At 34.8% G+C, this 230,686-nt stretch carries 188 protein-coding genes, 6 rRNA genes, 3 pseudogenes, 3 riboswitches and 1 other annotated feature (2 of these 201 running past the window's edge); of the genes and pseudogenes, 54 read left to right on the plus strand and 143 right to left on the minus strand.

Annotation, left to right across the window (positions count from 1 at the left end; all coding sequences use genetic code 11):
- Positions 1 to 742, minus strand: the start of a protein-coding gene (locus V5E38_RS18785) for a sensor histidine kinase (protein ID WP_499211108.1). The gene continues 1,091 nt to the left of window position 1, outside the view; the window shows 742 of its 1,833 coding nt (coding positions 1-742); its start codon is at positions 740 to 742; the stop codon falls past the left edge of the window.
- Between the two features lie 266 nt (positions 743 to 1,008).
- Between V5E38_RS18785 and V5E38_RS18790 the strand changes: the two genes are divergently transcribed.
- Positions 1,009 to 1,440: a hypothetical protein gene (locus tag V5E38_RS18790; RefSeq protein WP_499211109.1), complete on the plus strand. Its 432-nt coding sequence runs from the start codon at positions 1,009 to 1,011 to the stop codon at positions 1,438 to 1,440.
- Between the two features lie 132 nt (positions 1,441 to 1,572).
- On the opposite strand, the gene V5E38_RS18795 is transcribed toward V5E38_RS18790, so the two are convergent.
- The 4 genes from V5E38_RS18795 to V5E38_RS18810 all read right to left on the minus strand — a co-directional run bounded on the left by V5E38_RS18795 (position 1,573) and on the right by V5E38_RS18810 (position 5,176).
- The gene (locus V5E38_RS18795; RefSeq protein ID WP_499211110.1) at positions 1,573 to 1,752 is read right to left on the minus strand and encodes a hypothetical protein; all 180 of its coding nucleotides are present in this window, start codon (positions 1,750 to 1,752) and stop codon (positions 1,573 to 1,575) included.
- A gap of 257 nt (positions 1,753 to 2,009) precedes the next feature.
- Entirely contained in the window at positions 2,010 to 3,281 is a 1,272-nt protein-coding gene (locus tag V5E38_RS18800) for an ABC transporter substrate-binding protein (protein ID WP_499211111.1), read from the minus strand.
- A 129-nt stretch (positions 3,282 to 3,410) separates the two neighbouring features.
- Positions 3,411 to 4,241 carry a carbohydrate ABC transporter permease gene (locus V5E38_RS18805; protein ID WP_499211112.1) on the minus strand — a complete coding sequence of 277 codons (831 nt, stop codon included), beginning with the start codon at positions 4,239 to 4,241 and terminating at the stop codon, positions 3,411 to 3,413.
- Entirely contained in the window at positions 4,241 to 5,176 is a 936-nt protein-coding gene (locus V5E38_RS18810; protein ID WP_499211113.1) for a carbohydrate ABC transporter permease, read from the minus strand. Before V5E38_RS18810 ends, V5E38_RS18805 begins: the two co-directional genes overlap by 1 nt.
- Before the next feature lie 437 nt (positions 5,177 to 5,613).
- Here V5E38_RS18810 and V5E38_RS18815 point away from each other — a divergent pair, with 437 nt between their 5' ends.
- A complete protein-coding gene (locus V5E38_RS18815; RefSeq protein ID WP_499211114.1) occupies positions 5,614 to 5,790 on the plus strand; it encodes a hypothetical protein in 177 nt (58 codons plus the stop codon).
- Positions 5,791 to 5,886: 96 nt separating this feature from the next.
- Here the strand turns inward: V5E38_RS18815 and V5E38_RS18820 are convergent, their stop codons facing one another.
- The gene (locus tag V5E38_RS18820; protein ID WP_499211115.1) at positions 5,887 to 6,231 is read right to left on the minus strand and encodes a DUF805 domain-containing protein; all 345 of its coding nucleotides are present in this window, start codon (positions 6,229 to 6,231) and stop codon (positions 5,887 to 5,889) included.
- Between the two features lie 261 nt (positions 6,232 to 6,492).
- Here V5E38_RS18820 and V5E38_RS18825 point away from each other — a divergent pair, with 261 nt between their 5' ends.
- A complete protein-coding gene (locus tag V5E38_RS18825) occupies positions 6,493 to 6,885 on the plus strand; it encodes a VanZ family protein (protein WP_499211116.1) in 393 nt (130 codons plus the stop codon).
- Positions 6,886 to 6,939: 54 nt separating this feature from the next.
- Here V5E38_RS18825 and V5E38_RS18830 read toward each other — a convergent pair whose 3' ends face one another.
- From V5E38_RS18830 to V5E38_RS18850, 5 genes are all read right to left on the minus strand, one after another.
- Entirely contained in the window at positions 6,940 to 7,281 is a 342-nt protein-coding gene (locus V5E38_RS18830) for a DUF805 domain-containing protein (protein WP_499211117.1), read from the minus strand.
- Positions 7,282 to 7,444: 163 nt separating this feature from the next.
- Positions 7,445 to 8,335, minus strand: a complete 891-nt coding sequence (locus tag V5E38_RS18835; protein WP_499211118.1) for a hypothetical protein — start codon at positions 8,333 to 8,335, stop codon at positions 7,445 to 7,447.
- Between the two features lie 232 nt (positions 8,336 to 8,567).
- Positions 8,568 to 9,842 (minus strand): ABC transporter substrate-binding protein, encoded by a 1,275-nt coding sequence (locus V5E38_RS18840; RefSeq protein WP_499211119.1) that lies wholly within the window; start codon positions 9,840 to 9,842, stop codon positions 8,568 to 8,570.
- Between the two features lie 277 nt (positions 9,843 to 10,119).
- Positions 10,120 to 11,064, minus strand: coding sequence for a DMT family transporter (locus V5E38_RS18845; protein ID WP_499211120.1), 945 nt, complete (start codon positions 11,062 to 11,064; stop codon positions 10,120 to 10,122).
- 135 nt (positions 11,065 to 11,199) lie between these two features.
- Positions 11,200 to 12,363, minus strand: coding sequence for a C40 family peptidase (locus V5E38_RS18850; protein WP_499211121.1), 1,164 nt, complete (start codon positions 12,361 to 12,363; stop codon positions 11,200 to 11,202).
- Between the two features lie 473 nt (positions 12,364 to 12,836).
- On the opposite strand from V5E38_RS18850, the gene V5E38_RS18855 reads away from it, so the two are divergent.
- Positions 12,837 to 14,756, plus strand: a complete 1,920-nt coding sequence (locus V5E38_RS18855) for a heavy metal translocating P-type ATPase (RefSeq protein WP_499211122.1) — start codon at positions 12,837 to 12,839, stop codon at positions 14,754 to 14,756.
- Positions 14,757 to 15,063: 307 nt separating this feature from the next.
- On the opposite strand, the gene V5E38_RS18860 is transcribed toward V5E38_RS18855, so the two are convergent.
- The 4 genes from V5E38_RS18860 to tnpB all read right to left on the minus strand — a co-directional run bounded on the left by V5E38_RS18860 (position 15,064) and on the right by tnpB (position 19,001).
- On the minus strand, positions 15,064 to 15,945 hold the full coding sequence (locus tag V5E38_RS18860) for a YihY/virulence factor BrkB family protein (RefSeq protein WP_499211123.1): 882 nt from the start codon (positions 15,943 to 15,945) through the stop codon (positions 15,064 to 15,066).
- A 17-nt stretch (positions 15,946 to 15,962) separates the two neighbouring features.
- Positions 15,963 to 16,502, minus strand: coding sequence for a hypothetical protein (locus V5E38_RS18865; protein ID WP_097973238.1), 540 nt, complete (start codon positions 16,500 to 16,502; stop codon positions 15,963 to 15,965).
- A 13-nt stretch (positions 16,503 to 16,515) separates the two neighbouring features.
- Positions 16,516 to 16,992 carry a low molecular weight protein-tyrosine-phosphatase gene (locus V5E38_RS18870; protein ID WP_097973236.1) on the minus strand — a complete coding sequence of 159 codons (477 nt, stop codon included), beginning with the start codon at positions 16,990 to 16,992 and terminating at the stop codon, positions 16,516 to 16,518.
- A 352-nt stretch (positions 16,993 to 17,344) separates the two neighbouring features.
- A riboswitch (TPP riboswitch) is annotated at positions 17,345 to 17,449 on the plus strand.
- Positions 17,450 to 17,867: 418 nt separating this feature from the next.
- Positions 17,868 to 19,001, minus strand: a complete 1,134-nt coding sequence (gene tnpB / locus V5E38_RS18875; RefSeq protein WP_499211124.1) for an IS200/IS605 family element RNA-guided endonuclease TnpB — start codon at positions 18,999 to 19,001, stop codon at positions 17,868 to 17,870.
- 198 nt (positions 19,002 to 19,199) lie between these two features.
- Here tnpB and thiT point away from each other — a divergent pair, with 198 nt between their 5' ends.
- Positions 19,200 to 19,781 (plus strand): energy-coupled thiamine transporter ThiT, encoded by a 582-nt coding sequence (thiT, locus tag V5E38_RS18880; RefSeq protein WP_499211125.1) that lies wholly within the window; start codon positions 19,200 to 19,202, stop codon positions 19,779 to 19,781.
- A gap of 118 nt (positions 19,782 to 19,899) precedes the next feature.
- On the opposite strand, the gene V5E38_RS18885 is transcribed toward thiT, so the two are convergent.
- The gene (locus V5E38_RS18885; RefSeq protein WP_499211126.1) at positions 19,900 to 21,981 is read right to left on the minus strand and encodes a WxL domain-containing protein; all 2,082 of its coding nucleotides are present in this window, start codon (positions 21,979 to 21,981) and stop codon (positions 19,900 to 19,902) included.
- Positions 21,982 to 22,394: 413 nt separating this feature from the next.
- Here V5E38_RS18885 and V5E38_RS18890 point away from each other — a divergent pair, with 413 nt between their 5' ends.
- The 7 genes from V5E38_RS18890 (at position 22,395) to opp4A (ending at position 29,498) form a co-directional block, all read left to right on the plus strand.
- On the plus strand, positions 22,395 to 22,550 hold the full coding sequence (locus tag V5E38_RS18890) for a hypothetical protein (protein WP_499211127.1): 156 nt from the start codon (positions 22,395 to 22,397) through the stop codon (positions 22,548 to 22,550).
- A gap of 316 nt (positions 22,551 to 22,866) precedes the next feature.
- Positions 22,867 to 23,304: a Dps family protein gene (locus tag V5E38_RS18895; protein ID WP_499213607.1), complete on the plus strand. Its 438-nt coding sequence runs from the start codon at positions 22,867 to 22,869 to the stop codon at positions 23,302 to 23,304.
- Between the two features lie 557 nt (positions 23,305 to 23,861).
- The gene (locus V5E38_RS18900) at positions 23,862 to 24,887 is read left to right on the plus strand and encodes an ABC transporter ATP-binding protein (protein ID WP_097973229.1); all 1,026 of its coding nucleotides are present in this window, start codon (positions 23,862 to 23,864) and stop codon (positions 24,885 to 24,887) included.
- Positions 24,868 to 25,794, plus strand: a complete 927-nt coding sequence (locus V5E38_RS18905) for an ABC transporter ATP-binding protein (RefSeq protein ID WP_499211128.1) — start codon at positions 24,868 to 24,870, stop codon at positions 25,792 to 25,794. Before V5E38_RS18900 ends, V5E38_RS18905 begins: the two co-directional genes overlap by 20 nt.
- 15 nt (positions 25,795 to 25,809) lie before the next feature.
- On the plus strand, positions 25,810 to 26,775 hold the full coding sequence (opp4B, locus tag V5E38_RS18910; protein WP_097973226.1) for an oligopeptide ABC transporter permease: 966 nt from the start codon (positions 25,810 to 25,812) through the stop codon (positions 26,773 to 26,775).
- A 14-nt stretch (positions 26,776 to 26,789) separates the two neighbouring features.
- The gene (locus V5E38_RS18915; RefSeq protein WP_499211129.1) at positions 26,790 to 27,695 is read left to right on the plus strand and encodes an ABC transporter permease; all 906 of its coding nucleotides are present in this window, start codon (positions 26,790 to 26,792) and stop codon (positions 27,693 to 27,695) included.
- Positions 27,696 to 27,719: 24 nt separating this feature from the next.
- Positions 27,720 to 29,498, plus strand: coding sequence for an oligopeptide ABC transporter substrate-binding protein (gene opp4A, locus V5E38_RS18920; RefSeq protein ID WP_499211130.1), 1,779 nt, complete (start codon positions 27,720 to 27,722; stop codon positions 29,496 to 29,498).
- Positions 29,499 to 30,056: 558 nt separating this feature from the next.
- On the opposite strand, the gene V5E38_RS18925 is transcribed toward opp4A, so the two are convergent.
- The 3 genes from V5E38_RS18925 to V5E38_RS18935 form a co-directional block, all read right to left on the minus strand.
- Complete coding sequence (locus tag V5E38_RS18925; RefSeq protein WP_499211131.1) at positions 30,057 to 31,463, minus strand: amino acid permease; 1,407 nt, start codon at positions 31,461 to 31,463, stop codon at positions 30,057 to 30,059.
- Positions 31,464 to 31,730: 267 nt separating this feature from the next.
- Positions 31,731 to 33,017 (minus strand): Glu/Leu/Phe/Val family dehydrogenase, encoded by a 1,287-nt coding sequence (locus V5E38_RS18930; RefSeq protein WP_025569073.1) that lies wholly within the window; start codon positions 33,015 to 33,017, stop codon positions 31,731 to 31,733.
- Between the two features lie 14 nt (positions 33,018 to 33,031).
- Positions 33,032 to 34,243: an ornithine--oxo-acid transaminase gene (locus V5E38_RS18935; protein ID WP_025569075.1), complete on the minus strand. Its 1,212-nt coding sequence runs from the start codon at positions 34,241 to 34,243 to the stop codon at positions 33,032 to 33,034.
- Between the two features lie 329 nt (positions 34,244 to 34,572).
- Here V5E38_RS18935 and V5E38_RS18940 point away from each other — a divergent pair, with 329 nt between their 5' ends.
- Positions 34,573 to 35,994 carry a sigma-54 interaction domain-containing protein gene (locus V5E38_RS18940; protein WP_097973218.1) on the plus strand — a complete coding sequence of 474 codons (1,422 nt, stop codon included), beginning with the start codon at positions 34,573 to 34,575 and terminating at the stop codon, positions 35,992 to 35,994.
- A gap of 131 nt (positions 35,995 to 36,125) precedes the next feature.
- Positions 36,126 to 36,407, plus strand: a complete 282-nt coding sequence (locus V5E38_RS18945) for a hypothetical protein (RefSeq protein WP_097973216.1) — start codon at positions 36,126 to 36,128, stop codon at positions 36,405 to 36,407.
- A gap of 51 nt (positions 36,408 to 36,458) precedes the next feature.
- On the opposite strand, the gene pheA is transcribed toward V5E38_RS18945, so the two are convergent.
- The 3 genes from pheA to V5E38_RS18960 all read right to left on the minus strand — a co-directional run bounded on the left by pheA (position 36,459) and on the right by V5E38_RS18960 (position 39,093).
- Entirely contained in the window at positions 36,459 to 37,307 is an 849-nt protein-coding gene (pheA, locus tag V5E38_RS18950; RefSeq protein ID WP_499211132.1) for a prephenate dehydratase, read from the minus strand.
- Positions 37,308 to 37,410: 103 nt separating this feature from the next.
- Positions 37,411 to 38,397: a LacI family DNA-binding transcriptional regulator gene (locus V5E38_RS18955; RefSeq protein WP_499211133.1), complete on the minus strand. Its 987-nt coding sequence runs from the start codon at positions 38,395 to 38,397 to the stop codon at positions 37,411 to 37,413.
- A 258-nt stretch (positions 38,398 to 38,655) separates the two neighbouring features.
- On the minus strand, positions 38,656 to 39,093 hold the full coding sequence (locus V5E38_RS18960) for a galactokinase (protein ID WP_499211134.1): 438 nt from the start codon (positions 39,091 to 39,093) through the stop codon (positions 38,656 to 38,658).
- A gap of 604 nt (positions 39,094 to 39,697) precedes the next feature.
- Here V5E38_RS18960 and V5E38_RS18965 point away from each other — a divergent pair.
- Together V5E38_RS18965 and V5E38_RS18970 are read left to right on the plus strand one after the other, a co-directional pair.
- Complete coding sequence (locus V5E38_RS18965; RefSeq protein WP_499211135.1) at positions 39,698 to 40,066, plus strand: DUF2500 domain-containing protein; 369 nt, start codon at positions 39,698 to 39,700, stop codon at positions 40,064 to 40,066.
- A gap of 20 nt (positions 40,067 to 40,086) precedes the next feature.
- A complete protein-coding gene (locus tag V5E38_RS18970; protein WP_499211136.1) occupies positions 40,087 to 40,953 on the plus strand; it encodes an NAD-dependent epimerase/dehydratase family protein in 867 nt (288 codons plus the stop codon).
- Between the two features lie 257 nt (positions 40,954 to 41,210).
- On the opposite strand, the gene V5E38_RS18975 is transcribed toward V5E38_RS18970, so the two are convergent.
- Positions 41,211 to 41,885 carry a Dph6-related ATP pyrophosphatase gene (locus V5E38_RS18975; RefSeq protein ID WP_499211137.1) on the minus strand — a complete coding sequence of 225 codons (675 nt, stop codon included), beginning with the start codon at positions 41,883 to 41,885 and terminating at the stop codon, positions 41,211 to 41,213.
- A gap of 82 nt (positions 41,886 to 41,967) precedes the next feature.
- Complete coding sequence (locus V5E38_RS18980; RefSeq protein ID WP_499211138.1) at positions 41,968 to 42,288, minus strand: hypothetical protein; 321 nt, start codon at positions 42,286 to 42,288, stop codon at positions 41,968 to 41,970.
- A gap of 142 nt (positions 42,289 to 42,430) precedes the next feature.
- Between V5E38_RS18980 and V5E38_RS18985 the strand changes: the two genes are divergently transcribed.
- The gene (locus V5E38_RS18985; protein ID WP_499211139.1) at positions 42,431 to 43,207 is read left to right on the plus strand and encodes a class I SAM-dependent methyltransferase; all 777 of its coding nucleotides are present in this window, start codon (positions 42,431 to 42,433) and stop codon (positions 43,205 to 43,207) included.
- Positions 43,208 to 43,281: 74 nt separating this feature from the next.
- On the opposite strand, the gene V5E38_RS18990 is transcribed toward V5E38_RS18985, so the two are convergent.
- On the minus strand, positions 43,282 to 44,553 hold the full coding sequence (locus V5E38_RS18990; protein WP_499211140.1) for a sensor histidine kinase family protein: 1,272 nt from the start codon (positions 44,551 to 44,553) through the stop codon (positions 43,282 to 43,284).
- Positions 44,554 to 44,785: 232 nt separating this feature from the next.
- Here V5E38_RS18990 and V5E38_RS18995 point away from each other — a divergent pair, with 232 nt between their 5' ends.
- Both V5E38_RS18995 and V5E38_RS19000 read left to right on the plus strand, forming a co-directional pair.
- Positions 44,786 to 45,931, plus strand: coding sequence for a metallophosphoesterase (locus tag V5E38_RS18995; protein WP_499211141.1), 1,146 nt, complete (start codon positions 44,786 to 44,788; stop codon positions 45,929 to 45,931).
- A gap of 194 nt (positions 45,932 to 46,125) precedes the next feature.
- Complete coding sequence (locus tag V5E38_RS19000) at positions 46,126 to 47,352, plus strand: sensor histidine kinase family protein (protein ID WP_499211142.1); 1,227 nt, start codon at positions 46,126 to 46,128, stop codon at positions 47,350 to 47,352.
- Positions 47,353 to 47,533: 181 nt separating this feature from the next.
- Here the strand turns inward: V5E38_RS19000 and V5E38_RS19005 are convergent, their stop codons facing one another.
- The 3 genes from V5E38_RS19005 to V5E38_RS19015 form a co-directional block, all read right to left on the minus strand.
- Complete coding sequence (locus tag V5E38_RS19005; protein ID WP_069032735.1) at positions 47,534 to 48,169, minus strand: FMN-dependent NADH-azoreductase; 636 nt, start codon at positions 48,167 to 48,169, stop codon at positions 47,534 to 47,536.
- A gap of 192 nt (positions 48,170 to 48,361) precedes the next feature.
- Positions 48,362 to 48,976 carry an acetate uptake transporter gene (locus tag V5E38_RS19010; protein WP_097973192.1) on the minus strand — a complete coding sequence of 205 codons (615 nt, stop codon included), beginning with the start codon at positions 48,974 to 48,976 and terminating at the stop codon, positions 48,362 to 48,364.
- A gap of 133 nt (positions 48,977 to 49,109) precedes the next feature.
- Positions 49,110 to 49,991 carry a radical SAM/SPASM domain-containing protein gene (locus V5E38_RS19015; RefSeq protein ID WP_499211143.1) on the minus strand — a complete coding sequence of 294 codons (882 nt, stop codon included), beginning with the start codon at positions 49,989 to 49,991 and terminating at the stop codon, positions 49,110 to 49,112.
- 1,035 nt (positions 49,992 to 51,026) lie between these two features.
- Positions 51,027 to 51,286 (plus strand) — a binding site (T-box leader).
- Between the two features lie 66 nt (positions 51,287 to 51,352).
- Here V5E38_RS19015 and V5E38_RS19020 point away from each other — a divergent pair.
- From V5E38_RS19020 to V5E38_RS19035, 4 genes are all read left to right on the plus strand, one after another.
- Complete coding sequence (locus V5E38_RS19020) at positions 51,353 to 52,129, plus strand: amino acid ABC transporter substrate-binding protein (protein ID WP_499211144.1); 777 nt, start codon at positions 51,353 to 51,355, stop codon at positions 52,127 to 52,129.
- A gap of 16 nt (positions 52,130 to 52,145) precedes the next feature.
- Positions 52,146 to 52,787 carry an amino acid ABC transporter permease gene (locus tag V5E38_RS19025; RefSeq protein WP_098428212.1) on the plus strand — a complete coding sequence of 214 codons (642 nt, stop codon included), beginning with the start codon at positions 52,146 to 52,148 and terminating at the stop codon, positions 52,785 to 52,787.
- 13 nt (positions 52,788 to 52,800) lie between these two features.
- Complete coding sequence (locus tag V5E38_RS19030) at positions 52,801 to 53,454, plus strand: amino acid ABC transporter ATP-binding protein (protein WP_335447303.1); 654 nt, start codon at positions 52,801 to 52,803, stop codon at positions 53,452 to 53,454.
- Positions 53,455 to 53,553: 99 nt separating this feature from the next.
- Positions 53,554 to 53,697 (plus strand): hypothetical protein, encoded by a 144-nt coding sequence (locus V5E38_RS19035; RefSeq protein WP_499211145.1) that lies wholly within the window; start codon positions 53,554 to 53,556, stop codon positions 53,695 to 53,697.
- A 196-nt stretch (positions 53,698 to 53,893) separates the two neighbouring features.
- Here V5E38_RS19035 and V5E38_RS19040 read toward each other — a convergent pair whose 3' ends face one another.
- The 5 genes from V5E38_RS19040 to V5E38_RS19060 all read right to left on the minus strand — a co-directional run bounded on the left by V5E38_RS19040 (position 53,894) and on the right by V5E38_RS19060 (position 59,215).
- Positions 53,894 to 54,910 carry a cytochrome d ubiquinol oxidase subunit II gene (locus V5E38_RS19040; RefSeq protein ID WP_499211146.1) on the minus strand — a complete coding sequence of 339 codons (1,017 nt, stop codon included), beginning with the start codon at positions 54,908 to 54,910 and terminating at the stop codon, positions 53,894 to 53,896.
- Between the two features lie 114 nt (positions 54,911 to 55,024).
- Positions 55,025 to 56,356, minus strand: coding sequence for a cytochrome ubiquinol oxidase subunit I (locus V5E38_RS19045; protein ID WP_499211147.1), 1,332 nt, complete (start codon positions 56,354 to 56,356; stop codon positions 55,025 to 55,027).
- 327 nt (positions 56,357 to 56,683) lie between these two features.
- The gene (locus V5E38_RS19050; RefSeq protein WP_499213608.1) at positions 56,684 to 58,012 is read right to left on the minus strand and encodes an MATE family efflux transporter; all 1,329 of its coding nucleotides are present in this window, start codon (positions 58,010 to 58,012) and stop codon (positions 56,684 to 56,686) included.
- A gap of 59 nt (positions 58,013 to 58,071) precedes the next feature.
- The gene (locus V5E38_RS19055; protein ID WP_499211148.1) at positions 58,072 to 58,440 is read right to left on the minus strand and encodes a GIY-YIG nuclease family protein; all 369 of its coding nucleotides are present in this window, start codon (positions 58,438 to 58,440) and stop codon (positions 58,072 to 58,074) included.
- 19 nt (positions 58,441 to 58,459) lie between these two features.
- Positions 58,460 to 59,215: a DUF2087 domain-containing protein gene (locus tag V5E38_RS19060; RefSeq protein ID WP_499211149.1), complete on the minus strand. Its 756-nt coding sequence runs from the start codon at positions 59,213 to 59,215 to the stop codon at positions 58,460 to 58,462.
- 562 nt (positions 59,216 to 59,777) lie between these two features.
- Here V5E38_RS19060 and V5E38_RS19065 point away from each other — a divergent pair.
- A complete protein-coding gene (locus tag V5E38_RS19065) occupies positions 59,778 to 61,076 on the plus strand; it encodes a polysaccharide deacetylase family protein (protein ID WP_499211150.1) in 1,299 nt (432 codons plus the stop codon).
- A 112-nt stretch (positions 61,077 to 61,188) separates the two neighbouring features.
- Here V5E38_RS19065 and V5E38_RS19070 read toward each other — a convergent pair whose 3' ends face one another.
- Entirely contained in the window at positions 61,189 to 61,755 is a 567-nt protein-coding gene (locus tag V5E38_RS19070) for a GNAT family N-acetyltransferase (RefSeq protein WP_499211151.1), read from the minus strand.
- Positions 61,756 to 62,199: 444 nt separating this feature from the next.
- On the opposite strand from V5E38_RS19070, the gene sigV reads away from it, so the two are divergent.
- From sigV to V5E38_RS19085, 3 genes are all read left to right on the plus strand, one after another.
- Positions 62,200 to 62,685 (plus strand): RNA polymerase sigma factor, encoded by a 486-nt coding sequence (gene sigV, locus V5E38_RS19075; RefSeq protein ID WP_499211152.1) that lies wholly within the window; start codon positions 62,200 to 62,202, stop codon positions 62,683 to 62,685.
- Between the two features lie 24 nt (positions 62,686 to 62,709).
- A complete protein-coding gene (gene rsiV / locus V5E38_RS19080; RefSeq protein ID WP_499211153.1) occupies positions 62,710 to 63,582 on the plus strand; it encodes a DUF3298 and DUF4163 domain-containing protein in 873 nt (290 codons plus the stop codon).
- Between the two features lie 249 nt (positions 63,583 to 63,831).
- Positions 63,832 to 65,859, plus strand: coding sequence for an acyltransferase family protein (locus tag V5E38_RS19085; RefSeq protein WP_499211154.1), 2,028 nt, complete (start codon positions 63,832 to 63,834; stop codon positions 65,857 to 65,859).
- A gap of 255 nt (positions 65,860 to 66,114) precedes the next feature.
- Here the strand turns inward: V5E38_RS19085 and V5E38_RS19090 are convergent, their stop codons facing one another.
- Positions 66,115 to 70,269, minus strand: a complete 4,155-nt coding sequence (locus tag V5E38_RS19090; protein WP_499211155.1) for a S8 family serine peptidase — start codon at positions 70,267 to 70,269, stop codon at positions 66,115 to 66,117.
- A 423-nt stretch (positions 70,270 to 70,692) separates the two neighbouring features.
- Between V5E38_RS19090 and V5E38_RS19095 the strand changes: the two genes are divergently transcribed.
- Positions 70,693 to 71,913 carry a helix-turn-helix domain-containing protein gene (locus tag V5E38_RS19095; RefSeq protein ID WP_499211156.1) on the plus strand — a complete coding sequence of 407 codons (1,221 nt, stop codon included), beginning with the start codon at positions 70,693 to 70,695 and terminating at the stop codon, positions 71,911 to 71,913.
- Between the two features lie 122 nt (positions 71,914 to 72,035).
- Here V5E38_RS19095 and V5E38_RS19100 read toward each other — a convergent pair whose 3' ends face one another.
- The 6 genes from V5E38_RS19100 to V5E38_RS19125 form a co-directional block, all read right to left on the minus strand.
- Positions 72,036 to 72,815 carry a M15 family metallopeptidase gene (locus tag V5E38_RS19100; protein ID WP_499213609.1) on the minus strand — a complete coding sequence of 260 codons (780 nt, stop codon included), beginning with the start codon at positions 72,813 to 72,815 and terminating at the stop codon, positions 72,036 to 72,038.
- A 649-nt stretch (positions 72,816 to 73,464) separates the two neighbouring features.
- Complete coding sequence (locus tag V5E38_RS19105) at positions 73,465 to 75,039, minus strand: nitroreductase family protein (RefSeq protein ID WP_499211157.1); 1,575 nt, start codon at positions 75,037 to 75,039, stop codon at positions 73,465 to 73,467.
- A 25-nt stretch (positions 75,040 to 75,064) separates the two neighbouring features.
- On the minus strand, positions 75,065 to 77,008 hold the full coding sequence (locus V5E38_RS19110; RefSeq protein WP_499211158.1) for a YcaO-like family protein: 1,944 nt from the start codon (positions 77,006 to 77,008) through the stop codon (positions 75,065 to 75,067).
- Complete coding sequence (locus tag V5E38_RS19115; protein ID WP_499211159.1) at positions 77,005 to 78,948, minus strand: putative thiazole-containing bacteriocin maturation protein; 1,944 nt, start codon at positions 78,946 to 78,948, stop codon at positions 77,005 to 77,007. The genes V5E38_RS19110 and V5E38_RS19115 overlap by 4 nt, the downstream gene beginning before the upstream one ends.
- 173 nt (positions 78,949 to 79,121) lie before the next feature.
- The gene (locus V5E38_RS19120; RefSeq protein ID WP_499211160.1) at positions 79,122 to 79,349 is read right to left on the minus strand and encodes a heterocycloanthracin/sonorensin family bacteriocin; all 228 of its coding nucleotides are present in this window, start codon (positions 79,347 to 79,349) and stop codon (positions 79,122 to 79,124) included.
- 241 nt (positions 79,350 to 79,590) lie between these two features.
- Entirely contained in the window at positions 79,591 to 80,073 is a 483-nt protein-coding gene (locus V5E38_RS19125; RefSeq protein ID WP_499211161.1) for a hypothetical protein, read from the minus strand.
- A gap of 385 nt (positions 80,074 to 80,458) precedes the next feature.
- On the opposite strand from V5E38_RS19125, the gene V5E38_RS19130 reads away from it, so the two are divergent.
- The 3 genes from V5E38_RS19130 to V5E38_RS19140 all read left to right on the plus strand — a co-directional run bounded on the left by V5E38_RS19130 (position 80,459) and on the right by V5E38_RS19140 (position 83,359).
- Entirely contained in the window at positions 80,459 to 81,892 is a 1,434-nt protein-coding gene (locus tag V5E38_RS19130; RefSeq protein ID WP_499211162.1) for a BglG family transcription antiterminator, read from the plus strand.
- A gap of 34 nt (positions 81,893 to 81,926) precedes the next feature.
- Positions 81,927 to 82,493, plus strand: coding sequence for an HD-GYP domain-containing protein (locus V5E38_RS19135; RefSeq protein WP_499211163.1), 567 nt, complete (start codon positions 81,927 to 81,929; stop codon positions 82,491 to 82,493).
- Between the two features lie 73 nt (positions 82,494 to 82,566).
- Positions 82,567 to 82,668: riboswitch (purine riboswitch) on the plus strand.
- 103 nt (positions 82,669 to 82,771) lie between these two features.
- Positions 82,772 to 83,359, plus strand: a complete 588-nt coding sequence (locus tag V5E38_RS19140; protein WP_499211164.1) for a xanthine phosphoribosyltransferase — start codon at positions 82,772 to 82,774, stop codon at positions 83,357 to 83,359.
- A gap of 59 nt (positions 83,360 to 83,418) precedes the next feature.
- Here V5E38_RS19140 and V5E38_RS19145 read toward each other — a convergent pair whose 3' ends face one another.
- The 4 genes from V5E38_RS19145 to V5E38_RS19160 all read right to left on the minus strand — a co-directional run bounded on the left by V5E38_RS19145 (position 83,419) and on the right by V5E38_RS19160 (position 87,343).
- Positions 83,419 to 84,429: a FecCD family ABC transporter permease gene (locus V5E38_RS19145; protein ID WP_499211165.1), complete on the minus strand. Its 1,011-nt coding sequence runs from the start codon at positions 84,427 to 84,429 to the stop codon at positions 83,419 to 83,421.
- Complete coding sequence (locus V5E38_RS19150) at positions 84,426 to 85,436, minus strand: FecCD family ABC transporter permease (protein ID WP_499211166.1); 1,011 nt, start codon at positions 85,434 to 85,436, stop codon at positions 84,426 to 84,428. The genes V5E38_RS19145 and V5E38_RS19150 overlap by 4 nt, the downstream gene beginning before the upstream one ends.
- 190 nt (positions 85,437 to 85,626) lie before the next feature.
- Positions 85,627 to 86,547 carry an iron-hydroxamate ABC transporter substrate-binding protein gene (locus tag V5E38_RS19155; RefSeq protein WP_499211167.1) on the minus strand — a complete coding sequence of 307 codons (921 nt, stop codon included), beginning with the start codon at positions 86,545 to 86,547 and terminating at the stop codon, positions 85,627 to 85,629.
- On the minus strand, positions 86,498 to 87,343 hold the full coding sequence (locus tag V5E38_RS19160) for an ABC transporter ATP-binding protein (RefSeq protein WP_499211168.1): 846 nt from the start codon (positions 87,341 to 87,343) through the stop codon (positions 86,498 to 86,500). Before V5E38_RS19160 ends, V5E38_RS19155 begins: the two co-directional genes overlap by 50 nt.
- A 202-nt stretch (positions 87,344 to 87,545) precedes the next feature.
- Here V5E38_RS19160 and V5E38_RS19165 point away from each other — a divergent pair, with 202 nt between their 5' ends.
- Complete coding sequence (locus V5E38_RS19165) at positions 87,546 to 88,595, plus strand: NAD(P)/FAD-dependent oxidoreductase (protein ID WP_499211169.1); 1,050 nt, start codon at positions 87,546 to 87,548, stop codon at positions 88,593 to 88,595.
- Between the two features lie 123 nt (positions 88,596 to 88,718).
- Here V5E38_RS19165 and V5E38_RS19170 read toward each other — a convergent pair whose 3' ends face one another.
- The gene (locus V5E38_RS19170) at positions 88,719 to 89,264 is read right to left on the minus strand and encodes a hypothetical protein (protein WP_499211170.1); all 546 of its coding nucleotides are present in this window, start codon (positions 89,262 to 89,264) and stop codon (positions 88,719 to 88,721) included.
- A gap of 306 nt (positions 89,265 to 89,570) precedes the next feature.
- On the opposite strand from V5E38_RS19170, the gene V5E38_RS19175 reads away from it, so the two are divergent.
- Complete coding sequence (locus V5E38_RS19175; protein WP_499211171.1) at positions 89,571 to 89,921, plus strand: hypothetical protein; 351 nt, start codon at positions 89,571 to 89,573, stop codon at positions 89,919 to 89,921.
- Between the two features lie 40 nt (positions 89,922 to 89,961).
- Here the strand turns inward: V5E38_RS19175 and V5E38_RS19180 are convergent, their stop codons facing one another.
- Positions 89,962 to 90,396, minus strand: a complete 435-nt coding sequence (locus V5E38_RS19180; RefSeq protein WP_499211172.1) for a DUF488 domain-containing protein — start codon at positions 90,394 to 90,396, stop codon at positions 89,962 to 89,964.
- Between the two features lie 9 nt (positions 90,397 to 90,405).
- Positions 90,406 to 90,564: a hypothetical protein gene (locus V5E38_RS19185; protein ID WP_499211173.1), complete on the minus strand. Its 159-nt coding sequence runs from the start codon at positions 90,562 to 90,564 to the stop codon at positions 90,406 to 90,408.
- 299 nt (positions 90,565 to 90,863) lie between these two features.
- On the opposite strand from V5E38_RS19185, the gene V5E38_RS19190 reads away from it, so the two are divergent.
- Genes V5E38_RS19190 through V5E38_RS19200 form a run of 3 tightly spaced genes read left to right on the plus strand, consistent with a single transcriptional unit; the run spans position 90,864 to position 91,921 of the window.
- Positions 90,864 to 91,061, plus strand: coding sequence for a helix-turn-helix transcriptional regulator (locus tag V5E38_RS19190; protein WP_429898515.1), 198 nt, complete (start codon positions 90,864 to 90,866; stop codon positions 91,059 to 91,061).
- A 21-nt stretch (positions 91,062 to 91,082) separates the two neighbouring features.
- Positions 91,083 to 91,523 carry a DUF6773 family protein gene (locus V5E38_RS19195; protein ID WP_499211174.1) on the plus strand — a complete coding sequence of 147 codons (441 nt, stop codon included), beginning with the start codon at positions 91,083 to 91,085 and terminating at the stop codon, positions 91,521 to 91,523.
- 20 nt (positions 91,524 to 91,543) lie between these two features.
- Positions 91,544 to 91,921, plus strand: a complete 378-nt coding sequence (locus tag V5E38_RS19200) for a hypothetical protein (protein ID WP_499211175.1) — start codon at positions 91,544 to 91,546, stop codon at positions 91,919 to 91,921.
- A gap of 158 nt (positions 91,922 to 92,079) precedes the next feature.
- Here V5E38_RS19200 and V5E38_RS19205 read toward each other — a convergent pair whose 3' ends face one another.
- From V5E38_RS19205 to V5E38_RS19230, 6 genes are all read right to left on the minus strand, one after another.
- Positions 92,080 to 93,297 (minus strand): acyl-CoA dehydrogenase family protein, encoded by a 1,218-nt coding sequence (locus tag V5E38_RS19205; RefSeq protein WP_499211176.1) that lies wholly within the window; start codon positions 93,295 to 93,297, stop codon positions 92,080 to 92,082.
- Between the two features lie 13 nt (positions 93,298 to 93,310).
- Positions 93,311 to 94,495: a CaiB/BaiF CoA transferase family protein gene (locus V5E38_RS19210; protein ID WP_499211177.1), complete on the minus strand. Its 1,185-nt coding sequence runs from the start codon at positions 94,493 to 94,495 to the stop codon at positions 93,311 to 93,313.
- A gap of 111 nt (positions 94,496 to 94,606) precedes the next feature.
- Positions 94,607 to 96,028, minus strand: coding sequence for an NAD-dependent succinate-semialdehyde dehydrogenase (locus V5E38_RS19215; RefSeq protein WP_387330709.1), 1,422 nt, complete (start codon positions 96,026 to 96,028; stop codon positions 94,607 to 94,609).
- Between the two features lie 32 nt (positions 96,029 to 96,060).
- Positions 96,061 to 97,431, minus strand: a complete 1,371-nt coding sequence (gene gabT / locus V5E38_RS19220; RefSeq protein ID WP_499211178.1) for a PLP-dependent aminotransferase family protein — start codon at positions 97,429 to 97,431, stop codon at positions 96,061 to 96,063.
- Between the two features lie 226 nt (positions 97,432 to 97,657).
- Positions 97,658 to 99,028 (minus strand): putrescine aminotransferase, encoded by a 1,371-nt coding sequence (locus V5E38_RS19225; RefSeq protein WP_387330620.1) that lies wholly within the window; start codon positions 99,026 to 99,028, stop codon positions 97,658 to 97,660.
- Positions 99,029 to 99,099: 71 nt separating this feature from the next.
- On the minus strand, positions 99,100 to 100,593 hold the full coding sequence (locus V5E38_RS19230; RefSeq protein WP_499211179.1) for an aldehyde dehydrogenase family protein: 1,494 nt from the start codon (positions 100,591 to 100,593) through the stop codon (positions 99,100 to 99,102).
- Between the two features lie 263 nt (positions 100,594 to 100,856).
- On the opposite strand from V5E38_RS19230, the gene V5E38_RS19235 reads away from it, so the two are divergent.
- On the plus strand, positions 100,857 to 100,991 hold the full coding sequence (locus tag V5E38_RS19235; RefSeq protein WP_286133375.1) for a hypothetical protein: 135 nt from the start codon (positions 100,857 to 100,859) through the stop codon (positions 100,989 to 100,991).
- 25 nt (positions 100,992 to 101,016) lie between these two features.
- On the opposite strand, the gene V5E38_RS19240 is transcribed toward V5E38_RS19235, so the two are convergent.
- The 5 genes from V5E38_RS19240 to V5E38_RS19260 all read right to left on the minus strand — a co-directional run bounded on the left by V5E38_RS19240 (position 101,017) and on the right by V5E38_RS19260 (position 107,055).
- Complete coding sequence (locus V5E38_RS19240; RefSeq protein ID WP_499211180.1) at positions 101,017 to 103,149, minus strand: sigma-54 interaction domain-containing protein; 2,133 nt, start codon at positions 103,147 to 103,149, stop codon at positions 101,017 to 101,019.
- A 233-nt stretch (positions 103,150 to 103,382) separates the two neighbouring features.
- The gene (locus V5E38_RS19245) at positions 103,383 to 103,631 is read right to left on the minus strand and encodes a biotin/lipoyl attachment domain-containing protein (protein WP_499211181.1); all 249 of its coding nucleotides are present in this window, start codon (positions 103,629 to 103,631) and stop codon (positions 103,383 to 103,385) included.
- Positions 103,632 to 103,747: 116 nt separating this feature from the next.
- On the minus strand, positions 103,748 to 104,032 hold the full coding sequence (locus V5E38_RS19250) for an SAV0927 family protein (protein ID WP_499211182.1): 285 nt from the start codon (positions 104,030 to 104,032) through the stop codon (positions 103,748 to 103,750).
- Between the two features lie 20 nt (positions 104,033 to 104,052).
- Complete coding sequence (locus V5E38_RS19255) at positions 104,053 to 105,351, minus strand: Glu/Leu/Phe/Val family dehydrogenase (protein ID WP_499211183.1); 1,299 nt, start codon at positions 105,349 to 105,351, stop codon at positions 104,053 to 104,055.
- 366 nt (positions 105,352 to 105,717) lie between these two features.
- A complete protein-coding gene (locus V5E38_RS19260) occupies positions 105,718 to 107,055 on the minus strand; it encodes an APC family permease (protein ID WP_025671631.1) in 1,338 nt (445 codons plus the stop codon).
- Positions 107,056 to 107,589: 534 nt separating this feature from the next.
- Here V5E38_RS19260 and V5E38_RS19265 point away from each other — a divergent pair.
- Complete coding sequence (locus V5E38_RS19265) at positions 107,590 to 109,023, plus strand: APC family permease (RefSeq protein ID WP_499211184.1); 1,434 nt, start codon at positions 107,590 to 107,592, stop codon at positions 109,021 to 109,023.
- A gap of 219 nt (positions 109,024 to 109,242) precedes the next feature.
- On the opposite strand, the gene V5E38_RS19270 is transcribed toward V5E38_RS19265, so the two are convergent.
- Positions 109,243 to 110,211, minus strand: coding sequence for an SIS domain-containing protein (locus V5E38_RS19270; protein WP_499211185.1), 969 nt, complete (start codon positions 110,209 to 110,211; stop codon positions 109,243 to 109,245).
- A gap of 191 nt (positions 110,212 to 110,402) precedes the next feature.
- Between V5E38_RS19270 and V5E38_RS19275 the strand changes: the two genes are divergently transcribed.
- Positions 110,403 to 111,131 carry a UTRA domain-containing protein gene (locus tag V5E38_RS19275; RefSeq protein ID WP_499211186.1) on the plus strand — a complete coding sequence of 243 codons (729 nt, stop codon included), beginning with the start codon at positions 110,403 to 110,405 and terminating at the stop codon, positions 111,129 to 111,131.
- A gap of 496 nt (positions 111,132 to 111,627) precedes the next feature.
- Here V5E38_RS19275 and V5E38_RS19280 read toward each other — a convergent pair whose 3' ends face one another.
- The 16 genes and pseudogenes from V5E38_RS19280 to V5E38_RS19355 all read right to left on the minus strand — a co-directional run bounded on the left by V5E38_RS19280 (position 111,628) and on the right by V5E38_RS19355 (position 127,376).
- Entirely contained in the window at positions 111,628 to 112,596 is a 969-nt protein-coding gene (locus tag V5E38_RS19280; protein WP_499211187.1) for an SIS domain-containing protein, read from the minus strand.
- Between the two features lie 36 nt (positions 112,597 to 112,632).
- Positions 112,633 to 113,415 (minus strand): sugar phosphate isomerase/epimerase family protein, encoded by a 783-nt coding sequence (locus V5E38_RS19285; protein ID WP_499211188.1) that lies wholly within the window; start codon positions 113,413 to 113,415, stop codon positions 112,633 to 112,635.
- Positions 113,416 to 113,471: 56 nt separating this feature from the next.
- Positions 113,472 to 114,314 carry a carbohydrate kinase family protein gene (locus V5E38_RS19290; protein WP_499211189.1) on the minus strand — a complete coding sequence of 281 codons (843 nt, stop codon included), beginning with the start codon at positions 114,312 to 114,314 and terminating at the stop codon, positions 113,472 to 113,474.
- Positions 114,315 to 114,327: 13 nt separating this feature from the next.
- Complete coding sequence (locus tag V5E38_RS19295; RefSeq protein ID WP_499211190.1) at positions 114,328 to 115,050, minus strand: amino acid ABC transporter ATP-binding protein; 723 nt, start codon at positions 115,048 to 115,050, stop codon at positions 114,328 to 114,330.
- Positions 115,037 to 115,699 (minus strand): amino acid ABC transporter permease, encoded by a 663-nt coding sequence (locus V5E38_RS19300; RefSeq protein ID WP_499211191.1) that lies wholly within the window; start codon positions 115,697 to 115,699, stop codon positions 115,037 to 115,039. Before V5E38_RS19300 ends, V5E38_RS19295 begins: the two co-directional genes overlap by 14 nt.
- 98 nt (positions 115,700 to 115,797) lie before the next feature.
- The gene (locus V5E38_RS19305; RefSeq protein ID WP_499211192.1) at positions 115,798 to 116,616 is read right to left on the minus strand and encodes a type 2 periplasmic-binding domain-containing protein; all 819 of its coding nucleotides are present in this window, start codon (positions 116,614 to 116,616) and stop codon (positions 115,798 to 115,800) included.
- A gap of 420 nt (positions 116,617 to 117,036) precedes the next feature.
- Positions 117,037 to 117,288, minus strand: a pseudogene (locus V5E38_RS19310) (family 1 glycosylhydrolase); the annotation flags it as partial.
- A gap of 219 nt (positions 117,289 to 117,507) precedes the next feature.
- A complete protein-coding gene (locus tag V5E38_RS19315) occupies positions 117,508 to 118,986 on the minus strand; it encodes an amino acid permease (RefSeq protein ID WP_499211193.1) in 1,479 nt (492 codons plus the stop codon).
- Positions 118,987 to 119,113: 127 nt separating this feature from the next.
- Positions 119,114 to 119,392 carry a YokU family protein gene (locus V5E38_RS19320; protein ID WP_098429402.1) on the minus strand — a complete coding sequence of 93 codons (279 nt, stop codon included), beginning with the start codon at positions 119,390 to 119,392 and terminating at the stop codon, positions 119,114 to 119,116.
- The gene (gene kamA, locus V5E38_RS19325) at positions 119,392 to 120,822 is read right to left on the minus strand and encodes a lysine 2,3-aminomutase (RefSeq protein WP_056474596.1); all 1,431 of its coding nucleotides are present in this window, start codon (positions 120,820 to 120,822) and stop codon (positions 119,392 to 119,394) included. The genes V5E38_RS19320 and kamA overlap by 1 nt, the downstream gene beginning before the upstream one ends.
- 253 nt (positions 120,823 to 121,075) lie before the next feature.
- The gene (locus tag V5E38_RS19330) at positions 121,076 to 122,464 is read right to left on the minus strand and encodes a sigma-54 interaction domain-containing protein (RefSeq protein WP_499211194.1); all 1,389 of its coding nucleotides are present in this window, start codon (positions 122,462 to 122,464) and stop codon (positions 121,076 to 121,078) included.
- Between the two features lie 65 nt (positions 122,465 to 122,529).
- The gene (gene ablB / locus V5E38_RS19335; RefSeq protein ID WP_499211195.1) at positions 122,530 to 123,393 is read right to left on the minus strand and encodes a putative beta-lysine N-acetyltransferase; all 864 of its coding nucleotides are present in this window, start codon (positions 123,391 to 123,393) and stop codon (positions 122,530 to 122,532) included.
- Positions 123,371 to 124,684 carry a zinc-binding metallopeptidase family protein gene (locus tag V5E38_RS19340; RefSeq protein WP_499211196.1) on the minus strand — a complete coding sequence of 438 codons (1,314 nt, stop codon included), beginning with the start codon at positions 124,682 to 124,684 and terminating at the stop codon, positions 123,371 to 123,373. Before V5E38_RS19340 ends, ablB begins: the two co-directional genes overlap by 23 nt.
- 15 nt (positions 124,685 to 124,699) lie before the next feature.
- A complete protein-coding gene (locus V5E38_RS19345; protein ID WP_387330572.1) occupies positions 124,700 to 125,362 on the minus strand; it encodes a 3-oxoacid CoA-transferase subunit B in 663 nt (220 codons plus the stop codon).
- Positions 125,347 to 126,045 (minus strand): CoA transferase subunit A, encoded by a 699-nt coding sequence (locus V5E38_RS19350; RefSeq protein WP_499211197.1) that lies wholly within the window; start codon positions 126,043 to 126,045, stop codon positions 125,347 to 125,349. Before V5E38_RS19350 ends, V5E38_RS19345 begins: the two co-directional genes overlap by 16 nt.
- Positions 126,042 to 127,376, minus strand: a complete 1,335-nt coding sequence (locus V5E38_RS19355; RefSeq protein WP_499211198.1) for a PLP-dependent aminotransferase family protein — start codon at positions 127,374 to 127,376, stop codon at positions 126,042 to 126,044. Before V5E38_RS19355 ends, V5E38_RS19350 begins: the two co-directional genes overlap by 4 nt.
- 396 nt (positions 127,377 to 127,772) lie before the next feature.
- On the opposite strand from V5E38_RS19355, the gene V5E38_RS19360 reads away from it, so the two are divergent.
- The 3 genes from V5E38_RS19360 to V5E38_RS19370 all read left to right on the plus strand — a co-directional run bounded on the left by V5E38_RS19360 (position 127,773) and on the right by V5E38_RS19370 (position 130,606).
- Positions 127,773 to 129,605: a terpene cyclase/mutase family protein gene (locus V5E38_RS19360; RefSeq protein WP_499211199.1), complete on the plus strand. Its 1,833-nt coding sequence runs from the start codon at positions 127,773 to 127,775 to the stop codon at positions 129,603 to 129,605.
- Positions 129,606 to 129,719: 114 nt separating this feature from the next.
- On the plus strand, positions 129,720 to 130,019 hold the full coding sequence (locus tag V5E38_RS19365) for a hypothetical protein (protein ID WP_387330563.1): 300 nt from the start codon (positions 129,720 to 129,722) through the stop codon (positions 130,017 to 130,019).
- A gap of 212 nt (positions 130,020 to 130,231) precedes the next feature.
- Positions 130,232 to 130,606: a hypothetical protein gene (locus tag V5E38_RS19370; RefSeq protein WP_499211200.1), complete on the plus strand. Its 375-nt coding sequence runs from the start codon at positions 130,232 to 130,234 to the stop codon at positions 130,604 to 130,606.
- Between the two features lie 361 nt (positions 130,607 to 130,967).
- On the opposite strand, the gene V5E38_RS19375 is transcribed toward V5E38_RS19370, so the two are convergent.
- From V5E38_RS19375 to V5E38_RS19385, 3 genes are all read right to left on the minus strand, one after another.
- Positions 130,968 to 131,381 carry a cupin domain-containing protein gene (locus tag V5E38_RS19375; protein ID WP_499211201.1) on the minus strand — a complete coding sequence of 138 codons (414 nt, stop codon included), beginning with the start codon at positions 131,379 to 131,381 and terminating at the stop codon, positions 130,968 to 130,970.
- Between the two features lie 114 nt (positions 131,382 to 131,495).
- On the minus strand, positions 131,496 to 132,359 hold the full coding sequence (locus V5E38_RS19380) for an aldo/keto reductase (RefSeq protein ID WP_499211202.1): 864 nt from the start codon (positions 132,357 to 132,359) through the stop codon (positions 131,496 to 131,498).
- A gap of 152 nt (positions 132,360 to 132,511) precedes the next feature.
- Complete coding sequence (locus tag V5E38_RS19385) at positions 132,512 to 133,732, minus strand: MFS transporter (RefSeq protein ID WP_499211203.1); 1,221 nt, start codon at positions 133,730 to 133,732, stop codon at positions 132,512 to 132,514.
- Positions 133,733 to 133,871: 139 nt separating this feature from the next.
- Between V5E38_RS19385 and V5E38_RS19390 the strand changes: the two genes are divergently transcribed.
- Positions 133,872 to 134,411: a TetR/AcrR family transcriptional regulator gene (locus V5E38_RS19390; protein WP_499211204.1), complete on the plus strand. Its 540-nt coding sequence runs from the start codon at positions 133,872 to 133,874 to the stop codon at positions 134,409 to 134,411.
- A 240-nt stretch (positions 134,412 to 134,651) separates the two neighbouring features.
- On the opposite strand, the gene V5E38_RS19395 is transcribed toward V5E38_RS19390, so the two are convergent.
- Positions 134,652 to 135,572: an AraC family transcriptional regulator gene (locus tag V5E38_RS19395; protein ID WP_499211205.1), complete on the minus strand. Its 921-nt coding sequence runs from the start codon at positions 135,570 to 135,572 to the stop codon at positions 134,652 to 134,654.
- 206 nt (positions 135,573 to 135,778) lie between these two features.
- On the opposite strand from V5E38_RS19395, the gene V5E38_RS19400 reads away from it, so the two are divergent.
- From V5E38_RS19400 to V5E38_RS19410, 3 genes are all read left to right on the plus strand, one after another.
- Positions 135,779 to 136,630 (plus strand): aldo/keto reductase, encoded by an 852-nt coding sequence (locus V5E38_RS19400; RefSeq protein WP_499211206.1) that lies wholly within the window; start codon positions 135,779 to 135,781, stop codon positions 136,628 to 136,630.
- Between the two features lie 284 nt (positions 136,631 to 136,914).
- Complete coding sequence (locus V5E38_RS19405) at positions 136,915 to 137,265, plus strand: cupin domain-containing protein (protein ID WP_499211207.1); 351 nt, start codon at positions 136,915 to 136,917, stop codon at positions 137,263 to 137,265.
- An 88-nt stretch (positions 137,266 to 137,353) separates the two neighbouring features.
- Positions 137,354 to 137,821: a 2-thiouracil desulfurase family protein gene (locus V5E38_RS19410; RefSeq protein ID WP_499211208.1), complete on the plus strand. Its 468-nt coding sequence runs from the start codon at positions 137,354 to 137,356 to the stop codon at positions 137,819 to 137,821.
- Between the two features lie 254 nt (positions 137,822 to 138,075).
- On the opposite strand, the gene V5E38_RS19415 is transcribed toward V5E38_RS19410, so the two are convergent.
- Entirely contained in the window at positions 138,076 to 138,585 is a 510-nt protein-coding gene (locus V5E38_RS19415) for a DinB family protein (RefSeq protein WP_499211209.1), read from the minus strand.
- A gap of 346 nt (positions 138,586 to 138,931) precedes the next feature.
- Between V5E38_RS19415 and V5E38_RS19420 the strand changes: the two genes are divergently transcribed.
- Complete coding sequence (locus V5E38_RS19420) at positions 138,932 to 139,477, plus strand: dihydrofolate reductase family protein (protein ID WP_499211210.1); 546 nt, start codon at positions 138,932 to 138,934, stop codon at positions 139,475 to 139,477.
- Between the two features lie 340 nt (positions 139,478 to 139,817).
- Here the strand turns inward: V5E38_RS19420 and V5E38_RS19425 are convergent, their stop codons facing one another.
- From V5E38_RS19425 to V5E38_RS19475, 11 genes are all read right to left on the minus strand, one after another.
- A complete protein-coding gene (locus V5E38_RS19425) occupies positions 139,818 to 140,600 on the minus strand; it encodes an SDR family NAD(P)-dependent oxidoreductase (protein WP_499211211.1) in 783 nt (260 codons plus the stop codon).
- 23 nt (positions 140,601 to 140,623) lie between these two features.
- Positions 140,624 to 141,133 carry an aromatic-ring-hydroxylating dioxygenase subunit beta gene (locus V5E38_RS19430; protein ID WP_097974029.1) on the minus strand — a complete coding sequence of 170 codons (510 nt, stop codon included), beginning with the start codon at positions 141,131 to 141,133 and terminating at the stop codon, positions 140,624 to 140,626.
- A 20-nt stretch (positions 141,134 to 141,153) separates the two neighbouring features.
- Complete coding sequence (locus tag V5E38_RS19435) at positions 141,154 to 142,455, minus strand: aromatic ring-hydroxylating oxygenase subunit alpha (protein WP_335478241.1); 1,302 nt, start codon at positions 142,453 to 142,455, stop codon at positions 141,154 to 141,156.
- Positions 142,456 to 142,486: 31 nt separating this feature from the next.
- Positions 142,487 to 143,275 carry an aspartate dehydrogenase gene (gene nadX, locus V5E38_RS19440; RefSeq protein ID WP_499211212.1) on the minus strand — a complete coding sequence of 263 codons (789 nt, stop codon included), beginning with the start codon at positions 143,273 to 143,275 and terminating at the stop codon, positions 142,487 to 142,489.
- A gap of 9 nt (positions 143,276 to 143,284) precedes the next feature.
- The gene (locus V5E38_RS19445; RefSeq protein WP_499211213.1) at positions 143,285 to 144,730 is read right to left on the minus strand and encodes an aldehyde dehydrogenase family protein; all 1,446 of its coding nucleotides are present in this window, start codon (positions 144,728 to 144,730) and stop codon (positions 143,285 to 143,287) included.
- 12 nt (positions 144,731 to 144,742) lie between these two features.
- Complete coding sequence (locus V5E38_RS19450; protein ID WP_499211214.1) at positions 144,743 to 146,431, minus strand: thiamine pyrophosphate-binding protein; 1,689 nt, start codon at positions 146,429 to 146,431, stop codon at positions 144,743 to 144,745.
- Between the two features lie 31 nt (positions 146,432 to 146,462).
- The gene (locus V5E38_RS19455; protein WP_499211215.1) at positions 146,463 to 147,254 is read right to left on the minus strand and encodes an SDR family oxidoreductase; all 792 of its coding nucleotides are present in this window, start codon (positions 147,252 to 147,254) and stop codon (positions 146,463 to 146,465) included.
- A gap of 63 nt (positions 147,255 to 147,317) precedes the next feature.
- Entirely contained in the window at positions 147,318 to 148,238 is a 921-nt protein-coding gene (locus V5E38_RS19460) for a VOC family protein (RefSeq protein ID WP_499211216.1), read from the minus strand.
- 100 nt (positions 148,239 to 148,338) lie between these two features.
- Positions 148,339 to 148,872: a cupin domain-containing protein gene (locus V5E38_RS19465; RefSeq protein WP_098231233.1), complete on the minus strand. Its 534-nt coding sequence runs from the start codon at positions 148,870 to 148,872 to the stop codon at positions 148,339 to 148,341.
- A 357-nt stretch (positions 148,873 to 149,229) separates the two neighbouring features.
- Complete coding sequence (locus V5E38_RS19470) at positions 149,230 to 150,033, minus strand: IclR family transcriptional regulator (RefSeq protein WP_499211217.1); 804 nt, start codon at positions 150,031 to 150,033, stop codon at positions 149,230 to 149,232.
- A gap of 34 nt (positions 150,034 to 150,067) precedes the next feature.
- Positions 150,068 to 150,874 carry an alpha/beta fold hydrolase gene (locus V5E38_RS19475; protein WP_499211218.1) on the minus strand — a complete coding sequence of 269 codons (807 nt, stop codon included), beginning with the start codon at positions 150,872 to 150,874 and terminating at the stop codon, positions 150,068 to 150,070.
- Between the two features lie 457 nt (positions 150,875 to 151,331).
- On the opposite strand from V5E38_RS19475, the gene V5E38_RS19480 reads away from it, so the two are divergent.
- Positions 151,332 to 152,627: an MFS transporter gene (locus V5E38_RS19480; protein ID WP_499211219.1), complete on the plus strand. Its 1,296-nt coding sequence runs from the start codon at positions 151,332 to 151,334 to the stop codon at positions 152,625 to 152,627.
- Positions 152,628 to 153,124: 497 nt separating this feature from the next.
- Here V5E38_RS19480 and V5E38_RS19485 read toward each other — a convergent pair whose 3' ends face one another.
- Positions 153,125 to 154,387, minus strand: a complete 1,263-nt coding sequence (locus V5E38_RS19485) for an efflux RND transporter periplasmic adaptor subunit (RefSeq protein WP_499211220.1) — start codon at positions 154,385 to 154,387, stop codon at positions 153,125 to 153,127.
- Between the two features lie 649 nt (positions 154,388 to 155,036).
- Here V5E38_RS19485 and V5E38_RS19490 point away from each other — a divergent pair.
- Positions 155,037 to 156,455 carry an amino acid permease gene (locus V5E38_RS19490; protein ID WP_499211221.1) on the plus strand — a complete coding sequence of 473 codons (1,419 nt, stop codon included), beginning with the start codon at positions 155,037 to 155,039 and terminating at the stop codon, positions 156,453 to 156,455.
- Positions 156,456 to 156,607: 152 nt separating this feature from the next.
- Here V5E38_RS19490 and V5E38_RS19495 read toward each other — a convergent pair whose 3' ends face one another.
- The 15 genes from V5E38_RS19495 to V5E38_RS19565 form a co-directional block, all read right to left on the minus strand.
- The gene (locus V5E38_RS19495; protein WP_499211222.1) at positions 156,608 to 161,539 is read right to left on the minus strand and encodes a S8 family serine peptidase; all 4,932 of its coding nucleotides are present in this window, start codon (positions 161,537 to 161,539) and stop codon (positions 156,608 to 156,610) included.
- A 632-nt stretch (positions 161,540 to 162,171) separates the two neighbouring features.
- Positions 162,172 to 163,485, minus strand: a complete 1,314-nt coding sequence (locus V5E38_RS19500) for a 6-phospho-beta-glucosidase (RefSeq protein WP_499211223.1) — start codon at positions 163,483 to 163,485, stop codon at positions 162,172 to 162,174.
- Positions 163,485 to 163,796: a PTS lactose/cellobiose transporter subunit IIA gene (locus V5E38_RS19505; RefSeq protein ID WP_097974004.1), complete on the minus strand. Its 312-nt coding sequence runs from the start codon at positions 163,794 to 163,796 to the stop codon at positions 163,485 to 163,487. The genes V5E38_RS19500 and V5E38_RS19505 overlap by 1 nt, the downstream gene beginning before the upstream one ends.
- Positions 163,797 to 163,936: 140 nt before the next feature.
- Entirely contained in the window at positions 163,937 to 164,245 is a 309-nt protein-coding gene (locus V5E38_RS19510) for a PTS sugar transporter subunit IIB (RefSeq protein ID WP_097974002.1), read from the minus strand.
- Positions 164,246 to 164,282: 37 nt separating this feature from the next.
- Positions 164,283 to 164,798, minus strand: a complete 516-nt coding sequence (locus V5E38_RS19515; protein WP_499211224.1) for an RDD family protein — start codon at positions 164,796 to 164,798, stop codon at positions 164,283 to 164,285.
- A gap of 49 nt (positions 164,799 to 164,847) precedes the next feature.
- Positions 164,848 to 166,152 (minus strand): PTS sugar transporter subunit IIC, encoded by a 1,305-nt coding sequence (gene celB / locus V5E38_RS19520; RefSeq protein ID WP_499211225.1) that lies wholly within the window; start codon positions 166,150 to 166,152, stop codon positions 164,848 to 164,850.
- 100 nt (positions 166,153 to 166,252) lie between these two features.
- The gene (locus tag V5E38_RS19525) at positions 166,253 to 170,554 is read right to left on the minus strand and encodes an InlB B-repeat-containing protein (RefSeq protein WP_499211226.1); all 4,302 of its coding nucleotides are present in this window, start codon (positions 170,552 to 170,554) and stop codon (positions 166,253 to 166,255) included.
- A gap of 170 nt (positions 170,555 to 170,724) precedes the next feature.
- Positions 170,725 to 172,665 carry a BglG family transcription antiterminator gene (locus tag V5E38_RS19530; RefSeq protein ID WP_499211227.1) on the minus strand — a complete coding sequence of 647 codons (1,941 nt, stop codon included), beginning with the start codon at positions 172,663 to 172,665 and terminating at the stop codon, positions 170,725 to 170,727.
- Between the two features lie 441 nt (positions 172,666 to 173,106).
- On the minus strand, positions 173,107 to 173,823 hold the full coding sequence (locus V5E38_RS19535) for an SIS domain-containing protein (RefSeq protein WP_499211228.1): 717 nt from the start codon (positions 173,821 to 173,823) through the stop codon (positions 173,107 to 173,109).
- 33 nt (positions 173,824 to 173,856) lie between these two features.
- Positions 173,857 to 175,224, minus strand: coding sequence for a nucleotidyltransferase family protein (locus tag V5E38_RS19540; protein ID WP_499211229.1), 1,368 nt, complete (start codon positions 175,222 to 175,224; stop codon positions 173,857 to 173,859).
- 26 nt (positions 175,225 to 175,250) lie between these two features.
- On the minus strand, positions 175,251 to 176,378 hold the full coding sequence (locus tag V5E38_RS19545) for a MupG family TIM beta-alpha barrel fold protein (protein WP_499211230.1): 1,128 nt from the start codon (positions 176,376 to 176,378) through the stop codon (positions 175,251 to 175,253).
- 33 nt (positions 176,379 to 176,411) lie between these two features.
- The gene (locus tag V5E38_RS19550) at positions 176,412 to 177,329 is read right to left on the minus strand and encodes an N-acetylglucosamine kinase (RefSeq protein ID WP_499211231.1); all 918 of its coding nucleotides are present in this window, start codon (positions 177,327 to 177,329) and stop codon (positions 176,412 to 176,414) included.
- Positions 177,330 to 177,680: 351 nt separating this feature from the next.
- Positions 177,681 to 178,664, minus strand: a complete 984-nt coding sequence (locus V5E38_RS19555) for a tRNA dihydrouridine synthase (RefSeq protein ID WP_499213610.1) — start codon at positions 178,662 to 178,664, stop codon at positions 177,681 to 177,683.
- Between the two features lie 212 nt (positions 178,665 to 178,876).
- Entirely contained in the window at positions 178,877 to 180,259 is a 1,383-nt protein-coding gene (gene rlmD, locus V5E38_RS19560) for a class I SAM-dependent RNA methyltransferase family protein (protein WP_499211232.1), read from the minus strand.
- 109 nt (positions 180,260 to 180,368) lie between these two features.
- Positions 180,369 to 181,253, minus strand: coding sequence for a diacylglycerol kinase family lipid kinase (locus V5E38_RS19565; protein WP_499211233.1), 885 nt, complete (start codon positions 181,251 to 181,253; stop codon positions 180,369 to 180,371).
- 262 nt (positions 181,254 to 181,515) lie between these two features.
- On the opposite strand from V5E38_RS19565, the gene V5E38_RS19570 reads away from it, so the two are divergent.
- Positions 181,516 to 181,983 (plus strand): formate/nitrite transporter family protein, encoded by a 468-nt coding sequence (locus tag V5E38_RS19570; RefSeq protein ID WP_499211234.1) that lies wholly within the window; start codon positions 181,516 to 181,518, stop codon positions 181,981 to 181,983.
- A gap of 61 nt (positions 181,984 to 182,044) precedes the next feature.
- Here the strand turns inward: V5E38_RS19570 and gatB are convergent, their stop codons facing one another.
- From gatB to pcrB, 12 genes and pseudogenes are all read right to left on the minus strand, one after another.
- Positions 182,045 to 183,475: an Asp-tRNA(Asn)/Glu-tRNA(Gln) amidotransferase subunit GatB gene (gatB, locus tag V5E38_RS19575; protein WP_499211235.1), complete on the minus strand. Its 1,431-nt coding sequence runs from the start codon at positions 183,473 to 183,475 to the stop codon at positions 182,045 to 182,047.
- A 15-nt stretch (positions 183,476 to 183,490) separates the two neighbouring features.
- Positions 183,491 to 184,945 (minus strand): Asp-tRNA(Asn)/Glu-tRNA(Gln) amidotransferase subunit GatA, encoded by a 1,455-nt coding sequence (gene gatA / locus V5E38_RS19580; protein WP_069032660.1) that lies wholly within the window; start codon positions 184,943 to 184,945, stop codon positions 183,491 to 183,493.
- A gap of 14 nt (positions 184,946 to 184,959) precedes the next feature.
- The gene (gene gatC / locus V5E38_RS19585) at positions 184,960 to 185,250 is read right to left on the minus strand and encodes an Asp-tRNA(Asn)/Glu-tRNA(Gln) amidotransferase subunit GatC (protein ID WP_069032659.1); all 291 of its coding nucleotides are present in this window, start codon (positions 185,248 to 185,250) and stop codon (positions 184,960 to 184,962) included.
- Between the two features lie 287 nt (positions 185,251 to 185,537).
- Positions 185,538 to 186,062: a deoxycytidylate deaminase gene (locus tag V5E38_RS19590; RefSeq protein ID WP_056474707.1), complete on the minus strand. Its 525-nt coding sequence runs from the start codon at positions 186,060 to 186,062 to the stop codon at positions 185,538 to 185,540.
- Between the two features lie 134 nt (positions 186,063 to 186,196).
- A complete protein-coding gene (locus V5E38_RS19595) occupies positions 186,197 to 186,421 on the minus strand; it encodes a YndA family protein (RefSeq protein ID WP_499213611.1) in 225 nt (74 codons plus the stop codon).
- 28 nt (positions 186,422 to 186,449) lie between these two features.
- Positions 186,450 to 186,587: a hypothetical protein gene (locus V5E38_RS19600; RefSeq protein ID WP_499211236.1), complete on the minus strand. Its 138-nt coding sequence runs from the start codon at positions 186,585 to 186,587 to the stop codon at positions 186,450 to 186,452.
- A gap of 391 nt (positions 186,588 to 186,978) precedes the next feature.
- Positions 186,979 to 188,180 (minus strand): annotated as a pseudogene (locus V5E38_RS19605) (FtsW/RodA/SpoVE family cell cycle protein).
- 249 nt (positions 188,181 to 188,429) lie between these two features.
- Entirely contained in the window at positions 188,430 to 189,977 is a 1,548-nt protein-coding gene (pruA, locus tag V5E38_RS19610) for an L-glutamate gamma-semialdehyde dehydrogenase (RefSeq protein WP_248267710.1), read from the minus strand.
- A 202-nt stretch (positions 189,978 to 190,179) separates the two neighbouring features.
- The gene (locus V5E38_RS19615; protein ID WP_499211237.1) at positions 190,180 to 191,382 is read right to left on the minus strand and encodes a CamS family sex pheromone protein; all 1,203 of its coding nucleotides are present in this window, start codon (positions 191,380 to 191,382) and stop codon (positions 190,180 to 190,182) included.
- Between the two features lie 69 nt (positions 191,383 to 191,451).
- Positions 191,452 to 193,452, minus strand: coding sequence for an NAD-dependent DNA ligase LigA (gene ligA / locus V5E38_RS19620; protein ID WP_499211238.1), 2,001 nt, complete (start codon positions 193,450 to 193,452; stop codon positions 191,452 to 191,454).
- 16 nt (positions 193,453 to 193,468) lie between these two features.
- Positions 193,469 to 195,646 (minus strand): DNA helicase PcrA, encoded by a 2,178-nt coding sequence (gene pcrA, locus V5E38_RS19625; protein ID WP_097973973.1) that lies wholly within the window; start codon positions 195,644 to 195,646, stop codon positions 193,469 to 193,471.
- Positions 195,646 to 196,344, minus strand: coding sequence for a geranylgeranylglyceryl/heptaprenylglyceryl phosphate synthase (gene pcrB, locus V5E38_RS19630; RefSeq protein WP_499211239.1), 699 nt, complete (start codon positions 196,342 to 196,344; stop codon positions 195,646 to 195,648). The genes pcrA and pcrB overlap by 1 nt, the downstream gene beginning before the upstream one ends.
- A gap of 221 nt (positions 196,345 to 196,565) precedes the next feature.
- Between pcrB and V5E38_RS19635 the strand changes: the two genes are divergently transcribed.
- The gene (locus V5E38_RS19635) at positions 196,566 to 196,823 is read left to right on the plus strand and encodes a YgaP family membrane protein (RefSeq protein ID WP_286133437.1); all 258 of its coding nucleotides are present in this window, start codon (positions 196,566 to 196,568) and stop codon (positions 196,821 to 196,823) included.
- 109 nt (positions 196,824 to 196,932) lie between these two features.
- Here V5E38_RS19635 and purD read toward each other — a convergent pair whose 3' ends face one another.
- The 21 genes and pseudogenes from purD to V5E38_RS19740 form a co-directional block, all read right to left on the minus strand.
- A complete protein-coding gene (purD, locus tag V5E38_RS19640) occupies positions 196,933 to 198,198 on the minus strand; it encodes a phosphoribosylamine--glycine ligase (protein WP_499211240.1) in 1,266 nt (421 codons plus the stop codon).
- Between the two features lie 19 nt (positions 198,199 to 198,217).
- Positions 198,218 to 199,753 carry a bifunctional phosphoribosylaminoimidazolecarboxamide formyltransferase/inosine monophosphate cyclohydrolase gene (purH, locus tag V5E38_RS19645; RefSeq protein ID WP_499211241.1) on the minus strand — a complete coding sequence of 512 codons (1,536 nt, stop codon included), beginning with the start codon at positions 199,751 to 199,753 and terminating at the stop codon, positions 198,218 to 198,220.
- A 48-nt stretch (positions 199,754 to 199,801) separates the two neighbouring features.
- The gene (gene purN / locus V5E38_RS19650; RefSeq protein ID WP_499211242.1) at positions 199,802 to 200,365 is read right to left on the minus strand and encodes a phosphoribosylglycinamide formyltransferase; all 564 of its coding nucleotides are present in this window, start codon (positions 200,363 to 200,365) and stop codon (positions 199,802 to 199,804) included.
- Entirely contained in the window at positions 200,365 to 201,402 is a 1,038-nt protein-coding gene (gene purM / locus V5E38_RS19655) for a phosphoribosylformylglycinamidine cyclo-ligase (protein WP_499211243.1), read from the minus strand. The genes purN and purM overlap by 1 nt, the downstream gene beginning before the upstream one ends.
- 85 nt (positions 201,403 to 201,487) lie before the next feature.
- Entirely contained in the window at positions 201,488 to 202,900 is a 1,413-nt protein-coding gene (gene purF / locus V5E38_RS19660; RefSeq protein ID WP_499211244.1) for an amidophosphoribosyltransferase, read from the minus strand.
- Positions 202,885 to 205,104 carry a phosphoribosylformylglycinamidine synthase subunit PurL gene (gene purL, locus V5E38_RS19665; protein WP_335478167.1) on the minus strand — a complete coding sequence of 740 codons (2,220 nt, stop codon included), beginning with the start codon at positions 205,102 to 205,104 and terminating at the stop codon, positions 202,885 to 202,887. Before purL ends, purF begins: the two co-directional genes overlap by 16 nt.
- Positions 205,088 to 205,771 (minus strand): phosphoribosylformylglycinamidine synthase subunit PurQ, encoded by a 684-nt coding sequence (purQ, locus tag V5E38_RS19670; protein WP_499211245.1) that lies wholly within the window; start codon positions 205,769 to 205,771, stop codon positions 205,088 to 205,090. Before purQ ends, purL begins: the two co-directional genes overlap by 17 nt.
- A complete protein-coding gene (gene purS / locus V5E38_RS19675) occupies positions 205,768 to 206,022 on the minus strand; it encodes a phosphoribosylformylglycinamidine synthase subunit PurS (protein WP_335478165.1) in 255 nt (84 codons plus the stop codon). The genes purQ and purS overlap by 4 nt, the downstream gene beginning before the upstream one ends.
- Complete coding sequence (gene purC / locus V5E38_RS19680; protein ID WP_499211246.1) at positions 206,010 to 206,732, minus strand: phosphoribosylaminoimidazolesuccinocarboxamide synthase; 723 nt, start codon at positions 206,730 to 206,732, stop codon at positions 206,010 to 206,012. Before purC ends, purS begins: the two co-directional genes overlap by 13 nt.
- A gap of 115 nt (positions 206,733 to 206,847) precedes the next feature.
- Positions 206,848 to 208,143: an adenylosuccinate lyase gene (gene purB / locus V5E38_RS19685; RefSeq protein WP_069032643.1), complete on the minus strand. Its 1,296-nt coding sequence runs from the start codon at positions 208,141 to 208,143 to the stop codon at positions 206,848 to 206,850.
- Positions 208,140 to 209,288 carry a 5-(carboxyamino)imidazole ribonucleotide synthase gene (purK, locus tag V5E38_RS19690; protein WP_499211247.1) on the minus strand — a complete coding sequence of 383 codons (1,149 nt, stop codon included), beginning with the start codon at positions 209,286 to 209,288 and terminating at the stop codon, positions 208,140 to 208,142. Before purK ends, purB begins: the two co-directional genes overlap by 4 nt.
- On the minus strand, positions 209,285 to 209,770 hold the full coding sequence (gene purE, locus V5E38_RS19695) for a 5-(carboxyamino)imidazole ribonucleotide mutase (RefSeq protein WP_097973951.1): 486 nt from the start codon (positions 209,768 to 209,770) through the stop codon (positions 209,285 to 209,287). Before purE ends, purK begins: the two co-directional genes overlap by 4 nt.
- Positions 209,771 to 209,902: 132 nt before the next feature.
- Positions 209,903 to 210,004: riboswitch (purine riboswitch) on the minus strand.
- Between the two features lie 246 nt (positions 210,005 to 210,250).
- Positions 210,251 to 213,769: a S8/S53 family peptidase gene (locus V5E38_RS19700; RefSeq protein ID WP_499211248.1), complete on the minus strand. Its 3,519-nt coding sequence runs from the start codon at positions 213,767 to 213,769 to the stop codon at positions 210,251 to 210,253.
- Positions 213,770 to 214,260: 491 nt separating this feature from the next.
- A complete protein-coding gene (locus V5E38_RS19705; RefSeq protein WP_499211249.1) occupies positions 214,261 to 215,358 on the minus strand; it encodes a PRK06851 family protein in 1,098 nt (365 codons plus the stop codon).
- A 234-nt stretch (positions 215,359 to 215,592) separates the two neighbouring features.
- Positions 215,593 to 215,708 (minus strand): 5S ribosomal RNA (gene rrf, locus V5E38_RS19710).
- A gap of 57 nt (positions 215,709 to 215,765) precedes the next feature.
- A 23S ribosomal RNA gene (locus V5E38_RS19715) occupies positions 215,766 to 218,703 on the minus strand.
- Between the two features lie 153 nt (positions 218,704 to 218,856).
- Positions 218,857 to 220,406 (minus strand): 16S ribosomal RNA (locus tag V5E38_RS19720).
- Positions 220,407 to 220,681: 275 nt separating this feature from the next.
- Positions 220,682 to 221,306: pseudogene (locus tag V5E38_RS19725) on the minus strand (DUF3885 domain-containing protein).
- 485 nt (positions 221,307 to 221,791) lie between these two features.
- Positions 221,792 to 221,907 (minus strand): 5S ribosomal RNA (gene rrf, locus V5E38_RS19730).
- Positions 221,908 to 221,964: 57 nt separating this feature from the next.
- Positions 221,965 to 224,902 (minus strand): 23S ribosomal RNA (locus V5E38_RS19735).
- A 153-nt stretch (positions 224,903 to 225,055) separates the two neighbouring features.
- Positions 225,056 to 226,605, minus strand: a 16S ribosomal RNA gene (locus V5E38_RS19740).
- The 16S, 23S and 5S rRNA genes sit together here, the layout of an rRNA operon.
- Before the next feature lie 360 nt (positions 226,606 to 226,965).
- Here V5E38_RS19740 and V5E38_RS19745 point away from each other — a divergent pair.
- The 3 genes from V5E38_RS19745 to V5E38_RS19755 all read left to right on the plus strand — a co-directional run bounded on the left by V5E38_RS19745 (position 226,966) and on the right by V5E38_RS19755 (position 228,702).
- Positions 226,966 to 227,466 carry a hypothetical protein gene (locus V5E38_RS19745; protein ID WP_097977965.1) on the plus strand — a complete coding sequence of 167 codons (501 nt, stop codon included), beginning with the start codon at positions 226,966 to 226,968 and terminating at the stop codon, positions 227,464 to 227,466.
- Between the two features lie 371 nt (positions 227,467 to 227,837).
- A complete protein-coding gene (locus V5E38_RS19750) occupies positions 227,838 to 228,071 on the plus strand; it encodes a hypothetical protein (RefSeq protein ID WP_499211250.1) in 234 nt (77 codons plus the stop codon).
- A 181-nt stretch (positions 228,072 to 228,252) separates the two neighbouring features.
- Positions 228,253 to 228,702 (plus strand): protein kinase family protein, encoded by a 450-nt coding sequence (locus V5E38_RS19755; RefSeq protein WP_499211251.1) that lies wholly within the window; start codon positions 228,253 to 228,255, stop codon positions 228,700 to 228,702.
- A 91-nt stretch (positions 228,703 to 228,793) separates the two neighbouring features.
- Here the strand turns inward: V5E38_RS19755 and V5E38_RS19760 are convergent, their stop codons facing one another.
- Together V5E38_RS19760 and V5E38_RS19765 are read right to left on the minus strand one after the other, a co-directional pair.
- The gene (locus V5E38_RS19760; protein WP_499211252.1) at positions 228,794 to 229,507 is read right to left on the minus strand and encodes a class I SAM-dependent methyltransferase; all 714 of its coding nucleotides are present in this window, start codon (positions 229,505 to 229,507) and stop codon (positions 228,794 to 228,796) included.
- Positions 229,508 to 229,679: 172 nt separating this feature from the next.
- A protein-coding gene (locus V5E38_RS19765; protein WP_499211253.1) for an endonuclease MutS2 crosses the window boundary here: on the minus strand, positions 229,680 to 230,686 show its 3' portion. Its footprint extends 895 nt past the window's final position; the window shows 1,007 of its 1,902 coding nt (coding positions 896-1,902); the start codon falls outside the window, past its right edge; the stop codon is at positions 229,680 to 229,682.

The following is a 230,686-nucleotide window of genomic DNA, read 5'->3' on the forward strand; positions in this document are numbered from 1 at the left end:
ATTTTGTTTCTAGCTTTTTACCAATCAGATTTTTTTCAGAGGAATAAAGAACTACATTCCCATCACCAACAACGAAAAGATGTTCCTCACCTTTTTTATAAATACGATCAAAAATCTCATTAATTCTACTTAATTCAATATCGATCGATAAAAAGCCTAGCCATTGATCGGATGTCACATTATTTAAAAAATAATGAAGAGATACGACCTGCTTAACTGGCTCAATTCGAAAATCAGATAAATTATTATAATTTTGAATCGGATGAGTCGGTTGAATAGAATACGGGTCTCTCGAAAAACTTAAATTTCTATATGTGGGAATTTGGTTGAAATTATACAACTTCCCTCGACTACTCACCTTTGCATTGTAGACGGTGTAATCATCCTTACCCTTCGTTAAATATAAATGCAACTGCTCGATTTCTCTTCTAGAAAAATAAAGTCCTAATAAACTACGTTGTATTTCAGCAGAATTTTGTTCGATGTAAGCTGTCGCACCATTTTCTAACACCGACAAAAACGGTCTATTACTATAAATGGACAATGGAATACCGTAAATTTCATTAAAATAATTCAATAAATCATTTCCACTACGCTTCAATAAATCATAATTCGTATTGACAAATTCCTTCGTAACCGTGTTTTTCGTATAAAAATAACTTGCTATAATCGATAATCCAAATGGAATAATGGTTGCGATTAACAATAAGGTTATTAGCTTACTTCTAATACTGTTTTTCATGATAACATCCTTTGCGGAAACGTTTGCACTTTCTATTATTAGTTTATCAAAGATAAAGAGTGAATAACACCCTTATACGATTTAAATAACTCCTTAAGTTCGTGACCTTTTGAACTTTTAGTTTACCGTTGATAGAAATCAAATTTAATTTTTAAAAATTCATATATATTTCATTTTTTTTCCAAGAAACCCTCCATTTTTTTGTTAGTCTTATAAGGATTCTATTATGGGAATTATTCAGTATTAAAATGGAAAGGAGATTTATTTTGAAATTATTTAAAATTAATTATTTGCTAATGATCGTAATAGCTATGTTTATAATTAGTTTACTTTTTTTAAACGGTTGCTCCCAAACTACTGAACTTTCTATTAAGCAAAATCAAAAGCTAGCTAAAACAGAAACAAACTGGACTAACGACTTAGCTAACGGAATTTATCTTAACGAATTAAATAAACAAGAAGGAATTCTTTACGTTAAATTAAAAAATAATAAACACTTGTATACAATAATCAATGTAAATGTTGATAAATTTAATGATAACTATCGAATCAATATTGAAGAACAAAATGCTGTACAAGATTCTGAAGTCAGAGATGAATATTTTGGTGAATTGAAGAGCGAAATTCCTTTTAACGAATTAGAAGTCTATTTAAATGGGAAGAAAACTACATTAACAAACGTATTAAGGCAAAATTAAAAGGCATGATCCCAGTAAAATACCGGGTTCATGCCGCACTAGCCACCTAATTGATTTAACCAGTCCAACTTTACGGGGTCACTACAATCAGCCCAAGTGGGTTTTCTGCTTTAAGTAAAAACGTATATTTTTTTATTCATAAACAAGAAACTGTTCTCTCTCTTTTTCTGACAAATCTTTAGGTTCTAATCCTCTTTTCCTACAGTATTCATACAATGCCTTAACCTTTACTGTAGGCTCATTTGTGCGGTTTGGTTCTACATAAACTCCGTCAGGAAATCCTTTTTCGAACTTTCTCATTTCATCAAGCATACCATCACTCACCTTTTCATCAAATTATATCAAGGGATTAGTAATTTTTTGTAACATAATTGGTTTGAATTTGAACAATTTTGTGAACTAAATTAAAGGTTTACTTTCTAATAAAATAATGAATTTTATTTATGAGTTATTAGTAACATAAACCGTCAAATCCACCTCTATTAAAGATAAAAAACCCACAAGGAAATTATTCCTTGTGGGTTGCCTTAATCTATAGAGGAAAATTAGGGAAGCCTCAAATTAAGAATTTATTTCTTTAATTTCATCCAAGTATCTTCAAGAGATTTTAACATTTCGTCAGCAGATTTTTGCTTTCCAACGTAAGCTTGCATTGATGCACCAAACTCATTTGTAGCTCCATCTGGGTATTTGAACCAGTTCCAAGATAATGTTTTACCTTCAGCAGAGTATTTTTGTAAGTCGTCTGCGATTGGTCCTAAGTTTTTACCTTGAATTGTTTTTAATGCTGGGATAAACTTGAATTTTTCTACAATGTATTTCTTACCTGTGTCAGATGTAACCATCCACTCTAAGAATTTTTTAGCTTCTTCTTTGTTTTTAGAGTTTTTGTTAACTACCCAGTTATTTGGTACACCCATTGGTAATTTGTCCATAGCTGCTTTGTCATCGTTGATTGGAATTGGTAACACGCCTAAGTTCATGTTTGGCGTAATTCCATCAATCATACCTTGAATCCAGTTACCTTGTTGGATCATAGCAGTTTTACCTTGAGCAAAGTTTGTAACTTGAGTGTTGTAATCAGTTGTTAAAGGATTTTTGTTACCGTATTTAACTGTTAAATCAAACAGTTTCATAAATTGTTTAAATTGCTCGTTGTCTTGAATTTTCACTTTACCTGAATTCACATCAGCCATGAATTTATCTGGATCTTGTTGTTGAGCGAAAGGAATATTTAATAAGTGAATTCCTAAAATCCACCACTCGCCGTATCCAACTGAGAATGGTGTGATTCCTGCTTTTTTAAGCTTTTCAGCTGCAGCAGTTAATTCGCTTAAAGTTTTTGGTGCTTCCGTAATACCAGCTTTTGCAAATAAATCTTTATTGTAAATGAAGCCATAACCTTCAGTATTCATTGGCATACCATAAAGTTTGCCGTCGATTGTCATTGGTTTTTCAGTACCTGGATATAAGTCTTTTACCCATGATTGATCAGAAAGATCTTCTAATTTATCTTTCCAAGTTACTGCTTCTTGGAATCCACCGTTGTTAAAGATATCCGGCTCGTTACCTGAAGCAAATTGAGCTTTTAATGCAGCACCGTAGTCAGCACCGCCACCAACAGTTTGAATTTTAACTGTTACGTTTGGATTTTCCTTATGGTAATCATTCGCCATTTGTTCTAAATCTTTCGCAATCTCAGCTTTAAACTGGAATACGTTTAATGTTACTTTTTTATCCTTTGAATCATTTGAAGCTTTGTCTGAAGATCCTCCAGAACATGCAGAGAATAACATCACTGAAGTTGTTAATGCTGCTGCTACCTTTAGCATCTTTTTCATCCTAAAAACCCCCGTCTTAATATTCTTTATTTTGAATACGCTTTCATTATACATTTAAAAACAATCAACTTTGGATAGTCTAAATTGACATGATGGGTGGAATATATTGATAGCTTCCACCCAGTCACCTTATTTAATAGAACCGCTTGTAATCCCTTTAATAATATGTTTCTGTGCTGCAAAGTAGAAAATTAATAGTGGTGTTATACCTAAAACAAGTCCAGATAGCGCTAAATTCCACTGTTTTGTATATGCTCCAAAGAAGTAGAATGTAGCAAGAGGAATTGTTCTTAACTCCATATCTCTTAATACAAGTGATGGTAATAAGAAGTCATTCCAAATCCATAACGTATTTAGGATAACAATTGTAACCGTAATTGGTTTTAATAGTGGAAACACAACTTTCCAGAAAACCATAGTCGGTGAACATCCATCAATAATTGCTGCTTCCTCTAACTCAATTGGAATTGTTTTAATAAATCCATGATACAGGAAGATCGATAATGCTGACCCGAAACCTAAATACATGATGACTAGTCCCCAATGGCTATTCATTAAATGAAGCGTACTTCCAACTTTCACTAATGGGATCATAATTGATTGGAACGGGATAACCATTGTTGCTACAAAAATAAAGAAAATGATATTTGAAATTTTACTTTTTGAACGAACTAATTTATAAGCCGCCATCGAACAGAAAAAGACGATTATAACATTACTAGCAATTGTCACGATTAATGAGTTCATTAATGCTTTCCAGAAATTCATGACTTCAATTGCCTGTTGATAGTTTGTAAAATCTAAGCTTTTTGGAAGCGAAGATGTATTTTGTAAAATATCAGCAAATGATTTAAATGAGTTTCCTAACACATAATAAAAAGGAACTAAGAAGATGAGAGCAAGTATAATTGCCGCTATTTCTAATATAAAAGTAAAGCCAGTATATCGTTCTTTTAGCATTATGCCTCAACCTCCCTCTTCTTCGTAATGTATACTTGAATAACTGAAATTAACGCTACGACTACGAAGAATACAATTGCTTTTGCTTCACCTAATCCATAACGGTTATTAACAAAAGCTTCCGTGTAAATATTTAAAGCCAACATTTCAGTAGACTTAAATGGTCCACCATTTGTTAATGATAGGTTTGTATCAAACACTTTAAATGACCATGAAATTGTTAAGAATAAACAAACTGTTACAGCTGGTGCTACCATTGGAATAATGATTTTACGTAACACTTGGAATTTATTTGCACCATCAATTTGAGCTGCTTCAATTAATTCCTGTGGTACACCTTGTAGAGCCGCTACATAAATAACCATTATATAACCTGCACCTTGCCAAACTGCCACGATGACAATTGCCCAGAACGCACCTTTTTCTTCACCTAAAAGTGCTCTTTGTAAAAAGTCTGAATGCAATAATTGTCCAATTGAAATTAAACCTTTATTAAAAATGAACTGCCAAATGAAACCTAATAATAATCCACCGATTAAATTTGGAAGGAAAAAGATTGTTCTTAAAATATTACTAGTCTTCAATGCTTGCGTAACGATTAACGCTAAACCAAAACCAATCACATTGGTTAAGATCACGGCGAAAAATGTATATTTACCCGTTAAAATAAACGAATGGATAAAATCCGTATCTTTCGTAAAAATGTATTTATAATTTTCAAGTCCGACCCACTTAGCAGAGTCAGCTACACCATCCCACTGAGTAAATGAATAGAAAAAGCCGATTAAAAATGGCGTTAACACGATCGCTGCAAAAACAATACTTACTGGTCCTACAAACGTAAGATAATTTAAAAAATCTCTTAATTTTTTAGATGACTTCTTTGTCTTGGCATCTGTTTTATTTGTATCAATCACTTTTTTCATTTCAATCATCTGTAACACCTCCACTATCATCATAAAATACCTCTCATGTTGTGAAAACGTATTCATTTGAACAGTAGGGTGGAATATATTGACTAGATTGATTTTTAGGTTTAAATAATATTCATTTCTACTCAGTCTTTGAATTGTTTATTTCTAATAAGAAACATTGCTTGAAACTATATTCATAAAAGTTTCATAATCTCCTTACTACTTCTAAATAAACACTTTATTAAAAATGATAAAATGTTTATAAACCTAGAAAATAGGGGGAACTTTGAAGGAATAAATCACGTAAAAAGTTTTTATTACTATTCGTTTTTTTGATCATTATTATATTTTTCATTGCTCACAAACCATCTAAATTACATAGGGGTTTCCCAATTCCGTTAACTGCAATTCAGTCCAAGATTGACTACAAATATCAATACGCAGTCTACAATTGGAAAATGACATCTGAAGAACATGGTTTACCAAATTCTTATAAATTAATTTTTAAATTTTGGGGATGGAATGAAGTAAAAGAAGAAGCCGATGGTACACGGGAGGTTTACACAAAGAACGGTGAAATAGTACATATTGTTTCTTCAAAGGATGAGATTGAAGTACATTTTTTTAAAAATTAAAAAGTCTGATTAAAGGATGTTCGAAAAATGACAAAAAACCGCCCTTTTCAAGACGGTTTACAGATAAATCCTTAAAATTAATATCCAGTCCTCAATCTACAATTTAGGATTCTCCCCAAATCGATTATCTCCCTCTTCACTATCCAAACAGAAGAAAATAATAAGAATAATCGTACCAATAAACGGAATTATTCCAATTAACAGCCACCAACCACTTCTACCTGAATCATGTAATCTGCGCGCTCCTACTGCTAAAGATGGCAGTATCGTCAATAGACCATAAATCCCTGTTAATAGATTATCGATATCCGCAATGCTTTGTAAAATCGAAAGTATAATAGTGATAATGGCATTAAACAGGAAAAACATCCAATACTCTGTTCTTCTAGCTCTCCCGCTGAATACTGCATAATTCTTTAATACTTTTAAATACCATTCCACGATGGATCCCTCCTAAGAAGTAAATACGGTACATTTAAGTCTATTCTTAATACCTAGGTAACATTATTAATTTTTAATAATAGGACAATCTATTTTGAATTAACACAAAAAACCGCCTAAAAATTAGGCGGGTTAAGCTTAGTTTATCTCGGTTTTGGGCCATAGCGAACATCATTTAATACAAAGTTTATTGAGGAATTACAAAAATTATTAATGTATAATACCTTATTATTAATTAAAACATTTTTTGGGAGATTTATTTTGAAGCCTATTATCATAAAATATTTACTGTTAATTTTTTCACTTATGTTTATTTTTAGGTTTACATTTTTTCCAGTCGCTTCTTTAGGAATAGGTGTTTCTGAGGGTGGATTAAATTTAATCCCATTAAAAATGTTTAATGAGTTTAGCAGCATTAAGCAATTTATAGTAAATGTCTTTGGAAATATCATTCTTTTTATGCCATTTGGCTTTAGTTTAACATCCATTAAGAGATCAAAAAAAGTTATACTAATTGGCTTATTTTTATCGGTAAGCATAGAAGTAGTCCAATTTTTGATGTCTCTTCGAACCTCAGATATAGATGATGTTATTTTAAATACTTTAGGGACATACATTGGGTATAAGATTTCAATGATGAATTTAAAGAAGTAATATGGTACATTTAAGTCTTTTCTTAATACCCAATGAACATTATTTATTTTAACCTTATCTTGGAACTGGTCCAAAACGATTCTCGTGATTTTCACTTTTAAAACAAGCAAGTATTAATAAAATAATTGATCCTATAAACGGAATTAAACTAATTAAATACCACCAACCACTTTTACCGATATCATGTAATCTGCGAACACCGACTGCAATTAGTGGTAACAAAGTAAGCAAACCATAAATTCCTGAAATCATGTTATCTGTATTTGCAAAGTTATCTAATAAACTAAGTAAAAAAGTAATAATTGCATTAATTAACATGAACATCCAAAATTCAGTTCGACTCGCTCTACCATGAAATACTACATAATTCTTTAATACTTTTAAATACCATCGCACAACTGATCTCTCCTAAGAAATTATTTTAAAAGCTAGTGTATACTTCCTTTTTACTATTCCCATAAGAAAATCAAATCACATATTTCTTATTAAAAAAAATGAAATATATCAGTGTCCAAATAAAAAAGGAAGTCCAAAATATCGGACTTCCTTAAAAAATAACTTATTTATTAACATGTGTTAACGTAGCACCATACGGAGTTACATCAAAGAAGTCTCCATAACCAACAACTGTACCGCTGCCGTTCGCAATGACTGATTTTCTAGATTTCCATGTATCTCTCCATTGTTCTTTTACATCTGCAGCACGACGATTAACGATAATATTCATTTTTTTCGTTTCGATTTGTTCTTTTGTCATGTTTTTTGTATCAATTTTTTTAAAGTCATCTAATATTAAATTTTTCGTTTTATCCGATATTCCACCACTTTGAACAAATATATCAAACATTAATGCATATCCTCTTTTTGTCCATAAGCCGAATGTTTTATAATACTTTTCTGCTTGATCAAAGTACGATTTTGAAGCATTAATTTGTTCATCAATACATTCTTTACTTGTTCCTAGATTTTTAAAATAAGTCTTCCAAGGCTCTTTAAGTTCGTATTTATTATTAGGGTTACTGATTGAATCTCCCCAAGCTACCTGTTCTTTTGTCGTTTTGTTCATAATTACATCTTTAAATGTATTATAAGAATCCGTATCTCCTTTGAAAGCTTTTAGGACAACATCATTATGATTCGCAAACATTTTTTTCATAATTGGTTGTAAAGTTTCTGTTCCAAAGTTTTCTTGAAGCGCGCCAAAAGATAAACCGGCACCGTCGAAATTACCACTTGTAGCACCAAATGCATCAGCTCCAGATGATGATGTTTCATACCACGAAGTGATTTCTAGTGACATTTTTTTAACTGATTCACTTGCTGGAAGCTTCACGGGACTATTCGTTTTAACTTTATAATCAACAGAAGCAGCATTCGCTGGTCCGACTACTGTTCCTAAAGAAAAGACTATCGCAGTTGATAAAATAACATTTTTAATCGATTTTTTCATTTTTGATTACTCTCCCTTACTATTAATCTATTTATTATCTAGGTTAAACTCAGGAATTTCATTTATATTCGCAACGACAATTACTATATCACGATAATTAATTCTGTTCATCACATAAAATCTTCCAATTGATAAATCATTAACAAAATCCACATTAAAAATGTGTACAAAAAAAGACAAACCTCATTCGAAATTATTTCGAAATAAGGTTTGTCATAAAATTCTTTTTCGTTTACTGGTTCTTTAACTTATCCCAAGTATCCTGAAGCGATTGTAGTAATTGCTGTGGATTTTTTTGTCCTCCAACATATGCTTGCATTGAAGCACCAAATTCATTTGTTGCACCATTTGGATACTTAAACCAATTCCAAGAAAGTACTTTTCCGTCAGCTGAGTACTTTTGAATATCATCAGCAATTGGGCCTAAGCCTTTTCCTTCTATTGTTTTAACTGCTGGAATGAATTTAAACTTTTCAACAATATATTTTTTACCTGTATCAGAAGAAACCATCCAATTTAAAAACTTCTTCGCTTCTTCTTTGTTTTTTGAATTTTTATTAACTACCCAGTTATTTGGTACACCGACCGGGATTTTGTCCATTGCGTTTTTGTCATCATTAATCGGCATTGATAAAAGACCAAGTTTCATATTTGGTGTAATGCCATCAATCATACCTTGTGTCCAGTTTCCTTGTTGCATCATAGCTGTTTTTCCAGATGCAAAATTAGTAACTTGTGTATTATAATCCGTTGTTAATGGATTTTTATTTCCATATTTAATCGTTAAATCAAATAATTTTATAAACTCCTTAAATTTATCATTATCAGGAATTTTTACTTTGCCTGCATTTAAATCGGCGATAAATTTATCTGGGTCCGGTTGTTGTGCGAATGGAATATTTAATAAATGAATTCCTAAAATCCACCACTCACCATATCCAACTGAAAACGGCGTAATGCCAACGTCTTTTAATTTTTTTGCTGTTGCCTCTAATTCAGTTAATGTTTTTGGCAATTGTGTAATACCAGCTTTATCAAATAAATCTTTGTTGTAAATGAATCCATAGCCTTCCGTGTTCATAGGCATTCCGAGTAATTTTCCATCAACTGTCATCGGTTTTTCGGTTTCCGGATATAAATCCTTCACCCAATCTTGATCTGACAGGTCCTCTAGTTTATCCTTCCAAGTAACAGCCTCTTGGTATCCACCATTATTGAAAATATCTGGTTCATTTCCTGATGCAAATTGAGCTTTCAATGCTGCTCCATAATCTGCACCTCCACCTACTGTTTGAACCTTTACCGTTACATTTTTATTTTCCTTTTCATATTCCTTTGTTAAAGCCTCTAGATCTTTTGCAATTTCAGCTTTAAATTGAAAAATATTTAATGTAATTTTTTCACCAGCACCAGGCTTTTTTGTTTCTTCTTTTTTATTATTACATCCAGTAAACAACATCATAGTAGTTGATAAAACGGCAATCGACTTAAATAATTTTTTATTCATATAATCATCCTTAACTTACTTTATTGAGCCACTTGTAATACCTCGGTTAATTTACTTTTGGCAGCGAAGAAAAAGATCAATAATGGCGTAATAATGCCTAAAACTAATCCGGCGAGTGCTAAATTCCATTGTGGAAGCATCATCTACAACTGTTTCAACTGCTTTATCAATCTTTGACAACTATGTACCTACCCTCACAACGATCTACACAAAAAAGCAACTCCACTTTATTATTAAAAAGTAGAATTGCTTTTATTCGGTTTGCATTCTATTCGAGTCAAGACGCACTCTTCATATGAGTGCTTCGTTGATCCTTTTGATAATTCACAATAATAATACCTGACGTAACCATCATTAAACCAATAAATACAAGATAAGATAACACTTCATTCAGCATGATTGATGATAAAATGACACCAAAAACAGGAACTAAGAATAAGTACATTGATACTTTACCAACTTGGTTATATTTCATGACATTGTTCCATAGTATGAAACCTACAGATGAAAGCACCGATAAATAAACTAGCATACCAAACGTTTTTAAATCATAGTGGAACGGTAAAAACCCTGCCGTTAAACCACCAATTAATAACAATCCAATCGAACCGATCATCATTTGATATGCTGTTAAATAGGCAACATCCACTTTCTTTGCAGCTTCTTTAGCAAGTACATTACCATAGCCACCAAACGCCATTGCAAACAATAATAAAATCTCGCCAATTCCTAAATGTAACGAAAGAGTGCCCTTTGTAATATTTACGATAATTACACCCGCAAACCCTACCGTTACTCCAAGAATCTTACGCAAGTTTAAACGATCATTTTTATACATAAAATGCGCTGCTAAAAGTTGAAAAAACGAAGTAGTTCCAGCAATAATCGAGCCTTGAACTCCCGTTGAAAAACTTAATCCAATATAAAACAACACATATTGTAAAAACGTTTGAAACAAACCTACTTTTCCTACTACAAAAAAAGTATCTCGCTTAAAAGTTAACTTTCTACCAATTATCGTAAAAAATATTAAAATTAATAATGAGGCCAAAAAGAAACGATAACCCGCAAAAATCATTTGTTTCCAAATCTCATTCTTCCCAATATGCAAGTGCTCATAACTTAGCTTAATAAACGGAAATGCGCTTCCCCATAAAAAAGTTGTAATAACCGCTGATGCAATCACTCCCAAAGGATGTGTAAAAAATCTCTTTGCAGACATTGTTTCCCTCCATAAGCCTTTTTCTCTCTATAGAATACAGTTTATTCTATCATCAATAGGGCATTCCTACTATTGTTTGATTATGAGAAAGGCCTGATGGTAAAAACAATTGTTGAAAAACTTTTTATGAGAATTTTAATTAATTCGTTTATACCCTAAAAAATGCTTTTTCCAATACGAGTCATTTAGATTAGAAATCGTAACGCCAGTACTACTACCAGCTTGAATAAATTCATTTTCGTTTAACATTATTCCCATGTGTGATGGTCCATACGTGTATGTATTTTGAAAAAATATCAAATCACCGGGCTGTGAAGATGTTACTTTTTGGAATGAAGTATTGTTATGCCAATAACCTGATACATTTGTTCTTCCATACGGCTTACCATTTTCCTTAAGGACATAATAAATAAAGCCACTGCAATCAAAACCTGTAGGTGATACTCCTGCCCATTTATAAGGTACTCCTAAAAATTGTTTTGCAAAAGAAATCAAGTTTTGCTCATCATTACTAGAAGTCGAAGTCGAATCATTTGAATGATCAATTTCTTTTTCAGTATATCCAGCACTTATATAACCTGTTTTTCTTTGATAGATGATCTTGTGCCAACCATTTGAAGTTGAAATAACGTCAAACTTCTGATTTTTTGTCGCACTACCTATTATATTGTATTTCGTTCCCGCCCCTGAACGAATATTTACGCTTGCTCCAGTTACAACATATTTAATCGTATTGTATACTGGTTTTTCATCTTCAATATTCTTTTGTTTCTGAACATAAGTGCCACTTATGTAGCCGGTTCTTCCTTGATAAATAATCTTGTACCAACCATTTGAGAAAGATTTAACAACTAATTTAGCATTCTTATTTACACTTCCTAAAATACTATAATTCGTTCCTGCTCCCGATCGAATACGTACACCGTTCCCTGTTGAGATGTAGTTGAAGGCATTGCTTTCTATTTTTTCATTTTCAGCATCACTGCTTTGTTTTTTAACATAAGTACCACTGATGTATCCAATTCTTCCCTGGTAATTAATCTTATACCAACCATTTGAGGAAGAGATGACATCTAATTTAGCATTCTTATTTACACTTCCTAAAATACGATAATTCGTTCCTGCCCCTGAACGAATACGTACCCCATTCCCTGTTGAGATATAGTGATCCACGTACGAGATTAATTCTTTCGGTTGATTTGTGATTGTACTTTCTGCATCCGCTTCTAATAGATCCATCGAATTAATACATGAAACAGATCCTATGATTGCAATCGATTGTATAATTTTTTTTTTCAAAATCTCCACCAGCTTTTTATTTTTATTTATATTTGCTATACTTTTTTGAATTTGAAAATAGATGAACTAGCTTTAAATGTAGTAACAAATATGTATTTAATGTGCTTACTGTATAAATATCGGTTGGATGCTTAAAATTCTTTAATAAACGTCAAAAATTTTAAAATTAATTAGGCAGACTGTAGTCCTTTTCACCCTACACCTACAACTAATTCACAACTCCATCACATTCATTAAAAATTTTTTAATTAACAAGCAAATTTTTTCTTCACATTTAAAGGAATGTGGTAATATATATTTAATAAGAATTATTTTAATTAAGAAATCTGTGAACTACACAACTTAGAGATTAAATAAATAGTAAGGTCTTATAAAATGTACGCTGCTGTCCTAGGACGGCAGCTTTCGTCGTTTTATAAGGATAGTGAATTTGATTATTTTTCTCAATTGAAAATAAGAAAGGGGTATTTATTATGGAAGCAAGTCCAAAAGTTACTACGATTCATGCTACATATGAAGCCGACCATGTGGAATCTACATCATTTCTTTCAAAACATGGAGAATTAATTGCCGCTTTGGTTTCTGGTATATTAATTCTAATTGCTTCATTCGTTAAGAACGATCATTCAATCATGTCGATTATTTTATATGTTTTAGCTTTTTGTATTGGAGGCTACGCAAAGGCAAAGGAAGGTATTGAAGATACGATTGCTGAAAAGGAACTAAACGTTGAAATGCTAATGATTATTGCGGCAGTTGGTTCAGCTGCAATTGGATATTGGACTGAAGGTGCCGTACTAATTTTCATATTTGCTTTAAGTGGCGCACTTGAAACCTATACGTTAAATAAAACAAATAAAGAGATTTCTTCTCTATTATCTCTTCAGCCACAAACAGCAATTCGATTAGTCGATGAAGTTGAAGAAGTCGTTGGCATCAAAAGTTTAAACATTGGTGATTATATTTTAATTAAAGCAGGAGAGCGTATTCCTGCTGATGGTCAGATCGTTAAAGGGGAAACATTAGTAGATGAAGCTGCTCTTACAGGTGAATCAGTTCCAGTTGTTAAAAACTTAAATGATGAAGTGTTTGCAGGAACAATCAACATTAAAGGAACGCTTGTAGTAGAAATTACGAAACATAGTGATGAAACGCTTTTCCAAAAAATCATTAATCTTGTACAAACAGCTCAAAGTGAACAAACTCCTTCTCAACAATTTATTGAAAAATTTGAAGGTGTATATGTTAAAGGAGTATTAATTGCCGTATTATTTATGATGTTTTTACCGCATTTTGCATTAGATTGGTCATGGACAACAACATTTTATCGAGCAATGATTTTACTAGTTGTTGCATCACCTTGTGCATTAGTAGCATCAATTACACCAGCTGTTTTATCTGCAATCTCGAATGGAGCTAAGTCGGGAATTCTTGTTAAAGGTGGTATTCATTTAGAGCGATTAGGCGTATTAAAAGCAATCGCATTCGATAAAACTGGTACTTTAACGATTGGTAAACCAGAGGTAACTGGTTTTGAGAAAATAGAAGATTTTGATCGCACAGAGTTATTATCAATCGTAGCTTCAATTGAAAGATATTCAACTCATCCGCTAGCTTCAGCTATTGTTGAGTACGCAACGAAACAAGGAATTACAGTATCTTCGTCATTTGAACAAATTGATGACCACCCTGGTTTCGGTGTATCAGCTATATTAAATGGTTCTGAGTATAGAGTAGGTAAAAAAGAATTCGTAACAATGAAACAAAATCCTCTCATCCATTTTGAACAAAAATGGGAACAAGAAGGAAATACAATTGTTTATGTAGGTACTCAAGATAAAGTTGTTGCGATTTTCTCATTAAAAGATTTAGTTCGTAACGAAACTAAGCAAGCCTTATCTACTTTAAATAAATTAGGTGTTCAAACAGTCATGATTACAGGCGACTCTGAACAAACGGCAAAAGCAATTGCTGCCGAAAGTGAAATCAATGAATACTTTGCATCATGCTTACCAGATGAAAAAGTTTCGATTGTTAAAAAGCTAAAAGATAACTACGGTCAAGTAGCAATGGTTGGTGATGGTATAAACGATGCTCCTGCTTTAGCAACTGCAAATGTTGGTATTGCAATGGGTGGCGGAACTGGAGTTGCTTTAGAAACTGCAGATGTCGTTTTAATGAAAAATGATTTAACAAAAATATCAAAAGCAATCACTTTATCTAAACGCATGAACAGGATCGTAAAACAAAATATTATCTTTTCACTAAGCGTTATCGCATTCCTTATCTGCTCAAATTTCCTACAAATCATTGATTTACCTTATGGCGTAATCGGTCACGAAGGAAGTACTATTTTAGTTATTCTTAACTCATTAAGATTACTAAGAGATTGAAAAAAAGCATCGTACAAATTTGTACGATGCTTTTTCTTTTAAACTGACTAGTAATGAGCCTTTTAGCAGGAAAAGCAATTATTCTAGTCAGTCTAAAAAATTAATGATAATCATTATGTCCGTTTGCAGAACCGCTAGTTTTGCCCTTTGGATGTGAGCTACTTTTTTGTTTCTTATTTGATTTATCATTATGGTTTTTCTTATTATTACTCATTTTAAAATTCCTCCCTTTTTGAAGTCTTTTTTAGTTTACCTCTCTAAAATAAGACTACTCATGGAAGAAAACTCCAATATATTATAGAAGAAATTATTTTGGATTTGGATTAGTAGGGTCAATCAATTTTGGTTTAGCTTTGTGCTTACCATATTGTCTTTGCTTTATTAATGCATTAAGCTCTCCACCAATAATCACAACCATTGCCGAAATAAAAAACCAAATCATTAAGACAATAATTCCACCTAAACTACCGTAATGACTTGTGTAATTACCAAAGTTATCAACGTAAAAAGCAAATCCAAATGAAGAAATGATCCATCCAAATGTTGCAAATAGTGAACCAAAGAATGTCTTTTTAATGTGAACTACTTTACTCGGTCCAATGGAATATAGAACAGTAAATACAATCATTAGGATTACAAAGCTTAGTGACCAGCGGATCAGGCTCCAAGTATATAAGAAATCCTGAGATATATCCAAAAATTGAAATACAGACTTAGCAATTACTTTCCCGAACACTGGTATTAATAATGCAAAGACAATCACAAAAATCATAATAATTGTTAAAAGAATTGAAACTCCTCTTGTAACAAAGTAATTTCGTTTATCCTCTACATCATACGCATCATTAAGTGCTCGAATGATTGCATTAATCCCATTGGACGCAGCCCAAATAGTCGCAATTAACCCTACTGATAAAACTCCACCATGTGATTGCCCGATTATTAACTGCAAGTTACTTCGTATAATAGCCATAGCATCTGGCGGAGCATATTGACTCAAGAATGACAATATTTGATCAGTAGAAAGTGGTAAATAGGTTACGACTTGAGTTAGAACAAGAAGAAATGGAAAAAGAGATAGCATTAAGTAATATGCTAGCTCCGCTGAACGAGATACTATTTCGTCTTCCATACACTTTTTCACTAAATCCCAAACAAATGCTAAAATAGAATTCTTTTTCTTAATCAAATTGACACCTTCAATTGTTATTCTTTAGATGTATTACCTGCCAATAAAATGGATTCTACTTTCTCTTGTACTTCATCTGCATTTTCATCAGTTAAATCTTCAATACCTTCAAGAGTAGCTTCTAACTGCTCGTCAGTTTCAGAAGATTCATTTTCATGATTTACTTCTAGTGAAGTCGCTGAAATTTGCGATTTACCTTCTTCTAGATCGATTGAATCTTCAATTTTCTCTTCTACAGCTTCCACTGCTTTCTCTGTTACTTTAGAAGAGCCTTTATCAAACTTATTTAATGTTGAATCTTTAATTTCGATCCATTTATCTTTTACAATCTGCACATTGCCTTCTAATTTCTCAACTGAGTTTTGTACTACTCTCAATTGATTTCGAACAGCACCTTTTACGATTTCTGGATCTTCTTTAATTTGATTTAATTTGTTTGTTACGCTTCTTCCTTTACGTGAGATTTTCTCACGATTTTCCTTGTTAAGTAGAGTAACTCCTGCACCAATTGCGACTCCGACTAGAATATTGCGTAAAGCTTTGTTACGTTTTGACATTCTACATCCTCCTCTAAACTGTTAATTGGTGTTGCTTTAAAATATGCTGAAGTAAATGAGAGCATCCTTCTGTAATGATGTCATATACTTCATTAAAATTACCCGTATAATATGGATCAGGCACTTCCTTCCACATTGATGCTGGAACATAATCTGAAAGTAGTGAAATCTCTCCTATACAATTATTTCTTGCTAAATTCATTAAATCCTCTTTATTCTGTGCATCCATAGCAACAATATAACTAAAATATTTAAAGTCATTTTCTGTCACTTTTCGAGCTTTCATACCTTCGCAGGTTATACCTTTTTCACTCAATAAACCTTGTGTTCCCTTATGTGGAGCGTGACCTAAATGCCAATCTCCAGTACCAGCTGAGTCTATCATAAATTGTTTATCTAACCCTTTTTCTGTCACTAAATGACGAAAAACAGCCTCAGCCATTGGCGATCGACAAATGTTACCCAAACAGACAAATAATACTTGAATCATCTAAAATGTCTCCTTCAAATTATTTACACTTTCTGCCAAAATTTAGCTGTTTCTTTCGTATTCATTCTACACGGTAAATTTTAAAATGAAAAGCAAGCCATTATGAATAATTTATGACTAGTATAAATAAGATAAAAGTTATAATGCTTATTTTTTACATAATAGCTATGATTACACTCATTTTTTAAAAATAATTTTAATGACTATCTAAAAAGTTAACTCAATTAATGTTTTTCGCGATTCTTACACAAATCCCATTAACGAAAGGCAAAATTTTTTTAATTTTTACGGATAAATTAATTGTATTTTTAAAATACCTTGACTATATTTAGTAAAGACAACTAAATGTAAGCTAAACCACAAGGGGAGCCATTTGGCTGAGAGTGAATAGATTAGCTATTCTTACCCTCTGAACCTGTTAGTTAGTACTAACGTAGGGATGTGGCACGATGAAAAAGCAACGCCGGGATCATCATGCTACCCAGTATTGCTTTTTTTATTTATTCCTACTGAAATCTCCCTATAACGAAATGTGGAAGCGGCTCGCTCTTGCTCCGACAAGCATAAGGCAAAGACAGGGGAAGATTGCTTTTCAATCTACACTTGGCTTTGACTTATGACCTCGAGGGGCAAGGCGCTGGAACTAGACATAACAATAAGTAGGCGAATATTCACTCAAACATCATTATTTACAATGTGTTTCACTACATAAGTTGTCCACTATTTGAACTACTCACCACTTAACACCCTTACAGGTTGTTTGAAGTGGGAGATTCCTGGGAACTGAGCATACTTGCTAGTGTTATTTCTTTGCCAGCAGAGGTTTCTCATATTTACCAAGCTATCCCCGTAGATTCCTACGGTTCTATGATTATTTAGGCCAAAGATAATATTCGTAAGCCCTCAGCTAAAATATTTTTACTGGCATTTAGATCTCGATCGTGATGTTCGTGGCAAAAAGGGCAGGTCCATTCCCTTATTTCAAGAGGTTTTTTACCATCTTGTTGCCCACAATCGGAACATATTTGACTGGATGGAAACCAATTACTCACTTTCATGATTGTTTTACCGTACCACGTAGCTTTGTATTCTAATTTCGTTACAAAAGCAGACCATGATACATCAGAGATCGATTTGGCTAATTTACGATTACGTAGCATTCCTTTTGTATTCAAGGTTTCAATACAGATTATATCGTGGTTTTTGATGATTTCTGTACTCAACTTGTTAAGGAAATCTTCACGCTGATTCAATACTCTTTCGTGTAATCTAGCGACTTTTCGTTTTTGTTTCTGATAGTTTTTTGCATCAAGAAGGTTAATCCCATTCTGTTTAGCATGTAACGCACGTCTTGAAAGTTTTCGCTGTTCACGTTTTAGTTTCTTTTCCATTTTGGCAGTAAATTTATTGTTGTCAATCTTGCGACCGTCAGAAAAAATGGCAAAATCGGTGATGCCTAGATCGATACCAAACGATGATTTAGCTTTCTCCAGTGGTAGTACGTCTACTTCTGCAAGAATGGATACAAAGTATTTACCACTTGGAGTTCGTCTAACGGTCGCTTTCAAAACACGACCATGTACTTCGCGACTTTTAGCAAAGCGAACAAGACCAAGTTTAGGAAGTTTCATTTTGGTTCCGACAACGGCAATATTTCCGTTTGTTTCTTTAGTTGTATAGGATTGAACGCGATTCTTTTTAGACTTAAAGCGTGGTGCGTTATTCTGCTTTGTGAAGAATCGTGAATAGGAATCTGCGAGGTTTTTCAGTGAGGATTGAAGAGCAGTACTGTCAACTTCTTTTAGCCATACTAATTCTTTTTTCAACTTTGTTAATTCAGCAGAACAAGAATTGTACGTTAATCCTTTGCCAGTTTCTTTGTATGTGTCGTTCCATTGTCCTAAAAAGTGATTGAATATAAAACGACTACATCCAATCGTTTTGGCGATTAGAGTTTCCTGTTCTTTAGTTGGATAGATACGGAATTTATATGCTTTATTGACTAGCATTGTTTTCACCTCACTTCATTCCTTGATTTTTAATCGTAGTTAGTAAGTAAAAACTTTTTAACCAGCAGGCAACAAAAAGCTTTTAGACATACGCACGCCTAACCGACATTCATCTCCTACCTATTACTGGTGTTATCACACCTTCACGTAATTGAAGAAGGAGTCTTCTGTCGGAAAATGATAAAGGGGGAAATATATATGAAGACATCAAAGATTCAATTAATGACAGAAATAGCAATGTGTGCAGCACTAGCAATTATTTTTGATTTCTTACCATTATTTACTGCACCTCAAGGTGGCTCTGTTTCATTATCAATGATTCCAGTTTTTCTAATTGCTTTTCGTTGGGGATTAAAACAAGGATTAATTACTGGTCTATTATTAGCAGCACTACAAATTGTTACAAAGCTATATTTTGTTCATCCAATCCAAGTATTTTTAGACTATATTGCAGCATTTACAAGTCTCGGTTTAGCTGGTCTTGTTTATAAACAAATAAAAAATAGTTTAACAAATGGCAATACAAAAAGTGCAGCAGCGTATATAATTTTAGGAACCTTTATCGGCTCATTAGCTCGTTTCATCTGTCACTTTATTGCTGGGATCGTTTTCTACGGTTCATACACTCCAAAAGGTACATCAGTTTCTCTTTATTCATTAGTATATAATGCTTGGTACATGGTTCCTTCTTTTATTATTAGTGCAGTTCTATTAATCATTTTACTTTCTTCTGCACCAGTTCTTGTTCATGTTAAAAAGAACCGAAATCAAGCAGCATAAGTTTTTAGCTAGTCTAAAGTTCCAACGCGTTCAAATAAGTAAGTACAAGATACCCCACCGAGTTTTATTACTTACTTGATGGGGTATTTTTAGCATCTATATAGGAAGTTTCTTGATTTTAAAGTGGTGCATCTACTAATGTCCATGTTAATGTTGTTTTATATTTGGCACCTACTTCTTTATAAGCTGCACCAGGCACGAAAAGGGTTATGCTAGATGAATTCTGTCCATATGCAATTGTCCATGTTCCAGGTCCCTTTCCTTCATCTGCGTAAGCTAGATTCTGGGCACCGCCACCGGGAACCAATGTCAATGTATTAGCTACTGGTTTATACTGCGCTTCAGTGGATGAGTTTAAAATAGGATTATTTAATTTTAAAACCGCACCTGTTAATTCATTATTACCACTCTTGAATTGTTCATTTTGCTGTACTGTTAGTTTCCATCCATTTTTTGTTCTACGATGGTCTGTTACTTGAATAAAATTTGGTACTTTAATGATCGAACCATCTGAAGTTTGTTTTACTTCATCTAATTGAGCAGTATAAACTTCATTTTTACCTGAAGCTTCCTGCGCACCAAAATGGAAATTTGACACATAGTCAATACTTAACGAACTCTTTGTTCCAGGTTCATGAGGATTCTCTGGGTCAGTTGGGTTAACAGGTTCGACTGGACTTGTCGGGTTCGTTGGATTGACTGGATTTTTTGTTTCTGCTGTTACCGTTACATTTGTATTTGTACTCGTATTACCTGCGACATCTGTTGCAGTTGCACTCACTACATCCCCCGCATACAATGTCCATGGCTCTACGGATACCGAAAATAAACCATCCGCTTCAGATTTTGTAGTTAAAAATGATTGGTCGGGTAATGTTATTTTCACAGTACTATTCGCCTCAGCTGTTCCCGTTATACTTGCACTGATATCTGTAATCGGATTTACAACTGGCGGTAAAATAGTTTTGTCTACTGTAAAGTGTAAAATAGTTTGATTACCTGCTTTATCAGTGATGACTAATGTGTGTTGACCATCAGCTGGGTTTATTGTGCCAGAAGAAATGGATGTCCCATTTAATTTTGCTGTATCAATACCGCTTAGCGCATCACTGAATGTAATGTTTGTTGCTGTATTTTTATTATATAATTGCCCGTCAGCATAGTTGGTAATAGGTAGTTCTTTATCAATTTTGACTGTAAATTTAGCTCCAGGATCGGTTACTGGATTACTCTGGTTTCCAGAATCATCTTTTGCTCTAATTAGAATATTTGTCGTACCTTGGGTTGAAACTGTATAATCAACGCCTGTTGAGTTTGCATTACTTAAACCGGCTTTACTCCAAGTGTCACCATTATCAGTAGAAACTTCATACGATGTTGGATCGACCCCATAATCGTCAGTTGCTGTAAAGTGAATTGTCGTATTATTATTGGTCCATGATGCACCACCTGTGTAGCCTTCTGGTATGGTAATAATAGCCTCCGTTATTTTTGGTGCCTCCGTATCTAGTACTGTAACAGAAACATGATCAACCTGAAAGATTTGAAATCCACTACCATCAAGCGCATCTATTATACCGTCTTCAAAATAAATTCTAAAATTTACTTTATTTCCGATCGCAGTGAAAGTAGTCGTTACATTTTGAGGTCCTGTGTATTCTCTCCATCCTTTATCTGTCGTTAGAGCGGTATTACTTTCTGTGTCAGATACAAACCAAGAATACTTAGGATCGGTATTCTCATTTTGAATAAGTTTAAAAGGAAACTTTAAGATATAAGTTTGTCCTGGAATTGTGTTAATCGTTTGGTTCATTGCTATTAACTCTTGAGAACCTGACGTGTTTAATACTTTTAATAATATCCCACCCCCTGGAATAGATTTAACATAACTTTTTGGGTTGACATCACCATAAACCTTATACCAGCCGTCACCTTGATCCACTAAATTGGAGCTAAAAGGACCTAGACCTTGGTTTTTATTTAAATACGCCATAAATGACCAATTTGGAAAAGTAGTTGTTTGACTATCAAAATTAAATGTAGGGTTTTGGACCAAGTTTGGAAATGTTGCTGCTTCTGTAATAGTTGGTTTAAGTAGTCCCTTTAATCCAAGTAGACTAGGTTGCGTCCCGCTCGTCATGATGACAAAAATGGATGCTAAAACAATCGCTTTAAAAAGGCGTTTTCTTTTTTTCACCATTATATTTCTCCATTCCAATTAAAAATTTTCTTCACTATCATTTTCCGGATCTGAAAATCACATTAAAACCTCCAACTTTGTTTCTTTGCTGAACTCACAGTTAAATATGTGAAAAATGTAACATGATTATCTTCGATGGTTCAACGACATTTTTTACCTATGTCAACGGTAATCACGTTGAGTTTTAACTTGTTTTTTGTTTTGGTAGTTCTTGTTAATATTTTAGAGTTAATGGCTACAAATGCTGATGTCACTCGCTTTTAGTTAAATCGATCCAACCTAATAGTAAAAATAATTTATCCACATTTTAAATATGCATTTTAATTTTGAACACTTTGTGAATTTTGGTTATCTGTCCTTTTCTTCAATCATATATATATGAATACAGAAAAGTTTCGAAGGGGGTTTTAACATTGGTCTATGATGTAATCATCTTTTTCTTTTTTGTCATTATTCTTCTTGGTATGATTGGGGCATTATTTTTATTATTGAAAAAAGCTTTAAATGAGGATGATACACTTAGAATTGATCCGAAACTTTCCACGACTAAAGAAAATGAACATTCATAGAATAACCCCCATCCTAATGGATGGGGGTATTTTACTTACTCATAAACATGTTAAGAGTATGTTATTTTTATATTCTTTCTACTTCTGTTATGAGTAAAGTACTTTTATCTTCTCATCTCCATCCAAACCTTAAATCGGTTGAATTTTTTTATTTCAATATAAAGGTATTTACAATTTAACGTTAATTTTACTAATTGTTGTCTTAGCTATCAAATATTACCATGACTATTTTCCCTCATTATCAGTTAAGATGGTTTATATGGTTTTTTAATCTTTTACATCATTTAGAGGAGGGATTTTAATGGATACATCATCCATCTCAAAAACGACTGTTGATGTGCTAAATAAGCAAATAGCAGACTGGAATATTCTATTTGTAAAGTTACATAACTATCATTGGTATGTAAAAGGTCCAAATTTTTTCACTCTACACACTAAATTTGAGGAATTTTACAATGAGGCAAGTTTACATATTGATGAGCTAGCAGAGCGAGTGTTAATAATTGGTGGAAAACCACTAGCTACAATGAGAGAGTATCTTGATACTTCAAGCCTTAATGAAGCAAATAAGAATATTACTTCTGATGAAATGGTCCAGGACATTACTAAGGACTATCATTATTTAATTGAAGAATTAAAAGATGGTATGGAAATTGCTGAGTCTGAAAATGATTCAGTTACTCATGATTTACTTTTAGCCATTCGAGAACAACTTGCAAAGCATGTTTGGATGTTAACAGCCTACTTAAATTGAGTTAAGACTTAAGATTAAATTAAGAAAAGCAGTATAAAATAAAATGGATTACTCATCCTTTTATCTTTATACTGCTTTTTTTCTTTCCTAATTTATCTAAAATAAATTTTAGTAGACATATATTTTTTAATGTAATTCTTATTTTTTCGTGTGAAAACAGGTATTTTGAACTAGGAATTTAAAACTACAAATTGTACATCTGAAATATATTTTCCACTAAATTATTTCAATTTCCGACAAAAAACTCTTTTATTCTCCTTTATTTTCAAACACATCTTTTTATCTACTCTTCAAACAATTTTGTAAACGTTTTCATTTTGTGTTTTCCTTACTCTCCCTTATTTTATTTAATCTATCAACCTTTTTATCGAATCATAGTGACATTTTTTCCCTATTAATTTACTAGTTAATCTGAATTTTAATGATTTTTAGTCAAAAAGGACTATATATTACAGAAAATGTTTTCATATTGAAACATTCGCGTAATAATATTATACTTATGAAAATTCAAAATATACCAACAATTTTGCTCATGAAATCTCGAAAGGAGACACGAAATGTCAAAACCTCTTTTGGAAATCGAACATTTAACGACATCGTTTCGTATAAACAACCAATACTATCCTGCTGTGGATGATGTATCACTAACTGTCCATGAAAATGAAGTTCTTGCAATTGTGGGTGAATCAGGCTGCGGTAAAAGTGCACTAGCCCTATCAATCCTAGGACTACATTCAAATAATCGTACAAAAATGAATGGATCGATCTCTTACAAGGGTACAAATTTACTAACGCTAAATGATAGTAAATTGAATAAAATTCGAGGCAAGGAAATCGGAATGATTTTCCAAGAACCTCTAACTGCTCTTAATCCTTTAATGACGATTGGTAAACAAATTGAAGAAAATTTAGATTTTCATACTGATCTTTCACGTTCACAAAAAAAAGAGCGTGCATTAGAGTTATTAGATCAAGTTGGAATTCCAAAGCCAGAGGTTACTTATAAACAGTACCCGCATGAATTATCTGGTGGTATGAGACAACGTGCTATGATTTCAATTGCCATTGCATGTAACCCTTCGTTCATCATTGCAGATGAGCCAACTACTGCTTTAGATGTAACAATACAAGCTCAAATATTAGATTTATTAAAAGAAATACAGAAGAAAACGAAGCTAGGCATCATTTTAATTACGCATGACTTAAGTGTTGTTGCAGAAGTAGCAGATCGTGTTGCAGTTATGTATGCTGGACAAATTATTGAGACTGGTTCAGTAGAAGAAATACTAAATAATCCATTACACCCATATACGCGCTCACTATTAAACTCTATTCCTACTACTCATTCAAAAAATCAAAGACTTCATATTATTGAAGGTACAGTTCCACCATTAGACAAACTACCTAGAACAGGCTGCCGATTTAGCCACCGTATTCCTTGGATTCAAAATTACGCTCATGAAAATCAACCTATCTTGCATGAAGTTAAACCAAATCATTATGTACGTTGTTCTTGTTATAAGCATTTCCATTTCAAGAACGAGAAAGGAGCACCGATCGTAAATGTCTCTATTAAAGGTTGATAACTTAAAAGTACATTACCCTATTCGTGGTGGTATTTTTCGAACAGTTGTAGATCATGTTCGAGCTGTTGATGGAATTTCATTTGAACTAAACGAAGGCGAAACATATGGCCTTATTGGAGAATCAGGTAGTGGAAAATCTACTGCAGGTAAGGCAATACTTCAATTGACTCAGGCTACTAATGGAAGTATTAAGTTTTTAGACAAGGACTTAATAACACTAAATAAAAAGCAAATGCGAGCATTTCGCCAAGAGATTCAAATGGTATTTCAAGACCCATACTCTTCTTTAAACCCTAAAAAGAGAATTATTGATTTAGTTGCAGAACCGCTAAGAAACTATGAAACTTTAACTGCTGAAGAAGAACGTGAACGAGTACTTTACTACCTAGATAAAGTTGGATTATCTCCAGAATCATTATATAAATATCCACATGAATTTTCTGGTGGTCAACGTCAACGAATTGGGATTGCTAGAGCTTTAACTTTACAACCTAAGTTAATCGTTGCAGATGAGCCTGTTTCGGCTTTGGATGTTTCAGTACAAGCACAAGTACTTAATTTCTTACAAGATTTACAAGAAGAATTCAAACTAACTTATTTATTTATCGGTCATGACTTAGGCGTTATTCGCCATTTATGTGATCGAATTGGTGTTATGTATAGAGGGCGACTTGTTGAGGAAGGCACTACTGAAGATATCTTAAACAACCCACAACATATATACACTAAACGTTTAATTGCAGCAATACCAGATATTCGTCCAGAAGTTCGAGAAGAAAAAATTAAAGAAAGACAAGAAGTTAGAAAAGAATATCAACAAAATGCTTCTTCTTACTTTGATGAAAATGGTCGACCATTTGATTTAAAACCAATCTCAGATACTCATCGAGTAGCATTACCTTAGAAAGGAGTAACGAATATGTTAAAATTTGTCATTCGCCGTATACTCATCATGATTCCTCAGCTTCTGATCTTGAGTATACTAATCTTTGCACTAGCTAAAGCAATGCCTGGTGATGCACTAACTGGTCGTTCGATTAACCCAAAAGCTAATCCACAAGAAATTGAAAAAATTCGTGAAGAAATGGGTTTAAATGATCCTGCTTATGTTCAGTATTATCATTGGATTAAAAATGTTGCAAAAGGAGATTTTGGTGTTTCCTATACACACAAAATCAATGTAGTCGATGTAATAGGCGATCGTATTGGAAATACTGTATTACTTGCTCTCTGCGTGTTTATTGTAACTTATTTACTGGCAATTCCACTTGGGATTATTAGTGGACGCTATAGCGACACGTGGGCAGATAAGCTGATAACCGGATATAACTATTTAGGATTTGCTACCCCTCTATTTATTTTTGGAATTGTTATGTTGTTTGTTTTTGGATTTTATTTTGATCTTTTCCCTACGGGCGGTAGCGTAGACCCTCAAATTGCTGACGGAACTTTTGCTTATTATGTAAGCAAGTTAGATCACCTTGTTTTACCAACTTTATCAGGTGCACTTATTTCAACTGTTGGAATTTCTCAATATTTACGCAGTGAAATTATTGATACTAAAGTAAAAGATTTTGTCAGAACAGCTAGATCAAAAGGTGTTCCTGAATCTAAAGTTTATTCTAGACATATTTTACGAAATTCATTTTTACCAATCGCTGCATTTTTAGGTTATGAGATTACTGGTTTAATTGCTGGTTCTGTATTTTTAGAATCAATTTTTGGCTATCCAGGAATTGGGCAACTGTTCGTCAAATCCGTTATGTTACGTGATTTTACTGTTGTAAATGCGCTTGTTTTAATGACATGTCTTGCAACACTTTTTGGAACATTAATCTCAGATATTATTCTAAGCATCGTAGATCCACGTATACGGATTGAATAGGGTAGGTGAAATTTATGGAATTAAAAATCGAAAATCAAACTCATAATACAGAGCAACGAAAAAGCCCATCTGGATTTAGTGTCATTTGGGCTGAATTTAGGCGAGATAAGTTAGCTTTAGGTTCTCTTATCGTGCTTGGTCTAATAATAATAAGTGTGTATGGTACATCGCTTATTCTAGATCAAGATCAAATTGTTAAAGTAGACTTTCTATCAATCTATCAGCCTCCTTCCTCTACTCATTGGTTAGGTACTGACTACGGGGGACGCGATATATTTGGACAACTAATAATTGGGACTAGAAATTCCTTTACGATTGGATTTTTCATCACAATTATTACAAATCTACTAGGCCTAGCATTAGGTTTAATAGCTGGTTATTTTGGTGGTTGGGTAGACAGTGTCGTAATGCGTATCATTGACTTTTTCTTATCCTTACCAACATTAATGTTAATTATTGTATTCGTAACAGTTGTACCTAAATTCTCAATCATAAATTTTGTCCTTATTATGAGCCTTTTTTTATGGACAGGTAAAGCAAGGTTAATTCGTTCAAAAGTTTTATCAGAAAGCGAATTAGATTATGTGGCAGCAGCGAAAGCAATTGGCACACCGAATTGGAAAATCATTATCTCACACGTTTTACCAAATGTAAGCTCTTTAATTATCGTTGCATTCACTTTAAACCTAGCAGGAAATATTGGAATTGAATCTGGTCTTACCTTCCTTGGATTTGGTTTACCAGAAAGTACGCCAAGTTTAGGAACACTAGTTAGTTATGCAACAAATCCTGATGTTTTACAAAATAAGTTGTGGATATGGTTACCTGCATCGTGCATGATTTTAGTGCTCATGCTGAGTATAAATTTCATCGGTGAAGCGCTAAAGCGTGCAGCTGATGCTAGACAAAGAAGAGGTTAATTAAAAAATAAGGAGAGTGGAAATATGAAAAATGCAAAAAGCTTTACTAAAGTATTAAGCGCAATGGCAGTATCTATGATGATTCTTTCAGCATGTAAAGGTGGCGACACAAAGACTTCAACTACTACTAAGCAAATCGATCAAGCTGCTTTTCCAATTAAAGTTTCAAATAACAAAAAATCGGTTTCAGGTGGCATTTTAAAATATGGTTTAGTTTCAGATACGCCATTTGAAGGTATCTTAAATAACGTTTTTTATGAAGGTGACCCAGATTCACAGGTTCTTCAATTCTTTGATGAACCACTTCTTTCGACAGATGAAAACTATATTTATGATCAAGATGGTGCTGCTACATATAAATTAAGTGATGATAAAAAGACGATTACTTTAACAATTCGAGATAATGTCAAATGGCATAATGGCGATCCTGTTACAGCATCAGATTTAGAGTACGCATACCTTGTAATTGGTAATCCAAAATACACTGGTGTACGCTATGATTCACAAATGTCTATGATTGACGGTATGGAAGATTATCATAATGGTAAGGCAAAAAATATTTCTGGTGTTAAAGTAATTGACGATCATAACATTTCAATTACGTTTAAAGAAGCAAACCCATCAGTACTTACTGGACTATGGACTTACCCATTACCTAAAAAATATTTAGGTAATGTGCCAATTGATAAATTAGTATCATCTGACCAAATTCGTAAAGCTCCTATCGGCTTTGGACCATTTAAAATTAAAAAGATCACTCCAGGTGAAGCTGTAGAGTTCGAAGCGAATAAAGATTACTGGAACGGTGCTCCAAAACTTGACGGTGTACTTTTAAAAGTTGTTAATCCAACTATTGCTACATCTTCTCTAGCAAACGGAGATATCGATATCGCTTCTGTTTCAGCTGACCAATATGATCAAGCTAAAAAATTAAAAAATATCTCATTAATCGGTAAAACTGAGTTAGCTTACTCTTACATCGGATTTAAATTAGGTCATTACGATGCGAAAAATGGTGTAAACGTAATGGATAATCCAAAATTCCAAGATAAGCGTGTACGTCAAGCAATGGCTTATGCCCTTGATAACAAATCAGTTGGGGAAAAATTATACAAAGGATTACGAGTGCCTGCAACATCTGTCATTCCACCATCATTCCCTAAATACTTTGATAAAGCATTAAAAGGATATACTCATGATCCTGAAAAAGCTAAAAAATTACTAGACGAAGCTGGTTACAAAGATGTAACTGGAGATGGCTTACGTGAAGATCCAAACGGAAAACCATTTAAAATCAACTTCGCTTCTATGAGTGGTGGCGATATCGCTGAACCATTAGCACAATTCTACTTACAATCTTGGAAAGAAGTTGGCTTAGATGTTCAATTATTAGATGGACGTTTACATGAGTTCAACTCATTCTACGATATGGTAGAAAAAGATAATCCAAAAATCGATATTTTCGCAGCAGCTTGGGGAACAGGTTCTGACCCAGACCCATCTGGAATCTGGGCGAAAAATGCACCATTCAACTACGTTCGTTGGGTAAATAACGACAATGATAAACTATTAAAAGAAGGTATTTCAGCAAAAGCATTTGATGAAAAATACCGTCAAGAAGTATACGATAAATGGCAAGAGCTTGTAAATGACGAAGTGCCAGTTATCCCTACTCTATTCCGCTTCGGTTTAGATGGAGTTAATAAGCGCGTTAAAGGTTACGACTTAACAGCTGGTCAAGGCTTCCAAGGTCACTTACAAGACATCACTGTAACAAGTAAAGAGTCTGAAAAAAATAAATAAGCAGTAAAAATGTAGCTGTCCCTTAAGTCAATGTACTTTTGGGACAGTTCTTTTTTTATGTGTATAACTCATATCTGATTCTAAAGAAAATATAGCCATAACAGTAAAATGTGGATAAGTAACTTCCCCATTCCTTTCTATAAAAGGTTATTAACAAGAACTTGCGAACATTTGTTAATATTTAATACAGAATCAGTTAAAAACAGTAATACGTTCACCAAAACAGTGGATAAGTAGCCGCTCTCCCCTGCAAAATCAAAAAAATATTTACGAAAATATGCACACTGTTGATAAAATTGTGAGCTTTGTTAATAAAGCAGTAATTTTTACTCGTAAAATTTGTGTGAACGATATAAAGTTTGTTACTGTGGGCTGAAATAAGTAGGTTCAATCTTAACAAGCATGAACAATCTGTGGACATTGTTGATAAAGTTGTGAGTTTCACTTAATTTTTGCAAAATCTGATCAACAACATAACCACAATTCAAAAAACTAAAAAACTCGCTAGTAATTACTAGCGAGTTTCCACAAATTTTTGAGACATTCTCAAAACAATTATTAACTTACTTTTTTATTCTCTTCTTGCTCGTGTTTTTCAATCTTATGCTTAGCAGAGAAATGATAATAAATTAAACATGCAATCATAAATGGAACACCACAGTACAATGCAATACGTTGGTCTGGGATAAATGCAAGGCTAATAATTACAGCCACATTTAAAACGAAAGCAACGATTGGAACGATTGGATAAAGAGGCGTTTTATATTTTAAATCCTCTAATTTTCCACCTTCTGCAATGTATTTCTTTCTACCTAAAAGATTTGATAATGCAATGCTTGCCCAAACAAATAAACAGCCAAATCCTGCAATTGATAGTAACCATAGATAAACCGTGTCTTCTGCGTAAATACCACTTAATAGAGATAAACATCCAAAAAACATACTAAAAGTTAAAGCGTTTAAAGGTACACCTTTTTTAGTTAATTTACCTAATTTCGCACTAACCATGCCTTTTTGAGCCATTGAATACATCATACGTGATGTTGCGTATAAACCAGAGTTAGCAACTGATAGAACAGCTGTAATAATAACAAAGTTCATAATATCTGCCGCATATGGAATACCGATGTTATCAAATACTACTACGAATGGACTATCTACTAAACCAGCTTTCTCCCAAGGGAATAAGCCTGCTAAAACAAATATTGATAAAATAAAGAATACTAGAATTCGCCATACAGTGTTATTAATTGCTTTAGGTACAGCTTTTGCTGGATCTTCACTTTCACCAGCTGCAATCCCTACTAATTCACTTCCCTGGAATGAGAAGTTAACTGCAACCATTGTGACCATTATCGCTAAAAAGCCTTTCGGGAAAAGTCCACCGTGGTCTGTAAAGTTAGTAAGCATTGGAGCTTTTGACCCTTCTACTGGTACAATGCCAAACATTACTGCTCCACCTAAAATAATAAATAAAACAATTGTTACTACTTTAATACTTGCAAACCAAAATTCAACTTCAGCAAAACTCTTAGTTGAAAGTGCGTTTATTGCGAATAATATTACCCCAAATACTACACACCAGATCCAAGTCGGTACATCTGGAAACCATCTCTTCATTAACATACTAACCGTGATTAACTCTAAACCGATTGTTACCGACCAGTTTAACCATGCCATCCATCCAACTACATAGCCTGATGCTGGTGAGATATATTTAGTTGCATAAGTTTGATAAGAACCAGCATCTGGTAAATTAACTGCTAATTCTCCCAAACATAGCATTGTTAAATACATTACGATTCCACCTACTAAGTAGGCTAATATTGCTCCACCTGGGCCAGCTTCACTAATTGTATAGCCTGATCCCATAAACAAACCTGTCCCAATTACTCCCCCAAGAGCAATCATAAACAAGTGTCTGCTTTTAAGCTCTTTCTTTAACCCCTGTTCTTGTTGATTCATGAAAGTCCCTCCTCTAGATGTAAATTGTGCGTATAAGTTAAAATATTCTGATATAACAGAATATTAGCTCCCCTAATTTACTTTACCGCACACAAAAGCGCTCTAAATTAACTTATTTTGAAACTAAATTATCAGACAAAATCTGAAAGCGTATTCAAATCATTGTACCGAAATAATATCTTAATTATAAAAATAGAGTTTATTATCTGTCAATACAATATAAGTGCTCCAGATGGAATTTCCATCTGGAGCAAACCAATTAATCTATTAAACCCATCCACGGAAACGAGATGCTTCCGCCATTTTGCGAATACCAACCATATATGCAGCTAATCTCATATTTACTTTGCGATTAACTGAAGTTTGGTAAACACTATCAAATGAACGAACCATTTTTTCACGAAGTTTTTGAGCAACTTCTTCATCAGACCAGTAGTAACCTTGGTTATTTTGAACCCACTCAAAATAAGAAACAGAAACTCCACCAGCACTTGCTAGTACGTCTGGAACTAGTAAAATTTCGCGCTCTGTTAATATTTTAGTAGCTTCTAAAGTAGTCGGACCATTTGCAGCTTCAACTACGATTGATGCTTTAATATTGTGAGCATTTTCAATTGTAATTTGGTTTGAAATTGCCGCTGGAACTAAAATATCACAAGGTTTTTCAAGTAATTCTTTATTCGAAATAACATCAGTAAATAAATTAGTTACTGTCCCGAAGCTATCTCTTTTTTCTAGTAAGCTATGAATATCTAAACCGTCTGGATCGTATAATGCGCCAAGTGCATCAGAAATACCGACTACCTTTGCACCTGCTTCAACCATAAACTTCGCTAAGAAGCTACCCGCATTTCCAAATCCTTGAACAATGACACTAGCACCCTTTAAATCAATTCCCTTACGTTTAGCAGCCTCTTCGATACAGATTGTAACACCTTGAGCTGTAGCTGTTTCACGTCCTTCTGATCCACCTAATACAAGTGGTTTACCAGTAATAAATCCAGGAGAATCAAATTCTTGAATTCTACTATATTCATCCATCATCCAAGCCATAATTTGTGGGTTAGTATATACGTCTGGAGCAGGAATATCCTTTGTTGGTCCAACGATTTGGCTAATCGCACGAACATATCCTCTACTTAAACGCTCTAACTCATAAATTGACATTTTTCTTGGATCACAAATGATACCGCCTTTTCCCCCACCGTATGGTAAATCAACGATACCGCATTTTAAGCTCATCCACATTGATAAAGCTTTTACTTCGTCCTCATTAACCTCAGGATGGAAACGAATTCCACCCTTTGTTGGACCTACAGCATCATTATGTTGTGAACGATAGCCAGTGAAAATCTTCACTGAGCCATCATCCATTCTTACCGGAATTTGAACTGTTAAAAATCGTAATGGTTCTTTTAATAACTCATAAAGTTCTTTTGAATAACCAAGTTTATGAAGAGCTTCTGAGATTACTTCTTGAGTAGACTCAATTAATTCTCTTCCTTCTTCTTTGATTTTGTTTTGTACTTCATTTTGTGGGATTGTAGTTGTCATTTTTATCGCTCCATTTATACAGTTGCTTTATATTGGCTAAATACTTCGTTAATTTGTTGAATTGACCAGTCTAAATCTTCTTTTGAAATAATTAATGGTGGTGCAAAACGAATTACTGTATCATGTGTTTCTTTACATAATAAACCTTGTTTCTTTAATGCTTCACAATAAACACGTGCTGGTACATGAAGTTCTACACCAATAAATAATCCACGTCCTCTAACTTCTTTAATGTGAGGATGATCGATTTCTTTTAATTTTTCCATAAAGTAGTTTCCAAGCTCATTTGAACGCTCAGCTAACTTCTCTTCTTCAAGAACTTCTAAAGCAGCTACAGAAACTGCACAAGCTAATGGATTTCCACCAAATGTAGATCCGTGAGAACCTGGCTCAAATACGCCTAAGATTGAACGATTTGCAGCAACACATGAAATTGGGAATACTCCGCCACCAAGTGCTTTACCTAAAATGTACATGTCAGGAGTTACGCCATCCCAATCACATGCAAAAGTTTTACCAGTTCTACATAAACCTGTTTGAATTTCATCTGCAATAAATAATACGTTTTCGTTTTTACAAACTTCAGCTACTTCAGGTAAGAATCCTTCTTTAGGGATATTAATTCCAGCTTCACCTTGAATTGGTTCGATTAAGAATGCAGCCGTATTAGGCGTAATTGCAGCTTTTAATGCTTCAATATCGCCATATGGAATTAACTTAATTCCTGGTAAGAATGGTCCAAATCCACGTTGATAATCTTTTTCTGATGATAAAGAAACTGCAGCCATCGTACGACCGTGGAAGTTTCCAACACAAGCAATAATTTCTGCTTGGTTTTCCTCTACACCCTTAACATCATAAGCCCATCTTCTAGCAGCTTTAATAGCTGTCTCAACAGCTTCAGCACCAGTGTTCATAGGTAAAATCATATCTTTGTTCGTAACTTTTGCTACCTTTTCATACCACTCACCCATGTTTTCACTATAGAAAGCACGAGAAGTTAATGTAACTTTATCAGCTTGATCTTTTAAAGCTTGGATAATTTTTGGATGACGATGCCCTTGGTTTACAGAAGAATATGCACTTAACATATCTAAATATCTGTTACCCTCAGGGTCTGTAACCCAAATACCTTCAGCTTTAGAGATTACTACTGGAAGTGGATGATAGTTATTTGCGCCATATTGATTTGTTTGGTCAATGATCTTTTGAGAATTAGTTGTCATTTGAGTTCCCCCAATATTATTGATTAATTTTTAGTCTCTTACTAAAATAATAAGCAATTTCCGTGCCAAACCTGTTAAATAAATTAAAATTCACAAAATGTACTTATTCTAAGCGTTATTCATCTTTAATCATGATACCGTTTTCAATTTACCGCAAAATATTTTTGCATTCAGGCGCAAAATTAATTAAAATATGCATAGAATATTTGCAGCAAAAAAACGATTAACAAAGAAAATTAGCACATCCGGAAAAAACTGCCTTTTTATCTTACCAAAAATAGTTAGAAGTGCAAATTTTTTCTATTGTTATAATGAAAAGAGAGAATTATATGAAAAATGATAAGCAAAACTTTTTAGCTGTTGATGAATTATTACAATTAATATTAGAAGAAATTGATATCGGTATACATGTAGTTGATCAAGATGCAAATACAATGGTATATAACCGCAAAATGATGGAAATCGAAATGATGAATGAAGAGGATGTCTTACATAAAAACCTTTTAGATGTCTTTACGTTTCAAAAAAACCAATCGAGCACCTTACTTGATGCCCTCCAAAAAGGTAAAGTACGAAAAAATATTAAACAATCTTATTTTAATAATAAAGGAAAAGAAGTTACGACAATCAATGATACTTACCCAATAATGAAAGAAAATAAAATTATTGGAGCGATTGAAATGGTTCGCGACGTGACAGAATTAAAGCAATCTGTGCAGGAAGGTATTCTTCAAAACAGAAATACACGTTATACATTTGAACAATTAATCGGAACATCCGAGTCATTTAAAAACATAATTGAAGATGCAAAAAGATCTGCCAAGACCTCTTCATCAGTATTAATTGTTGGAGAAACTGGGACAGGTAAAGAACTATTCGCTCAAAGTATTCATAATGCTAGCAAAAGAGCAACAAAGCCATTCATTTCTCAAAATTGCGCCGCTCTTCCAGAATCCTTAATTGAAAGTATTCTTTTTGGGACAAAAAAAGGGGCATTTACTGGGGCAATTGATAAGCCTGGATTATTTGAAGAGGCAAATGGTGGAACATTATTATTAGATGAAATTAATTCACTTAGCCCTAATTTACAGGCTAAACTTTTAAGAGTTATTCAAGAACGTAAAGTTAGAAGAATTGGTGAAATTAACGAAAAAGAATTAGATGTTCGAATTATTGCTACGATAAACGAAGACCCTATTGAAGCAATCGCGAATAATCATTTACGTAAAGACTTATATTACCGCCTAAGTGTCGTTTCATTATTTCTACCGCCACTACGTGAACGCTTCGAAGATATATTATTGTTAGCAAACTTCTTTATTCAAAAATATAATCGCCTTTTCGGCCATCGGGTAACTAATTTAGATGAAAATGTAACAAACTTCTTCCTGAATCATAACTGGCCAGGTAATATACGCGAACTAGAACATATGATTGAAGGCGCAATGAACTTAGTAGAAAATGAAACAACTATATCTGCAACTCATTTACCAGCTAGATTTTTTAACGAAAAAAGAAATACAATTGCTACTCCAATCGTTCAACAACAAAGAGACGTTACATTACATCAGGTAGAATCAATAGATGACAAATCAAATTTAAAAAATACTTTATTGAACAAAGAAAAACAACATATTATAAATGTTTTAAATGATCACAACGGCAATATTACACAGGCTGCAAAACAATTAGGCATCAGTAGACAAAACTTACAATATCGTATTCGTAAGTTTAATTTATTGAATGATTAAGTTTTAATAAAGTATTGTATTAAATAATTCTAATTTTCTAATTCAGAAGAATATACAATATGCCCAAACCTTCCACTTTTGTCCTGCATATTTTGATTATGTAAGACTCATAAGTAAAGGAGGTTTTTTATATGTCGAATGAACATGAGTATCGTCCGCATGGATTTGGTGGCGGTGGCTTTGGACACGGTGGATTCGGAGGCTTTCATGGTGGATTTGGTGGAGGATTTGGTAGACCTGGATTTGGATTTGGTAGACCAGGGTTTGGATTTGGATTTGGACGTCCATTTTTCCGTCCGTTCTTCCGTCCATTTTTCCCATTTTTCCCATTTTTTTGGGGTGGTTATGGCTATGGCTATCCTTACTACTATTGCCCACCAGGATACTATTGTCCTCCCCCTTATTACTACTAAAAATGTAAAAATAAAAAATATCAAAGAGAAGGCTTATAAACCTTCTCTTTTTTATAGTGATATTGTTGAATAACTTCCTACAACATCAACTGAAAAGCCTAAAGCTTCCAATTCTTGCTTTACTCCAGGTAATAATACTTCATCGTAGCCCATCTCAACATCAATAATGAAAAAGTAATTTCCTAATCCAGTTTTCGTCGGACGCGACTCGATTTTTGAAAGGTCAATCTTTCTCCATGCAAATGCAGAAAGTACTTGGTGAAGCGCACCTGCATGATTCTCCGGCATGTTAATCACTAGAGTTGCCTTAGTATGTTTAGGTTGAAAATAACTTGTTTCTAAATTAGCATCTTGTCTTTGCAAAACAACAAATCTTGTGTGATTATATGAATTTGAATGAATATCTGAAGCAACAATTTCTAATCCATATTTCTTTGCAGCAAATTCGTTAGCGATTGCCGCTATACACTCATTAGATTGCTCACTAACCATTTTAGCCGCAGCACTTGTAGAAGTAACTGGTTCTAACTTTGTATATTTATATTGATTATGCAAGAATGTGTGACACTGAGCTAACGCATGAGAATGAGAATAAATCACCTCAATATCCTTTACTCGATGTGCTTGTCCTTTTGCCATCAATAAATGCTGTCTTATCGGTATAATAATTTCACCAACCATTTTTAATGGCTGTTCATGTACAAGATAATCAATTGTTGTGGTCACGGATCCTTCAACCGAATTCTCTATTGGTACGACAACTAAATCAACTTCACCTTCCGCAACATTATCCATACAAACAGGAATACTAGAATAAGCAATATGTTCATCATTCTTAAATACAGACCGAACAGCAACATGTGTAAAAGTCGCCTCAGGACCTAAATACCCAACCTTCACGTTCCCACTCCTTTTAATTTTTAATTATACTAAAAAGAGTTAAGATTAAAAGTAAAATGTTTAATTTTTAGCAATTATCTTACAAATTTCGCAAATAGTTGCTTTAAAGGCTACTTTGACGAATCTTTAACGTCGTAGGAACAATCACTTTTTTAGCTACTTTCCTACCTAAAAGTCTTTCCATTAATAAATCTACTGCAGATTCACCCATTAATTCAGTGTATACCTTCAAAGTACTTAAGCTAGGAAAAAGATATTTTGAAAACACGAAATCATTCATTCCGATTAAATTTACTCGCTCTGGTACTGATATTTTTGCTTCATGAAGTGCTCTTAAACATCCGACAGCCATCGTATCACAACCAATTATAAATGCTGTTGGTAAATCTCCACCTTGTTCTCGAATTGCTTTGTTCATCAAATTAAACCCTGCTTCAGCTGTAAAGTCACTTAAGTAAAGATTCTCTTTTCGAAAGAGTCCCTTTTCTTCCAAATAATTTTTAAATGTTTTCACACGGGAATTAATTTTTTGACCTTGCTTCTTATCATACTCGCGTCCACCAATATATCCGATTTTTTGATGTCCATGCGATATAAAATGATCTAAAATTTTTATAATAGCATTCTCATAATCTGTCACAACAGAATCGTATTTCTCCTCATCTGGTGAAAAATCAACAAAAACGATATTTTTCGATACTTTTTTCAATGAGCTAATTTGCTGATCATCAAACTTACCTAATGCAATCACACCAAGTATTTGCTCATCTAACATCCCTTTTTCATTTCCACGAAAAAAAGTAGAAATGTGCAAGGAATGTTGTTCACACTTATTTTCAATTCCAAAACGAATTAGCATATAAAAGAGATCACTTAATTCTTCATTTCCATGATCGCCTTTAACTAGTGCGATTTTAGCAATATTCTTTTTTACTTTCGATTTTTTCTTATATGAAAGCTTTTCTGCTGTTTCAAAAATTCTTTGTTTTGTATCGTCACTTACTGACAGTGCAGGGTCATAATTAAGCACTCGTGATACAGTAGCAATCGATACCCCTGCTTTTTCGGCAATATCTTTAATTGTAGTCATTACAACTCTCCTCGTAACCTTCCAATCTGAATTGTTTTCGAAACTATTACTTTAATATTAACAGTTGAAGGTTGTACGATTATTCATTAAATATGGAGAATTTTTTACATATTTTAATTTTTTTAAATCAAGATCGTATAATTAAGTTTTATTTAAGCAAATTTGAAATATTATAATTTACATGAGGAGAATTTAATTTTTCTGGAGTAATCTTAGCTGTTTTTTAATTGTTGAAAATATTAATGTGGTTTCTCTTTTCTATTCGTATAATGTTTTTAACATTGTATCTGTTAACGCTTCAACTGATTTAGTTGAAGATAGTCCTACTTCATTTGGAAGATTACTGTAAATCAGTATGTCCATCCCCCTATTGATTCGATACCCTGCTTGTTTTAAATAACTTATCACTTTCTTTAAGTAGCTAGTCCAGTCATGCTTTATTTCTTCACCTAAATCATTTAAAGAAATTTCAATGATTCCTAAATCTTCAAAGTTTAAGGATACTAATTTAATTAGTTGCGTCTCTGTTCTAGACAAAAGCACATAAATGCCAAATGATTGTGAAGTATTGCGACCCTTTCCAACAAAGTCCGTAAGTTCTTCGATTTCGTCCGTATGGCCTGATACAAAAAAAACGCGTAAATTAGAATGACTGTAATACTGATTGTAAACTGATATTAAATCTTTAACATTCATTTCCTTATCACTCCTATAACTAATTTTCCATAATCCCTACCCGTTTTTCGATTAGATAGTAATAGATTTAAATTATCTAACCCTTTATCTCCTTGCTAGCCTTATTTCATTGATCACCATACTAGTTTTAAAGCTACTACCATGGCGATGGAACATAATAGAGAAAAAAGAGTTCTATTAAAAGTATCCTACTCCCCTGAATATTATTGGTCAATAATTAATCCAATTAAAATTTACTAAAATGGAAGTATTTTTTACGTAGTTTTTTATTCTGTCACAATTAATGTTCATATAAGGAAAATAACGAGATTTACACTTAATTTAAAGCTTTTTTGTGTTGTAGTTCTATTAGATTATTAATAGTAATTATTTTACATTTTTTACTAGCCGGATCGATTTTAGCGTTATATCTATATAACAAAAGAAATAAAATTCACTAAAATAATTTAATGTTTACAATACAGCTCCAATTTTATTTACTTGTTGAAAGAAATAGGTTTATTACTTTCAGAAATTTTAATAAACTATATATAGAGAGACCGATTTGACTTAAAAAGGATTAAGAAGTGTGAGACTTACAATTTATTAAAAGGGGGTCATAATAATGTCAGGGTTTGATGCAGGTTTTGATATTTTTAAAATTATTGCTTTCGTATTTCCAATCATTTTCGTCTTCGTTTTTGCAGGTATATTTTTTGCACTATTAAAAGGATTAAAGCAGTGGAATTATAATAATAAACAACCCAAATTAATTGTCCCAGCAAAAATAGTTACTAAAAGAATAGATTACGTTCAGCGTGCTAATACGAATCAGTTCGCTCATTCCTCTACACATTATTATGTTACACTTGAGGTCGAATCTGGAGACAGAATTGAATTTCAAATTGATGGGTTCATTTATGGTCAATTAGTAGAAAATGATACAGGAAAACTAACTTTTCAAGGAACGAGATTCATAAACTTTGAGCGATAATTTCTTTTCGGGGTGGAATAATGAATGTTTTCATAAGTGGTGCCACGGGTTTTTTAGGGAAACATACGACTAAAAAATTAAGTGAATTGGGCTATTCCGTTATAGCCTTTGGAAGAAATGAGGAAGCAGCTAAATTTTTCAACAAGATGAAGAATGTCACCTTTGTTAAAGGAGATTTGAATGACTCTGTCTTATTGGAAGAAAATATAAAGAATGTAGACTATGTAATCCATTGTGCTGCACTTGCAGCACCTTTTGGACGTTTTTCTGAATTTGAGAAAACAAATGTTGAAGGGACAAAAAATATTGTTAAAGCTTCACTTTCAACAGATTTAAAAAAATTTATTAATATTTCGACCCCGAGTGTGTACTTTACTAGTGAGAGTCGTAAAGATGTTAAAGAAAGTGATCCGCTGCCATCAAAACACTCTAATTATTACGCTGAAACAAAACATATGGCAGATTTAATTATTGAAGATGCAATTGAAAAAGGACTACCTGCAATCTCCCTAAGACCTAGACAAATATTTGGACCATTCGATCATACGATTTTCGGAAGATTTATACAGATAAATGAAAATGGACGAATTCCATTAGTTCATAAAGGACAAGTTCTAATGGATTTTACTTATATCGATAATGTTGTCGATATGATCATCGCTTGTATGAATGCAGATAATGTCTTTAATGGTGAATACTACAATATTACAAATGATCAACCTCTTTATTTAATTGACGTGCTTAAACAGCTCTTCTTTGCCTTAAATAAAGAGTTGAATACAAAAAACATCTCACCAAAACTACTGTCATTTATCGCGTTGAATTCAGAAATAATTGCGAGGATTACTAACAAACCACCGAAAGTTTCCAAGCATATTGCCAATTGAGCTATGACTATACACTTAATATTGAAAAAATCAAAAGTGATTTAAACTATAAACCTAAAATATCAATTAATGAGGGTATTAAGCGTTATGCTGACTGGTACTTAACTACAAATAATTGAAAGTAAGACAACTAAAACAAGCTAAAGTCACCTAAATATTTATATTTAAGTGATTTTAGCTTGCTTTTGCTAATTTCTCTAAAGCAATGATAATAGCAATCTCAAACTATATTTTCTTTATAAAAATTCAGTAGAAATCTATTTAGTTGTTTCTATTTCTTTAATATTTAAAGACCATAATCCACTATTTAGAATTGTATCCGCATCTACTATATTTAAGCGTTCTTTGAATAATGGGCCATCAATTACAAACGTATGATATTCTCCGCTCTCGCCCATTAAACAGATTTCTTTGCTAATGAATAGTTCTTTTAAGTCATCATTTAGGCTTTTACCTACGATCGTAGAATCAAAAAAATTCTCTTTTGCCCTACAAATAATTGCATCGTATCCAGTCTCAAGCCATTGATCTAGTAAATTAGTAGTTTCACTTTTCTTAATCCACACTGGGAACATCGGTTCAAGTCCCACCTTAGTTGCAACTAGTTCATTCCATTGTCGATCTTCCTCGACATATAAAGTACCAAATGCAATCGCTGAAAGATCAAATTCCTCTTTTATTTTTTTTAATCCATTAATCATTGACTCCTCGTATTTACCTGCTGAGTCAATCATGACAAGAGGAATACCAAATGCATCAGCTTGCATTTGTAAAAAATTAAGCGGCGTCCCATGCGCATGATTTCTTTTATCCTTTTTCGATACCATTGATATTAGACATGCCACTTCATATTTATTTTTAATTAGTAAGTCTAATGCTAAACAACAATCCTTCCCACCACTCCAAGAAACTGCTACTTTACGATTGGTCACTTATATCATTCTCCCTTAACATTAAAGCGATAGACATCATTAAACTTCCATCCATAGCTTATAACAAACAAATTTTAAGTTATTATTTTTTTAGTAAACTTTTAACGTATGACATACCCTTTATTGCATAATCAAACCACTGTTGATCCCCGTATGGAATTTCAACCCATTCTCTCATAGGTTTCCCACCCATTGGGTCAAAGTTTTTTGCTCCGCTTAATGTTAAAGCTGTTGCAACATCTTCTGGCTTTAACTTTACAACAATATTAGGATCATTATAGAATACAAAAACTTTACCTTGTATTTTTAATCCTTTATGGCCAAAGATACTTCCTTTTGATGCTTCATAGTGATTGATTAGTTCAGTTCTTAAGCTTTCAAATTTTTCGATTGTACCTCCCATTTTCACCATTCCTTTTTATCTAACGCTTTTCTTAATAAAAATATCTTATTAATGCCAATAACTTATTGATATTATTCAGTGTAATATCATCGTCTATACTAGTAAATAGAAGCACCTGAATCAAATTTAGGGAGGGAATCAAATGGCCATCAACTTCCACGATGCACACAATAATAAGACTTATACAACTAGAGAGGCTAATCAATCTTGGATTCAGTTAATGAGGGATAATATTGATTTGTTTGGAAAGGACGCAGTTGATATAGGTTGCGGTGGAGGGATCTATTCGAAAGCTCTCTCTAAGTTAAAAGTAAACCACGTTACGGCGGTAGATTTTTCAGAGGAAATGCTTAAAGGTGCTGCTGAAAACTGTAAAGACTACAGTAATATTTCTTTTAGTAAAGGAGATGCATATCATACTAAGCTTCCATCTTCAAGTTATGATGTAGTTTTGGAAAGGGCTTTAGTCCATCATTTAAATAATTTAAATGCCTGTTTCAATGAGGCATATCGTTTACTAAAAAAGAACGGAATATTAATCGTACAAGACCGGACGCCAGAAGATTGTTTACTTCCTGGAGATGATAGCCATATACGAGGTTATTTTTTTGACCTTTACCCAAAATTGAAAACGAAAGAAATATCAAGAAGATATGATACGCAAGAAATGCACTCAGCATTAGAATCAGCCGGGTTTCATATAGAAAACACAGTAAAACTTTGGGAAACAAGACGTGACTACGCTGACCTAGAATCACTTCGGAGTGATTTATTTCTTAGAACAGGTCGATCAATTCTTCATGAACTCACTGATGAAGAGCTAAATCAATTAGTAAAATTCATCGATAATAAGCTTCAGCATCAATCTGCTATTATCGAAAAAGACTATTGGACAGTTTGGTTTGCTAGAAAGATATAATATTATAGACAATACTCACATTAATAGAAACGCTTAGTCTAAATTTCCTAAGCGTTTTTCATTTTCCCAATAGGTCAAACCAATTTACTATCTTTAGGCTCAACTTTTGGTAGTTTAATCGTTACTTTTGTTCCTTCATCAACGCTACTCTCGAAGGTGATTGTTCCATTCATTGCTTCAATGATTCGAACAGAAACTGTTGTCCCTACGCCAGTTCCCTTTTCTTTAGTTGAATAGAATAGCGTACCAATACGTGAAAGCTGTTCTTTAGTCATTCCTTTTCCATTATCTCTAATCGTAATGACCGTTTTATCTTTTTCTTCGTGTAGCTTCGTATGTACATATCCCCCTGAGCTAGTTGCCTCAATTGCGTTTTTAATTAGGTTTATTAGCGCTTGTTTAAATTGATTTTTATCTGTATTTATAAATGTTTCGACCTCTGTATCACCTTTTAATTTAACATTTTGCTTTAACGCTAAAGGAACTAATAAGGTGACTACATCTGAAACGCATTGCTTTAAATTGAACGTTTCTACTTTTTCAAATTGTGGTTTGGCAAAGTTTAAATAATCATTAATGATTCCTTCTGCTCTACCTAATTCGCTTAATACTAGCGGCAAATATTCCATAGACTGATTGTCTTTACTTTCTTGCATTAATTGTAGGAAACCTTTAACAACTGTAAGTGGATTCCTAACTTCATGAGCAATAGAAGCTGCCATTTCACTTAACGTATTAAGTTTCTCGGCTCTTTGAATTTCTTTATGAAGTATTTTATTTTCAATTAGTGTTTCAATCAGTTTTGCTCCTAAAGTAATTGCGATTAACTCGATTACAATAAAAATAAGAACTAGCCCAAATAGTCTGTAATCGCTTTTAAAACTAATCTTATTTACGAATAAAAAAGTAAATAAGATTCCTAGTTGAACTAAAGCTGGCCATAAACTAATAAGAGTTGTTGCAATTATTCTCTGTTTAGGCTTAAATGTCCAAAACCATTTAAATAAAATTAAAGACCCTAGTGAGGATAAGGTAATACTGATCATACCAAATATGATAGCGTCTCCACCTAATATGATTCTAGCTAATAAGATCGCTAAAAAAGTCACGATCCCCCAGCGATAGCCACAATAAAGAAACGCAAGAGTTAATGGGATATATCTTAAATCCCAAAATAACCCATATGCTGGATATGGAAAGGCCATGCAAAAAAAACCTGCTACAGCCTGAAACATGCCAAAAAGATAAATTTTATCTTTATAGCCATGTCTTTCATAAATAATACTGTATATTAAGATTGGACTTAATATGATTAAAACATGTAGCAAAAGTTTTTCGATTAACACGTTTTTACCCTCACTAGATTCGAAATTTTCGAAATATAATTAACATGAATATAATACGACAAAACTTCCAAAAATCCTTTATTTTACCCTATTAACTCACACTATTTTTCATTTTCTGTCGATTAATATTTTAATGCTATTTTTCAATTTATAGAAAGTGAAAAAGGTGCGTTTATAAGTTTAAACATTTATACTAGAATTACCATACCGCTATCGTATGAAAGGGATAAATATGAATAAAAGAATAGTATTAAATATTATTTTGGTTATGATTTTCTTTTTCCTAATTAATTTTTACATAGGTCTTAATGGATGGATTTATATTAATGCTTTGCTAAGTAGATGGACGAATCCAACAATAAAAATAATCTATTGGATCGTATTTCTGTTAATAACTTTTGCGTACATTCTTTCAAGAGTTTTAAAGAGTAAGCTTCCTACTTCATTCTTTAAACCGATCCATAAAATTGGAGCATACTGGTTAGCTATCTTTTATTATTTAATTTTCTTTGTGATCGTTGCTGATTTGATTGGACTGATTATAAGAGAATTTACATCTTTCAAAACAAGTAGTATAACTGTGATACTTGGAACAATTGTCATAATATGTGTCGCAAACCTTATCGTAAAAGGTAGAAAAAGTGCACTAGACACACAGATTGTTCATTATGACATCAATGTTGATAAACCAATTGAAAAGTATAAAGAACTTTCAATTGTACTAGTTTCGGATTTACATTTAAGCACATTAGTCACGAATAAAAGATTAGAGTTTCTCGTTGAAAAGATTAATAAGCTAGCTCCTGATTTAGTCTTAATTGCTGGAGATATTATTGATGAAGATATTACTCCTTTTGTTGAGGAAAATATGATTCAAACGTTGAAAAAGTTAAAACCAAAGATTGGAATATATGCAGTGCCAGGTAATCATGATTATTACGGTGGACATTTAGATTTACTTGCCCGGCATTTAAAGGATGCTGGTATTCATATTTTATTAGATGAAAAAGAACTAGTTGATAACAATTTCTATATCGTTGGTCGTAAAGACCTTGCAAGTAAAAAGCGCTTAGATTTACATGAACTACTTGAAGGAATCGATCATACAAAACCAATTATCTTACTTGATCACCAGCCTTATCATTTAGATATCCCTACTCAATTAGGAGTAGATTTACAAGTCTCTGGACATACACATCGCGGCCAGTTTATGCCTAATCACTTAATTACCCGTCGACTTTATGAAGTTGACTGGGGCTATTTACAAAAAGAACGCTCACACTTTGTCGTTTCATCAGGATTTGGAACTTGGGGACCTCCAATTAGAACAGGTAACCCTTCTGAGATTGTAACGATCACTGTTTCATTTTCTAATTAATTTCAGACTGTTGACAAGCGCTCGCAATCAGTCTGAAAATCAAATTTTCAGGACTGTGTCACACACACTGAAGGGACCAAAAAAACATTTTTTTGGTCTCTTTTATATTAATTTTGTCATAATTTATATATAAATAATTTTCTGAAAAGTGTAAAATATTATTGTAAGTTTCTTTTCAGAACGGAGATTGAAGCATGAAAAATACAGAGTACTACAACAAAAGGAGCCGTCGAATTTATATTTTTTTTATGGCTTCACTCACTTCTTTATTGCTAGTAGGAATTACACTCTCTCCTTTAACTTTTAAGGATCATCCAATTGAACTTATTACTCAAATTATCTTAATGTTCATTGTTATTTTTGCTTTATTCAATTTTGTAAAAAAAGATAACACATTTTCAAAAGTATTATTTACAACCATTTCTTCACTATACTTGTATATTAAATTTTGGTCATACCCAGACACATCAACAATGTATAGTTTTGTAGCAATCATTCCAATCTTTACGATCTTTTTATATAATCGCATAGCATTTTATATCGGTTGGGTATTAAATATACTAATTGGCCCTACTTTTGTATTACTAATCTCATTCACCGATCTAAAAGAAAAATATTCTTATATAGCATTAGACCCTGTCGGCAATATATTAGAATTCCTAGCGATTCAATTAATACTCTTATTTGTATTTTTACAAACAGAGACGAAGGTCATCGCTCTAGAAGCCAATCACAAGGAAATACAACAGGCCAAACAATTAAATTCGATTGGTCAACTAGCTGCAACGATCGCACATGAAATTCGAAATCCAATTACTGTCGTAAAAGGTTTTGCACAACTTTTTCAAAAAACAAAAACAATGAACCCAGAAGAAAAATACTATGTCGATACGATGCTAAAAGAATTAGAATACGCTCAAATCATTATTAATGATTATTTATCACTAGCAAAACCTCAAACTGAAACGCTACAAGTCGTAGAAGTAAATAAAGAAATATTGAATGTAACTGATTTGCTTGCCTCGATGGCAAATAGTCAAAGCATCGGTTTCCATTTAAACTTAAATCAAATACTTTATACAAAAATAAATCCGATTGAATTTAAACAAGTTCTCGTTAACTTGATGAAAAACGCCATCGAATCAATGCACGATGCCGGATTTATTACAATCAATCTATTACAAGAAAATGAATATGCACTTATTGAAATCATAGACACAGGAATTGGAATGTCCCAAGAAACAATTGAAAAGCTTGGCACTCCCTTCTACTCACTAAAAGAAAGAGGCACTGGGATTGGATTAACCGTCTGCTTCAATATAATCGAAAAATTTAAAGGCAAAATTAAAGTAAGTAGTAAGGAAAACGAAGGATCCATATTCCGGATTTATTTACCGATTTGGCAATGTGAAAATGAATGAAGAAAAACCACAAACTTAAATGTGGTTTTTCTTTTTAGATTAAATTTGGAGTAGGTGGTTCATGAGGACTTATAAACGACCCATAAAAGGTTCTTGAGTAAATTAAAATACTAGAAGACGATAATTCCTGATCATAACTGAAAAAAACTCACCAAAAAAGTGAGTTTTTATTCTAAACATATTAAAAATCCTTTGCAGTTTCCTTAGCTTTTTGAATTGCTTGTTCTTTAATTTCTTGTGCTCGGTCTGGGAATTGATTTTGACCTTCTACAAAAATTCCATTAAAGTCTTGAACACCTAAGAAGCCCATTATCACTCCAATATAGCGATGTCCCATTTCAAGGCCTGCAGCTGGACCTTCTGAATAAACCCCACCACGTGCTTGGATATGCAAAGCTTTTTTACCACCTAATAATCCTTGAGGACCATTAGAAGTATATTTGAAAGTTTTACCAGCAACGCAAATCGCATCAATATAGTTCTTCATAATTGGAGGGAATAAAAAGTTCCATAAAGGTGTAACAAATACATATTTATCTGCTTCAGCAAATTGAGTTACAATCTCGTTTAATCTTCCTACTTTTGATTGTTCACCTGAAGAAAGTGTATCAAATGATCCTCCAGATTGAAGTTTCCCCCATCCTGCAAATACTTCGGCATCAATATGAGGAATTGTTTCATTATAAAGGTCAATATGTACTACTTGATCATTCGGATGTGCAGCTTTATAACTCTCGATAAATGCATCACCAACCGCCATACTGTAAGAAGTAGACTTATCGTGCGGATGTGCTGTGATATACAATAGTGTAGTCAAACGAATTTCCACCTTTCATTCTTTACCTTTTTAAAAGCACGATATTATCATCTGTCATTTCCGATTAAACAATACAAATATTTATAAAAAAACCTTTACTCCAATGGTAAAGGTTTCAGTGTGTAGACCTAGTACAAAAAACTTGAGTTTCAGACTGACAAAGTCCAAAAAGTTAATTTTAAGACTGAATTATTATTTCGCTTTAAAAATCCCAAAAGGTTTCCCTACAGGTAAGAATTCTCTTCCAAAGTGACTATTTAATACAGCTGCAGCTGATCCATAAAATGACATAATTGCAATTCCTAATTCACTGTATGCTGCAAAGGTATGTGTAGCTTCTTCCATAAATCCTAATGTGCTTAATGATAATCCAATAAATAAACAATCAATTAATACAAAAATAATAAATAATACTTTATGAGTTTCCATTGCACCGATTGTCATAAAAATTGAAAAGATTAAATATCCTACAAAAGCAAAACCAAGTTGTTTAACATCAGCTGCATTCATTAATGCCTTTCCAAAAACACCTAATTGAATTAGCCAAGTAGTACCAACAGCTAACCAAAAGAAAGCATATGCTCCAAATGCTGTTGCTCCAAAAACATTGTTATGTTTAAAATCCTGGATACTCGCAAATAATTGTGCAATCGCACCTAAAAAAATTGCCCACGGTAATACTAATGAAACCCCATCAGTAATTCCTAATTTTTGTGTTGAGGCAACAAGCGTTACCATCGCTAAACCGAATAAACCAATTGCAGATGGATCTGCAGTAGTTATTTTAATTTGTTGAACGTCTTTCATTGATGTAAATCCTCCTAAAATTTTAAACAGACTAAACTATACTACTATAAAATTTTAGGGATGAATATAGCTTTTTTTCGCTTTTCAATAAGAAAGCACTTTCTTTTAAAAAGAAAGCGCTTTTTACCAAAAATTACTTTTTATGTCGTTTTGCATAACCGCATCTTTTGCATAATTCTTCCACTGCACATCGTCTTGAGAAGCCATCATAAATTGCTCTTGCACGCTCAGAATTTAAAATATCTTCTAGTGATGTCTCATAAATATTCCCTAATGGAATCTTACCTTCACTATCTAAACAACATGGTACTACTGTTCCATCAACTAATACACCGATCTGATCCCTTAATCCATAGCAGAATACATTTTCATCGATGATATCATTACCCATGTCTGGCCATTGGAACTTTTCTGCCATATTTAAATAAATTTTATCACGCAGTTTAATATTATGTGTTTCCTGAAGTCTTTCACTTAAAGAAAAGTCTAAGTTTAGTTTTTCTTCAAGTAAATTTAATATATCAATATTCAGTGAGTTACTTGCTCTTAACTCTTCACTATCCATATTCCAAAGCCTAATTGCACAAATCATATCACTTTGTTCATTCGCTTCATTAATGAAGTTCGTAATATTTTCAACGTAATCATGCAAATCCTTCGTTAAATCATTCGCCTCAAAACTATGAAGTGAAAAATTGATTTGTCTTAAACCTTTGGATTCAATTAATAAATCCTTTACCTTATTAATTAACGTACCATTCGTTGTTATGTTAACCTTCAAACCATTTTCATGACTAATATCCAAAAAACGACCGAGCTTTGTATTTAAAAATGGCTCTCCCATCAAATGAAAATAAATATGTTCCGTATAAGGTTTAACCGAATTTACAACATGAGTAAATGCTTTCTCGTCCAAAAACTTCAACGGTCTCTCCAAAGTTGGGCTCGGGCAAAAATTACACTTCAAATTACATATATTTGTAATTTCTATATAAACTTTCTTAAATTTTCTCATTCTACTCTCCTACTTTACATTATCTATATCCATATTTTACGTTCAAAAAAACTATAATCCTATCATACAATAATTTTTAAGATATTAATATTTCAACACTCTGTTCAATTTTTACCAACCGAACAGAATTGTAATCATTCTAAAACTTCATGAAATTGTTTAAATTTTATAATTACAACTACAGTTTGATTATAGTTATTTTATTATAATTAAACTAGGCAATTGAATAGCATAGGGGAATTGGTTTTATCTTCTTTTCTACGCAATTTTGTAGAAAGGAGGTGCTGCCAATGCAAACACTTGAAATAGTTACTCTAATCTTCATCGCAATGACCTTTGTCGTTGCATTGATCCAATTAGTAGTTATTATTATCAACGCAACAAAAAAGAAATAGCCCCTATGCTTTTGCACGGCATGGGCTACTTCTTTGAATTACTTAGATAAAACCATCTCGGCTTATTTAGTTGCCTAGAACGAGTGTTGGCGCACTCGTTCTTTTTTATATAATTATTATATCATATGATTCTTTAGATATACTTTGAGTGCATGAACTTTTTGTTAAGTACAAAGAAATTATCATCATAATGACCTTTATCGTTGCATTGATCCAATTAGTAGTTAGCATTATCAACGCAACAAAAAAGAAATAGCCCCTTTGCTTTGACCTGGCATGGGCTACTTCTTATGATATAACTAGATAAAACCATCTCAGCTTATTTAGTTGCCTAGAACGAGTGTTACCGCACTCGTTCTTAATGATAATTTATCATATTTTTTAATCGAAATTTATAAAGTATATGTTATTTTTGTGAATTGATAATATTTGACAATCCCAATCAGTTCTATCAGTATTCAATCGACAATTTTCCATATTTCCCGAGAAATTTCCTATCCAAGTTTTGACAAAATCAACGTTTTTTCAAATAAAATTTGTTGACAGTTGTTTGTAATCTGTAATATTATTTGTTCATCGCAAAACAAACTAGTTTGATTTTATAAAAACTGCAGTATTGAACATATTTGAAAATTTAATTTTAAAAGCATTGATGAGAAATAGTAAAAGTATTAAGTTCTTAAACAGAGAGTTCCCGGTTGGTGCGAGGGGCGTAAGACAATATTTTGAACACATCTCTGAGCTGAGCACCGAACCCTTTTTGGTAGTAGACTGTTTCCGGATTCCCTGCACCCGTTATCGTGCTAGAGTATAGCTTAATTGCTGCACTTGAAGAGGTTGGTATCGTGAGGTATCAATAAATAGAGGTGGAACCACGTGAGTAATACTCCCGTCCTCTAGCTATTCCATATAGCTAGAGGTCGGGAGTTTTTTGTTTTTCAAAAATATTTTAAGGGAGAGAGTAAAATGAATAAAAAATTAATGTCAGCAATGATCATTTGTATGATTTCAATATTAGTTGTAACTGGTTGTGGAAAAGAAAAACGAAATGCAAACGAAGTAGTCGTTGGATTAGATGATACTTTTGTACCAATGGGTTTTAAAGATGATAAAGGTAAGATTGTAGGTTTTGATATTGATTTAGCAAAAGAAGTATTTAAACGTGAAAATATGAAAGTAACTTTCCAACCAATTGATTGGTCAATGAAAGAGACTGAATTAAAATCAGGAAATATTGATGCAATTTGGAACGGCTATTCAATTACAGATGAGCGCAAGAAAAAAGTAAATTTCTCAGATGCATATTTAAAAAATAGACAAGTTATTATCACCCTAGCAAATTCAAAAATAAAAACAAAATCAGATTTAAAAGGTAAAAATGTTGGGATTCAAGAAGGATCAAGTTCTTTAGATGCAGTTAACAAAGATAAAAACTTAGTAACATCATTTAACGGTAGTAAACCTGTGTTATATGAAAATAACAACCAAGCTTTAATGGACTTAGAATCAAAACGTGTAGATGTGGTTGTAGCGGATGAAACATTAGCTAGATATTACATGAACAAAAGAGGCCAAAACAAATACAAAATTTTAGAAGACAACTTTGGTGAAGAAGAATATGGAATTGGCGTTAGAAAAGATGATGCTGATTTACTTAAAAAAATTAACAAAGAAATTAGTGCTATGAAAAAAGATGGTACTTATGACAAAATTTACAAAAAATGGTTCGGTACATTGAAATAAAAAGGAGCTTACGATCATGGAACAAATTACATCTTTATTACCTTCCATGCTTGATGGATTAAAAATAACGCTAGAGGTTTTCTTAATTACTCTAGCGTTAGCAATTCCACTTGGAATCATCATTGCACTTGGAAGACTTTCGAATATTACAGCAATCAAATCAATTATTAGTTCTTATATTTTATTAATGCGTGGTACACCTCTACTTCTACAATTAATCTTTATCTTTTTTGGTTTACCATTAGTCGGAATTGTCTTTGACCGTTTTACAACAGTTATTATCGCATTTGTACTTAATTATGCAGCTTATTTTGGAGAAATATTCAGAGCCGGTATTCAATCAGTTGATAAAGGTCAATATGAAGCAGCAGAGGTTTTAGGATTGAGTCGAAGTCAAACTTTTAAAAGAATTATTCTGCCTCAAATGACTAAAAAAGTATTACCACCTGTTTCAAACGAAGTCATTACGCTAGTAAAAGATTCAGCTCTTGTATATGTAGTTGGACTTGATGATATGCTTCGAGTAGCTAAAATCGCATCTAATACAAGCGCATCACTACTGCCTCTTGTTTTCGTTGGTATTATTTATCTTCTACTAACAGCAATATTAACGAATTTATTTAAACGATTAGAAAATCGATATTCATATTATAAATAAGGAGAGACTAAAAATGTTAAAAGTAAATAACTTAACAAAACAGTTTAATAAACAAACCGTATTAAATGAAGTCTCTTTTGAAGTTAATAAAGGAGAAATCGTTACTCTACTAGGACAATCAGGAGCAGGTAAAACGACAATACTTCGTTGTATTAATGGTTTAGAAAGCTTCGATGGCGGATCTATTGAAATAGATGGCCAAATGATAAAATCTAAAAAAGATCTTTTAAAAGTAAGAAAAAACGTTGGACTCGTTTTTCAAAACTATAATTTATTCCCACATAAAACAGTAATTGAAAATATTATTGAAGCCCCTACTCTTGTACTAGGTATGAATAAAGAAGATGCTACAAAAAGAGCAATGGATTTATTAAAACAAGTTGGTCTAAGTGATAAAGCAAATTCATTACCAAACGAGTTATCAGGCGGACAACAGCAACGTGTAGCAATCGCTAGAGCGTGTGCACTACAGCCAAAAATTCTTTGCTTTGATGAACCTACTTCCGCACTAGATCCTGAACTAACGAACGGAATTGCTGAGATTATGAAAAAATTAGCAAATGACGGAATGAGCATCCTTGTCATTACTCACGACATGGAATTCGCAAGTAATGTTTCGACTCGTACGCTACTTGTAAAAGAAGGAAAAGTTTTAGAAAGTGCATGAATGTAGCGGAAACTAGGTTATATTCCAAAATATATGATTAGATTTTACCCTTTTTCTATCTATCTAAATAATACGAACGTAAATTCAGGTGAATTTAGCATGTTAATTGCAGATTCACCTTTTTTATTTGCGGTTTTGACATTTTTAATTGCAGTTTTGTCTTTTTTATTTGCAGCTCCATCAGTTTATTTGCAGTTCCTACTGATTTATTTGCACCCCCGTCGCTTTAGCGCAGTTCCATAAAATTTATTTGCAGTTCACCCCTACCTCATCCTTTATTCAAAAAAAAGCGCCCCAATTTTATAGGCGCCTCTCCACTCATTATTCAATGAAAAAATTTACTAATAAAAGATAATCCCATTATTAAAGCTACAATAAAACATAGAAGTACAAGCCGCTTTTCATGTTTATTAGAAGAGTGCATTTCATCTCCCCCACTTTACTTTTTGCCTTGAACATACTCGGCATCAAATAAAAATAGTTTAAATAAGAACAATAGCGATGGAACTAATAGTAGTAACCCTAAGACAAATACAGTTACTAGCATGGTACCGGATGTTTTATTGGTGTATCCATTGTATATCGTAATATATGGATCTAATATATATGGCAAATGCGCTGCTCCATAGCCGAAAAAAGCAAAGAAGAATTGGAGCATTACAAATATAAAGGCTGTTCCGTAATTTCGTTTTAGTAAAATTAATGATGATGCTATTAAAAAACAAACTAATGATAATAAAAACATCCACCAATAATGATTAACGATATTTTCATAAAATCTAACATTATTATCTCTTAATCCTACAAATATAAGAAAGCTTGATAGGATTGTTGGTACGGTCCAATATAAAGCATATTGTCTTAATATCGCTAGCGCACTTTCATCTTTTGCTTTACTTGCGTAATAGGTTAAAAATGTTGCGCTAATATATAAGACTGAAATGATTGCAATGATTACAACACTCCAGGAGTAGATACTTGTTAATAGGTTTTTAGCTAAAAATTGAACGACTCCATTTTTTTCAACTATATACCCTCCTCCGGAAATGGTCAGAACTGTACAAAGTGAAGCTGGAATCAATAGGCCTGTGGCTCCATATAAGAATAAATAAACTTTGTTTTCCTTTGATCCATAATTAGAAAAGGCATAAAACGAGCCTCTAATTGCCAATAGGACTAGCGAAATACTTCCTGGGATTAATAGAGCCGTCCCATAGTAAAATGCAACACTTGGAAAAAAGCCTATAATGCCAACAAAGAAAAATACAAAAAATACATTCGTTATCTCCCAAACAGGTGATAAATATCTACTAATCAAATTATTTATTAAGTGATCCTTTTTCGTTACTTTTCCATAATAAGCAAAGAATCCAGCACCGAAGTCAATTGATGCAATAATGATATATCCATATAGAAATATCCATAAAACGATTATTCCTAATAACTCAATATTCAATGTTCACCCTCCTATTCATTGGCTTTGTCTCAAATTCAAGCAATACTCTTTCAAGCTACAACATTTACTTATTCGTAACTTACCGAAAGTTTTACGATTGAAATTTAACAGAGCCTATTTTTTTAAACGATATTGAAGTTCATCTTCGGGTGGATTATGAATGAACATTTTTCGAATAACGATTGTACAAAAGACTCCTAAAAATACATACAATACAAAAAATAACCAAAACATACCGCCTAGTCCTTTGGCAGTTGTGGCTCCCTCTGAAACCTTCATATATCCTCTTAATATCCATGGCTGGCGGCCAATTTCGGCAATCATCCATCCAAGTTCGATATTGATCATCGCTAATGGGCCAGTCAGCGCCAGTCCACGTAAAAGCCATTTATTATGCATCCAATTTTTCTTCTTGATAGAAAACACAACAAATATGAAGGTCATCGATATTATTAAGCCGACAAATGTCATTTTAATATCAAATAAATAATGTATGAACAAAGGTGGCGTCTCATCTTTTGGGAATTCATTTAATCCAATTACTGGTGCATTAAAATCTGAGAAAGATAAAAAGCTTAGCAGTTTAGGAATTCGAATTTCATATTTTACTTCATGTGTTTTATCATCTAGTGTTCCGAATAAGACAAAATCTGCTCCTCTTTCTGTCTCAAAATGCCATTCAATAGCTGCTAGTTTTTCTGGTTGGTATTTAGCAAGGAATTTTGCTGATACATCTCCTGTGACACCTGTTAAAACGGCAAAAATTAATCCTAGTGTTGCTGCTAATCGAAGCCCTTTTCGTGTGTATTCCGTATTCTTTCCTCTTAATAATTGAATAGCGGCGATCGACGTTAATATAAGTGCGGATGCAACATATGCAGTAACAATTACATGTAAAGTTTTAGAAGGAGCAGCTGGATTAAACATTGCAGCGATTGGATCGACCGTTGTAATTATTCCATTTTTCAAAGTAAAACCTTGTGGAGTATTCATGAACGCATTTACTGTCGTGATAAAAAATGCCGACAAAGTTGAACCTAATATAACAGGTAAAATGATCAACCAATGATAAATAGGTTTTTTAAATCGGTCCCAAGTATATAAATAGATCCCAAGGAATATCGCTTCAAAAAAGAAAGCGAATGTTTCCATAAACAATGGGAAACTAATTGCTTGACCCGCGATTCTCATAAAGCTCGGCCATAATAAAGATAGTTGTAGACCAATACAAGTACCAGTTACTACTCCGACTGCAACGGTAATTGTGTAACCTCTGGCCCATCTTCTCGCCATTAGCGTGTAATGTGGATCCTTTTTTAAGATTCCTAACCCTTCTGCAATTGCGATCATTAAGGGTATTCCTACACCAATTGTTGCAAAAATAATGTGAAATACTAGTGTCATACTTGTTAGTAATCTACTGAGTGTGACATTATCCAACTCCATCACGAAATCCCCCCTATAATGTAATATCTTATTGTCCAATGAAATTAATTATTCTAATCAAATGACCGATCATGTTACGATTTTATGAACATAATCAGTAAAATTGCATTTTAATTTGTATCTATAAAAGTATGTTCCTATAACAATAAAGGTATACGGTATTTCTAAAGGGAAAACAAATAACCACAAGGAATTCCCTTGTGGTTCAGACTGCCCGCCAAGCGCTTGCAATCAGTCTGAAAATCAATTTTTTTGTATTTTGTCTACACACTAAAACCACAAGGAATTCCCTTGTGGTTTTAGTTCAACGAAATAATGAATTTCAAATTAATTGACTAAACGGACTATACGTTTCTTTCTCCATGAAAATTTATAATATAAAAAATTTAATCCAAGTCCAACTATAAAAGCTGCCGGGTATCCGAACCAAATTCCTTTCATTCCGAGACTTGTGTAATGAGATAAAAGATAAGCTACAGGTACTTCAATACACCATATTACAAATATACTAATAAGCGTTGGCCACAGTACTGCTCCACTAGCACGCATTGTAGACGATAAAATAAATGAATGTCCGAGTATTAAATATCCCCATAACGTAATCATCAATAAACTATTCGCTATTTGTACAGTACTATCATTCGTTAGAAATAAATTTAAAATAGGCTTTGAGAAAAAATAAGTGAGTAAGACTACTATGCCACCGAGCACATAGTTAAGTAATAATCCTATTTTAATAACTTGGTTTAATCGATCAACCTGATTTGCTCCTATTGACTGAGCAGCAAAAATTGATACTGCGATTCCAATACAAATTGATGGCATTTGAACATAACTTACTAACTGATTTACAACCCCATAGGATGCAGTAGCCTCTGATCCATATTGATTAACAAAAGTAATAACGGCAATCTCAGAAATCGAAAGAAATACCATATTAATACTCGTTGGAATACCTAGTTTTAAAATTAGTTTTAAAAGTTCAGGATCCATCTTCAAATAGTTTCTTAACGAAGTATCAAGACGAAGTGGATGATTCGTTTTGTGTAAGTATATGAATAGAACTATACATGTCAAAACCGTTGAACCTATTGATGCATATGCTGCCCCATATATTCCTAGCTTTGGTATGCCTAACCAACCAAATACTAATGGTGGTAAAAGTGCAACATTTAAAACTGTACTTAATATAAGAAAATAAAACGGTGTTTTTGAATCCCCAATACCCCTCATTAGAGTTGTATATACCATATAGATAAATAGCACGGGAATCGACCAAAATAAAATGGAAGCATAATGTGTACTTACATGAAGAATATTTTCAGGAGTTCCTATTAAACTCAAAAGTTTTTCAATAAAAATATTGCCAATGATTGCAAGCACTACAGCGAGGAAAAGAGTAAAAGTAAGAGTCGTTCCAACAATCGCTTTTACTCTATTTTCAAGTTTTGCCCCATGTGCCTGACCAATCAAAATTGAACTGCCAGAGCCAATTCCAATAATAAATGATACTAAAAAGAAAAATATGGGAAAGAAAGCTGAAATTGCAGCTAATGCATTTTCCCCTAACCAATTTCCTACTATAATCATGCTAAAAACCTGGCCAATTGACTGCATAATATTACTTAAAAGTAATGGAATTAGAAACATAATCATTGGGCGTAATAAAGTAAATTTTACTTTTTTTTGCTCCTGAGGATTAATCTCAGATGTAATCAAGTCTGATCACCCTTGCTATTGTTTGTGTGATATCCTCTTTCACCATAAGGTTGAAGTTTTTCTAACCATTTTTCCTCAAGTCTTTTTAGATCTCCCTTGATACCTAATGGACTAATGTCTTCTTCCTTTAAAATTTCTAATTCCTCAAATACAAATGACTCTTTTCCATATTCATTCCATTCTTGTTGAAGTGTTTTATTTGTACAAGACCCTGCCTCTAATTCAAATTTCTTTCCATTAATTGTTTTTAAATTTTTAGTACTTACTATGAATATTTTTTGATTTTTTACGTTTTTAATTTGATAAATACCTGCTTGAACTTTCGTTTCTTTATATTGCATTTTTAATTCTTTTTTTCTACTCATTTTTAACAACCTTTCTCTTCTAAGCTTTTAACCAATAACTACTGCCATCCGACTTTCGATCAATAAAGCCATATTCAATTAAGTATCTTCTTAACACGACATAATCAGGATAAGTAGCTGTCAGTACTTCATTTATCTCTTTTTCTGTATATTTCTTATTTGGTGAAAATCTTTTAACGATTTCTCTTAGAACAACAAGCTTTTGTTTTTCCTTTAATGGAAATTTTTTTAATGGTCCCTCTATGCCTTCCGGAAAGTATTTTTTTAAGGTTTTTTCCATTTCATCTTCCGTAATGTTATAGCGCTCATCGACCATTTTTGCTGTTTTATGAAGTGGTAAAAAACTTGGCGCATGCTCATCCTTTTCTTTTAAAAGCTCCATCATGACAAGAAATAATTTTGCTTGTCTTTCTTTTTCCTTTAAAACAAAGCGATGATTCCTAATCGTAGAAGCGCTACCGATACCAGTTTCTTTTTGAATATCTGTATCACTCTTCCCTTGATAAAAAAGACGTAAAAGATGGTTTTGATGTTCTGTTAATCCTGTTAGTTTTTTATCCAGCTGGATCAAATAATTGAAAACAGAGTCATGACTTTGTTCTATATGAACTCTCATGTATTTTTCAGCTTCATATAAAATACCTGAATCTTGATAAATAATTCCTTTTTCAATTTTTTTACTACAGAGTAAACATAAATAATGATTTTCCTCTTCGATATATCCTTGTTTTAATTCTTCTATATCTGCATTCCAAAAAACGTCTAAATTTTCCACTTAACAAACACAACCCTTTTTTGTTTATTGTTTACCAAACAAACTTTCAAAACGTTTATTTATTTACAAACATAATATGTTATTGTTTACAAAATGTCAATTTTACTTTTTAATTTTTATACTTTCTTATTTTAAAAAGGATGCCTCAAAAGACCTTTTAAAATGTTAGAACTCCTAATTTACACAAAAAAAGCATCTCAAAGTTACTTTTTTCCTAATGAGATGCCATTTCAATCTATTAAAAATTATTAAATGGTACTTTCTATACTTTTCAACTTAATTCTCTTGTTCCAAAGGGACTAATTTCAAATCTTCAATTGACAATTTCTTACAGTACTTTACAATTAAATTGTAAGGTGAATTTAATATTCGACATATTTTAAAGTATTTAAAAAACCTATTCTCAAAAGGGAAAATCTTTACATATTATTTTCCTTATAGACTAATATATTTAAAGAAAAACAGTAGAAATAATTATGACAAAAGATATAGTTTTAGATCAGTCTAAACTGTCTTTAAATACACGAAAATTAATGATTTCTTTACAAGATAGGAGGAAGTTATGTCAATTAACAATGAAAAACATATTGAGCTTTTATCAATCGAACAAAAATTCGATAAATCCTTTTTGCATATAAAACTATTATTTAATCAAGAAATAGAACTTCATTGGGAAATTGACAACGAAACGGCCAATCTTATGAAATCAAAAATTATTTTTGATGAAAATTATAAGTTTAGCCTTTCTTTATGTAGTACTTGGGATGAGGATAAAAATCAGTTTACTAGTTTTGTAACTAAATTAAATAATAATGAGAGTGAAAAAATCTACTTTTCTTGTTCAGAAGAGTTTCATCTTCAACTTCACTCCATAAAAAATATGAAGGATCTTAGAATTTTAATTGATCTACCTTATTTATCAATTAGTCGATCCAATTCCAAAAAAGAAAAGAGTATTTCGAAACGTTATAAACTTTATGGGTGGCTTACTGTTGCTGCTATTAGTATTCTATCGATTAGTTTAATAGCTTATAAGAGTCAAACTTGTAAATCAGAATCTTTATTTTGCGGAAAAAAACCAGCAAAAGCTGAAAGTGTTGCAAAGGCACAAAATTCAAAATCTCCAGAGAAACCAAATAAAACCAATCAGGAAAAACATGATCCAAAGAATACTGATATTAAAAACGTATCTCAACCGAATGTGCACACAAATGAGCCGGATGTTAGATATGCAATAAAGCAAGAACCAATCAATAAACCTGTCCAATCAATTTATCCGACTGTAAAATTAAACAATGTAGTTAACTATAGTATCCCACAAGGTAGCGTAGCCCTTACTTTTGATGATGGTCCCTCGAAATATTCAAAGGAAATTGTAAATGTTTTAAAAAAATACAAAGTAGGCGGTACTTTTTTCTATATCGGAGATAACGTTCAAAGATATCCTGATTGTGTACAATACGCATATTCTAACGGTTATTCGGTTGGAAGCCACTCCATGCACCACAATGACTACTTAAAACTATCTTATAAAAATCAAGAAGATGATATGGTTAGAACAAGTAACTTAATAACAAATATTACTAAGCAAGACACTACTCTCTTCAGACCACCATACGGTGCAAAAAACCAATCAACTATTGAATTAATGCAAAAACATCAATTTAAAATGGTTCTATGGGATAAAGATACTGAAGATTGGAAGAACCGCAATACAAATACAATTATCAATTACGTTAAAAGCCACACCGAATCTGGGAGTATCATTCTACTTCACGAAACTAAACCTTCTTTAGATGCTTTACCACAAATTATTGAATATCTACAATCAAAAAATTTAAAAATTGTTAGTTTAAACTAAAAAAGTAGTCGCTATTAGCTTAGCGACTACTTTTTTATTCAAACGTTTGTTTAAACGTTAAAATCCTAATGAATGAAAAAATAGAAACCTAATTGATTCTCTATTTTTCTTATTATTTGGAGTAATACCTTTCATTCGTTAACTCAAAAATGCATGAATGTATGTCTTCTTCATCCGCCGATTTCTTCTTTACCAAGCCTTTATTAATAAATTTATTTCTCTCTAAAATTTGGATTGATTTTTGATTTTCTGATTGAACAATTCCTTCAATGACATGTAATTTAAGTGTATTAAATCCATATGCTAACACTGCTTTTAAAGCCTCTTGCATGATTCCTTTACCTTGAAGCCCTGGTGAAAGTTCATATCCAACTTCCCCTTTCGATTGCTCGACCGAAAAATTCCACAAGCAAATTGTACCGATTAATTGATCACTTTCTTTAAGAGTAATTGCCCAAAGAACCCAATCATTACGTTCAATTCCGTCATTAATCATTATTATATATTGAAGTGCTTCATCAACTTCTTTTGCAATCAGTCTATTTATATATTGAGACATCTTTTCATTTGATCGTAATGCGAATATCTCATTTTGATCTTCATTATTCATTTGTCTTAAAACTAATCGATCCGTAACTATTTTTGGAAATGGGTTAAAAATATAGTGTTCTTTAATCATATATCCTCCAACTAAATTAGTAAGTTTAGTACAGTTTGTAGACTCTTATTCCTATTATCTATAATCTCAATAGGTAAATAAATAGCTAACATATTTATGACTAAATTATTTGATTCGTTATACATTCAGCATTTTAAAATAAAACAACTATAAAAGAGCAAGATTTTAAGATTCTTGCTTTTTTTGTTTCTAAAACGCTAGTTGATTGGAGCTGAAGTACTCTTTAGCTCTTTTTTTCGCTTAATTGTCTATAGTTTGTTTACGAACAGGTATGCCATCTGTATACTACTAATTTAGGCCAAATTCCCATTAAACTATTTGGCTGATTTTTAGTAAAAATTTCCTTAAATGTTTTTTACTTTTTATAAAACTTTTTCGAATAGGTATACGTCTTTTATAATGTGTACCTTCTTAGATACGTATCTCAAAAAAGGAGCTCTTTAAATGAAGGGGAAATCAAACTTAGAAAAGGAACTTGTAGATTTTATTATTAATAATAAAGATGATTTTTATCGGTTAGCTTATAGCTACGTTAAAAATTCAGAAGATGCGGTGGATATATTACAAGATTCTATTCATAAAGCCATTTCCTCAAAAGATAAATTAAAAAATGAACAATCTTTAAAAAGTTGGTTTTATAGAATTGTAGTAAATACATCATTAGATTTTTTAAGAAAACAAAAAAAAGTAACTGTAATGGATGAAGAAACGATTGAGTTATTTTCTTCAGGTCAGGATGATAATTATACGGATATTGATTTAGAAAGATCATTAGAATCTTTACCAACTAAATATCGGGCTGTAATTGTCCTCAGGTATTTCGAAGACTTAAAGATTGAAGAAGTTGCTGAAATTTTACAGGAGAGTCCAAATACTATAAAAACTCGTTTATATAAAGCTTTAGAAATACTCCGGATTAAAATGAAATGAATTTATTTTTGGGAGGCCAATTAGTTGGATAAAAAATTAGAAAAATTAAGATCGGACTATAAAAATGTCCCTATCCCTGATAATTTGGACATTATTGTTAAAAAAGCAATTAAACGTTCCATACAAAAAAGATTCCCTCTAAAGTCAATTACAGGTTTTTTTACTGCTGCACTATTTGTTTTATCAATCAATACTAGTTCGACTTTTGCAAAGACATTATCGAATGTTCCAATACTTGGAAATGTTGTTAATGTACTAACTTTTACTGAATATACTGTAGATGAGCCAACCTATAAGGCAGATTTAAAAGTCCCTGCGGTTAATAATTTAAAAAATAAAGATTTAGAGCAAAGCTTGAACAAAAAATACTTAGAAGAAAATAAGAAGCTATATGATCAATTTATGAAAGAAACAGAATCTGTAAAAAAAGATTCTGGTGCACACTTAGGAATTGATAGTGGTTATGAAGTTAAAACAGATAATGAGGACATATTGTCGATTGAACGATATGTTGTTAATACTGCTGCTTCCTCTTCAACAACTATGAAATTTGACACAATTGACAAGAAAAAGGAGATTTTATTGTCTTTACCTATTCTTTTTAAAGATCAATCATATGTAAAAATAATTAGCGAAAACATTAAAGAACAAATGAAAGAGCAGATGAAAAAAGATGAAAGTAAGGTATACTGGATACCGGAAGCAAATCTTGACTATTCAATTGATCCTTTCGTAACCATTAAAGACAATCAAAATTTTTATATAAATAAAGATCATAAGCTTGTTATTTCATTTGATAAATATGAAGTTGCCCCTGGTTATATGGGTGTTGTTGAATTCACGATTCCAACTGACGTTCTTTCAAAAGTTTTAGTTGGACATCATTACATTAGATAAATTTTAAACAAACGAATAAAGGAGCCACTCTTAATTGATTAGGTTTGGCTCTCTTTTAAGAAAAACAAATACATTAAACAAATAGCCAAATATATAAAGAAGGCTGATATAAATAGTTAAATTAGGGGAAGGGGAAATTAGTAATGAACTTCGCGGTTCAGACGGTTAAAAAATTAAATTTTATAAGAGCTCAACATTTGTTCGAAAAAGAAATCGTTTATGAGGTGTTTAAACAAAGAGGTTCTGCTTATGTCTAATACAAATAAACAGTTTCGTTATATGGCTGGATTAGATGGGCTTAGAGCATTAGCAGTTTTATCGGTCATTGCATATCACTTAAATTTTTCCTTTGCTTCTGGTGGGTTCCTAGGAGTAACAGTATTCTTTGTACTTTCAGGTTATTTGATTACTGATTTATTAATTGCCGAGTGGAGTACAAATCAAAGGATCGACTTAAAAAGTTTTTGGTACCGCCGCGCAAAAAGACTTTTACCTGGAATGTTCACCTTACTACTAATTGTCATTGCATTTGTTTCATTATTCAAATCATCAATGATCGGAAATTTAAAACAAGATTCAGTAGCTGCAATATTTTATTACAGTAATTGGTGGTATATTTTCCATCATCTTTCATATTTTGAGTCTTTTGCAAATCCTTCAATATTAAATCATTTTTGGTCGTTAGCAGTTGAAGAGCAATTTTATATTATTTGGCCAATCCTTACTTTATTAGGCTTAAAATATATTAAAAATAAAGATCGCCTATTTTTATATACATTAGTTGGTGCAATCGTTTCTGCATTACTGATGGCTATATTATTCCATCCAGGTAGTGATCCTAGTAGGGTCTATTACGGTACTGATACGAGAGCTTTTTCATTATTGATAGGAGCTTCTTTAGCATTAGTATGGCCTAGCCGAAAACTTACAAATAACGTTACAACCTCTGGAAAGATTTTAATTGATCTAGTTGGGATTACTGGTTTACTTATTTTTCTACTTATGGTCGGTAAAACAAATCAATATGATAGTTTCCTTTATCGCGGAGGAATGTTCCTATTGTCTATTTCCGCTGCAATGCTAATCGCAGCACTCGCTCACCCTACAAGTAAGATTGGTAGATTCCTAGCAATGAGACCATTGAAATGGATCGGATTACGTTCATATGGAATTTATTTATGGCAGTATCCTGTAATTATTTTATTTTCCCCTAAGGTTAACACTGGCGATATTTCACTTTTTAGAGCAATTTGTCAAATTACTTTAATATTTGTTCTTGCAGCACTATCCTATCACTATATTGAAGACCCAATTAGAAAAGGTAAACTAGGTATACTTTGGAAGAATTTCCTTGCAGGAAATATTAATTTAAAAGAATTCTTTTATAAACATATTGTGATTATAAGCACGTTTATTTTACTATCTGGGATCGCAAGCTTTGGACTATCTATGCTCCCTGATGCTCAAGGTGTAAAAGCAAGCTCAGAAATTGAATCGGTTCAATCCGTATCAAAGCAATCATCTGAAACTGTTGTTGAAAACGATACTAAAAAACCTCCTTCAACAGCTATAGTTGATCACGATAAACAGGTAACTAAGCCAATTCAGCAAAAGGATGACAATAAAACAGTAAATAATGAAGAAAAAACAGTAAATAAAGATGAAAAGCCAGTTACTGACAATACAAATAAGCAAAATAATACTGGTCAAACAACTGAAGATTCTAAACCAGTTGTAAATAACAATCAAACTCCAAATACTACTACTAATACTAAACCTGCTGATACGAATAAGCCGGCTGTTTCAAACAATAGTGTATTTATCATAGGAGATTCTGTTGTTATTAATTCAATTCCTGAACTCAAAAAAACATATTCATCCCTTTCAGTAAATGCTAAAATTGGAAGACAATTTACTGAAGCATCTGCAATTATTCAACAAGCAAAAAATACAAATTCGCTTGGTAATATTGTTGTCATAGAGCTTGGTACAAACGGTCCGTTTACCGTAAAACAAATGTCTTCTCTCATAGAGTTAATTGGAAAAGATCGAAAAATTTTATTTGTTAACACACGTGTACCAAGACCTTGGGAATCGATTGTTAATAAAACTTTAAGGGAAGTTTCAAGTAAATATTCAAATACTAGAGTTGTAGACTGGCATAGTGCTAGCGCAAATCATAATTCATATTTTTCTCCAGATGGCGTTCATTTAAAACCAGATGGTGCAAAAGTATTTGCGTCATTATTAATAAATGCAATTGAATCTTGGAAGTAACACTGATTGATTTAGATGCATGATAAAATACCACAAGACAACTTGAAGTGCCCCCCCGAATGTTAGACATAGTCTATGATTTTGGGGGGCACTTTTTTTATGACTAAATTTACAAATGATGAGAAAAAATATATTTATTACCCAACTTTTTATTAACTTGAATGTGACTTCATCATAAAAACTCTTTAAAACAAAGAAAAGCCACAAGGTAAATTCCTTGTGGCTTTTTAACGCAAATTCACTTAATCTTGCACTCTAGTTAAATTTCTTTTTCAATTCTTCTAATGTTAACTTACTTGTTTTTTCAACTGGTTTAATAGATGTAGGGAAAAATGGATTTGTTGTCATGAAGTTCTTTTCAACATAATTGAAGTCCAGTATATCAACAACCCCATCTTTATTTAGATCTTCCTTCAACCTATCGCCGGATTCCTGAGCTTTATTTGCAATAAGCTTAGCATCATAAATATCAATTACATTATCTCCATTAATGTCTCCTGCCGCTGCAGTGTCAGTATAAGCGATATAGTCTATACCTTGGACTTTTCCATCTATTAATTTACCTAATTTAATTTTTTTACTATATTGATAGTGTCCTGGAATGTTAACTATGAGTGTATAATCATCCTCAGTTGCCGGTATATCAAAAATCGTCATATAGCCATTTTCTGAAATATCCGCTTTATATTGTTTACCGTTTTTATCTACAACATATGCTTTTACACCTAACTTCGAATAATCTAAATCGTAGTTATAAAAGTTAACTGCCTCACCGTGGAAATACCCTTCTAAAACTGAATGTTGGGCGATGAATTTAAAGCGATTAGCATATGTCGGTAACGTAATCTTATTACCTTCATTTGTTTGATATGTTGACTCCTGATAATAAAAGCCACTCTCCCTCATATAGTTAAGGTCGCACACAACCTTTAAATTAATATCTAGCAAATCAATATTTCCATTTATTTTTACTGGTAAGTTAGTCTTTTTATCCTTAATGTCGACTGAAAATGTTGTAATATTTGACCAGGTATCCCCTGTTACTTGCGGTTTTCCAATGCGAATACTCCAATTATTTTTATTCATTAACTCATCTAATTGCTTCGATTGCTTTACACTCATTACTTTATAATAGTTTGGAATATTTATTGTGGCGTTGGCACTTGTTAAATCTTTTGCATTGTGGACAGTAAATGTACTTGTAAACTCTGAACCTAGCGTAACTTCTTTAGTCCCTGTATTAATCGTTGAATAGCGATCGCCTTTATTAATAATCGTAAAATCTGGGAAAACCGGATTTCCTGCTGATGCATAATCATAAGTATAAATCGCTACGTTCGTAGGGTAATTTGTATACTCTTCTGGTAATACACCAAATTTGAAGTCACCATTTTCTGTAGGGAAAAACTGCGCTGTTGGCCATGACGAATCCTGGTAGGCATAAACTGTATTTGCTTCTTGAGATAGATTATGTCCCCTATTCTTTAAATAATCAATCGTATCATCATATACATTCCCATGGACCCAGTAAGCTTTGTAGTCTTTACCATCCATTGGGTTTGTTTCTGTTGTTAAATCAGCCTCGGAAACTTCATTAATGCCTGTCTTTTTATCAAAAACTACTTTTGGAGGTGTATTATCAATTACCATATCATTGTCTACTTTATAGGTTTTTCCATCTGCATCTGTACCAATATAAGAAACAATATATTTGCCCTCATCCAGTGTTTCATATTCAAGTGATAATGGCTTATTTGGGTCGCCTGTAAATAATTTTACATCACCTGAAAAGCCATACATGATTAAGTAATCTGTATCAACATTTGCACCATCTAAATCGAAAGTACCATACAGGCCAATTGGTTTTCCAGATAGATCGCTAACAACTACATCGATTTTTTTCATTTCACTGTTTAATCTTATTGTAACTGGTGTAAAAGGCAGTATATCAGGATGGAAGTTACTTAAGTCACTTGTAATTGCATTCTTAAAGAAATCAACCTTTGCAAAGCCACTTGTCGTATATCTCACGTGGAATGGTATTTGGTACTCCTGTGTTTTTGATTCATTTTCTACATAAATATATCCTTCATATATGCCAAACTCAGAAGATTTTGGTATTGTTACTTTGGCGTCTATATTGACACTTTCATTTCCATTAACAGTTACTTTAGAAGGCAATTCAAGTTTTACTCCATTTTTACTAGCATCCTTTGAAACATCATCGATCGTTAAAAATTCTACTCTTGTATGATATGTTTCATTATTTTTGCTTAAATTTTTAATACTAATTGATGTTGTACGATTTTGTTCCTCGCTTGTTTGTGTAATACTTCCGAAAGGTAATGAACCAGATACATCATCGATTTGCTTTTTAAAACCATTTTCATCCAATGTGTATGTTTTATTTTGTACTTCTACTAAAGTGGTGTTATGAACTGCCTCATAAGCATCTACTCGCCCAGCCCCAACTTCGTTTACATTATATGTTCTTCCTTTTAATAGATCCGCTGTATTCATAAGTGCTGCTTTTACATCGGCAACAGTATATTCCGGATGAGATTGTAATAATAATGCAGTAACACCCGCAACATGCGGTGTAGCCATAGAAGTTCCATCCATGCTCGCGTAACTAGTTGAATAATCCGTCTCTTTTTCTGGATTATTAATATATTCTGGTACAGTTGAGAAAATAGAAACCCCTGGTGCCACAACATCTGGTTTAATATCAAAATTATTACTTACTGGTCCTCTGGAACTAAAATCTGCTAATACGTCACCAGATGTCATATTTGACTGTAAATCCGTCATTTTTAATTTAACTTCCGGATTCTTATTGAGTTCATCAACAATACTTTTCCCTTCCTCTCGACTCATTTTAAAGGTTGGTACATATCCAAAGTTTTCTCCTAAGAAGAAAGGAATCTCTTCTTCTATATTGTTATAAATTAACACTGCTACTGCCCCTTTATCATGAGCACGACGGATTTTTTCATCAAAAGATAAAGTACCACGTGATATTAGTGCCACTTTGCCACTTACGTCTTTATTTGTATAATCCTCTTCGGCACCTATTCCTACATCTACTACATTCAATTCTTTATCTATCATACTTAAATAATCTTTACCTAAACCGTGAGCCATTAACTCATTTGTAACTGAAACATTCCCCATACTCGTCTGTACAGTTGGTATATCTGTAGGAACATCGCTTGCTCCAACAGTAATAGCTAACGGTGATGAACCAGGAGAACCTAATGACCCTGGCGTAGGACCTGCGTTACCTCCAGCTACAACGGGAACTACTCCTTGCAAAGCTGCATTATTAATCGCTACTGCTGTAACATCTAAAGAATAATTATTACTGTTTCCTAAAGAAAGATTAATTACATCCATGCCATCTTCTACGGCCTTTTCTATACCAGCAATAATCCAAGAATCATATCCTGAACCATAATGCCCTAAAACACGATATGCATATAAATCAACATTTGGTGCAACGCCAGTCATCGCATAATCAACGTTATTTCGTGGGTTTGATGCAATCGTACCCGCAACATGCGTTCCATGCTCAGTAACAAATGGGCGACCATCAATTTCTGCTGGCTCACCAGAAGCAGCAAGATCTGCAGGTGTAGACTCCATTGGATCCGAGTCATTATCTACAAAATCATAACCACCTTTATAAACATCCTTTAAATCCGGATGATTGTAATCAATACCCGTATCAAGAACTCCTACTTTAATCCCCTGTCCTTTTATATCCTCATTATGTAAACGCTCTACACCTAAAAGGGGTAAAGCTGGTGGAACACTTTTGTTTTTTGTAGAAGCGTTATCAGAAAGCTCATTGATTGGTACACTAACTTTGTTATCCTTCCATACTCGTTTCACAACACCTGTTTGAAGAAGTAAATTAATTTGATCTGTCGGAATGGTCATTACCATTCCATTAAATACATTTTCAAATGATTGTTTGATATGGAATTGGTTTGTTTTCTCCTTAGCTTGCTGAGTTGCTTCCACTTTTTCGTTTTTCTTACTCCATAATTCTGTTAATCGCTTTTTAAAGAACTCTTGTTCACCTTTAATTTTTTCTTTCTTACCTTTAGAAATCTCTTTTACTTTTCCATTTTGATCATTTTCAATTGGTGAAGTTTTAAGTTCAACAATAATATTTGCAGTTTTATCTTTTAAAGATAATAAACTAGGATCGATCACAAAGCCTTCTTGAGGAGTTAAACGCTTAATCGATTGTCTTTGCTCATCTGTCAGTCCCTTTAAAATTGATTCTACAGAGTTCGACGTTGCATAAGATTTTTTTTGAGGCATTAAATAAGATGTAAAAAAGCTTGTAGTTAATACACTTGTTACCATTACATTTAGCATTTTCTTATTTCTAATCTTCATTTCGATGCGCTCCTTCTACTAGATTAAGTTAAATTAAGTAAAAAATAGTTACTGCATGAAAAAATGATTAAATTAACTAACTCTAATTCATTCCTCCAATTAAAAAAATGATGTAAAATTAGAATTAGAATAATTAGACAAATCTAATAATTTAATTGTAATTTAGCTATTTTTCGTGGTAAATGGGGGTTATTTCAGTCCAAATTTTTATTTATAGTCCTTATTTCGACATTAATCATCATAATTAAATTTTCTTTTTAGAATTAAATCTCATATTTTACTAAATTTATTGATTTATAGATTGTGTTTGGAAAGAAAATCATTAAAATTCAATAGAAATTTTTATTATTAACTTGGGGGAATCGATGGTTTTCTACTGCTCAAACTATTAATAAAAAGGTTTATAAAAGGGAGAAATTTGTTATGTATGAGGGGAAAATCATAAAATATTATCGAGAAAAATCTCAGATGACACAAGAACAGTTAGGGAAAGGAATTTGTTCTAGTACACATATTAGTAAAATAGAAAGATCTCAAACAGAATATGCAAATGAAATTATTGCCCTACTATCGGTAAGACTTGGAATAAAAATCGAAAATGAGATTTTAAAATTAAAAAATATTAAGATGCGTATAAATAGTTGGCAGCAGTCTATTGTAATGCAACTATTTGACGAAATAGAAGAAATCAACTTAGAACTTAAGCAAGAAGAGTTAATTCAAATTTCAAATTATATCAATCAATATAAATTACTTCGCATCAGATATTTATTAATGAAGAATTTAATGAATGAAGCAAAAGAGCTCATTAATGAAATAAAAAAAATAAAGCACAAATTGTCGCCTTATGAAATAAATCTTTTTAGACATGTGCAAGGTATTTATCACTTAGCGAACCATGAACCATTACTTGCCATTCAGGTTTTAAAGAAAATTAATATTGAAGAATATGCAAATGAGGAATATTATTATCATTTAGCTTCTGCTTACCATTCTAACGATTTACCTGTTATGGCTTACTTTTATGCTGATAAAGCGCGTCAGTATTTCAAAAGTATTAATTCCTATCTTCGTGTAATCGACTCCGAAATGCTTATGCTAATACAAGTTAAAGATAATGAAGAATTTTCAGAGACGATTAAAGGATTTGAAAACTTAATCCAAAGCTGTGAAATTTGTAGATCATCAGACCGAAAAGCAAGAGTATATCATAATTTAGCCTTTGAATATTACCGAAGAAAAAATTATGAGTTAGCAAAAAAATATTATTTTGAGTCTATGAAATTGAAGGATTCTTATTCTATACCATATTTACTTTCCCTAGAAGGATATATACGAAGTTCCTATTATGGAGAACTATTACCTAAAGGACAATTATTACAGTATGTAAGTAAAGGGTTTGATATTGCTTCAAAAAAAAATGACAAACTATTCATCAATTTATTCATTTTATTAAACTTTTTAATCTTAGAAAAGGAACAAGAATATCACCAATATTTGGCGGAACATTCACTACCATTTTTTAAAAAACTAGGATTCGCTTATCTAATAAATCAATCGGAAAAAGAATTGTTCAATTATTATTTTAATCGGAAACAAACCCGTAAAGCACTAGGTATGGCAAATACTTTAATCAATCATTAGATAGTAAAAGGCATGTCTTTAGACTATTGACAAGCGCTTGCAGTCAGTCTGAAAATCTGTTTTTTTGTTGTCTATATAAAAAGGCATGTCTCATATTAATGGGACATGCCTTTTTGTTATTATTATTTTTTAGCTGGCATTGCTTCTTCAAGTGCAAGATGATTCGTGTATAAATAAGTAGCGTATTCTTTTCCAACGTATCGAATATGCCATGGTTCATAGTGATATTTTGTAATATCTACTTTATCTTCTGGATAACGAATAATAAAGCCGTATTCATGTGCATGCTCTGCTAACCATGTTCCTTCAGGCGTTTTGGCAAAACCTACTTCTAACGCATTTCCAAATGCCGGCGATGAAACATCTATCGCTAGTCCGGTTTGATGTTCACTCGTTCCTGGATATGCACTGTATGCCTTCGTCCATGCCTCACCGTGTACAGAAACATAATTATTGTATAAAGCAACTTGTCGATCATACGAACGGTATCCTGAAATTGCTGTTAATGTATAACCATCCGCAGTTGCACCTGCAAATAACTTCTCTAATGCATGTCCAGCTTCACTTCTCATTCTAGTTTTTTCTTTTACTGCCCCATTTAATGGTATGGATGGATAGATAAGATCGTTAGGTTCATAACCATCTGGTAACTTTCGATCTTTATTAACTAAGACTAAATTTGAATCACCGTTTAACACTTCTAATAATCCAGATTCATCTTCTTTTGTAGTTTTATAATAATCTGGAAAATTTAGTACAATGTCATTTTTAACCTTAGCATTCTTTTTAATAACAATCGTTTTAGGTTCTTTGTTTTGTTCATAAAGAGTACCTGCAACTCCAGCTACTAAAACTAAGGAAATTGCGATCCCTATAATTGGTTTCTTTCTACGATTTTTCATGGCTCTGGACAATTGTTTTCTCCTCCTATGATTTCTATACTTTTTATCATTTCTTAATTGTTTGTTGTCGTAAGTATTTGATAGATGTTTAATAAAGTTATTTTTATTCTAGTATCGTCACGAATTCTTTTAATCAAACTACTAATAATCAACGTTCAAGATTAAATAAAAGCTAAAAAGAAAAATAGTTAAATTTGCTTTACTAAAATTAGACGATTTAATTATACAAAAAGTTTTATAATCTGACATTTTTTTTAATTATATGTTATGTTAATAAATAGTATTTATAACAATTTTAATATTTTTTTAATATAATTTTATTGATAATCATTTTTCAGAATAATTTTCACCAAAAATGCTAATTCATTTAATATTCTATATGCTGGTGAATAAAATAAAAAACCTTCTTTTCGGAAGGTTTTTTTATATTTAAATAATAATTAAATTAATTTTACTATAAAATTTTAATTCAAAAGAACTATTCATTGTAATTTCTGTGACTTTTGTATGTCGAAAATATGTCGATTGAGTATTTAACCCACGCCACCATTGGGTTTGGTGGATTTCAATTTTATTCAGACGTTATAAACTGGAACAAAAAAACAAGAATACTCAGAAAGTATTCTTGTTTTTAGCTTTTTAAGATTTATTAACTATGCAAATTTCCTTTTAACCAAGGCCTATTCCGATAATGACCTATTGGAATTTGAATTAAACTTGTTTTTCCTATTTCGTCTAATTGGTATAGCTCATCACATAATTTTACATTATATCCAAGTAGTGGATGCCCCCCTAATCCTAATGCTGATGCGGCTATTAGTAAATGTTGAACCATTATGCCAGCTTCCATCTGTTGGATTCGATAGCCTCTATAACTATGTGTCGATTTTATATGTTCTATATTCCCTACTACATGTATACAAATTGGCACTTGGAATAAATTAACGGTAGGGGCACTCATTCCATATTGGAGTTGCATCCGATGATCGCCTAATTTAGTTTGTACTAGCGTATGAGTATGATCATCATAATAATAAGCACCATTGTTAATGCCTTCAACGTTATACAAACATAAATATAGTTTTGGCCGGTTATTATTATTTTTAAAGGAACCATCTAAATCATTTATATATGAGAAGGATGCTGTTGCTTCTTTAAGTAGTGTTGCTAGGTTTATTTGACTCATAGGGCGTAAAACAAAGCCAAGCTCAGGTGAAAATCGTTCTTTACATATAGTCGCTAAATCATAAGATAGACGCTCCACTTTAGGTAATATTATTCGATGTCGTCCATCTAAAGCATCAACAGCTGCATCAACTTTTCTAAATGTTTGTGTCGATTCGATCATCGATACTTTATTCAGTTTAATTAGCATTGGGAACTCTTTAATCTTTTTCGATTTTACTAAATATTTATGTGAAACTGTTTGTAACTCTTTAATTAGATCAATCGATTTGAAATTTTTACTCTTTACATTATCTTTTGAAATCAAGGTAGATTCTTCAATAGAGAGTGGAATGAGTCCGTATACACTTTCATCACGTCCATTTAAGCCGATTAAATGGTTGATCGCTTGATCTAGAAACTGGTAATATACTCCCGCTTTAAACCCAAAGCATTTAGCCATCTCTAAAATCTGTCCAATTAGCACACCGCAATCTAACCCTTGAAGGCGATATGAAAAATTATTGTATTTAAAGAAATTTTTCCAAAACATTGTCGAAATAAAAATAGTACCAAAACACTTTGGAAGATCACATCTATTTCCTAAAGCCCTTGATACATAAGAATCAAAATTTCCTTCTCTTAATAAGACTAAGCAATGTCTAGCAACATCATAATGATATATACCTGAAGAGACTTGATCAGACTTAAGATATAAATACAATTCATTTGGATACAATCCTCCACCAGAAGGGATGAATCTTCGGTTTGAAGACATCATATTAACCATTTCGTTGGAACCAGAAGTTATTGCTGTTTGAGCAACTTGTGCTAATCCATATACATACCATAGAAAGTAGCCTATTTCGTCTAAATTCGGCTCAATTGAGTCCCTTTTTTCTTTTAAGGATAATGGAACGTTAAGAGAAAGTGGAATAGTAGGTAAATCTTTATAAAGCTTATAAGTTAGTGGGGCATCCTCCCAATCTACTTCCCAATCCGATTGATTTGCCTTATCAATATCAAAATGAAGATTGTGTAGTAATGTTTGTAAACTCATCCAAAATAACCTCCTAGAACACCACCTATGGGAACGGGTGCGGATATGGATTGAGCTGCTCCGGCTTTAGCGGCTTCTTCGTATAGCCCAATTTAACTGGAACTTTTAACACTCGATCAAGTCCATTCAATCGTTTTAGATGATTGCCAAATGTCATAGGCAGCATCCCTGGAATTAAGACTTTTACACAAGATAATCCATTCCTTTTGATTTCAGGTGTCGTTTGATCGACTACAATCACATCAAGTTTTAATTGTTTAAATACTTGTAGAATATCCTTTAAATCATTCGTCAAATCCAGATGGTTTGTATTCCATTTAAATTCTTCCTCAAAAGTCTTTAATGGACGGTTATCATCTAGTAAAAACTTCAGACGCTCCTCTGCTTGAGGTAAACCATATAACATTCCATGATCATCCATTTGTTTAACGAGAGTATTGTCTAATAGCATTTTCATATTTTTAGCATAATTTTCTTCAAACTTTTTATCTAATGTTAACATCATCCCAGCTAACTCATGCACTGCGCTTTTAACCGCCCGAACAGGATCAAGATGAGCGCCTGCTGCACAAATGAGGTTTAAACCATGTTCTTTTCGGTTTTTTGCAATGGCAACAATACTCGGAATTCCATTCTCCATCGTCGAATTAAATAAATGAAGATCGTATCCGCCAACTAAACGCATGCGTTCAATCATTAAATCGAGTTCTTGATCCTTTGCCGATTTTGGATCAAGTCGAGGAAGAGGCAACTGAGCATACCAAGTCATTAAAAATGAATCCCGTTCAACAATTTCCAAAATACCGTAGAAAATAGCTTCTTCTAGACTTCCCCCTAGTGCACATCCATTGGAAGTTTCATACACATAACCGTGACCGCATCCTAGACTATAGTATGAAAGCAACTCCGGTACAAGAATCGGCTCTTCCTTCATAAATGAATAGCCCCATACCCAATCAATCTTCCGTTTAGGATTAAACTTCTTAAATGGAAAACGCGGCAGAGCATATTGCTCTTTCGAATGCGTGCCAACAATTTCGGGATTCATTGCATAATCTTTTACATTGTTATAACTATCATGTACTACCGTTTTTTTTCCTCGTGGAGTGAGGCCGCAATACCTTTCTAACCCTTCCAAAATGGCCGTTAATTCACTAGATTCATACGATAGTGTACGCCCTGCTGTTCCTTCATCCCCTTGGAGTAACGGTAGGTTTACGACTACATCTGCAAATGGCGTGGATAAATCATATGCCTTTCCATTTAAAAAACCTGTCTTTTGACCTAAATAGTCATTAACTAACACTTTCTTTAATTCATCCATTGAGCGACTACGATAACTAGTTGGAGAAACTTTCATACTAGGCTCAAGTGAAATAATCGCCGAATCAGAAGTATCATCTTCTAGTTCACCACAAATTGGACATAAAGGATTTGGTAAAAAAAAGTGATTTGAGCTCTTGAATGTTTTCATATTTAATAAAAAAATTCGTTCCTCTAGACGAGTTTCTTTCCCGTTCATAAATTTATCTACTTCTGCTGCAATTAAGTAAGCCATTTGTAAAAGTCCCGTTCTTGTACCCCATACATCATCCGATACTCCATCACCTTCTAATAACTGATGATCAATTTCTAGCATTTCCCTGCGCTCTCTACCAGCCATTAAACGTCTAAAATCGGCACACTTTATACATCCTTTTTGCCCTGGATGTACTAAAGGTCCGATTACTCCTTCTCCAAATGATATACAAGCACGAAGCCATGGAACGGTTCCTATCCTTAAAATTTCATCCGCTTTTTCATAAATCTTAGGGTTCCATGCATCATCCAAAATAAGTATTAAACTAGTATCCTCGGAAACCGGAGACTTTAAATCTTTCTGTTGAACGATTTTATATTTATTTAACAGAATTTCGGATGTGTACTTACTTAATAATCCCTCTCCAAAAATGGTAACCGTTGAATTCAAATCGAGCTCACCTCTCTTAACAAGACACCATAAACTCCCGCAAGTTCATCTACATTAATCGATTCAAGCATAAACTCCAATGTTAGTAACTCCATATTATTTCGTTTTAAGATATCGATAGCCGAAACTAATAGATCAGAATGTAAAGCTCGATTAGATTCGGGGATAATCATTTCAGATATTTGCTTTTCTTCCACTAAAACTAATGAACTCTGGATCGCTGTTGATGCAAGTAGTGGGGTTTTATTTTGCGATTCCTTAAGTACTTGTTTTAGTGCATCTTGTAAGGCAATTGTTCTATTTAAACCAACACTTCTATACCAGCCTTTTTCTGTACCAATCCAGACTACTGGAAATCCACAAACCTCTTTTCCTAATGCTATTTTTGGAGATTCATGTATTGTATTTAATGTTTGTAAATAAAATTGAGCACAATCATCTTCAATTTTTATCGCTTTAATTTCTTGAATATGATGTTGATTGCCCGTTTGTTTATTAAGCTCTTGGGACAAATATTTTTGTAGTGCTCTACAAATACTTTCTGAAAAAGTTTGACCAGTAGCAATTGCGATGTATTCCCCAGGTTCAATACACTCTACAACATCGGACTCTGAATTTATAATAAGTTGACTGGCTATTTGAGATACATACATTTCAACTCCAGTAAGCCCTGCCTCTCTTCGTGCTTCTTCATGAGTTAATTCAGTACAAATCGTACTTGTTAATAGTTTTACTGGACCTTCTGTAAGAGGATCTACTACTTGTATCCGACATTGAGCTAATGGAAGTTGATTTAGTTCGCCCTCACCCCAAACGTGAAATAATCCAGTTTCTTGCGAATTGAACTGACCTAAGTGAGTTAATAAATTACTTTGATCTCCACTAGGTTTGTTTTGCTCTAACTTTTCCTCAAAATTATGAACTATTTTAGCTTTCGCTTTTCCAGTCACTAGTGGATGAGGAGAGAATGTGTGCCAACTACCCTCTAGCGTCTCTTGGTTAATAATATAAACCTGATTATTTTTTTCTGTTTCGCGTGACTGTGTAATATCCTTAAATAGCTCAAACACCATAATATTTGCCAACATTGCCGATGTAATCAAAGACACTGGTTGGTTGATTCCTTCTTCACAGATTATGTTTTGATGTACGCTTCTCCACGCCGATTCGAAGCAAGCATCAGAATTTGAAGTCACTAGTGGTCCGGCCATACAGATCTTTTGCGAAGAAATTGCTGGGATAAACCTCTTCTTCTCTCTTTTACAAATCTCATTGAGCATTTTCAGCTCATAAACATGACCATCTTCTGATACGTATAAAATCGAATCAAAAGTAGAAACAATCTCTTGTAATGAAAGCTTCTTTCTCTTAATTAATTCAACTTCGACTTCATGATCTGTCTTCCGTGCGTTGTCTACAATTTCTTTTATTCGTTTTTTATCTGTATTCTCATTATTCGTTATTAAAAGATGGAATTTCGCTAACCCCGACTCTAATAATGCTGAAACTAGCGAAGTGACAATTGTTCCAGAACCAATTGCTAATATCTTGGATTGGCGATAGGTTTGAAAACGATATGAACCAGAATCTCCAAAACAATTTAAAAACTCAATTTGACTTGCATACTTTGTTAAAATATCTTTAGATAATTGATGTGGATGATCCTTACTTACATCCCGTGCAAAACCATTATTATATAAAATCTCACCTATTTCATATACTCTTTCTCGGTATTGGTCAGGCAAACCATTTGTTAAACTATCTAATGAGTGTTCACCGTTAAACATAGGAAGTAACTTTTCAATCCACTGGTTAACAGATGTACCTTCCATTCGAAATGAACTTAAGTTATTTCTAAAATAAACACCTCCATTCGAATCAGGTACAAAAAAAGTATCTCGATTAACCTTTAGACGTGCAGATGGATTCAATTTTGACATCCTTTTCAACCCCTTCGATACAGTGAGTTGTTCATTGAATTTCATAAATACTTTCTTCATAATCCTATGTATATTATGTATTCCTTATGTCATAACTTAACTTGATAGCCCCTACAAAGATCAGTAGGGGCTGATTGTCTAAATGGACAAATAGTTTTTATGAAACATTACAATTAACGGTGGCAGCGACCGCAGTGACCGCAGCCTCCACAACGGAAACAGCCTCCACAACCTCCGCAGCCTCCACAACCAAAACAACTAAAAAAAGGAAAGAAACATGCAAAGCCAAAGCACATACGAGCATCGTAATTTTGACCCTGATTATAATCCCATGGAACTACTTGACTAGCTTGAAATTGATCAACATTTAATTGTTGAAGCTCTCTTTGAAAATCATACATTTTTATAACCTCCGACATAAAATTTGAAAGCGAATAAAACATACCGTACTTAAATAAAATAAATACGATTCCCTAATTTGAATCTACTAAAACGCAGACTCTCAACAACAAAATATGTTGAGGACTTGGGCATTGTTACCGATTCACATGCCCAATTTATGAGCTGTTTGAAAGTACAAAAAAACCTCACATCAAAAGTGAGGTTTTTCGTACGTCTTTCATCATTAAGCTCGGTTATTCCTTAATCTTCATTAAGTTTAATGTTATTAAGTGGGGAATATGAATATACATTCTTTTTAATTCCTCTTTTAGTTATCCTGATTTCTTTTCCTAAAATTAATTGCGCTGCCTTTATTTTAAGTACTTTGAATAGTATGAGGTATAGTAATAATAGAAAATCAAAAATGAAAAGTAAGTCCCCTATCATAAAAAACGAGAATATTGTATTGGAGATTTCTTCTGTTTGATCAAGAGTAGTAATTACAAAAACTGCATATCTTTCATAAACAGTACAGATTAATAATATAGTTCCAACTACTATTGAAGTAAAACTATAACCAATAGATCGTTCTCTTTTATTGAATTCTAAAAAGATCGGAAGTAAATATAGCAAACCAACAATAAAAATACTAAATAATAATCCAAACAAAGTAATTCGGTTATGTAACATAGACTGAACTAGCAAAAGTTTTCCTAGGATAAAAAAAAGCAACACTATACCCATCATTTGCCTCCTCATTTCTCCATTTAGAGCAACACTCATGATCACATCCGTATACAATCACAAATTAAACGATTTCCTTTTCAAAATAAATTATAGCCTTGCTTATTAAAGTTTCAAATGCTCTTTTTTACCGTTTTGATAGGTAAAAACAGTTAATATATAAAGTTTCATAAAATGATATATGCCTTTCGCTATATAAAAGGAGATTGTCGATTAAAATATATTTATTACCGTTTTTAACGGTAAAAATAGTCATATCCTTATTCAGCATCTAAGTTTAAAATTATTTTGAAAACATTATCTTAACAACACTTTTTGTGATTGTTATCACAATAGCTTATTTATGTTAGTAAAAATATTATTTTAAATCAAAGTAGGAGATGAGATGGATAAGGCGAGTTTAAGAAGATTACACTTAATCGATATTTTAAGTAGTCAAGAAAAATGGTTCAAAACGGAGGAGCTTGCTAAAAATTTACATTGCACTGAGAAAACAATTCGAACTGATATACAAATTATCAATGCAACATTCCCAGAAGGATGGCATATTGAAACGATAAAAGGAAAAGGTATTTATATTAAAAATCCAATTAATTCCTCGCTTGATCAAGTTCGTTCACTTTTTGTTAAGAACTCTTTATCGCTTCAGGTAATCATGTTTATTCTAATAAAAGACATTGAACACATTAGTGATTTAGGAAAAGTCTTATATACGCATCACAATACGGTATATAAAATTCTCGAACGGGTAGACACCTTATTGAAGTCGTATAATTTAAGTTTGAAGCGTGCACCACTTGAAATTGTAGGTAATGAGTTTCAAAAAAGAATCTTATGCTGTGACGTATTATATGGTCTATATTCCCATACAAATAAATGGCCCTATGATTCACTATCGTTTTCTATTATAAAAAAAATAGTTACAAAGTCAGCTGAAAAAAATAATTTACTTTTATTTCCACCTACTATCTATAAATATATTTATTATGTTGGTACGATGCTTCAAAGAATCGATCGAGATATACAATTGGATTTAAATCCTTCTAACAATATTAAGGATTCAAAGTTTTTTTCAGTTGCAACTGATATATGCGTACAGCTAGAAAACATTTATAAAGTATCAATTCCATTAAATGAACTAAACGCTCTTTCTATAATGTTATCTGCATCCCCTTATTTTTCTAGCGATAATGAACCTCAAGATGAAATTATAAATAGCTACCATAACAAATCAGAAAAACAATATATAGAAATACACGAACTTGTTACGATGCTCGAAAAAAAGCTTAGTATAAAATTACATGATCATAATGATTTTATTCTCACTCTTCTAAAACAATTTAAAGCATTTTCCCTAGTTCTTTTTTTAAACGGTAGAATTGATCGATCTTGTCTCATTTCCGAATACGTTAAAAAGCGGTATCCGGAGTTATTTAATAAAGTAAAAACTGTATTTCGTAATTGGTGCAATTACTTTTCATATCCAGAAGTTAATAATGAAGTAATTGCTAAAATCACATTAAATATTCAAGCAATCATCATTAAATTATCATTAGTCAAAAAAAGGGTACTACTGTTAAGTAGTGAAGGTTATGGTGTAAGACAGTATATAACAACTAAACTAATAAAAGAATTCGGGGATAAAATACATTTTGTTGAACTCCAAAACGGCGAACTGAGGCCTGAAACAATTAGTAAATTACGTTTGGACTTTATCATTGCTGATTTTCAAATTGATATCGAAATTGTTCCAATTGCGGTAATTAGTTCTACTCTTTCACAGCGCGATATTAATCATATCGCCCATTTATTAAAATAAAGTTTATTTTGAATAAGAATTCAAAGGTGATTTTATGATAAAAGAAAGGTCAACATTCGTCACAAATGAGTTAGTTGAACTATTAAGGCAACTTGATCATGATACTTTTTTACACGGGATGCGTGTAGGTGAAATGTCTTATAAATTCAGTAGATATTTAGATCTCTCTTTGCATCAATCCAATCAATTACATTTGATTGGTTATGTACATGATATTGGTAAGCTTAAAATACCAAATTCAATCATTACAAAAAGAGGTCCTCTTACCGATTTCGAGTGGAATCTAATGAAGAATCACACAATTTATGGGTATGATTTATTAAAAAATTTCTCATATCATAATGATATTATAAATGCTGTACGCTATCATCACGAAAATATTGATGGGACTGGCTATGAAGGTTTATATAGTAACGAAATTGATTTTAATTCGAAAGTAATTAGAATAATTGATAGTTTTGATGCACTAACCCATGATCGTTCTTATAGAAAAAAATGTTCGATTGAACGATCGTTAAAAAAAATTCAAAAACAAAGTGGTACTGTTTATGACCAGGATTTAATAAAGGAATTCACTAAGTTTATTTGTAAACTGTATTAAGTAGTATTCAATAATGCTAATAATTTACACCTATTAATTGCTAGACCAGAATCTATTAACATGTTATAGTTTCATTAAAATTATAAATTTCACTCGTATAATAGTGAGGATATGGCTCACAAGTTTCTACCGGTTAACCGTAAATTTACCGACTATGAGTGGTAACACATCTGACATTTTAGCTCTAGTGAATCAAAGACTCAAAATGTGTTACTTCACTCATTTTATACAGTGAAGTACATGTTTTGAGTTTTTTGTTTAGATTAAGGGGGATCATTATGGAATTATTACTAAAAAAAATACAACAAGAAGGGATCGTTTTAGCAAATGATGTATTAAAAGTGGATGCTTTCTTAAATCATCAAATGGATCCTGTTTTAATGAAAGAAATTGGAGAAGAATTTGCGCGTTTATTTTCTGAAGAAAAAATAACTAAGGTAGTTACTATAGAATCTTCAGGTATCGGACCTGGGCTAATGACAGCACTTGCTTTAAATGTCCCTCTAGTTTTTGCACGTAAGAAAAAGTCAATCACAATGCAGCAAGATGTTTTTACTGCCAAAGTATATTCATTTACAAAAAAAGAAGAAAATGAAATTTCAATTTCTCATAAATGGTTAGACGAAGGCGATAAAGTTTTAATAATAGACGACTTCTTAGCAAACGGACAGGCAGCTCTTGGATTACTTTCAGTCATGGAACAAGCGAAAGCAGAAACAGTTGGCTTTGGAATCGTAATTGAAAAATCATTCCAAGATGGCGGAAAGATTCTGCGTGATCGTGGTTATCGAGTTGAATCTCTTGCTCGTATTCAATCTTTAAAAGACGGACAAATTAAATATTACAATGAAGAATTAACTGTTTAAAAATAAAAAAAGACATTGTTTGAACGATTTGTGTTGTTCACAATGTCTTTTTCTCTTGATTAAGCCTTTTTTAGGATTAAATATACAAAGTAAGGTCCACCGATTAAGGCTACTATAATCCCAGCTGGTATTCCTTCTGGATCGACTAAGTTTCTTCCGATTGTGTCGGCAACTATTAGTAATAATCCACCAATTAAAATTGCGATGGGTATAAATAATTGATTTCTTGGGCCAACTAAACTCTTAGCAATATGTGGTGCCATTAATCCGATAAACGCAATTCCTCCCGTTACTGAAACAGCAGATGCTGCTAATGCAACTGCTGCTAACATTAAAACAATTCTTTCCTTTTCTAATGAGACCCCTACCCCGATTGCAACAGGATCATTTAAATTAAGAAGGTTTAATGTGTTTGCTTTATATAAAGTAAACGGAATTAATACAATTAGCCAAGGTAAGAATGCCCAAATAAACGGCCAATCTGTCCCCCATATATTACCTGCTAACCATTTTGCAATAAAATCTACTTTAACACGTTCCGCAGATGAAATTAATACAATCATGATTCCTGAAAGAGCCATCGAGAAACCAATACCTACTAAAACTAGTCTTATAGGTTGTAAACCCGAATTTTTCTTATAAGAAAATAAGTAAATAATAATTGCTGTAAAAACAGCACCACAAAATCCAACGATTGGGATTAAATAAACAAACGATCCTGCTTCAATTGGAAAGTATAAAAAGAATACTGTAATAGCTACACCTGCGCCAGCATTAAAACCTAGTATTCCAGGCTCAGCCATATCATTTCGAGTTACCCCTTGCAAAATTGCACCAGATAATGCAAGTGCCATTCCTGCCATTAAAGTTATAATCATTCTAGGTAATCGAATTGAAAAGATGACAAACTCTTCTTTAAATGTACCATCCCCTAAAAATGTTGGAAGTAATCTACTATATGGTATTGATGAAAATCCCATTCCCATTCCGATAAACATTGTTAAGAGAATAAGTATAAAAAGTATCAATAGAATTAATCTTTGTTTTCTAATAATAGCAGGCTGTATCATGAAAATTCTTTGCCTCCTTTATGTACGATAAATAGAAAGAAAGGAAGGCCAATCATTGCAACAATCGCTGCAACAGGTGTTTCATAAGGTATATTAATTGTTCGCCCAAGTGTATCTGCCAACAGTAAGAAAGTAGCACCAAAAATAGCAGACATCGGTATAATAAATCGGTAATCAGTTCCGACGAATCCACGTACCATATGCGGTACCATTAAACCAAGAAATGCCATATTTCCTACTAGAGCAACTGCCGCTCCAGCCAGTAAAACGATTACTACAAATAAGATTGCTTTGATTCTTGGGATATTTTGACCTAGACCTACAGCAATCTCTTCATTTAAACTAAGTATTGTTAATTGACGTGCCAAGAAAATTGCTACTAGAATACCGACTACAATAAAAGGCGTAATCGTTTTTACTTGCCCCCATGAAGTACCAACTAATCCACCTGAAGTCCACATTGAAATATTTTGAGATATTTTAAAGTAAATCCCTACACCTTCAGAAATAGCAGTTAAAAAACCTGTAACAGCCGCCCCTGCTAAAACAATACGAAATGGAGAGAAGCCACCTTTCTTCACTGTAGCAATACCAAAAACGATTAGTGAACCGACCGCTGCACCAATAAAACAAGCTATCATAATCCCAAAATAATTTACTTTTGGTAGGAAAGCCATTGTTATTGCTAAAGCTGCATTTGCTCCTGCCGTTAACCCAAGCAAACCCGGATCTGCAAGTGGATTTCTTGTCATCCCTTGCATGATAGCACCTGCCACCGCAAGAGCTGCCCCTACAAATATTGCCGCCACCTCTCGAGGTAACCGTAACTCTCTAATAATAGAAATCTGTTGATTATTCATGTTTGTAAAAATCGCATTCCATACATCCCCAATAGTTGTATCCGCTGCGCCGAAAACAATCGCTATTACAAACATAACTATAAAAATGATAATCCCAAATATAAATTTAAAAAAGAATGAAACTGAACCTTTGTTTTGTTGTGTCATTAGCCACTCATCTTCTCTTTATAGAATGTCTTCAGACTGCCCGCCAAACGCTCGCTTTCTGCAGTGCTCATTACCGACTAGGGTAGCTTCGCGCTTCAAAAGACAATGTTTTCAATCAGTCTGCAATAAATTTTTTGGACAATGTCTAAATATAAGAGTAGGAATAATAGAATTCCTACTCTTATTTTTGTTAGTTACCTAAAAATTGCTTTTTAAAGAATTCTAATTGCATGTCTAAAGTATCTGGATCATTGAAGTAGAATTCACTTCCATTTACTTCGAAAACGTGCTTATTCTTTACTGCTGGTGTATTTTTGTAAGTATCTGTTTTTTCTACAGAAGTATCAGTTTGATCAAATTTACTGAAGATTACATAGTCACCCATAAATTCAGGAAGTACTTCTAAAGAGATTGCATAATATCCTGGTTTCAATGCATTTTCTTCAACTTTTTTAGGCATATTTAATTTCATCTCTTGGAAAAGAATTTCTGTTCCACGACCCCAGTTGTTACCATATACATAAAGCTGCTTGTCAAATTTTTCAATTACAGAAACTGTTGCATCTTGACCAATTTTAGCTTTAATCTCTTCTCCTGCCTTTTGTGCACGGGCTTTAAAATCATCTACCCATGCTTGCGCTTCTTTTTCTTTGTTTAATAATTTACCAATTTCAATATGTTGAGTTAAGTAATCTACTTTGCCGTAAGTATAAACTACAGTAGGTGCGATTTTCTTTAATTTATCAAGGTTTTTAACATTATCTAAACCAATGATTAAATCTGGATTTAATTCAATAATTTTTTCAATATTATCATCTGAAACTACTTCAACATTTTTTAATTTCTCAGCCCAGCGCGGATTAGACTTAGACCAAGAATCAACACCGACGATGTTAACTCCTAAAGACATTACATTTCCTGCAAACGATGATAGCACCACTACACGTTTAGGATTTGCTGGGACTTTAACTGGACCATTTTGAGATTGATATGTAATAGTTCCAGACTTTTTTGGTACATTCTTTGAGCCTTCTGTACTTGATGCTCCTTTACTGCATGCACTAATAATTAGCACGAATATTAAAAGAAATGGTATTAGGGCTTTCTTCATTTTTCTCTTCTCCCTTAAGTAAGTTGTATGTAATGCACATTGGTTTATTTGTTCTTGGATCTCTTCCAATTACTGTATCAATTGAAAAAACTTTTTTTAGAACTTCATGTGTAATAACTTCTTCGCAAGAACCTGCTTTTACGATTTCCCCATCTTTCAGTGCGATGATATAATCTGCAAATCGAGCTGCTTGATTTAGGTCATGTAAAACCATTACAATCGTACGTTCTTGCTCCTGATTCAGCGTTTGTAACAACTCCAAAATTTCGAGCTGATGAGCTAAATCTAAATATGTAGTAGGCTCATCAAGGAAAATGATTTCAGTTTCTTGCGCTAACGCCATTGCGATCCAAACTCGTTGACGTTGACCTCCTGAAAGTGAATCAACCGACTTGTACTTATATTCCTTTGTACCTGTAACCTCAAGTGCCCAGTCAATTACTTCAATATCTTTTTTAGTTAATCTGCCAAACCCACTTTGATATGGGAATCGACCATAAGACACTAGTTCACCTACTGTTAAACCACTTGCACTCTCTGGTGTTTGAGGTAGAATCGCCATTTTTTTAGCTAGTAATTTAGTATTCTCTGAAGCAATGTTTTCTCCATCTAAAATAATCGTTCCGGATTGATGAGAGATTATTCTTGTAATCGCCTTCAAAAGAGTCGACTTACCGCATCCATTTGAACCAATGATTGTTGTAATTTGTTTATCCGGAATTTTTATATTAAGGTCTTTTACAATCAAACGATCACCATAACCAATGGTCAGTTCATTAGTAAATAACCGAACCATAAACGGACCTCCATTCATTTAATATTCAAACCGTTAATGATAATGATAATTATTATCAATCAATGTTACTAGGTAAATATAAGTCTATTTACTGATATTGTCAATATTATTTTTTAGTGGAATCATTGAAAAATTCTCAAAAATGGTTTATATTTTATTGAGAATGATAATCAATGACAGAATATTCTGGAGTGAGACGGAAATGAATATAATTGATCTATATGATGTAACAGTAATCGGGGGAGGTCCTGCTGGACTATACTCTGCTTTTTATAGTGGTTTAAGAGAAATGAAAACAAAAATAATAGAATTTCAATCTGAATTAGGTGGGAAAGTTCATTGTTATCCTGAGAAGATGATTTGGGATGTTGGAGGACAGCCACCAATTCCTGGTGAAAAATTCATCGGCCAAATCGTTCAGCAAGGTTTAACGTTTGATCCTACAGTTGTATTAAATGAAAAAGTCGACACGATCACTCGTGATGATAATGGCATTTTTATTTTACATACTTCTTCAGGTCAAAAGCATTATTCTAAAACAATTATTGTTGCAGTTGGCAGTGGAATATTAAACCCAACAAAGCTTAAAATAGATGGTGCAGAAAGATTTGAAGTTTCAAATTTAAACTATACAGTAAAATCACTTAAACATTTTAAAGACAAAACTGTAATCGTTTCCGGTGGTGGTAATTCTGCGATTGATTGGGCTAATGAATTAGAGACGGTTGCTAAGAAAGTTTATTTAACTTACCGAAAAGATGCTCTAAAAGGTCATGAAGCTCAAGTCTCTCAATTAATGAATAGTTCAGTAGACTGTCTTTTCAATACATCAATTACGAAATTAATTGCTTGTGAAAATCATGAAGAAATAGAAAAAGTTGAATTAACAAATAACGAAACTGGTGAAGTATCTCATTTGGCAATTGATGAAGTAATCATAAACCACGGTTATGAACAAGATACTTCTTTATTAAATAACAGTGAAATAAAAGTAGAAATGATTCAAGATTTCTATATTAAAGGGAATACAACGAGTGAAACTTCGATTGAAGGGATTTATGCAGCTGGAGATATTTTAATGCATGAAGGAAAGTTACAACTAATTGCTGGAGCATTTCAGGATGCCGCTAATGCCGTTAATAAAGCGAAACAATATATTCAACCAGATGCTAATGGATCAGCAATGGTTTCATCTCATAATGAAGTATTCAAACAACGAAATCGTGATTTAATTAAACAGATGATGAACTAATTTCAATAAATTTTCACTTGGCTAATAACAAAAAAAACGAATTCCATGTGAATTCGTTTTTTATTTCTTAAGCGTTAGACTTTAATTCCTTCTTTTAGTATAAACTCTTCTATTTTTTCTTTCTCATTTCCACACCGTCATATATTTTTTTCGATATTTTGGATCCTCTTCAGTTTCAATCAATTCCAAAGCCTTTTGTTTAATCTCTTCATTCTTAACCGCATCATAAAGGTTTCTCATACATTGAATGATATCGTAACGAATCAATGTATGGTTCTTTTCTTCATTGCAATTTAAATAACGATTTTCTAAATGATTAAGGACGATTGCTCTTTGTTCTGGACCAGCTAATCCTACTCTCCATATTGATTGTAAGGTATGTCTTGCGGTAACAAATTTTGGATCATATGTAACTTGCCAAATTGAATGAAAATCATTTAGCATTCTTTTCTCTGGATCACTAATGGCTAAATTTGAGAGAAATTGTGCCGCTCTTGACCTTTTGTGATTTCCTTTATGCGTAAGCTCTGATTTTAATCGATCCCATACTTCATACGACCAATCTACTTTTTCTTTTGTAACGGAAATAATATAGTCAAAGGCTTCGTATTGCAAATTCTTGTCATTTGATTCAAGGTTTTCAAAATAAGTTTGTACTTGTTGATCCATTTTACGTACCTCTCCTGAGAATAGTAAATAAATTCTTTTATCTAGATGATATCATTCCCTAGCATTCACTTGCTATGAAAAAAAATTATCTTATCGTTCAATTTTTTTTCGATTTTTATAATACTAAGCCTACTTATTCCAGTCAATATACCATAAAATCGTTGATTATCTATTTAATTAAACGTTTGTTTAGTTTTAAAATAAATGGTTTCGGTAAAAAGTACACCTATGTATTAATAATGAAATTAAAATATAAATGAACGATATGCAGTCCCTGGTCGTATAAGAAGTAAGGAGGGATTTTTAATGAAAACAATTTTATTTGAGGAAGATAAATTAATCATTTCACTTTCTAGTCTTGAAACAATTTTAGGATTAAGACATACAATCGAAGTACCATATGGTGATATTAAGGATGTTACGATAGAGGATCTCCATCAATTTCTGTGGAAAATTTATGGTACTCAAATAGGTGCAAATAAATATGGCTATTTTAAAAAGGACGGCGTCAACTATTTTGTTGCTACAAGTACTAACAAGGGTAATTTAGTATTAACTTTAAACAATCATAAATATGATAAAGTCATTTTAGAAATGGATCATGTTGACGATGTTTTCCAGCAGATTCAAAATACTTTGCGTACTTATATTAAATAAATTAAATTAGACTGTCTTTTTACAGACAGTCTTTTCGATTTTATAAATGAATAATTTCAAAACGATTATCAAATTCTCTTAAATATTCTACGACTAGTTTGCGATGACAATGATGTGGTTTTTCTTCGCTACACATAAAACACGGAACGCCGTTACTTATAAAGTCGTTTATTTTTGTTTCGATTTTACGATTTTGTATTAAGCTCAAAAAGTCTTTTTCAAAATCATTCCACGAGACTTCCTTTTTCTTAATTGCTTTCAGTAATTCTTCCGTTGGAGCTAAATCTGTGTCATGTGTGTATTGAATATTTAATAAATCCATTACAAAATGAAGGTCATCTTTTTTTGCATATCCTGCTAGTTGTGATGTGTTATGTAATCGGGTATCAATTAGATGAGTTATGTTATTTTGTTGTAGCATTGTTGAGAATGTTCTTAAAGATTTTTTAGAAAATCCGATTGTTGTTATTTTCATTTTGGCTAACTACTCCTTTAATTTGAATTGTGGTAGGTAATCAATATTTGTTTGTTGCTTAAAAAAAGGATGTTCGTTGATTTCCACTCTAGGATATTCACTTTCCATCTTGATTGATTGTCTAGTCGCATTCGTCCATTTATGTCCTGAGGCTTCGCGCATTTTCATAAGAGTCAAGCATCCTTATGTTCCATCTTTTCTTTTTCTATAGTTGATTCAAAGTTAATTTAAACCAAAAATATTTTCAGATAATTCAAACTTTAATTAAAAACAATACTCTAATTGTTACCGATTGTCAATTTTAATCATCTAACCTTTCCATAAACAAAGTTCGAGGTTATGAAATGAGAAATTAATCCAGAATTTTATAAGTAATGTTTTTTGTAATATATATTTGACACATTCTATAAATGTAATATATATTTTACATAAAGTAATATATATTTTACTTCACCAGGAGGAAAACAGTGGACGGATCTAAAGTGAAACTCGCTCGCGTTGAAAAAGAACTAACACAGCAAGCTCTAGCAGAATTGGTTGGTGTAACACGTCAAACCATTAACCTTATTGAAAAAGGGAAGTATAATCCAACAATTAAATTATGTGTAGAGTTAGCCAAATCTTTGGGAAAAACGCTAGATGAACTCTTTTGGGAAGAGGATTAAAATACTAGGAGGGAAATGTAAATGTTGTTTAAAAAGCAAGTGATGGACGAGAGAATTATTCTAGAACGCTATAAAATTTTAGGAATTGCTGGAGCGGTTTTTTCAATCGGAATACTATTTGATATCCTTTATAAGGTTTTATTTTTAAAAGCAGCAATTCAATCTTTCATGGTAGAACTGATTATATTTTTGCTAGCTGGAACCATTTATTTAATTTTGGGAATTTGGAAGAGCGTATTATTTCAAATGAACAATAAATCAGATAAAGTGATTTTCAAATTTAAAGCGTTTTGGTCAAGTTTACTATTAGGACTATTATTTCTAGTCTCTGATTTATTTACCAAGGATAATTTTGTGATCGCAAAAAATCATTTAGGATTGACTTTATTAGCATTTATTTCGATTGTTCTGATTTCCTGGTTTATTGATGTATTTTTAATGAAGCTTGCAAATAGAGAGTAATAGAAAAGGAGATGGATTAAATGATGATCGAAAGCAAATATATTGATAAGGTTAAATTAGATTTGGTTGATAACGAAGAATTACAATTAATCGTTGAAGGAAGAACTGTCCCTTCCAGCCCCACATTGAAACTTTTACCGGAAATCTCCTGGTTAACAAAAGAAAATATGCAAGTTATTTTTGTCCTTACCTCTCAGAGAATCATAGTTTATAAAATTCATCTCAACCAATCACTTTCTTTCGCCTTAGACATAAATAAGTCTGCTATAAAATCAGTTACAGAATCGAGTGGACCTCTAAACAAGGGAATTATAGTAACCCTTGATACACAAAAAATTTATAAATTTCTATTTAAAAAGGAACGAATTAAGGAAATAATACATTATTTATCGGAATAATTCGGGATATACTTCTAATCATAAATTGCGAGTATTCAGTTTTTTATAAAAGAAAAGGATAGAAAAACCTGCTGCTTCTCTATCCTTTATTAACTTAATATTTAAAGGTCACAATAACAGTTTCGTAGGTCTATATATTAGAGTATCTCAATAATTTTTTATGACTTCACTGCCTCAACTGTAACTTCTTCAAATGGCCAAGCTGGAAGCATTTTTCTTAACACTTTATCTTCTCTATAACCAAGGTCATATTCAGCTTGCATAATTGTGTGAATTTCTCTTGTTCCTTCGTAAATAACAGGTGCTTTTGAGTTTCTTAAATAGCGTTCTACTGGGAATTCGTTTGAGAATCCGTATGCACCGTGAATTTGAACTGCATCATTTGCTGCTTCATTTGCGGCATTACAAGAGATCCATTTTGCTAGAGACGTTTCTCTAGTGTTACGTTTTCCATTATTTTTTAACCAACCAGCCTTATAAACTAATAGACGTGAGATTTCAAGGTTTGATGACATTTTCGCGATCATTTGTTGTACTAATTGATGTTTTCCAATTTCTTTTCCAAATGTTTTTCGCTCATTACAGTATTTTACGCTTGCTTCAAGTGATGCTTGAATTAATCCACAAGCACCAGCTGCAACTGTGAATCGTCCGTTATCAAGCGCAGACATTGCAATTTTAAACCCTTCACCTTCGAAACCTAGTAAGTTTTCAGCCGGGACTCTTACATCATCTAAAAATACTTCACCAGTATTCCCTGCTCTAATACCCATTTTTCCTTTGATCGCTTTTGTGGAAACGCCTTCAAAAGTCCGTTCTACGATAAAGCAAGAAATTCCATGGTGCTTTAAGTCATGATTTGTTTTCGCAAAAATTAAGAAATGGTCCGCTACATCACATAAAGAAATCCATGTTTTTGATCCGTTTATGATGTAACTATCTCCATCTTTTACAGCTGTTGTTGCCATTGCTACTACATCTGATCCTGCATTTGGCTCTGTTAATCCAAACGCACCAATTTTCTTACCTTGCGCTTGAGGAACAAGAAACTTTTTCTTTTGTTCTTCAGTTCCCCATTGTAGTAATGTCATACTATTTAAACCAGTATGTACTGAAACAGCAGTACGGAAAGCAGTGTCTCCTCGCTCTAATTCCTCACATACAATCGCTAATGTGTTATAATCCATTCCTACTCCACCGTATTGTTCTGGAATACATACTCCCATTAGTTGTAAATCTGCAAGTCGTTTTAGAATATTCGCTTCAAAATGTCCTTTTTCATCCCATTCTTTTATAAATGGGATAATTTCTCTGTCTACAAATGACCTGACTACTTTCCTTACACTAATTTGTTCCTCAGATAATGAAAAATCCATTTTTATTTCCTCCTTAAATTGTTTTATTTCGTTTCATATCTTCTATTTCAATTCGAGAATACCCTAGTTTAGTTACTATTTCTTCTGTATGCTCACCATGTAAAGGCGGGTGTCTTAATACTTCAATTGGTGTTTTTGATAATTTTAACGGTGATCCGACTAATTTTAGATCCTTTATATAAGGATGGTTTACTTCCAACACCATTTCTCTCGATTTAGCTTGTTCAGACTGTAGGGCTTCACTCACATTATTTATTGGGCCATTTGGAATCCCTATTTGATCTAATAATTGTTTCCACTCATTTTTACTTTTCAACTTCAACTTATTTTGAATTAATTGCTCTATTTGTTTTCTATGCTGTAAACGGCCCGTATTTGTCTCAAATTTTTCATCCATTAAGTCTGGTTCATCAATTAGTAATGTAAACCTTTTAAATTGTTCATCATTACCTACCGCAACGACTAATTCACCGTCACTTGCAGTAAAGACTTGATATGGAACGATATTTGGGTGTTGATTTCCCATTCGTTCAGGTACAATTCTACTACATAAATAATTACTAGCTACATTTACTAAAGCAGCTAGCTGAGAGTCAAACAATGAAATATCGATTTCCTGACCTTCTCCTGTACGATCTCGATTCTGAAGTGAAGCAAGAATCCCAATACATGTAAATAGACCAGTTAAAACATCCGAAATGGCTACACCTACTTTTGTTGGCTCTGCCTCTTTCTCTCCAGTAATGCTCATTAATCCAGACATCGCTTGGATGATATAATCATATCCTGGTAAACTTGAATTCGGTCCTTCACTACCAAACCCACTAATGGACGCTAGTATTATGTCTTCCTTTATTTTTTTCAAATCCTCATACCCAAAACCTAGCTTTGTCATTGTTCCAGGTTTGAAATTTTGAACAACTACATCTGCCTCTGAAACTAGCTTTTTTAAAATTTCTTTACCTTGCTCACTTTTTAAGTTTAGTGTTATGCCTTTTTTATTGCGGTTTGCACATAAATAATAAGCGCTTTCACCTTCAACGAAAGGTGGCCCCCATCCCCTAGTTTCATCGCCATTATTTATACTTTCTACTTTTATAATCTCTGCTCCTAAATCCCCAAGGATCATCGTACAAAAGGGTCCGGCTAGTACTCTTGTTAAATCAATGATTTTTATTCCATGTAATGCACCTGGCAATTTTTCCACCTCTATTAATCTAGTTAATAAGCCAGTAAAACGATCAATCACAATAGTTGAATTGAATGTTTAACTGGCTTACAACTGCGCTTTGTATTAACAGTAGATTTATTAAATGTCTAACCCAATTGAAATATATTTAACTTCTAAAAATTCTTCAATTCCAAAATGACCGCCTTCTCTCCCAAGACCACTCTCTTTATAACCGCCAAATGGAACTTGTACAGCAGAAGGTGTACCATCGTTTAGTCCAATAATTCCGTACTCAAGTGCTTCTGTAACACGGAACGAACGACTTAAGTTTTCCGTATAAACATATGCAGCAAGACCGTAATTTGAATTATTTGCTCTCTCAATTACTTCTTGTTCAGTTTTAAAAGTAGTAATTGGTGCAAGTGGACCAAATATTTCTTCCTTCATACATGCCATTTCATCCGTAATACCCGTTAAAATAGTTGGTGCATAATAATATCCATTTTCCTCTGAAGGTTTATTCCCACTATATACGATTTTTCCACCATTATTAGTAGCATCTTCAACTAGCGTTTTTACCTTTTCTAAAGCTGCATCATCAATTAGTGGACCAACGTCAATTCCTTCTTCTAAACCGTTACCCACTTTTAATTTTTCTAGCTCTTTTGTAAATAACGCTGTAAATTCTTCAGCTACACTTTCCTGTACATAAATACGATTTGTACAAATACAAGTTTGACCCGCATTGCGGAATTTTGACTGAACTAAGCCAACCGCTGCTTTTGATAAATTAGCATCATCCATGACAATAAATGGTGCATTTCCACCAAGCTCTAGTGAAACCTTTTTAACATTCTCTGCTGCTCCTACCATTAGCTTTTTGCCAACTTCAGTAGAGCCAGTGAATGTAATCTTTGTTACTCTTGGATCTTTTAGCCATACATCGCCAATTTCAGAAGACTTACCAGTAACGACATTAATTACACCTTTTGGAATTCCCGCTTCATGAGCAAGCTCCGCAAGTTTTAATGCTGTTAAAGGTGTTTGAGTAGCCGGCTTAATAACCGTTGTACAACCAGCTGCAAGTGCAGGAGCAACTTTTCTTGTAATCATAGCTGCCGGGAAATTCCAAGGAGTAATTGCTGCTACAACTCCTACAGGTTCTTTCCTAATTAGAATTCGTTTATTAGGTTGTGATGCAGGAATTGTTTCTCCATATACACGTTTACCTTCTTCTGCATACCAAGAAATAAAACCATTTGCATAAACAGTTTCACCTAATGCTTCTTTTAATGGTTTACCTTGCTCAATTGTCATTAATTTAGCAATTTCTTCTTTCTTTTCGTCAATCAGACGATACCAATTCATTAATAAATGGTATCTTTCTTCTGCTGTCTTTTTCGACCAAGTTTTAAATGCTGTATGAGCAGCATCAACAGCTAATTTTGCTTCATATGTACCACCCGTTGGAATTGCACCTACAACTGCACCAGTTGCAGGATTTGTAACCTTCGTATAATATTCATGATCGTTCCCAACCCAAGTACCATCTATATACATTGGGTAGACTTCATATTTCTCTTTAATTTGGCTCATGAGTTTACCTCCAATTGTAATTCTGGTAGTAATACAGCTTCAATTGACTCCCTTAAAATATCTAGTCCCTCTTCAAGCTGTTCATCTGTAATCGTTAGTGGCATTAACAAACGAATAACATTGCCAAAGATACCCGCGCTTAACAACATTAACCCTCTATTGTTAGCTTCTTTTACAATCTTTCCAACTGTCACTTTATCTGGTGTTTTATCTTTCTTATTTGTTACAATCTCCATTGCACACATTGCGCCAATTCCGCGAATATCACCTATTTGTTCAAACTGTTTAGCCCACTCATGCATTTTCTCATTAACTTTTTCGCCGATTACGACAGCTCGCTCATTTAATTCTTCTTCCTCAATGATATCGAGTACTGCTAATGCTGCACGACATCCAAGTGGACTTCCAGAGTATGTTCCACCTATTTCTCCGGCATCAGAAGCTTCCATAATTTCTTTTCTACCGATAACACCACTAATAGGTACTCCTGCACCCATTGATTTTGAAATTGTCATTAAATCAGGCTCAACTCCAAAGTGCTCAATTGCAAAATATTTACCTGTTCTAGCAAAACCAGTTTGAATCTCATCTGCTACAAATAATATTCCATATTGCGTACAGATTTCTCTGACCCTTTTTACAAAATCAAGATCAGGAACAATAAAGCCACCTTCACCTTGGATTGGTTCCATTACGACTGCAGCAATTGTTTCTGGTGCAACCTCTGCAATCAAAAACTGTTCAAATTGTTCAATGATAAATTTACTATATTCTTTTTCATCCATTTGATCTGGACGACGGTAAACATATGGATATGGTGCTTTATATACTTCAGGAGCAAATGGTCCAAATCCATATTTGTATGGCTTAACTTTACTTGTCATCGTCATTGTCATTAATGTTCGACCATGGAATCCTCTAGTAAAAGAAATGATTCCTTGACGCTTTGTATACTTTCTAGCAATTTTCACTGCATTTTCAACAGCTTCTGCGCCACTATTAAAAAATGCTACTTGTTTTTCAAAACTTCCAGGTGAAAGATCTGCTAATCTTTCTGCAAGCTGAATATAAGATTCATACATCATGACATTAAAGCCTGTGTGAATATAATCACCAGCCTGAGCTTGAAGCGCCCTTACTACTCTAGGATGAGAATGGCCCACATTTATTGTTCCAATTGCACCTGCAAAGTCAATAAACGTATTACCATCAATATCCTCAACTAATGCACCCTTTGCTTTTTTTACAAATGCTGCACTATTATTACTAATCCCTTTTGGAACCACTTTATTTCTTCTAGCAACCAACTCTTGTGATTTTGGTCCTGGAATTGAAGTTTGGATTTTAACGAATTTTCGATCTGCCATAATTGCACCATCCTATCTATAATGATTTTTAAGTCGATTAACACAGTTCTAAGAATCTGATTTCAGACTGATTGAAAACGCTTGTCTTTCTAGGCGCGAAGCCTGAGGAGGAGCGGAGTTACCCTAAACGGTAATGAGCACCGTAGCAGGCGAAGCAACGAAGAAAGCGAGCGTTTTTCAACAGTCTGAGCATGTCATGATTATCGGTCATGACATGCTGAAAATCTTAAACTTCAATAGTAGATAAAATTTCTTTAAATGCACTTACTACAGTATCAACTTCTTCATAGCTAATTTTTAAAGAAGGCTCGATACGAATTGTTTTTGAGTTAATTAATGTACCAGCAACTAGGATCCCTTTATCAAACATTCCCTTAGAAACTTCATAGCCAATTTCATCTTGATGGAACTCGATTCCAATCATTAAACCTTGACCACGAATTTCTAAAACTTTGTCTTCATGTCCTTTTGCTGCTTCTTTTAATTGATCTAAGAAGTAAGCCCCAACTACTTCTGCTCTTTCAGGTAATTTTTCTTCAAGAAGCACACTGATTGTAGCAATAGCAGCTGCACATGCTAATGGATTTCCACCAAATGTTGTTGTATGCATAAATGGATTTGGGAACCAGCTTTTGAAAACTTCTTCTTTTGCAACTACTGCTCCAGCTGGCATAACTCCGCCACCGAATGCTTTCGCAAGACAAATAATGTCTGGAACCACTTCATATAAATCAGCAGCAAACATTTTACCAGTACGTCCCATACCTGTTTGAACTTCGTCAAAAATTAATAGAGCTCCGTACTCATCACATAATTCACGAACTTCTTTTAAGTAGTTTGGAGGAGGAAGAATAATTCCACCTTCACCTTGAATTGGCTCAAGTATAACTGCTGCAACATCTTCGCCTACTAAAGAGCAAGTTTCAAATGTTTTTCTCATCATATCAATGTCACCAAATGGAACATGGCGGAATCCAGGAATTAACGGTAAAAATGGTTTACGGAACATACCTTTTGCAGTACCAGATAAAGAACCTAAGCTTTTTCCGTGGAATGCACGTGTAGTTGAAATAAATGTACTGCGCTCACTATACATTTTTGCAAGCTTTAATGCTGCTTCTACGCTTTCAGTACCACTATTTGTAAAGAATGAGTATTTTAAATCACCAGGTGTAATATCTGCTAAAATTTTAGCAAGCATTGCACGTAATGGATCTAATAAATCTTGGCTATGAAGTGCCTGTCTTTTTAACTGATCTGTAACAGCTTTGATAACTTTTGGATGACGGTGACCAACATTATAAATTCCAAATCCGCCTAAACAGTCAATATACTCTTTACCATTTACGTCTTTAAAGCATGAGCCGCTATCAGACCATTCAACAGATGCAAATTGACCGCCTTCTGTAACCGTTTTGCGGTAAGCAAGGAAACCTGGATTTACATGTTCTCTAAAACCATCAACTGTTTCCTTAGTGATCCACGCAGCGTCTTCTTCTGTAACAGTCTCTTTTTCTATTAAACTTAAAACCTTATTAATGTACTCGGTTACATTTTTTTCTTCACTTTTTAATTCGTTTTTTAAATTGATACTCATTTTGTTCACTCCTATAGTCGTTTTATCTATTTTTATCTTTCCTATATGTCTCTTCTTAAAACTGCCTAAAATTATTCTGCAAACCATCCAATTGGTTCAACTTGTAAGTTAATGTTAATTTGTTTAATTTCTTGGAATTCTTCTAGTCCAAATGTACCTAGGCTACGCCCTACACCGCTTTGTTTGTAGCCGCCCCAAGGTGCTTCATTGTATGTTGGGTGGTATGAGTTAATCCAAGTAATGCCTGAACGTAGCTTTTTAATTACCCTTAAAGCTTTCGCTCCGTCTTTACTAAAGACAGCACCCGCTAAACCGTATACAGTGCCATTTGCAAGTTTTAACGCTTCTTCTTCAGATTTAAACTTTTGAATACATACGACTGGACCAAAAATTTCTTCTTGGACAATGCGCATATTTTGTTCAACATCTGCAAAAACAGTTGGTTCAACAAAATAACCTTTTTCCAAACCATTTTTTTCGATTCGATTTCCACCACAAGCAAGTCTCGCGCCTTCTTCTTTACCTATTTGTATATAGCTTAAAACTTTTTCTAAATGCTCTTTACTAACTAGAGGCCCCATTTCTATTTCAGCTACATCCCCAGGACCTACTTTTATTTTCTCGGCACGTTCTACAAATCGCTCTACGAAGCGATCATAAATTGATTCTTCGACTAAAATTCTTGATCCAGCCGAACAAACTTGACCTGAACCTGCATAAATCCCAAATAGAGCATAATCGACAGCCGTTTCAAAATCTGCATCTGCAAAAATGATATTCGGAGATTTTCCACCAAGCTCCAGTGATACTTTTTTCATCGTATCTGCCGCTGTTTTCATGATATGTTTGCCTGTTTTTGTTCCACCTGTGAATGAAACCATATCAACATCAGGGTTGGCAGCGATTTCATTTCCAACTACTGGACCAGCACCCATAACCATGTTTGCTACACCTTGTGGAAGACCAACCTCTTCAAAAATTTCAAATAATTTCTTTGGAGTCACTGGTGTTACCTCAGAAGGTTTGAAAACAATTGTATTACCTGCCGCTAGTGCTGGAGCAATTTTCCATACACTCATTAATAATGGATAGTTCCAAGGAACAATTAATCCACATACTCCAATTGGTTCGCGAACAACCATAGCCTGCATAGGATCTGCTACATGGTAAGTAAAACCATCTGGCTTTGTAATTAATCCTGCATAATAACGGAAACAAGCTGCTGCATCGGCTACATCAAAACCCGCCTCACGATTTGTTTTTCCATTATCTAATGTTTCAAGTTTAGTTAGTTCTTCTTGGTACTCTTCTATTTTGTCTGCAATTTTAAATAAGTAAGTTGCTCTTTCTTGAGCAGATAAATCAGACCATCTTCCATCATTGAATGCTTTACGCGCAACATCAATTGCTTCTTTCGCATCTTCAACCGTTCCTTCAGGAGCATATGCAATGACTTCTCCATTTGCTGGGTTAATAACAGGGCGTTTCTCATGATTGCTAGAATCTTTCCATTCGCCATTAATAAACATCTTTAAATCAATTGTTTTAAATTGAACATCGACCATTGTATATAAACCCTCCTTAAATTCTTAACAATTTAATATTTTGCAAGAACCGTGCCAACTTTAATACACCTAATTTATAAAGGTTTTACTTCAATAACCTGTACATTATTATTCAATTTTGCATAACACTATTACACTTTGCATAATCTTTGAAAATCGTAAAAAATCTACGATCATTAAACGTTTTTAAAACTATTTCTGTAAAACGACATATTAAGAAAATTCATTGCATAGGCTAGAACACCATGAAAGGAGGAATTATTATGTTGCTTGCAGGAACTTGCATTGCGGTTGGACTCATCATCATATTCATGGCATTTAGTCTCTCGAAGGACCAAGTTAGTATGACTGAAGTAATTAATAGTAATGTTGAAAATATAGGGGATTTAGAGAAATAAAAAAAACGCACCCTGTGCGTTTTTTTTATTTAAATGACATAAAGTCACTATTCATATTCTTTTCATTCATTATTTTTTGATACTTACGACTAACCGAGGACTGACTAATGCCTAAAACCTGTGCAGCCTTCGTTGTTGTTTTATATTGCTTCATCGCAAGTACAATAAGTTGCTCCTCAACATAATCTATCGCTTCTTGGAGAGGAATTACTTTATTTATGACTGGTTTAGATTTATTAAAGTCATAGCTATTTGGTAAGAATTGATTAACATCCTCTGCATTAATAATTTGATCTTCTGCAGAGACGACTAATCTTTCTATAATATTTTGAAGTTCTCTGACATTCCCTGGCCAAGAATAAAATTCTAATACGTTAATTGCATCTGGAGTAAGATGAAAACTCTTATTATACTTTTCATTTAATTGCTGTAAGAAATGGAAAGCTAATAATGAGACATCTTCAATTCTTTCTCTTAACGGTGGAATATTTAAAGGTATAACATTTAAGCGATAATACAAATCCTCCCTAAATGTACGTTCTTCAACCATTTTTTCTAGTCTTTTATTTGTAGCTGCAATAATTTGCACATTTACTTTAATTGGCTTTGTACTTCCAACTGGAATTACTTCTTGTTCTTGAAGGACTCTAAGCAGTTTTACTTGTAAATGCAATGGCATTTCACCAATTTCATCTAAAAATAAAACACCTTCATCTGCTTGCTTAAAATAGCCTTCCTTATTTTGATCTGCTCCTGTAAACGATCCTTTAATATAGCCAAAAAGCTCACTTTCCAGAAGATTTTCAGGTATTGCACCGCAATTTAATTTTAAAAACGGTTTTGAAGAACGGTTTCCTAATTGATGAATAGCCTGTGCAATTACTTCCTTCCCTACACCAGACTCTCCATGCAGTAACACGGTGGAAGAAAAATCAGCAATTTTTTTCGCTTGGTTGATGATTTGCTCCATTTTTGGACTACAGTAAATTAGTTTTTTAACAAAACGATCCTTGCTCTTTATATCTTCAAGCTCCTTTTTATATTGCTCAGAAATCTTCTTCATTTCTTTTAATTCCGTTTTAAGGCGTGAAGTTTCTGTAATATCTCTAGAAGCAATAATAATACGTTCAATTTCCATATTCTCATCAAAAACTGGGTTTCCTACCGCAAGTACTTTACGTCCATTAATTGCTTCTTGAACAATTGAGACTTTCTTCTTTTTTTCTAACACTAGTTTTGTAACAGATGGCGTAAAAAGTCCTTGGTTTTCGAATTCTAAAATACTCTTTCCAAGTAGTTCCTTTAAATCTACATTCCAAAATCCAGGAATTATATTTTCACTGTAACGGAGTAGCTCACCTTTACGATTTACTACAAGTATTTCATCATAAATACTCGATAAAATAGCATTTAAATCTTTATTTAAATCTTTTACATATTCTATTTCGGAGGCCATTTCTTCAACCATTGGGAGATCTTGTACGACAATGACGACTCCTTCAACCTCGTTATCAACGAAAATTGGGCTATAATCAACAAGAACACCCATATCGTCACTTATTTGAATCTGATTAAGAATTGTTTTACCTGTCTCAAATACATTATCAACTTGTTCACCGCTAAAAATAGTTTCTGCTTTTATATTAATTACTTTTTCTGATGTTGATTTAATCATTTTCAACCCAGCATCATTACAATTTACAATTACTTTATTTTTATCTACTACAAATGTTCCCATCGGTATCGATGTTAAAATGCTCTTTAATAAATCCACACTTTTATTTTCTTGTTTGAAAAGCTCCGCTAAAATATCTTCACGAAGTATGTAACCAATTGGCATATCTTCCTCTTCTTTTACAATCGAGATCGGTTCACCAATAATTTGAAATAGAGTAGTTAATGAAATTTGCTCACTTAAGCGACTAACACTATTTATCGATTGAGAAGAACTAGTAATCTTTGAGATTGCTATACTTTTCTTTTTATTACTACTTTGAGTAATATTATTTAATTGAACATAACCAAAAATCTGATTTTGTTTACGTAAGAATAAAAAGGGTTCATTTATATTGGATAAATCAATTTCATCATTTTCTTTAAATTGATCGATATCTATTGTGATGACTGGTCTAATTTGTTTCTCATTTATTGATAACATTACTTTCCCCCCTTATGTCTAAACCATACTACATTCCTATTTTAGCAGAATTTTTTAATTTATCGTAAAAATCTAAAATTATAATTTACTAATCTATTCAACATAAACAAAAAGAAAGGGCAGTCTCTTAAGTCTATTCGACCAGAGACACCCTTTATTTGTTAGAAAAGAGAAACCGTTAAGTGAGCCAAAGTTGTCATTTGTACATCCTCGATTTCTAAATCACACTCTATTCAATCGCTAGCGGTGACAAACAAATCCTCTTTAACATACGCAAGAACCATTCCAGGAACTATTTTGTCTCCATTTGAGACCTCCAATGAAACAACTTCACCACTTATTCCTTGATGAATAACTTTTGTAATTCCATCTGTAGTTTTAATAAAGAATAAAGGCTCCCATTCATATATTCTTGAATCTTTCTGAATAGCAGTCTCTTCAACTGTTCCATGGCAGTCACTGACAATGACTCCATAATACATAAAACTCACTCCTTTTTTGCTCATTAAGAATGTATATATTTGCAGCGAAGAAAGTGATTCGCATTTGTCTTTAAGCTCGCCAATCATCAATCATTCTTTAAAAATAATTCCTGGTATTATAACTCGCAAATGTGTTTAGATGGTAAAACCATGCTAAAGAAATTTTGGATTTCTAAAATATCCTCTTCAGCAATACCTAATTTAGGAGCCCAATAATGTTCAGAATAAAGATCTTCTAAACATAATAATGCCATTTTACTAGATTGAATTGATGTAACCATTGATTTTCCATAAAAGTGGCTTGAAAAGGCAATTGATAAATCATATCGATTGTTCTGCGTTAATAAACAATAATGGTGTACAAGCTGTTTTTCCGTTGATTCAGAAATAATATCAATCATTCTAGATCTCTCCTTTTGTTTTAAAATTTTACCCAACCTCTCAAGCGACAAGCTTCAGCGATTTTACGAATTCCTTCAATATAAGCTGCTATTTTCATGTTTACATTATATTTTTGTGATGTTTTATAAACCTTTAAAAAGCTATCTGTCATTTTTTCTTTTAATCTCTCATCTACAGTACTCTCAGTCCAATAATAACCTTGCATATTTTGACACCATTCAAAATATGAAACAACAACTCCACCTGAGTTAGCTAAAATATCAGGAACGACTAAAATCTCTTTTTGATCAAGAATTTCTAGGGCTTCTTTAGTAGTCGGTCCATTTGCTGCTTCAACAACAATCTTGCATTTCAATTTATCCGCATTACGGTTGTTAATAACCCCACTTATTGCGGCTGGAATTAAGACATCACATTCTTTTAATAATAACTCTTGATTTGAAATCGCATGTTTAAATAGGTTAGAAACAACTCCAAATGAATCGCGATTGTCTAACAGATATGGAATGTCTAAACCTTTTGGATCATAAATTGCTCCGAGTACATCTGAAACTCCTACAACCTTTGCTCCAGCTTCATGTAAGTATTGTGCCAAGTAGCTACCAACATTTCCAAATCCCTGAATAATAACCTTCATATTTTTAATCTCGATTTTCTGTATTTCACTAATTAACTCGAGAGCATAAAATACTCCTTTTGAAGTTGCCGTCTCACGACCTACAGAACCTCCTAAAGTTATAGGTTTACCAGTAATAAAGCTTGGTGAATCAAACTCTCTAATATGGTCATATTCATCTAGCATCCAAGCCATTACTTGTGCGTTTGTATACATATCAGGCGCTGGAATATCTTTAGTAGGTCCTACAATTTGGCTTACGGCTCTTACATAACCTCTACTTAATTTTTCTAGCTCATTCATACTTAATAGTCTTGGGTCACAAACAACCCCACCTTTTGCTCCCCCATAAGGTAAATCAGTAATACTACACTTTAAACTCATCCATCCAGCTAATGCTTTTACTTCCTCTGGCGTTACGTCAGGATGAAATCTGATTCCCCCTTTTGTAGGTCCTAGTGCATCGTTATGTTGAGCTCGATATCCTTGAAATACTTTTGTCTCACCATTATCCATTTGAACGGGAATACTAAATTCTAAAAATCGCATTGGTGTTTTAAGGAAATCAAATACTTGACTCGGGTAATTCATTATTCCAATTGCTTCATTTAACGTTTCTCTAAACTCCTGGAGGGAATCATCTATTTCTACCTGTTCACTACTCGTTTCATTTTGTTCTACTTCGGTTAAATTTGAACTCATTTTCTACACCTCATTAGTTATTTTAAAAATTTAATAGCAATTCCTGTGCCAACTTGAATTCATATCATTATTTTGTGAAGTGATAAAATAGACATAGGCTTATTAGAAAGGCAATTACAAGACTTTATCTATTTTTTTGAAAGATCCTTTTTAGTGTTTTTGTCCTTCATTAGCCTAAATGGTCCTTTAGTGAAAATATGATTGAATGCATGAATTATTCAATTTTGCATTAATCATTATTCAAAATTGAATTACTTAAAATGCATTATCAAAGAAAAGAGAAATGCGAACCAAATATTCCAGAGTAGACACAAAAAAAGTCACAAGGTGTAAATTTCCTAGTGACTTTTCTTCATTATAAGTTTACTACACAGCAGCCTCTTCTTCATATTTAGGAGGTGCAATTTGGAATGCCTTAGTTAGATAAATTAGATATAATAATCCAACGACGAACCAAACTGTTCCCATTATTAGGGAGCTTTTTTCAATGTTAAACCATAGAATTGCTACTGATCCGGCTCCAATTAAAGGCAAAAGCAAGTATGAAAAGAAGCCTTTGACTGATCTATGCTTTCCGCGAATGTAAAAATGGTTAATGACTGATAAGTTAACAAAAGTAAATGCCATTAATGCTCCGAAGTTAATTAATGAAGTGGCTGTTACCAAGTTGAAAAAGATTGCTGATAATGAAATCACACCAACGAAAATTACGTTAAATGCTGGTGTTTTCCATTTTGGGTGAACAAATCCAAACCATTTATCTGGGAAAACTTTGTCACGCCCCATTACAAATAACAAACGTGATACACTCGCATGTGAAGCCAATGCAGAAGCAAGTGTATTAATAAAAGTAATGCATAAGAAAATTGACTGAAATAATTTGCCACCTACATAGAGTGCAATCTCTGGTGATGCAGCATCTGGATGCTTAAATCTAGATATGTCTGGGTAGTACAATTGAATGAAAAATGATGTAACCGTGAAGATTACGCCTCCCCAAAGAGCTGTGTAAAGAATTGCTTTAGGAATTGTTTTTGCAGGGTTTATTGCTTCTTCTGATAAAGTAGAAACAGCATCAAATCCTAAAAATGAGAAGCAAAGGATTGTTGCACCGGTTACTAATGTACCAAAATGCATTCCTGCATTAAAAAGTGGTTTAATACTAAAGCCGCCATATCCTTCTCCATGATGTAAACCTTGGATTACTAGAATGATAAAGACAACCATAATCGCAAGCTGGACTAATACAAAGAAGGTATTGAAGTTCGCCAGCATATTTATACTTCTTAAGTTTAAGAAAGTAACTAGTCCTACAAACCCAACTACCCATATCCAGGTTGGAACATTTGGAAAAAGTGCATTTAAGTAAATTTTCGTTAACAAAGCATTTACCATAGGTAGGAACAAGTAATCTAGTAATGATGACCAGCCAACTAGAAAACCTAAGTGACCACTGATCGCTTTCTGGGTGTATGTGTATGCAGACCCAGCTTCAGGAAATACTCTTACTAACTTGCCGTAGCTAACAGCTGTAAATAACATTCCTATTAGAGCTACTATATATGCACTTGGTACGTGACCATTAGTTACATCAGAAACAATTCCAAATGTGTCGAAAACAACCATAGGGGTCATATAGGCCAACCCCATCATAACTACTTGCCATAACTTTAAGGATCTTTTTAACTGTGTTTTATTTTCCACCTATCATATCCCCTTCGTTTTTTAGATTAAGCGCTTTCACCGAAATAACCACTTCCTTATAATTCTTACTTTTCCGACAGAAACCTCCTTTTTTTGAATATTTAAATAAGTCTAGTCTTTTTCTAGAACTGCAAGTTTTATGCCAAAATATTAATTTTTTGTAAACGTTATAAAGAACAGCTACTATTGCTTTGAAATTAGTAAGTATTAATAGAAGAAACGAATTTCTTATCACTAAAATCTACTTTTATAATCAGCCTGGTCGTTATTCAGTCCTGCATACATTATTCAAGACCTCATAGTATTTACTACTTTTTTATACGAATCTCTTTAAATTACTCACATCTATTAGACTGGCACGGAAGTTGCATTATTAACGATAAACTACCACTCTGCCCAATTTTAGGTACGAGAAAAATATGTAGATTTTTTTCCCAGTCGATAATAAAACTTTTAGTTAATTTAATCTGACTAACTATGAGTTTAATTATAAGAAAATTCTGTAAATTTATTCAAAATTGGAGGAGATGATTTATGAGTAAACAAGGTATTGATTCAGATGCTTTACAATCGTTTAACTACAAACAGGAATTACAGCGATCATTAAAATTTTTCAGTTCATTTGCAGTTGCGTTCTCGTTTATCTCAATTACAACTGGTATTTTTAGCTCTTATAGTCTTGCTTTAGGAGCAGCCGGACCTGCTGGAATTTGGACATGGCCATTTGTCATGGTGGGACATTTACTTGTAGCCTTAATATTTGCAGATTTATCGAGCAAAATCCCTTTAAGTGGCTATGTATACCAATGGGTTAGTCGTTTAACGAACCGGGGATTTGGTTGGTTTACAGGTTGGGCAGCGCTATGTTACTTAATTATTGTTGTACCTACTGTTGATTATGGTGTAGCGCCAATTTTTCTTGATTTAATTGGTATTAAGAGTACGACTACAGTTCTTACAACCGTCGTGTTAATAACAATCATTATACAAGCATTATTAAATATTTACGGAGTAAGGATTGCTACAATCATTAATAATTCAGCTGTCTATACAGAAGTAATCGGATTTATAGGCATTATTATTATTTTAAGTTTTGTCTTATTTTTCAAAGGAGCAGATTTTTCATTATTAACTTACACTGCTCACAAGGTTGGCTCAAATGGAAGCTATTTAACAGCATTTGTACTATCAGTCGTAATGGGCTCTTATACATTAGTAGGCTTTGAAGCTGCGGCAAATTTAGCAGAAGAAACAGTGGATGCTAATAAAACCGTACCTAAGGCCATCGTTTACTCAATGTTACTTGCAGGTGTAATTGGATTTGTATTCTTAATCATTGTTACTTCTGGAATTAAAGATATTAATAGTATCATGGCTTCTGCTTCCCCTATTTCTGATATTTTACAATCACGTTTAGGCACTGCAGTCGCTGACTTCTTCCTTGCATTAGTTATTGTGTCAATTTTTGCTTGCGGATTAATCATTATGGCTTCTGCTTCTCGACTTATTTATGCTCTTTCAAGAGACAATGTGTTTTTCGCTTCAAATGTGTTTAAAAAGGTTGATAAAAAACACAATGTACCGTACAATGCGATAATTTTAGTTTCTGTACTAGGCATTATTGCTGTATTCTATTTCGGGAAACTATCATTATTAATAGGTACTTCGGCGGCTCTTCCGGCCATAATTTACTTAATTACTGTAATCTCATACGCTACTAAAATTAAGACCTTACCAGATACAGATGGTTTTAAGTTAGGAAAATGGCGACTACCTGTGACGATCCTTGCGATTATTTGGTTAGTATTTGAAGTTGGTATTTTAACACTCCCAAAAGATTTCCTACCAACTACTAAAGTAATCCTTTACTTATTTCTTGCTGGAATAGTTATTTACTGGACTCTATTCAGATCCAGAATACAGGAAGGGAAAATTGGTATTAATTTAGAGAAGGATTTAGATATATAAAGTTCAGACTGTTGACAAACGCTCGCTTTCTTCGTTGCTTCGCCTGTCTGCGGTGCTCATTACCGATTAAGGTAACTCCGCTCCTCACCAGGCTTCGCGCCTCGAAAGACAAGCGCTTGCAATCAGTCCGAAACTCAAATTTTTTGTACTTTGTTTACTCAAAAAAGCCGATGCTCCTTATAATAGAGGAGATTGGCTTTTTATTAACTAAAAAATTGATTAGTATTCTAGCTTCCACATATATCTTCTTTTTGTTAACGGATGATTTCTAACTTTAGCTAGCTGCTCTGCATACACTCGTAAAACACCAGAAATTAAAATTGGATTGAAGTAATCTACAACTTCTTTTGAAATGACAGAACCTAAACCAAAATCTTTTGCATCCACCAAAGTTGTTTTAGCTTCGAATCGATTTAAGAATTCAAGTGCGCGAGAATCCATATCTCTTGTTCTACCATCATTCATCAATAATAAGAATGGTACATCCTTGTCTACAATTTCAAATGGTCCATGGAAGAATTCACCATCGTGGAATGTTCCTGAATTAATCCATTGCATTTCCATTAGTAGGCAGATTGAGAAGGAGTACGCAACTTCATGCGTTGCGCCGCTAGACATTACATAAATCACTTCGTCGTCTTTATAAGCTTTCGCAAAAGCTTGAGCTTGTGGAAGAGCTGTAGCAACAGATTGTTGAATTAAATCGTAAATATTATTGAATCCATCTTGCATTTTCTCATAATATTCGTAGCCTTCAAATTGATTCAAGATTTCAACTGCTAAGCCTAATACATTTGTCATTTTTTCCATTTTTGCTGCATAATTAGCTGCCCAGCCATGGTAGACTACATAATCAGCATCCTTTGTGATTGCCGATTCTTTTTCATATGTAACGGCAATTACATGTGCCCCTAGTTCTTTTGCTTTTGTAGTTGCAGTAACTGTTTCTGGAGTTGATCCACCTAGTGAACATGTAATAACGATACTTGTATCATCTACAGAAACTGGAGTTGCATAATTAAATTCATTTGCAGTATAAAGACTGACACGAAGTTGTTTAGCATTAGCCTCTAAGAAATATTTTGCTGGATATAATTCCGCCTTTGAAGCACCACATCCTACAAAAAATACACTTTTAATTTCTGGCTGCTTTTCTTTAATTTGAGAAATGACATAATTCAATTCCATTTTTATCCCTCCGCATATTATATGATATATCATTATATAACGTTATAGTAACGGATATATCATATAAAGTCAATAACTATTCTGAAAATTATTAATCTTACATAAATAGAGTGAATTTGTTATATACATGAAAACACTTTCATTATATAATATTATATAATGACTTATCGCTCGAAAGGACCATATAACAAATGAAACTAAATAATTCAATTTCAACGCCTTTATATGATCAATTAAAACAAATAATTAAGGACTCCATCTTGCAAGAAGTCTACAAACAAGGTGAGAGACTTCCGAACGAAACAGAGCTATGTGAAATCTATGGTGTTAGCCGAATAACAGTTAGAAGAGCCATCCAGGACTTAACCGATGAAGGTCTACTAGAGCGCAAACAAGGAAAAGGTACATTTGTCATGCGATCTAAAATTGCAAGAGAATTAGTTTCGGTTGATGGTTTTACAGACTTTAACAAACAATTAGGTAAAAATCCTTCGAAGCAAATTCTTGTTTGTGAGGAATTGAAAGCTACTCCTAAAATTGCAGAATCGCTTCATATAGCAGTTAATACTCCTGTATTAAGGCTTGTTCGATTGATGTTTATTGATGACTACCCTTTTACACTTGATGAAACTCACTATTCCTTAGAACGTTTCCCTAACTTAACAAGTCACTTCCTTCAGAATAGTTCAACTTATGAAGTACTAAAAAAGATATATAACGTCGATATGAATTCTTGTACTACCCATAAAGTTATCACTGTAGTGCCAGCTGGAAAGCTTGAAGCAGAACATTTAGATTGTGAACTTGGTGAAACTTTATTTAATATTGATAAAACTGTTTACGATGAAAATAAAGTCCCAATCCATACTTCTAACTTTAAAACACGCACTGAATTAATTGCTTTAACAATTACAACTTAAAGTGTAATAAAAAGACTTCTCTGTTGATGACAGAGAAGTTTTTTATTGTGTTGAATAAAATCGTCAATATTGAAAAATTAAAGGGAGTGTGATTTTTACATATTCAAGAATGGTTTATGAGTATGTAATAAAGCGTGAATATGAAAATAACTTACTTACAAAGAGGTATGAGGACGTGTTGAAGCATATTTACGAAAACAACTTCCTCATACGGGGTTCATGAGAAAGTATTTAACCATATTTTTGAAAATAACATCGAGATCTGATTAATTTTAATTGATTTTGTTCAGTAATAATCAATCCGCAATCAAATTAATTTTTATTCTGTTTGGTATTCGTGCTACTCACTCGAATTTCTTTCTGATTAGTGGCCTTATTTGCAGTTATGGCTTTTTTATTTGCACTTCCACATTTTTCGAAACACACCTTCATTTCACCACGCCAAACAGGCATCGCTATATTCGATGCCTGTTTCGCTTCATTATAGAATGAAAGATTAGTATTCTAGTTTCCACATATATCTTCTTTTTGTCAGTGGGTGATTACGTGCAATTGATAATTGTTCTGCATATGTTCGAACTACACCAGTAATTAGCATTGGGTTAAAGTAGTCAACTACTTCTTTTGCAATGACTGAGCCTAATCCAAAGTCTTTCGCATCAACTACAGTCGTTTTTGCATCGAAGCGATTTAGAAATTCTAGTGCTCTTGAATCCATTGCTCTTGTTCGGCCATCATTCATTAGCAATAAGAATGGTACACCTTTGTCTACGATTTCGAAAGGTCCGTGGAAGAATTCGCCATCATGGAAGCTTCCTGAATTGATCCATTGCATTTCCATTAATAAGCAGATTGAAAAAGCATATGCAACTTCGTAAGTTGCACCACTAGACATTACATAAATATTTGGTTCATCTTTATAAGCTTCAGCGAATGCTTTTGCTTGTGGTAGGACCGTCTCTACCGATGATTCAATTAGAGCATAGATTTTTGAAAAACCATCCAGCATTTTATTGTAGTACTCGTATCCTTCAAATTGGTCAAGAATTTCAACAGCAAGACCAAGAACCTTTGTCATTTTTTCTAATTTAGCTGCATAGTTTGCTTCCCAGCCATGGTATACAACATAATCAGTATCTTTCGTTATAGCAGCATCCTCAACATGTGTAACCGCAATCACATGTGCTCCCAAATCCTTTGCTCTTGAAGTGGCTGTGACAGTTTCTGGAGTAGTGCCACCTAATGAGCATGTGATGACGATACTCGTTTCATCAACGGAAACTGGAGTAGCGTAATTAAATTCATTCGCTGTAAAAAGGCTTGTGCGAACTTGCTTCGCGTTCCCTTCTAAGAAATATTTTGCTGGATATAAATCCGCCTTTGATGCACCACAGCCTACAAAAAATACACTTTTTATATTTGGCTGTTTTTCTTGAATTTGTTTAATTATGTACTTTAATTCCACTTGTTTCTCCTCCAATAATGTTAGTTTGTCTAGCTTTTACATAAATTGTTCAAAAGCCTTCATATTTCTAATGTCATGACTAGCGGGATCTTTAAAATACCTAGCGTCCGTAATTTCTTGTGCTAAATAACCTGTATAGCCATTCTTTTTAAGCGTCATTAAATATTCTTTTAAGTTGTGAGTACCGTCACCCCAGATAAGATGTCCATAAGGATTTCCATCTACAAAGTGCATATGGACAATATCGTTACCAAAAGTATCAAACCAGTCCTGCAATGTTTCACCTGCTACTCCCATTGCTGTCGTATCGATGAGAATCTTCAAATTAGGATGGTCAATTTCATCAAACATTCTTTTTGCATCATTAACGGTAATTACAAGATTAGATTCCTCTGGACGTAAACTTTCCAGCGCTAACGTAATTCCTTCACGTTGTGCTACATCAGCTAACCTTGAGAGCATCTCTCTGGATCGTTTCCAAGCTTCTTCACGATCTTCATCATAGTAGCCCCATCCTGAATTACACTGCATGATTGGACAGCCTAATTCAGCTGTTGCTTTAATTCCGTTTGAAAAATATTGAAAGCTTTTTTCAAAAATTTCTGGTTTGGAAGCTGCAAACTGATATTGATACATACAGTTTTCTGGTGTGAAGACCTTTACTTCCAAACCTCTTGAGTTAATTTTTTTCTTTAGTTCTTTGCAATCAGAGTAATTCATTGGATCTAAATAATAGTGGGGAACACCTGTCCAAAACTCCAGGCTGTTAATTCCTGCTGCCACTTGAGCATCCAAAAAATATTCCAATGAGTAGCGCATATAATGGATATTCATCCCGGCTATTTGTTCCCTACTTATTAATGGCGTTGTACCCATTAGTCATAAACCTTCCCATATCCAAAAGAACCATCTACTAGGCATTGCTTTGAAGAGAAGTCAGCTGCTATTGCAAGGCTGTCGGTAATGATTTGATCTTCATCTAAAATGCCATCATTTAGTTTGTTTAAGTAGTTCACCATGAAACTAGTAATAAAGGAATCACCAGCACCCATCGTGTCAATTGCTTTTACAAGCTTTGGTTCCTGTATATAGAATTTAGTTCCATTAAATAATAGAGCCCCTTTTTCTCCCATGGTGCATAGCACCAATTTGCATCCCATATTTGATACATTTAACATAAGATTAAGCATATCATCTAATGTTAAATGACTACATGAAAAGTAGGCGTAATCCACTAATGGAGCGATTTCGTTTATTTTATTCACCGTAAAATCAGATGAAAAATCGAAGCCAATAGGAACACCTAATTCTTTAACTTTTGGTAACTCCTCTTCTGCAAATCCATATAATCCTGAGTGTACTAAATCAAATTCTTTAATATAATTTAAATCTTCAACCGTTAAATTTAACCCTTGTTCCCTTAATACTCCACAGCGATTACTCCCTATAAATACTCGATCTCCGTCTTTTAGGTTTACTCTTGCACAGCCGTTTTCGCCTTCATAAACTCTGCTATGACTGATGTCTAATCCTATTTGATTAATGCTTTCCTGCACATGTTCAGCTTCTTTATCTGTTCCAAATGCGCCTAGAAATGCAGCATCTACGCCAAGCCTTTTAGCGTATACCGCGAAATTTAATGCATTTCCTCCGGGATACATCGTGCGAATATGTTCATATTTGTCTACAACATTGTCACCTAGTCCTATTACTTTCATCATTTAACCTCACTTATAATACCTTTGATAAGAAATCAATTGTCCTTGGGTGCTTTGGATTTTCGAAAAATTCCTTCGGGTTGTTTTCTTCTAAAATTTCCCCCTGATCAATGAACAGAATCCGGTCACCCACTTCTTTTGCAAATCCCATTTCGTGCGTAACAACGACCATGGTCATTCCTTCTTTTGCGAGTCCCTTCATTACTGCCAAAACCTCTCCAACCATTTCAGGATCCAAGGCAGATGTCGGTTCATCAAACAACATAACCTCTGGTTTCATAGCCAGTGCTCTTGCGATAGCGATCCTCTGTTGCTGACCACCAGACAAGGATGATGGATATGCTTCAATCTTCTCTAGTAGACCGACCTTTTTTAATAACTCTATTGCTAAACTCTTTGCTTCTGGCCCCTTTAACCCCTTTACTTTAATTGGAGCGTGGCAAATATTTTGAGAAACATTTTTATGTGGGAAGAGGTTAAACTGCTGAAAAACCATTCCCATTTTTTCTCTTACTTTGTCTATATTTACCTTCTTGGCTGTAATATCTTGCTCATTTACTAAAATGTTCCCGCTTGTTGGTGTTTCCAATAGGTTGAGACATCTTAGGAATGTACTTTTACCAGAACCAGAAGGACCTATTACAACAACTACTTCTCCCTTTTTAATTGTTACATCTATTCCTTTTAAAACTTCACTTTTTCCGAAGCTCTTATGTAGATCATTAACGACGATCACTAGTCTTCAACCTCCTTTCAACAATCCCTAGTAATCTCGACAAAGTAAATGTCAATACTAGGTAGCCAAGAGAGGCTACTAGAATTGGTTCTAATCCTAATGCCGTATTTCCCCTAACAATAGTCGTTTCATACATTAGCTCAGCTACTCCGATAACTGATACGATTGAAGAATCCTTAATACTTCCAATAAATTGATTACCTAGTGCAGGCAAGATATTTTTGAATGCTTGAGGCATGATAATATCAAACATTGCAGTTCTTTGACTCATCCCTAAACTTCTTGCTGCTTCCATTTGACCTTTGCTAACTGCTTCAATACCAGAGCGAATCGTTTCTGAAATATAGGCAGCGGCATTAAGCGATAAAGCGATTGCACCTACCGCCAAGTCTGGTATATCCATACCGCTAAAAAGAGCAGGTACACCAATATAAATAATGTAAATTTGAGCTAGAAGTGGTGTACCTCTGATGAATTCTACATAAATGTCTCCGATTAGTTTAACAACTTTATATTTAGAACGTCTTAATAATGTTAAAGCAACGCCAAGGATACTTCCTAAAACAACCGCTATCAACGCAAGAATGATTGTTATATAGATTCCTGTTATAAAAAATTGATAATAGGTTCCAAGGAATGAAAAATTCAAGTGACTCCCCCCTTTTGAATATTGTTTTATATGTGATAAACGGTATGATCAAAAATTTTAGAAAAACGCTTTCATTTGTCTTATATTTTGAAGTTAGTTTAATTTTGTTTTACTTTCGACATTGCATCAGTTAACCATTTTTCATAATCAGGCTTTGTTCTTTCGATCGTTTTATTAACTGCATTCACTAATGCTTTATCTGAGCCATTAGGCATTGCAATCGCTGCACCAGCTGTATCGTCATCAAAAAGAAGTTCTGTTTTCGCTAAACTAGGATTACTTTTTACAAGTAGCGTAGCAGTTGGACGGTCTACTAAAACTGCGTCTACTTTTTTAGCAGCTAAGTCCATTGCTAATTCAGTTGATTTTCCTAATAGTTTTAAATCAGCATTAGGAAATTGCTTTTCTACAATTTGTTCTTGCACAGAAGATTTAATTGCAGCAATTTTCGCATTTTTTAAGCTATCATTCGTCTTAAACTTTTCCAATTCACTTTTTCGAACAATCATTACATGTCGATCCTTATAGTATACGTTCGAAAAGTCAGCATTCTTTTCTCTTTCTTCTGTTGGGCTCATAGCCGAAATAATCATGTCAATTTTTCCACTTTGAAGAGCAACTAATAAACCATCAAAGTCCATATCTTTTATTTCATATTTAACACCTAAATCTTTAGACACTTGATCTAGTAATTTAATATCAGAACCAATAATTTTATCTTTTCCGCCATCAACAGTATGGAATTCATAAGGAGGTGTTGCTGCCATCATCCCAACAACAATTTTGCCTTTTTGCTTAATGCCTTCAAGCCCCGATTTTGATGCTGTTTTTTCAGCTGCTCCACAACCTGCCAATGAGATCGCAAGTAAACCTGATAATGCAATACCGCTTACTTTTTTAACTAATGCTTTTTTCATCTCTTTATTCCCCCTTAGTAGTTTAGTAGAATTTTTTACTTACATAATATACTAATACCATCCAAAACATATAATAACGTTATATAACATTATATTAGTGAATAAGTCCCATAAAGTCAATGATATTTCTGAAAATTTTTAATTAAAAGTCTATTAGAGCTATTAAGATGCTTATATAAGAAAAAACTGTTGATAATAACAACAGTTACTTGTTTTTTTCTTCTTGTAATACGTTGTAATTTCACTACGAAACTTGCTATTAATATTGATAGAATTACCTATTCTTAATTAAGGAACTACATAGGGGATCGATTTAGTCTGTTCATTTTTAAGTTTAATAATGGAAGGAAATAATAGATTAATATAAAAATAACGTACATATTCATTTACAAATATGTACGTTATTTCTTATATCTTTCATTAATCAAGTTGTTCCCCATTAGTTTGAATAACATTTTGGTACCAGTAAAATGATTTTTTCTTTTTGCGCTCTAAAGTTCCGCTTCCATCATCTTGTTTGTCTACATAAATAAAGCCGTAACGTTTAGACATTTCACCTGTAGACGCACTTACTAAGTCAATGCATCCCCATGGAGTGTAACCCATCAGTTCGACGCCATCCTCGATTGCTTCACCGATTGCCTCAATATGACTACGTAGGTAATCTATTCTGTTAGTTTATTCCAAATTATTCAGAAGAGGAATGACTGAGTACTCTCCGTAGTCTGTTAAAACTGTAGCTAATTAACTTAGTACTTCTTCGATCTATATCAAATATAAATGATACCGAATTTTCAGATAAAAAAAAGAGATGCTAATTCAAATACGAATTACATCTCCAAACAATTTACTATTCAATTAAAAGCTAGATCTTAAATATGTTGTTCACACTCACTTCTCCAAATCACACTCATTAAGCTGAACAATTTTTGTTCTTTTTATTAGTTTATAGCCAATCCATAAAACAAGGAATAATGGCAAACCTATATATGAAACAAGTACACCGTTCCAGTCAATTGCTTTGCCCATAAATGCTGAATAGTTTTGTCCAAGAATAACGACCCCACATAGTACGAAAGCAAATATTGGTCCGAACGGGAACCACTTTGCTTTATACGGTAGCTCATTTAAATCCTTCCCTTGTGCTACGTAAGCTTTACGGAATCGATAATGACAAATTGCTATACCAAGCCAAGCAATAAAACCAGACATACCTGAAGCATTCAGTAACCAAACGTAAACAACTCCATCACCGAATAGTGAAGCTAAAAATGCTAATGTACCGACTGCCGCTGTAATGATTAATGCATTAACAGGTACACCCCTTTTATTTAATCTACCTAATGCTTTTGGAGCTTTCCCTTGACGAGCCATATCCCACAGCATTCGAGCTGAAGCATACATTCCTGAGTTTCCAGCTGATAAAACCGCCGTTAAGATCACTGCATTCATTACAGACGCTGCAAATGCAATGCCAGCTTTATCAAAAACTAGCGTAAATGGACTAACAGCTACATCTCCACTTGCTAGATTATGATTTGTATATGGTATTAGTAGACCTATTACAAATACAGATAATACGTAAAATAATAAAATACGCCAAAATATTTGGCGAGCCGCACGAGGAATATTTCGCTCTGGCTCCTCGCTCTCCCCAGCTGCTACCCCTAATAACTCGGTACCTTGGAAAGAAAATCCAGCTGCCATAAAAATTCCAAGCGTCGCCATGAATCCTCCATGAAAAGGAGCATCACCAACTGTAAAGTTTTTAAACCCTACTGCTTCTCCACCAATAATGCCAAAAATCATTAAAAATCCCGAAATTAAAAAAATGATGACTGTAACAACTTTTATAATAGAAAACCAGTATTCAGATTCCCCAAACCCTTTAACAGACAGATAGTTTAACAGAAAGATAATAACTAAAAATAATGAACTCCATAAGAGTGAGGAAGTATGTGGTAACCAGAATTTCATAACCATTGTAACTGCAGCTAATTCAGCTGCTATCGTAATTGCCCAGTTATACCAGTAATTCCAACCAAGTGCAAAACCAAGTGCAGGATCAACGAATTTTGTTGCGTATGTACTAAAAGATCCGGCAACTGGCATATATGTAGCCATCTCAGCAAGGCTTGTCATTAAAAAGTACACCATTATTCCAATCGCTATATAAGCCGCGAGAACACCACCTGGTCCAGCATTATGGATTGCACCTCCACTTGCCAAAAATAGACCTGTTCCAATTGTTCCTCCTAGTGAAATCATTGTAATATGACGGGGTTTTAATCCACGCTTTAACTCATGAGGTATAGAAGGAATATGATTCTCAGAATCAATGACTGTTATTGTATTTACCGTATTTTTCATTAAAATACTCCTTTTCAGTCGTTTTTTGGATTCGTTAATTTTCTGATTTTTTTAACATCCATTGGCAGGATTAGGAAAAAGTTTGAACATTAGAGAAAATGAGAAGCGACTATTCGCTTCTCATTTCTTACTTGGAAAAATCAAAATAATTCTTCTTTAATAATCTTTGTTGCTCGATCAACTCATTATATGAAGTTGTTTTACCAAGCAGCTTTGTGTTAATTAAGTATAATTGCTCCTCAATTGCACCAACAGTATCATCTGTTTGATATGTTATTTTACAATCTAAGCAAATGATACATGGTGTTTCTTTAATCTCAATTGCCTTCGTACCATCAGGAAGTTCCCAGTAAACCGTATTTGTTGATTCAACTATATTAGCTGATTCACACCACTGACATTTCATCATTCAGCGTCTCCTTGCGCACTTCCTACTAGTTTTTCACTTACTTGGATTTTTGTAAGCTGTGCTTGGAATTTCTTTTCTTTTAACTCGTCGCGTTTATCGCGCTTATCTTTCAATGAAGCATGCTCTGGGTTTGTTGCATATGTTTTACGAACTTCCATACGTTGTAAACCTTCCGGTACAAGATTGAATTTTGTTTCATTCATCAATCCTGCGATTCCTGCATTGGAACGTTTTTCATCCATATTAGGATAAATTTCTTTAAAGTATGCTTCTGCTCTACCTGGTACGTAATTTTGTGGTTCCGGATAAGTAGTAATTACACCTTCAAAATTACGAAGAACAACTTTATCAGCACTTTGAGAAATTAAGTAATTTGGTTGAAGAGAAATTTTTCCTCCGCCACCCGGTGCGTCTACTACAAATGTTGGTACTGCATATCCAGAAGTATGGCCGCGCAATCCTTCCATAATTTCTAAACCTTTTGAAACAGGTGCACGGAAGTGTCCAATACCTTCTGATAAATCACATTGGTAAATATAATACGGGCGAACACGAATTTTAACTAAATCATGCATTAGCTTTTTCATAATTGGTACACTGTCGTTAATTCCAGCCAAGATTACAGCTTGGTTTCCTAACGGTACACCAGCATTTGCAAGCATTTCACAAGCTCGTTTCGATTCTTCTGTAATTTCAATTGAAGTATTAAAGTGAGTATTCAACCAAACCGGATGATATTTTTTTAAGATATTACAAAGATTTTCAGTAATACGTTGTGGGAATACTACAGGTGCCCTTGTACCAATACGGATAATTTCCACATGTGGAATTTCACGTAAATTTTTTAAAATATACTCTAGAATATTATCGTTAATTAAAAGACCATCTCCACCTGAAATAAGTACATCTCGTACTTGAGGATTTTTGCTAATGTAATTAATAGCAGCATCAAGCTGTTTCTTTGGAACTCCCATTCCAATTTGTCCTGAGAAGCGACGTCTAGTACAGTAACGACAGTACATTGAGCATTGATTTGTTACTAAAAATAGTACACGATCTGGATAACGATGTGTTAAACCTGGAACAGGAGAATCTTCATCCTCATGAAGAGGGTCCTCTAAATCATACTTAGTTTTATGAATCTCCGCAGAGATTGGAACTGATTGCATACGAACTGGACAACGTGGGTCATCCGGATTCATTAACGATGCATAATATGGGGTAATGTTTAGTGGAATTGTTTTTGTCGCAATTCGTACCCCATCTTCTTCGTCAGGCGTGAGGTTAATTATTTGCTTTAACTCATCCAATGATTTGATGGTATTTGTAAGTTGCCAAACCCAATCATTCCATTGTTCCTCTGTTACATCTTTCCATAATTCAACTTCTTTCCAATGTCTTTTTGGAGCATAGACCGCATTTACCATACTTACATCCCCTTTCAAACTGTTTGTTTTAATATATAGCAAGAGCCGTGCCAAAAATTTACAATTATTTAATAAAAACGCCACAAATATAGAAAATTCTAACTATTCAGCCTGTTTTTTTATTTTTTAAAGTTAAAATCTTAAGTTGGTATCTTCCCAAGATGAATCAAAAATAATAAAACCGCCTAAAATTAGGCGGCTTGGCTATTGAATGAAGTGCTAAAACTAGATTTTTTAGAGATTTAAATGTAGTTTATACTACGATATTTAACTTTTGAATCTTATATTGAAGAGTTTGCCTAGGTATTTCAAGTAGTGCTGCAGCTTGTTGAATATTAGAATTTGTTTGTAGCAATGCTTGTTTAATAAGTGAAATTTCCATTTCTTGCATAGCAGAACGTAAAGGCTGAACTCCTTTTGTGTCAGTACTTTTCTTAATTTGTTGTAGTTGAATCGGAAGATGTTTAACTGTAAGTGTATGCCCTTCTACCATAATCATAGCATGCTCAATCGTATGCTTTAGTTCTCGGACATTACCTGGCCAATTATATTGGTGGAATAGCTCAAATACAGTATGTTCTACATTACGAATATTCTTTGAGAAACGTTCATTAAATTGCTCAACAAAATGAGACGTGAGTAGCTCGATATCATAATTCCTTTCTCTTAAAGGCGGTATGAACAAAGAAAACACATTCAAACGATAATACAAATCCGGTCGCATGATACCGTTTTGAACGCAATCTAAAGGTGATTCGTTAATTGCAGCGATTACCCTTACATTAACTTTACGAGTCTTTTGATCACCTATCCGGCGAACAACTCCATCCTCTAGTACTCTTAATAGCTTGGCTTGAAGCTCTAATGGCATTGAGTTTAGTTCATCTAAAAACAAGCTTCCACCATCTGCAAGTTCAAATAACCCTGCTCGATCTATCGCTCCCGTATAACTACCCTTTGTCGTACCAAACAGTATACTTTCCAATAATGATTCTGGTAAAGCAGCACAGTTTTGAGCAATAAAAGGGCCTTCACTTCTATTAGAACAATAGTGAATTGACTGTACGAAAAGTTCTTTTCCAGTTCCAGTTTCACCAACTACCAGTACTGCAGAGTCTGCATTTGCTACCTTTTCTACTTGATTTTTAACGGCTATTAATGCAGGGTCATCCGTTAATATATCTGAGATCGTATATGAGTGAATTTGTTTAGCTTTTCCTTTTTTCACTTGCGGTTTAATTCTCGCTTGTAAGTCTAAAACCTTCTCACCAAGCGTTTTAATTGTAGAATAATCCTTTGCAATTTCAACAGCACCGATCAATTGATCATCCAAAATAATTGGAATTGTCGTGTTAACTGTATCAATAAAATGGCCTTTAATATTTTCATAGCGTTGAGGCTGTTGAATAATCGCTTGCTTTGTTTCTAGTACTTTCAATAAGGTACTTGTTTCTTTCGTTAAAGAAGGGAAAGCTTCTAGTACATGCTTTCCCAGAACCTCCTCAACTGAAACACCGTCATGGTCAGCCGCAACTTGATTATAAAATATAGTCATTCCATTTTTGTCGACTGCGTGAATTGATTCATCGATACTGTTTAATATGGCACTAATCATTTCATTAGTTGGAATTGTTGCGTTCATTTCATAACCATCCTTTCACTGCCGAAAAATTAGCAATTTGACGCTCATTTTTCGGCAGTTTGACATTAAAAGACTACTTTTGAAAGATCCTTCACCCATACATTCATATCTTCTAATTTATCAAAGATATAGCAGTTGTTTGTCATTCTTCCAGTATACTTATACCCTAATTGATGAAAGGCTGCATTCATTCCATATGATAATGATCGCGCGATCGTATAAGAGCAATAAACTGATTGGCTTACTAAATCCTGTTCCAACTTCTTCATTAACTCTTTCATCAATCCATGCTTACGATGCTCTTCAAGTGTCGCACAATTTGTTAGCTCGGCATTTCTTTGACCGAAGTCCACTTCAGCAGATGCTGCACTTACAATATTTCCATCTTTCTCATAAATCCAATAAATCGTCCCTTCATCCATCGTCTTTTCAACATAAGCCGATTCATTTAAAGGTGTAGGATATACCTTAAAAACTTGACCATATAATTTAGCAAGTTTAGTTGAGTCATTTTTTTCTGCTCTTCGTAAAACATAATCGTCAGGAATTACTTTTTCTTTTGACCTGTCACTCTTTAAAACAGCATCTAAAATGTCATCTCCAGCGGCCCAATAAAGACTATTTCTTCTATCCTGGCTAGCATATTTCGTGACAAAAAAGCCATCACTACCTTGAAAATAGCCTTTCAGTGCAGATTCAATCATATATCCTGATTGTAGGAAGGAATATAAATGTTCACTTCTTGCTTTAATAATAAACTTAGTAAATTTGTATTCTTTTGCTAGTTTTTCTATTCTCTCAATTAGTAGTGATACATTCCCTAAGTAAAAATCAACTCGAATTCGCTCATTAAAATAATCTAAAGCACCTTCGAAATAATAGTTTTCCTGTTGAACTTTAATTGTTTCATAATACTTTTTCGTTTTCATATGCTCCCTCACCTTCATGTTGTTGGCCCTCAACTCCACACCAGTCAATTAATGTACAGGCAATAATTTCTGCAGCTAAAAACATTTGATCTAAATCAATAAATTCATCTGGGTAGTGAGCTACTTTTGTCTCCCCTGGACCAAAAACAATCATTGGAATGTTTAAAATTTGTGTAAATAATCCTCCATCAGTTCCCCAAGGTGCAGCTTCAACTACTGGGTTTTGTTTCATTGTTTCAAGATAGTTTCGTTGCAAAGTTTGCACTAATTCACTATCAGCTTCAACGGTACCAGGAACCCATCTTGCTCCAAACCACTCTACTTCTACAGGATTTTCTACGAACCAATCATCAAGATTTTTAATATTATCGATCCAATTCTCAAATTCTATTTTCGTATCTTCTAATCTTTCATTTGGCGCTACTCCGAATCTTCCTTCTAAAGTCACTAGATCAGATACAGAAGATGGCCATGTCCCACCATGAATTGTTCCAATATTAATTGGAATTGGAATCGGTACTCCATCATATAACGGATCAGCTATTCGTTCATTTCGTAATTGCTCAAGTTTTTGGATTTGTTGAATGATGAGTACGCTTTTTTCGATAGCGCTTACACCTTCGTAACGAGTACCTCCATGTGCGACCTTACCTTTTACCTTAAGACGGAACCACATTGATCCTTGTTGCTTAATGAAAAACTTCATATTTGTTGGTTCAGGGATAATAACACCATCAGCTGTATATCCTCGCAAAATTGTAGCAAGTGTACCAGCACCACCACTCTCTTCTTCGATTACACTTTGAAAATAAACATTACCTTTTAGCGTAATTCCACTTCCTTTTATTGCTTCAATCGCTAAAATTAACGCAACATTTCCGCCCTTCATGTCAGTTGCCCCACGCCCATAAAGCTTGTTATCTACAACGTTTGCACCGTATGGAGGGTAAGTCCATTGTTGAATATTTCCTTCTGGAACAACGTCTATATGTCCATTTAAGATCATGGACTTTCCTCCACTCGTTCCCTTAAGCGTAGCGACAATATTAGGACTACCAGTAAAACTGTCTCTTGTTGAAATAAAATAAGGATGCTCTTTCATTTCTTTTAGATCTGGATCCCATACGTCTAAATCCAATTCAAGCTCTCTCAGTTTTTCTAGGACAATTGCTTGTGCCTTACTCTCATTACCTGACACACTATTTTCCATTACTAGCTGTTTAAGGAGTTCAATTGTTTTATCTTTATGTTCGCTTATATAATCTTGAATAACTTTTTTGTAACGACTCATCCTCTTCACCCTTTTCTATATAAACATTTTTAAATCCGTACTAATTTCTAGTTTCGCACCAGTCTTTTCGATTACATCCTCTACAGTATATGGACTCATTAGTTCTTTAAGCACTAAAGTATCATCGACTACTTCAATGACAGCCATTTCCGTTATGATTAAATCAACACAGGATTTAGAAGTTAATGGTAAACTACATTCTTTCACAATTTTTGGATTCCCAGCTTTATCGGTATGATTCATAACGACTATTACTCTTTTAGCTTTTTGAGCTAAATCCATCGCCCCACCTATTCCTGGTACACGCTTTCCAGGTACAATCCAGTTTGCTAAATCTCCTTTTTCACTAACTTGCAATGCCCCTAGTACCGTTAAATCTAGTAAACCTCTTCGTATAATGCCAAAAGCAGTAGCACTATCAAAATAGCTAGCACCTTTTAAAACAGTGATCGGGAAACCACCTGCATTACATAAATTTTCATCTTCTTTCCCTTTTTCGGGACTCGGTCCAATTCCCATAACGCCATTTTCCGCATGGAACATAACATGTACATCTTCCGGTAAGTAATCAGGAACAATGGATGGAATTCCAATCCCTAAATTTACGATCATTCCGTTTTTTATTTCCTTAGCAGCTCGCATTGCAATTTTTTGACGAAAGTCTATTCCCATGCCCATTTCCAGTTCACTCCTTCTGATGAAATTATGTAATCAACAAATACACCTGGAGTTACGATTTCCTCAGGATTCAACGAGCCAAGTGGAACGATTTCTTCTGCTTCTACAATCGTAATATCTCCTGCCATAGCCATATGAGGATTCATATTCCTTGCACTCTTGTCAAAAATCAAATTTCCAAATGGATCAGCTTTCTTTGCAAAAATAATACTGACTTCTGCTTTAAGAGCTTCTTCAACTAGAAATTGTTTACCTTTAACAGTTACTTTCTCTTTACCGTTTTCTGCCATACTATCAAGACCTACATCTACTAAAACTCCTCCAAGCCCCATTCCTCCAGCTCGTATACGCTCTGCTAACGTACCTTGCGGAGAAAATTCTACTTTGAGCTTACCTTCCGTCATTAATTTTCCTGCAAACGGATTCGATCCTATATGAGATGTCACAATTGACTTAACCCTTTCATTCCTTACCATCCTTCCGATACCAATGTCCGGAAATCCAGTATCATTACAAATCAAATGAAGATCCTTAACCCCACTATCAAATAATGCTTGAAGTAAAGTTGGCGGTGAACCGACTCCTCCAAATCCTCCAACCATTAGTGTCATGTCGTCATGAAAAAATTGAAGAATTTGTTCCAGTGTTGCTATTTTTTTATAAGTATTTTCAACTAAATTCATACGGTTTCCCCCTTAGCTGTATAAGTTAGTTGGGATTGTTCCATTTCCAATTCTTTTAAACCATCTGTAAGAATTTGAAGCAATTCATCCAGCTCTCCATAAGTAATCGTTAAAGGTGGTGCAATCATGAAAGCTGAATCTTCTTTTCCGTTTTTTCCAGCAACAGAAGGGTATAACAGTAAACCCTTACTCATTACTTTTTGAATAAAGGAACTTGATTTTATATCATGAATAAATTCAATGCCGATTAACAAACCTTTTCCTCTAACATCTCCTATGAATGGAAATTTCTCCTTTAATCCTTGGAGCTTATTCAACAGATAATTACCTTTTTCTTCTGCGGCTTGTACTAAATTATGCTTCTCAACATATTCAATAACGGCCAATGAAACAGCAGCTGATAGTGGGTTGGCACTAAAAGTATGTCCACTCATTACAAGTTTTGAACCTTGCATAATCGGTTCAATAATTCGATCGCTAGCAATTGTTGCAGCCATTGGTGTATAGCCAGATGTTAATCCTTTTCCAAGCGTAACGATATCAGGCTGAACCCCCCAATGCTCCATTGCAAACATTTTTCCAGTACGTCCAAGGCCAGTCATAACCTCGTCTGCAATCAGTAAAATATCGTACTTTTCACAAATTGCTTTAATTCTTTGGTAATAACCTTTAGATGGTACAATCGCACCTCCTGCAGCACCGATAATTGGTTCAGCAATAAATGCTGCAATATGTTCAGGGCCAATTCGATCAATGGCTGTTTCTAATTCAGATGCACACGCCAAATCACAAGATGGATGTTCTAAGTTGAAAGGACAACGATAACAATAAGGTGGTGAAACTGAAGGGTAATCCTCCAAGATTGGTACAAAACGTTGACGTCTTAAAGGGTGACCCGACATAGATAGTGCTCCAATTGTTATGCCATGGTAGCTCATCCAGCGTGAGAGAATTTTATTTTTCCCCTTCATTCCCTTTTCTTGGTAATGCTGTATCGCCAGTTTCATAGCAGTTTCTGTTGCTTCAGTACCACTATTAACAAAGAACGTCCAATTTAAATCACCTTGAGTGATATCACTCAGCTTCTTTGCTAGCTTCTCTGCAGGTTCACTAGTAAACTGTGAACGGTAAACAAAAGATACTTGTTTTGCTTGTTCAGTCATAACATCAATGATTTCCTCAACACCATGACCAATTCCTACAGTAATTGCACCAGATGAACCATCAATGTACCTTTTACCATCTTTATCAAATAGGTACACACCCTTTCCATGAGAAATCATAGGGTAATGCTGGCCAAGTAATGGTTTAATTAAATAATCTCTTTCCATTTTTCATCCCCACCCTTCCTTATATAAAACGAAAAAGCCACACTACTAAATATTGGAAATTTAAATAGAGGGTATTTTTTAGTATTCTTGCTTTCTGAGAGACTTCCTTTTTATTTTTTTACACTTATTCTCTGTATTCAAAAATTAATAGCTGTTTTTACTTCTTAACAAAAGATTTGTACAGATAGTTGCCCGCCCCAATTGATGGCCATATACATATCTATATATAGAAAACGCGTCGACTGACAATCGTTTTAGGCAAAGTCAGAGGCGTAGTTGCACTTATACTTAAATCCTAAAATTGGCAACCACTTGAGTAAGTTTCCCTGCTGCCAATTTATAATTTTTAACGTGAAAAAAATAGGGATCACAATCAGTTGGCGGTGAAGATTAAAAATGGATTTATCGGAGAAAGTTAGAGTTGAGATAGATAGTCTAATAGATAAAATTAAATTGGATCAGAGTGATGATGGATCATGGAGATATTGTTTCGAAAGCGGTCCTATGACAGATGCCTATATGATTATTATTTTAAGAACGATTGAATGTCATGATGAAGAACTAATTAAGAAGCTGGTAAATCGTTTATTAATAAAGCAAGACGCCAGTGGGGCCTGGAAGCTTTTTGATGACGACTCAGGAAATTTATCGGTAACTGTAGAAGCTTACACTGCATTGCTGTTCTCTGGTTATATAGAAATTACTGATGATATAATGAAGAAAGCAAAAGCGTTCATTCGTCAAAATGGGGGATTAGAGAGTGTACATGTCTCCACAAAATTTATGCTTGCTTTACATGAATTGTACCCATGGCCCAGGTTTTTTCCAGTCCCTCTCCTTTTAATGAATTTACCAAAGTTTTTTCCTTTTTCCTTCTTTAAATTTAGTTCTTATGTTCGATTCCACTTTGCTCCACTTTTAATATTAGGACATAAAAAATTTACGATTAAAAATAAATGGACGCCTACAATACAACATTTGTTTACAAACAATAAATTTAGCAAAAAGCGGAAATTCCCAAATTTTAATATACCTTTCACAAAATCATTATCCAAAATGGCTATTAAGAAGGCAGAGAAATATATTCTTCAAAATATTGAAAGGGATGGAACATTATCTAGTTATGCCAGCGCTACTTTTATTGGAATTTATGCACTTCTTTCATTAGGCTATCAAGTTACCTCTCCCGTAATTCAAAATGCTGTTTTAGGTATAAAGTCTTTCCTATTTGAATTGGAAGATTCCCTTCATATCCAAAATTCCCCTTCGACAATATGGGATACAGCACTTACTAGTTACGCATTGCAGGAAGCAGGTGTGCCAATAAATGATAAAGCGATCGAGTCTGCTTCTAACTACTTAGTCTCTCTCCAACATACACTAGTCGAGAAAGACCATCTGATTTGTTTAGGTGGATGGGGATTTTCGGACAGCAATACTCAAAATCCGGATGTAGATGATACCCAAGCAGTCTTAAGAGCAACAACTGATTTCTCTTTAATAGATGACGATTATCGAAAATCTTGGAACGCTGGAGTGAAATGGTTATTTGATATGCAAAATAAGGACGGCGGATGGGCCTCATTTGAAAAAAACAGTAGCAAATACTTAAAACTCATTTTCCCTATCCAAAACTTTGTTGATACTGCAATTGATCCATCTACAGCAGATTTGACCGGTCGAACAATCGAATTTCTAGGATCCAAATTAAAATTAACAATGGTTCATCCAAGAATTGAAGATGGGGTTAATTGGTTAATCCATCATCAACACGAAAATGGTTCATGGTACGGTCGTTGGGGAATTTCATATATTTATGGAACATGGGCTGCTATTACTGGTATGAAATCGGTCGGTATCCCTTCAAGTCACCCTAGTATTCAAAAAGCTAATAACTGGCTACTCAATATAAAAAACGAAGATGGTGGCTGGGGTGAGTCTTGTAAAAGCGACATAGAAAGAAAGTATATCCCTCTTTCTTATTCGACAATTGTTCATACATCGTGGGTTGTGGATACGCTCATTTCCATCAACGATTATCCTACTAGTGAAATTGATGATGGAATAGTAAACATTTTAAACTGGTTAAAGGTCCATGATAAGCGATTGACCTATCCAACAGGTGGTGGATTACCAGGTCATTTTTATATAAATTACCATAGCTATCGTTATATTTGGCCTTTATTGACTTTAAGTCATTATCTAAAAAAATATGAGACAAGTGACTAATTTGCGATTTCCAGTTAAACGCCTTGTCCTTATTTTCTTTGACGGCATATAATACATTGATATTTGTGTATATGTCATTTTAGTTTATGGTTTAAACAATAAAGGAGTGGCTTTATGGGAAATCTTGACCCAAGCTTAATGAGAGAATTTTGTGGTAAAATTTGTGATCCTCGCAAGTTTCCACGCATTTATAGTATTCTTCGATCATATCGAAAAAATGATTTAAAAAGCCGAGAAGGCGCATGTCATATGATTGACAGACTATCGGATTGCTGCAGTGTATCAATAACTGCGGAACAACGCGAAAACGCAGCTCAATGGCTAATGAATTGTGACGTAAACCCACAAGATCCTGATCACCAAAGAGAAATGTGGAATATGATAAAAAGCAGTAGAAGACGTTCTTGGTTTTAATTAATTGCAGACAGTAATTTTTAATATATTTTAAATAAAAGGCCTATAAGATTCCTCTTTTGAATTATTTCTAAGAGGGATTTTATAGGCCTCTTTGTATGGGTGATTTTATATATAAATTAAGAGAAGACGATAGATTCCTTATACAACTAATTGGCAGGATAGTTCAATAAGAAATGTTAGAATATAGTATTGAAAGGTGATGATTATTTGTGAGAGATTTCCCTGAAGAAAACGATTTTCTTTCGATGTTTGAGTGTGAACCTAAACTATTCGATTCCAATACAAAAGATTTGCCATTTTATTATAATCAAGCAACATATCAATTTTCGAATGAGGAAGAAGACTTTGTTGTTACAGTTTCTCCATCACATGGTGAAGTAAAAATACAAGTAACTCAGCCAAATTCCGATAGATTATTATCGCTTTTGGAACTGAAGCGAGTTGAGAAATTTGAGATTACAGCAGATAAAAGAGATTTTTCAAGCGTACTTTTGACAGTTATTAATGAAGATTCTCAGCAAACAATAGAAATTGATTTTAAGCCAAGATTTAAATTGATATTTAAAGAGCATTTTACTTTGTAAACTTTTAATCTAATTCAACTAAAGCATGCGATTCTTCAATAACGAATGATCGTTTTTTATTGAAAATTGCAGATTAGTTAAATAAAGAATAGGAATTTCAGGATAAAAACAGAATATTTCAAGTTCCTTATACAACACCAAGGGAGTACGATATAAACTTCCATTCACTGTTGTGCATCTGAGGATTCATGGATGGCTAACGCATGCTTTAGTTGAAGATGGTCACGAGTCGCAAATGTGGCTTTTTTTATTGAAGTAAATGCCAAGATAGTTTAAGTATATTATTTTCATTAAAAGGAAGTTCTTTATAAAACAATTAACGCATCGAATTCAGTGACTCGATGCGTTAGTTTATTTCAATTTATTTAGTTGCATTTTCATATATTTCGTCCGAAACGGGTTCTAACCATTCCGGTGTACCTGCAGTGATTGCAATGTGTTCAAGCCAACTATTTTTTGCGGCACCATGCCAGTGTTTCACGCCATCGTGAGTGACAATAACATCGCCAGCTTTTAAGAATTGAGCTGGTTTTCCTTCTTCTTGGTACCAACCTTCTCCACCAGTTACTAATAAAATTTGAAATCCATCACGATGGATATGCCAGTTATTTTGGCAGCCTGGTTCAAAGGTGACATTCCCAACTCCAACACTAACTTTAGGATCAGCAACCAAAGATTTAAGATAACTTTGTCCTACAAAATATTGTGCAAATGCTTCATTTTTTTCGCCTACTGGGAAAATAACTCCATTTTTTACTGCTTCATGTTTTGCCATATTAAATTCCTCCAACACTTAATTATTAGTCTATTTGAACAGTTGGTCGAACAATCAATTCAAAAATTGTTACTTTTATAGCTGTCGTATAAAAAGTCCTCATTCATTACATGTTTACTTTAATTTTCCGCCAAATACCGGGAAAAAGCTATGCTCACCATAATTTTGTATTTGCTCTATATTCTTCAAAGTTTCCATATCCGCGTCGCTGATAGTAAAATCAAGCTCTGCATTGTTTCTCATGTGATCTGGATTTGCCGTCTTAGGAATTACTACAAGACCAAGTTGAATATCATAACGTAGGCAAAGCTGAGCAACAGATACTTCATACTTATCAGCTATTACTTTAATCTCATGATTATCCAGAACTGCACCGTGGGCAATTGGTGAATATGCCTCTACCATGATGCCTTTCTTCTGGCAGAATTCAATTAGTCCAAAAGGAGTATTGCTCACATGTGCCAATACCTGATTTACCATAGGTTTGATCTCACAGCTTGCAAGTATATTCTCTAAATCATCCTGAAGGAAGTTAGAAACACCGATTGCCTTTACCTTGCCTGTCTTATAAGCATCTTCCATGGCTTTCCATACTACTTTGTTTTCCTCGAAATAACGGTTCTCTTCACGGAACTCCATCCAAGGCTGTGGACTGTGTATAATCAGAAGGTCAATGTAATCCAGTCTCAACTTATCTAAAGACTCAACAATGGACTGAGAAACTGCATCATAGCTCTTTGCTTCTGCAGCAACCTTTGTCGTTATAAAAAGTTCTTCTCTTGGGACACCGCAGGAACGGACTCCTTCACCTATGCCAGCTTCATTCATATATGCCTGTGCAGTATCAATATGACGATATCCGATAGATACTGCATCACGCACTGCTTGTGCTGCCTGTGTATCGTCAAGTAGCCAAGTACCAAGACCTAAAATTGGAATTTCTACACCAGTTGATAATTTGAAAGTTTTGTTTAACATGCTTTTGTCTCCTTAAAATATTTATATTTTTCAATCCTTCAAGATAATTAATATTTCCTTGTCATTGTCCACATTTTTGTTATCTTGTAAATGTGCTTTTACTTGACCTTTAGCACCACCTAAAGCAGCGATGATCCAGAGTCGATTGTAAATTAGCCTTTTTGATATTTCGGAGCTTTACTACTAAGACTAAATGAGATTGCTCCGATAATTGCAGCAATGGCGACTGATACAGCTCCAATCCAGCTTACAGCCAACACCGACGTGCTTTTTACAGCAACCCCGCCAATTACTCCTGCAGTTGCAATGCCTAACTGAATAAAAGAACTATATAAACTAAGCATAATTCCTGATGCTTCAGGAGCAAGCCAAATCAGATTATACTGCATACCTGGACCAGAAGACCACGCCGAGAATCCCCATAGTATAAGCAACGGATAAGCAACATAGGACGGCCTAGCGATAGTAGATAACAACACTAAAGCAATTACGTGAATAGTCAATCCGCCAATAAGGGTACTTGCGTTTCCAACTTTATCGGTCATAAATCCGCCAAATTTGGAACCAACTAAGGAAGCAATGCCAAAGGCAAACAAGGCAAAACTTACTTCACGTCCGTTTATAGATGTAGCAGTTAGCAGGAAAGGTGCAATATACGAATACATTACACCATATCCTAACTGCCAAAAGAACGTTATACCAAGACCCATTAAGATTTTGGGGTTCATTAGATATGAGAGTTGCTTGCCCAGGGGAATAGCGGCTCCGTTATTTGTAGTAGGAATCGTACGCATAATAACAAAGATCCCTAATAAACTAAGTACACCGATTCCCACAAATATTAGTTTCCAATCGTAATATGTTGCAACAAGACGACCAATTGGTACGCCGATGATGATAGCAGCACTAAATCCAAGAATAACCGTGCCTATTGCTCCTGCTTGTTTTTCTGGTGAAGCTAAACTTGTAGCAGTAGTCTTTGCAGCAATAGCAAAAACTCCACTTCCTAGAGCAAGTATAATTCGTGAGATTATTAGAAAACTGAAACCAGGAAGGATGATTGTCATTAAACTACCAAACACAACTAGAGCAAGCGATAGAATTAATAACTTACGCTGATGCAATCTTGTCGTAGCCATTACGACTAACGGCGATCCGAATGCGTTAGCAAGAGCAAATACGGTGATAAGTTGCCCAGCCACCGATACAGAAACATTAGTTGAGATAGCAACTTTATCCAATATACCTGCAATAACATACTCTGATGTACTGACAATAAAAGTAATCAATGCCAGCATGAAAATCTTCCAGGTATTTTTCAAATTTATCACCCTCTTATTAAATTCAATAACACTATTCGTAGTAATAAACATTTATTGAATAATCAACATCTGTTTATTATTATTATAAAAAGATCGAATCCATTCAATGGTTAAATCAGCGCAATTCGTTGAATAATCAACAAATCTAACAAGATTGTTGAATATCTTAAGGGAAAGTTGGTGAATTTGTATGTCTAAAGTGGATAGAAGAAAATCTAAAAGCCAAGAAGCAATTAAAAATGCACTTTTAGAACTGATGTCTGAAAGAAATTTCGATGACATTACTATTCAAGATATTGCAGACAGGGGAAATGTTAATAGGGGAACAATCTATCTTCATTACACCGATAAGTATGATCTTTTAGATAAACTTATGGAAGAACATATAAACCATCTCAGGGAAACAAGTATATGGGCATGTGAAAAAGAATGGGTAGATGCCACTCAAATCTTTTTCCAATATTTTGAAAGAAATTATTTATTTTTTTCAACGATGTTAGCGAGTAAAGGAGCAGCTTCTTTTCGCAGTAAGTTTTTGTTTTTTCTAATAGAAGAGTTCAAGGATGAAGTGAATAAAGAGAAAAACAGAGGACTAAGTGAAGAAGTTATTGTTAAATTCGCTGCAAATGCTTATGTAGGGGTTTTAGAATCATGGTTAAAAGATGGAATGCCTAATCCACCTCATATGATTGCAAAAGAATTAGGGATATTGTTAGAAAGAGTTGTATAGGTTCTATTTTGATAATAGATTTGAATGAGAATTGTAATTTCTTGTACAACTAAAGCATGCTTTAGTTGAATTAGAAAAAGTAAAGATCACTAATTGTGGTCTTTTTTCATTCCCTTATTCAATATAATGGCAGGTTAGTTTAAGTATAATCTTTCACAAGGTATAGAAAAAAAGCCGACCTCCACATATGGAAATTCGGCATTTTTCTCTATATATTAGCCTTTAATTAAAATTTTTCAGTTAAGCGTTAATCCTGTGGTCATAATTCTCCCTAAGCCGCTTCATATCTTCTATTGGAGGAAAACCAAACATTCGTGAATATTCACGGCTGAATTGCGATGGGCTTTCATAGCCTACATGATAAGCCACAGTATTGGCATCCGTGGAATCAGATAATAACAGACGACGAGCTTCCTGTAGTTTTAAGTGTTTTTGAAATTGAATAGGGCTCATTGCAGTTACTTCTTTAAAATGCTTATGAAACGAAGACACACTCATATTGGCTGTTTCTGCAAGCTCTTCAACTTTAAATGGTTTATCATAGTTAGTCATGATTAGTTGGATTGCATTTTTAATGTGATAGGCACTGTTACCCTTTATTACAATTTTCTTCAGCGTATCACCGTGTTCCCCCTTAAGAACTTTATAGATAACTTCTTTTGTGAACAGAGGAGCAAGTGTAGGAATATCTTCTGGGGTATCTAGAAGTCGAACTAACCTCACTACTGCATCCACCAAAGATGGATTTAATTTACTGACAAACATGCCTCGCCCTGAATTTCCTTCTGAAACAGATGAAAAGTTTACATTGCCTAAAACTTCCAAAATTTCCTTTGTAGTAAGTTCTAGTATAAATCCTAGATAAGGATTCTCAGGAGCGGTGTCAATGATTTGGCTAGTAGCTGGCAAGTCGACAGATGCAACAAGGTAATCTCCGGGGCCGTATTTAAAGTCCTCCATTCCTACCGATACTTCTTTCGTACCTTGAGCCGTAATGCAAAGGGATGGCTTATAAACCCCATAGTTGGGATCTTTATCAGTAGAAGAACGTCGAACAAAAAACAAAGAAGGAATAGCAGTCTCGTGAACTCCGTTTGTACCTGTATGACGCTCGATGACTCTTGCTAGTTCTGTTTGCTGATTTAATGCTTTCTCCTGCATAAATTCTCCCCTTCTCATTGTGATTCGTATATACATTATAACTTGTAATAAACTATTCTGTATATGTAGCTTAAGAGGATTAGGCAAACATTGAACACGAATAGGTAATAGTTTTTCATTCAATTTAATTATAATAAATATACGATTAGCAACATCTACAAATTCTAGGGTTTATCCTTAAAATTAAAATAGCAGGAGGAATTTACATGCAAAAAGTAGTTTTAAACAATGGAGTTGAAATGCCTATTTTAGGTTTTGGTGTTTTTCAAATTCAAGATGAAAATGAATGTGAACAAGCTGTTTATGACGCTATCATAGCAGGTTACCGATTGATCGATACAGCAGCTTCATATCTAAATGAAGAAGCAGTCGGAAGAGCAATAAAACGAAGTGGTGTATCTAGAGAAGAACTGTTTATTACAACAAAACTTTGGGTTCAGGATACTGGTTATGAGAACACAAAGAAGGCGTTCGCTAATTCACTGGAAAGGCTACAATTGGATTATTTAGACTTATATTTAATTCATCAGCCATTTGGTGATGTACATGGTTCTTGGCGTGCTATGGAGGAATTGTATAGAGAAGGAAAAATTAAAGCTATTGGGGTGAGTAACTTCCATCCAGATCGACTGATTGATTTAATCATTCATAATGAAGTTGTACCTGCAGTTAACCAAGTTGAAACACATGTTTTCAACCAACAAATAGATAGTACCAAATTCATGGAAGAGAATAATGTTCAGATTGAGTCTTGGGGACCATTTGCTGAAGGAAAAAATAACATGTTTCAAAATGAAGTTTTAGTTTCAATTGCTGAGAAGCACAATAAATCCGTTGCACAGGTTGTCTTACGATGGTTAACACAAAGAGAAGTTGTTGCGATTCCGAAGTCGGTACAAAAAGAAAGAATTATCGAAAACTTCAATATCTTTGACTTTGATTTAAACCAAGAAGATATGGACCAAATTGCCAAGTTAGATACGAAAGAGAGCTTATTCTTTTCACATAGGGATCCTGAAATGGTGAAGTGGATTGGTACGCGTAAGCTTGATATTTAAAATTTACTAAATATAGCTTTAATTTTTGTGAAATAAATTTGCATTTTCATTTCATAAACAGCCAGCTTACTTAACTGGCTGTTTTTCTATTTTAAGAATTGCTGTAATTGCACTAATTCTTGTTTAACTATCGCATGCGTTAGTTGAATATCAAAGCTGCTTAATTGCAGCTTTTTTATTTGTAAATGACAGAATAGTTAAAGGAAGTGTTGGTAATTCCAAAATGTGGTAAAGTTAATTTGTTCATTTAATTTAGAATTAACTAATATTAAAGGAGATAGATTATGCAAAATAAAGGACAATTAGAAGTAATTAACCTGCAAAAATTGACTCAGGATCAAATGGAATATACAAATTTCATCGTAAGTGAAGTAAATGACCACGCACTAAGAATAGCTGTAATAAATGGTGATTTTCACTGGCATAAACACGAGGATTGCGATGAATTATTTTGTGTATTAGAAGGCGAACTTTTTATTGACTTAGAAAACGATGAAACCATCTCTTTAAAACCTGGAGAAATCTTTACGATTCCAGCTAACACAATGCATCGAACTCGTTCAAATGAACGTACAGTTAACATTTGTTTTGAAAAGATAAGTAATGATATAAAAGGTACAAAAACAATAGATTGATATCCAACTAATGGACTTTTTTTGTTTTATAATTATAAAGTTATACCAACAACATTAAAAAGTATATATTTAAAATGAGGTGGAATCATTGATTTTAGTTAGTTCTTGTTTAGCTGGTTTAGAGGTAAGATACAACGGTTCCCATAGTTTAGATAATAGGATTCAAAAATTGTTACAAGTAAATAGAGCTATTACTGTATGTCCTGAATTACTTGGAGGTTTTTTAACACCAAGAGAGCCCGCAGAAATAGTAGGTGGTGACGGAGAAGATGTTCTTGATGGGAAAGCAAAAGTAGTTGAGAAATCGGGTAGAGACGTAACAGAACTTTACATAAAAGGGGCTTACCATACACTAAGGAAAGCTCAAGAAGTTAATGCAACTATAATTGTTCTTAAGGAGTATAGTCCATCCTGTGGTAGTGCCATGATCTATAATGGTGAATTTAAAGCTAAGAAAGTTGTTGGAAATGGTATCACAACAGCATTACTTAAAAGAAACGGTTTAAGAGTAATTTCAGAGGAAAAACTTACCGATATTCTTGATGAAATAATATAATTCTTAACCAACTAACGCATGCGATAGTTGAAGATCACGAGTCACAAAAGTGGCTCGTTTTTTATTGAACAAAATGGCAGGATAGTTGAACAAGAACCACTTCAATTTCGCTTGAGTACTGTATGTAAATCTAGTTTAATAAATACCGTTATCGGCAATAAAAAAAAGACCTTCCAGGAAGATCCTTTTTTGCTGCTTCTTCAACAAACGTACCCTAAATGAGAAATTAGTTTATTTCATTAATAGAAAAAGACTTATAAGTATTTATCACTAATCACTTTCATATGGTGTAACTCGTGCCCGGCAATGCCATATGCAATGGTACCTAACGAAACAGGTCTGTTCATTACAGTTCCATTACGAACCCACGCTGCATCATCAATGGTTGAAATAAGGCTTAACGTGTTGGAGCGTACCGTGTCTAAACCGGCTAGTAGCTGCTCCCAGGATAATTTGTTGAAATTTGCCGCAGAAACGTATTGATCCTGATCCATTGCTGGTAGTGGTGCACTTTCATTTCGTGCAATGGCAAGCATTCGATACGACATCACACGTTCCGAGTCGGTCATATGCCCAATCACTTCTTTTAAAGTCCATTTCCCTGGTGCGTACGCCTTCCTTGCTGACTCCTCTGATACGCTGTTTAAGAGGGTAATGGTCTTAGTTCGTTGCTTACTAAGTATTTCTATAATATCTCCATCTGGTACAAGACTAACATACCTATCATGCTCTGGATTTTCAATAGTTAATGGTCGTGGACGCACAAGAATCCTCCTCATCGGAATAGTTAATTATAGTTCTAGGCAAATATTCGACTTTCAAGAAGATATTTCCTTTAATTTTGATATTTAATTTCATTACCGCAAAATAATTGAAAAATAAACAACTTTTTCGATACATATATTTTGAATTTCTTATGCTACTAAAGCATGCTATAGTTCAATAAAACATAGAAAAAAATAATCAACCCCTATTTCATTTGGTAGTAAGTTCACTCCTCTTGTCGAAACCTTTTGGAAGGTACACTTTAATATTTAAAGAAGTAGTAATTGTTAGAATTTACCAATTCCTAACATTCGTAGTATATCAATTCAAACAAAGGAGACCAAAATGAGAAAAGTAATCGTATCGATGTACCTGTCTTTGGATGGTGTCATGGAGGAACCATCTTGGACCATGCCATATTTCAATGAAGAAGTGGGAAAGTTTCAAAATGAATTATTATTTTCGAGCGAAATTCTTCTATTAGGGCGAGTGACTTATCAAGGTTTTGCAGCAGCCTGGCCTTCCATGACTGATGAAGATGGTTTTGCTGACAAGATGAACAGCATGCCAAAGGTTGTCACTTCTACTACCTTGGAAGAGGCTGAGTGGAACGCTATCCTTATTAAGGATAATATTGCAGAAGAAGTATCGAAATTAAAGCAACAGCCTGGTCAGAACATATTAATCTATGGTAGCGGTGAGCTTATTCAAACGTTGATGCAACAAGACCTTATCGATGAATTTCACTTGATGGTGCATCCTGTTGTTCTGGGAAGTGGAAAGCGTCTCTTCAATGACGGAATCGATAAAAAGGTTTTTAAACTTGTAGAAACAAAGAGTACCAGTTCGGGGGTTGTTATTCTTTCCTACCAACTTGAGAGAAAAGAATAGCTAACTAGATGAATAAGAAAGCTCGTCAGAATAAGCTCTGGTGGGCTTTCTTTTTATTCAAACATGCAGGTTTTGTCATACTAATCATAAGTTTGAAGTATTCTTTATTCAACTAATGCATGCTTTAGTTAGTTAAGCAGCAAAAAAAGGATCAATAACTTAGATCCTTTTTATATAAACAAATCTGAAGCAGCTCTAACATACGATTTATCGTATAACTGGTCTCTAAAACAAATCATCATATATACCTTTTGAACTACTACCATTACCACTAAAAAAAAGAGTGTGTCCCTAAAAAGTAACCCCTTTTAAGACACCCTATTCTTTATCAAAAAATTTCTTAACCGAGCCCACGAACCGATAATCCACCATCACTAGAAATGACTTCACCAGTGATTGCACGTGACTGGTCAGATGCTAAAAGTACATATGCTGCAACATGATCTTCAGGCATTTGTGCAAGTTGAAGTGGATTTCTTCTTTTTATATTGCTTGCTTTTGTATCATTATCTACGGATTTAGTAAAAGTACGTAAAGGTGGGATGACAGTTAGTGCTGTTAAAGTTCCTCCTGGCGCTACTGCATTTACTCGTATATTTGGTGCTAGTTCAAAGGCAAGCTGACGCATTAATCCGATTTGTGCATGCTTACTAGCCGTGTACCAAACCCCACCACCGTCTGGATAGAAGCTTGCCCCAGATACTGTAAAAATAATATTACCATTTGTTTTTTGTAATTCCTCTAAAGCTGCTTTTGCACCAAAAAATGATCCTTTTACGTTTATATTTAATAGGTAATCATATGCATCTGATAGGGCCTTTGGTGTCACATCAGCGAATTTTGCAAAACCATCGAAAACGCCTGCATTCGCAATAAATACATCTAGTTTACCAAACTGTTCAACAGTCGCTTTTACAGCTCGTTCATTGTCTTCATATTTGCTTACGTCACCTTGAATGATAAGGAGATTGTCATTAAATTCTTCTTTCATTTGCTCTAGTGTTTCAAGTGAGCGACCAATAATACTTACCTTTGCTCCTTCTTGGATGAATCGTCTTGTAACGGCTGCTCCTATTCCAGATGCGCCACCTGTAATTAAGACTACTTTATCTTTTAATAACATCACTTGGCCTCCTTTTTCTTCTATTAAACAAAGATTGCAAGATTTCTAGTATTAATTGTTGTTTGATCTACAATAAATACCCTCTTTGAAAGCTTCCACTTCCCATCTTCATATGTAAACTCGTCATGACGTTCTCCAGAAATTAAATCATGGTGAATATCTGTGCTGCGGCTACGGTAAATCAGTAAGTAACTATTAACTACTGCCTTCTCCTCTTTAACTAGCTCTTTTACGCCAACATTACTTACAAAACGGCGGGTTCTTGAAGGAGGAATTTCAGCCCATGCATAGTCAGTTTTCAATCGATCTACTCGAAGCTTTAATAATTCAATATCATCATTAAAAGTAAACATCTCAGTAGAATAGTCTGGGCGCTCAGTTCCTTCTTTATTTACGCGTACAGGCATTTGATAGATTAAATTCGAATGCATTAAACTAAACCAATCATCAAATTCAATATCATCAAGTAGTTTTGCTTCATCAATTAACCACTGTTCAAATTGTAATTTCGCTATTAATTTTTCAACATTCATTTTTCTTCCTCCCCCCTTTATTACTTTGTCATTAATTCAAGCCAATAATGATAAAAATTGCGTTGACTTGCTTCTGTAAATTTATCATCATAGGCTACCCCAGGTCCGATAAAATCGACAGGTTCACGATGTAGTCCCATTGTATAGTTATAAGTTAAATTCTTTTGAAATGGCATTGGACCTTGAGCTGCTTCCGTTATATCTGTGAATACTTCAGTATCATCTTGCTCAAAAATACCAGATGGACTAAACGTTAAGATAAAGGAATCTCTTGATCGATTCTTCCATTCCTGAGAAGCATTTTTTTCTACTAGCATCCATGCAATTACTTCCATTTTATTGTGACTAATTGGTCTCCACATTCTAATTGAAGTATTCGAAATTAATTCGCCTTTAACTTTTGTGTGAGATATTAAAAATGACATATTCGGAAAAGCATTGCCAATCATATTTTTTAAGTTTGATAGAACTTCATATTGTTCTTCTGACAAGTTACTTTTATACTCGTCCTTCAATTCTTCAGGAAAAGCAAAGTCTGGGTTTGGTGTTCCAAGGTTTAATCCGTGTCCGTTTTCAGTATGAATTTGAAAACCGCGCTTCGAATATGTCGCATTTGGTACCATGCCTAATTTTGCAATTGAACCGTGAGTTACCATCGTATGGTATGAATCACCTACAAAGTTATCAGAACCGACCTTCCAGTTTGATTTAACGATAAAACGTTGAGGAGCTCCAATTACTTCCATCTCAGCTCGTCCTACTACGATATCTAAATACCACTTAAAATCGCCGAGAAACTCTTCAAGAGGCTCTGCATTTTCGTCCCAATTTCCAAATAAAAGTCCTTTATATGATTCTAGCTTCACTTGGTGAAGACCCATTTTTGATCGGTCAAGTCTTTCGCCATAAATATCTTTTTGAAGCGGTACTCCAACAAGTTCACCTGTATTTTTAAAGTTAAATCCATGATATGGACATGTAAATAAAGTCTTGTTTCCTTTATCAGCACGGCACAGCTTCATGCCACGATGTGTACACATATTGTAAAATGCATTGATTTCTCCCATACTTTCGCGTGAGATAATGATTGAATATCCTGCAAGCTCACGGGTCATAAAGTCCCCTGGATTTGGAATTTCGGATTCATGTCCAAGAAAAACCCATGTTTTTAAAAATACTTTTTCATGCTCTAATTCGTAAACGGCTTTATCACCTAGAAGATATGCAGGAATGACTCCTTCATCTGGTTTGACAGTTTCGTTTAAGTAATTTACTAGTTGTTCTTTTGATAATTCATCTAAAGTTTTTTCTGTTTTAATCATGCACAGCACTCTCCCTTCATATTTTGACTATCTACCCAACTTGTACATATTTATCTTTGTTTTGTAACGTTGCCAAAACGCTTAACGCTGCTAAATAACTTGTTTTAGGATTATTTGGCATTGGATCATTTTCAATCTCAAGTTTAAGTTTTCCGAACGCACCTGATGCTTCTATTAAATGACTATTTTTTATCGCAATTGGATCGGCAATAATTTTTACTTTTGTATCGTTAGCACCAAGTCCAGCTAAGGATAATACAATTGCCACATTAATATTTCTTGGGTATAGCTTAATTGCTTCAGTTGCAGAGCCTTCAAACAATATCGTTTCTTTATCGAATACTTCTTTTGATAATGCTCCAGGTGGTTTTCTAGTTGTAATTGAAACAGCCTCTAGACCACCTACAGCTTTTGCTGACTTTAAAATATCCAATCCACCAATAGCCCCTGAAGGTAAGAAAACGTTTACACCACATCTTGAACAAACCTCTCGAACTCTTTCTTCAAAAGTAGAATCAGCCATGACCCCAATGCTACTTAACAATAAGTCTTTTCCACCTTCAAGAACATTTATAGCGTACTCCTTTGCAGCCTCAACTGTTGCAGCCTCAATTACTAAATCTAGATCAGAAAGAAGTAGCTCCTCTACACTTTGATAAGCTTCTGTTTCAAATTCTTTAGCAAGTTGAACGCCTGATTCTTCGGAACGTGTATAAATTGAAACAATCTTTCCACCTGGTAACATTCCATCTTTATTTATAGCTTGAAGAAGAAATTGGCCAATGTTCCCACAGCCGATTAGACCTAGTTTCATGCCCATTCACCATCCTTAGTTTGCAAATCCGTATGAATCTGCAAAGAATTCCAATCCACAGTGTCTCGTTTCCCTTGAAACACCACTCTCTTTTAATCCTGGGAAATCCAATGCTAAATCATTAAAGATGGTGTGATTATTATGAAAAACTGCGCCTGCTTCTAATTGATCTGCCATTTCAATAGCTAATTCTTCATTTTCAGTCCAAACAGAAGCCCTTAAGCCAAATTCACTATCATTTGCTAGTTTGATAACTTCGTCAATAGTTGAAAAAGGTAAAATAGGAATTACTGGTCCAAATTGTTCTGCACGAACGATCTCACTTTGCTGATCAATACCTGTCACGATTGTTGGTAAGATGTAGTATCCTTGATCCCACATTTCAGGATTCAGTTGAATTCCAGCTGTTATTATATTTGCACCTGCTTTTTCAGTTCGCTCGATCAATCCATTAACATAGTCATACTGAGCTTGATTATTTAATGGGCCCATCGTTACATCAGGTTGAATACCATCACCTACAACAATACGCTCAAATTCTTTTTTCAGTTTTTTTACTAATTCAACATATCTAGATTCTTGTACATATACACGCTTAATTGCCGAACATACTTGGCCAGCCGCTTTTAAAATACTTATTCTTAATCGTTTAATAGCTTCTTCATCTAAGTTTGCATCTTCTAAAATGATTGCTGGGTCATTCCCACCAAGCTCCATATATACTTTTTGAAGATTTCCAGAGGACTTTTTCATAATCTCTTTACCTGTTTGTGTACTTCCGACAAAAGCAATCGTGCGAACTCGTGAATCGGAACAAAGCTTGTCACCAATCTTTTTTCCTGAACCTGTTACAATATTGATTACACCAGGAGGAAAATGTTTAGCCACTACTTTTAGACAAGCCATAATGGTAAGTGGACAATTTGTCGCGGGTTTCACAATAACTGTATTACCTGCTAAAACAGCAGGAATCACTCGTTTAAATGTTAAAATCATAGGAGAGTTCCAAGGAGTAATTACTGCAGTAATCCCTCTAGCTCTTCTTCTTACTTGAACTTTTTGATTTCCTGGAAGTAATTCTGGACTCCACCATTTAAGTAGTTCATCCGCTCCACCATTCATTACTTCAACGCAGCGTAATAAGTCTTTTTTAGCTTCTACTAGTGTTTTTCCATTTTCACGAACAAATAATGAAACATGTTCTTCAATGATTTTAGAAAGTTCCTGTGCTGCTGCTTTCATTCTTTCTACACGATCCTGAATCTCACTCTTTGACCAAAGTTCAAATGCATTCGATGCTGCATTAATTGCTTCGTTTACGATTTCCTCAGTACATAATGCAACTTTACCGATTACTTCCGACTTATTTGCAGGATTAATAATATTTGATGTTTCCTTACTTTCTTTCCATTCACCATTTATGAGATATCTCCCTGATACAACTGGATATGTCGAAATCATATTGAATCTCCTTTATAATTTTTTTGGCTTAAAGCTTTCAGCTGCTCCTGGAGGTCCACCAAAAGGTTTTGCCATAGGTCCAACTGCTTCCATATCTACAACGATCATTGTTGGCTGTCTTCTTTCAATTGCTTTCTTTAGTTCATTAACAAATTCGTCTCCTGATCCAATACGTGCTGCTTCAAAATGCATTGACTCAGCTAGTTTTACAAAATCAGGACTTAATAAATTCACTGCTACTTGGCGACCGTATGCCGCTTTTTGAATATTACGAAGAACCCCATAGCCAGAATCATCAAATAATACAACAATAATAGGAAGATTTTCTTCAGCTGCAGTCACCATTTCACCTACATTAACCATAAACCCACCATCTCCAGCCATTAATACGACCGTTTGATGAGAGCAACCCAATTGAGCTCCTATAGCTGTAGGAAGACCTTGACCGATCCCGCCACCTGATGCGTGAATAGATGTTCTCGGTTCATAAATATCGAATATTCTACTACCCCATACATTTGCTTGTACTGTCACATCTCGAACCAAAATCGTATCTCTCGGTAAAATCTCTCTCATACCATCTACAAACTGTTCAAACGGACCAAGTGTTTTACGAAGTTGTCCTCGCACTTCATTTCTTAGTGAACGTACCTCTTCTATGTAAGAAGGTAAAACCGAAATAGACTTTTCATCAATTTTATTTATTAAAGCTGATAAAATTTCTTTTGCATCGCCGACTAATCCAACTGTTGCTTTATAATTACGATTAATTGCATTAAAATCTGCATCAATTGAAATATGTTCTTCTGGGACAGGGACTTTCCAGTTAGAAGTTTCATTTCCTCTAAAACGTACACCTACGCTAATCAATAAATCTGCATTTCTCAAAAACTCTTTTGTCGACTCATTGGCTGCAAAATGACCTATACATTGCTCATGATCCTCTGGTATCGAACCTTTTCCAGATTGACTTGTAATGACAGCAGCTCCAAGAATTTCAGCTAAATTTGTTAACTCCTTTGAGGCATTGGCAGAAATAACACCGCCACCAGCCCAAATAACTGGACGACGTGCTTCTGAAATTTTTGAAATTGCGATATCTGGTATTACGGTAGTTAATTGCGGTTTAAAAACATCTACCTGTACTTTATCGATTGAAACGTCCTCAATAATTGCTGATTGAAAGTCGATTGGAATTTCTAAGCTAACTGGTCCTGTTGGAGCAGTTAATGCTTCTTCAATTGCTTTTCTTACTACACCAGCTGTTTGTTCTGGTCTTCTAAGTCTTACAGCATTTTTACAAGCACCGCTCATCATTGAAAGCTGGTCTTTGCATTCATGTATGTACCCTTTACCTGTACCAAGATAAGGTGATGCTACTTCTCCAGTCAGATGAAGTAGTGGAACTCCAGCTGCCCATGCTTCTACTAATGAACCAGCAGCGTTTCCAGCTCCTGTTCCTGTACTAGTAATAACTACACCTAATTTTCCTGTCGAACGTGCATAGCCATCTGCCATATTTACTGCTCCACTTTCGCCTCGTGAACAGATCAGCTTGATACTTCCGTCCCTTAGAATCGCGTCATAGATGGGCATATTGTGAATACTTACGATTCCAAAAGCGACTTCTACACCTGCTTGAACTAACTCTTTTACGACGGCATCCGCAGTAGTAAATACGATCTCTTCTTGATTTTTCATCTTAGTATCCTACCTTTGTCTTATAATTTATTTAAAGTGCTTTACCGATTGCACCTGCAGTTTCAATTGTAGAACCAGCTACATAACTCGCTTTGTCTGAAGCAAGAAAAACAATTACACTAGCAACTTCTTCCGCTTCACCTACACGACCTAGTGGAATATTTCTTTTTATCGCAAGATCTTTATAATATTCTTCGGGATCCATATCAGGAGCATTCTTCAGCCTTCTACGTTCCCACTGGTCTGTCCGAATTAATCCAAGACTAACTGAATTGACTAAAATATTGTCAGATGCTAATTCTTGAGACAACGTTTTACTTAAATTTAAAAGTCCTGCACGGGTTGCTGCTGTTGCTATCATATGACGCTCAGGCTCTTTTGCTAGAGTTGCATTTATATTAATAATTCGGCCACCTCCTCTTTTCACTAAATAAGGATGAGCTGCACGAACTGCATAAATAATTGCGAAATACTTTAATTGAATTTGTTCCTGCCACTGTTCATCAGTAATATCGAAAAAATGCCCCATAACACTTTGACCAGCTGCATTCACTAACGTATCAATTCCACCAAACTTTTCTGCTGTTTGTTGAATAAACGAATTAACCTCCTCTTTTGATGTAACATCACACGTCGCAGCAAATAGATCTTCGCGTTTGCCATATGAGAGTAAATGCTTTAATGCTTTATCTGCGCGCTCTTTGCTTCTTCCGCAAATTGCTACTTTAGCACCTTCACCTAAAAATAATTCAGCTGTCTTCAGTCCAACACCAGAGGTGCCACCCATAATTACTGCAACTTTTCCCTTTAACCCAAGATCCATCCCGTCACCCCTTATTAAAGCTTTCATGGTTCTTATTCCTTAAAGCATTTTTATTTAAACTTTTTATCGCACTTTAACTGTGGTATCTACCCAGCCACGATCTGGCTCTCCGCCCATCGCTTTACGAGCTTCTGGTTTTGGTGGACCAGCAATTCCCCATTGATCCATTAGATGTGGCACGCGTTTCCAAACTCGCGCACTCCACTCAGCCTCATCTTCAATTGTTTCAAGATAACATGTATATTCCATGACAAACCCACCAAGATCTTGAAAATAACAAAAGATATTATTACCAGGACCATGCCGACCTGGACCCCATAACTCACTTAATCCGGCTTTCCTAACATTACTAATACCTCGCATCAGTTCATCCACCGAATCAACTTCGTAAGCAATATGATTAACTGAAGCGTGTGCATCTTGGTTAAATGCAATCGAATGATGTTTTCGATTACACCTTAAGAAGGACATTTGGTGCTCACTCCAATCCGTCACTTTGAATCCAAGCACATCAGTATAAAACCCCACGATCATATCTAAATCTTTTGTGTTCATAACTACATGGTTTAATTTCACAGGATCAACGTTTTTATTAGTCCAAATTGATGTTTGAACCTCTACCCAAGCGGAAAGTTCAATTACACGGTTTTCTGGATCAACAAATCGAAGTCCATATCCTCCACCAGCTTCATCCAAATAACCTGGCTCTTCAACAATATGTACACCTTTTGAATGTAAGATTTCCGCTGCACGATCAACTGCATTTTTATCGACCATTCCAAATGCGATGTGATGCAAACCGCATTTATCACCCTTTCGAAGGCTTAGTATATGATGCTCAGGTCCTGCCCCCCGAAAATAAGCAATCTTTTCATCCGAAGCATTTACACGATCTAAACCCCAAACTTTTTCGTAAAAGTTCACTTGTTCCTCAAAGTTTGGTGTGATCAAACTTATATGTCTTAAATGAGTAATTCCTACCACCAACAATCCCTCCCATTTATCTATATAAAGCGCTTTCTTTTATTAACTCTATTGAAAAAGGCAGCTGCAATTTATTCAAAATGCAGCTGACCCTTTTTAATTAACCTTTGATGATTGCTTCTCTTTCTTTAGCACGTTGTTTACGAAGTTCTTCAAGTGCGCTACCTTCTGGATAGGTTGGAAGGTTTGGTTTCACTGCGCCAAGCATAACTAACATACGTGCTTCAGTATCTCCATCATTTCTAATGCCTCGATGAACGCCAGGAGGAGAACTGATACAATCTCTAGCTTTTAATTTAATTTCATGTACTTCATCTTTACCAACTTCTTGAATTAAAGCAGTAACTTCTCCCTCAAGAATGAAAAATACTTCTTCTACATCATCGTGTAGATGTAAAGGTCCGATACAGCCAGGAGGTAGAACCATTGTACTTAATGTAAAATGTTCTGCTGTAATTACATTTGAATCATTATTCGCTGTCGCACCACGACCAATATAACGCATTTGAGCACGCTTATATCTCGGATCAATTTCCTCTTGAAACTTTAAAACATTCCAATCTAGCGTACGGTCTTCTAAGCGAGCCACGTATTTTTTTTCAAATTCTTTAACTGAAAAAGTTTCATTTGTCATTTTTAAAATCCTCCCTGTATTGTTGTTCTTTTTAAACAAAATGTTTTGTATCGAACACCTATTGTGTTTTATATACAAAACAGTGTTTTATCTATAAAATAATTCTAGGATGGATTATCCTTTGTGTCAACATAGTTTTTAGAAAATTTCGATATGTCATAAAAGTTAAATATAAAAAACCACTGTATTTCCAAGGTTTATAACTTGTTTTTTTTGCAAAAAAAATATGGGTTCCCTTAGTTTGGGAACCCATCAGTGTGTAGACAAAGTACAAAAAACTTGGGTTTCAGACTGATTGCAAGCGCTCAACAGTCTGATGGATTCACTTAGTTTGGGAACCCATATTTTTAAATTTAACTATTTTACCTGATTTGAAACTCTGCCATTGTAACCCATATAGTTTGATAGTAAAACAGAGACATCTAAAAGTTTAGGCAATGCAACTTTATTCATGAAATCTTCCTGATAAGATAATTCAGTCGCTACGATATTCAGTGCAGCCAATACTTTTCCTGTTCTACCGTATATAGGTGCAGCGATTGAATGAATACCTTGGTGAAATTCTCCACTAGTCATTGAATAGCCCTTTTGGCGTATTTTATCTAATTGATCCATAAACTCACCAGGCGTCGTTAACGTTTTATCTGTATAAGGTGTTAAATTTGTAACTTGGAACAGTTGCATTAGACTTTCCTTTGGCTCGTATGCAAGAAGTAGCTTTCCATTTGCAGTTGCATGAGCTGGTAGTCTTAAACCAATATTGACATTGACTGCCGATACCCCTCTAACTGGTGCACTCCCAACATAAACTACTTCATGTCCATCTAAAATTGACAAATGACAAGAAGCACCGATTTCATCACGTAATGATTCCATATAAGGTTGTGCAATTTCAGGTATTTTCAAGCTATTTATATAACTAAAACCTAATTCAAGAACTTTAGGAGTTAACGAATATTGTTTCGTATTTTCATCCTGTGTTAAGTATCCAATTGACTGCAATGTATAAAGTAATCGATAAGGTACTGTTCTGCTTACCCCTAACTTTTTTGCAATCTCTGAAAGTGACAAACTAGGATGTTCCTCATTAAAAAGCTTAATAATTTCTAATCCTCTAACTAAAGAATTAGCGCTATATTTTTCTTTTTCTACATTATCCATCGAGCAAACCTCTCCTAATACAATAGATTCAATTCTACTTTTGACTTATCGGTTGTTTCTTTAAAAAGTTTAACACGGATTGATTAAATATTTTAGGGTCTTCTTGATAGCATAAATGCCCTGAATTTGGAACGATAACAAATTCTGAATTTGGAATCAACTCGTGAAATATTTGTGATTCACTTACTGGAGTTACTTGGTCTAACTCCCCACACATAACAAGTGTCGGAACAGATATTGAAGACAGAATCTCCATTTGGTTTAAGTTCGATAATGAGTAGGAAACAGAACGGTAACCAGATAGACGAACTTGTGACATTATACGTTCTGCTTCTTTTATAACCTCTGGTGATGCATTTGGCGCAAGTAATGCTTTTACTCTTTTTCTGGCTAGTTCAGTTGGATGTAGATTTTCAATGGAGTTTAATCTATTTTGAAGTTTTTTCTCGTTTTCTTCTCTACTTAACCCAGCTGCTCCACGTGTTGCATCTGAAATAATTAACGCATCGACTATATGTGGAAAACGATTCGTAAAATCAATTGCAATTGCCGATCCCATTGAATGACCTAGTAAATAGATAGAATCTAACCCTAGACTATCCAAAAACTCTTTAAGAACATTAGCGAACTCGGAAAACTCATGGAACTCCTTTTGTAGATCTGAACTCCCACCATAACCTGGTGCATCCCAAACAATTACTCTATACTGTTCCTTCAATTCACTTAATTGATGCTTCCATGACTGAGAATTATTACCCAAACCATGTAAAATTACAAGAGGTTGTCCTTCTCCTGATTCTTGATAATGAATCGATAACTCTTTTAAATGACTAATCGGCATTCACATTACCTCCACTCTATTTTCTATACTCAAATTCTACTAAGCTAAATATCAAAAAACATAATGTTTCATATAAAAAACATGTTTTTTTAACTTGAATTATAGATTTGTCAGAATTTAATGTCAATAACTCAATTTTTCATTGGATAGGTAAATAATTGATCATGCATCGAAACATAAAAACTGGGAAATTTTTCAGTAAAATCATAATTGACAAACTTTTCTAATTATTTTATCTTTAAAAGAGTTTCATCTTTAAAATATGAAACAGTGTTTTATATTTAAAACGTTAACACATCGAAAGGAGTGGATCGCTCAAGTTTGAGCCAAAATTAATACTTGAAGTATCAAAACAAATTATTTGAACTTCAATATCTATTAGGTAAACGTAGTTTCTGCTTTTTCCTTCCAAATTTTTAAACGTAATTACTTGATTTTAAAAGGAGAGAGAATTTTAATGCTACATAGACAAAAAAGATGGATTTTAATTGCTTTACCAATCTTTTTCTTTTGGTTCTTTGGACAAATTGATAAAGTTGGCATTTCTGTCATACAAACAGATCCAGAGTTTTTGAAGGCACTAGGAATGACTGGTGTTGACAAAAATGCAAAAATTGGTCTTCTTTCATTTGTTTTTACGATTGCATATGGAATTTCGAATCTATTTTGGGGATTCATTATTGATAAATTTGGTGCGAGAAAAACGGCTATAGCTGGATTATTTGTTTGGTCTCTTACTATGTTTTCATCTGGTCTCTCCACTACATATGAAGCATTTATTATAAGTCGAATTATTCTAGGATTTGGAGAAGGGATGATGATTCCTGTTTCGGGGAAATTTATTTCTGCTTGGTTCAACAAACGAGAGCTAGGGCGCGCTCAAGCTTCTTGGCTTACAGGTAACTATTTAGGTCCAGCAATTGGAGCAGTTATATTAGTACTTGTTATTTCTTCACTTCATTGGCAATCAGCTTTCTTTCTACTCGCTGGATTTAACTTTTTAATTAATATTCCAATGTTTATATTTCTTACAAGAAATACACCTGGTGAACACCCATGGGTTAGTAAAGAAGAGTTGGATCTCATTCACCTTCCAGTAGAACCTATAGAACATCAAGTAAGTAGTTCCAATAGGAATAAAAATTTTATTCAAGATTATCGTTTTTGGATTGTATGGTTTGGTATGTTAGTCTGTTCTTTCCTTTTTTTTGGCATAAGCATTTGGCTACCAACATATTTGATCGAAGCAAAAGGTTTTGAGCGTGAAGGTATGACAAGTATTACTTCTTTATCGTGGTTATTTGCCCTTGGATTTGTACTCGCATGTGGCTTTCTTGCCGATAAAACAAGACGCCCAAGCTTAATGGCATCAATCTTATTTTCACTGACTGCTCTATTTTTAACAACAGCAGTTTTTGTTCCAAATCCAGTATTAGCAGGGATTTGCATGGGACTTGCTATGGGATGTCAAGGTGGAGTCTTCCATCTTAGTAATATGTTCTTAGTAAAATATTCAACTCAAGAGACGGCAGGCCGTGCAGCAGGCTTAATAGGATTTACAAACTTAATGGGTGGATTTTCTAGTTATATTATGGGCTGGTTACGTGATTCTTCAGGAGGCAATTTCACGACCTCAATTATTATGTTAATCATTACGGCTCTCTTAGGTTTGATTGCTTATTTATTTTCTATTAAAGAAGAAGCAACCGAACTACGTGCTGTACCCCTTCCTCCACAAAAAATTAATGCTTAATCAACGTTTTGAAGACGCTTTAATAAAAGAGGAGCGTCCTAAAAGTATAACTTTCAATGGGTAACCCCTTTTTTTATAACGGTAAAAAACAAATAAGAAGTCCGATTTTCTAAATAAACACTGAAGAGTTGCAAAGAACAATGAACTGCAATTAAAATTGGAGAACCGCAAATAAAATTGCCAAAACTGCAATTCATACTTACCTATACCAGTTGGGGGATTATGACATGAAAATTGTACAATAGTAAATGACTTGAATTGGATAACTAGCAAGTATATTGTAACTCTTACTAAATAAAATAAAACTCTACTAATATCTTTTAAAAACAGCCATTTTCTCAACTAAAATGAATAGATCTGTTGAGATACCCCTACTACTTAATTTTCATATAAAAAAGGCGTCTCATGTCAGTTAATCTGACTTTTTGAGACGCCTTCTTTTACAAATAGAAGATCATTATCGAAAATTAAATTTTCTACAGTGATCTTCTATTCTATTACTTATCTAAATCAATTTTAGTTCCAGGGTGGACAGTCCAGGAAGGATTTTTCCCTACCTTATCCCCTTCTTTTACTCCTTTAAGAATAGCAATATATTTCCCTTGTTTTTGGCCAGTTTTTACATTTTGTTTATAGATAGTTCCTTTTTTAAGTACATACACATATTTTGATTTTCCTGATCCTTTGACACTCGTCTCAGGTATTGCTAGCAAATCCTTTGATTGTACTACTACTTCAAGATTTGTTTCATAGCCAGGATATAGATTCTCTTGTGAATCTAGCGTTGCTCTAAAAGAGTAATATGGTATAGCTTCTTTTTTGGAATTCTTATCTTGATTTGTGGATTGATCATTCATAGGATAGTTACTTACCTCTGAAATGCTTCCATTCCAGTTCTTATCGGCAACAACCTTTGAAGTGATTTTAATTACTTGGCCTGGCGCAACTTTTGCTTTCTCTTCTTCTGTTAGCTTCCCTTCAATTTCAAATGGTTCGTTTGAAGCGATTTGCATAATTGAGATTTGTTGTTTATCTGTTACCTTATAGCCTTGACCGATACTTTTGTTCAAGTTAAGTACTACTCCATCACTATTACTGTTAACAGTTAATGATTCTTGCTGTGCTTTTAGCTTTTCAGCTTCAAGTGTATATTGTTCTACTTTTAGCTGTGCAGCATTAAGCTCTTCCTTTGTAGTATTAAGTTCAGCATGTAGCGATTGAATCTCTGGTGTATTTGTTGCATTAGTTGCATTTTTATCTGTATTATTTGCATCAGTTGTACTCGGTGTTGATGTTGACGCTGAAATAGCATTTTGAATGTCTTTCTCTAATGATGCAATTTGGTCGTTTTTCTGTGTAACAGTTGTTTCTGCTAGCTTCTTATTTACTTCTGCTTGTCCAATTTCCGCTGCTATAGTTGTATCTTCATAAGAAAAAAGTTTTTGCCCTTTAGTGACAGTATCTCCTTCTTTAACAAAAATCTCATTTATAGAACCTTTAGTTGGATTAACGTAAATTGTTTCAGTATGACTTTGTACGACACGACCAGACACAGTTTCGGTTTTCGTAAAACTTTTTACCGTTGGACTTATAAACTGTAATGTTTGAGATTTACTTTTTTTAATTTCTACCACCGCTACGCTAAGAACCACAGAAACGATTAAAAGAACAATGATCCCCATTAAAATAAATTTCTTCTGACGTGGCGTAATTACTTTTAGTTGTTCTTTTTCTTCGTCAATTCTTTTCGCCGTTTCCATAAAACGCTTGCCCCTTCCTTATCTTGCCAAAAACTTAATACGACATCTCCTATTTCTATTGTCTATTGTTTTAAAAAGCGTTTCAAGGAGATTTTTTAGAAAATCATAAATATTTAATATGTTTTTTTAAATAAATCTATTATTTGTCCTTTTATGCGGATTATTAGATTAATTTAGGCAGATTTATATTATTTCAGAATATTCAAATTTTAATTTCAGAAAAATAATTTTATCGCTTATGTTTTAATTTTTCCTAGGAAGCACGAATGAGTAGAGACTACTAAAAAAGTCACAGAACCCCTTGAAAAATCTATGTATTTTCGCACATATTTTTATTAATTTAATGAAAATTTAGACTCTATAAGATTAAAATATAATATTTAAAACATTCATACTATTATTGCGTAGTATTATTGAACTATGTTACAATACAAAAAATATCTTTCTAGAAAAGCTATAAAAATGTATTTCGTATACGCATTAGAAAACGCTTACGAAAATTTCGAGCAATTAACATTCTTTCCTCTATCAATTTGGGGGGTTATTACAACTCTCCCATTGCAAAAAGATTAGTTACTACACACTCTTTTAAACGGTGTGTATTTATTTACTAAAAATACAGATTATTCACAAAAGGGGGAGTCTTTGGATGAATGCTTTTTTCAGGAAAAAGTCGATTGAGCAGCTTCAACAAGATGGGGCTAAAAATACCGGACTTAACCGAGTTTTAGGTTTATGGCAACTGACTGCCATTGGTTTAGGCGGGATCATAGGTGTAGGTATTTTCGTATTAACCGGTGTAGCAGCGGCTGAACACGCTGGTCCGGCAGTTCTCTTATCGTTTATTATTGCTGGTTTAGCTAGCGCAGCTGCAGCATTGTGTTATGCAGAATTTGCTGGATTAATACCGGTAGCTGGAAGTGCTTATACTTACAGTTATGCTGTTTTAGGAGAAGGTACAGCTTGGTTAATCGGGTGGGATTTGTTACTCGAGTATGCCTTAGTTGTTGCAGTAGTAGCTATTGGATGGTCTGGCTACATGCAAGAGTTTTTAACACAAATGGGAGTTCATATTCCTGTATGGGCACAAGGCGCGCCTGGTACGGGAGCAGGTCACAAGGTTGACTTAATCGCTGTTTTAGTAAGTCTTGGAATTGCTGGCTTACTTACATTAGGAACTGAAATGGGTTCTAAATTTAATTCATTAATGGTTATCATCAAATTAGGTATTATTCTTTTAGTTATTGGCGTTGGAAGTTTTCATATTAATACAGCTAACTGGCACCCATTCATGCCTTTTGGTTTTCATGGCGTAATGAGTGGAGCAGCTCTAGTATTCTTTGCTGTATTCGGATATGACACATTAACTACAGCAGCTGAAGAAGCAAAAAGACCGCAACGTGATTTACCACTTGCAGTTATCATATCATTAGCTGTCGCTTTATGTTTGTATGTTGCAATGTCACTTATTATTACAGGGATGGCTCCGTATGAAACACTTAATAACGCAGCTCCTGTAGCAAAAGCTTTTAGTAATATTGGCATGAAATGGATTACGATAATCATTTCTGCGGCTGCCATTGCAGGAATTCTATCAGTATTGTTCTCGTTTATGCTTGCTGGATCACGTATTTGGTTCTCAATGAGTAGAGATGGTCTATTACCAAACTGGTTTACAAAATTACATCCTAAATATAAAACACCTTATCGTCCTACTTTATTAATTGGTTTAATTACGGCATTTGTAGCTGGTGTTACGCCAATTAACGAAGTTGCAGAATTAGTTAATATCGGAACGTTAACAGCATTTATTTTAATTTGTTCTTCTATTATTGTATTACGTATAAAACGTCCTGATTTAAAAAGAGGTTTCAAAACACCATTGGTACCGATTATTCCTTTAATTGGGATTGGATTTTCTGCTTATCTAATCGCTAGTCTTCCAGGTATTACATTTATTCGTTTTATTGTCTGGATGGCTATAGGACTTGTTGTGTATGGATTATATGGTAAGAAAAGAAGTGCACTAAATACAGCAAATAACAATAACAAAACTAAAATAAGCTAAAGTAGCATTAAAAAGCCACAAGGAAATTGATTTTCTTTGTGGCTTTTCTGCGTTAGTTATCCTTCTTCTAAACAAAAAAGCATGTATCCGATTTTGTATCGAATACATGCCCACAGTTTCCTATGTCTAATAGGCATTTAGAAGGTCAAAACTTACTTTCTTGCTCCGTCTTTTCCAACTTTATATTTACCTACTTTAGTATTAACAGCCATTACGCCAGATTTATTGAAGTAATAGTATTTACCACTGATTTTTTTCCAGCCATTGTTAAATCTTGATCCATCGCTGTTTAAGTAATACTTCTTACCACTTACTGTTAACCATCCTGTTTTCACTACACCGTTTTTATCGAAGTAGTAGTATTTACCACTGATTGATTTCCAGCCATTGCTAACTCTTGATCCATCGCTGTTTAAGTAATACTTCTTGCCACTTACTGTTAACCAACCAGTTTTCACTACACCGTTTTTATCGAAGTAGTAGTTTTTACCACTAATTGATTTCCAGCCATTGCTAACTCTTGATCCATCGTTGTTTAAGTAATACTTTTTACCACTTACTGTTAACCAACCAGTTTTTACTACACCGTTTTTATCAAAGTAGTAGTATTTACCGCTAATTGATTTCCAGCCATTACTAAATCTTGATCCATCGCTGTTTAAGTAATACTTCTTACCACTTACTGTTAACCAACCAGCTTTTGCTTTCACACCAGTTGAATTAAAGTAGTAAGTTTTTCCTCCGATTACATTCCAGCCATATACTTTTACACCTTTACTATTTAAATAGTAAGTGTCTTTACCATCGTTTAACCAACCAGTTTGCATGAAGCCATCTTTATTAAAGAAGTACCACTTGCCACTATTATTTAACCAGCCAATGTGTAAAGTACCATCTTTGTCTGCATAAACCATTTTAATGCCAACTTGTTTCCAAGCGCTGCGTAATAAACCAGATTTAGCATCAAAGTACGCTTTGTCACCGTATAAATTAAAGATACCAGATTGTGCTACACCTTTTGAATCAAAGTAGAAGTACGTATTGTTTTCTGGAACAAACGTGATGTCTGTTGCCATTACACCGCCCTCTTGATCGAAGTAGTAACGTTTTCCACTTAAATCTAACCAACCTCTATGCATTTCACCAGTTGTTGGGTCAAAGTAGAATGTCGATGTCCAAGTGTAATCTTCTTCTGTTTGTTTAAGTTCTAAGAAGCCTTTGTGGATTTTACCATCTTCATCGTAGTAGTAAACTTTATTATCATCTTTTACTACCCAACCTGTTGTTAATGGAGCATCTGCACGATTAATTACTACTTCCTTCACTGTTTCGTTACCAGCAAGGTCAGTCGCTCTTAATGTAATTTTGTTTTCTCCCTCTTTTAAAGGAACCGTTACTTTATAATCTTTGTTTAGTGGTTTTACGACATCAACTGGGCTAATTAATGGAACTTCAAATTCGTGGTTTTCACCAACGTAGAAGTTTAAGTAGCTATAGTTATCTTTTAAGTTTACATTAAATGTAACTTGATCTACATTTTTGTCCACTCGCTCAGGAGCATCTACATTAATTTCTGCTGCGTGCGTATCTACATAGACATGTCGAGCAACCGAGAAGCTCTTATTAGCAAAGTCTGTAGCTTCAACTTGTACAGTGTAAGGACCATCTTGGTCAAATGTTACAGTTGTTGAATAGTTGTAGTGTCCAGTCTTCGCATCAAAATCAACTGGAACTTCTTTTCCATTAACTTTAACTGTTTTAATGCCAATTTCATCTGTTACGAAACCTTTTACCGGAACTTTGTTATCACTATAAGCTCCCCATGGTTCTGGTGAGTTCGGAATATATTCACCGTTTTTATCTTTTGAGCCATCAGTAATATAAACTAGTGGAAGATCAACATCACCAATTGCTGCAGTATCCTCTGCGCCGTTACCTGCATAGTCAACAGCAACTACTTCTACTATTGCCTTATTTGGAGCTGATGATAAATCAAATGAAGATTTAGTATTGTCAGTAGTTCCAACTTTGTTTCCATTTACGAAGATAGTATAATTTTGCACTCCAGTTCCATTATCTGATCCTTCCCAAGTTACAACTTTTTTATCTGGATCATAAGTAGCTTTAATGCTTGGAGCGTGAGTATCTACATACACAGGAATTTTCTTAGATTGCCACTGTGCACCTTCATAACCAATTACAGACTTAATCTCGTAATTGTATAATCCGTCTGGAACGACTTCACCGTTTACTTTACCATCCCATATTGTTGACATGCTATCCTTCACGATACTGCCTTTACCACTGTCATAGGTATTTTTTGTAACATCAGATTGAGCACTTAAGCGGCGAAGGAATTTACCGTCTTTGTCTAGGATGTTATATTGTACTTCTTCTGCATTTCTTAAGAATGATGGAAGTGCGTTAATATCATCGGCAAATTTATCCCCGTTTGGTGATACTGCATAAAAGTTCTTTCCAGGAACAGAACCCCAGTAAGTTTTATCTCGATCAACTTTCATATCATGTGCTTTACTATTAAGCCATGTTAAATCAAAAAAACGAGTTTCACCAAGATCTTTAAATCCATCAACGATTGGCAAACTGTCCCATTTACCGTAGAAGCCTACGTATGGTGCAGTTAAGTTTGGATTTCCAAGAGTACCGATAAGGTTTACAGATCCTTCAACGAATATATTATTATGAAGATCCACAGAAATCTCTTTTCCAGCCTTATCGAATCCTGGAATTTTTGCATTAGTTAGATCAATCTTTACAGTGAAATCAACAGATTTACCCGCAGGTACCATAATTGAATCTGGTGCATCTATTTTCGCACCTTCTAATGCGCCTGTTTGAAGAGCGTTATGGTCGACATCATTAGTTTGATAAAATTCATCTGTTAATGCAGTAGTATCTACTTTATAAAACACATCTTTATCAGAAATATTTTTAGCTGTATAAGTCATTGAAACTTGCTTAGATTGGAAATCCTTCAATTCGTATTTCGCTTCACCTGTTGACTTGTTATAGAAGTAAACTGGTGTTGTAACAGCATTTTCAATTTGCATCATGCCAGCACCTTGACGGCGAGGAGAGTACGGATGACCATCTAAATCATTAATTACCTTTGAAGTATTCATTAATAATACTTTCGCTAAATGAGTTCGTTCGCTAACGCTTAAAGAACTGAAACGCTTATCATTTTTCAAGTATTCTTGTACCAATGCAGAACCACCAGCTACATGTGGAGCTGCCATTGAAGTACCACTCATTACTTCATATTGATTGTTATTAACTGTTGAATAGATATTTCCACCAGGAGCTGTAATTTCAGGCTTCAACTCAAGACTAGGTGTAACCCCCCATGAAGTAAAGCTTGTCATTCGGCCCATTTCAGGGCTTTCATTTTTCGCTGTTTGAGCAACATGTATTGTTCCTGAACCATTAATCGCATTCGCTAACGCTTCACCATCTGCTTTTGAGTTAACAAGCATCATTGGAACATCCCAACCGCCCTGGTTATCGTATTGAACTCCGTTTGTTGCATTCCACACGATAATACCAGCAGCACCAGCTTGTGCAGCATACTTTGTCTTATCAGCAAAAGTATATGTTCCACGAGCTACTAATACGATTTTTCCTTTTACATCTAAACCTTTATAATCATCTGGTCCACCTAATTTGTAGCTTCCATCAGCAGCGTTTTTACCAAGGTTTACAACTGGAATATTTCCACCAAATTTATCTGATAGATCTTTCCAACCATCAATACCTTTACCTAAGACACTTAAACTATTATTTCCCTCAACGGTGATCGCATGTTCATAAAGATAAGCTTCATTTCCAGAAGCAGCTACTGAGATTGTATCTTTATTAAGACCAGGTGCACCTGTTACACCAATATCAGGATTATGTGATAGAGGATCATCCCATCCAGAACCAATTTGATTCGAGTTACCTGAAGAAACAGCACACACAATACCATTGTCAACTGCACGAGTAATCGCAAGATCTTCTGCGCTATTTGGCTCATAAGAAGATGCTACTGAACCAAGACTCATGTTTAGTACATCAGCACCTAGTTTAATAGAATCGTCGATCGCTGCAAGATAAATATCAGACCATGTAGATGGATAGCTTGGGTCATTACTAAATACTTTCATCGCAAGAACTTGTGCTTCCGGTGCAACCCCTTTAATACCACCATTTGCTTCGTCACCATTTGCAGCCGTAATACCTGCTACGTGCATACCGTGCATAGAAGCACCAGGTCCAAGATCTGTTACGATATCGTTTTGGTCATAATAGTTATAACCATAAGGAACTTTGTCAGTGTAGAACTTACCTGGCAATGCTTTATCATTTACAATTTGAGCTACAGAATCTTTTGTTAAGTCTTCTTTTGAAGGATCAGTTAATTTAAAATCACGGTGTGTTGGGTCAATCCCTGTATCGATAATGGAGATAACCATACCTTTACCATTGTAGCCAGTATCTTTCCAAGTTTCTTTAGACTGGATAAATTGATGACTCTTCGTCATATCAGGAGTAGATGGCTCAGCTGTAGGACGATTGTATTCATTTGCTAAATAAACATTTTTGACACCAGAAGTAGCTTCAATTTTTGCTACATCACCAAATTCAACTACACCACTGAAACCGTTAAATGCAGTTGAAAATTGTTTCTTATAATTAATAGTAATTCCTTTTGCTTGTAATTTAGATTTAACTGAGTTTTGTTGACTTTTTACTGTAGCGTAAAGACTAGATTTTTGACTTTCAGATAAATCTTTAAATAATTTCCCTTGTTTTGTTGCGTATTCAATTGGTGACTGCCCGTCCACTTCAACGATGACGCGAACTTTATCTGACGCTTTTAAATTTGCTTTCGCATCAGATACTTTGTTTTTATTTTGTAATTCTTTTGCTTCCTGAGTTTGTCTAATTTGTTCTAACTTTGATGCTAAATCACCTGGTCGGTAAGATTCAGCTGAAGTTGGTGAAACAAAAGCTAAATTAGAAAGAGCAAGAGCAGAAGCTAAAGCATATGTAGTTATTTTGCGATTTTTTTTGTTATTCATTTCTCAGTTCCTCTCAAAATATTTAAATGAAAAATAAAATAGATCAGTACAAAACCTTCCTAAAAAACTTCCCCTGTTTTTTACGGTCATTCGAGGAATATCGACAGATTCATTGACTTATTTCTCAATATAGAACATGCCAAATTACCTCTAACACTTTCTTCCAGATAACCCCCTAATATCTCCTTTCACCGTTATGGAATCTATTAATACCTATACATTCTTACATAATTTTTTAATAGAATTAGTTTTTAAGGAATAATAGATAAATTAAATAATTCTTTTTTTGAGTCAAAACTCCTTTGTTAAATTTACAATATTTTTAAAATTTTTACATTTTTTTGTATTTTTAATAAAAATATGTAATTTTATGTACTAATTTATCGATTTGAAGCAGTTTTTAATAGACTTAAAGTTCTAGATATGTCTATACCAATAGATAACTATTCACAAATTTTAATAAATGTAAAAGGATGTCATAGGACTTCTGTGGTAAATTTAGGAGAAAAAACTTCAAAATCAAAGTAGGTTTTGTTGGTCGAAGATGGCAAGAAGATTAGATTAACAATACAAATAGAATCAAAAAATAAAAAAGACAGCACCACCAACAGGTTTGCTGCCTTAATATTTTATTAAAAAAACTTAGGTAAATATTCTTTATGAGCTTCTAGCATTTCGTCAACGATTGCTACAGCTACTTTATCATTTGCTACAAGTGGATTAATCGTCAAAGCAAGAATGGCTTTTTCGCGACTTCCTTTTACAGCAGCCTCAATTGCTGTTTGTTCGAAAGATTTAATCGTTTGAATTAATCCTCGTACAGGAACTGGTAATTCACCGATTGTCAGTGGAATTGGACCATCTTTTGTGATGACACAGCTAACTTCTACTGCACCGTCATATGGTAAGCCTGAAATAGCTCCCTTGTTCATCGTGTTTAATGGTTGGATATCTCTCGTATCATTATAAATAGATGAAATTAAACGACAAGCCGCATCAGAATAGTAAGCTCCACCACGTTTTTCTAGCTCAGGTGGTTTTATATCTAGCGCTTCATCTTTATATTTTTCAAAAAGAGAAGCTTCAATTTTTTGCACGACTTCTGCACGCGTTTCATTCGATTTAAAATCTTTTAATGCTCTTTCAAGCATTTCAGATGTTTTATAATAGTAATGGTGATAAGAACAAGGAATGACATTGACTGCTTTTACGAATTCAGGTGCCCATTCTTCAGCATCTATATTTTTTACAAAACTAGCATTAGCAGGATCCATAATCATTTCAAGCACTTGCTCTTTTACACTAACTCCGTCTAAATAAACCTCTGTACCATATACCATATGATTTAGACCTGCAAAATCAATACGTACACGTGAATGATCTACGTTTAATAGTTTTGCAACACCCATTTCCATTCCGATCGGTATATTGCAAAGACCAATGAATCTCTTAACATTTGAATATCTTAATGCTGCTTCTGTAACCATACCTGCAGGGTTTGTAAAGTTAAGTATCCAAGCATCTGGACATAGCTCCTCAACTTCTTTACAAATATCCAAAATAACGGGAATTGTACGTAAGGCTTTAAACAATCCACCTGCCCCGTTTGTTTCTTGACCGATTACCCCATGTTTAAGTGGAATTCTTTCATCAAGTGCACGTGCAGCTAGTTGTCCAACACGAAGCTGTGTTGTAACAAAATCAGCATCTTTTAAGGCTTCACGACGATCATACGAAAGATGAATCTCCATTGGTACTCCAGCTTTTTTGACCATACGCTTTGCTAGTGCACCAACTGTTTCTAATTTTTCGCGGCCAGCTTCTACATCAACAAGCCAAAGCTCAGTTACTGGAATTTGTTCATAGCGCTTAATAATTCCCTCAACCAATTCTGGCGTATAACTTGATCCCCCACCTATTGTAACGATTTTAAATTTCTTTGACATTACTTTAGGCCCCTTTCATACATGTCAACGAACTCTTTTGCCAAATCTTTTACAGTCATTGCATTCATTAAGTGATCTTGAGCATGGATCATTAAAAGTGAAATCTCCGTTGGAGTGCCACCAATCTCTGATTGAATAAGCGTTGTTTGAATATGGTGTGCCTCATTTAAAGCATCACCTGATTCTTTCAATTTCTTGCGAGCTAAATCGAAGTCTTGTTTTTTTGCTGCTTGAATCGCTTCCATTGCAGCACTTCGACCATTTCCACCATGAAGAATCAGTGTGAAAATTTCCGTTTCATTTTTTACCATAAAACTGACCTCTTCTCTTTATTAATAAAATTTTTTATCGTCATAACCCTATGGTTATTAATTTTCAAAGTTATAAACCTAAAAGGTATTCATCGTATTTTTCTTGAGTAAAGATCAGAAATGTCACTTATCAACAATTACTATTTATTTTCAATTAAATTGATAGCTTGCTCTAAGATTGCTTCACCATCACACATACCGTAATTCATCATATTAATTACTTCAACTGGAATGTTTTTCTCTTCACAGATTTCTTCCATTTCTTCCAAAAGGAAACGTACTTGTGGACCTAACAATAACACATCAGCTTCATCGATTTCTGAGCGAACAACTGATTCAGAAACTGCCCAAATGCGTGCTGAAATCCCTTTTGATACAGCAACTTTTTCCATTTTAGAAACGATTAGACTTGTTGACATGCCTGCAGCACAGCAAAGTAAGATATTCATGATGATTTCCTCTTTCTTTAGTAAGTTTTAAGTTTTTTTATATTTCATTCTTATTTATAACGACAAATCGACCGATTCGATCATGAACAGCTAATGATTTTTTATTAGCAAACATGCTAATAACTGATAAAAAGAACGGAAGACCTTGAAAAATAAACATCGTCAAAAATTTAAAGAAACTTCTAACAATCACTAGTAATACATAAGGAAGTATTCCCTTTTTATTATTAATGCGTGTTAACTTCAATCGAAAGATCTTCTTTCCAATTGTCGAACCTCTTAACAATAAGGTTGTTAAGACGTCATAACAAAAATAGATTATAAGCGATTGGAGAAATGCTTCATTAAAAAGAGCCATTACCTTTACAGATGCATCTTGACTAGCAGTTGCTTTTTGAAGCTCAATCATATTTGCTAGAACTCTTGGAAAGTTTGGAAGTCCCGTCATTCGATACACAATTGACAAGATGATTGAAACAATTATTGCATCAATGACAAAGGCACCGATTCTTTTTAATCGAAACGAAGTTATAATTTTTTGTCGATTTTCCATAAGTTTTAGTCCCTTCTTCTAATCAATTATTCATCTTTACTTGGGAGAATTATTTACTAGCTTTCTCCATTTCTAAATTTTTCTTATCCCAAATTCGGATGAATGGGAACCAAATGATTGAAGCCACTGCAAAAGCTACCAATTGCATGACTACCCCCATAATCTTACCACCCGTCATTAGATAACCACTTATGAAATATGGTGTTGTCCATGGGATGATTGTTCCAGTTGTATGTGGGAAAATTCCCATTGCCGTACCAAAGTACGTTACTGTTAATACTGCTACTGGAGCTAGAATATAAGGAATCATTAAAAATGGATTTAAAACAATCGGAACACCAAACATGATTGGCTCATTAACGTTAAAGATAGATGGCCCAATTGCTAGTCGTCCTACCTTCTTAAGAAGTTTTGACTTCGCTAAAAATGCCATATAGATTGCAACTGGTAAAGTAGCACCAGAACCCCCCATCCAAATTCCATTCTCATAGAATGTATACGTAATGATATGTGGTAACGTTTTACCTGCTTTAAGTGCTTCTAAGTTTGCATCTGCATTTGTAATCCAAATTGGTTCCATAACAGACGTGATGATTGATGAACCGTGGATACCAAAGCTCCATAAAAGGTGTTCCATTAAACATGCGACAAGTGTACCAATATAAGTTGATCCTAAAATTGTAAACGGTTGTGTTACAACTTTATGAACAAACGTTGCAAAATCTCCCCAACCAGTATGACTAAATCCGTATCGAACTAGTAAGAAGAAAAGGATAATCACAAAGCCAGGAATAAGAGCCGTAAATGAACGTGAAACCGTTGGCGGCACAGTATCTGGTAAAGTGATGATGATCTTCTTTTGTAAGAAGTAACGATAAATTTCAGCAGTAATAATTGCAATGATTAATCCAACAAACAAGTATTGTGCACCAAAAAGATCAGGTGACCATGCAGATACTGTTTCCTTACCATCTTTGAAAGTACTCATAATATTAACAATTAAATAACTTGCTAATGCTAATACTCCAGCTGGAACTCCATCAATATTCTTTTTATCGACCTTATAACTACTTGCTAAGGAATACGCTACGCCAAATACTGCAACTAATGCGATAATCCCCATTGAACCGTTATAAACGATGTCTCCAAAGGCATTCCAATTTTCACCAAATACTTTTGCCATGAAGTTTTGATACCAATCCGCTTCTAACCAAGCTACGATAATGAAAAATGAACCAATGATCATTAGTGGCATGGCAAACATAATACCGTCACGCAAAGCAAGTAAGTGTCTTTGATTACCTATTTTCGAAGCGATCGGTAAGAATTTTTTTTCAAAAAAGCTGCTGTTCATTTCGATATCCCCTCTCAAAGGAATTAGGATCTTGGTAAATCATTAATTCACCATATACCAAGATCCCTTTTAGAATTTATTTCTTTTTTAAATTTAAGATTTAAAGTTTGAATTTAATAACAGTTGTGTAACTACCGTAAACTTTAACTTTTCCATCAAGAGTGAAAGCACGAACTTTAAAGTAGTACGTTTTACCTTTAACTAATCCTGTTGCAGTAAATGTTCCAGTTGTTGTTGTTTTTGTTGTTTGATCAGAGAAATCGCTTTTTGTAGCAAGAACGATTTCATAACCAGAAACACCACTTACGCCTGTCCAATTTACTTTAATTGAAGTAGTACTTGCTTTTGTTGCTTTTAGTCCTGTTGCTTTAGCAACATACCATTTTGCATAAAGTGTTGTATTTGCTGTTACTTTATCTGTTGCAAAGTTCCATGCAGTTTTAAGTCCTGCATCTTTGTACCATCCAGCAAAGACAAATCCTTTTTTCGTTGGATTAGCTGGTTTCGCAATGATAGAATCATAGTTTCCTGTTATAGAAGCTACGTTAGATCCACCTTTACTGTTAAATATTACTGTGTATTTGCCGATACCCCATTTAGCGTAAAGTGTAGTAGATGCTGTTACTTTATCAGTTGCAAAGTTCCATGCTTGTGTACATGAAGCATCTTTATACCAACCAAGGAATGTATAACCTGTTTTTGTTGGTGTTGGAGATGTAATCGCTTCATTGTATGTTGCAGTTACCGGTTCTACTGCAGATCCACCTTGTGAATCAAATGATACTGTTTGTTTTGCATCTTTAGATACTGTGCGTACAAAAGTCATCACGTGACTATCATTTGCAAATTGTGGATCTCCGTTCAATGTCATTCCAGAATATACAACCGTCGCAGTGATGTTAGCTGGTTTATCAGTGTTGTATGTTACTTTTCCATCCGCATCAACAGCAACATCGTCTGGTGAAGATGATTCGTAACTAACATCTACATATTTGTTTCCTTCTGTATTTAATCCTTTTTCAGCCATTGCATCTTTTAACCAAGTTGGGTATGCAAATGCGTTCTTGTCAAGCTCAGTTGGAGCAATTTTTTCAGCTGACTTCATTGGATCAACAACTTTGATTGTATATGTGATTTTTTTCGGTGTTCTAAAGAATCCGTCGATTACATAGCCCGTAACTGTACTAGTTCCAGGTCTTAAAGCAGTTGCGTATGAACCATAATGCACACCATCTACACTAATTCCTGCTGCATCTACATTTCCAACTTCACCGTAAGCTGCTAAAGTTCTTAAATCAAGAACTTGAGATACATTTGAATCAGCATTGATTTGCGTTGGTAATCCATTGCTATATCCAGCTAAATCCCAAGAATTCGTTAACCAAGCTACATTGTTCGTATATCCAGTTGTTTTAGCATCCAATTTAACTGAGTCACCAACACTAATCGTGAATGTATGTGTGTCTTCGTTATATTTAGCATTTGGATTCATAGCTGCTACATTTGTTGGATAATTAATACTTTCTGTTCCGTTATTTACTGGCGCAGTAACTTTTGATCCTAAATCTTCTACATATGCAGCATCCTCAGGGTTTTGAGTTAACCAATAAGGCATAGATGTTACAGTTGAAGATTCCATTGATAAGCTGTTACCAGAATCAATTGTTCTTCGGTCCATCGTTCCGAAAATATTTGTATTGTATTTAGACATCATCACTTCATCACGTGGAATTAATTGATCAACCATTAAATCAGGTGTCACATGCGTTACGTCATTTCTGTTTGCAGAAAGAGAATCCCAGTTCATGAAGTTATTTGGTATACGTGTCATTTGCCATGTTGAACCTTCAAGGTCAACCGTTGAACTTCCGATACTAAATCCTTTTTCTTTCAATGCACCTAGAGAAGCTGCGTAGAAAGTTGACATAAATGGATTTTTCTCTCTCTTTTCATTGAACCACCATTGGTTCATACCATCTAAGATCCCTTTAGCGTTCATTTTCTCTGCATGGTGAGATAATGTGTAGTATGAAAGTGCAGCTTCTTCTTCATCAGAATAGTTCATGTATGATTCGTAAGATACACCACTTACACCAATATCGTCTCCGTTATGAGCAGAAATACCAAAGTATCTTGAGTGGTACTGTAATGACATATCAAGTAATGAAGTTGAGTTATATGACTTTGGATATCTTGTTTCATAATCATTGTGCTCTGAAGCTGTTGTAGACGTTTTTACACCATTCATTACTTTGTATTCATTTGCAAAATCAAGTGGAGAAATTACTGCAACACCTTGTGCTTCAAGTGCAGCTTTTTCAGCTGGTGTATAACCGCCCATATCTCTTGCAGCTACAAGCATTTGTAATGCCAACGTTGCATTTAATGGACCATCTTCGTAGTCATTTCTACCCCATGCATTTGATACACCGTCAAGGAATTCTGGATTTAAATTAGCCCATTTAGTTGGAGCTGAAGGAGCATTTAATCCATTTCCAGGAGCTGTTCCATTGAAACGTGATTCAATTGGGTTCTCCCCAGTAACACTTACTTGATAATAGTTGTTTAATACCATTGCATTTGTATGATTAATTAAATCATTTTTCACAAGAGCCGCTAATTCAGGATCACTATCTTTAAACGTGTTATAAGCTAGGTCTAATGTAAAGTAATGACCTACTAATTCGTCTGTAGAGGTAGTTGCTTTATAATAGACTTTGTTTGAGTCTAAAGCTTTTGTTGCATCATCTAAATTAGGATTTTGCTCTTTTACAATATTCGTTAAACGTTGTGGTACCGCAACAGTGTCATACGCTTTGATTCCGGCAGTTCCTCCACTGATTTTACCTGGAACAGAATATTTAACTGTATTTCCATTTACATCAGTCGTAGTTCCTGCACTTTTTTGAAGCCAAGCTTGATCCCATGATTTGCTTTCTGCAGTCGTAGAACCATTGTTGCTGCCCTCTACTTTATATGATCTAGCAAAGAAGCCAGCAGAAGCAGGTTTTCCTGTTGTGTCCAACGTATAATTTCCTTCATTATCAACGAATACTGGTTTACCTTCGTTATCCGCAAGCCACTTCTTACCTTCATCAATCGTCGTTACTTTGCCACCTAGTGAGTTAACAACATAAACAACATCGTTAACATTGTCTTTTGAAGGTACTTTTAACTGAGTTCCAGATACATACCCAAGCGTTACAATGGCTTCAACAGCACGAACAGCAGAAGCTTTAGCATCTATTGTTCTAGCATCTTTTTCACCAAAGTTTTCTTTCATATAGTTGTATCTCCAAATTTCACCTGAAGCGTACATTGTTGTCCATAATCCATCATTATCTGTATCAGAAATTGAGCTTATAGCATCTTTATCTGCAGTCATAAGAGCTTTAATCATATTATCCTTATTAGCAAAACTCATAGAACCAGATTGGAATCCAAATCGATCTGCGTAGTTTCTAGAAATTTCTTCTTGAACTAATGATTTGCCCATTAGAGACATTTTTTTTCTTACAATATGAGTAGCATTTCCTTTTTCGCCTAGAATCCAAAGACCATTATTTCCATCAGACATAATGTTTGTAATTACTTCTTTGGCGTTAAATTGTGTCGGGTTTCCGTTTTTATCGACTCCTGAACCTGAATTTTCACCAGTTTGAGGAATATATCTTCCACCTTGTAAATATTGAATTTGATCAGCTGGAGCTAAGTTTGGATCATATAAAGTAATTGCATCAGATACGATACCAGTTGTCACAGGATGATCTTTTTCTTCACCAAAATTTACGTTTCCATTTGACTTAATTAAAGTATCCTTTGAAATTAACCATTTTACGCCATTTTCTCCATTAACATAGCCAACATAGTTTTTTGAAGGAAATTTAGTTCCTGATGGAGCAGTTGGAATATTTGTTGTTTGCAAATTAGATGTTGAAAGAGCTGCAGGAATTTTTGAATCTCCCGCATTGTAATAGTAAACTACCTTTTCAAGATTAGTAGATGCCTGCGTTTCAATTACAGAAACCGTAATATTCACAGTAGCTGCATTACCACTTAAATCTACTCCAGTACCTGTGATGATTGCAGATCCGCCAGATACCCCTAAAATCTTTCCACTGTAATCACCTTTTGCGTTACCAATCGTGTCAACATATACAACGTATGGATCAGAGGTTGTCCATTTTATTGGCTTTGTTGTATCTAATCCACTTGGTTTTGCATGAGTGATTTGTGTAGTATTCATAAAAATCTTAGTGCCAGTTGAGATTGGCGCTACTGATTGAGTTGTAATAGTTGGTGCTGCTTTTGCAACAACTCCACTAAATGGAGTTGCAAACATTGAAGCCGCTAATACTGAAGCCGGTAAAGCTCTACCTAAAAACCATTTATTTCTTTTCATTTATCTTCCTCCAAAAAAATTTTTTTAATTAATTTTCTAATCGAAGTAACTTTTTTTATTGAGTAACCGCTTTCAAGATTATCTATAAAGGACAAATGATACCATGAAGTTGATTCGTTTCTATTAGCGATCATCCTACTAAATTTGTTTATAGAATGATCGCTAAACTGTTAAGAACCATATTGAAACAAGATTTTTGAAATTTCATATTGAAAATCGTTGAAATTATTTGATTTTAATACTTTTTGCTTCGTCTCGGGGTGATCCATTAAATGTAAAAATAATCGACTTAACTCTTTGTGTAAAAATAAGTCTCCGGCACGAAGATTAATTAAAAATAGGATTTGTACAACTTTTCCATCGATTGTTGGCGGATTTTTAAAGATCACCACACTGATTGAATCCTGAATTGCTACCATTTTTAATGCATGTGGCGCAGCAATTCCATTTTGCAGTATCGTCGATATTTTTTCTTCTCGGTCGACAACTAAAGCAGGGTAGTTAGGTGCTGCAAATCCTAGTTCAACAACGCTTTTTGCCTTTTCTTTAATAAAAGCTTTGTAGTCAAACGACTCTTTGCTTTCTTCTATATAAAATAAATCTGTATGAAATAAGGATAAAAGTGTTGGTACATCTTCTTTAACTTTGTTAGCCGGGTATCTAGTAAGTGTACGTCGAATTCTTTGAACATCCGTTTCAGTTAGTATTGGTGCTACTTGAATATAAGGAATCGAAATATTGTCAAAGGGAATCGAAGTAGATGAAACTAACAAGTCGTAATTTTCTAAATTTAATGATTGAAGCTCACTATACAAAACGATGTCAATTATTGCCCCTTGGAACAGTGTCTCAAGTTTCATTTTCATTAAATCGGCCGATCCTGCTCCTAATCCGTAAGATAGTAGAATTTTTTTGTATGAACTTAATTGTTTTTGCTTCTCCCTTTCCACGTGAGCTGCTAAATGCATTGTAATATAACCCATTTCGTCACTAGAAAGTTCGAACCCCCATATTTCCTTTATCATTTCAGAAAAATTTAAAGCAATCATAAACACATCTGAATACCTACTGTATACATCATCTATCAATGGATTCGTAAGCTTTAAATTGAAATATAATCTTCTTAACAGAGGATACATATGCATGATCAGCGTATTTAAAAGTTGCTGATCACCTGAAAACTGTGTTAAGAATGTCTGATCTAATCTTTCTAAACAATTCTTTAGTTTTTGTTTTAAGTCATTTTTTTCATGTTCCTCAATATCGTCTACACTCGATTTACCACTTATATGTGCAGCTAAATAAATAATTTCACTCTCTGGTAATACGACATGATATAGTTCAGAAAGAATTTCACAAATTCTCTTTGCTATATTCATAAACGATGGCTTGATTAGAGAAACATCTAACTTTTTCTCTTGATTAGGCAGGATAAAGTTGTGTTGAGTTACTCGAAACGAGAGTACTTGGATATGCACTAAAATATTCTCAAGTGCAAAATAACTTAATTTCAGTTGATTATTCTGTACTTCTTCACTCAAAACAGCTCGAATTTCCGCAAACGGAAATGCTTTTTCAAAAGTTTGATAGATAGACTTCTTTAACAATCCTGTTTCTTTTTGACTTAGGAAGTAGGAAAACGCTCTTCTAAAATTCGTTTCATCCCCAAGTAAACGAACTCCGTAACGTGATTTTGTTTCTACTTTTAAATCAAAAATCCTTACTTGCTTTTCAACTTCAATCATGTCGGTAAAAACTGTCGATCTACTAATCATTAGACTATCAGCAAACATATCGATCGTTTGAAACTCCGTCGTTTGAAGCAAAAGCATAATAATATTATTCACTCGAACGCGAGGTAAATCTGGTGCTAATGCCCCGTCTATTTCTTTCATATATGTTTGAACCAACTCTTGGTTCTCTACATAAAGTAAGTAGCCCTCACCACGTTTTTTCTGAATCACAAATCCCGACTTTTCTCCAATCGCGTTTAATTCTTTCAATTCATTTCGCAATGTACGATTCGAAATAGCGAATTCTGATTCAAGTTCCTGTGAAGTTAGTGATTTTCCTTTTTGATACAAATATTGCAAAATTAAGTCTCTTCGCATACATTACCTCACCACCCTAGATGCCTAATCTAGTATTTTAAGTTTACTTTCCATCAAATCTATTTAACAGTTTGAATTTTTCCAAAATAGTTCGCAATTTAAAACAAATAAGTCTAGTTCATTTGTCACACTCGTTCTATCGTAATAATACGACCTATTCCCTACAACAAAATACAGGTACATTTTACTAACGCCAACCGATTTTATTTCTTTTGTATACAAAAAAAATCCTTATCTTAGCATAAAAGCACTAGGATCAAGGATTTGGTCTTTTTGTTGTTTTAAGCGTTTCTTAACAACGTATTAGAAATTCTGTAAGACGAGGTTAACTCTTTAATTCGCTCAAACACGAAAAGCACTCCCATAAAATGGGAACGCAAAAGTGAGGCAATAAAGTAAGATCAATCTTTTTAGATCTTTTAATAGATATTCAATAAATTATTAAACACCATAATACTTAGCAAACAACTCTTTATTCCATTCATCTCCACCATCTACATTAGAGCTTTTAAACACAGGTGGTTTTAATCCAGCTTGATGATATTTTTTTGCTAATAATATAGAAATTGATTGAGCAACAAATGCTCCAGCCATTGTGGAAGTTGCCCCCATACCTGTATTTGCTTCTTCTACATAAAAGGCAGCATCTCCGGGTCCAGTGCAATTATCTATAACTACATCACTAAAATCGCAAAGATATTTTCCGCTACTATGTCTTGATTTTGAGCCTTCTGGATGATTTGGATTCGTAAAAGAAATTACCTTTGCACCGCATTCCTGTGTCATTTTTGCAAGTTCAACAGTCATTCCATTTCTTCCCGAATTGGAAGCAATCACAAGAATATCCTTTGAGCTTATTTTGTACAAATCAAAAATTACCTTTGCATAAACTTCTATTCGTTCGATCACAGTACTTTTTAATGGATGGTCATGTAAAAAAAACTCATTCGGCAAAATTGGAGAGACCTCCGCAAATCCACCCGCTCTTACAAAAAATTCTTCTGCAAACATATGTGAATGACCTGAACCAGTAACAAGGAAGCGACCTCCATTTTGAATGGCTTCAAAAATACATGTTGCTGCTTGGTCAATGTTTTGATTCTGTGTCGTATATAGTTTTTCGAGATTTGCCATCACATACTTAAAATAATTCTCCATAAATGAATACCTTCTTTTATCGATTTAATAAAATTACCAACCGTACTTCTTTTCACTCCATTTTTTAATAACTAGATCTTGTTTTACGAAAACAAGACTATTTTGCTCAATATCTTTATCAATGATTGCACCTGCACCCAACACACTATAAGCCCCTATTTTACATCCAGGCATAATAATCGTATTCACACCAGTTCTACAATAATCACCAAGATAAGCTGCATTTGAAAAATGTAACGGTATTTCTTTCCGTCCATTTACAACGTGCTCAGTTTCACCGTCATCAAAGCGTAATGTTCCACAGACGGTTGCAGCACCGATATCCGTATGACTACCTATTGCACCATAAAACTCGCCATAGTGATAAAGATAGACCTTATCCATTACCATTCCACCAAGGAATTCTGCACAATGATCGAATATACAATGCGATCCAATTGAAACTCCATCATAAATCATACAATAATTACGTATGGCCGTATGATCGCCAATAACTGCATTGCCATTGAAAATCGCACCATTATCTATGGTTGTATGATCACCTACAATTAGGTTACCGTGAATGACAACTCGATCACCAATTGAGGAATTCTTACCAAGCTTTACGTGACCATGAATAGTTGCATTTTCTGAAATCGTCGCACCTTCTGCTAGTTCGTTCACTTTTATTGCATTACAAAAATGATTCACCATATATTCATTCGCTTCTAACATATGCCAAGGCTTATCGATATCAAAGAAATAGCCATTACACTCAATCGCTTGTAATTTTGTTTTCTCAAGTGATTTTAGAAGGGCAGCTTCGATGTATCGTTCTTTCGGAACACCGACTCCTACTTTTACATTCGGAAAATAATCGGGCGTTCTTTTCAATTCATCTAGTAATGACTCGTCAAAAAGAAATCCTGCGAATTGATGGGTAATACTGTCACCACGGTAGTGAGCACCGATTGACTGAACAAATCCATTCTTTACACTCGCACCAATCCAATTCCTTGATGACTCTTCTAATTTTTTCAACAAAACAGTAGGTTTGTTCGAATTAGCTAATTGCTCTAAATCCTTTTGTTCGATAATCGTATCACCGTAAAGAACTAGAAACTCCTTAGTACTTGAAAGTTTCTCAACTCCCTTTATTAAACTTTCTGCACTTCCTAAATTTGATTGATCAACAACAAATTTAACATGATCTATATCGAATAGAAGATTCTCAATTTCTCTTTGATGTTCCTCATTAACGACAACAACTATCTCTTCTATTCCCACTGCTAAAATGGATTCAATATTATAACGTATTAATGGTTTACCAGCGATTTTTATTGCTGTTTTGGAGCGAACTGAGTTGAAAGGATTCATTTTGCTCCCTTTGCCAGCCGCAAGAATTACTGCACTTTTTACCATTCTAATACCTCGACTATAAAATTTTTTTAAATATATTCAACTAATCGAAACTTATTTTTGCCTGCTAAAAGATAAGGCATTAATTCGTATGCAAAAGGATGAACAAATCCAATGACATTATGTTCAACGGAATGCCCTAAATCTTTTAATGAAATTTGTACCTCTCCCTCATATTGTGCACTTCGATTATTTAAAATAGAAACTGTATATTTCTCCCTTGGAGCACAATAGCAATGAGGTACTTCCATTCCCCTAGTATCAGTTGCACGAATAAGATTTGCTGGTTGATCTACTCTTGAAATAAGAACCTGCTCACTAATTTTCACCTTTGTCTGTTCGGGAACATATTGATTAAAAACAACTGGAATTTCTATATAATCTTGTTTGTAACATCTAGCCATTTCGTCAAGCTCTGAAAAATCCGCAAATGAATCACCAATTAACACATCATTAAAACCATTTGCAAATAACTCTTGCATGGCAATATGGCTAGGCAAAAAGCGGTGTTTTTCAATTGTACAAACTCCATGACCTAAATTGTGTAAATCTTTAGGCGAAAGCTGCGAAGCAACAAATCCTCCAACTGGCACACCGAATAAAGCAAACATATTGTTAATTGAGCGTATGTCTTCTAAAGACAATGCTGTATCTGGTAAAGGAAAAAAATTATGACAAGCTGTAAGTTGTCCGATATTTCCTTCTCTTTCTATTGTTTCTAAAAACTCACGGCATTCGCGTAAAGCGTTACCATTTTGATTATTAGAAGAAGACATTGAAGCATTTACTTCTATTAGAATTCCCTGTTTATTTTTTGAAAGGAGCGCAACTTCTTCACTCGTAAACCCTCCATCGATGCGGAGCCTTGTGATGCCCATATTCTGTAATGCTGTAAGGTCGGTTAATGTACAACCCAACTCACTGAAAACTTCATCATTCATATCAGCTGACACAGTCATATTAAATTCCCTGCAATAACTAAATAATTCATTCCAAGTGTCTGCATTTACATTAATTGCACCTTCAAAACCATGATTATTTAAAATCAGCGAAACAAATACCTTTTTAAAGCCTAATAATTTAGCCTTCTCTAAATAATCTTTGATTTGATCTAAAGGATAAAAGTTGGGATACACACTAATTCCTATTTCACGCATATTCGATCGCCATTCCTTTAATTTTATTTTGAATTACTTGTATTTCTCACCAATAATGATGGCACCGAAAACTGGATCATAAAGAGGTGCAGATAGTTCAACTTGTGGTAAAGCCACACTTAACTTCTCTTTTAGCGTATCGAAATACTTAGCTGATTTCGTCAACAAACTTCCTGCCACAGATAGGCGGAAATTAATTGAACCCATTTGTCGGCTGATTCCGATGACTAAACGAACCAACTTATCTAGTTCTCCTTCAACAATTGTACGAGCAGCTTCGTCACCTTTTACCCATGCTTCTAAAACGACTGGCGTACATGAAGCTACCTTATCTACAGGAATTGTCTCTTCCAAGTATAATAAATCCATAAAATCTTCTGGAGAATTTAACTTAAAATGAGCGAGCAATTTTTCGGTAAATGAAGTAGGAGCAATTACTTTGTCATACTCATTCATAACAGCCGTTATTGCATGTATACCGATTTGGAAACCGCCACCCTCATCACTTATTAATCCGCCCCATCCGCCTGAGCGTATTGTATTTCCTTTTGAATCTACTCCCATAACAATGGAGCCTGTTCCAGCAATCATCAAAGCATCTTTTCGATCTCCGTTCCCACCTACAAGAGCAATTTCTGCATCGTTTACTACTTCTAGCTGGCAAGTAAAACCACTTTCTTTTAAAGCATTCAAATAAATATCAATATCTTTCGGTCGATCTACTCCTGCAGAGCCTAGAACCAGAATCGCATTTTGTAAACGCTCTCCAAAATAAGAAACAAGCGATTCATATATTTCACTAAATACTGGTCTAAGCCCTTCTACACCGATGTTGTTATAATTTGACATTGCAAAATTTTGATCAAATAACGTATCTCCATCCAGACGTTCTTTGACCATAACTCTCGTTTTCGTTCCTCCGCCATCCATTCCGATTATCAATCTATTCATTATGTGTTGATCCGCCCTTTCGTTAAGCTAATAAGTTATCGTATCAATCTACTTATACATATAGCTTTATTCTTTTTCTTATCTTATTTCATTTTAATTTTCAAATTTGTTATGAATGTATAGTTGCATTTATTGTAAAGTAAACATTTCTCATTTACTAGGTGGATATTTTCTTCATGTAAAGGAAAAAAACCACTTATTCAATGTTAACAACTCGTCAAAGTTCTAGATTGTAAATGAAAACAAAAAAAGTACCCTATAGTTAGACTTTTTAATTGTCTACTCTAGAGAGTACTTTTTAATTGTATTTATATGTGCAGACTGTAATTGACAACACAAGGGCTGACACTTTTACAGTTCCAATATTCCATCAAGATTCTTTGACTCAAAATTATCAAGCATTGCACGTACTTCATCTGTTGATGATGTATTCATTAATTGATTTCTTAATTCACTTGCCCCTCTAAACCCACGTACATATATCTTAAAAAAGCGATGAAGAGCCTTAAACGAACGCAGCTCTAAATATGAATATTTATCATGGAGATCCATATGCAATCTTAAGAGATCAAGTAGTTCCTTACTGCTATGTTCTTTCGGCTCCTTTTCAAAAGCAAACGGATTATGGAAAATACCGCGGCCAATCATAATCCCATCAATACCGTATTGATGAGCTAGCTTTAAGCCAATTTGACGGTCAGTGATATCCCCATTGATCGTTAAGAGTGTATCAGGTGCCACTTCATCACGAAGTTTCTTTATCTCCGGTATTAATTCCCAATGTGCATCCACTTTGCTCATTTCATCTCTTGTACGAAGATGGATCGACAGATTGGCAATGTCTTGTTTCAAAATGTGAGTTAGCCAGTCACGCCATTCGTCTACCTCAGAGAAACCAAGCCTTGTCTTCACACTTACAGGTAATCCTCCTGCTTTTGCTGCTTGTATTAGTTCTGCTGCGACTTCTGGACGGCGAATCAGACCGCTTCCCTTTCCGTGCCCTGCCACATTAGGTACAGGACAGCCCATATTAATATCCACACCTTTAAATCCAAGTTCTGCCATACCAATACTCATTTGTCGGAAGAATTCGGGCTTATCACCCCATATATGAGCTACCATCGGCTGTTCATCCTTTGTAAAAGCCAATCGTCCACGCACACTTTTGTTTCCTTCTGGGTGACAATAACTCTCACTGTTTGTAAACTCTGTGAAAAACACATCTGGTCTGGCTGCTTCACTTACAACGTGGCGAAAAACAACATCCGTCACTTCTTCCATTGGTGCTAGTATAAAAAATGGTCGCGGTAAATCACGCCAAAAATTATCTTTCATTTCCATTTTCAAATCCTCTCATTATGGGATTACAGTCTAATCTCATATCCCAAAATTAAAAAGCAAGATATACTTGCTTGCACTTGTATCGTCATTCCCTTATTATTTCCACGCCATCAAATAGCAATCCAGCCAGTGTTCTTAGTTAATAAGGGTTTCGCTAAAAAAAACTGAAAAACTTTAGAAGTACGCTGGGTTCAATACACTTAGTGTCAGTTCCCTTCCTTAAGTACTAATTTCGCGACAGCTTCTACGTGACTAGTATGTGGGAACATATCCACTGGCTGTATTTCTACTGTTTTATAACCACCGTCTTCAAGTACTCGTAAATCTCTTGCTAATGTAGCAGGATTACATGATACGTAAACTACTTTGCTTGGTTTCATATCAATGATTGTATTTAATAAAGCCTCGTCACAACCTTTTCTTGGAGGGTCTACAACTAATACTTCAGCTGTAATTCCTTGCTTGTACCAATTAGGTATAACTTCTTCAGCTTTCCCTACTTCAAATTCAACATTTGTTATCTCATTAATCCTTGCATTTCGTTTCGCATCTTCAATCGCTTCTGGTACAATTTCTACACCATAAACCTTTTTGGCCTTTTGAGCTAAAAATAAGGAGATTGATCCGATTCCACAGTATGCATCAATAACTGTTTCACTACCATTTAAGTTTGTATACTCAAGTGTTTTATCATATAAAACCTTAGTTTGTGTAGGATTTACTTGATAAAATGATCGAGCTGAAATTTCGAAAGTAATATCACCAATTTTATCTTTAATTGTTTCACTTCCGTATAATATAATTGTTTGATTTCCAAGAATCACATTTGTTTTTTCATTATTTACGTTTTGAATAATGCTTGTAATTGTTGGATATTTCTCAACAATTCTAGCTATTAATTCGTCTTTTTGAGCAAAGTTCTTTTTATTTGTAACAAGAACTAGCATTGATTCATTTGTATAGTATCCATAGCGTGCCATAATATGACGCAATAGTCCTTTGTGGCCAACTTCATCATATGGCTCAATTTTTAATTCCTCACAAAGGTCTTTTACAGCTTGTATCATTTCATCATTTTCTTTTCCTTGAATGTAGCATTCATTCATTGGAATAATTTCATGGCTTCTCTTTTGATAGAAACCAACAACTAGTCCACCTTCTAGTTCCCCTACTGGAACTTGTGCTTTGTTACGGTAACTCCATGGATTTTCCATTCCTAACACTGGATGGATTACTACGTCATCAAGTTTCCCAATTCGTTTTACAACTTCTACTACTTGTTTATGTTTCGCCTCAAGTTGGCCTTCATAGCTCATATGTTGAGTTTGACAACCACCACATTGATTGTAAATTGAACAAATCGGTTCAACTCGTACATCACTTTCTTTTTGGAATTCTATAATTTTACCGAACCCAAAGCCTTTGCTTGTTTTTAGCACCTTAATTTGTGCTTTTTCACCTGGAAGTGCATTTGGTACAAAGATCGGATATCCTTCTACCTTTGCAACCCCATGTCCCTCATGAGTTAAATCGATAAATTCAACATCTATAAATTGATTCTTTTCTACAGGTAACACTCTTTTCGACAAGTCCCTTACCTACCTTTCAACCTTTTATTAAACCATTTCATTATACAAAATAAATAACCACGTTAACTACCGTGGTTACTTTTTCTAGTATTTACTACTATTTCACTTATTATGGTACATAGATTTCTAGGTGGTTGTAAAGCATATCGACAGTACATGGTGTTTCTCCACCATACTCACCATCAATATTTAATAGTAGTTTATCATCAGACATAATTTTCAAATGGCTCGCTCTAGTATAAAGAACATATTCATTTTGTACATGCTGACCACTTAATAGCTGGGCACATACTCTGATGATTTCGGCTATATTTGATTTCTTTAAGACTAATAAATCAAATTGTCCATCATTAATACTTGCCTCTGGTGCAATTTTTTCAAATCCGCCAACTGAATTTGTGTTCGATAATAAGAACAAATACGCTTCTTCATCAAAGACTTTTCCATCGTACTCAATTTTTAATCGAGTAGGCTTAACCCTTGGTAACATTTCAATACCTTTTAAATAATATGCTAGTTGTCCTAACATTGTTTTTAGTTTGCTAGGAACTTCATATGTTAATTCTGTAATTTTACCGGCAGCTAAAATATTTACAAAATATTTATCATCAACTCTTCCAATATCAAGGGGTACAGTTTGCCCATTTGTTATGACTTCAGCCGCTTCCATAATTGAAACATTCACACCAATTGCTCTAGCAAAATCATTTGTTGTCCCAACCGGGATTAATCCTAACTTTGGTCGATATTCTTGTTCTGACATACCACTAATGACTTCATTAAGTGTTCCATCTCCACCGCAAGCTACAACTAAATCAAATTTTCGTTCACATGCCTCTCTTGCTGCGATTGTCGCATCACCTGCACCGGTTGTTGCATGACAAGAGGTTTCATAACCCGCTTGCTCGAACAATTGCAACACATCGGGAAGCTTTTTCTTAAAAATTTCACGACCAGAAGTAGGGTTGTAGATAATTCTTGCACGTTTCATCATTAACCATCCTACTTATTTATTTAAGTTCTCTAACTTATATCCTAACCTAAAAAGTTTTTGTAGTAAACTTTTTCCATTTACTTATCTATTTTTACCTTTCTAAGGCATGTTCAAACCCATATTGAAAAGCAATATTATATTATATTAAATTTAGATTACATTCGATTCTTTGCTATATTTTTCTATCGTTTTGAACAACTTAATTATTATAGTACATATTGATGATAAATACATTAAAGTAGAATTAAGGATTGATAATCAGATGGAAAACAAACCGTTCGTGAATGTAGAGTATTTTGCTCTAAAAAAGTTAAAAATTTACCGAGATAGTGTTTTGCGTTTTTTATTAAGAGCAATAATGGCTAGTATGTTTTTAGGCTTCGGAGTTATAGTAGCATTTAAATCAGGTCATTTCTTTCATGCTGCGTATACACCATTTGCCTACCCAATGGCTGCTATAACAATTACTGTCGCCATTCTTCTAATTGCATATGGTGGTGCTGATCTATTTATAGGAAACATATTTTATTTTGCCTATACTGCAATTAGAGGAAAGATGAATTGGCCAGAGGTGTTGCATTTATGGCTTATAACTTACATAGGAAATATACTAGGTGCTGGTTGTTTTTCTTTATTAATACATATAACAGGATTGTATAATGACCCAACAGTAAAGTGGATATCCTTTTGTATGCACCAACAAGCCAACCATATTATTGAGTCATTTTGACTCTAAACAGTACAAAAAAACTACGGAGCTTATAGCCCGTAGTTTTTTGTATTGAAAAACCTTATCTTTTTTGAATTTCTTCCATTAAGATCTTATTTAATAGTGGTGGATTCGCTTGGCCTTTAGTCGCTTTCATCATTTGACCAACAAGGAAACCAATAGCACGGTCCTTACCATTTTTAAAGTCTTCAATAGATTGTGGGTTAGCATCAAGAGTTTCAATAACGATTTTACGAAGAGCGCCTTCATCAGATAATTGTACTAAACCTTTCGCTTTTACAATTTCATTTGCGTCTCCGCCGTTTTCGATTAACTCAGTGAATACTTTTTTCGCAATCTTAGAAGAGATTGTACCGTCTGTAATTAACTTAAGCATACTTGATAAGTTTTCAGGCGTTAAAGCAACTTCATGCAGTTCTTTTTGTGATTTATTTAAGTATGCCGAAACTTCACCCATTAACCAGTTAGATGCTAATTTTGCATCTGCACCATTGTTTACAGTGTCATCGAAGAAATCAGACATTTCTTTTGTTAAAGTTAATACCATTGCATCATATGCCGGTAAACCTAATTGCTCAACATAGCGTTTTTGACGGGCATCTGGAAGCTCCGGAATACTTTGGCGAACACGTTCTTTCCACTCATCATCAATGTATAGTTCAACTAAGTCTGGTTCTGGGAAGTAACGGTAATCATCCGATCCTTCTTTTACACGCATTAAGATTGTAGTCTTTGTAGCTTCATCGTAACGACGTGTTTCTTGTTGGATTACTCCGCCAGATAATAAAACTTTTTCTTGGCGAACTTGCTCATGCTCTAATCCTTTTTGAACGAAAGCAAATGAGTTTAAGTTCTTTAATTCTGCTTTTGTACCAAATTCCTCTTGTCCAAATGGACGTAAAGAAATATTCGCATCACAACGAAGTGAGCCTTCTTCCATTTTTACATCAGATACCCCACTGAATTGAATAATTGACTTAAGTTTTTCTAAATATGCATAAGCCTCTTCAGGAGTTCTCATATCCGGCTCAGAAACGATTTCAATTAATGGAGTTCCTTGACGGTTAAAGTCTACTAATGAATATCCTTCATCTGTATGATTTAACTTTCCAGCATCCTCTTCTAAGTGAACGCGAGTAATACCGATACGTTTCTTTTTGCCACCAACTTCGATTTCAATCCATCCATTTTCACCAATCGGCTTATCAAATTGAGAGATTTGGTAAGCTTTTGGATTATCAGGATAGAAATAGTTTTTACGGTCAAACTTTGTCTCAGTTGCAATTTCACAATTTAATGCCATTGCTGCTCTCATACCAAAGTTTACAGCTTCTTCATTTAATACTGGTAACACACCTGGATAACCTAAATCAATTACACCAGTGTTTGTATTTGGTTCTGCACCAAACGCATTAGGGCTTGGTGAGAAGATTTTTGATTTTGTTTTTAATTCTACGTGTACTTCTAAACCGATTATCGTTTCAAAATTCATCTTTCCCGCGCCTCCTTATAGTTGTGGTCTTTGTTTTGTAAAGTCAGTTGCTTGCTCGTATGCATGGGCAACTCTGTAAATTGTAGACTCATCAAAATGTTTACCGATAATTTGTAATCCTAATGGAAGACCATTATGGAAACCACAAGGAACAGAAATCGCAGGTACTCCCGCTAAGTTAATAGGAATCGTTAAAATATCATTTGCGTACATTGTCATTGGATCACTTACTTTTTCGCCTACTTTAAATGCAGGAGTTGGTGTAGTTGGTCCAATAATAACATCGTAGTTTTCAAATACTTTCTCGAAATCTTCTTTTATTAATGTACGTACTTGTTGAGCTTTTTTATAGTAAGCATCATAGTAACCAGAACTTAATGCATAAGTACCTAACATGATACGGCGTTTTACTTCGTCTCCAAAGCCTTCAGCTCTAGTTTTCTTATAAAGATCAATTAAGTTTTCTACATCAGCTGCACGATGACCGTATCGAATACCATCGAAACGAGCTAAGTTAGCAGATGCTTCAGATGATGAAATTAAATAATATGTAGCTAATGCATATTTAGAATGTGGTAATGAAACCTCTTCCCAAGTAGCGCCTAAGCTTTCCAATAAATTTAAAGCAGCCATAACAGATGCACGAGCTTCTTCACCAACACCTTCACCTAAATATTCTTTAGGTACAGCGATACGAAGACCTTTTACATCACCTGTTAACGCCTTAGCAAATGAAGGAACTTCTACATTTGCTGAAGTTGAGTCACTTGCATCTAATCCTGAAATTGCTTGTAATAACAATGCATTATCTTCTACATTTCTAGTTATTGGACCAATTTGGTCTAGAGAAGAAGCAAATGCTACTAAACCAGAACGAGATACACGACCATATGTAGGTTTTAAACCAACAACTCCACAAAATGAAGCTGGTTGACGGATTGATCCACCTGTATCAGAACCTAAAGAGAATAATACTTCTCCAGCAGCAACTGAAGCTGCAGACCCACCACTACTTCCGCCTGGTACGTATTCAGTATTCCATGGATTACGAGTACCACCGAACGCAGAATTTTCATTAGATGAACCCATTGCAAATTCATCCATATTTAATTTTCCGATCGTAATGCTTTCAGCTTGTGCTAATTTCGTAACAACTGTCGCATCATAAATTGGATTGAAGTTCTCAAGAATTTTACTCGCACAAGTAGTACGAAGACCCTTTGTAACGATATTATCTTTTACACCAATAGGCATACCAGCAAGAATTCCACGAGACTCATCCCAAGGCTTTTCATCAAGTGCTTTTGCTTGTAGACGCGCTTGCTCTTCATTTAAAGTTAAAAATGATTTTACTTCACCATCAACTGCTGAGATTCGCTCATAAGATTCATTTACTAATTCTTCTACTTTAATCTCTTTTGATTTTAATTTGCTATGTAATTCTGAAACTGTATATTCAAATAATGACATTCTAATTCCCCCCCTTAATCCAATATTGACGGTACTTTAACTTGTCCATCTTTGTGGTCTGGTGCATTTTTCAGTACCTCTTCAATTGGTAAACCTTTACCTGGCTCATCTTTACGTAAAACATTACGCATTTTTAGGACATGTGTAGTTGGTTTCACATTTGTTGTATCAAGTTCACCTAACTGCTCAGCAAAATCTAAAATTGCTCCAAGTTGTTTTGAAAACTTCTCTGCTTCTTCCTCTGTCACCGCTAAACGCGCTAAATGAGCAACGTGCTTAACTTGCTCCATTGTAATTTTTGACATTTATATGCACCTCCATATTATTCGCACAACATACAATATACTGATAATACCAAATTTCCCATGTGTCGGGCAACATTCCACTTAAATACAAGTAAAATAATTACAGACTGTCCGTCAAACGCTCTCTTTCTTCTTTACTTCACCTAACAGAAGCTCATTATCGTATAGGATAACTCCGCTCCTCTTTAGGTTAGATGAACCTCGAAAGAAATTCGCTTTCAAACAGTCTGTCCTAAAATTCTTACATATAAAATTAATCAAACGTTTGTTTAAATATGGACTAAAGTTTATTCGGTAGGGATTCTTGTTAGTTCAATTCCATATTTTTTAAAATACTCAATTGAATAATCATCCGGATAGCCTACATTATATACAACTCTAGTAATCCCCGCTCCATTTATCATTTTCGCACAAGCTCGACACGGTGCAGTTGTACAATAAATTGTCCAATTATCACCTTTCGTTTTTTGAATCCCTGATTGTACTAATTGATAAATCGCATTTTCTTCAGCATGGAAAGCATCACAAGGATACTGATCTGAGTATTTGCCACTATCTAATAACCCTTCCTGGCGAGCAGCAAAGCGTGGACATCCTCCATCAATACAATGCTTAGCACCTTTCGGGTATCCATTATACCCAGAAGCAATTATTCTATTATCACTTACAATAACTGCTCCAACCCTTCTACTTCCGCAAGTTGAACGAAGAGAAGTTATAAATGCCTGTCCTAAAAAATAAGAGTCCCAATCATCGCGAGTTCCTAAAGGAATTGAATCTACTAATTGAATTATTCTCTGTAAAATTTGCATGGTATCCCTTCTCTCTGTTCACTATTATTTATTTAAAATTATAGCATAATAATATGGGGAAGGTTGAGTTAGAAGTAAAGTATTGAGCATAACAAAAAGAGCGTAAATTTACTTACGCCCTTCAAGGTATTTTATCAATCATAGTATGCAGCTGTTACATAACCTTTACCACTAGAAAATTTTACTGTGATATAAAATTCAGCACCGTTCCCACCATCTAAATATCTATTTAAATTCCTCCATGTAAGTATTTTCCCATCTGAGGATATTTCAGTTGGTGCTCCTACAATTTGTGATGTGCCACCATCGGACTCTCTGAGAGTTACCTGTAATTTTCCACCTGTTGAATTACTATTAATTCTTACTTAAAAATCTCCTCCACCTGATTTAGATGATTGATGGAAATCTCCAAGCTTTAGTGCTATCTACATAAATACTAGGATTAGCACCTTTATAATCCCAAATACCGGCTACTAAAGGAACAGCTACAGTTGAATGTGTATAATTATCTTTTTTTAGTCCCATTTTTAACGCTATCCTAATTCAGTAAATTTTAACAATCAATGTTAATACCACTAGATTATAATTTTCTAACAACTAATTATTGAGCACATATCAATATATTTGTGAATGTTTACACAATAAATTGTTCATATATAGAAAAAATTCAGCTATTACCTGTTTCTTGGAACTTAATACTTCCTATTTTTCTCTGTTCATTCAAGAAAAAAGAGGTTTTTAATAATATCACCTATTTATTTGTGGCAATAAAAAAGGATAGTTAATCCAAATTATAGTGACATTTTATTAGCTATTAATTTAGAGTTATAATCGTATACAAAAGTTTTAAAATTATAATCGAGAATAAACAATGGCTATGTATAGGAAAACTCTCATTCTCTTTTCAAATATTTTGTTATCCATACTTCCCTCCCGACAAACTATGGAATATGTATCCATTATAAGAATTCCTAACTGATTGTGTTAATCCTATTAAGATCATATTTGATAACAGTGAACTCCCACCATAACTTAAAAATGGTAGCGTAATACCTGTTACAGGTAGCAAACCTATTGTCATTCCTATATTTTGAAAGATTTGAAAAGCTAATACCGATACCGTACCTACACAAATCAAAGTTCCAAACAAATTATTGGCATTTTTCAATGCATCTAAAGAAATACTCACTATTCTACTTAGCAATAGAAAAAACAAAGCTATGCATAAGCACCTCCAACAAATCCAAACTCTTCACCTATATTGGCAAAAATAAAATCAGTATGTTCTTCTGGGATGTAGACAACTCCATTTAAGTATCCTTTTCCAGAAGGTTGGCCAGTACCAATTGCAAGTAAGCCCTGTTTTGTTTGAAATCCAGCATCACTATGCTCAAATGGATTTAACCAGCCTTCAATTCTACTTCTCTGATGAGGCATTAATAAAGATAATATTCTTACTTCAAAGTAATTCGGAAATTTAGTTAACATAACTAAAAGAGTAGATATCATAAGTGTAGGAATTGATATTAAAAATAACACAATTGATGTTTTAATCTTAGAACACAATATGATGGAGAAAATAATGACTAGAAAAATCATAGTCATTCCAGTGTCGGGTTGTTTAAGAACAATTAAAGAAGGTGGCAACGAAATAAGTAGAATTTTACATAACAATATTAAATCCGTTTTTACATTGTTTATTTTAAATATCTTATTATGTTTATCTACCAACGCACTAATACTTATAAGCAAACTTATCTTCATAAATTCTGAAGGTTGAAATGAACCAATAAACGGTAGCTGAAACCATGCTTTTGCCCCGTTAACTGGTCTTGCAATACTTTCAGGAGCAAATATTAAAACAATTAAAAATACAATACTTGTTCCATAAATAATCCAGTTTACCCTTTTGATTCGATTAAGATCAATTTTCGCAACTAATAGAGATACTGTAAGTGCAATGAAATAAAAAATACTTTGCCTTACTACAAAACTTCCCTGATACTGACCACTTTTACTAGCCGAATAGATCGTAATTATACTAGTAAACATTAAACAAAACATTAAAATTAGCATTATAAAGTCGTAGGATTTAATAAGATCTTTTTTAGGATTCATACTCAAAGTCCTCTAACATTCATTTCTTTTAACCATTATACTAATTGCTTGATTCCATTTACTACGGAACAAGCTGATGTTTCGAAAAACGTTCTATTTTTAGACATACTATAGACAAAAGTAATTTTTATCTTTTGATGATAAATAAGAAATGAAATGTAATACAAAGAAAACCCCACAAAGAATTAATTTCTTCGTGGGGTTTTTTCTATTAAAGGATGTTTATAAAACAAACCTTTACTCTATTTATTAAAGCATTTCTGAAGTTGTTTTACCTTGCATGTGAAGAACTAGGTAGTCTGGTCCGCCTGCTTTTGAGTCAGTACCTGACATGTTAAATCCACCAAATGGTTGGTAACCAACGATTGCACCAGTACATCCACGGTTGAAGTATAAGTTACCAGCGTGGAAGTCTTCACGTGCTTTTTCGATGTTTGCACGGTTGTTAGAGATTACAGCACCTGTTAAACCGTATTCAGTGTTGTTAGCAATTTCTAAAGCGTGATCAAAGTCTTTAGCTTTGCAGAATGCTACAACTGGTCCAAAGATTTCTTCTTTCATTAAACGAGCATCTTCAGCAACGTCAGCAACGATAGTTGGTTTGATGAACCAACCAGTAGAATCGTCTCCTTCTCCACCTGTTACTACACGGCCTTCTTCACGTCCGATTTGTACGTAGCTCATTACTTTATTGAAAGCAGCTTGGTCATTAACTGGACCCATGTAAGTTGAACGATCTTCTGGGTTTCCAACAGTTAATTCGTTTGTTAATTCGATTGCACGAGCAAGAACTTGATCATACACATCTTGGTGAATTACTGCACGAGAACATGCTGAACATTTTTGACCAGAGAATCCGAATGCAGAAGAAACGATTGATTTAGCAGCTAATTCTAAATCAGCTTCTTTATCAACTACCATTGTGTCTTTACCGCCCATTTCAGCGATTACACGTTTTAACCAGATTTGACCTGGGTTTACTTTTGCAGCGCGCTCATAAATACGGATACCTACTTCTTTAGAACCAGTAAAGCTGATGAAACGAGTGCGTGGGTGATCAACTAAGTAATCTCCTACTTCAGCACCACTACCTGGTACGAAGTTTACTACTCCTGCAGGTAATCCAGCTTCTTCTAATACTTCTAAGAATTTGTAAGCAACTACTGGAGTAGTACTTGCTGGTTTTAATAGAACAGTGTTACCTGTTACTACAGCTGCTACAGTTGTTCCAGCCATGATTGCAAATGGGAAGTTCCAAGGAGAGATTACAACACCAACTCCTAATGGAATGTAGTTGAAACGGTTATATTCACCAGGACGGCTTTCAACAGGAATTCCGTCTTTTAATTGTAACATTTGACGAGCATAGAACTCTAAGAAATCAATTGCTTCAGCTGTATCAGCATCTGCTTCATTCCAAGGTTTACCAGCTTCTTTAGTTAATAAAGCTGAGAATTCGTGTTTACGACGACGAATAATTGCAGCCGCACGGAATAAGATGTCAGCACGAACTTCAGGTTTAACTTTTTTCCATGTATTAAAAGTTGTATCAGCAATTTGCATAGCTTTTTCAGCTAAGTCACGGCTTGCTTTAGATACAGAACCAATAACTTCTTTATGATTTGAAGGATTTACAGATACGATCTGTTCTTCAGTAAAGATACGCTCTCCACCAATGATTAGTGGATATTTTTCACCTAAATAAGATGAAACTTTTGCTAATCCTTGTTTGTATTGTTCTTGATTTTCCTCTAAGCCAAAGTTTGTAAATGGCTCATGTTTGTAAGGTATAACCATTGAATAAATCCCCCTTTAGTTTGAAAATAGCAACAACTGTAACCGTTTTTCTATCAGTGTTTTCAGTCAATTGCTAGTAGAATAACTACTGTATAAAAAACTCACATTTACATAATACAATATTCCTATATATTCTTCAAATATGAAACGCTTACAGATTCTTCCCTTATATTAAAAAAAAGGAAGAGTTGTCCTCTTCCTTTTAGTTATAAATATGCACACTTGGTTCCTTAGCATCTACATCTTTTACGATGAGTGCTTCCTGTCCATTTGATGAGAATATATTCGTCTCAACCTTTAAGTATGAAGGGAAATGGTCCATCATAAGTCCCGCTACATATTGAGTAAAAGCTATGACTTCTGCCTTACCATAAAATTGCATAGGTATATCAATTTTTAGTTGTATTAATTCATTATCCTTATAAAAACCAGTACCTACAACACCAGTATAATTCGGAAAATAATTTTCTATATCTGATTTAAAATTAACCATTTTCATTGCATCATCTCGGTAATCTGCAGTTGCAGCAGCTGAAGGGAATAAATAGTATTTCTCATTTATTTTATCCCAGTTGCTAATTGAGAAGTTATTTCCAGACACTGAAGTCATAGCAACATAGTTTCCAGGTACTACAGATGACTGACTTTGCTGACGGAAAATAGCAAATGTGATTGGTATATCTTTAAATTCGTCCATTTTTCGCATTCGCGTTAAAATTTCTTGCGCGATCGCTTTACCTTGTTTAATCATTTCATCTTGAGGAATTTTAAGCTCTCTTGGGTAGCCGTGCTCCTCTTGATAATAATAAACAGAGTTCATTGCTAAACCAATTGCTACGCCCTCAACTTTAACTTCTTTACCTTCCTTTTTTAGATAATCTTGCTCTAAAATAGAATTTAAAAAAATCGGAGCTTGTTTAGCTTTTTGATCTTCAGTAAGATTTTTTGTGTCCGTTTGAATTGGATTCAATCCATCATTTGTAATCGAATTCGGTTTTAAATTTGCCGCTTTTAGTGCATCTTGTTTTTGTTTAAATTGTGAAGGAGTATACTTCCTTTTTAGCCAAGATTCCACCGTTTTTTTACTTAATAATTGTCCTTCTTGATACAGATAATCTTTTGTTGAATATTGCTCTTGTACAATTCGCATTAAACCTAATTCAAATTCACTAATATCAAGTCTATTATCGATATTCGCAACGACAGCACCTCTTGTTTTACTCGGTTTAAATGGAAGTATTGTCTTGTAGTAATCATTTGAAATTGAATAACGGGGAATAATTGCGTCTTCCCCTTTTTTGTTATTGCTCTCTTGTACAACCTTATCTTCATTCTTTATTGATAATGAACAGCCAGATAAGATGAGCGAAAAACAACATAGGAGCATTCCTATACGTTTTTTCATCTAACTCACACCTTCTACTTATTAAGTGAACGAACTACTATTATTAATCCGTCCTCTAGTTGATTGAAATTATTGTGGTTGAAGCTCTTTAATCATTCTCTCTTCATCCCAAATCTCGATATTTAATTTTCGTGCAGCATCTAATTTTGATCCAGCTGCTTCACCTGCAATGACTAGATCAGTACTCTTACTAACACTTCCTGCTACTTTTGCGCCAAGTGCTTCTAACTGTTTCTTAGCCTCACTTCTAGTCATCTGTTCTAGCTTACCAGTTAATACTACTGTTTTACCAGCAAAAAGAGAATCCATAATAATATTTTCTACTTGAATCCCTTTATATTCAGTATTTACTCCAACAGTTTTAAACGTTGAAATAAGTTCTTTTACTTCGTCTTGTGAAAAATAATCATTAATTGACTGGGCCATTTTAGAACCAATTTCATTAATTCCGGTTATTTCCTCAACCGATGCTTCCATCAGTCGATCAATTGTTTGGAAATGTTGAGCTAATGTTTTTGCTGCTTTAGCTCCAACATGACGAATACCTAAACCAAATAATAATTTTTCAAGTGAATTTTCTTTAGAAGCTTGAATTGCAGAAATTAATTTATCTGCTGACTTTTCTCCAAATCGTTCAAGTGATAATAATTGTTCTTTCGTTAGAATATAAAGATCTGTAAATGTCTTAATCAAATTAGCATCGAATAGTTGTGATACTACTCTTTCACCTAGACCCTCGATATTCATTGCATCACGAGACGCAAAATGAATTAATCCTTCACGAATTTGAGATGGACAGAAGGGATTTACACAACGTAGTGCTACTTCACCTGTCACTCTTATTAACTCATGATCACATGAAGGGCAGTGAGTTGGCATTGCAAAAGGCTGTTCATCACCAGTACGACGATCTAATAGTACATTTACTACTTCAGGAATAATATCTCCAGCTTTGCGAATAACGACTGTGTCACCAATTCGAATGTCTTTTTCTTTAATTAAATCTTCATTATGAAGCGATGCACGTTTTACTACTGTACCTGCAACACGAACAGGTTCTAAAATTGCAGTCGGTGTTACCACACCTGTACGACCAACACTTAATTCGATATCGACTAATTTGGTTACTACCTCTTCAGCTGGGAACTTATATGCAATAGCCCATCTTGGTACTTTTGCTGTTGATCCTAACTTTTTCTGAATACTGTATTCATCCACTTTTATGACAATTCCATCAATCTCATAAGGCAATGATGGGCGTTTTTCTTTCCATTCTTCAACGTATTCAATTACTTCTTCGATTGTATGGCATGTTTTGCGGAAAGTATTTGTTTTAAATCCAAGTTTGTGAAGATAGTCTAATGCTTCGCTATGCTTTTGAATTGAAAATTCCTCAGCTGTTGGGAATCCATAAACGAAGAACGATAAATCTCTCTTTGCAACAATTTTCGGGTCAAGTTGGCGTAATGAACCAGCCGCTGCATTTCTTGGATTTGCAAATAATTCTTCCCCATTCTTTTCACGCGATTCATTAACCTTTTCGAAGCTAGCTTTTGGCATGAATGCTTCACCACGAGCTTCTATTGTAATTGGCTCAGAAAGTCTTAATGGAATTGCTTTAATCGTCTTTAAATTATGCGTAATATCTTCTCCAACTGTACCATCACCACGAGTTGCACCTTTGACAAACAATCCATTTTCATATTGAAGTGAAACCGCTAAGCCGTCTATTTTAAGTTCACAAACATAAGATACTCCCGCAGAATCCTGTCTAATTCTTTGGTCGAAATCTCTTAAATCTCCTTCATTAAACGCATTTCCTAGGCTTAACATTGGATGACTATGAACGACTTTTTCGAACAAATCAATTGCCTGTCCACCTATACGTTGTGATGGAGAATCAGGTGTTAACAGAGTTGGATATTGTTCTTCTAATTCAATTAATTCATGTAATAGTGAGTCATACTCGGCATCTGGCACTGATGGCTGATCTAATACATAATACTCATAGTTGTATTGATTTAATTTTGTTCTTAGTTCTTCAACTTTATCAATGATTTTTTGGTCCAAGAGCTCTCCATCCCTTCTATGCTTTCGTAATTGGAGCAAATTTTGCTAATAAACGCTTAATACCAACAGGACTTGGGAATGCAATATCTAACTCCATTGCTTCGCCTTCTCCTTTTACACTTACAACTGTACCAATTCCCCATTTACCATGAGAAGCTTTATCTCCAACTCTCCAACCTAGTGACTCTCCACCTGTTGTTTTCATTGCCACCGCTGGTCTAGATACAGCACGGCGCTCAGTTACTACTTTCTTATTAGCACGATCTAATAGCTCATCAGGAATTTCATTAATAAAGCGAGATTCTTGGTTTACACTAGTGCGACCATAAAGTGTACGTGTTTGAGCATTTGTAATATATAAATTCTTTTCAGCACGTGTTATTCCTACATATGCTAATCGTCTTTCTTCTTCCATTTCTTCTTCGTCCATTAAAGAACGGCTATGTGGGAAAATACCTTCTTCCAAACCGATTAGAAACACTACTGGGAACTCTAATCCTTTTGCAGAGTGAAGCGTCATAAGGATAACCTCATCTGCTTGTGACTCTTCTTTATCGGCTTGATCGATATCAGATACTAAAGCTAAATCAGTTAAAAATGATACTAAACTTTTATCTTCACTGCTTTCTTCAAAAGCGTTTGTAACTGTTAAAAACTCTTCAATATTTTCAATTCTTGAAGCAGATTCAATAGTATTTTCATCTTTTAACACTTGGATATAGCCTGTTTTATCAAGAACTTCCTCAACAAGCTCGGTAACTGATAAATAATCCAACATTTGCTGCCAGTTTTTAGCCATAGCATGGAAATCTCCAATTGCTTTCGTAATTTTTCCACTTAATCCAACGAAGTCAATTTGCTCTAAAGTATCTGACAGAGATAGGTCATTCATTATGCTATAGTTAATAATTTTATCTACAGATGCCGCTCCCACACCACGTTTTGGGACATTAATAATTCTTGAAAAACTAATCTCATCATCTGGATTTGCAATAAATCTTAAGTAAGCAAGTATATCTTTAATCTCTTTACGATCATAGAACTTTACTCCGCCGACCATTTTATAAGGAATATTAGACTTAACTAAAACTTCCTCCATTGCACGTGATTGCGCATTCGTACGATAAAGAATAGCAACATCACCATATTGATGAACTCCTTCTTTTTTCCACTCGGCTAGCTTTCCAGCCACAAAATATCCTTCGTCCTGTTCTGAGGCAGCTCTAAAATAATGTATCGGTGTACCTTGTCCATTTTCTGTCCAAAGCTTTTTCGCTTTACGGTTTGAATTGTTCGTGATAACTGCGTTAGCAGCATCTAGAATCGTTTGAGTCGAACGGTAATTTTGTTCTAACAGAATTACTTGTGCTTTATCATAATCTTTTTCGAATGAAAGAATATTAGAAATATCTGCTCCACGCCAGCGATAAATTGATTGATCTGAATCACCAACTACACAAATATTTTTAAATTGCTCGGCAAGCAATTTTACAATTTTATACTGAGCATGATTAGTATCTTGATACTCATCCACGTGAATATATTGAAATTTTCGTTGATAATATTGTAGTACTTCTGGAACACGTTCAAATAAATTAATTGTCATCATAATTAAATCGTCGAAGTCTAATGAATGATTTTTACGTAGTCGATCTTGATAAGATGCATAAATTTCTCCAACAACTTTTTCAAATGGAGTAAAAGCATCTCTTGAATAATCTGCAGCAGTTTGCAGTTCATTTTTTGCACTACTAATAGAACCTAGAATACTACGAGGATCAAATTTCTTTGAATCTAAGTTTTTCTCTTTCAGAATATTTTTTATGACTGTTAATTGGTCAGTTGTATCTAATATAGAAAAGCTTCTGTTAAAGCCAATTCGATCAATATCTCTACGAAGAATGCGCACACACATTGAGTGGAATGTGGAAACCCAAATATCTTCTGCATCTTTTCCAACTAGATTAAATATACGCTCTCTCATCTCTCTAGCTGCTTTATTTGTAAAGGTGATCGCAAGTATATTCCATGGAGCGACACCTTTTTCTCCTAATAAATAAGCAATTCGATGTGTTAGTACACGAGTTTTACCTGAACCTGCTCCAGCCATAATTAATAAAGGACCATCAACCGTTTTAACGGCTTCTTTTTGCATTGGATTTAAACCTTGCAATAATTCTTCTGCTGTTTTCATTACTTCGTCGCCCCTTCTTCCACAGCTTTCACAGTAAGTAAAGCCTCTTGTAAGTTATCATATATAATGTTCCCAACAACAATCGTATCAGCAAATTGCTTCATCTCAATTGCTTGTTGAGCTGATGATATTCCCCCGCCATAGAATAATTTCGCGTTGTTTAATACTTTTGATACTTCTTCTACCACCTGAGGTGAACCATATGTTCCGCTATATTCTAAATAAAAAATTGGTAATTTTAATAATTGCTCAGTAACTTCCGCATAAGCGACAATATCTTCTATTGAAAGATCTGTTACTGCATTTGTCAGCTTTGCAGCCTTACAATCTTCATTTAATATACAATAACCTTCCATTACCAATTCTTCGGCATGAACTAAATGAGCGAATTCTTTCATTGCTTGTTGATGCATTCCAATAATCCACTTTGGATCATTACTATTTAAAACTGTCGGGATAAAGTAGAAATCATATCCTGGTGTTACGGCTTCAAGATTTGATACCTCTAAAATACATGGTACTGCATAGCGTCTTATTCTAACTAGTAGAGAGATCGTAGCATCTAACGTTACATCGTCCGTTCCACCAACTAATATTGCATCCGTTCCTGACTCACAAATTTTTTCTAATTCATCATCAGAGATTTCTTTGTTTGGATCTAATTTAAATATGTGATTCCATTGTGAATAATCGTACATTTTGTCCTCCGGAATTGTTTTTTACATTAATTTATCTATTTTTATTAAGTACTTTTTATCAAAAATATAAATGTATTGTATCTTATTGAAAAGGAAAAGTAACCCAACGTCCCCATTTTAAGTAATTAATACTAATTGTTTCCTATGATATTGAAACAATTAAAGGGAAAAATGGTAAAGAGTGATGTAGTCACTGATACTTATTATAAGGGGAGTTACTGTTGAGACCAAATATTAGCATTATAAATGCACTTATCCGTATAACTGCTGGCTTAACAATTTTAGCTTACGGCACAGCAAAGCTTACACGCAGAAGATGTAGTAATTCTGTAATCATTTTGATCATAATCGGTGCCATGAAAGTTGCAGAGGGAGTATTACGTTTTTGCCCAATGACTGCTCTAGGTAAGAAATGTAAGATTATGGCAGATAAACACGACGAGGGAGATACATTCGAAGATTATGTTCAACCTTCATAAAAGTAGTTTATCAAAAATGGAGTAGATTGTATAGATAAAAATAGAACATTAGTTCTTATTTTAACAAGAAATAGGGTCGTCATTAATAATAAATGACGACCCTTTTTTACTAATTATTTACTTTAATTGCTTTATGCGCTATATCGTGGCGATAGAATAAGCCAGTTGATTGAACCGTATTAATTTGTTTATATACATTTTCGCAAGCTTCATTAATGGAGCTTCCTTTATGTGCAATAATTAATACTCGTCCACCATTTGTAACATATTCATTATTTTCAAGTTTCGTACCAGCGTGGAATACCATTGTTTCATTACTTACATTATTTAATCCAGATATTACAGTACCTTTTTCAGGAACTTCAGGATATCCATTTGCAGCAAGCACAACTCCAACAACAGCTTCTTCTGACCATTCTAAATTAATTTCTTCTTCATTTAATATTGCTAATAATACTTCAGCTAACTCACTCTCTAAACGAGGTAATACAACTTCCGTCTCTGGATCGCCAAATCTTGCATTAAACTCAATTACTTTAGGTCCCTGGCTTGTTAACATTAAACCAGCATAAAGTATTCCAGTAAAAAGTCTTCCTTCAGAAATCATTGCTTCTGCGACTGGTACTACTATTTCGTTTAAAGATTGTTCAACAACTGACTCTGAGATTTGTGGTACTGGCGAATAAGCACCCATACCACCCGTATTAGGTCCTTTATCTCCATCATAAGCACGTTTATGGTCTTGGGCGATTACCATAGGATAAACCTTATTCCCGTTAACAAATGACATTAGCGAGAATTCTTCGCCCTCCAAATATTCTTCAATTACTACAGATGCACTCGCATCGCCGTACTTTTCATCAAGTAGCATGTCATGAAGGCTTACAATTGCTTCTTCTATTGTCATCGCTACAACTACACCTTTACCAGCTGCTAGACCATCAGCTTTAATAACAATCGGTGCGCCAACATTTTCAACATATGCTTTTGCTTCTTCAAAATTAGTAAACGTTTCATAAGCTGCAGTCGGGATCGCGTATTTTTTCATTAAATCCTTTGTAAAACTTTTACTTCCCTCAATAATTGCAGCTTCCTTAGTTGGACCAAATATCTTTAAATTAGCAGCTCGAAAATCATTTACAATTCCGTTCATTAAAGGAACTTCAGGACCAACGATTGTTAAATCAATTTCTTCCTTTTTTGCAAATGCAATAAGTGCTTCATGGTCACTTTCATCAATATTGACAAGTGTTGCAACATCAATCATTCCATCGTTTCCTGGAGCAACAAATACGTCTGTTACATTCTCCGATTGATTTACCTTCCAAGCAATTGTATGCTCACGGCCTCCGCGACCAATGACTAATACTTTCATCTTGTCATCTCCTTATTTCTTAATGTTTAAAGTGACGAACCCCTGTAAAGACCATTGCAATTCCATATTCATCAGCTTTTTTAATTGAATCTTCATCTTTGATTGATCCGCCCGGTTGAATAATTGCTGTAATACCAGCTTTAGCCGCTGCTTCTACTGTATCATTCATAGGGAAAAATGCATCTGAAGCTAACGCTGCACCAATTGATTTTTCGCCAGCTTGTTCAATCGCAATTTTTGCAGCTCCAACACGATTCATTTGACCTGCACCAACACCGATTGTCATATGATCCTTGGCTAAAACAATTGCATTTGATTTAACATGCTTTACAACTTTCCAACCTAATTTTAAATTCTCCCACTCTTCTTCAGTCGGTTGACGTTTTGTAGGGATTGTAACTGTTGCATCATCTAATCCAAATGTATCCATATCTTGACGTAATAAACCACCATGAACAGTCGTTAATTTAGGTGCAAACGAAGGCTTAGTTTTTAAGTCCACTGTTAATAAACGTAAGTTCTTTTTACTAGTTAAGATTTCTAAAGCCTCTTCACTGAATGAAGGAGCGATAATAATTTCTAAGAATAATTCATGCATTTTCTTAGCTGTTGCAGCATCAACTTCACGGTTTGTCGCAATAATTCCTCCAAAAATTGAAACTGGATCAGCAGTATAAGCACGATCATAAGCTTCTTCAATTGTAGTGCCTTCTCCGACTCCACAAGGATTCATGTGTTTTACAGCGACAACAGCTGGATTTGAGAATTCACGTACAATATTTAATGCTTCATTAGCGTCATTAATATTGTTATAAGAAAGCTCTTTACCATGTAATTGCTCTGCATAAGCAATAGACGAAACTGTTGGCATTGGAGCACGATAGAATGTCGCTTTTTGGTGAGGATTTTCACCATAACGTAAAGATTGTTTTAATTCGTAAGTAACAGTATAGCTTTCAGGATTTTCTTCTCCTACTTGCTCTGTTAAATAATTAGAAATTAATGAATCATAAGCTGCAGTATGACGGAAAACTTTAGCTGCTAATCGACGGTTCGTAGTAATAGAAACCGTATTATTATCAGCTAACTCAGCCAAAATTACTTCATAATCTGTTGGGTCAACTACTACTGATACAAATTCATGATTTTTAGCTGCTGAACGAAGCATTGTAGGGCCACCGATATCGATATTTTCAATTGCATCTTCAAATGTAACATCAGGCTTCATGATCGTTTCTTTAAACGGATATAAATTTACACAAACTAAATCAATTGGTTGAATTCCTAACTCGTTCATTTGACGCATATGTTCTTCATTTGAACGAACACCTAGTAAACCTCCGTGAATTGAAGGATGTAATGTTTTTACACGACCATCCATAATTTCTGGAAAGTTAGTTACTTCCGAAATACCAATTACATTTAATCCAGCATCTTTTAATAAATTATAAGTTCCACCTGTTGAAATAACTTCAAAATCATGTTTAATTAATCCACTTACAAATTCAATAATCCCTTGTTTATCTGAAACGCTAACTAAAGCTCGTTTTTTCATGATACATTCCCCTATCTAATCGATTTCATGCTCTATATCTAAATCTAGTTAACTAAACAATTTTTTTAGTGTTTGCACATATAAAACATGCTCGACACTATGAACCTTGTGCTCAAGAGATTCCTTCGAATCTCCCTTTTCAATTAGAATTTCTTCTTGCGCAATAATTGGACCAGTATCCATTCCTTCATCGACATAATGAACCGTTACACCAGTCGATTCGACACCTGCTAGGAGAGCTTGACCAATTGCGTCTTTTCCAGGAAATAATGGTAGAAATGAAGGATGAATATTTACTATTTTCCCAGGAAATGAGTCTAAAATTGTCGGACCAATCAATCTCATATAGCCAGCTAAAACGATAAATTCGACATTTAACACTTTAAGATGGGCAATAATTTCACCTTCATACTGCTCTTTTGATTCATAGTTTTTCGCTGAAAATATAAATGATGGAATATTTGCTTGCTTTGCACGTTCGATACAAAATGCATTTGGACGATCACAAACAAGTAACTTCACTTCAGCATTCACTTCTCCGCTTAGAGTTGCATCAAGAATGGCTTGAAAGTTACTGCCATTTCCTGAAGCAAATACGGCAATCTTCTTCATTACAGAGAACCTCCGCCAAAGGTTACACCTTCACCTGCTTTTGTTCTTCCGATAATAAATACTTTTTCTCCGTCTTCTTCTAATAGTTTAATAGTGTCATGTAAGTTCTCTTCACTAATCGCAAGAACCATACCAATACCCATATTAAAAATATTAAACATTTCTTCGCGCTTCAATTCACCAATCTCTTCTAATAAATCAAAGATTGGTTGGATTGGCCATGAACCATAATCAATTTCTGCGCCGATTCCCTCTGGAAGCATTCTTGGGATATTTTCAATAAACCCACCACCAGTAATATGTGCCATACCTTTTACTTCAAACTTTTTAAGAACATTTAAGATTGGTTTTACATAAATTTTAGTTGGGCGTAGTAATTCTTCGCCTAAAGTATGACCTAATTTATCAATGTTTTGATCAAGCGTTAAGCCACCTTTTTCTAATAAAACCTTACGAACTAGAGAATATCCATTACTATGGATCCCGTTTGATGAGATTCCTAATAAGATATCTCCTTCTTTAATGTTTTGACCTGTTACAAGCTTCGACTTATCAGCAATTCCTACTGCAAAACCAGCAACGTCATATTCATTCTCTGGATACATACCAGGCATTTCTGCAGTTTCTCCTCCGACTAAAGCGCAGCCTGCTTGAACGCAGCCATCAGATACACCTTTTACAATTTGCTCAATTCGTTCAGGTACAGCCTTGCCAACTGCTAAGTAATCTAGGAAAAATAAAGGCTCCGCTCCTTGAACCACAATATCATTCACACACATCGCGACTGCATCAATGCCGATCGTATCGTGACGGTCCATTTGGAAAGCTAATTTTAATTTTGTTCCTACTCCATCTGTCCCTGATACAAGAACCGGTTCCTTATAGTTAAATTTGGAAAGATCAAACATTCCTCCAAATCCTCCTAATCCACCAAGAACTTCTTGACGCATTGTTTTTTGAACGTGTTTCTTCATTCTGTTCACTGCTTCATAGCCAGCTTCGATATCTACTCCAGCTTGTTTATATGCATTCGCCATGTGATGATTTCCCCTTTCAGTTCCTTATGAATAGATTCAATTGAAAAGAGGCGGCGACTTTGCTCACCGCCTCTGTTTTTTAATATTAATTATGAGAATGTACTAATTCATTTTCATCATAGATTACTGTTGGATACTTCCCTGTAAAGCAAGCAGTACATTGGCCTCTATTTGGTCCCTCATGATTTCTACCAATAGCATTTAGTAGTCCTTCTAAACTAATAAATTCTAATGAATCTGCACCAATTTCTTCGCAAATTTCTTCTATTGTATTAGTTGCAGCAATTAACTCTTCTCTTGTAGAAGTGTCAATACCGTAATAGCAAGGATTTTTCAATGGTGGTGCGCCAATACGAACATGAACTTCACTTGCACCTGCATCACGTAACATTTGTACGATTCGGCGGCTTGTAGTTCCACGAACGATTGAATCATCTACCATTACTACACGTTTCCCTTCAACGATTGAACGAACTGGAGAAAGTTTCATCTTAACCCCTTGCTCTCTAAGTTCTTGAGAAGGTTGAATAAATGTACGACCTACATAGCGATTTTTAATCAATCCAAGTTCATATGGAATACCAGATTCTTCAGCGTAACCAACTGCGGCTGAAATACTTGAATCTGGAACACCGATTACTACGTCCGCTTCAACAGGAGCTTCTTTCGCTAATACACGCCCCATATTTTTACGTGCAGCATGAACATTGATATTATCAATATTGCTATCAGGACGAGAGAAATAAATATATTCCATACTACAAATTGTGTGATTAACTGATGAAGTAAACTGATCAGTTTCCACTCCTTTGTCTGAAATAATAAGTAATTCTCCCGGATTAATATCTCGAATATATTTCGCTCCGACTACATCAAATGCACACGTCTCTGAAGCTACAACATAAGCGTCACCTAGTTTAGCTAACGCTAATGGTCTAAAGCCATTTGGATCTAGTGCAACATACATTGCATCTTTTGTTAGAACTAAGTAAGCGAAAGCTCCTTTGATCATATTTAAAGATGCTTTAATGCTATCTTTTAATGGAGCAGAACCATTACGTTTAATTAAGTGAGCAAGTACTTCAGTATCAGAAGTAGTTTGAAAAATACTACCTTGCATCTCTAAATCTTTACGTAATCTTGAAGCATTTACTAAATTACCATTATGAGCAAGAGCAATGCTTCCAGTATGCGATTGGAATAATAGAGGCTGAACATTTTCATAGCCGCCTCCACCAGCAGTTGCATAACGAACATGACCAATAGCAGCTTTTCCGTGTAAATCATTTAATTGACCTTTACTGAAAACTTCTGTTATTAAACCAAGTCCTTTTGCCCCTTCAAGTTCATCCCCATTCGTTACAACAATTCCAGCTCCTTCTTGGCCTCTATGTTGTAAGCTATGAAGACCATAGTAGGAGATTTGGGCAGCATCAGTATGCCCCCAAATTCCAAATATTCCACATTCTTCGTTTAGTCCTTTTATTTCAGCAAGCATGGGATCGCCTCTTTCCAAGCTTGTTTCAGTTCCTCAACTGAAGCATGAAGAACTGTTTCATTATTTTCATTACGAACTGTTACTGATGTTTCTTCTGTAACTGTACCGATTAACTTTGCATCTACTAATGCTTCGAATTGTACTTTATGTTCAGGTTTAACTGAAAGTAAGAAACGTGATTGAGTTTCGCTAAATAATGAAACAACCTCATTTCCTTCAATCGTAATAGTTGCACCAACTTCTGACGGACCAAATGTGCTTTCTGCAATTGCTACAGCTAAACCACCCTCAGAAATATCGTGTGCTGAAGCAACTACACCTGCTTGAATAGCAGCAAGAATTTGCTCTTGGCGACTAGATTCAACAGCTAAATCAATACTTGGTGCTTTACCAAAGATTTTGCCATTTAATAATTTTTGAAGCTCACTTCCACCGAATTCAGCTTCTGCTCCGCCGATTACATAAATTAAATCGCCAGCAGTTTTAAAGTTTTGAGTCGTGATATGCTCGACATCTTCAATTAGACCTACCATACCAACTACAGGAGTTGGGTAAACTGCTTCACCATTCGTTTCGTTATATAATGATACGTTACCACCAATTACTGGAGTACTTAATACATTACAAGCTTCACTCATACCATCTGTTGCTTTTTCTAACTGCCAGAAAATCTCAGGTTTTTCAGGATTTCCGAAGTTTAAGCAATCTGTAATTGCAAGTGGACGAGCACCTGAACAAACTACATTACGAGCTGCTTCTGCTACTGCAATTTTCCCACCAACTTCAGGATCTAAATATAAGTAGCGTGCATTACAGTCAGTTGTCATTGCTAGAGCTTTTTTTGTATCACGAATTCTGATTACTGCAGCATCTGAACCTGGAGCAACTACTGTATTTGTACGAACCATATAATCATACTGACCGTAAACCCACTCTTTACTTGCGATTGTAGGTTGAGAAAGTAATTGTTTTAACGTTTCTTTTGAATCACTAATTTCAGGAATATAGTTTTCCATCGCTTGGAACTCACCATAATATGCAGGTTCAGTTGATGGCTTATGATATACTGGAGCTTCTTCAGCAAGAGCATCTACAGGTAATTCAGCTACAACCTCACCTTTGTGAAGTAAGCGAAGCATCTTATCATCTGTAACACGTCCTACTGATACAGCATGTAGATCATACTTTTCAAATAAGTCTACGATTTCTTGCTCCCTACCTTTTTCTACAACTAGTAACATACGTTCTTGAGATTCAGATAGCATCATTTCGTAAGCTGTCATACCAGCTTCACGTTGAGGAACTAAATCAAGATTCATCTCAATTCCCATACCTGCCTTTGAAGCCATTTCAGCAGATGAAGATGTTAATCCAGCTGCACCCATATCTTGAATACCAACAAGAGCGTCATTTTGAACAACTTCTAAACATGCTTCAAGTAATAACTTCTCCATAAATGGATCGCCTACTTGTACCGCTGGGCGTTTCTCATCAGATGCATCAGATAACTCTTCAGAAGCAAAAGTTGCACCATGAATTCCGTCACGACCAGTTGAAGCACCAACGTACATTACTGTATTTCCAGCACCATGTGCTTGACCTTTTTTAATATCTTTATGATTGATTAATCCAACACACATTGCATTTACTAAAGGATTGCCTTCGTAACATGGATCGAAGTTTACTTCTCCACCAACTGTTGGAATACCAATACAGTTTCCATAACCAGCAATACCTGCAACTACTTCTTCAAATAAATACTTAACTCTTGGAGTTTCTAATTCTCCAAATCGTAAAGAATTTAGAAGTGCAACAGGACGTGCTCCCATTGAAAATACATCACGAATAATTCCACCTACACCAGTTGCAGCACCTTGGTATGGTTCAATTGCAGAAGGGTGATTATGGCTTTCGATTTTAAATACGACAGCTTGCTCATCGCCAATATCAACAATACCTGCTCCTTCACCTGGTCCTTGTAAAACATGCTCACCGCTTATTGGGAATTTACGTAATAAAGGTTTTGAGTTTTTATAACTACAATGTTCAGACCACATTACTGAGAATAATCCAAGCTCTGTATAGTTCGGATTGCGACCAATAATTGATTTGACTAATTGAAACTCTTCATCAGTTAAGCCCATAGTGGCATAAATTCTATCATTTTCAATTTGAATTGGATTTGGCTCAAGAAGTAACGACATGGTTTTCCCTCCAGTTTCTTACAATCGAACGAAATAGTTGAAGTCCGTCTGCACTACCTAATAATGCATCAACTGCACGCTCAGGGTGTGGCATCATACCTAATACATTTCCTTTTTCATTAACAATTCCTGCGATATCATCTAAACTACCGTTCGGATTATTTTGATAACGGAAAATTATCTGATTATTATTTTTAAGTGCTTCGTATGTTTCTTGATCGCAATAGTAATTTCCTTCACCGTGTGCGATTGGTACAGTAATTACTTGACCTTTTTCATAACCAGTTGTAAACATAGATTCATTGTTTTCAACAACTAGCTCTACTTGTTTACACATAAATTTTAATTTCTCATTACGTCTAAGAGTACCTGGTAGTAGACCTGCTTCAGTTAGGATTTGGAATCCATTACAAACGCCAAATACTGGTTTACCTTCAGCAGCAGCTTTCTTCACCGCATCCATCACGTTTGCAAAACCTGCAATTGCGCCAGAGCGTAAGTAATCTCCATATGAGAAGCCACCTGGTAATAAGATACCATCAAATTCATCTAAATTCGTTGAATCATGCCATACGTATTCTACTTCTTCGCCTAACTCATCTTTGATTGCATGATACATATCAACATCACAATTTGAGCCCGGGAACACAATTACTGCAAACTTCACTGTGCGACTACCTCCTCTACCTCATAACGGTAATCTTCAATTACGATGTTTGCTAATAACTTTTCACACATTTCTTTTACTGTAGTATCTAAATCTGCAACATTTTTATCAATTAATAATTCCATATATTTACCGATACGAACATCTTGAACATCGCTAAAATTCATGCTATGAAGTGCGTTTTTAACTGCATTTCCTTGTGGATCTAAAACACTTTCTCTTAATGTAACGAATACTCTTACTTTGAACATGATAATCCCCCTAAGCGTTTTAAAATTTCTTCGTATCCATCTGTTAAGTTACCTAAATCTCTACGGAATACATCTTTATCAAATTTCGCGTTTGTATCTTTATCCCATAATCGGCAAGTATCTGGTGAAATCTCATCTGCTAACAAAATTGTTCCATCATTTAATTTGCCAAACTCTAATTTAAAATCGACTAATCGAACATTACATGCATTAAACTGTTCTACTAGTACATCATTAACACGGAGAGCAATCTCTTTAATTGTTTCAAGATCTTTAGTTGTTGCTAGTTTAAGTGCAGCGATATGATCTTCATTAATAATTGGATCACCTAAATCATCACGTTTGTAATAAAACTCAATGATTGGTTTTTCTAACTTAACACCCTCATCTAATCCCATGCGTTTCGATAAGCTACCAGCAACGATATTTCTAACAACTACTTCAATTGGTACAATTGTTACTCGTTTTACAAGTTGTTCAAGTTCTGATGTTTTTTCTACAAAATGAGATGCAATACCTGATTCCTTTAACTTTGAAAATAGTAAACTAGTAATCGCATTATTCAAGCGACCTTTACCAGCAATTTCTGCTTTCTTTTCACCGTTAAATGCAGTTGCTGAATCTTTGTACTCAACTCTTACAATTTCAGGATTCTCAGTTGAGAAAATTCTTTTTGCCTTTCCCTCATACAACATTACTTGCTCTGCCATGCTAACAATGCCTCCCATATCCTCATTTAAACACCCAATAGAATTTCTGCTTGATCTGTTATTTGAATTGTTTGGCTAAGAATTTTTTTCTCTAATCTTAGCCAAACAATATTTATTAATTTAATCCTAAGCGTTCAAAAATTGTATCGACTTGACTTAAGTGGTAGCTGTAGTCAAAGCAATCATTAATTTCTTCTTGAGATAATAAAGAAGTAATTTTTTCTTCTGCTTCTACAAGCTCTTTAAACTGTACTTGAGTTTCCCAAGCTTCCATTGCTTTTGGTTGAACAGTATCATAAGCCTCTTCACGTGACATTCCTTTTTCAATTAAAGCAAGAAGTACACGCTGAGAATAAATTAATCCGTAAGTACGATCCATATTACGTTTCATATTCTCAGGGAATACTGTAAGGTTTTTAACAATATTTCCAAATCGATTTAACATGTAATTTAAAAGTATTGTAGCATCTGGTAAGATGATTCTTTCTGCAGATGAATGTGAGATATCTCTTTCATGCCAAAGTGATACATTTTCATAAGCTGTAACCATATGACCTCTAATTACACGAGCTAAACCTGTCATGTTTTCAGACCCAATTGGATTACGTTTATGTGGCATTGCAGAAGAGCCTTTTTGACCTTTTGCAAAGAATTCTTCAACTTCGCGTGTTTCACTTTTTTGTAATCCGCGTACTTCAGTTGCAAACTTCTCAATTGAAGTTGCAATTAAAGATAATGTTGCCATGTAGTGAGCATGACGATCACGTTGTAAAGTTTGAGTTGAAATTGGAGCTGCTTGAATTCCTAACTTTTCACAAACATATTCTTCAACAAACGGAGGAATATTTGCGTAAGTTCCAACAGCGCCTGAGATTTTGCCTACTCGAACTGTTTCAATCGCATTCTTAAATCGCTCTAAGTTACGCTTCATTTCTTCAGTCCATAAGGCAAGTTTTAAACCAAAAGTAGTTGGTTCTGCATGTACACCGTGAGTACGTCCCATCATTACTGTGTACTTATGTTCTTTAGCTTTCGTTTCAAGAATTCCAATGAAATTCTCTAAATCTTTTAATAAAATATCATTTGCCTGACGTAGTAAGTATGACAGTGCCGTATCTACTACATCAGTTGAAGTTAAGCCATAATGTACCCATTTACGTTCGTCGCCTAATGTTTCAGAAACTGCACGTGTAAATGCAACTACGTCATGACGTGTTTCTTTTTCAATTTCATAAATACGGTTTATATCGAAAGAAGCTTTTTCGCGTAACACTTTTACGTCTTCTTTAGGAATATCTCCTAATTCAGCCCATGCTTCACATGCTAAGATTTCAACTTCTAACCAAGCTTTAAATTTGTTTTCTTCTGTCCAAATTGCTGCCATTTCTGGGCGTGAATAACGTTCAATCATATTTTTACCTCCACCGGGTTTTGTTTCCAAATCCCTAACTCTTGTACTTTTTGCATCGCTAGTTCTGTTGATGCTGCCATTATATTAATATGTCCCATTTTACGGCCTTTTTTGCTTTCTTCTTTACCATAAAGATGGACATTTAATGTACTATCATTTTGCATTACATTCAATACTTCTTCAACATGTTCACCTAATATATTCACCATTACAACTGGTTTTAGTAATTCCGTATTTCCTAATGGTAAATTACAAACCGCTCGAATATGCTGCTTGAATTGCGAAGTTTCAACTGCCTCCATTGTATAGTGTCCTGTATTATGTGGACGCGGAGCTAATTCATTTATATAAACCTGCTCATCTTCTGTTACAAATAACTCAATTGCTAAAACACCTACAAGATGAAATGAGCTAGCTACTTTTTTTGCATAGTTCTCTGCTGTTTCTATTACTGATTTTGAAGTATTTGCTGGTACAGATGAAGTATGCAGAATTTGATTTATATGAACATTCTCTGCTATTGGAAAGGTATTTATCTCTCCATTACTATTTCTTGCGACAATTATTGACAATTCTTTTTCAAAAGGAACCCAGCCCTCAAGAATACATTGCTGTTTTTTAACAAGTTCTAACGCTTCAACAAAGTCTTCTTCAGATCTTAAAACAACTTGCCCTTTTCCGTCATAACCACCTGTTGTTGTTTTCAAAACAGCTGGTAAACCTATTTTCGTAACTGCCTCAGAAAATTGCTCTTCATTTTCTACTAGTTGAAATGGAGCAACCTTTATACCTAAATTTTGAATAGCTGTTTTTTCAGTTAATCTATTTCTTGTTAGCTTTAATAACTCACTGCCTTGAGGTAAATAGGAATGCTCATCTAAATACTCAAGTGCGTTTACATCAATATTTTCAAATTCATATGTTATAACATCACTTACTTTCGCAAGCTGTTTAATTGCTTCTAAATTAGAATACTCAGCCGTAATCTCTATATCAGATACTTGCCCACAAGGTGAATTTGGAGTAGGATCTAGAACAGCTATTTTATAGCCCATTTCTTTCGCCGAAAGCGCCATCATTCTTCCAAGTTGGCCTCCTCCGATGATTCCTATTGTTTGTCCTGGTAGAATTACTTTGCTATTCATAGTGATTCACTGCTTTCTAGAACTTGTTTAGTAGTGTTTTCACGACGAGTTTCTAACGCTAAATAAACTTCTTGATCTTGGATACTTAATACTTGAGCTGCAAGTAAGCCTGCATTCGTCGCACCTGCTTTACCAATCGCAACAGTTGCAACAGGTACTCCACCTGGCATTTGCACAATTGATAATAATGAATCTAATCCATTTAAAGCTTTTGATTGTACTGGTACACCTATTACTGGAAGTGTCGTTTTTGCTGCTACCATTCCTGGTAAGTGAGCAGCTCCGCCTGCACCTGCAATAATTACCTTAATACCACGTTCTCTAGCTGATTCTGCATACTCAAACATTAAATCTGGTGTACGATGTGCTGAAACAACTCGTTTCTCATAGCTTATATTTAACTCTTCTAACACATCACAAGCATGTTTCATTGTTTCCCAATCACTTGTACTCCCCATAATGACACCAACTACCGGTTTCATCTGCTTTTCCCCCAAGTTTATTCGCTATTTTTTTATTTTTACTATAAATTTCCAACAAAAAACGCCTAAATAGAAATATCCCTCTATGGTGAGAAAGATAATCTACTTAGGCGTATACTAATTTACGTACACGTGTGATTAACTTCCCCTCATAGTCCAGTAATTTAAGGTTACTAGGTAGAAACTTTTGGGCCATATTCCCAAACTTATATGAGGTTTGCTAAATTTCCTATCTCTATAGTATCAATTTATAACTCTTTTTTCAATAAAATATGAATGTTTTTCTTAAAAAATATTTTAATGTTCGTGTTTTACGCAGTTTTATACATTCTATGATGCCTATTTTTATTAAATTACTGATAGCAACTGTTATTTTTTTATTTCTTATTCGGATTTCTATTATCGACTAATCAATGAAAAACAAAAAAACTATCTATCCCTATAATAATTGGGAAAGATAGCTTTTTCAATTATTGACTTTTATTGAACAACCGTTACTTTAGTCGGAGTGGATGTTACTTTAAAACCATCTTTTGTTACTACCTCAGCAGAGATATAATATGTGCCGTTTGGTAGATCTGCTTTTGGGAACCATTTTGTATGAATTTCTTTTTCATTTTTATATTCAAATGAATCGACAATATTTCCATTTGCATCTTTCACGTTAAACTTCCAGTCTACTCTGTTTTGAGCAAAGAAATTGATTGCAGCAACTCTACTCTTACTTATGTTTGTAGTAGGATAAACGCTACCATTTGAAAGAACCATCCATTCACTCATATATTTTGTACTTTGATCTCCCCAAGTAGTATAAGAGTGATTAAATGCGTTGTCAGCTCCACCAATTACAATACTCTTTGGTTCAATATTTACTAGTAATGTTTGCGCTGCTCCTGGTGAATACATATTTCCGTTAACCCATACTACTGAAGCAGCATATCCAGACTCATCATCAGTACCTTTCCAAGAAATTTCATATTTACCACCATCTTTTGGTGTAACCTTAATATCTGTAACTTTAGGTAGAATCGAATCTACTTTTACCGGCATTTTTACTTCTTGAGGTTTTGCCCCTGGATAGTCTAAAGTTGTACGAATCACATAATTGTAAACTCCGTCAGGAACAATCTGTCCATTTTCATCTGTCATATTCCAAGCGTAAAGTTCATTGTAGCTAGTATCTCCAAATGACATGACATTTTTTCTAAATTTATATGGAGTTCCATTAAATTCACTAAAATCGCCTAAATACTTAACCATGCTTCCTGATTGATTTTCGATATACATTTCCGTTTTTGCTAAATTTCTTAAAGCTGTAAATGAAGAATAGATTCCGCCTACATGGTAGTTTGGTGAAATAGCAATTTTATTAAGATCAAACGTACCTGTTGCAGAATTATATCCTTTTGGATAACGTTCTGATGTTCCATCCCAAAGTGCAGTGTAACCTAAAAATGCATCTTTTTCCCATGCTGGTGGATCAATATTTCTTGGCTCATCCCATTGTCCATAGAAGCCCATATAAGGAACAGAAATTGGTACAGCTTTATCTTGGTCTTTGGCTACGGGAACTAAACGTACAAAACCTTCAACAAAACTATTTTTCTTTAATGAATCTGGTAAATTCACATTAATTGTCAGCATTTTTGTCTGACCTGGTTTTATCTTGAGTAATGAGCCATTTTTATCAGTAACTTTATTATCATTTACAGTGATTGATGCACCATCGATACGTTCACTTGTTAATGTTAAATAATCCTTTGAATCAAGTTTCCCATCACTGTCTAAATCAAATTGCTTTGTTTCTGTTTTATCTTTTAATAAATCTACGTAAACATTGTATTCAATATCAGCACTATTATTTTTACCCTTTTGTGCATCAAATGCATCAACGTTTAATTTAAAGCTAGTATTTTGACCAATTTCTTTTAAAGCTACTGCTCCAGCTTGTTCTAGCGGGGTGTTTCTGCTTGTAACAATGACTGGTGTATTAATTGCATTTTGAATTTGCATTAAACCAGAGCCTTGAACACGTGGAGAGTATGGAACTTCACCATTTGTTTTTGGATCCATTACAATTTTTGATGTGTTCATTAAAGCAATTTTTGCTTTTAAAGCTGTATCTTCTGAATGTTGTAATCCTTTTTCATAAAGTGACTGTAATACTAACGCTGAACCACCTGCAACGTGAGGAGTCGCCATTGATGTACCGCTCATTACTTCATAATCATTTCCGGGTACTGTAGAATAGATATTTCCACCAGGACCAGAAATTTCTGGTTTAAAATCTAAAATGCTTGGCGCGCCGTATGATGAAAAATAAGACATCGTATTTTTCATCGGATTATCGATCCAAGTATCTCCAGCTAATTTCATTTTTACAACTTGATTATTAGCCAACTTATTTAATAATTCTTGTCCAACCGCTTTTCCTGTTGTAGCAGCTGGAATTGAAGTATCAGAGAACCTAAGTGTAGGATAATCACCCAAGACAGAAGGTGGGATGACAATAACAGCTTTCGCTTTATATTTAGCCGCATTAAATTGAACAAACGAATATGAGGTATATTGATTATTCATTTTTGCTACAACGATTTTTCCTTCTACGTTCTTATTAGTAAAATCAGTAAGTTTTGAACCTTCTCCTACATATACCATTTCATACTCTTGACCAGGTGTTAAATTTCTAGAAAGTTTAAAGTTTTTTGTTGGTGCATATTGAGTTTGATCTTGGAAAGGAAGTTTAAAACCATTAGCGTCCGATAAAGTATTTAAGTGCAATTTCGTATTTTCATATGAAGCAACTGATAATGCAAACGGACTTACTCCAGGTGCACCTACTGTACCGATATCAGGATTATCAGCATATGGCTGTGCAGCCGAATCCAATAATAAACTAGTTTTTGTACTGTAAGCTGAGTTCCCAGCAGCAACTACAACTAAAGTTCCTTGTTCTGTTGCGTGACGAATTGCTTTTTGAACTGGGTCAAAGTCTTCTCCTACAAACCCTGCATCAACCCCTAAACTCATATTAATAACATCAGCACCCATTGTCACTGCATGTTCTATACCTGCGATTAAGTCATCCTCATAAGCACCTCCACCTACATCGGAGAATACTTTTTCAGCTAATAATTGCGTTCCAGGAGCAATTCCTTGAACGCCACTATTTGCTTCATCACCATTTGCACCAATAGTCCCTGAAACGTGTGTACCGTGTGGACTTCCATCACCACGAGGAATAACATCTGTATCATGATCAGCCCAGTCATAACCTGTTGGAACTTTATCTGTATACCACACATCATTTACAGCTGTAGCGTCTAATTTACTTTTAATACCATTTGGGGTTAACTTTTCTTTTTGTTTCCCCTTATCAGTAAGCGTCATGTCCTTATGAGTATAGTCAATACCTGAGTCAACGACTGCTACAAGTAACCCTTCTCCTTGATAACCATATTGATTCCAAACCTTTTGTGCTTGTACTAACTCTTTACTCGCTGCCATCGTTTCATGGAAAGTTCTCGCAACATTTACGTTAAGTACACCAGGAATAGACTTTATTTCATTTAGATTTTGATATTCTGTCTCAACACTGAATCCATTGAACCCTTCAAAGAAACGTTGTTTTAATTTAGGGGAATTTGATTTAGCTTTATTATTCTTTGTGATTTCTTCGATTACTTTGTCCTGTTTTTCTTTGTATAAAGATTTTTCGTTTGACGTAGAAGAGTCAGAAATTGATGGCTGTTCAATTTCTACTATAAAACGAACTTTATCGGTAGGTTTATATGTTTTCTCAGACTCTTCCTTTTGAGTATCTTTATATAAGTCCTCTTTACCTTTTTGACTTTGGTCTAGTAATTGTGGTACTTGATCCTCGATTGCTTGAGTTGTTGTATCATTATTTTCAGCAAGAGCTGTATAAGATGAGAAAATCAAAGATGAGATCGCCACTGTGGACATTACTTTAAACGGTAAAATTTTACGAAGTTTCATGAAATCCCTCTCCTTTTTATGGATGTAATATTTCAATTATATATTTGCTTTAATACAATGATTAAGAGGTTAGTAGTTTAATAAATATAGAATGATTAATGCGGTTAAACTTAAGCCCTTACCATATGTAAGTAAATAAATACTATTTAAATGTACATTCAACATATAACGAAGTAAATTGGGGGAAATTCATATGAAATTAAGTACCTTTTTTCTACAAATAATTACATTAAAATATTTTATTGGTATTCTTAATCGCAATAATTAAAAATAATAAGACGAAAAATATATAAAAGCGTCGAATTTCTTTTGTTTAATCAAAGGTTTAGAATCGATATTTGTGAAAATATAAAGAAAATTCAAATTTATTTCGTGTATCTTCTCGAATGTCGTAGAAAAATGATTAAAAAGTACTAATCATTCTCATCTTCAGAAATAAGAAAAAGGTGTAACAATGTGGTTACACCTTTCTCAAATTAGATTAGATAATGCTAATTCTTTATAATGCTTTCAATTTCTTCTATTAATTCAGACTGAATTTTATCAACTTTTGCAAAATCCATAGCTCCAATATAAATAGCTTCTAGTTCATCTCTAAGCACCTTAGCTTCTGCCAAATAAGATATTGCTTCTTTCATTTTATCTTTATATGAATTTGTTGTTCTTTCGATTTCTGTTGCGTATTTCTCATCTGTTCCTGGCGTAATACATCTTTCGTACATATCAATAATCTCGTCATTTTCACGATCAGGAAAATATTCATGTGGTGCTGTACTGTCAAAGATCGCAATGCCTTTTTCCGGAATAATTACCATATCCAGACTGTTTGGATCAAATCCACAATGATAAATCTCTACATCAAATCCTCGTTCTTCCCCTGCAGCTGCTATTTTCTTTAACATTGTTGATTTACCGGAACCAGCTCTACCTTTAATAAAATATCGCTTTTCAATATCTTCTGTTAAATTTTGAATATAATCAACCGCGCCACTTGGAGTTGCTGCACCTAAAAATCTATGTTTTACTTTGGAGACTTTTTCAGTATTGCTGTCACTACCATAAAAAAGCGCTATCAATTCGTTAGTCAGTTTATTTGCCTCTACAAAGTCCATATTGGAAATATAAACTGTTTCAATTTCATCATGAGCCTTTAACGAAGCAGCAAATGTATCATAAGCTGTTTGAAACTTTTTAGAAATCTCATCATTTAGTGATAGTATTGCTTCCTTGTGTACGGATAATTTCTTAGAATCCCAAGCAATACCTAAATTCACATATTCCTCAATAACTCCTGGAGCTTTCGGTTCAATTACATGTGGTGCCGTTCCGTCTACTATACCAATTTGAAATTTCGGGATAATTAAGCCATCAACTGAATTTGTATCTGAAGAACAATGTAAATATTCAATATCGATTCCCTTATTTACAATTAGTTCTCCAATTGTTTTCATTAATGTTGATTTCCCAGTACCTGGACCACCTTTTAGAATGAATAGTTTATCTAAATCCTCTAAAGCTGAGTCATAGAGATTATAAAACCCTTTTGCAGTATTACCACCTGCATAATAATTGAGTATTTTTCCTCTCATCTTTTTCCCTCCATTCAATCTAAGTTATGTAGATTTATTATTAAGGGTGTTTGCCCAGTATTAATATTATTGTTTACTTTATTAATTTTAATGTTTATCCAAAGTTGTTGGTGATTCTTAAGTTTGTCTTTTAGATTTCGGATATTTTCATTTTATATATAATGTCATGATAAGAACTAACATTTCCAAATTTGAACATAAAAAACATCAGCCAAATAGCTGATGTTTTTGTTTACCAGGCGACGTTCTACTCTCACAGGGGGAAACCCCCAACTACCATCGACGCAAAAGAGCTTAACTGCCGTGTTCGGTATGGGAACGGGTGTGACCTCTTTGCCATAATCACCTGATTTGTATTGAGTTGTACTTCGTACCTTCAAAACTAGATAATGTCATTATCAAACTTGTTAGTTAAGTCCTCGACCGATTAGTATCAGTCAGCTCCACGTGTCACCACGCTTCCACCTCTGACCTATCAACCTGATCGTCTCTCAGGGGTCTTACTAGCTTAACGCTATGGGAAATCTCATCTTGAGGGGGGCTTCATGCTTAGATGCTTTCAGCACTTATCCCTTCCACACATAGCTACCCAGCCATGCTCTTGGCAGAACAACTGGTACACCAGCGGTGTGTCCATCCCGGTCCTCTCGTACTAAGGACAGCTCCTCTCAAATTTCCTGCGCCCACGACGGATAGGGACCGAACTGTCTCACGACGTTCTGAACCCAGCTCGCGTACCGCTTTAATGGGCGAACAGCCCAACCCTTGGGACCGACTACAGCCCCAGGATGCGATGAGCCGACATCGAGGTGCCAAACCTCCCCGTCGATGTGGACTCTTGGGGGAGATAAGCCTGTTATCCCCGGGGTAGCTTTTATCCGTTGAGCGATGGCCCTTCCATGCGGAACCACCGGATCACTAAGCCCGACTTTCGTCCCTGCTCGACTTGTAGGTCTCGCAGTCAAGCTCCCTTATGCCTTTACACTCTTCGAATGATTTCCAACCATTCTGAGGGAACCTTTGGGCGCCTCCGTTACTCTTTAGGAGGCGACCGCCCCAGTCAAACTGCCCACCTGACACTGTCTCCGAGCCGGATCACGGCTCTAGGTTAGAATTTCAATACAGCCAGGGTAGTATCCCACCGACGCCTCCACCGAAGCTAGCGCTCCGGCTTCTCAGGCTCCTACCTATCCTGTACAAGCTGTACCAAAATTCAATATCAAGCTGCAGTAAAGCTCCACGGGGTCTTTCCGTCCTGTCGCGGGTAACCTGCATCTTCACAGGTACTATAATTTCACCGAGTCTATGGTTGAGACAGTGCCCAAATCGTTACGCCTTTCGTGCGGGTCGGAACTTACCCGACAAGGAATTTCGCTACCTTAGGACCGTTATAGTTACGGCCGCCGTTTACTGGGGCTTCAATTCAGAGCTTCTCCCGTAAGGGATAACCCCTCCTCTTAACCTTCCAGCACCGGGCAGGCGTCAGCCCCTATACTTCGCCTTGCGGCTTCGCAGAGACCTGTGTTTTTGCTAAACAGTCGCTTGGGCCTTTTCACTGCGGCTCTCCCGGGCATACACCCAAAAGAGCACCCCTTCTCCCGAAGTTACGGGGTCATTTTGCCGAGTTCCTTAACCATAGTTCTCTCGCTCACCTTAGGATTCTCTCCTCGCCTACCTGTGTCGGTTTGCGGTACAGGCACCTATTTCCTCGCTAGAAGCTTTTCTTGGCAGCGTAGAATCAGGAACTTCGGTACTATATTTCCCTCGCCATCACAACTCAGCCTTATGATGTGCGGATTTGCCTACACATCAGCCTAATTGCTTGGACGCGCATATCCAGCAGCGCGCTTACCCTATCTTTCTGCGTCCCTCCATTGCTCAAACGGAAATGAGGTGGTACAGGAATATCAACCTGTTGTCCATCGCCTACGCCTGTCGGCCTCGGCTTAGGTCCTGACTAACCCTGGGAGGACGAGCCTTCCCCAGGAAACCTTAGGCATACGGTGGACGGGATTCTCACCCGTCTTTCGCTACTCATACCGGCATTCTCACTTCTAAGCGCTCCACCAGTCCTTACGATCTAGCTTCAACGCCCTTAGAACGCTCCCCTACCACTGATACCATACGGTATCAATCCGCAGCTTCGGTGATACGTTTAGCCCCGTTACATTTTCGGCGCAGAGTCACTCGACCAGTGAGCTATTACGCACTCTTTAAATGGTGGCTGCTTCTAAGCCAACATCCTGGTTGTCTAAGCAACTCCACATCCTTTTCCACTTAACGTATACTTTGGGACCTTAGCTGGCGGTCTGGGCTGTTTCCCTCTTGACCACGGATCTTATCACTCGTAGTCTGACTCCTATGGATAAGTCATTGGCATTCGGAGTTTGACTGAATTCGGTAACCCGTTGGGGGCCCCTAGTCCAATCAGTGCTCTACCTCCAAGACTCTAACACATAAGGCTAGCCCTAAAGCTATTTCGGGGAGAACCAGCTATCTCCGAGTTCGATTGGAATTTCTCCGCTACCCACACCTCATCCCCGCACTTTTCAACGTGCGTGGGTTCGGACCTCCATTCAGTGTTACCTGAACTTCATCCTGGACATGGGTAGATCACTCGGTTTCGGGTCTACGACCACGTACTATATCGCCCTATTCAGACTCGCTTTCGCTGCGGCTCCGTCTCTTCAACTTAACCTTGCACGGGATCGTAACTCGCCGGTTCATTCTACAAAAGGCACGCCATCACTCGTTAACGAGCTCTGACTATTTGTAAGCACACGGTTTCAGGTTCTCTTTCACTCCCCTTCCGGGGTGCTTTTCACCTTTCCCTCACGGTACTGGTTCACTATCGGTCACTAGGTAGTATTTAGCCTTGGGAGATGGTCCTCCCAGATTCCGACGGAATTTCACGTGTTCCGCCGTACTCAGGATCCACTCAAGAGGGAACGAGGTTTCAACTACAGGGTTTTTACCTTCTTTGACGGACCTTTCCAGGTCGCTTCATTTACCCCGTTCCTTTGTAACTCCGTATAGAGTGTCCTACAACCCCAAGAGGCAAGCCTCTTGGTTTGGGCTATCTTCCGTTTCGCTCGCCGCTACTCAGGAAATCGCTATTGCTTTCTATTCCTCCAGGTACTTAGATGTTTCAGTTCCCTGGGTCTGTCCTCAGTACCCTATGTATTCAGGTAAAGATACTACTCCATTACGAGTAGTGGGTTTCCCCATTCGGAAATCTCCGGATCAAAGCTTACTTACAGCTCCCCGAAGCATATCGGTGTTAGTCCCGTCCTTCATCGACTCCTAGTGCCAAGGCATCCACCGTGCGCCCTTTCTAACTTAACTAATTTTAAAACTAATTGAATTAAACTTACGCAGTTTAATGAATGACATTATCTAGTTTTCAAGGTACAAAGTTGAGAGTGAACTCTCAAAACTAAACAAAACAATGAAGAAACATTTTCATACATGAACCATCGGTTCATGATGTCTCCATAGAAAGGAGGTGATCCAGCCGCACCTTCCGATACGGCTACCTTGTTACGACTTCACCCCAATCATCTGTCCCACCTTAGGCGGCTGGCCCCTAAAAGGTTACCCCACCGACTTCGGGTGTTACAAACTCTCGTGGTGTGACGGGCGGTGTGTACAAGGCCCGGGAACGTATTCACCGCGGCATGCTGATCCGCGATTACTAGTGATTCCGGCTTCATGTAGGCGAGTTGCAGCCTACAATCCGAACTGAGAATAGTTTTATGGGATTAGCTCCACCTCGCGGTCTTGCAACCCTTTGTACTATCCATTGTAGCACGTGTGTAGCCCAGGTCATAAGGGGCATGATGATTTGACGTCATCCCCACCTTCCTCCGGTTTGTCACCGGCAGTCACCTTAGAGTGCCCAACTAAATGCTGGCAACTAAGATCAAGGGTTGCGCTCGTTGCGGGACTTAACCCAACATCTCACGACACGAGCTGACGACAACCATGCACCACCTGTCACTCTGTCCCCGAAGGGAAAGCCCTATCTCTAGGGTTGTCAGAGGATGTCAAGACCTGGTAAGGTTCTTCGCGTTGCTTCGAATTAAACCACATGCTCCACCACTTGTGCGGGCCCCCGTCAATTCCTTTGAGTTTCAGTCTTGCGACCGTACTCCCCAGGCGGAGTGCTTAATGCGTTAACTTCAGCACTAAAGGGCGGAAACCCTCTAACACTTAGCACTCATCGTTTACAGCGTGGACTACCAGGGTATCTAATCCTGTTTGCTCCCCACGCTTTCGCGCCTCAGCGTCAGTTACAGACCAGAAAGTCGCCTTCGCCACTGGTGTTCCTCCAAATCTCTACGCATTTCACCGCTACACTTGGAATTCCACTTTCCTCTTCTGCACTCAAGTTTCCCAGTTTCCAATGACCCTCCCCGGTTGAGCCGGGGGCTTTCACATCAGACTTAAGAAACCGCCTGCGCGCGCTTTACGCCCAATAATTCCGGACAACGCTTGCCACCTACGTATTACCGCGGCTGCTGGCACGTAGTTAGCCGTGGCTTTCTGGTTAGGTACCGTCAAGGTGCCAGCTTATTCAACTAGCACTTATTCTTCCCTAACAACAGAGCTTTACGACCCGAAGGCCTTCATCGCTCACGCGGCGTTGCTCCGTCAGACTTTCGTCCATTGCGGAAGATTCCCTACTGCTGCCTCCCGTAGGAGTCTGGGCCGTGTCTCAGTCCCAGTGTGGCCGATCACCCTCTCAGGTCGGCTACGCATCGTCGCCTTGGTGAGCCGTTACCTCACCAACTAGCTAATGCGCCGCGGGCCCATCTGTAAGTGATAGCCGAAGCCATCTTTCAATAAAGGAACAGGAGTTCCTTTATATCATCCGGTATTAGCTCCGGTTTCCCGAAGTTATCCCAGTCTTACAGGTAGGTTGCCCACGTGTTACTCACCCGTCCGCCGCTAACTAACGGGAGCAAGCTCCCATTAGTCCGCTCGACTTGCATGTATTAGGCACGCCGCCAGCGTTCGTCCTGAGCCAGGATCAAACTCTCCATAAAAGTTAAGTTTAAATCTTGTATTGCTCAAAAAACTAATAATTGACGTTTACTTCATGTTTTGTTTAGTTTTCAAAGTTCACCTTGTCGCTCAGAGGCGACTTTAATATAATAACATTTTGTTGAACAACTTGTCAACAACTTATTTTATATTTTTCGTTGTTCGAACTTGTTTTGTCGTGACAACATAAACAAATATACCATCTCGTCCAAATGATTGCAAGCATTTCTTTACAAAAAATTAATAAAAGTTTTATACGCTCTTTTTTTGAAACTTTCTATATATATTGCTCTGTTAATTTTAGTGAGGAAACACTAATATTAGGTTTGTTATAATCCAAAATCCATTCATTTAAATATCATATATATCTCTTATTGTGTCGGGTAAAGTTGCCAATAAATCATACCCTCTGTCATCGTAAATGTGAAAGATCGTTTTCTTGTTAATATTGATAAAATATACTCTATGAAAAACCCTCGGACTAAAATCATGGTTGCATATTGCTTTTAACAAAGAATGGTATTTGAATTCATTCGTATTACTTTTTAAACTAAATCTATGCGTTTTATATGTTCCTTCTTCGTCAACTTCAGGAAAAACATATGGCTTCGTTTGATGCTTTATGGTAGAAAGTTCACTAATTTACGTTTAATTTGTTTACCTCTTTCAAAATCATTTACATCCATTACGACAAATATATCTTCTATTGATGAGTGTATCGCTTCAAATAAAGTGATTGCCCTTTTATAACATGCCAATATATATGGGTTATCAGGATAATCATAACCCCTTTCCCACTCTACCCCAAGTTCAAATCGTATCCCAATATCCCAATTGTAAAACAAAGGTGGTCTAAGTTCTAAATTAGGAAATACTTCTTTCAAGAAGTTGTTAAGTATCAGTCAAACACCTCATAAAATCTATAAATCAAATAAACATAGACTCAATATTGAGTCTGGACAAACTCAACAATCATAAGTAACTGTCATTTCAAATACAAATGATGTGAGCAATCACTCTTTAATGTCGTGTTTTGTACTTTCGTTACTCAGACTATCAACAAACTGAACAAACTAAGTAATTAATAAGATACTTTGTAGCTACTTTCTTATGCAGCCTATAACATTATTTCATTCGATAATGTAGACAATTTCCATTTTGAATATGATCCAAACTTTTTATTACACTTTCTTTTCGTCAGATAGAAAGTGATGATGCTATTTTCCGTTTTCTTTAGCGTATCCTACAACAAAAACTTAACCGTGTCAGTTGACTTTCGATCACTCCTGGAATTAATTTCTATTTACTAAGTAAAATTTTAAGTAAGTCTATCGTTTTCATTTTCCAACACAAAAAAACATCAGCTATTATGCTGATGTTTCTTGTTACCAGGCGACGTTCTACTCTCACAGGGGGAAACCCCCAACTACCATCGACGCAAAAGAGCTTAACTGCCGTGTTCGGTATGGGAACGGGTGTGACCTCTTTGCCATAATCACCTGATTTGTATTGAGTTGTACTTCGTACCCTCAAAACTAGATAATGTCATTATCAAACTTGTTAGTTAAGTCCTCGACCGATTAGTATCAGTCAGCTCCACGTGTCACCACGCTTCCACCTCTGACCTATCAACCTGATCGTCTCTCAGGGGTCTTACTAGCTTAACGCTATGGGAAATCTCATCTTGAGGGGGGCTTCATGCTTAGATGCTTTCAGCACTTATCCCTTCCACACATAGCTACCCAGCCATGCTCTTGGCAGAACAACTGGTACACCAGCGGTGTGTCCATCCCGGTCCTCTCGTACTAAGGACAGCTCCTCTCAAATTTCCTGCGCCCACGACGGATAGGGACCGAACTGTCTCACGACGTTCTGAACCCAGCTCGCGTACCGCTTTAATGGGCGAACAGCCCAACCCTTGGGACCGACTACAGCCCCAGGATGCGATGAGCCGACATCGAGGTGCCAAACCTCCCCGTCGATGTGGACTCTTGGGGGAGATAAGCCTGTTATCCCCGGGGTAGCTTTTATCCGTTGAGCGATGGCCCTTCCATGCGGAACCACCGGATCACTAAGCCCGACTTTCGTCCCTGCTCGACTTGTAGGTCTCGCAGTCAAGCTCCCTTATGCCTTTACACTCTTCGAATGATTTCCAACCATTCTGAGGGAACCTTTGGGCGCCTCCGTTACTCTTTAGGAGGCGACCGCCCCAGTCAAACTGCCCACCTGACACTGTCTCCGAGCCGGATCACGGCTCTAGGTTAGAATTTCAATACAGCCAGGGTAGTATCCCACCGACGCCTCCACCGAAGCTAGCGCTCCGGCTTCTCAGGCTCCTACCTATCCTGTACAAGCTGTACCAAAATTCAATATCAAGCTGCAGTAAAGCTCCACGGGGTCTTTCCGTCCTGTCGCGGGTAACCTGCATCTTCACAGGTACTATAATTTCACCGAGTCTATGGTTGAGACAGTGCCCAAATCGTTACGCCTTTCGTGCGGGTCGGAACTTACCCGACAAGGAATTTCGCTACCTTAGGACCGTTATAGTTACGGCCGCCGTTTACTGGGGCTTCAATTCAGAGCTTCTCCCGTAAGGGATAACCCCTCCTCTTAACCTTCCAGCACCGGGCAGGCGTCAGCCCCTATACTTCGCCTTGCGGCTTCGCAGAGACCTGTGTTTTTGCTAAACAGTCGCTTGGGCCTTTTCACTGCGGCTCTCCCGGGCATACACCCAAAAGAGCACCCCTTCTCCCGAAGTTACGGGGTCATTTTGCCGAGTTCCTTAACCATAGTTCTCTCGCTCACCTTAGGATTCTCTCCTCGCCTACCTGTGTCGGTTTGCGGTACAGGCACCTATTTCCTCGCTAGAAGCTTTTCTTGGCAGCGTAGAATCAGGAACTTCGGTACTATATTTCCCTCGCCATCACAACTCAGCCTTATGATGTGCGGATTTGCCTACACATCAGCCTAATTGCTTGGACGCGCATATCCAGCAGCGCGCTTACCCTATCTTTCTGCGTCCCTCCATTGCTCAAACGGAAATGAGGTGGTACAGGAATATCAACCTGTTGTCCATCGCCTACGCCTGTCGGCCTCGGCTTAGGTCCTGACTAACCCTGGGAGGACGAGCCTTCCCCAGGAAACCTTAGGCATACGGTGGACGGGATTCTCACCCGTCTTTCGCTACTCATACCGGCATTCTCACTTCTAAGCGCTCCACCAGTCCTTACGATCTAGCTTCAACGCCCTTAGAACGCTCCCCTACCACTGATACCATACGGTATCAATCCGCAGCTTCGGTGATACGTTTAGCCCCGTTACATTTTCGGCGCAGAGTCACTCGACCAGTGAGCTATTACGCACTCTTTAAATGGTGGCTGCTTCTAAGCCAACATCCTGGTTGTCTAAGCAACTCCACATCCTTTTCCACTTAACGTATACTTTGGGACCTTAGCTGGCGGTCTGGGCTGTTTCCCTCTTGACCACGGATCTTATCACTCGTAGTCTGACTCCTATGGATAAGTCATTGGCATTCGGAGTTTGACTGAATTCGGTAACCCGTTGGGGGCCCCTAGTCCAATCAGTGCTCTACCTCCAAGACTCTAACACATAAGGCTAGCCCTAAAGCTATTTCGGGGAGAACCAGCTATCTCCGAGTTCGATTGGAATTTCTCCGCTACCCACACCTCATCCCCGCACTTTTCAACGTGCGTGGGTTCGGACCTCCATTCAGTGTTACCTGAACTTCATCCTGGACATGGGTAGATCACTCGGTTTCGGGTCTACGACCACGTACTATATCGCCCTATTCAGACTCGCTTTCGCTGCGGCTCCGTCTCTTCAACTTAACCTTGCACGGGATCGTAACTCGCCGGTTCATTCTACAAAAGGCACGCCATCACTCGTTAACGAGCTCTGACTATTTGTAAGCACACGGTTTCAGGTTCTCTTTCACTCCCCTTCCGGGGTGCTTTTCACCTTTCCCTCACGGTACTGGTTCACTATCGGTCACTAGGTAGTATTTAGCCTTGGGAGATGGTCCTCCCAGATTCCGACGGAATTTCACGTGTTCCGCCGTACTCAGGATCCACTCAAGAGGGAACGAGGTTTCAACTACAGGGTTTTTACCTTCTTTGACGGACCTTTCCAGGTCGCTTCATTTACCCCGTTCCTTTGTAACTCCGTATAGAGTGTCCTACAACCCCAAGAGGCAAGCCTCTTGGTTTGGGCTATCTTCCGTTTCGCTCGCCGCTACTCAGGAAATCGCTATTGCTTTCTATTCCTCCAGGTACTTAGATGTTTCAGTTCCCTGGGTCTGTCCTCAGTACCCTATGTATTCAGGTAAAGATACTACTCCATTACGAGTAGTGGGTTTCCCCATTCGGAAATCTCCGGATCAAAGCTTACTTACAGCTCCCCGAAGCATATCGGTGTTAGTCCCGTCCTTCATCGACTCCTAGTGCCAAGGCATCCACCGTGCGCCCTTTCTAACTTAACTAATTTTAAAACTAATTGAATTAAACTTACGCAGTTTAATGAATGACATTATCTAGTTTTCAAGGTACAAAGTTGAGAGTGAACTCTCAAAACTAAACAAAACAATGAAGAAACATTTTCATACATGAACCATCGGTTCATGATGTCTCCATAGAAAGGAGGTGATCCAGCCGCACCTTCCGATACGGCTACCTTGTTACGACTTCACCCCAATCATCTGTCCCACCTTAGGCGGCTGGCCCCTAAAAGGTTACCCCACCGACTTCGGGTGTTACAAACTCTCGTGGTGTGACGGGCGGTGTGTACAAGGCCCGGGAACGTATTCACCGCGGCATGCTGATCCGCGATTACTAGTGATTCCGGCTTCATGTAGGCGAGTTGCAGCCTACAATCCGAACTGAGAATAGTTTTATGGGATTAGCTCCACCTCGCGGTCTTGCAACCCTTTGTACTATCCATTGTAGCACGTGTGTAGCCCAGGTCATAAGGGGCATGATGATTTGACGTCATCCCCACCTTCCTCCGGTTTGTCACCGGCAGTCACCTTAGAGTGCCCAACTAAATGCTGGCAACTAAGATCAAGGGTTGCGCTCGTTGCGGGACTTAACCCAACATCTCACGACACGAGCTGACGACAACCATGCACCACCTGTCACTCTGTCCCCGAAGGGAAAGCCCTATCTCTAGGGTTGTCAGAGGATGTCAAGACCTGGTAAGGTTCTTCGCGTTGCTTCGAATTAAACCACATGCTCCACCACTTGTGCGGGCCCCCGTCAATTCCTTTGAGTTTCAGTCTTGCGACCGTACTCCCCAGGCGGAGTGCTTAATGCGTTAACTTCAGCACTAAAGGGCGGAAACCCTCTAACACTTAGCACTCATCGTTTACAGCGTGGACTACCAGGGTATCTAATCCTGTTTGCTCCCCACGCTTTCGCGCCTCAGCGTCAGTTACAGACCAGAAAGTCGCCTTCGCCACTGGTGTTCCTCCAAATCTCTACGCATTTCACCGCTACACTTGGAATTCCACTTTCCTCTTCTGCACTCAAGTTTCCCAGTTTCCAATGACCCTCCCCGGTTGAGCCGGGGGCTTTCACATCAGACTTAAGAAACCGCCTGCGCGCGCTTTACGCCCAATAATTCCGGACAACGCTTGCCACCTACGTATTACCGCGGCTGCTGGCACGTAGTTAGCCGTGGCTTTCTGGTTAGGTACCGTCAAGGTGCCAGCTTATTCAACTAGCACTTATTCTTCCCTAACAACAGAGCTTTACGACCCGAAGGCCTTCATCGCTCACGCGGCGTTGCTCCGTCAGACTTTCGTCCATTGCGGAAGATTCCCTACTGCTGCCTCCCGTAGGAGTCTGGGCCGTGTCTCAGTCCCAGTGTGGCCGATCACCCTCTCAGGTCGGCTACGCATCGTCGCCTTGGTGAGCCGTTACCTCACCAACTAGCTAATGCGCCGCGGGCCCATCTGTAAGTGATAGCCGAGGCCATCTTTCAATAAAGGAACAGGAGTTCCTTTATGTCATCCGGTATTAGCTCCGGTTTCCCGAAGTTATCCCAGTCTTACAGGTAGGTTGCCCACGTGTTACTCACCCGTCCGCCGCTAACTAACGGGAGCAAGCTCCCATTAGTCCGCTCGACTTGCATGTATTAGGCACGCCGCCAGCGTTCGTCCTGAGCCAGGATCAAACTCTCCATAAAAGTTAAGTTTAAATCTTGTATTGCTCAAAAAACTAATAATTGACGTTTACTTCATGTTTTGTTTAGTTTTCAAAGTTCACCTTGTCGCTCAGAGGCGACTTTAATATAATAACATTTTGTTGAACAACTTGTCAACAACTTATTTTATATTTTTCGTTGTTCGAACTTATTTTGTCGTGACAACATAAACAAATATAACATCTCGTCCAAATCATTGCAAGCATTTCTTTACAAAAAGTTAACAAAAATAAATTTACGTAAATTTCAAACAAATTAATTAGTTAATTGTACAACTAGGTAAAAGTACAAGCACAAACTATCCCTCTTCCATAGATTAGTACAAGAAAAGGAGGAATTGTTATGCAATGTAATGAAGCCCATCAATTATGTAATAATTTTAGAGGGCAGGTTGTACGTATTTTCGATAAAGAAGGAAACGAGCACGTTGGACGTATTACTAGAGTAACTGAAGATCGAGTTTTTATTGAACCAGTAAATCAAAATCGTCAGAACTCTAATAGATCATCAAATCGCAATAGAAGTAATATGAACAGAAACCATTCTAATAGAGATTTCTCAGAAAGAAATTTTTCAAATAGAAGTAACCGTAATGAAAATCGTTTTGATAATATGTTCGGTAATCGCTTTGACAATAGATTCGATGACCGAGTTGATGATCGATTCGATAGAAGATTTGACAGAAGGTTTGATAGAAGATTTGATAGAAGAGACGAAAGAAGAGACGATAGAGATTTTGACAGAGATGGATTTAGATGCGGATTCTTCGGCTGTGGGTTCGGTATTTCAATTGCACTTGGTTTTGTTGCAGGAGTCGCATTAGCTGCATTATTCTTTTTTTAATAGCTCAATATAATCTTATATTCAATTACTGTGGGTTTGTCTCTTTGGTCAATTGCTGACTTTTGAGACCCCCTTTTATTTTATGGGTGAAAAGGTTATGAAACATCCTCAATATACTTTTAATTACTAATACAAAAATAATTTCCTCTCATTAGTTAAAGGATAAAAGCATTATGAAAAAAATCATTCAAGTCATTATAATTATATTCATACTTTTCTTATGTACATATGCCTTTATATTTTCCAAAACATTTTTAATCATAAATAAAGTAGAGATTAATAAGCATTTTCCAATCTATCCTCATGGTGACCGTTAATTAATAAGAGTATACTTAAATAAGTACATTATTAATAATGAAGGTGAGGATTTTATGCAAATAGAATCATTAATAAATGATTTATCAAACATGAATTTAATTAACAAAAAAGAAATTAAATACACTCAACTAACAGGTGGAACATCAAGCAGTATATATCTCCTAAGTAATATAAAAAACGATAGTAAATATATAGTTAAATTAAATGATCCTCGTGTACTAGAATCAGAAGCATATTTTCTTAATTTCTATAATAAAGTAGATATAGGCCAATTTACTATTTGCTGAAAAAACATTTAAATACATAGTTTATCCATTCATTCCAGGTAGCGCAAACTATGATAAAAAAGACAAAAATGAATTACTTATATTACTTGTTAAACAGTTAATAAATAATTATGAATCCTACCCTAATGCTCCAGGTTGGGGATGGGCAGATGAATTATCGAATTCATGGTCAGATTTTCTTATGAGTAGAATGACAGAGTCTTTTAAAATTTTAGATTCGTATTTAGAAAAGCCAGATCATACACTTATCTTTTCTATTATAAACAATTCAGATCTAATCACTTTTCAAGGAGAACCTTTTTTATTACACGGTGACTGTGGTATACATAATTTTATCTTTAATAATGGCATGTTAAGCGGCATTATTGATCCTACTCCAGTGTTTGGAGATCCACTTTATGATTTAATATATGCGTTTTGTTCTTCACCAGACAATCTAACAAAAGAGACAATTTCTACTGCAGTTAATCATTTGAAATTTTTACAAAATAATGATTCTCACATAATATATAAAAACGTATTGGTTGGATTATATTTTAGGTTAGCAACATGTATAAGACATCACCCAAATGATTTGGACGAATACTTAGTAGCCTGGAATTATTGGACTAGCTTGGTTAAATCCACGTGAAATTTAAAACTATTAACAGTCTGATACTTTGGATTTAATCCAAATCCGGTAAGCTGGAGTTAATTCGAACAAAAAAGATAAGCTATTATGCCTATCTTTTTCTACATAGAAATACTCTGTATCCTAACACATCTTTATAGCGCACTAGTATTTCTTGAAATCTATGAAGTAATTCAATTCCCTCTGGTGGCAACTTTTGAAATGGTAGTGAATCAGTTGAGTTTGTTGATGTATTCATTACTGTATTTCCTTTAAGGATTTTATAATCTCTAAAGCCCCCTTTGATTAATGCTTGTTCCCACTCTCTTACCGTTTTTACTTTTGAAATGCCATAAACATCCTTTATTTCGCTTTCTTCTTTTAGTGTTAGTGGTCTCTCTGATGTCATTTCTATAGCAAGAAAATATCCACCTTTTTTTAACACTCTTACATATTCTTGTATTGATTTATCTACATTTGTGAAGCTTGTTACTGATTCCGAAATAATAATATCAAATGAATTATCTTTAAAAGGCAGGTTTTCTGCACTTGCTTGATGCAGAGTAACTGGAATTTTCTTTTTGTTAAATCGTTTTCGTGCATTTGCCAACATCCGACTGTTTATATCGATTGTTGTAATTGGGCATTTATAAGTTTCATATAAATAGCTAGCAGTTTTACCCGAACCGCATCCAACCTCTAAAACTTGGCTATCTGAATTCAGCGGAAGAAATCTTAATGTTTTTTTTGTTAAATCAAACCCACCTGGATGTGCATCTTCAATATTTAACGTGGCAATTAAATCTATATAAGAAAATTTCCTCATATTAAGACCCCAATCATGTAGTTTGGTATAGTCTATTCATATAAGCTTAAATTTGTTTTGTATTCTTGAAAACATTGAATTTTTTCTTAAATTCAAAAACATCAGCTTTTGGGCTGATGTTTTTGTTTGTATAAAAAGTGCAATAATTTGCTGATCGAAAATAGCCGTAATATCACTTCCCGTTACTTCTCATTCCTTTTTGAATCTTTCGTAGTGCCTTTTTCGAACCTCGATCAATATCGTGCTGTAATTTCCTTGTCGCATAATCAAAAAATAATGTATCTAAGTCATATCCTTCTGGATAAAGTTCAGCTGCCTTTACTTCTAAAGTTACTCGTTTTTCATTCACTTCCAAAAATTCGCCATTGTAAAAAACAATGAGATTGTAGAAATTATCGATTTCTTTATAGACAATTCCAAAGTTATCATAGTCTAATAATTTTACTCGATCACCTTTTCGATAGTTAACCTTTTCTTCAGATCTCAATTTGACAATCTTTGGTCTCCTTATTGCACTTTCATTTACTTTTTCTAATTGATATTCTTTATTTTCCATATATCCCTTCGCTCTTAGAAGTACATTTTCGCGAATATTCATTTTCTTAGAAATCCATAGAGCATTACTTTCTCCTGATTTCCCAATAATTAACTTATACATTGGTTCTAGTGTTTCGCTATTAAATCGCATTGCTGCATTCATAAAGTCACTATGCATTTCTGAAAAACGTTTAATTTCACCATAATGGGTAGTTGCAACTGTAATACATCCCATGAGGTAAAATTCTTCTAATATAGAAATTGCTAGTGCAGATCCTTCATTCGGTTCCGTACCACTTCCGATTTCATCGAATAGTAAAAGTGTATTATTATTAGAAACACTCATAATATCGGAAAGGTTTTTCATATGTGATGAGAATGTGCTTAGTGCATTCTCTAAACTTTGATTGTCACCAATATCAACAAAAATCTTTTCAAATACAGCAATTTCAGTCCCCGTGTCTCCAATAATATGGAAACCTGACATTGTTGCTAAAGTTAGTAAACCAATTGTTTTCAGAACGACTGTCTTCCCACCCGCATTAGGTCCAGTAATGATTAAACTACGATAACTCTCTCCTATCTCAAAATTAAGAGGAACAACATTACCTGTTAATAGTGGATGTTTGCAATTAACTAACT

This window comes from Rossellomorea sp. GAMAL-10_SWC (genome assembly GCF_049568075.1).
GTDB lineage: Bacteria > Bacillota > Bacilli > Bacillales > Bacillaceae_G > Gottfriedia.

Bases quoted from the DNA above. Each gene is read 5' to 3' on its own strand.
- V5E38_RS19405 (WP_499211207.1), top strand. From the start codon at position 136,915: ATGCAAAATAAAGGACAATTAGAAGTAATTAACCTGCAAAAATTGACT.
- V5E38_RS19420 (WP_499211210.1), top strand. From the start codon at position 138,932: ATGAGAAAAGTAATCGTATCGATGTACCTGTCTTTGGATGGTGTCATG.
- V5E38_RS19470 (WP_499211217.1), bottom strand. From the start codon at position 150,033: ATGGATAATGTAGAAAAAGAAAAATATAGCGCTAATTCTTTAGTTAGA.
- V5E38_RS18840 (WP_499211119.1), bottom strand. From the start codon at position 9,842: ATGAATAAAAAATTATTTAAGTCGATTGCCGTTTTATCAACTACTATG.
- V5E38_RS19025 (WP_098428212.1), top strand. From the start codon at position 52,146: ATGGAACAAATTACATCTTTATTACCTTCCATGCTTGATGGATTAAAA.
- V5E38_RS19140 (WP_499211164.1), top strand. From the start codon at position 82,772: ATGGAATTATTACTAAAAAAAATACAACAAGAAGGGATCGTTTTAGCA.
- V5E38_RS18965 (WP_499211135.1), top strand. From the start codon at position 39,698: ATGTCAGGGTTTGATGCAGGTTTTGATATTTTTAAAATTATTGCTTTC.
- V5E38_RS19050 (WP_499213608.1), bottom strand. From the start codon at position 58,012: ATGATTATGTTTCTAATTCCATTACTTTTAAGTAATATTATGCAGTCA.
- V5E38_RS18900 (WP_097973229.1), top strand. From the start codon at position 23,862: ATGTCAAAACCTCTTTTGGAAATCGAACATTTAACGACATCGTTTCGT.
- V5E38_RS19245 (WP_499211181.1), bottom strand. From the start codon at position 103,631: ATGTATTATGGAGTCATTGTCAGTGACTGCCATGGAACAGTTGAAGAG.
- V5E38_RS19205 (WP_499211176.1), bottom strand. From the start codon at position 93,297: ATGGATTTTTCATTATCTGAGGAACAAATTAGTGTAAGGAAAGTAGTC.
- purD (WP_499211240.1), bottom strand. From the start codon at position 198,198: ATGAAAGTATTAGTCATTGGTCGCGGAGGCCGTGAGCATACAATTGCT.
- V5E38_RS19390 (WP_499211204.1), top strand. From the start codon at position 133,872: ATGTCTAAAGTGGATAGAAGAAAATCTAAAAGCCAAGAAGCAATTAAA.
- kamA (WP_056474596.1), bottom strand. From the start codon at position 120,822: ATGGTAAATGCGGTCTATGCTCCAAAAAGACATTGGAAAGAAGTTGAA.
- V5E38_RS18930 (WP_025569073.1), bottom strand. From the start codon at position 33,017: ATGACAACTACAATCCCACAAAATGAAGTACAAAACAAAATCAAAGAA.
- purS (WP_335478165.1), bottom strand. From the start codon at position 206,022: ATGTTCAAAGTAAGAGTATTCGTTACATTAAGAGAAAGTGTTTTAGAT.
- V5E38_RS19255 (WP_499211183.1), bottom strand. From the start codon at position 105,351: ATGAGTTCAAATTTAACCGAAGTAGAACAAAATGAAACGAGTAGTGAA.
- V5E38_RS19215 (WP_387330709.1), bottom strand. From the start codon at position 96,028: ATGTATATAGATGGTACTTGGGTTGGGAACGATCATGAATATTATACG.
- V5E38_RS19435 (WP_335478241.1), bottom strand. From the start codon at position 142,455: ATGATTAAAACAGAAAAAACTTTAGATGAATTATCAAAAGAACAACTA.
- V5E38_RS19265 (WP_499211184.1), top strand. From the start codon at position 107,590: ATGAGTAAACAAGGTATTGATTCAGATGCTTTACAATCGTTTAACTAC.
- V5E38_RS18865 (WP_097973238.1), bottom strand. From the start codon at position 16,502: ATGTCAAAACGTAACAAAGCTTTACGCAATATTCTAGTCGGAGTCGCA.
- V5E38_RS19565 (WP_499211233.1), bottom strand. From the start codon at position 181,253: ATGATGAAACGTGCAAGAATTATCTACAACCCTACTTCTGGTCGTGAA.
- thiT (WP_499211125.1), top strand. From the start codon at position 19,200: ATGAAGACATCAAAGATTCAATTAATGACAGAAATAGCAATGTGTGCA.
- V5E38_RS19330 (WP_499211194.1), bottom strand. From the start codon at position 122,464: ATGAACGCAACAATTCCAACTAATGAAATGATTAGTGCCATATTAAAC.
- pruA (WP_248267710.1), bottom strand. From the start codon at position 189,977: ATGGTTATACCTTACAAACATGAGCCATTTACAAACTTTGGCTTAGAG.
- V5E38_RS19500 (WP_499211223.1), bottom strand. From the start codon at position 163,485: ATGTCAAAGAAATTTAAAATCGTTACAATAGGTGGGGGATCAAGTTAT.
- celB (WP_499211225.1), bottom strand. From the start codon at position 166,152: ATGAACAGCAGCTTTTTTGAAAAAAAATTCTTACCGATCGCTTCGAAA.
- V5E38_RS19285 (WP_499211188.1), bottom strand. From the start codon at position 113,415: ATGCGCTACTCATTGGAATATTTTTTGGATGCTCAAGTGGCAGCAGGA.
- V5E38_RS19125 (WP_499211161.1), bottom strand. From the start codon at position 80,073: ATGGGTATAGTGTTGCTTTTTTTTATCCTAGGAAAACTTTTGCTAGTT.
- V5E38_RS19755 (WP_499211251.1), top strand. From the start codon at position 228,253: ATGAGTAGAATGACAGAGTCTTTTAAAATTTTAGATTCGTATTTAGAA.
- V5E38_RS19065 (WP_499211150.1), top strand. From the start codon at position 59,778: ATGTCAATTAACAATGAAAAACATATTGAGCTTTTATCAATCGAACAA.
- V5E38_RS19400 (WP_499211206.1), top strand. From the start codon at position 135,779: ATGCAAAAAGTAGTTTTAAACAATGGAGTTGAAATGCCTATTTTAGGT.
- V5E38_RS19345 (WP_387330572.1), bottom strand. From the start codon at position 125,362: ATGGGCATGGGAATAGACTTTCGTCAAAAAATTGCAATGCGAGCTGCT.
- nadX (WP_499211212.1), bottom strand. From the start codon at position 143,275: ATGGGCATGAAACTAGGTCTAATCGGCTGTGGGAACATTGGCCAATTT.
- purL (WP_335478167.1), bottom strand. From the start codon at position 205,104: ATGTCGTTACTTCTTGAGCCAAATCCAATTCAAATTGAAAATGATAGA.
- V5E38_RS19200 (WP_499211175.1), top strand. From the start codon at position 91,544: ATGATGATCGAAAGCAAATATATTGATAAGGTTAAATTAGATTTGGTT.
- V5E38_RS19115 (WP_499211159.1), bottom strand. From the start codon at position 78,948: ATGTCAAAATTGAATCCATCTGCACGTCTAAAGGTTAATCGAGATACT.
- V5E38_RS18970 (WP_499211136.1), top strand. From the start codon at position 40,087: ATGAATGTTTTCATAAGTGGTGCCACGGGTTTTTTAGGGAAACATACG.
- V5E38_RS19600 (WP_499211236.1), bottom strand. From the start codon at position 186,587: ATGGGACTAAAAAAAGATAATTATACACATTCAACTGTAGCTGTTCCT.
- V5E38_RS19475 (WP_499211218.1), bottom strand. From the start codon at position 150,874: ATGCCGATTAGTCATTTAAAAGAGTTATCGATTCATTATCAAGAATCA.
- V5E38_RS19355 (WP_499211198.1), bottom strand. From the start codon at position 127,376: ATGGAAAGAGATTATTTAATTAAACCATTACTTGGCCAGCATTACCCT.
- V5E38_RS19385 (WP_499211203.1), bottom strand. From the start codon at position 133,732: ATGTTTATTACTACGAATAGTGTTATTGAATTTAATAAGAGGGTGATA.
- V5E38_RS19510 (WP_097974002.1), bottom strand. From the start codon at position 164,245: ATGAATATCTTACTTTGCTGTGCTGCAGGCATGTCAACAAGTCTAATC.
- V5E38_RS19235 (WP_286133375.1), top strand. From the start codon at position 100,857: ATGTTGCTTGCAGGAACTTGCATTGCGGTTGGACTCATCATCATATTC.
- V5E38_RS19485 (WP_499211220.1), bottom strand. From the start codon at position 154,387: ATGGAAACGGCGAAAAGAATTGACGAAGAAAAAGAACAACTAAAAGTA.
- V5E38_RS19015 (WP_499211143.1), bottom strand. From the start codon at position 49,991: ATGAGAAAATTTAAGAAAGTTTATATAGAAATTACAAATATATGTAAT.
- V5E38_RS19430 (WP_097974029.1), bottom strand. From the start codon at position 141,133: ATGAATGTTGAAAAATTAATAGCGAAATTACAATTTGAACAGTGGTTA.
- V5E38_RS19315 (WP_499211193.1), bottom strand. From the start codon at position 118,986: ATGAAAAATACGGTAAATACAATAACAGTCATTGATTCTGAGAATCAT.
- V5E38_RS19090 (WP_499211155.1), bottom strand. From the start codon at position 70,269: ATGAAGATTAGAAATAAGAAAATGCTAAATGTAATGGTAACAAGTGTA.
- V5E38_RS19515 (WP_499211224.1), bottom strand. From the start codon at position 164,798: ATGGAAAATCGACAAAAAATTATAACTTCGTTTCGATTAAAAAGAATC.
- V5E38_RS19105 (WP_499211157.1), bottom strand. From the start codon at position 75,039: ATGAGTTTACAAACATTACTACACAATCTTCATTTTGATATTGATAAG.
- pcrB (WP_499211239.1), bottom strand. From the start codon at position 196,344: ATGTACGATTATTCACAATGGAATCACATATTTAAATTAGATCCAAAC.
- V5E38_RS19540 (WP_499211229.1), bottom strand. From the start codon at position 175,224: ATGGTAAAAAGTGCAGTAATTCTTGCGGCTGGCAAAGGGAGCAAAATG.
- V5E38_RS19180 (WP_499211172.1), bottom strand. From the start codon at position 90,396: ATGAAAATAACAACAATCGGATTTTCTAAAAAATCTTTAAGAACATTC.
- V5E38_RS18815 (WP_499211114.1), top strand. From the start codon at position 5,614: ATGACATCTGAAGAACATGGTTTACCAAATTCTTATAAATTAATTTTT.
- V5E38_RS19445 (WP_499211213.1), bottom strand. From the start codon at position 144,730: ATGATTTCGACATATCCAGTTGTATCAGGGAGATATCTCATAAATGGT.
- V5E38_RS19230 (WP_499211179.1), bottom strand. From the start codon at position 100,593: ATGGTCGATGTTCAATTTAAAACAATTGATTTAAAGATGTTTATTAAT.
- V5E38_RS18945 (WP_097973216.1), top strand. From the start codon at position 36,126: ATGTCGAATGAACATGAGTATCGTCCGCATGGATTTGGTGGCGGTGGC.
- V5E38_RS18835 (WP_499211118.1), bottom strand. From the start codon at position 8,335: ATGAAAAAATCGATTAAAAATGTTATTTTATCAACTGCGATAGTCTTT.
- V5E38_RS19395 (WP_499211205.1), bottom strand. From the start codon at position 135,572: ATGCAGGAGAAAGCATTAAATCAGCAAACAGAACTAGCAAGAGTCATC.
- V5E38_RS19425 (WP_499211211.1), bottom strand. From the start codon at position 140,600: ATGTTATTAAAAGATAAAGTAGTCTTAATTACAGGTGGCGCATCTGGA.
- V5E38_RS18915 (WP_499211129.1), top strand. From the start codon at position 26,790: ATGGAATTAAAAATCGAAAATCAAACTCATAATACAGAGCAACGAAAA.
- V5E38_RS19375 (WP_499211201.1), bottom strand. From the start codon at position 131,381: ATGGCAAAACATGAAGCAGTAAAAAATGGAGTTATTTTCCCAGTAGGC.
- V5E38_RS19380 (WP_499211202.1), bottom strand. From the start codon at position 132,359: ATGTTAAACAAAACTTTCAAATTATCAACTGGTGTAGAAATTCCAATT.
- pcrA (WP_097973973.1), bottom strand. From the start codon at position 195,646: ATGAAAACAGCAGAAGAATTATTGCAAGGTTTAAATCCAATGCAAAAA.
- purK (WP_499211247.1), bottom strand. From the start codon at position 209,288: ATGAATAGCAAAGTAATTCTACCAGGACAAACAATAGGAATCATCGGA.
- V5E38_RS19455 (WP_499211215.1), bottom strand. From the start codon at position 147,254: ATGGATCTTGGGTTAAAGGGAAAAGTTGCAGTAATTATGGGTGGCACC.
- V5E38_RS19045 (WP_499211147.1), bottom strand. From the start codon at position 56,356: ATGGAGTTGGATAATGTCACACTCAGTAGATTACTAACAAGTATGACA.
- purH (WP_499211241.1), bottom strand. From the start codon at position 199,753: ATGAAAAAACGAGCTTTAGTTAGCGTTTCAGATAAACAAGGGATTATT.
- V5E38_RS19320 (WP_098429402.1), bottom strand. From the start codon at position 119,392: ATGAAATGTCAGTGGTGTGAATCAGCTAATATAGTTGAATCAACAAAT.
- V5E38_RS19145 (WP_499211165.1), bottom strand. From the start codon at position 84,429: ATGATACAGCCTGCTATTATTAGAAAACAAAGATTAATTCTATTGATA.
- V5E38_RS19155 (WP_499211167.1), bottom strand. From the start codon at position 86,547: ATGAAGAAAGCCCTAATACCATTTCTTTTAATATTCGTGCTAATTATT.
- V5E38_RS18810 (WP_499211113.1), bottom strand. From the start codon at position 5,176: ATGATTGAAATGAAAAAAGTGATTGATACAAATAAAACAGATGCCAAG.
- V5E38_RS19480 (WP_499211219.1), top strand. From the start codon at position 151,332: ATGCTACATAGACAAAAAAGATGGATTTTAATTGCTTTACCAATCTTT.
- tnpB (WP_499211124.1), bottom strand. From the start codon at position 19,001: ATGCTAGTCAATAAAGCATATAAATTCCGTATCTATCCAACTAAAGAA.
- V5E38_RS19120 (WP_499211160.1), bottom strand. From the start codon at position 79,349: ATGTATGATTTTCAAAGAGAGCTTCAACAATTAAATGTTGATCAATTT.
- V5E38_RS19035 (WP_499211145.1), top strand. From the start codon at position 53,554: ATGTTAATTGCAGATTCACCTTTTTTATTTGCGGTTTTGACATTTTTA.
- V5E38_RS19225 (WP_387330620.1), bottom strand. From the start codon at position 99,028: ATGAGTATCAATTTAAAAAACGAATTAAAAAGTGAAGAAAAAAATGTA.
- V5E38_RS19525 (WP_499211226.1), bottom strand. From the start codon at position 170,554: ATGAAAAGAAATAAATGGTTTTTAGGTAGAGCTTTACCGGCTTCAGTA.
- V5E38_RS19700 (WP_499211248.1), bottom strand. From the start codon at position 213,769: ATGAAACTTCGTAAAATTTTACCGTTTAAAGTAATGTCCACAGTGGCG.
- V5E38_RS19705 (WP_499211249.1), bottom strand. From the start codon at position 215,358: ATGAGAGGAAAAATACTCAATTATTATGCAGGTGGTAATACTGCAAAA.
- V5E38_RS19020 (WP_499211144.1), top strand. From the start codon at position 51,353: ATGAATAAAAAATTAATGTCAGCAATGATCATTTGTATGATTTCAATA.
- purN (WP_499211242.1), bottom strand. From the start codon at position 200,365: ATGAAGAAGATTGCCGTATTTGCTTCAGGAAATGGCAGTAACTTTCAA.
- V5E38_RS19165 (WP_499211169.1), top strand. From the start codon at position 87,546: ATGAATATAATTGATCTATATGATGTAACAGTAATCGGGGGAGGTCCT.
- V5E38_RS19290 (WP_499211189.1), bottom strand. From the start codon at position 114,314: ATGAAAGTAATAGGACTAGGTGACAATGTTGTAGACAAATATGAACAT.
- V5E38_RS19010 (WP_097973192.1), bottom strand. From the start codon at position 48,976: ATGAAAGACGTTCAACAAATTAAAATAACTACTGCAGATCCATCTGCA.
- V5E38_RS19545 (WP_499211230.1), bottom strand. From the start codon at position 176,378: ATGCGTGAAATAGGAATTAGTGTGTATCCCAACTTTTATCCTTTAGAT.
- V5E38_RS18905 (WP_499211128.1), top strand. From the start codon at position 24,868: ATGTCTCTATTAAAGGTTGATAACTTAAAAGTACATTACCCTATTCGT.
- V5E38_RS19135 (WP_499211163.1), top strand. From the start codon at position 81,927: ATGATAAAAGAAAGGTCAACATTCGTCACAAATGAGTTAGTTGAACTA.
- V5E38_RS19570 (WP_499211234.1), top strand. From the start codon at position 181,516: ATGGAAAACAAACCGTTCGTGAATGTAGAGTATTTTGCTCTAAAAAAG.
- V5E38_RS19095 (WP_499211156.1), top strand. From the start codon at position 70,693: ATGTATGAGGGGAAAATCATAAAATATTATCGAGAAAAATCTCAGATG.
- gatB (WP_499211235.1), bottom strand. From the start codon at position 183,475: ATGAATTTTGAAACGATAATCGGTTTAGAAGTACACGTAGAATTAAAA.
- V5E38_RS19275 (WP_499211186.1), top strand. From the start codon at position 110,403: ATGAAACTAAATAATTCAATTTCAACGCCTTTATATGATCAATTAAAA.
- V5E38_RS19070 (WP_499211151.1), bottom strand. From the start codon at position 61,755: ATGATTAAAGAACACTATATTTTTAACCCATTTCCAAAAATAGTTACG.
- V5E38_RS18960 (WP_499211134.1), bottom strand. From the start codon at position 39,093: ATGAATGTTAAAGATTTAATATCAGTTTACAATCAGTATTACAGTCAT.
- gatC (WP_069032659.1), bottom strand. From the start codon at position 185,250: ATGTCAAAAATTACAATGGAGCAAGTTAAGCACGTTGCTCATTTAGCG.
- V5E38_RS18885 (WP_499211126.1), bottom strand. From the start codon at position 21,981: ATGGTGAAAAAAAGAAAACGCCTTTTTAAAGCGATTGTTTTAGCATCC.
- V5E38_RS19495 (WP_499211222.1), bottom strand. From the start codon at position 161,539: ATGAATAACAAAAAAAATCGCAAAATAACTACATATGCTTTAGCTTCT.
- V5E38_RS19550 (WP_499211231.1), bottom strand. From the start codon at position 177,329: ATGAATAGATTGATAATCGGAATGGATGGCGGAGGAACGAAAACGAGA.
- V5E38_RS18955 (WP_499211133.1), bottom strand. From the start codon at position 38,397: ATGACTACAATTAAAGATATTGCCGAAAAAGCAGGGGTATCGATTGCT.
- V5E38_RS19305 (WP_499211192.1), bottom strand. From the start codon at position 116,616: ATGAAAAAAGCATTAGTTAAAAAAGTAAGCGGTATTGCATTATCAGGT.
- V5E38_RS19490 (WP_499211221.1), top strand. From the start codon at position 155,037: ATGAATGCTTTTTTCAGGAAAAAGTCGATTGAGCAGCTTCAACAAGAT.
- purM (WP_499211243.1), bottom strand. From the start codon at position 201,402: ATGGCGAATGCATATAAACAAGCTGGAGTAGATATCGAAGCTGGCTAT.
- V5E38_RS19745 (WP_097977965.1), top strand. From the start codon at position 226,966: ATGCAATGTAATGAAGCCCATCAATTATGTAATAATTTTAGAGGGCAG.
- gabT (WP_499211178.1), bottom strand. From the start codon at position 97,431: ATGGCAGATCGAAAATTCGTTAAAATCCAAACTTCAATTCCAGGACCA.
- V5E38_RS19195 (WP_499211174.1), top strand. From the start codon at position 91,083: ATGTTGTTTAAAAAGCAAGTGATGGACGAGAGAATTATTCTAGAACGC.
- V5E38_RS19535 (WP_499211228.1), bottom strand. From the start codon at position 173,823: ATGGAGAATTATTTTAAGTATGTGATGGCAAATCTCGAAAAACTATAT.
- V5E38_RS19505 (WP_097974004.1), bottom strand. From the start codon at position 163,796: ATGGTAAAAAATGAAACGGAAATTTTCACACTGATTCTTCATGGTGGA.
- V5E38_RS19760 (WP_499211252.1), bottom strand. From the start codon at position 229,507: ATGAGGAAATTTTCTTATATAGATTTAATTGCCACGTTAAATATTGAA.
- V5E38_RS19465 (WP_098231233.1), bottom strand. From the start codon at position 148,872: ATGACAAATGAAACTTTTTCAGTTAAAGAATTTGAAAAAAAATACGTG.
- sigV (WP_499211152.1), top strand. From the start codon at position 62,200: ATGAAGGGGAAATCAAACTTAGAAAAGGAACTTGTAGATTTTATTATT.
- V5E38_RS18925 (WP_499211131.1), bottom strand. From the start codon at position 31,463: ATGAATCAACAAGAACAGGGGTTAAAGAAAGAGCTTAAAAGCAGACAC.
- V5E38_RS18870 (WP_097973236.1), bottom strand. From the start codon at position 16,992: ATGATTCAAGTATTATTTGTCTGTTTGGGTAACATTTGTCGATCGCCA.
- V5E38_RS19240 (WP_499211180.1), bottom strand. From the start codon at position 103,149: ATGTTATCAATAAATGAGAAACAAATTAGACCAGTCATCACAATAGAT.
- gatA (WP_069032660.1), bottom strand. From the start codon at position 184,945: ATGTCATTATTTGAATATACAGTTTCAGAATTACATAGCAAATTAAAA.
- V5E38_RS19365 (WP_387330563.1), top strand. From the start codon at position 129,720: ATGGGAAATCTTGACCCAAGCTTAATGAGAGAATTTTGTGGTAAAATT.
- V5E38_RS19340 (WP_499211196.1), bottom strand. From the start codon at position 124,684: ATGAGTCGTTACAAAAAAGTTATTCAAGATTATATAAGCGAACATAAA.
- ablB (WP_499211195.1), bottom strand. From the start codon at position 123,393: ATGAAAACGAAAAAGTATTATGAAACAATTAAAGTTCAACAGGAAAAC.
- V5E38_RS18845 (WP_499211120.1), bottom strand. From the start codon at position 11,064: ATGTCTGCAAAGAGATTTTTTACACATCCTTTGGGAGTGATTGCATCA.
- V5E38_RS19160 (WP_499211168.1), bottom strand. From the start codon at position 87,343: ATGGTTCGGTTATTTACTAATGAACTGACCATTGGTTATGGTGATCGT.
- V5E38_RS19450 (WP_499211214.1), bottom strand. From the start codon at position 146,431: ATGAAAAATCAAGAAGAGATCGTATTTACTACTGCGGATGCCGTCGTA.
- V5E38_RS19085 (WP_499211154.1), top strand. From the start codon at position 63,832: ATGTCTAATACAAATAAACAGTTTCGTTATATGGCTGGATTAGATGGG.
- V5E38_RS19130 (WP_499211162.1), top strand. From the start codon at position 80,459: ATGGATAAGGCGAGTTTAAGAAGATTACACTTAATCGATATTTTAAGT.
- V5E38_RS18800 (WP_499211111.1), bottom strand. From the start codon at position 3,281: ATGAAAAAGATGCTAAAGGTAGCAGCAGCATTAACAACTTCAGTGATG.
- V5E38_RS19750 (WP_499211250.1), top strand. From the start codon at position 227,838: ATGCAAATAGAATCATTAATAAATGATTTATCAAACATGAATTTAATT.
- V5E38_RS18795 (WP_499211110.1), bottom strand. From the start codon at position 1,752: ATGCTTGATGAAATGAGAAAGTTCGAAAAAGGATTTCCTGACGGAGTT.
- purB (WP_069032643.1), bottom strand. From the start codon at position 208,143: ATGATTGAACGTTATTCACGCCCAGAAATGGCAGCAATTTGGACAGAA.
- V5E38_RS18940 (WP_097973218.1), top strand. From the start codon at position 34,573: ATGAAAAATGATAAGCAAAACTTTTTAGCTGTTGATGAATTATTACAA.
- V5E38_RS19615 (WP_499211237.1), bottom strand. From the start codon at position 191,382: ATGAAAAAACGTATAGGAATGCTCCTATGTTGTTTTTCGCTCATCTTA.
- V5E38_RS19360 (WP_499211199.1), top strand. From the start codon at position 127,773: ATGGATTTATCGGAGAAAGTTAGAGTTGAGATAGATAGTCTAATAGAT.
- V5E38_RS19530 (WP_499211227.1), bottom strand. From the start codon at position 172,665: ATGCGAAGAGACTTAATTTTGCAATATTTGTATCAAAAAGGAAAATCA.
- V5E38_RS19555 (WP_499213610.1), bottom strand. From the start codon at position 178,664: ATGAAAGATAATTTTTGGCGTGATTTACCGCGACCATTTTTTATACTA.
- V5E38_RS18985 (WP_499211139.1), top strand. From the start codon at position 42,431: ATGGCCATCAACTTCCACGATGCACACAATAATAAGACTTATACAACT.
- V5E38_RS19150 (WP_499211166.1), bottom strand. From the start codon at position 85,436: ATGACACAACAAAACAAAGGTTCAGTTTCATTCTTTTTTAAATTTATA.
- V5E38_RS19100 (WP_499213609.1), bottom strand. From the start codon at position 72,815: ATGAAAAATCGTAGAAAGAAACCAATTATAGGGATCGCAATTTCCTTA.
- V5E38_RS18980 (WP_499211138.1), bottom strand. From the start codon at position 42,288: ATGGGAGGTACAATCGAAAAATTTGAAAGCTTAAGAACTGAACTAATC.
- V5E38_RS19000 (WP_499211142.1), top strand. From the start codon at position 46,126: ATGAAAAATACAGAGTACTACAACAAAAGGAGCCGTCGAATTTATATT.
- V5E38_RS19350 (WP_499211197.1), bottom strand. From the start codon at position 126,045: ATGAATTTAGTTGAAAATACTTATAAAAAAATAGCAACACTGGAACAA.
- purF (WP_499211244.1), bottom strand. From the start codon at position 202,900: ATGCTTGCTGAAATAAAAGGACTAAACGAAGAATGTGGAATATTTGGA.
- V5E38_RS18995 (WP_499211141.1), top strand. From the start codon at position 44,786: ATGAATAAAAGAATAGTATTAAATATTATTTTGGTTATGATTTTCTTT.
- V5E38_RS19250 (WP_499211182.1), bottom strand. From the start codon at position 104,032: ATGATTGATATTATTTCTGAATCAACGGAAAAACAGCTTGTACACCAT.
- V5E38_RS19175 (WP_499211171.1), top strand. From the start codon at position 89,571: ATGAAAACAATTTTATTTGAGGAAGATAAATTAATCATTTCACTTTCT.
- V5E38_RS18935 (WP_025569075.1), bottom strand. From the start codon at position 34,243: ATGACAACTAATTCTCAAAAGATCATTGACCAAACAAATCAATATGGC.
- purE (WP_097973951.1), bottom strand. From the start codon at position 209,770: ATGAAACCGGTAGTTGGTGTCATTATGGGGAGTACAAGTGATTGGGAA.
- V5E38_RS19590 (WP_056474707.1), bottom strand. From the start codon at position 186,062: ATGCAAATTTTACAGAGAATAATTCAATTAGTAGATTCAATTCCTTTA.
- V5E38_RS19170 (WP_499211170.1), bottom strand. From the start codon at position 89,264: ATGGATCAACAAGTACAAACTTATTTTGAAAACCTTGAATCAAATGAC.
- opp4A (WP_499211130.1), top strand. From the start codon at position 27,720: ATGAAAAATGCAAAAAGCTTTACTAAAGTATTAAGCGCAATGGCAGTA.
- V5E38_RS18855 (WP_499211122.1), top strand. From the start codon at position 12,837: ATGGAAGCAAGTCCAAAAGTTACTACGATTCATGCTACATATGAAGCC.
- V5E38_RS19185 (WP_499211173.1), bottom strand. From the start codon at position 90,564: ATGAAAATGCGCGAAGCCTCAGGACATAAATGGACGAATGCGACTAGA.
- V5E38_RS19270 (WP_499211185.1), bottom strand. From the start codon at position 110,211: ATGGAATTGAATTATGTCATTTCTCAAATTAAAGAAAAGCAGCCAGAA.
- V5E38_RS18805 (WP_499211112.1), bottom strand. From the start codon at position 4,241: ATGCTAAAAGAACGATATACTGGCTTTACTTTTATATTAGAAATAGCG.
- opp4B (WP_097973226.1), top strand. From the start codon at position 25,810: ATGTTAAAATTTGTCATTCGCCGTATACTCATCATGATTCCTCAGCTT.
- V5E38_RS19030 (WP_335447303.1), top strand. From the start codon at position 52,801: ATGTTAAAAGTAAATAACTTAACAAAACAGTTTAATAAACAAACCGTA.
- purC (WP_499211246.1), bottom strand. From the start codon at position 206,732: ATGGCAGAGCAAGTAATGTTGTATGAGGGAAAGGCAAAAAGAATTTTC.
- V5E38_RS19055 (WP_499211148.1), bottom strand. From the start codon at position 58,440: ATGAGTAGAAAAAAAGAATTAAAAATGCAATATAAAGAAACGAAAGTT.